Below are 230,686 nucleotides of genomic sequence, written 5' to 3'. Positions count from 1 at the left end.
CGGTGCTGGCTTGGCTAAAGCAGAACCCTGAGTGGGCCCTGAGCGACATCCTGATCACTCACCACCACCATGACCATGTCGGCGGCGTCGAACACCTCAAACGGGTGACTGACGCCAAGGTCTACGGCCCGGCCAACGAAAAGATCCCTGCGCGGGACGTAGCCCTGAACGATAACGATCGCATCAGCGTGCTCGGCTGGGATTTTGACATTTATACAGTGCCGGGCCACACCCTGGGGCATATCGCCTTTTATCACCTGGGCGTGCTGTTCTGTGGCGACACCCTGTTCGCCGCCGGTTGCGGGCGCCTGTTCGAAGGCACGCCAGCACAGATGCACACTTCACTTGAACGTTTGGCCGCCCTGCCCGCTGACACCTTGGTGTACTGCACCCACGAATACACGCAGAGTAATCTCAAGTTTGCCCAGGCCGTGGAACCGGACAACGCCGATATCGCCCAACGGGTGGAAATCGTCCGCCAATTACGGGAACGTGGCGAGATCACGCTGCCTTCCAACCTGGCCCTGGAAAAGCGCACCAACCCCTTTCTGCGCACCTCTGAAACATCCGTTAAACAAAAAGCGGACGAACGGAGTGGACGCGACAACCGCTCTGGGGCCGAGGTATTTGCTAGCCTGAGGGCTTGGAAAGATAAGTTCTAATAGGAAGCAATCTGATACGTAATTTCTGAATGGTTGACCGGAACCAAACGGGTTTCTAGAATCGCCCGACATTTTTGCCCGGAACTTACTTCCAGCCAATGTCGTCATCTATTCGTAAATCCAACCATTCAGACGCATTGACCCGCCTGGCTCAAGCTGTGGCGGTGGCTGTGTCCGCCACGCTGGCGGGCTGCCAATCAAGCAATTTCACCGCACAATCCACCGTGCAACCCAAGCCAAACCTTACTGCCAAGATCAAACAGAAACCCGTCATCTGGCTTTCGGACAAGCCGGCTCCCGAAGTGCCCCAGGATGTTTGGGAGCGTATGCGACGGGGCTTTCAACTGCAGGACGGTGTAGGCGTCAACCCGCGTATCGAACAACAGCGCCTGTGGTTCGCCAGCAACCCTTCCTTCCTAGAGAATGCCGGCGAACGCGGCAGTCTCTACATTCATTACATCGTCGAACGCCTTGAAGAGCGCAACATGCCCCTGGAACTGGCACTGCTGCCAGTGATTGAAAGCGCCTACAACCCGATGGCCTATTCGCGCAGCGATGCGGTCGGTCTATGGCAGTTCATCCCCTCCACCGGGCGCTACTTCAATCTGCGCCAGACCCGTGCCTACGATGGCCGCCGCGACATCACCGCCTCCACCACAGCCGCCCTTGACTACCTGACCCGCCTGCACGACATGTTCAACGGTGACTGGCTGCTGGCCCTGGCTGCCTACAACGCGGGTGAAGGCACGGTGAGCCGGGCGATCGAGCGCAACGAAAAGCTCGGCCTGCCGACCGACTACTGGAACCTGCCCCTGCCCCAGGAAACCAAGGACTACGTGCCCAAATTCCTGGCGCTGTCCCAGGTGGTGCTGGCGCCCGAGGCCTATGGCGTCAACCTGAACCCGATTGCCAACACGCCGTACTTCGAGGTGGTTGAAGTCAAGCAAAGCATGGACCTGTCACGGGTTGCCGCGCTGGCCGAGATCGACGAAGACGAACTGTTCCAGCTCAATCCCGCGCTGAAACAACGCACCACCCTGGATGGCCCGCAGCATCTGCTGGTGCCGAGTTCCAAGGCACAACTGCTCACCAGCACCCTTTCGACGATGAAGCCTGAAGAATTGCTGGCGATGCGCCCGAAAAAGCAGGTGTTCGACGAAGTCGAGACCGCACGCGTTGCCGGCCGTACCCGCAACTACAAGGTACGCAGTGGCGACAACCTGACGCTGATTGCCAAGGCCAACAAGGTCGATGTGCATGACCTGCAGCGCTGGAACAAGCTCAACGGCCAGGCCCTCAAGGTCGGCCAGACCCTGGTGATGCAGGACACGCGCAAGCGGGTGGCCAAGGCCGACAGCAAGAAGCCGGTGCAATACAAGGTCAAGAAAGGCGACTCGCTGTACATCGTCGCCAAGCGCTTCAACGTTGAGATGCAACATCTCAAGCGTTGGAACCCACGTACTGGCCAGGCGTTGAAGCCGGGGCAGATGCTGGTGGTTTCCGGACCAAGATAAGCCCTCCCAACAGCACCGGGGAGCAAATGTGGGAGCGGGCTTGCTCGCGAAGGCAGTGTGTCATTCGACATATTCGGTGACTGACACTCCGTCTTCGCGAGCAAGCCCGCTCCCACATGGGCGCTCCATCATCCGACCGGCTTTTTCCAACCGGAACAAGCTGTTACTGTACCGATCATAAAGCCCAAGCCGCCCGGATCGGATCTCTGACTTGAAGCGTCCCCTCCTTCTACTAATAAGTCTGGCCTTGAGCTTTGGTGCGAACGCGGCGATTACCGAGAGCCACGGTTATACGCAGTTCGGCGTGCTCAAGTACCCGGCCAAATTCACCCACTTCGATTGGGTAAACCCTGCAGCGCCGAAAGGCGGGACATTGCGGGTCATGGCCTTTGGCACTTTCGACACCCTCAACCCCTACACTTTCAAGGGCTCAAGCCCGGTCTCCACCCCCAATTTCCTGCAATACGGCGTCAATGAGCTGAACGAACCGTTGATGGTCGGCACCGGCCTGTACGCGCCCTCCGGCGACGAGCCGACCTCCAGTTACGGGCTGATCGCACAGTCGGTGGAGTACAGCGAGGACCGCAGTTGGGTGGTGTTCAACCTGCGCCCGGAAGCGCGCTTCCACGATGGCAAGCCGATCACCGCCTATGACGTGGCGTTTTCCTATCGCACCCTGCTGACCGAAGGCCACCCGCAATACCGTACCAACCTGCAGGAGGTGGCACGGGTGGATATCCTCAACCGGCATCGCATTCGCTTTGTGTTCAAGCGCGCCGGCAACCCGTTGCTGATCCTGCGCCTGGGCGAATTGCCGGTCCTGCCCCAGCACTATTGGAAAAACCGCGATTTCAAGGCGACGACTTTCGAACCGCCGCTGGGCAGCGGGCCGTACCGCATCAGCAAGGTCACGCCTGGCCGGCAACTGGTGTTCGAACGGGTGAAGAACTACTGGGGCAAGGACCTGCCGGTCAACCGGGGTTTCTATAACTATGACAAGGTCGAAGTGGAGTTCTACCGCGACAGCGACGTGGCCTTCGAAGCGTTCAAGGCCGGTGAGTTCGATATCTACATTGAGCACCAGGCCAAGAACTGGGCCAATGGCTACAACTTCCCTGCGGTTAATCGGGGCGACGTGATCAAGGCGCAGATCGCGCACCAGATTCCGACCCAGAGCCAGGGTCTGTTCATGAACAGCCGGCGACCGATCTTCAGCCAGACCAAGGTGCGAGAAGCCCTGGGGCTGATGTTCGACTTCGAATGGACCAACCGCACCCTGTTCAGCAGCGCCTACAAACGCACCTTGAGCTACTACCCCAACAGCGAATTCTCGGCCTCCGGCGTTCCAACCGGGCATGAATGGCTGATGCTCTCGCCGTACCGCGATCAATTGCTGGCCAGCCTGTTTACCCAGCCGTTCAGCCTGCCCCAGACCGACGGCCGTGGCATCCCCCGCGAAACCATGCGCCGCGCCCTGGCCCTGCTCGGCGACGCCGGCTGGAAACTCTCCGGCCAACGCCTGCTCAACAAGGACGGTCAGCCGCTGCGATTCGAAATACTGCTGGTCAATCCGAACCTGGAGCGCATCCTGCAGCCCTATGTCGAAAACCTGATCAGCATCGGCATCGACGCGCGCCTGCGCACCGTCGATCGCGCCCAGTACAAGCAGCGCCTGGATCAATTCGACTTCGACATGATCCTGATCACCCTTAACCAGACCTTGAGCCCGGGCCTTGAGCAGTGGCAGTACTTCCACTCAAGCCAGGCGGCGATCAAGGGCAGCAAGAACTACGCAGGCATCGCCAACCCGATTGTCGATCACCTGCTGGAACAACTGCTGGCCGCCAAGACCCGCGAAGAGCAACTGGCCGCCGGCCGTGCCCTGGACCGGGTGCTGCTGTGGCAGCATTACAGTATTCCCAACTGGTACCTCAACTATCATCGCTTGGCGTACCGCAACCGGTTCGCCTTTGTCACCACGCCGCCCTATAGCCTGGGCCTGAGCGCGTGGTGGCTGAAAGCTTCGGAGAAAGCCCAATGATGTATTTGCGTACTGCACTGCTCGGCGGCCTGCTGCTGTGCACCGCGGCCCAAGCCGCCCCGCAACATGCGTTGACGCTCTACAACGAACCCCCAAAATACCCCGCCGACTTCAAGCACTTCGACTATGTGAATCCGGACGCGCCCAAAGGCGGCACCTTCCGCGAGTCGGCCATGGGCGGCTTCGACAGCCTCAACCCCTACATCAGCAAGGGCGTGCCAGCCGACAACCTCGGCCTGATTTACGACACCCTGGCTATGCAAAGCCTGGACGAGCCCATCACCGAATACGGCCTGGTCGCCGGCAAGATCGAAAAAGCCCCGGACAACAGCTGGGTACGCTTCTATTTGCGCCCCGAAGCACGCTTTCATGATGGCCACCCGATCCGCGCCGAAGACGTGGTGTTTACCTTCCAGGAACTGATCAAGGAAGGCTCGCCGATCTATCGCACTTACTACGCCGACGTCGACGAGGTGGTCGCCGAAGACCCACTGAAGGTGCTGTTCAAGTTCAAGCGCACCAATAACCGCGAATTACCACTGATCCTCGGGCAACTGCCGGTATTGCCCAAGCATTGGTGGGCCACCCGTGATTTTGCCAAGGGCAACCTCGAAGTGCCGCTGGGCAGCGGGCCGTACAAGGTCGCCGAGGTCAAGGCCGGGCGCATGATTCGCTACGAGCGGGTCAAGGATTACTGGGCCAAGGATCTGCCGATCACCCAAGGCTTCTACAATTTCGACAACCGCATCACTGACTACTACCGCGACAGCACCGTGTCCCTCGAAGCCCTCAAGGCCGGGCAGTTCGACTACTGGCTGGAGTTCAGCGCCAAGAATTGGGCCAACGCCTACAACATCCCGGCGGTTGCACAGGGGCGCCTGATCAAGGAAGAAATCCCCAACGGCAACCCCACGGGCATGCAGGGCTTCGTGTTCAACATGCGCAAGCCGATGTTCCAGGACGTGCGCGTGCGCAAGGCCATCAGCCTGTTACTGGATTTCGAATGGAGCAACAAGCAGCTGTTCAACGGCGCCTATACCCGCACCCGCAGTTATTTCGAGAACTCCGAGATGGCGGCCACCGGCCTGCCCGGCCCGGATGAACTGGCGATCCTCGAACCGCTGCGCGGCAAGATCCCGCCTGAAGTCTTCACCCAGGCCTTCGAACCTTCCAAGACCGACGGCAGCGGCATGATCCGCACCCAGCAGCGCGAGGCCTACCAACTGTTGCAGGAAGCCGGTTGGCGCATCGTCGACGACAAGATGGTCGACACCAGCGGAAAACCGGTAACCATCGAGTTCTTGCTGGCCCAGACCGAGTTCGAACGCATCCTGCTGCCGTTCAAGCGCAACCTGGCCGACTTGGGTATCGACCTGGTGATCCGTCGGGTGGACGTCTCACAGTTCATCAACCGAATTCGCTCGCGGGACTTCGATATGCTGGTGGGCAGCTTCCCGCAGTCCACCTCGCCGGGGAACGAACAGCGCGAGTTCTGGAAGTCCTCCAGCGCCGACAAGCCCGGCAGCCGTAACTACATGGGCCTCAAGGACCCGGCCATCGACCAACTGGTGGAAGAGCTGATCGACGCCGATTCGCGCAAGAGCCTGGTGGCACACGCCAAGGCCCTGGACCGTGTGTTGCAGTTCGGCTACTACGTGATCCCAAACTGGCATATCAAGACCTTCCGCGTGGCGTACTGGGATCACTTGGGCCATCCCAAAGTTCCGCCGCGCTACGACGTCGGCACCGCCACCTGGTGGGCCAAACCCGACGTAAAACCTGCGGTTACCCTGGAAACAAGCGCCGATCCGGCGAGCGGAGGCGATTAAATGCTGGCCTATATCTTTCGCCGCCTGTTACTGATCATCCCCACGCTGTTCGGGATCCTGCTGATCAACTTCGTCATCATTCAGGCCGCCCCCGGCGGGCCGGTAGAACAAATGATCGCCAAGCTCGAAGGTTTCGAGGGTGCCACCAGCCGCATTGCCGGCGGCGGTGCCGAAGTGTCGGTGGCCGGTTCCAGCAGCTACCGTGGCGCCCAGGGCCTGGACCCGGCGCTGATCAAGGAAATCGAAAAGATGTACGGCTTCGACAAATCGGCGCCGGAACGTCTGTGGATCATGGTCAAGAACTACGCCCAGCTGGATTTTGGCGACAGTTTCTTCCGTGACGCCAAGGTCATCGACCTGATCAAGGAAAAGATGCCGGTGTCCATCTCCCTCGGGCTATGGAGCACGCTGATCATGTACCTGGTGTCGATTCCCCTGGGGATCGCCAAGGCCACGCGGCACGGCAGCCATTTCGATGTGTGGACCAGTTCGGCAATCATTGTCGGCTACGCGATCCCGGCCTTCCTGTTTGCGATTTTGCTGATCGTGGTGTTTGCCGGCGGCAGTTACCTGGACTGGTTCCCCTTGCGCGGGCTCACGTCGAACAACTTCGACGAACTGAGCTGGGGCGGCAAGATCCTCGATTACTTCTGGCACCTGGCGCTGCCCATCACGGCCCTGGTGATCGGCAACTTCGCCACCATGACGCTGCTGACCAAGAACAGCTTTCTCGACGAGATCAACAAGCAGTACGTGGTTACAGCCAAAGCCAAGGGCCTGACCAATCACCGTGTGCTGTACGGCCATATATTCCGCAACGCAATGTTGCTGGTGATCGCCGGCTTCCCTTCGGCCTTCATCGGGATTTTCTTCACGGGGTCCCTGCTGGTGGAAGTGATCTTCTCTCTGGACGGCCTGGGCTTGATGAGTTTTGAAGCGGCGATCAACCGCGACTACCCGGTGGTGTTCGGCACGCTGTTTATCTTCACCCTGCTGGGGCTGATCGTGAAACTGATCGGCGACCTCACCTACACCCTGGTCGATCCGCGTATCGACTTTGCCAGCCGGGAGCATTGAGATGAATCTATCCCCCCTCAATCGCCGCCGGTTCGAGCGATTCAAGGCCAACAAGCGTGGCTGGTGGTCGCTGTGGCTGTTCCTGAGCCTGTTCGTGCTGAGCCTGGGCGCCGAGCTGATCGCCAACGACAAGCCGCTGGCCGTGCACTACGACGGCGGCTGGTATTTCCCGGCGCTCAAGCGCTACCCGGAGACCACCTTTGGCGGTGAATTCCCTCTGGAGGCCAACTACAAGAGCCCGTATATCCAGGAACTGCTCAAGGCCAAGGACGCCTGGACCTTGTGGGCGCCGATTCCGTTCAGTTACCAGAGCATCAACTACGACCTCAAGGTGCCCGCGCCGGCGCCGCCCTCTTCCGTGAACTGGCTGGGCACCGATGACCAGGGCCGCGACGTGCTGGCGCGGGTCATCTACGGCTTCCGTGTGTCGGTACTGTTTGCCCTGACCCTCACGGTACTCAGTTCGATCATCGGCGTGATCGCCGGGGCCCTGCAGGGTTTCTATGGCGGTTGGGTCGACCTGGCCGGGCAGCGCTTCCTGGAAATCTGGTCCGGGTTGCCGGTGCTGTACCTGCTGATCATCCTTGCGAGTTTTGTGCAACCCAACTTCTGGTGGCTGCTCGGCATCATGTTGCTGTTCTCGTGGATGAGCCTGGTGGACGTGGTGCGCGCCGAGTTCCTGCGCGGGCGCAACCTGGAATACGTGCGCGCCGCCAGGGCGTTGGGCATGCAGAACGGCGCGATCATGTTCCGGCACATCCTGCCCAATGCGATGGTGTCGACCATGACCTTTATGCCGTTCATTCTCACCGGCGCCATCGGCACCCTCACCGCCCTGGACTTCCTCGGCTTCGGCTTGCCGGCCGGTTCGCCGTCGCTGGGTGAACTGGTGGCCCAGGGCAAATCCAACCTGCAAGCGCCGTGGCTGGGCATGAGTGCCTTTGCCGTGCTGGCGATCATGTTGAGTTTGCTGGTGTTTATCGGCGAGTCCGCTCGCGATGCCTTCGACCCGAGGAAATGAGATGAATCAGGACAATCTGATCGAAATCCGCGACCTCTCCGTCGAGTTCGTCACGGGCGACCATCACCACCGCGTGGTGAACAACGTCAGCTTCGACATCAAGCCTGGCGAGACAATCGCTCTGGTGGGCGAAAGCGGCTCGGGCAAATCGGTGACCGCCCATTCGATCCTGCGCCTGCTGCCCTACCCGCTTGCGCGGCACCCCTCCGGCACCATCAACTATGCCGGGCAGGACTTGCTCACGCTGAAAGAAAAAACCATCCGCCATATTCGCGGCAACCGTATCGCGATGATCTTCCAGGAGCCGATGACCTCGTTGAACCCGCTGCATTCCATCGAGAAGCAGATCAACGAGGTGCTCGGCCTGCACAAGGGGCTGCAAGGTAAAGTCGCCACCCAGCGCACCCTGGAGTTGCTGGACCTGGTGGGCATTCCCGAACCGCACAAGCGCCTCAAGGCCCTGCCCCATGAGCTGTCCGGCGGCCAGCGCCAGCGGGTGATGATCGCCATGGCCCTGGCCAATGAACCGGAGCTGCTGATCGCCGATGAGCCGACCACGGCGCTGGATGTGACGGTGCAGTTGAAGATCCTCGAATTGCTCAAGGAACTGCAGGCGCGCCTGGGCATGGCGCTGTTGCTGATCAGCCACGACTTGAACCTGGTGCGGCGCATCGCCCATCGCGTGTGCGTGATGCAAAAGGGTTGCATCGTCGAACAGGCCGATTGTGAAACGCTATTCCAGTCGCCCCAGCATCCGTACACCCAAGAGCTGCTTGCGGCTGAGCCCAGCGGCGGACCTGCGAGCAATGCAATCGGCCCTCCACTGCTGGAGGTGGATAACCTGAAAGTCTGGTTCCCGATCAAGAAGGGCTTTTTGCGCAACACCGTCGATTACGTCAAGGCGGTGGACGGCATCAACTTCAGCCTGCCCCAGGGGCAGACCCTGGGCATTGTCGGCGAAAGCGGCTCGGGCAAATCCACCCTGGGCCTGGCGATCCTGCGGTTGATCGCGAGCAAGGGCGGCATTCGTTTTGAAGGCCAGCAACTGGACACACTCAGCCAGCAGCAGGTGCGCCCGCTGCGCCGGGAAATGCAAGTGGTGTTCCAGGATCCGTTCGGCAGCCTGAGCCCGCGGATGTGTGTCAGTGAGATCGTCGGTGAAGGGTTGCGCATCCACAAGATGGGTACGCCGGCCGAGCAAGAGGCGGCGATTATTGCGGCACTCAAGGAAGTGGGGTTGGATCCGGAGTCGCGCCATCGGTATCCCCATGAGTTCTCCGGTGGCCAGCGTCAGCGCATTGCCATTGCCCGGGCGTTGGTGCTCAAGCCGCGCCTGATCTTGCTGGATGAGCCGACGTCGGCGCTGGATCGCACGGTGCAGCGGCAGGTGGTGGAGTTGTTGCGCAGTTTGCAGGCCAAGTACAACTTGACCTATCTGTTTATCAGCCATGATTTGGCGGTGGTCAAGGCGCTGAGCCATCAGTTGATGGTGGTGAAGCATGGGCAGGTAGTGGAACAGGGAGATGCGGCCGAGATCTTTGCTGCGCCGCAGCATGGGTATACGCGGCAGTTGTTGGAGGCGGCGTTTTTGGTTTGATCGTGTACCAATCCGTTTTTTCGGTAACGGATATGTACACCACCACTCCAACGGAACTTTGCCAAGAAATAACCGCCTGAATCCGGTAGGCTCACCCTTTTCATTCAAGGAGTTACTCCCCATGGCCAAAGCAACCGCCCGTCACATCCTCGTTTCCACTGAAGACAAGTGCAACGAACTCAAGGCCCAAATCGAAGGCGGCGCCGATTTCGCAGAAATCGCCAAAGCCAACTCCAGCTGCCCATCCAGCCGCGACGGCGGCAACCTGGGTTCGTTCGGCCCCGGCCAGATGGTCAAGGAATTCGACACCGTCGTATTCAGCGCCCCGGTCAACACCGTGCAAGGCCCGGTGAAAACCCAGTTCGGCTACCACCTGCTGGAAGTCACCAGCCGCCAGGACTGATCCTGTCTGTGCTGATGGTCTAAACGACGGCCCGCCTTTTGGTGGGCCGTTGTGCATGTGATGACTGGCGACGCTGATGCCGTTAGCGTACAAATCCCTTTTCTACTTCACACGGCATTCAAGGCTGACAATGCGATTGGCTTTTTCCTACATTTTTAGTTCGACACTGGTCCTGCTGCTGGCCAGCAGCGTCGTGATCGCGGCGCCCCAACCGTACCTGACCGTGTACGGTGAACCGGCCAAGTACGCCGCCGGTTTTACCCATTTCGACTATGCCAACCCGAATGCCCCCAAGGGCGGCAGCCTGCGCCGTTCGGCCATCGAGATCGGGCGCTTCGACCACGTGCTGCCGTATATCGACAAAGGCATCGGGGTTTCACAGGTCGACGGCTGGCTGTATGCGCCCCTGGCCCAGCGTTCCCTGGACGAGCCCTACACCGTCTACGGCCTGGTTGCCGAAAAGATGGAGCGCGCCGATGACGGCCTGTCGCTGCGGTTTTTCCTCAACCCCAAGGCACGTTTCGCCGACGGCAAGCCTATCACCGCCGAAGACGTACGCTACAGCTTCGACCTGCTGATGACCCAGGGCAGTCTGCGCTTTCGCACCCTGTTCGCCGACGTCAAGCACGTCGAGGTCGAGGGCGAGCGCCAAGTGCGTTTCGACTTCTCCAGCAATGAAAACCGCACCCTGCCCCTGGATATCGCCACCCTGCCGGTGTTCCCTGAGCACTGGTGGAAGACCCGCGACTTTGCCAACGGCGGCGGCTATGAAGCCCCGCTGGGCAGCGGTCCGTACAAGGTCAGCAAGATCGACTCCGGCAGCACCATTACCTTCACCCGCGACCCGAACTGGTGGGGCAAGGACCTGCCCGTCAGCCGTGGCCTGTACAACTTCGATCACCTGAGCCTGGAGTACTTCGGCGACACCGAGGTGGCCCGCCAGGTATTGCGCGGCGGTGCCTACGATTTCAACCGCGAATTTTCTGCCACCGGTTACTCCATCGGCTACAACGGCCCGGCCCTGGATGATGGCCGCCTGCAACGCGCGCACTTGGCCAAGGAGATGCCGCAACCGGCCCAGGGTTATGTGTTCAACGTGCAAAAACCAGTCTTCAAGGACCGCCGCGTGCGCCAGGCCCTCGCAATGCTGTGGGACTTCGAATGGGCCAACCGGCAGATGATGCGCAATATGTACATCCGCCAGCAAAGCTTCTTCTCCAATAGCCCGCTGGCAGCCACCCAGCCGCCGACCCAAGAGGAACTGGCGATTCTTGAACCCTTGCGCGGCCAGGTGCCCGACGAGGTGTTCACCCAGGTGTTCAAGGCACCGGTGACCGACGGCAGCGGCATGATCCGCGACAAACAGCTGCAAGCCTTGGCGTTGTTGGAAGAGGCCGGCTGGAAACCGCACGGCGACAAGCTGGTTAACGCCGAGGGCGAGCCGCTGGAGTTTACCTTCCTTAATGCCCAATCTGGCCTCGAACGCCTGTTGCTGCCGTACAAACGCAACCTGGCGCAGATCGGTATCACCCTGAATATCCGCCGTATCGACGCCTCCCAATATGTGAACCGGGTGATGGCACGGGACTACGACATGATCGTCACCGGCTTCCCGGTCACCACCTCGCCGGGCATGGAGCTCTACAACTACTTCGGCTCGGCCGCCGCCTTTGACCCCGGCGCCAACAACTACATGGTGCTCAAGGACCCGGCCGTCGACAGCCTGATCAAGGGCCTGGTCAAGGCCGACACCCAGGCGCAGATGCTCACCTACGCCCACGCACTGGACCGGGTACTGCAATGGAATTACCTGTGGATCCCCAACTACTATCCGCCCGGCACCTCTGCCGCCTGGTGGAACCGCTTCGGCCGCCCGGCCATCGAGGCGAAAAACGATGAAGCCCTGGAAACCTGGTGGGAAATCAGCCCCACGCCCCTGACCAACGAGCAAATGAACGCTGAGCTAAAAAAACGCGGAGGTGCGCGCTGATGTTTGCCTATATCGTGCGGCGCCTGCTGCTGATCATCCCGACGCTGGTGATCATCCTGCTGGTGAATTTCGTGATCGTCCAGGCAGCTCCGGGCGGCCCGGTGGAACAAGCCATTGCCCACTTGCAAGGCATTGGCGGCGGTGCCGTCGGCGGATCGTCCGGCGAAGGCATCAGCGGCGGCTCCCGCGCCAGCCGCGGCCTGGACCCGAAGTTGATCGCAGACATCGAAAAACAATACGGCTTCGACAAACCGGCACCGGAGCGTTTGTGGCTGATGCTCAAGAGCTACGCCCAGCTGGACTTTGGTAACAGCTTCTTTCGCGGCAAGACGGTGATCGACCTCATTCTGGAAAAAATGCCGGTCACCCTCTCGCTCGGCCTGTGGGCCACGCTGATCACCTACCTGGTGTCGATCCCCCTGGGGATTCGCAAGGCCGTGCGCCATGGCAGCAGCTTCGATGTGTGGAGCAGCACCGCGATTGTCATCGGCTATGCCATGCCGGCGTTCCTGTTCGCGATGTTCCTGATCGTGGTCTTTGCTGGCGGCACGTCGCTGAACTGGTTCCCGGTGCGCGGGCTGGTGTCGGAAAACTTCGAAGAGCTGAGCACCGTGGGCAAGATTGCCGATTATTTCTGGCACCTGGTATTGCCAGTCACCTCGCTGGTCATCGGCGGGTTTGCCACCCTGACCATCCTCACCAAGAACTCGTTCTTGAATGAAATCACGCGCCAGTACGTGGTGACCGCCCGCGCCAAGGGCTTGAGCGAAAGGCGTGTGTTGTATGGACACGTATTCCGCAATGCCATGTTGCTGGTCATCTCAGGGATTCCCCAGGCGTTTATCGCCGTATTCTTCGCCGGCTCCCTGCTGATCGAGGTGATCTTCTCCCTGGATGGCCTGGGCCGCATGAGCTACGAAGCCGCCGTCTCCCGCGATTACCCGGTGGTATTTGGCTCGCTGTTCATCTTCACCTTGTTCGGCCTCTTGATAAAACTCATCGGTGACCTCTGCTACACCCTGGTGGACCCGCGTATCGACTTTGCCGCGAGGAACGCCTGATGCTTAACCTGTCTCCCGTGGCGCGCCGACGTTTCGAGCGCTTCAAGAAGAACCGTCGCGGCTGGTGGTCGCTGTGGCTGTTCATCGGCCTGTTTATCCTGACACTGGGCGGTGAGTTGATCGCCAACGACAAGCCCTTGGTACTGAGTTTCAAGAACGAACTGTATTTCCCGGTATTCAAGCGCTACACCGAGCAGGCGTTCGGCGGCCAGTTGCCATTTCAGGCCGACTACCGCAGTGACTACGTGAAAAAGCTGATTGAGCAGGACGGCGGCTGGATGCTGTTCCCTCCAATTCCGTTCAGCGACGACACGCCCAACTACGAGCTGACCCGCCCTGCCCCCAGCCCGCCATCGGCGGTGAACTGGCTGGGCACCGATGACCAGTCGCGGGATGTATTGGCGCGGGTGATCTTTGGCGCACGGGTGTCGATCCTGTTTGCCTTGGCGCTCACGGCCATAAGCGCCGCCATCGGCATCGCGGCTGGTGCTTTGCAGGGCTATTACGGCGGCTGGGTGGACCTGATCGGCCAGCGCGTGCTGGAAGTGTGGTCCGGGTTGCCGGTGCTGTACCTGTTGATCATCCTGTCCGGCTTTGTCGAGCCGAACTTCTGGTGGTTGCTGGGGATCATGGCGCTGTTTTCCTGGCTGGCCCTGGTGGACGTGGTGCGCGCAGAGTTCCTGCGTGGGCGCAACCTTGAATACGTCAAGGCTGCTCGGGCCTTGGGCCTGGGTGACGGCAAGATCATTCGCCGGCACATCCTGCCCAACGCCATGACCGCCACCTTGAGCTACTTGCCGTTTATCCTGACCGGCGCAATTTCAACCCTGAGCGCCCTGGATTTCCTCGGTTTCGGCATGCCCGCAGGCAGCGCCTCGCTGGGCGAGTTGATCGCCCAGGGCAAGCAGAACCTGCAAGCGCCCTGGCTGGGCCTGACGGCGTTCTTCACACTGGCGCTGATCCTGTCGCTGCTGGTGTTTATCGGCGAGGCATTGCGTGATGCCTTCGACCCCCGCTCATGAGTGACCACCTATGAACCTGATCGAAATTCGCGACCTCAGCGTCGCCTTCAGCGGCCAGACCGTGGTGCGCAACCTGAGCCTGGACGTACGCCCCGGCGAATGCCTGGCGCTGGTAGGCGAGTCGGGCTCGGGCAAGTCGGTAACCGCCCACTCGATCCTGCAATTACTCCCCGAAGCCGGCACTGAAACCACCGGTTCCATCCAGTACCGTGGCCAGGAACTGATCGGCGCGTCGGCGGCGACCCTGCAGAAGCTGCGCGGCAACCGTATTGCGATGATCTTCCAGGAGCCGATGACCTCCCTGAACCCTTTGCACAGCATCGAAAAGCAGATCGGCGAAACCCTGTTGCTGCACAAGGGCCTCGGTGGCAAGGCTGCCCAGGCCCGCATCCTGGAATTGCTCGATCTGGTGGGCATCCAGAAGCCCCAGGAACGGCTCAAGGCCTATCCCCATCAACTGTCCGGCGGGCAACGCCAGCGGGTGATGATCGCCATGGCCCTGGCCTGCGAGCCGGAACTGCTGATCGCTGACGAACCCACCACCGCGCTGGATGTAACGGTGCAGCGCAAGATCCTGCTGCTGCTCAAGTCCCTGCAAAAGCGCCTGGGCATGTCGCTGCTGCTGATCAGCCACGACCTCAATCTGGTGCGCAGCATTGCCCAGCGCGTGTGCGTGATGCGGGCTGGCGAGATTGTCGAGCAGGCCGACTGCCAGACCCTGTTCAATGCGCCGCAACACCCCTACAGCCGTCTGCTGCTGGATGCGGAACCGGACGCGGATGCGCTGTGCAGCGACGAACGCGAGACGGTGTTACAGGTGGATGACCTGACCGTGCAATTCCGCCTTGGCGGTGGGTTGTTCCGCCGCAAGACCTACCTGCGTGCAGTGGACGGCATCAGCCTCAGCGTGCAGCGCGGCAAGACCCTGGGGATTGTCGGCGAGTCCGGCTCGGGCAAGTCCACCCTGGGCCAGGCGATTCTGAGGCTGCTGGACTCCACCGGTAGCATCCGCTTCCAGGGTGAAGCCCTCGACCCGCTGAATAACCAGCAGATGCGCCCATGGCGCAAGCAGATGCAGGTGGTGTTCCAGGACCCTTACGGCAGCCTCAGCCCACGCATGACCGTAGAACAAATCATCAGCGAAGGCCTGGAGGTGCACGCGCCGTGCAGCCTGGCCGACCGCGCTGCGCAGGTGATCCAGGTGCTCAAGGATGTGGGCCTCGACCCCGCCAGCCGTCACCGTTACCCCCATGAGTTTTCCGGCGGCCAGCGCCAACGCATCGCCATCGCCCGCGCCCTGGTGCTCAAGCCGGCGCTGATGCTGCTGGATGAACCCACGTCGGCCCTTGACCGTACCGTACAGAAACAAGTGGTGGCGTTGCTGCGTGAGCTGCAAGACAAGTACGGCCTGACCTACCTGTTTATCAGCCATGACCTGGCGGTGGTGCGCGCCATGGCTCACGATATGATCGTGATCAAGGACGGCCAGGTGGTGGAGCGCGGCGCCAGTCATGCGGTGTTCGATGCACCACAACACCCTTACACCAAAGAGCTGCTGGCAGCGGCGCATATCCCCTTGTAAGCGCTCCCCCACTTGTGTGACGGCATAAATATGAACATCACCGACAACCTCAAGGACTACCAGCAGGTTCGTGGCCTGGCCATCCAGTCGCTGTTCGAGATCATCGAGCAGTCCAGCGAAGGCACGGTGATCGTCGACCGCGACGCCAACATCGTGTGGATGAACGAGCGCTACGCCAAGCGTTTCGGCCTCAAGAGCGCCGACGAAGCCATCGGCCAGCCGTGCGAGCAGGTGATTTCCAACAGCCTGTTGCGCCAGGTGGTGCGCAATGACCAGCCGATCCTGCTGGACATCCAGGACACACCCAAAGGCCCGCTGGTGGTGATGCGCTTGCCGATCCACAACGAGGCCGGCGCGGTGATCGGGGCGATCGGCTTTGCCCTGTTTGATGAACTGCGCAACCTGTCGCCGCTGATCGAGCGCTACCTGAGCATGCAGCAGGAACTGGCCTCCACACGCTCGCTGCTGCGCTCACGCCAGAGCAAATACAATTTCGCGCACTTTATCGGCACGAGCGCCGCCAGCCTCGAAGTCAAACGCCGGGCGCGACGCAGCGCCAGCGCCGAGTCGCCGGTATTGCTGCTGGGGGAGACCGGCACCGGCAAAGAGTTGCTGGCCCAGGCGATTCACGGCGCCTCAAGCCGTGCGCACAAGGCCTTTGTCAGCATCAACAGCGCGGCGATTCCCGCTGATCTGCTGGAGGCCGAGTTCTTCGGCACCGCGCCGGGTGCGTTTACCGGCGCCGACCGCAAGGGCCGTCCGGGCAAATTCCAGATTGCCCAGGGTGGCACGCTGTTCCTCGATGAGATCGGCGACATGCCCCTGCCGCTGCAAAGCAAATTGTTGCGGGTGTTGCAGGAAAAGGAATTCGAGCCGGTGGGCTCCAACGAGATGCTGCACAGCGATGTGCGGGTGATCGCGGCGACGTCCATGGACCTGGAGGCGGCGATCAAACGTGGCGAATTCCGCGCGGACCTGTATTACCGGCTGAACGTGCTGCCGATCCAGGTGCCGCCGCTGCGTGAGCGCCTGGAGGATATCCCGGCGTTGAGCGAGGCGATTCTTGAGGAACTGCGCAGCCAGCATGAGCTGGACCGTGAGGCACTGGCGCTGCTGGCACAGCATGCGTGGCCGGGGAATATCCGTGAGCTGCGCAATGTGCTGGAGCGGGCGGCGTTGCTGAGTGATGACCTGGTGTTGGATGCCAGGGAGATTCGGGCGGCGATTGGCACCTTTACGCCGGTGGAACGTGCCAGCGCGGTGGCGGCGGTCGAGGGGGAGAGTTTCAGCGCGGCGCGGGAGCGGTTTGATCGGCAGGTGATTGGCGCGGCGTTGCGGGCGTGTGAGGGGAATGTGATAGAGGCGGCCAATCGATTAGGGCTCGGGCGCTCGACGCTGTACAAGAAAATGGTGGCGCTGGACCTCACTCAGTCTCAATAGAGAGACTTCATTCCAAATATGAAGACAGTCCAATGTGGGCGCGGGCTTGCTCGCGAATACGGTGTGCCAGCCGTCTAATTCGTTGCTGATACGCCGCATTCGCGAGCAAGCCCGCTCCCACATTTGATCTTTATGAGTCTCGAATACGGGACAAATCTGATAACGCCAATCCAATCGCTATAATTTATCCTTATATTTCAAACAGTTAGTTAATTGGCACGCATCTCGCTATAACCCTTCCCACAGTTTCACCCCACAAAAATAACAATCCGATGGAGACACACCATGAGTGTGATCATTGCCCTGGCAGCGCTCGCGTTGCTGATGCTGGCTGCCTACCGTGGCTATAGCGTTATCCTGTTTGCCCCCATCGCCGCCCTCGGCGCTGTCCTGCTGACCGATCCGTCCGCCGTCGCACCCGCCTTTACCGGGGTGTTCATGGAGAAGATGGTCGGCTTTATCAAACTGTATTTCCCGGTATTCCTGCTCGGCGCGGTGTTCGGCAAGCTGATCGAGCTGTCGGGCTTCTCACGTTCGATCGTGGCGGCGGCGATCCGCTTGCTCGGCACGCGCCAGGCGATGCTAGTGATCGTGCTGGTCTGCGCACTGCTCACCTATGGCGGTGTGTCGCTGTTCGTGGTGGTGTTTGCGGTGTACCCGTTCGCGGCGGAGATGTTCCGCCAGAGCAATATCCCGAAACGTCTGATCCCGGCGACCATCGCCCTCGGCGCGTTTTCGTTCACCATGGACGCCCTGCCCGGCACGCCGCAGATCCAGAACATCATCCCCAGCACCTTCTTCAACACCACCGCCTGGGCCGCGCCATGGCTGGGCTTGATTGGCACGATCTTCGTGTTCTGCGCCGGCATGCTCTACTTGGCACGCCAACGCAACAAGGCCCAGCGCGCCGGTGAAGGTTACGGCACCGAACTGCGCAACGAACCGGAAACCGCCGACAACCTGGCGCTGCCCAACCCCTGGCTCGCGCTGTCACCGCTGATCCTGGTGGGCGTGATGAACCTGTTGTTCACTCACTGGATTCCGCAGTGGTACGGCAAGACCCACAGCCTCTCCCTGCCGGGCATGACCACGCCGGTGACCACCGAAATCGCCAAGCTCACCGCGATCTGGGCGGTGCAGGCGGCATTGCTGGTGGGGATTATCGTGGTGCTGGTGTTCGGTTTCTCGGCGATCAAGAGCAAGCTCGCCGAAGGCAGTAAAAGTGCGGTCAGCGGCGCGTTGCTGGCAGCGATGAATACAGCGTCGGAATACGGCTTTGGTGCGGTGATCGCTTCGCTGCCGGGCTTTCTGGTACTGGCGGACTGGCTCAAAGGCATCCCCAACCCGCTGGTCAACGAAGCGATTACCGTGACCCTGCTGGCCGGTATCACTGGCTCTGCGTCGGGCGGCATGAGCATCGCTCTGGCGGCCATGTCCGAGAGCTTCATTTCGGCGGCCCATGCGGCCAATATCCCCCTTGAAGTCCTGCACCGCGTCGCGGCCATGGCCAGCGGCGGCATGGACACCCTGCCCCACAACGGCGCGGTGATCACGCTGCTCGCGGTCACCGGCCTGACGCACCGCGAAGCCTACAAGGATATTTTCGGTATCACGATCATCAAGACCCTCGCGGTGTTCGTGGTGATCGGCACTTTCTACGCCACCGGCATTGTGTGAGGTTTTCATGACGACATTGAACGGCAAGACCGCCCTGGTCACCGGTTCCACCAGCGGTATCGGCCTGGGCATCGCCTTGAGCCTGGCCAAGGCCGGCGCCAACCTGATCCTCAACGGCTTCGGCGACGCCAGCGCAGTGATCGCCCAGGTGCAGGCGTTCGGCGGCAAGGTCGGCCACCACCCGGCCGACGTCAGCGACCCGGCGCAGATCGCCGACATGATCGCCTACGCCGAGCGTGAATTCGGTGGCGTGGACATCCTGGTCAACAACGCCGGCATTCAGCATGTGGCGGCGGTCGAAGACTTCCCTGTCGAACGCTGGGACTCGATCATTGCGATCAACCTGTCTTCGGTGTTCCACAGCACGCGCTTGAGCTTGCCGGGGATGAAGGCCAAGGGCTGGGGGCGTATCGTCAATATCGCGTCTGTGCATGGGCAAGTCGGCTCGGTGGGCAAGGCGGCGTACGTCGCGGCCAAACATGGCGTGATCGGCCTGACCAAAGTGGTGGGCCTGGAAACGGCCACCAGCAATGTCACCTGTAACGCCATCTGCCCCGGCTGGGTACTGACGCCACTGGTGCAGAAGCAGATTGATGATCGCGCCGCCAACGGCGTAGACCCGCAGCAGGCTCAGCATGACTTGCTGGCGGAGAAGCAGCCGTCGCTGGAATTTGTGACGCCGCCGCAGCTGGGTGAGTTGGTGTTGTTTTTATGCAGCGAAGCCGGCAGCCAGGTGCGCGGCGCCGCCTGGAACATCGATGGCGGCTGGCTGGCCCAGTAACACGAGACACTGGAGTTCAAAATGTGGGAGGGGGCAAGCCCCCTCCCACATTTGAACTGTATTGTGTGGAAGACCTAGATAAGAACAAGAGACCTCGCTGATGTCCGACATCCTCTGGCAACCCTCCCCCGAACGCATCGCCCACACGCGGATGGACCAGTTCCGGCGCCACATCAACGAACGCTATAGCGTGCAGCTCAGCGATTACCCGGCGCTGCACCAGTGGAGCATCGACCAGCGTCCGGATTTCTGGCAGGCGATCGTGGACTATTTCGACGTGCAATTTCGCAGCCCGCCGACGGCGGTGCTGATCGAGGACGCCGAGATGCCCAGTGCGCAATGGTTTCCCGGCGCCACCCTGAACTTTGCCGAGCACCTGTTGCGCCGCCGCGACGACCACCCCGCCGTGGTCGCCCTCAGCGAAGACGGCCAGCGCGAGCAATTGACCTACGCCGAACTGGCCGCCCACGTCGCCGGCCTGCAACACAGCCTGCGCGCCGCCGGGGTTGTCCAGGGTGACCGCGTCGCCGCGTGCATGCCCAACACCTGGCAAACCCTGGTGGGCATGCTCGCCACCACCAGCCTCGGCGCGATCTGGTCGTGCTCATCGCCAGACTTCGGCACCCAGGGCGTGATCGACCGTTTCGGCCAGATCGAACCCAAGGTGTTGATCACCTGCGCCGGTTATCGTTATGCCGGCAAAGACATCGACCAAAGCGCCAAGCTCAATGAAATCCTCGAACGGCTGCCATCCCTGGAGCAACTGATCATCGTGCCGTACGCGCGGCCCCAGGCCCAGGTTTCGGACTATCAGACCCACGCTGGCGTCGCGCTGTGGCAAGACTTCTACCAACCCGGCGGCGAACCCCAATTCGTCGCGGTGCCGTTCGATCATCCGCTGTACATCCTCTATTCCAGCGGCACCACCGGCGTGCCCAAGTGCATCATCCACGGTACTGGCGGCGTACTGCTCACTCACCTCAAGGAACACGGCCTGCATGCCGACCTGTCTCGCGACGACTGCCTGTTCTACTACACCACCTGCGGCTGGATGATGTGGAACTGGCTGGTGTCGGTCTTGGCCATCGGCGCCACGGCGGTGTTGTATGACGGCTCGCCGTTTCACCCTGGGCCGGAACGGCTGATCGATCTGATTGACGCAGAAAAGATCAGCGTATTCGGCACCAGCCCCAAGTTTCTCGCCACATTGGAAAAAGCCGGCTTGCAACCGCGCCTGAGCCACGACCTGGGTAGCCTCAAAGGATTGATTTCCACCGGCTCGCCGCTGTCGCCCCAGAGCTACGACTACGTGTACCGCGAGATCAAGGCGCAGCTGTGCCTGTCGTCCATGTCCGGTGGCACCGACATCGTCTCCTGCTTTGTGATCGGCAACCCGGTGCTGCCGGTGCGGCGCGGCGAAATGCAGTGCAAGAGCCTGGCGATGGCTATCGAAGTGTGGGATGACCAGGGCCGGCCGCTGATCGGCGAGAAAGGCGAACTGGTGTGCACCCGGCATTTCCCGGCCATGCCTATTGGCCTGTGGAACGACCCGGAGCGCAAGAAACTGCGCGCTTCGTATTTCAGCCAGTTTCCCGGTGTCTGGGCCCAGGGTGACTACGCCGAACAGCGCCCCAACGGCAGCCTGCTGATTCACGGGCGCTCCGACGCCGTGCTCAACCCCGGCGGCGTGCGGATCGGCACGGCCGAGATCTACCGCCAGGTGGAAAAAATCCCCCAGGTGCAGGAAAGCCTGGCCATCGGCCAACGCTGGCAGGAGGACGTGCGCGTGGTGCTGTTCGTGCGCCTCAACGAGGGTGTCGAACTCGACGAAACCCTGGAGCAGCAGATCCGCCAGGTGATCCGCGCCAACACTACGCCCCGCCATGTACCGGCCAAGATCCTCGCTGTCACCGACATCCCCCGCACCATCAGCGGCAAGATCGTTGAATTGGCGGTGCGCAATGTGGTGCACGGCGAGCCGGTGAAGAACACCGACGCGTTGGCCAATCCGCAGGCTCTGGAGCAGTTTCGCGACCGCCCTGAACTCGCTCAAGGATGAAAGGTTTCAGCGCTGTCGTACTCATTTGAAAATAACCCCCGAATGCATGCTATTTTCGGGGGTAGTCACCCGTTCCCGAGTCACGGGATAATGGGTCTTGTCATTTTTCAAAGCGTTACGCTCAGGGCTTTAACATGAAGGGAACATCCACCGTCAGCGAAGCCGCCGCATTGATTGCGCGGCTGGACTGGGCACAAAGCCCGCTCGGTGAGGCCAACGATTGGCCGCAAAGCCTGCGCACCGCCGTGGACATCGTTGTCCACTCGCCAATGCCCATGCTCCTGCTGTGGGGCGACCAACTCACGCAACTCTACAACGACGGCTTTGCCCAGTTGGCCGGCAACAAACACCCCGCCGCCATGGGCCAGCCCGCGCACCAGACATGGCCGGAGCTGGAAAGCTTTACCGCACCGGTCTACGACGCCGTGCTGAGTGGCCAGGTACGCACCTTCAGCGAGCAGCGCTTCGTGCTGCAGCGCAACAATCGCGACATGGAAATCTGGCTGGACCTGACCTACAGCCCTATCCGCGATGAAAGCACCCGCGTGGCCGGCATCCTGGTCACCGCCATCGAAACCAACGAACGCCGCAAGGCCCAGCACAACACCGAACAACGCCTGCAGCTCGCCCTGGCGGCGACCGACGCGGTGGGCACCTGGGACTGGGACATCGGCGAAGACCGCTTTATCGCCGACGCGCACTTTGCCTACCTGCACGGCGTCGACCCCAGCGATGCGCGCCTGTTGCCGATCAGCGACTACCTGCACGGCGTGCACCCGGAAGACCGCGGCATGGTGGCGGGCAGCATCAAGCACTGCATCACTTTCGGCACCGAATACGCCGAGGAATACCGCCTGTTGCTAGCGGACGGCCAGGTACGCTGGGTGTTTGCCCGTGGCCGTTGCTACAAAGATCATCAAGGCCGTCCGGCGCGCTTCCTCGGGGCCGCACTGGACCTCACCGAGCGCAAACACACCGAGCAAGCCCTGCGCCAGAGCCAGACCGAGCTGCAGTTGATCATCAACGCCATGCCGGTGCTGATCGGGTATGTCGACCATGAACAGCGTTTCCGCCTGAACAACAGCGCGTACCTGGAGTGGTACGGCATGACGCCCCAGGAGCTATACGGCAAGACCATCCGTGAAGTGCTCGGCGACGAGGTGTATGCCGGTCGTGAAGACAAGATCGCCGCCGCGCTCAAGGGCAAGGCCTGCAGCTTCATGACCATCACCCCCCACCGCGACGGCCGCCCCCGCCACGCCTTGATGAAGTACCTGCCGCGTTTCAGCAATGACGGCTCGGTGAACGGTTTCTACATCTTTGTGATCGATGAGACCGAACGCAAACTCACCGAAGAAGCCTTGCGCCACCTCAACGAAAACCTTGAAGAGCGCGTGGCCCAGCGCACCCAGGCCCTGGCCGAAGCCAACCAGCGCCTGCAGAACGAGATGTTCGAACGCGAGCGCGCCGAAGACGCCCTGCGCCATGCGCAAAAGATGGAAGCCGTGGGCCAGCTCACCGGCGGCATCGCCCATGACTTCAACAACATGCTCACCGGCATCATCGGCAGCCTGGACCTGATGCAGCGCTATATCGCTGCCGGGCGCAGTGACGAAATCGGCCGTTTTACCGATGCCGCCGTGTCCTCCGCTCATCGCGCGGCCGCCCTCACCCACCGCTTGCTGGCGTTCTCCCGCCGTCAGTCGCTGGACCGGCGCCCGCTGGATCCGAACCAATTGGTCGCCTCCCTGGAGGACTTGTTCCGCCGCACCAAAGGCGCGCACATCACGCTCAAGGTGAAACTGGGCCACGACATCTGGCCGGTAAACACCGATGCCAGCCAACTGGAAAACGCCCTGCTCAACCTAGTGATCAACGCCCGCGACGCCATGCCCGATGGCGGCGAACTGCTGATTGAAACCGCCAACAGCTACCTGGATGGCACCGACATCACCACCCTCGAACCGGTCAAGGCCGGCGACTACGTGATGCTCGGCGTGTGCGACAACGGCACCGGCATGGCGCCGAAAATCCTTGCCAAGGCGTTCGACCCGTTCTTCACCACCAAGCCCATTGGCCAAGGCACCGGCCTGGGTTTGTCGATGATCTACGGGTTTGCCCAGCAGTCCGGCGGTCATGTGACAATCCAGAGCGAGCCGGGCCAGGGCACGTGCGTGCGCCTGTACCTGCCTCGCCTGTACGGCACCGCGCTGGAAAGCAGCCTGCCGCCGCACTTGAGTGAAGCGCCGGTGGCCCTGGCGGGTGAAGCGGTGGTGGTGGTCGAGGACGACCCCGCGGTACGCATGCTGGTGGTCAATGTGCTCGACGAGCTGGGCTACACCGCACATCAGGCGGCGGATGCCCGGACGGCGTTGCCGCTGCTGGAGTCGGATTTACGTGTCGACTTGCTGGTGACCGATGTAGGCCTGCCGGGCATGAACGGCAGGCAACTGGCAGAGATCGCCCGCCAGTATCGCCCTGGCTTGCGCGTGTTGTTCATGACGGGTTACGCCGAGAAAGCCGCCGAACGCCAGGGGTTCCTGGAGGACGGCATGGACATGGTGGCCAAACCGTTTTCCATCGACCTGCTGGCCACGAAAATCCGCAGCATGATCAGCGTCGAAGAATGAGTTCAGGCATAATCGCGCGCCGTCGCACACCTGGTAGAGATCAATGAAAGCCCAAGCCCGTCACATTCTGGTGAAAACCAGTGAAGAAGCCGAACAACTCAAGCAGCGCATAGCCAAGGGCGAAGCGTTCGATGTGCTGGCCAAGAAGTACTCCACCTGCCCATCCGGCAAGCGTGGCGGCGACCTGGGTGAAGTGCGACCCGGGCAGATGGTGGGGGCGATTGATGCGGTGATCTTCAAGAAGCCGGTGAAGGTGGTTCACGGACCGATCAAGAGCAAGTTCGGCTATCACTTGGTGCAGGTGTTCTACCGCGACTGATGAATCGGGTGTCAAACCGGCTTTTTGTGGTGAGCAGGCTTGCCCAGCGCGAGGCAAGCCCGCTCACCACACGGGTTTGGTTTACACGCGAGGAATGAGTGCGCCAGGCACCTGGATGACCCGGCTTGCCAACCGATGCCCGGCCAATGCAGCCTGCTCCGGCGAGCTGCCCTTGAGCCGACTGGCCAAGTACGCCGCGCTGAATGAATCCCCCGCCGCCGTCGTATCGACAACCTTTTCGACCTTCACCGCCGGCACCGCAAAGCGCTCCCCCGCCCAGCGGATCAGACAGTCATCTGCCCCACGCTTGAGCACCACCTCGTCAATGCCAGGATAAGCCGCGAACACCTGCTCACTGTCGGCATAACCAAACAGCGCGCGTTCGTCGTCCTCGGTCAGCAAGGCGATATCCACCTCGGCCAATACGCGGTGATACGCAGTGCGCGCCGCGTCAATACCGGCCCAGAGACGCGGCCGATAGTTGTTGTCAAACACCACCTTGCCCCCTCGACGACGGGTCTCCACCAGAGTTTGCAGCAAGCGCTCGCGGCCGATATCACCCAATACCGCCAGGGTAATGCCGCTGAAATACACCACGTCGTAGTCCGGCAAAGCGGCCAGGATCGGTTCGGCGGCAGGCGTAGTGAAGCAGTCGCGCACGGCGGCTTCGTTGCGCCAGTAAAGGAATTTGCGCTCGCCATTGGCGTCGGTCTGGATGCAGTACAAACCCGGCAGGCGTCCGGGCAGGCGCTGGACCCTGCCCAGGCCCAGGCCCTCATCTTTCCATTGCTTGCACATGGCATCACTGAAGCTGTCATCGCCCAGGGCGGTGACGTAATCCACGCTGCCGGTCTCACCCAGTTCACGGCGCAGATACACCGCCGTGTTCAATGTGTCGCCACCGAAGCTCTGGTGCAGGCTGCCGTCAGCGCGGTGTTGCAGTTCGATCATGCATTCGCCGATGAGGGCGATGCGCGGAGACAAACGGGTCATGGCTTTACACTCAGAATCGGGTTTCCAGGGATTCGATCACCTGCAATTGCTCATCCACCAGGCAGCCGACCTGCCACTTATCGAACGTGAGGCAAGGGTGGGAGGTGCCGAACGAAATGATGTCGCCAATGCGCAGCTCAACCCCTGGCGCCACGGTCATGAACGCGTGCTGGTCCATCACGGCAGTGACTTTGCACGCAGTCACATCATCGCCTTCAGCTGGAAGAATACCGGCCTTGTAGCGTTTGAGCGGCACCGGCAGACCGGCGTCGTAGGCCACGTCGCGCTTGCCCAGGGCGATCACGGCGAAGCCTGGCTCCGGCAAAGATTGCACATGGGCCCAGACTTCCAGGGCTGGGCGCAGGCCTTCGTTGAGGTCGCTGCGACGGTCGAGCACACAGCATTGCGCTTCTTTATAGATACCGTGGTCATGGGCCACGTAGCTGCCGGGGCGCAATACGCTGAGGAAGCGGCCGGCGGCGTTCTGCTGCTCAAACGACTCGGCAATCAGGTCGTACCAGGCCGAGCCCGACGCGGTGACGATGGGCTTGGGCAGGTCGAAAGAGCCGTTGTTCTGCAGGTCCACCGCCAGGCGCACCAGGCTGGCGGCAAAGTCGCGGATGCCGCTGATGGCGTGCTCGCCGTGGATCACGCCTTCGTACCCTTCGATACCGGTGAGGGCCAGGGCCGGCTGCGCCTTGATCGCCCTGGCCAGGTCGCGCACTTCCTGCTCGGTGCGGCACCCGCAACGGCCACCGACCACACCGTATTCGATCATCACGTTCAGGCGCAGGCCACGGGCGGCGAAGAACAGGCCCAGGTCGGCGACGTTATCCGGGTGATCAACCATGCAATGGAAGTCGAAATCCTTGTCGGCCAGCAGGTCGGCGATCAGCGCCATGTTCGGCGCGCCCACCAGTTGGTTGGCCATCAGCACACGGCGCACGCCACCGGCATAGGCGGCGCGGGTCTGCACCGCGTTGGCCAGAGTGATACCCCAGGCACCCGCCTCGATCTGACGCTGGAACAACGCCGGCATCATGCTGGTCTTGCCATGGGGTGCCAGCTCGGCGCCGCTGTTGCTGACAAAGTCCTGCATCCAGCGGATGTTGTGCTCCAGGGCGTCACGGTGCAGCACCAGGGCAGGCAGGCTGACGTCACGGACCAGGTAGGCCCCGACGGCGGCGGCGCCCTTTTCAACGGCATTGATGGCAGACATGGAAAACTCCTATTCGTTGATACGCCGGGCCAGATTATTGGCGCTGTCGATCAACACCCGGCGATAGTCGTTGTAGTGTTTGATGGCATCGGCCCGTGGAGCGACGATGCACAAGGTCGCAATGCTGACGCCTTGCGCATCCCGCACCGGGGCGGCAAAGCAGTGGGTAAAGGTGTCGGCCACGCTGTCGAAGGAAAAGAAGCCATCGAGGGTGGCCTGACGGATTTGCGCCAGGAAGGTATCCAGCGGCAGGCGCTGGCCGTCCGGCAGGATGAAATCGTCGTGATCGATCAGGTCGATGATCTGCTGGTCGCTCAAGTGCCCCAGCAACAGGCGCCCGGACGCGGTCCACGGAATCGGTGCGTTTTCGCCGATGTCCGAGGAAATACGAAAATGCCGCTCGCCCTCGCGCATCAGCGCCACCGTGTATTTGCGCCCGTTGAGCAGGCACATCTGCGCGGTTTCGTGGGTCTGGCTGACGATCTCCTGCAGGGCATGGTCGGCCTCGCGGGTCAGGTCGAAATGGCGCAGGTGCGCCTGGCCGAGGAAATACAGCTGACGGCCGAGGTAGACGTGACCGTCCTTGCCCACCGTTTCCAGAATGCGCCGTTCAAGCAGGGACGCGACCAATTCGTACACGGTGGACTTGGGACTGCCGATGCCGCTGGCAATATCATTCGGGCGCAGGGGCTGGCCGATTTCCTTGAGGAAATCGAGGATATCGAATGCACGGTCCAGGCCTTTGGCGCGGCGTTTGATGGTGTCTTCGGTCATGGCGGTTTCGGTCCGGTCAGAATGTTGCTATCAACACATACCCCCTGTGGGAGCGGGCTTGCTCGCGAATGCGGTGGCTCAGCGACAGATGCATTTACTGATACACCGCATTCGCGAGCCCGCCCGCTCCCACATTGGATTTGTAGCGACGTCAGGATCCAGGCATTTAGCCTTTTTTCTTGTACGCCACGCAATCGATCTCCACCTTGCAGTCGACCATCATGTTCGCCTGCACACAGGCCCGCGCCGGGGCGTGTTCCGGGGTGAAGTACTCGCCGAACACCTTGTTGAAGCTCCAGAAGTCCCGCGGGTCTTCCAGCCACACGCCGACGCGCACGACGTCTTTGAGCTCGTAGCCGGCTTCTTCGAGGATCGCCACCACGTTACGCATGGTCTGGCGGGTTTGTTCGATGATGCCGCCGGTGATGATTTCGCCGTCCACCGCAGGCACTTGGCCTGAGACGTACAACCAACCGTCTGCTTCCACCGCGCGGGCGAAAGGACGAGGTTGGCCACCGCCGGCTGTGCTGCCGGCACCGTAACGAGTGATGCTCATAACAATATGCTCCTGATTAAAAACGAATGTTCTTGAGAAATTCCGCCAGGCGCGGCGATTGCGGGCGTTCGAAGATGTCCTTCGAGGTGCCCTGCTCTTCAATGCGGCCCTGGTTCATAAAAACGATCTTGTCCGAGACTTCATAGGCAAAGCGCATTTCGTGAGTGACCAGCAACATGGTCATGCCCTCTTCCGCCAGGCCTTTGATCACGCTGAGTACTTCGCCCACCAGCTCCGGGTCGAGGGCCGAGGTGACTTCGTCGAACAGCATCAGGCTGGGGTTCATGGCAATGGCGCGGGCAATCGCTACACGCTGCTGCTGGCCGCCGGACAATTGACCCGGGAAGTGGTTACGACGCTCTAGAAGTCCTACGCGGTCCAGCCATTTTTCTGCCAAAGCCACCGCCTCGTCCTTAGGCATTTTCTTAACTTTCAATAAGCCCAGGGTGACGTTCTGCAGCGCAGTCAGATGCGGAAACAGGTTGAATTGCTGGAACGCCATGCCAGTCATCGCACGGTGCTGGGCAATCACCCGCTCAGGGTGGCGCACGCGCTTGCCGGCGATTTCGCTGTAGCCGATGGACTCGCCATCCAGCGTGATCTGCCCGCCCTGGAACTCTTCCAGCAGGTTGACGCAACGCAACAGCGTGGTCTTGCCCGAGCCGCTGGAGCCGATCAAGGTCACCACGTTGCCGCGCTGCATGGACAGGTCGACGCCCTTGAGCACTTCCACCTGGCCATATTGCTTACGCAGGCCACGGATGTTCAGCAGCGGTTGGTTGGTGTGAGGTTGGTTCATGGCAAGGCCACCCGCTTTTCAATGTAGCGCCCGAATAACTCGATGGCGTAGTTGATGACAAAGAACATAAAGCCTGCGAACAGGTAGAACTCCAGGGTCATGAAGGTGCGCGCGATCACTTGCTGGGTACTGAGCAGCAACTCGGCCACGCCGATCACCGACAGCAGGGTCGAAGCCTTGACGATTTCCGTGGAAGAGTTGACCCAGGTCGGCAAGATCTGGCGCAGCGCCTGGGGCAGCAACACGTAGCCCAGGGACTGGTAAAACGTCAGGCCGATCGCCTTGCCCGCTTCCAGTTGCCCACGGGGAATGGCTTGCAGCGCACCGCGCACGATCTCCGAGACGTGGGAGCCGCAGAACAACGTCAACCCGACTGCACCAGCCTGGAACGCGGTGATCTGCCAACCGAGCGCCGGCAGCATGTAGAAACACGCCAGCACCAGTACAAACACCGGCGTACCACGGATCAAGTCGACATACAGCCGAAACGGCGCACGCATCCAGAACTTGCCGTAGGTCAGGATCAACCCGGCGACGATGCCGATCAGGGTGCCAAAGATAATCGCCAACGCGGACACATAAACGCTGGCTTGAAAACCCGCCCAGAGGGTCTCCCGGGCGATCCACAACTCATGCAGCCAGCTGGGGGATTCGTACATGGAAACCTCGCTTAACGACGGATCGCCAGACGCTGTTCCAGGTAACGGAGCAGCATGGCAATGAGGTAACAGGCAGCCACGTAGAGCGCGGTCGTGACCAGCCAGGTTTCAATCACCCGGTAGCTTTCGACGTTGATCTTGCGGGCATAGTAGGTCAGCTCCGGCACGGCGATGGCGGCGGCGAGCGAAGTGTCTTTGAACAGCGAAATGAAGTTGTTCGACAGCGCAGGCAGCACGTTGCGCAGCATCACCGGCACGGTGATGTAGGCGCGGATACGCCACTCCCCCAGACCGATGGCCAGCCCGGCTTCCCGCAACCCTTTGGGAATGTTCAACAGCCCGGCGCGGAAGACTTCGGTCAGGTAGGCACCGGCGTACAACGATAGGGTGATGATGAACGAAGGGATCTTATCCAGACGGATCCCGAGGCTGGGCAACGCAAAGTAGATCAACAGGATCAGCACAAGAATCGGCGTATTGCGCACCACCGTCACATACACCGAGGCGAAGACACGCAGCGCACGGTGCTTGGACAGCATGGCAAACGCCATCATCAGGCCGATCACGCAGCCGATGGCGATCGACAGCAGCGCCAGCTCAAGGCCCAGGCCGAGCCCCGCCAGCAAGCTGGGGAAGTCGCGCCATACCGCGGCAAAGTTCAACTGATAGTTCATGGTCAGCAGTACCTGATTGAGGCGCCGTCAGCGGCGCCCCAGGTTTTCGATTTACTTGAACTCAACCGGGAAGCCGATCGCGGGTTCCGGCAGGTCTACACCGAACCATTGCTTGAACGAGGCCTTGTAGGTCGGGAACTCCACACCGGTCATGGCTTCATGCAGCGCGGTGTTGACGAAGTTCAGCCAGTCCTGGTCGCCACGCTTGACGGCGCACGCATAGGTCTGCGGGCTCCAGGCGTAGGCCGGGCTGCGATAGCGGCCTGGGTTCTGCACCATCAGGTACTTGACCGAGGACTGGTCGGTAGCGGCGGCATCGGCGCGACCGGAGTTCACAGCCTGGTACATCAGGTCGACGCTGTCGTACTGGTCGACCTTGGCCTTGGGCAGCGCCTGGTGCACCAACTCTTCGGCGTAGACGTTTTGCAGCACAGCCACGGTGACGCCGTCGCCGGCGGCCTGCAGGTCTTCAATCTCTTTGTACTTGCTGTTGTTCGGCAGCAGCAGGCCCACGCCTTCGCGGTAGTACGGCAGGGTGAAGGCGACCTGCTGGGCACGGCTGGCGGTAACGGTAATGAACTGGCAACTCATGTCGACCTTGTCGGTCAGCAGGTTGGGAATCCGGGCGTCAGACGACTGCACCACGAACTCGACCTTGCTCGGATCGTTGAACAAGCCCTTGGCCACGATACGGCCGATGTCGATATCAAACCCCTGCAACTTGCCATCCGCTCCCTGGAAGTGCCACGGCGCATTGGTACTGCCTGTACCCACGATCAAGTGCCCACGCTTGAGCACATCATCGAGCTTGCTGTCCGCCGCCTGCACGATGCTGGCGAGGGAAGCCGATGCGGCGAAGAGAAAAACACACGCTTTAAACACGGAAGGTCGGTGATGCATGACAAGCACTCCAGGAGTTGTGTATTCCGCTATACCGGAACTTAGTATGTAACAACGGAATAGACAGCAGAAAGTGTGCCACACGCGGTAACAGAAAAATATGACGCATATAAATTTGTTATAAATCAGTCAGATGACTATTCATGAGCAGCAAGGCGTTACGCCAGCATCTGGAATCACGTTGCTACCCAAGGCCCCAAATGCCGGTGACAGGCCTCAATCGAGTGCGCCACAACGACTTTGCCGCGCACCGTTGCAGTGCGCATGCAGCCTGGAAAAATCCCCACACTGGACTAGCCTTGGCGCATCTCTGCCGACAAGGACCCCGCCCTGATGAAGCTCCGTCTCACTCTGGTTTTGCTCGCTTTCCTGACGGCCGGCAGTGCCTCGGCCAACAACGACCGTCGCGAATGCAAAGCGGAACTACGCAAGCTCAATGACGCCTTGAGCACCAACTACACCAGTCAGAACCACCATGGCTACCGCCAGGCAAAGGCCTCACGAGACAATCTGGAATACAAGAAATGTGCGAGCCAGGCACGCAAGGCGCGTGAACGGGTGGAGCGTAACGGCGACCTGTGAAGGTTGACAGTAGACCCGAACACCTTCCCGCCTTAGCGTGAGCCATGCCTGGAGGGGAATGTCGATGAACTATGTGAATGCCGTGATTGCGGACAAGGCTGCGTTTGAGCGCGAACTGGAGACGGCGCAGCCCGTTTTTGTGGTGTTTATGTCACATGACTGCACGGCGTGCAGTGACGCACTGCCACGCTTCATGCGCATCAGCGAACACTACAAGGACCACGTCAAAATCTTGATCCTTGATTGCCTCGACACCCCACGACACCCAAGTGTCGACCGCATCCCGATGCTGCTGGTCTACCACAACCAGAGACTGCTCGAAGCCCTTCCCGGCCTTGGCGAGCAAGCGCTGAAAAGTGCCTTCAAGCAGTACACCCAACTACCCGCCGTTACGCCTTAGGCAAAGGCGTCAGGCAAACTTGCGTCACCCGCCGCTCCTCCACCGCCGCGACCGTCAGGCGCCAGCCCTCATGTTCCAGGCTATCGCCCACTACCGGAAGGCGGTCGAGCAGGCTCATGACCAGGCCGGCCAATGTCTGGTAGTCCTCGGTCGCAGTCGCCCTGAAGCCGGTGCGCTGGCGAACCAGGTTAAGGTTCAAGGCGCCATTGGCGCGGAAGCCATCGCCCTCTTCGACGATATCCGGGCCCTCGATTTCGCTGGCATCCGGCAACTCACCCGCGATGGACTCCAGGATATCGGTCATGCTCAACACCCCCATGAAATCACCGAACTCGTTGATCACGAACGCGATATGGGTCGACTCCTGGCGCATTTGCTCCAGGGCATTGAGGATCGAGAAACTGTCCAGCAAATTGATCGCCCGGCGTGCCAGGTGCTCCAGGTTCGGCTCGTTGCCGGCCAGGTATTCCTTGAGCAATTCCTTCTTGTGCACGAAGCCCAGCGGCTCATCGACGGCGCCGTTGCGGATCAATGGCAGCCGTGAGTAGGACGAATGCATCAGCTTCAAGCGAATACTGTCAGGATCGTCCGCCAGATCGATGCAGTCGACCTTGGCCCGCGGGGTCATCAACGTGCGGATCGGGCGTTCGGCCAGCTGCAGCACACCGCTGATCATCACGCGCTCACGTCGGTCAAATAGCGGACCTTGCGCGGCATCCGGCTCGCCCAACAGGTCAGCGACCTCTTCACCCACTTCTTCCACGGCCAGGCTGCGACCACCCAACAAGCGCATCACGGCATGGGCCGTGCGCTCACGCACCGGCAACACGCCTTGGGCCGATTTCTTGCGACGTGAACGGGCGATCTGGTTGAACACTTCGATCAGGATCGAGAAACCAATCGCCGCGTACAGGTAGCCCTTTGGAATATGGAAACCCAGGCCTTCGGCGGTCAGGGCGAAACCGATCATCATCAGGAAGCCCAGGCACAGCATGATCACTGTCGGGTGCGCATTGACGAAGCGGGTCAGCGGCTTGCTTGCCACGATCATGAGGCCGATGGACACGATCACCGCGATCATCATCACCGCCAATTCATCCACCATGCCCACGGCGGTAATCACCGCATCCAGGGAGAACACCGCATCCAGCACCACGATCTGCGCCACGATCGGCCAGAACATCGCGTAGGCGACATTGCCGGTACGCTGGGCCACATGGCCTTCCAGGCGCTCGTGCAATTCCATGGTGGCCTTGAACAGCAGGAACACACCACCAAACAGCATGATCAGGTCACGGCCCGAGAAGCTCTTGTCGAACACCTCGAACAACGGCTGGGTCAAGGTCACTAGCCAGGAAATACTCGCCAACAGGCCCAGACGCATCAGCAGCGCCAGGGACAAGCCGATCAACCGCGCGCGGTCACGCTGCTCCGGTGGCAACTTGTCCGCCAGGATCGCGATAAACACCAGGTTGTCGATGCCCAGCACCAGTTCCAGCACAATCAAGGTCAACAGGCCGAGCCAGGCCGTTGGATCCGCTAACCATTCCATTTATTGAGTCTCTTCAGTCATCGATTTTCAGAATGCCGGGCACGGCAAGGCGCGGTCAGTGGACCGGTACAAGGTTAGCAGTCGGAATACGGGGTGCTTCAGAGGGAACAGCGGCAGCGTAAGTCTTGGGGAAAGACGACTGGGGGGCTCCGAGAGGGTGTTCATGCAAGTCCTGACATAGCAAAAGGACTTGAATCCTACATCTGAAACACAAATTTCCTACAGCGCGAAACTATTACTAAATCTGTACCCCCCTGCAGGCGTCAGGATTTTCGGGTAGCGTCGTCCAACGCCAGAATGGTGTGCGCATTGGTCACCGTCGTGGCCAGCGTATTGATCACCCCCGACCGCAACGCCCCCAGGGTCGCCGCCGCCTTGGTGTTCTCGCTGGCAATCGCCACCACATCCGGGATGCGAAACAACTCCGGCACCGTCAACCCAATCACCCTGCCCTGTATGGCGTTGACCGCAGGCTGGCCGTGAATGTCGATAAAGTCATACCCCATCATGTCGCCGACAGTGCCGGACAAACGCGCCTGGGCGATTTCCTGCGGTGAAAACCACCCCATGCGCACCATATTGCTGTTTTCGCTCATGTCGCCAATACCGATCAACGCAATATCCGCACGCCGCGCCCGATCCAGCGTCGAGCGCACGGTGTCGTTATTGATCAGCACCCCGCGCAATTCCGGGTTCGCCACCAGGGCCGGAGCATACAAGCTTTCACTCTCCCCCCCGAAGCGCAGCGCCAGGCGCCGACAGATATGGTCGGGGTTCATGTATTCGCCGGCCTTGAGCGAACCACCGATGGCGCAGACAAATGTGCAATTGCGTGTCACCGGCAAGAACACGTTGTCGGCCACGGCCCCGACGTTGCGCCCCATGCCCACCGCGACAATCATGCCATCGCTCAACGTCTTGTTCAGGTAGTTGGCCACCAGGCTGGCGACGGCCGAGCGCTGGGTGTCAGGCTCACTGTGGTCGACGGCGATCAATGCGCGATCCAGCTTGAAGCGCTCCACCAACGCGCGCTCCAGCTCATTGTTCATCGCCGGATGCTGCAGCACGCGCACCTCGACAATCCCTTCATCGCGCGCACGCTTAAGCAGGCGGCTGACCTTTGCCCGCGACAGATCGAAGCGCTTGGCGATGGCTTCCTGAGTGACGTTCTCGAGGTAATAGAGCATCGCCACTTCGGTCATCTGATCGATATCGCTGGCAATGCGCTGGGTACTGTCACTCATGGGGACGGGCTTCCGTTTCGGCGTCAAAGGCGCATTCTCCCGACTCTTGCCCCGTTTAGTCCACTACTGATGCCCGTCGCGCTCGATCGCATTGATACGCTCGACCTTGGCGCCGGAACGCGCCGACTCAAACTCCGACTCCAGAAACGATTTGACGATGCTTTTGGCCAGCTCCGCACCGATCACCCGCGCACCGATGGACAGGATTTGCGCATCGTTGCTCTTGCGCGCCCGCTCCGCCGAATAGGTGTCGTGGGCCTGGGCCGCGCGAATGCCCAACACCTTGTTGGCGGAAATGGCCATGCCAATCCCGGTGCCACACACCAACACACCCAGCCGCTGCTGCCCGGCATTGATCGCGTTGGCCACGGCCAGGGCGATGTCCGGGTAAAGCACGGGCGCGGTGGAATGGGTGCCGAAGTCGGTCACCGGGTAACCCAGCGCCTCGATATGGCGCTTCAACAGCTCTTTGAGCTCAAAACCCGCTTCATCGCATCCGATAGCCACCGGGAAAGGTGTGTTCATGGCGTCTGGCTCCACTGCCGTGATCGTGTTTATGACCGATCATATGATCAGTCAGTGAAATTATGCTCACACATTTCGCGGTCAACCACCCCTCACTGTCAAGCATGATTTAACTGACTCGCCAGTCAATGGCGCCTAAATAGGCGTTATTCACGCACAAGATCAGAATTATGGCTTTTACATGAAAGAGATTGACTGATCAGAATTTCATTTGATACACATATGCTCACAGCGAAACATGACTGTGCGACCTAATAAGAATTCACAGCACGAGGACACGCCAATGGCCAGGCCATTACTGCTCCAGGCTGAACACGTCGCCAAGGCTTACGCCGGGGTCCCTGCCTTGCGTGACGGGCGCCTCTCTCTGCGGGCCGGCAGCGTCCACGCCCTGTGCGGCGGCAATGGCGCGGGCAAATCGACATTTCTGAGCATCCTGATGGGCATCACCCAGCGTGACGCCGGCAGCATTCTGCTCAACGGCGCGCCGGTGCAGTTCAACCGCCCGAGTGAAGCGCTGGCAGCGGGGATCGCGATGATCACCCAGGAGCTGGAACCTATCCCCTACATGACAGTCGCCGAGAACATCTGGCTGGGACGCGAACCACGCCGCGCCGGTTGCATCGTCGACAATAAGGCCCTTAACCGTCGCACCCGCGAATTGCTCGACAGCCTTGAGTTCGACGTCGATGCCACCAGCCCGATGCACCGCTTGAGCGTCGCGCAGATCCAACTGGTGGAAATCGCCAAGGCCTTCAGCCATGACTGCCAGGTGATGATCATGGACGAACCCACTTCGGCCATCGGCGAACACGAGGCGCAAACCCTGTTCAAGGCCATCCGCCGCCTGACTGCCCAGGGCGCCGGCATCGTCTATGTGTCGCACCGCCTGAGCGAACTGGCGCAGATCGCCGACGACTACAGCATCTTCCGCGACGGCGCCTTTGTTGAAAGCGGGCGCATGGCGGACATTGATCGCGACCATCTGGTACGCGGCATCGTCGGCCAGGAACTGACCCGCATCGACCACAAGGTCGGCCGCGAATGCGCTGCCAACACCTGCCTGCAAGTCGACAACCTGAGCCGCGCCGGGGAGTTCCACGACATCAGCCTGCAACTGCGCCAAGGCGAAATCCTCGGCATCTATGGCTTGATGGGCTCGGGGCGCAGCGAGTTTCTCAACTGCATCTACGGCCTCACGGTCGCGGACTCCGGCAGCGCCACCTTGCAAGGCAAACCCATGCCGATCGGACTGCCTAAGGCGACCATCAATGCCGGCATGTCCCTGGTCACCGAAGACCGCAAGGACAGCGGCCTGGTGCTCACCGGCAGCATTCTTTCCAACATTGCCCTGTCGGCCTACAAGCGCCTGTCGAGTTGGTCGCTGATCAATGCGCGCAAGGAAACCCAGCTGGCCGAGGACATGGTCAAGCGCCTGCAGATCAAGACCACGTCCCTGGAATTACCGGTGGCGTCCATGAGCGGCGGCAACCAGCAGAAAGTGGTACTCGCCAAATGCCTGTCCACCGAGCCGGTCTGCCTGCTGTGCGACGAACCGACCCGCGGCATCGATGAAGGCGCCAAGCAGGAGATCTACCACCTGCTCGACCAATTCGTACGCGGCGGTGGCGCCGCCATTGTGGTGTCTTCGGAAGCCCCGGAGCTGCTGCACCTGAGCGATCGCATCGCCGTATTCAAGGGCGGCCGGCTGGTGACCATCAGCACCGACACCGCCCTTTCCCAGGAAGCCTTGTTGAGACTTGCCTCATGAATGCCAAAACCATCACAGCCCCCGTTACTGCCGCGCCGCGCAATCGCCTGCGTCTGTCCCTCGACCGTTTCGGCCTGCCGCTGGTGTTTATCCTGCTGTGCGTGGTGATGGCGTTCTCCAGCGAGTACTTCATGACCTGGCGCAACTGGATGGACATCCTGCGCCAGACCTCCATCAACGGCATCCTCGCGGTAGGCATGACCTATGTGATCCTGACCAAGGGCATCGACCTGTCGGTGGGTTCGATCCTGGCCTTTGCCGGGTTGTGCAGCGCCATGGTCGCGACCCAGGGTTATGGCCTGCTGGCAGCGGTCAGTGCCGGGATGTTTGCAGGCGCGATGCTCGGCGTGGTGAACGGCTTCATGGTCGCGAACCTATCGATCCCGCCGTTCGTGGCCACCCTGGGCATGCTCAGCATTGCGCGCGGCATGACCTTCATCCTCAACGATGGCAGCCCGATCACCGACCTGCCCGACGCCTACCTGGCGCTGGGCATCGGCAAGATCGGCCCGATCGGCGTGCCGATCATCATCTTTGCCGTGGTCGCACTGATCTTCTGGATGGTGCTGCGTTACACGACTTACGGCCGCTATGTGTACGCGGTGGGCGGCAATGAAAAGAGCGCACGCACCTCAGGCATCGGCGTGCGCAAGGTGATGTTTTCGGTGTACGTGGTCTCGGGCCTGCTCGCCGGACTGGCTGGCGTGGTGCTATCGGCCCGTACCACCTCTGCCCTGCCCCAGGCCGGGGTTTCCTATGAGCTGGACGCGATTGCCGCCGTGGTGATCGGCGGCACCAGCTTGTCGGGCGGCACCGGCAGCATTGTCGGCACGCTGTTCGGCGCACTGTTGATCGGGGTGATCAACAACGGGCTGAACCTGCTCGGCGTGTCCTCTTATTACCAACAGGTCGCCAAGGGCCTGATCATCGTGTTCGCAGTACTGATCGACGTGTGGCGCAAGAAAAAACGCTAGAGAACGACCTACAACAATAACCGGAGTTCTACTCATGAAACTTGGTACCACCCTGGCCGCCACCGCGGCCCTCTCCCTGCTCGCCTGCAGTATCGCCATGGCCGCCGATGGCAAGACCTACAAGGTCGGCGCAGCCGTCTACGGCCTCAAGGGCCAGTTCATGCAGAACTGGGTCCGCGAGCTCAAGGAACACCCGGCGGTCAAGGACGGCACCGTGCAGTTGACCGTGTTCGACGGCAACTACGACGCCCTCACCCAGAACAACCAGATCGAAAACATGGTGACCCAACGCTACGACGCCATCCTGTTCGTACCGATCGACACCAAGGCCGGCGTCGGCACCGTCAAGGCGGCCATGAGCAACGACGTGGTGGTCATCGCCTCCAATACGAAAGTAGCCGATGCCTCCGTGCCGTATGTGGGTAACGATGATGTCGAGGGCGGCCGCCTGCAGGCCCAGGCCATGGTCGACAAGCTCAATGGCAAAGGCAACGTGGTGATCATCCAGGGGCCGATTGGCCAGTCGGCGCAGATCGACCGGGAAAAAGGCGAACTGGAAGTGCTGGGCAAACACCCAGACATCAAGATCATCGAGAAAAAGACCGCCAACTGGGACCGCGCCCAGGCCCTGGCACTGACCGAAGACTGGCTGAACGCCCACCCCAAAGGGATCAACGGCGTGATCGCGCAGAACGATGACATGGCCCTCGGCGCCGTACAGGCCCTGAAGTCCCACGGGCTGACCTCCAAGGATGTGCCCGTCACCTCTATCGATGGGATGCCCGACGCGATCCAGGCGGCGAAAAAAGACGAAGTCACCACCTTCCTGCAAGACGCCCAGGCACAGTCCCAGGGCGCGCTGGACGTGGCGCTGCGCGCACTGGCCGGCAAGGACTACAAGCCGCAGTCGGTGATCTGGGAGCGCTATGCCAAGGAGGTGAAATGGGGTGACGGCACGGCCAAGAACTACATCCTGCCGTGGGTGCCGGTCACCAATGCCAACGCCGATGCACTGTACAAACAAGTCAGCGGCGGCAAATAACGGTTTTGACCTGTAAATGCGTGCCAAATGTGGGGGCGGCACCGCCCCCATATCGGACCGCCACCGTTTTCGAAAATGGAGTTATTCATGTCTGGATTCTGGAACCAAGCCTTCGACCTGACCGGCCGTTGCGCGGTGATTACCGGTGGCGCCGCCGGGATCGGCCTGGCCTGCGCGAGCCTGCTGGTGGAACGCGGCGCGCGCGTGGCCCTGCTGGACCGTGACCCCGCGGTGGTCGAGGTAGCCGCCGGCCTGGGCGCCGGGCATCTGGGCATTGCCGTCGACCTCGGTCAGATCGGCCAGATACAACACACCATCGACACGGTTTTCGCACACTTCCAACGCCTGGATTACTTGATCAACAGCGCCGGCGTGGTGCTGCTGGACAAGGCCGTCGATGTCAGCGAAAGCGCCTGGGACACCACCCTGGACATCAACCTCAAGGCCAGCTTCTTCGTGGCCCAGGCCTGCGCCCGGCACATGCTCGCCCAAGGCAGCGGGCGCATTGTCAACCTCGCTTCCCAGGCCGCCGTGATTGGCCTGGACCGGCATGTCGCCTACTGCGCAAGCAAGGCCGCCATTGTCGGCATGACCAAGGTACTGGCCATGGAGTGGGCCCCACAGATCAACGTCAACGCCATCTCCCCGACCATCGTCGAGACAGCCCTGGGCAGGAAAGCCTGGGCCGGCGAAGTGGGTGAAAAGGCCAAATTGCAGATCCCGGCGGGCCGCTTTGCCCAGCCGGAAGAAATCGCCGGGCTGGCGCTGTACTTGCTCAGCGATGCCGCACAGATGATCACCGGCGCCAACATGGTGATCGACGGCGGCTACAGCATTCAGTAATTCATCTTCTTGTCGTGAGGTTTTGTCATGTCCACCGTCACCGAACGCACACCTGAACACCTGTCCCCGGTCATCCCGAAAACCATGCAGGCCGTGGTTTGCCATGGCCCGGAAGATTACCGCCTGGAAACCGTCGACGTGCCCGTGCCGGGCCCCGATGAAATCCTCACCAAAGTCGAGTTGTGCGGCATCTGCATGGGCGACATCAAGACCTATCGCGGCGCCCCGTCGTTCTGGGGTGACGCCGAACAACCCCGCTACGTGAAACCGCCCATGATCCCCGGCCATGAATTCGTCTGCCGCGTGGTTGCCTTGGGCCCAGGCGCAGAGAAACGAGGGGTGAAGGTCGGTGACCGGGTAATTTCCGAACAAATCGTGCCGTGCTGGGGCTGCCGCTTCTGCAACCACGGTCAATACTGGATGTGCCAGAAGCACGACCTGTATGGCTTCCAGAACAATGTGCAGGGCGCCATGGCCCAGTACATGATCTTCACCAAGGAAGGCATCATCCACAAAGTGCCGGACTCTATCGCCCCGGACGAAGCAATCCTGATCGAACCACTGGCATGCTCACTGCACGCCGCGGAACGCGCCAATGTGGATTTCGACGACGTGGTGGTGGTCGCCGGCGCTGGCACGCTAGGCCTCGGGATCATCGGCGCGGTGCGCATGCGCAACCCGAAAAAGCTCATTGTCCTGGACATGAAGCCGGAGCGCGCCGCCCTCGCCCTGCGCATGGGCGCCGACGAGGTCTGGAACCCGGCCGAGGAGGACGTGCTGGCGAAAATCCGCGAGATCACCGACGGCTACGGGTGTGATATCTACATCGAGGCCACCGGGCACCACAAGGCGGTGAACCAGGGCCTGGCCATGCTGCGCAAGCTGGGCCGCTTCGTCGAATTCAGCGTGTTCAATGACGAGGCCACCGTGGACTGGTCGATCATTGGCGACCGCAAGGAGTTGGACGTGCTGGGCTCGCACCTGGGACCGTACATGTACCCGCGCGCCATCGATTTCATCGGCAACCGCAAGATCGACATGCGCGACGTCGTGACACACACATTTGCGCTGGCGGATTTCAAGGAAGCGTTCGCTGTCATGGAGCGCGGCGATAAGTCGCTGAAGGTGGTGCTGCAACCCTGACCGCGCACCCACCGCTTCTGCGCCTACCGTTAACAACAAGAACAGGAACCCGCGTTATGAATCGAGTCATCAACGATCCGGACCAGGTGGTCGAGGACATGCTGCGCGGCATTCTGGTCGCGCACCCCGAACTGCGCCAGTACGAGACCAACCCACGCGTCATCGTCAAGGCCAAGCCTTCTGGGCCTGGCCGCGTCGGCATTGTCACCGGGGGCGGGTCGGGCCATGAACCGGCCTTTCTCGGCTATGTCGGCCCGGGACTGGTGGATGCGGTGGCCGTCGGCGAGATCTTCTCCTCGCCCACTGCCAAGAGTTTTTTCGACGCGTTTCGCGCAGCCGACCATGGCGCAGGTGTGGCTTGCCTTTACGGTAACTACGCTGGCGACAACATGAACGTGAAGCTGGCAATGAAAATGGCCGCCAGCAAAGACATGCGTATCCGCACCGTGGTCGCCAACGATGACGTGGCGTCCGCGCCCAAAGCCGAGATTGCCAAGCGCCGTGGCGTGGCCGGGGAAATCTTCATGTGGAAGATCGGTGGCGCCGCTGCCGCCCAGCATTACGACCTGGACGGCGTGATCCGGGTCGCGCAGAAGACCGTCGACCACTGCCGCTCGATTGGTATCGGCCTCACGCCGTGCACTATTGCGGCGGTGGGCAAGCCGAACTTCCAGATTCCCGACGGCCAGATGGAACTCGGCATAGGCCATCATGGCGAACCGGGCATCGACGTAATCCCGATCGAACCGGCCGCCGCCATGGCCGAACGCATGCTCGCGCCGATCCTTGCCGACCGCGACTTCAGCCAGGACAACAGCGTGGTGGTGCTGGTCTCGGGCCTGGGCGCCACGCCGGTCATGGAGCTGTATATTTTCTACGCCGAGGTCGAAAAACAGCTCACGGCCAAAGGTTTGAAGATTCACCGTTGCTATGTGGGCAATTACTTCACGTCCCTGGAAATGATGGGCGTAACCCTGACCCTGCTCGGCCTCGACGCCGAGCTTACAACCCTGATCGATCAACCCTGCCGCTCCATCGGCATGACCCAGGCGGAGTGAACCATGAGCCAGTATTTTTCCACCCGCGACGGCGGCGCCATCGTCAGCGACCTGGTCAGCGTGATCGTCGCCAACCGTGAATACCTCAGTGAAATAGACGGCGCCATCGGCGATGGCGACCACGGCATCAACATGGCCAAGGGCTTCGCCCATTGCGGGCGCACCCTTGAAGGACGCCAACTGACCCTGGCCGAAGCACTCGACGAGCTGACCCTCAGCCTGATGGAGGGCATCGGCGGTTCCATGGGCCCGCTGTATGGCAGCCTGTTTATCGGCATGGCCGATGAAGTGCGCAACAGCGACGACATCGACGCCGCGACTTTTGCTCATTTGCTGCGCGGCGGGTTGACCTCGTTGCAGGACATTACCGAAGCGGGGGTGGGCGACAAGTGCCTGATGGACACCTTGATACCGGCGGTCGAAGCCTTTGAGCAGGCACACGCCACGGGGGCCTCCTTCAGCGAAGCACTGGACGCAATGAAAGCCGCCGCATCACAGGGCCGCGACTCGACCAAGGACCTGGTGGCAAAGATCGGCCGCGCCAGTCGCCTGGGCGAACGCTCCCTCGGCGTGTTGGATGCCGGCGCCGTGTCGTGTTGCCTGATCCTTACGCGCCTGGCCGACTCGGTACAGCCGCGACTGTCTGCTTGATCTGCTGGAGATACCGCGCCACCGCCGGCGCTTGCTCGAAGCGCCGGTGAATCAGCGACAGCCACGACGACGCGTCACTGCCCTGAATGCTGCGGTACACCACGCCAGGCAAACTCACATGCCCCACCATTGACGCCGGCACCACCGCCACGCCCTGCCCGAGTGACACCAGCGCCACCACCGCCACCAATCCACCGGGTTGCGGCCCCAGGCGCGGCGCGTAGCCGCCTTGCGCGGCCACCTGCAAGGTGCCACTGATTTGCTCCGGCAAGATGAACGTCTCGTTTTGCAGGTGCTCGCAACCGATGGCCTTGAGGCCCAGCAGCCACGAGTCCTGCGGCAGCGCCAATACAAACCCCTCACTGTCCAGACGCACCGCCTCGACACCCTCCGGCAGGGTCATGGGCGAGCGGATATAACCGATATCGACACGCCCGTCCGCCACCGCGCCAGGCAACGTCGCCATCGCACATTCGCGCACATTCACGCTCACATCCGGAAACGCCTGGGCGAACGCCTGCATTTGCCGCTGCAACAGCCCCGAATACACCGCCGACGCCACGTAGCCCAATTGGATATGACCGATCTCGCCACGCCCAGCGCGCTGGGCATTGCGCTGGGCGAACTCGAACTGGCGCACGGTAGCTTCGGCTTCGATCAGCAAGGCGGCGCCGGCTTCGGTCAAGCTGACCTCGCGCTGCTGGCGGACGAACAAGCGCGTACCCAGCGTCGTTTCCATGTCCTGGATCTGGCGGCTCAACGTCGGTGGCGCAATGCCCAACTGCTCGGCGGCCCGGGTGAAGTTGCGCTGGCGGGCTACAGCCAGGAAGTAGCGAAAATGACGGATGTCCATAACAGGATTAGCTCAAAGGTAATGAAGTGCTTCACGGCGGCTAACAAAGACGTCGCCGGCCGGGATTAAGCTAACGGCACGTGAACACTAGAGAGCCTTTGCAATGTCCGTCAACTGTCTTTTCCACATTGCCTGCAAGGTAATTCAATCATGAGCCTAGTCAGTCCGCGCCTCACCTTATTGACGGCGTCCGGCGTCTGTTCGCTGATCGTGCTCGACACGAACATCGTCGCCGTCACACTGCCCAGCATCGCCCGTGATCTGGGAGCAAATTTTGCCGACATCGAATGGGTCGTCAGCGCCTACATGCTGGCCTTTGCCGCACTGTTGTTACCCGCCGGCAGCATCGCCGATCGCTTCGGCCGCAAGAAAACCCTGGTCTGGGGGCTGAGCATCTTTATCCTGGCGTCCCTCGGCTGCGGTGCCGCGCCCAACGCGTTGTTTCTGGACATCGCTCGCGCGATCAAAGGCGTCGGCGCAGCCCTGCTGTTGACCTCGGCACTCGCCACCATCGGCCACACCTTCCACGACGATGTGGAACGGGCCAAAGCCTGGGCCTTCTGGGGCGCCTGCATGGGCGTGGCCATGACCGCCGCACCGACCCTGGGCGGGTTGATCACCGAGTACCTGGGCTGGCGCTGGATTTTCTATCTGAACCTGCCAGTGGGCCTGGCCTTGATGGCGCTGGTACTGCGTGCAATCCCGGAATCCCGCGATACCCAGTCGGCACGGCTCGACCCCTGGGGCAGCCTGGCCTTCAGCGCCAGCCTGTTGTGCTTGATGTGGGGCCTGATCGAAGCCAATCGCATTGGCTGGGACAACCCGTTGACCTACGCCCGGCTCATCGGCGGCGCGGCATTACTGGGTGTATTTGTCCTCGTCGAGCGTGTGCAACAGCGGCCCATGGTCGACCTGCAACTGTTCCGCCACCCGCGCTTTATCGGAGCCTTGCTGGGGATGTTTGCCTACGCCGGTTGCGCCCAAGTGATGATGACCTTGTTGCCGTTCTACCTGCAGAACGGCCTGGGGTTCTCCGCGATTGACTCGGGCCTGGGCATGTTGCCGTTTGCGCTGACCCTGTTGATCTGCCCACGCATTGGCGCACGCCTGGCGGGGCGATTGACACCCGCTACGATGATGGCTGGTGGCCTGACACTGGTGGGCAGTGGCAACCTCTTGAGTGCCTGGGCGGTAAACGTGGGAGGTTACCTGCCTTTTGCCTTGGCGATTGCAGTTACAGGCGCCGGGGCAGGTCTGCTCAATGGCGACACGCAGAAAAACATCATGGTCTGTGTGCCGCGAGACCGTGCCGGTATGGCTTCGGGCATGAGCACCACCATGCGCTTCAGCGCGATCATGTTGGCGATCGGCGTGTACGGGGCGTTATTGAGCCGTCATAGCGAGCAGTTGTTGAGCGCAAGCATCGGCGCACAATGGCAGGCTCAGGTTAACGGCATTGCTTCACGCGTAGTCGCCGGGGATATGTCGGCAGCGATGGGTTTGTTGCCGGAGTCGGCACGCGCACTGGTGCAGCCGCTGGCGCGACAGGCGTTCGTGGGTGGGTTCAGCGCGGTGTTGTGGGTGGCGGGCGTATTGGGGTTGCTGGGGGCGCTGGTGGTGGGGATGTTGATGCGTAACCCGATACCTTCAGCCCCACCACAACTCCCCCTGCGGGCACCGAACTGAATGTGGGAGCGGGCTTGCTCGCGAATGCGGTGTGTCAGGAGCAGATGCACTGACTGAGACATCGCATTCGCGGGCAAGCCCGCTCCCACAGGGGGGGGGCGTCTACGTTCTGGAGGTCGGGTTACCAGAAGCGCTGCTGGGTCAACCGGCTCCACCAGGTCAGCAACACGCGGTCCACTGAGCCACTGGCCGCCAGCCCAACTCGCTCCTGCAAGCTCTTGCGCTCGGCATAATGCAGGTGGAACACCTCGGCGGTCTTGGCCTTGGTGGCCAGGTATTCGTCGCTGGTCTGCAGTTCGTCGACCAATTGCTTGTCGAGCGCTGCAACACCCAGCCACACTTCTCCGGTCGCCACGTCATCAATCGCCAACTGCGGGCGGTAGCGCGAGACGAAGTTCTTGAACAGTTGGTGAGTGATGTCCAGGTCCTCCTGGAACTTCTCGCGGCCCTTTTCAGTGTTTTCGCCAAACACCGTGAGGGTGCGCTTGTACTCACCGGCGGTCAGCACTTCGAAGTCGATGTCGTGCTTCTTCAGCAGGCGGTTGACGTTAGGCAACTGCGCCACGACGCCAATGGAGCCGAGGATGGCAAACGGCGCACTGATGATTTTCTCGCCAATGCACGCCATCATGTAGCCGCCGCTGGCTGCGACCTTGTCGATGCACACGGTCAACGGCACCCCTGCCTGGCGGATACGCGCCAGCTGCGATGAGGCCAGGCCGTAGCTGTGGACCATGCCACCGCCGCTTTCCAGGCGCAGCACCACTTCATCCTTCGGCGTGGCCAGGCTCAGCAAGGCCGTGATTTCATGGCGCAGGCTTTCGGTGGCGGAAGCCTTGATGTCGCCATCAAAATCCAGCACAAACACCCGTGGCTTGGCCTCGGCTTTCTGCTTGCCCTTCTTCTTTTCGGCCTTGCCTTCGGATTTACGCAGGGCCTTGAGCTGGTCCTTGTCGAGCAGGGTCGATTCCAGGCGCTCGCGCAGGCCCTTGTAGAAGTCATTGAGCTTGCTGACCTGCAACTGGCCGGCGGATTTGCGACGCCCTTTGCTGCGCAGGGCCGCGAAACTGATCAGTACCACCAGAATAGCGACCACCAGGGTCACGGTCTTCGCCAGAAAGCTCGCGTATTCGGCCAGAAAATCCATAGTTCTCCTTACAGGTGCGGTGCGCCAGGCGCGGATTGCCCAAGCATACCGACGGGGCTTGCCGGGAGCCAGTGCTCAAACCGCCACCAGGCGCCCTCCAACGAGCTTTTAAAACAAGCGTATGTTTTTTCATTGACAGCTCGCAGGCATCCTCATAACCTCGCCAGACTTTCAACGTACCGGGAAAACGGACGTGGGCAGCATCTATCTGATTCGACATGGCCAGGCCTCCTTCGGTGCAGACGACTATGACGTCCTGTCGCCCGTCGGCGTGGAACAGGCGCAAGTGCTCGGCCGCCACTTGGCCGACATGGGCCTGGTGTTCGACCGCTGTGTGGCCGGCGACCTGCGTCGCCAGCAGCACACCGCCACCGCCGCCTTCGATCAGTACAGCGCCCTGGGCCTGCCAGTGCCGGCGCTGGAAATCGACAGCGCCTTCAACGAATTCGACGCCGACGCAATCATCCGCGCCCTGCTCCCCGACCTGCTGACCACCGAACCTGAAGCCCTGGAAATTCTGCGCAATGCCGCGCAGAACCGCAGCGAGTTCCAGCGTATCTTCGCCCTGATCATCGAGCGCTGGCTGGCCGGCACTTATGACCCACCGGGGCTGGAAAGCTGGCTGGGTTTCGTGGAGCGTGTGCAGGGAGGCCTGCAACGGATGCTCGAGGCGGCGGACAACGCGCAGAAGATCGCCGTGTTCACCTCCGGCGGCACCATCACCGCCCTGCTCCACCTGATTACCCGAATGCCTGCCGCCCAGGCCTTCGAACTGAACTGGCAAATTGTTAACACCTCGCTCAACCAGCTGAAATTCCGCGGTCGCGAGGTGGCACTGGCTTCCTTCAACAGTCATACCCACTTGCAACTGTTGAAGGCGCCGCAGCTCATCACGTTCCGATGAACTGCGGCCAACCGTGACCCCAAGGTCACTGGACTCTACCCTAAAGGATCGAAACCATGACTGACGTAGCCAAAGCTGTAGAAGCAATGAAAGCCAAATTCAACCCAGCCGCCGCTGACGGCCTGGACCTGGTGTTCGGTTTCCGTATCGACGACACCCAGAACTTCTCGCTGGTGGTGAAAAACAACACCTGCGAATTGCTGGAAGGCGAAAACCCAGACGCCCAGGTCACCCTGGTGATGGACGCTGAAACCATGAAAGGTATCGTCAGCGGCGAGACCGACGGCATGCAGGCCTTCATGGGCGGCAAGCTGCGCACCGAAGGCGACATGATGCTGGCCATGAAACTGAGCGAGCTGTTCCCGGCGTGATGCACGGGCACGCCTGAAGCCCGATCCCGCCTCTCCAGGCGGGATTTTTTTGCCTGCTACTTTGATTCCATTGCTGGCGCGTTGAGCTTGCCTTTGGGCCTCCCTTGCCCACGCTGGTACAACGCTTCCACCAGCTTTTGCCGCTCGTCCTGCGCCAAGGTGCTGGCAAACTGCGCCAGCGTGCTATCCACCAATGCACGAAGCGCCATATCGGCTTCGCGGGCCTCGGCCAGTTCGGTGGTCAACGCTCCCCGATCCAGCGTCGGCGCTTCCATCTGCTTGATTACCCTCAGGCGCGCCGCACGCCCGGCCATGATCAGCGGCTGGCTATCGGCGGTGTTATGACGCAACAGTTGGCGCAATTCCCTGCGCCGCTCCGGCGATAACTTGACCATGGCCTGACGCAACCCATGCTGGTTGACCACCACTTCGGCAGGTTGGGTGCTGGCTATCCAGTGGTAAAGACCACCAGCCAGCCCGCCGATCAAGAACACATTGAGCAATACCGAGACCAGCAGCCACGGTTTCAGGGATTGGGCGCTCATTGCTCGGCTTCCTCGGCGTTGACGGTAAAGATGACTTGCGCATCGCCCTGGTCAAACACACTGGGCAATACCTCGGCGGACACCCATGGCAATGGCACGCTCATGGACGCCACCAGCATGCCGGTGACGACACCCGCAATGCCGGCGCCCACCAGCCCTGCCGGTGACAACCAACCGGCGTAGCGCGACCAGAACGACGCGCGACGCGGCACCGACTGACGGATCTGCCGAGCCAGCGCCGGGTCGGTCAAGGCCAGTTGATGGCTGTCCAGTTCGGCGTCGAGCCAACCGGCCTGATTCAACGCTTCACGGGCACTGGCGTTAGCGCTGTCGAGCAGCTCCTGGGCGGCGCCGCGTTCAGCCACAGGCCAACGCTGTAGGTCGGCCCCATAGGCGTCGGCCAGATAAGCAAATCGTTCAGGTGTCATGATGTTCCCCTTCCTGGGCGGGCAAGCCCGGATGTATCGGCAAGTTGGCTGCGCAACTGGCGTCGGGCCCGCGACAGCAGGCTCTCCAGTGCCTCGACGCTGATGTTCATCAGGGCCGCGGCGTCGATGTTCGACAGCTCCTGGTACTACTGCAACACAATCGCCTCGCGCTGGCGCTCGGGCAAAGCGGCCAAGGCGGCGGCCATGCGTGCGCTGCGGTCGGCGCTTTCCAATTGCTCATCCAGAGGCGCTGCGCTGTCCGCCAGCTCCAGCACCTCCTCCTCGGACAAAGGACGTTGCTTGCGCCGACGCAACCGGTCATGGCACAGGTTGAGCGCCACCCGATGCAGCCAGGTGTCGAAACGCGCCTCGCCACTGCGCCAACTCGCCGCCTGGCGCCAGATGCGCAGGAAGCTTTCCTGGGCCACGTCCTTGGCTTCGTCGGCATCCCCCAGGATCCGGCTGGCGAGCGCCAGCAGACGCGGCAGTTTGCGCGTCACCATTTCGTTGACGGCCGCAGGGTCGTTGTTGCCGATACGTACGAGCAGTTCAACGTCCGGATCAGAGTCTTTCAATCGGGCAATTCTCGGTCAGCGGATCCAATGCCCTTCGCGCCAGTACCAGTTCGGACCGTGGGCCTCCCAATGGCCGGGCGCCCAACGCGCATTGCGCATCACCGGCTGCCAGTGGCCTGGCACCCAGCCATAGCCGCGCCCTTCCCAGCGCCAATGGCCACGGTCCCAGGCGTAGCCCGGTCGCTCCACGGGAACCATTTCCACACGCTCCGGTGGCGGCGCCTGGCGGATGATGATTTCGGTCTGGGCAAACACCGAGGTGCTGACAAACGCGGCGAGTGTCAGCGGAGCAAGCAAGGCAAAGCGCACTGTGGCCAGGGGTCTCATGGCAACTCCTTCATGCAACGAGCGAAAGTGCCGGTTGCTGATGGGTTGAACGGGGCAAGTCGAAAAATCCGTCGCAGGACGCGCGGATTATTTACGCAGGCAGTATTGCCCAGGGGATGAAGGGGCTTGATGAAATGTTTGAAAGCTTCGCGACGGATTTACGCAGATGGCGACGTTGAAGGATTAACGCTGATCAACCGAAGAGGAAACACCATGTCCCGCCGACTTTACCTGCTGATTGCCGCATTGCTGATCGTCAGCCTCAGCGGCTGCGTGATCGTGCCGGAACACCGCCATTGCTGCTGGCGCTATTACGGCGCGCTCGATACGCCGACCCACAGCGTCAACGGCTAGCCAACCGCCGCAAAACCACGGCGCCCGGCCTTGATCTCGGTGCGCAACTCGCCAATCAGGTTTGAGATGGAACGGATGCTATCCAAACCGTCAGGGGACACGCCGGTCAGCAGCAAATCAACCCGGCCCGACACTGGCTCGAAGATGCTGATGCGCAACGAGCCGTCGCTGTTCAAGGTGCAATCGCACGCCAGCGGCAGGAAACCCGAAGCCATGATGCGGTTGAATTCAACGAATGAAATCATGACAAGTCCCCATCCCCGGGCCTCACCCGGTCATTGAGATAGAGACAGCGTAGATGAGGTTCTGCAGGGCATGAAAGCATCCATGCAAAAGTGTTAGCCGGGCCTCATTTCGCCCTGAAAACGCCGAATCACTGACGCCAGAAAACCCGTCTTTTCGACCTCTCGTCTGCTGCTCCGGCGAGCGCTTGACTCGGCGCGTCGATCACAAGACGCTGTTGGCCTTTGGCCATCACTTTGAGCAAAACCACCATGAGCATCGACCCGCCGAGCCAGCCCGACAGCGATGTGTACAAGACCTTGCTGGAGTCGACCAAGGCCATTCCCTGGCGCATCGATTGGCAAACCATGACCTTCAACTATATCGGCCCGCAGATCGAAACCCTGCTGGGCTGGCCCCCGCAGAGTTGGGTCAGCGTGGACGACTGGGTCGAGCGCATGCACCCGGATGATCGTGAATACGTGGTGAATTTCTGTGTGTCGCAATCCCGCGCAGGCGTGGACCACGAGGCGGATTATCGCGCGCTGACGGTGAATGGCGACTACGTGTGGATTCGCGATGTGGTGCACGTGGTGCGCAAGGACGGCGAAGTCGAAGCGCTGATCGGGTTCATGTTCGATATCAGCGAACGCAAGAAGACCGAAGAGCACCTGCTGCGCCTGCAAAAACAACTGGAAGAATATTCCTACCAGGACGGCCTGACCGGCATTGGCAATCGGCGCATGTTCGACACCGTGTTGGAGCGCGAATGGACCAGCGCCCAGCGCAGCCAGCTACCGCTTTCGTTAATCATTCTGGATATCGATTTTTTCAAGCAGTACAACGACCACTACGGCCATATCAAAGGCGACGAATGCCTGCGCCAGGTTGCACATACCCTGTCCCAGGCGGCTAACCGGCCACGGGATTTCATTGCGCGTATCGGTGGTGAAGAGTTTGTGTGGCTGCTGCCGGAAACCGATGCGCAATCCGCCCGGCAGGTGGCGCAGCGTTGCTTGCACCTGATTCGCCAGCAGCAGATCGAGCATGGTTTTTCGGCGGTGTCGAACCTGCTGACCCTGAGTCTGGGCGTCGGCACGTGCATCGTGAAACCCGACAGCCCGATGCTGGGATTTGTCGAAGAGGTCGACAAGTTGTTGTACCAGGCCAAACGCAATGGGCGGATGCGCGCGGAGTTCGCTGACAGTGAAGTCTGACGCGAAGGTCAAATTGCAGGCAAAAAAAATCCCAAGTAGCTGATGGAAACTTGGGATTTAAAAATGCATAAACCGTGGGAGGTGAACGCCCGGCTATAGTAACGATTGTAAAAAGCCGCAACAAGATTATTTTAATCCTTTCGTCGGATTAAAAACGCTGTAAGTCATTCAATAACCACACATTTTTTAAGGTAGCGAGGTCTATAAGTGCCACTTTTTGGTGCAACTACCCACCCTATTTCCACTTATAAAAAAGGGCTATTCGATTATCACGGCGTGCCATTCAACGACTTGCAAACTTCCTGCGGTTCGGGGCTGCCTGGCATTACCGAACGCCCCACACTTTGCACTTGCCGGCACAGTGCCAAGCGTTCATTGGCCGCTTCCCTTTCGCGGTCAACCTCGGCGTTGAGCCGCACAAAATAGATTCCCAGCAACACCGCGGCGCAGAGCACGCCGAGCACAAAGTAGCGAAAGCTGTTGGACGATGCCGGCTCTGGTGCGTTCATGACGTTACTGCGCCCTGCTCTTCTCATAACGCACATCATCGCCGTCCACTGGGCCGACCACGCTCCAGCCTAACCGCTGATAAAACCCGTTGGCACGGATGCCGTCGCGGCCGTCGGTGATCAGGAACAAGCGGTCGTGGCGTTCAAATAACGCAGCCTCGGCCACCGCCATCAGTTGACGGCCCAGGCCCAGATTCTCGTAAGTCGGGTGCACGAACATTGCGAACACCTCGCCTTCGGCCAGGTCGACCATGGCAAAGGCGGCGGGCTGACCATCCACCTCGGCGATCCAGACGCAGGGCGCCGCGCGGATGCTGTCGGCCAGCACCTGCGGCGTGATACCCAGATCGGCCATTTGCTCGGTACTCAAATGGTTTTGCACCACCGAGGTGCGAATGGTGAAGACCGTGTCGACATCGTCCTGCGTCGCTACGCGGATTAGCGTTTGCATACTGGCCTCCCTAATAGAGGACGCAATTGTAGGCAAATAGAAACGCAGTGAATGTCGTGGATTTGTAAAACGGCCTACAGGGCCTCGCCCTGATGCCAGCTCGCCGCTGTCACATTAAGCCGTCATTTGCGTGCGACTTTGTAGCGCACGCAATCCTGGTAGAAGCCCTGCCGAATCGCTTCGGGCTTAAGCCGTGAACGGCTGTCGTAGGTTTGTTCGGTGATGCCCATGGCCATCATGCGCATCCAGGATTTGTTGAATTTCATGGTCTGGATCTTCTGCCGCGCCGCGTAAAGCGACACGCCCGACAGCTTGAGCTCCTGGGCCCTGGCGGCGGTGCCGGCGCCCCAGCTGCACATGTACTTGTCCCCCTCGCGCAGCTCCCGAGCCTGCACGGCAGCCGCGCCGCCGGCCAGGGAACAGGCGATCAGCATGAATCCAACAGTGCGCATTTGCATCCTCACCTAACCACTTGAAAATAAAAGCGATTCTGGCGAGGATTTTGTTACAAAGGGGCCATTAAATTGCCTTATTGCGCAATGTTTCAGCTAGCTGCCGCAGCGGGCAGTCAGGCCGTTGAACAGCCCTCACTTCACCATTGGTAGGTCGCGCTCGCCTGCACGGTGCGCTGCGAGCCATACCAGCACCACGAATAGGAGTAGCAGGACGCGACATACTCTTTATTCGCCAGGTTGGTGGCATTGAGCGCCAGGCGCAGGTTGTCCTTCAGGCGGGCGATGTTCGGAATGTCGTAGTGCACCGCCGCATCGAACAGGGTGTAGCCCGGGACCTTCAGGGTGTTGGCGGTATCCCCCCAGGACGAGCCGACATACCGCGCCCCCGCACCGACGCCGAAGCCCTTGAGTTTGCCATCGTGGACGGTGTAGTCAGCCCACGCCGAGGCAGTGTGACGCGGCACGCCGTAGGTGGTGGTGCCTTCGGCGGCGATGGCCGGGCCTACGCCGATGTCGCTGATGGGTGCATACCGCACGGTGTTGTTGGACTTGCTGATGCGGTTATCCAGATAAGCATAGGCCGCGGTGATGTCCAGGTTGTCGTTGAGGCTGGCTTTGCCCTCCAGTTCAAAGCCTCGGGATTGCACTTCGCCGTCCTGGCTCTGGCAGCGTCCGGTGCCGCACAGGTGAGTCGGGTCTGGGTCGGTGGTCAGCACATTGGTCTGGCGTAGGTCGAAGATCGCCGCAGTGATAAAGCTGTTGCTGCCTGGTGGTTGGTACTTGATGCCGATTTCATACTGCTTGCCTTCGGTCGGCTTGAACACCGAACCGCCGTAGCCGGTGCCTGACTGCGGGTTGAACGACTCCGCGTAGCTGGCATACGGTGCCAGGCCATTGTCGAAGAGGTAGACCAGGCCGATGCGACCGGTGAAGGCTTTGCTGTCCAGAGAGGATTTGCTCTTTGCCCCGCTGCTGAGGGTCTGGGTGCTGTTATCGGTACTGGCCCAGTCGTAGCGACCGCCCAGCAGCAATACCCATTTGTCCCACTTCATCTGTTCTTGCAGGTACACGCCGGTCTGCTCGCTGCGCGAGGTGCCGTCGGTGGTGTAGGCCGGCACCGGCACGGCCGTGCCATAGACCGGATTGAAAATATCCAGGGTCGGGCCCGCTGTGTATACACCAGAACCGGACAGGGTGTCGGTGCTGGTGTTCTGGTAATCGAGCCCCATCAGCAGGGTGTGCTGCAACGGGCCGGTGTCGAATTTGGCCTGCACCTGGTTGTCGAGGGTATAGGCATCCAGGTCGACATCGCTGGCGATGGTCGAGCGGCGGATGGTGCGGTAATCCGCCATCAGGTAGTTGCTGTAGAGGCTGCGGTACTGGCCTTCGCTGCGCAGGTAACGCGCATTCTGGCGCACGGTCCACACGTCATCGAAGTGATGCTCGAACGCCCAGCCGATGCTGTAGTACTCGCGGTCACTTTTCTCGAAGTTTTTTTCACCGTCGTAGAAATCCACATCGATACTGCGCCCGGTCGGGCTGTGCAGCACCGACCCCCAGGCCGGCACCGAGCCGTAGGACGCACCTTTGGGATCCTTCTGGAAATGCCCGAGCAGGGTCAACGAGGTTGCGTCGTCCGGGCGCCAGGTGAGGGCGCTGGACAGTGACTGTCGGCGCGTCTCAGTGTGCTCGACCTGACCATCGGCGTCGTCGAAAAGCCCGGCCACGCGGTAGGAGTACACGCCCTGGTCGTCCATTGGGCCACTCAAGTCGAAGGTCGTACGCTTCTTGTTGAAGGTGCCGTACTCCACACCCACTTCATGAAACGGCGTATCCAAAGGACGCTTGCTGACCATGTTGATCACGCCGCTCGGCGTACCCTGCCCGTACAGCACCGACGCCGGGCCGCGCAGCACTTCCACGCGCTCCAGGTCAAAGGCGTCTTTCTGCGGCAAGGCATCACGGCTTGAGGGCATGCGCAGGCCGTCGAGGTAGGTCGCCGGCGAGAACCCCCGGATGGTCAACTGGTCCAGGCGCGATGCGGTGGCGCCACGGGTCTCCGGGATAACGGCAGCGCTATAGCGCAGGATCTGGTTGAGGCTCTCGGCGTTTTGCGCGCGCATCTGGTCTTTGGTGACGATGGAGATCGACTGCGGCGTTTCGATCAACGCGGTGTCGGTCTTGGTGCCCGACAAACTGCGCGTGGCCACATAACCGGACACCTGCCCGGTCGGGCTCTCAGCCTGGTACGCGCCGCTGATGGTGGTGGCCTGCAGCTCCATGGCCCCGCCGTTATCCGGGATGGCTTCCAGGCGGTAGCGGTCGGCGGAGAGCTTCAAGGCTTGCAAGCCGCTGCCGGAAAGCAATTGGGTCAGCGCCACGTCGGTGTCGTATTGCCCACTTAGCCCCTGGCTGCGTTTGCCACGCGTCAGGCTTGCATCAAACGCCAGCACCAGGCCCGCCTGCTCGGCCAGGCTATTGAGTGCCTGGCTCAAATCACCGGCTGGAATCGAGAAGCGGCCCACAGCGCTGCTGCTCTCTTCGGCATGGGTGGACTGGACGGTTAGCAACGGCACGGCGGCAAAAGCCATCGCCACTGACAAGGCCAGTGGGTGCAAGGGACGAGCAAGGCGCGACATGGGAAATCCTGCGTAAGGGAGGTTCTATTAACCATGACGGCCAGGTCGGAAAATCGGGCAAGGATGAGAGCGATTTTTATTTGCTCTGCCGCGCTGCAATCAGTTTTGTCGCTTTTTTGTGTAGCCTTTGGGTTGGTTTTTAGTGGTTTTTCCCCGTGTTCAGTCGGCCCTTTCTGAATGTATTAACCGCTCTTCCTAAAGAAAATGGTCCCCGCTTTACATTTTGAAGGAAACGAAAAAATGCTGATTACGTTAACTAAAAGGTTTGCAAAAAAAATGAGCCACCTTGACGACGGGACAATTGAAGACTTTAAAAAATCAATACGAAAATCACTGCTTAACAAAAACCAAACATGACCTAATGGTAGAAACAATGAGTCAGAACATACCCTAGCGATCTTTAGTTAGATGCTCACTGCTCCAAATGAAGACAATGCCTAAGACTGGAAGGGCTGGCACAATCCAAATCTACACACTAGAAACTCTTATATCGGAATGTCTGAGGCAAGTAGGGAAAGCAACGGAATGCCTCAAGCGATCGTTCGAAACCAAAAAAATGCGTGGGTTATGGTGCCCCAAGAACATTTTGCGGCGAGGCGCTGTCGCCAATGACGTGACCTACGAATTGCATGGCATTCGTTGTTGGGTTTACCTGTCTGACCTATGTATCAACTTTGATTAAAGCCCTGGCGATAAGGTCGACGAATTTGACCTTTGGCGATTATATATTGACGCCTGTGAGCTACCGCAAAAAAAACATACCGAAAAGAGTACGTGGCGCATGAATTCGGCGCGTATCTGAAACGAGGAAAAGCCAAGAAAATGCCCGATTCGATGTCCAACTTGTACTTCATTCAACCTTTAATAACGACTGCCCATCCTGACGAGCAATCAGCCCCTCACCCCCACGCCACCACCAACAACCCTGCCCCCAACACCAAACACAACGGCGAATAAAAATACGTATCCAACCTCGCAAACCGCGACCCACCGACTTTCTTGAAAAACCCCACCAACTCCGAATCCCCAATCGCCCTGGCGAACATCACCACCGCAATTGCGCTGATGCCCCATTGCAACGCCCCATGGGACACCGCCGAGAAGTACAATCCGGCCCGCAGGCACACCAGCAGCGCAATGGCCACCAGCCCCATCGCCACCAGGAATGTCCCCAGCGCCGAGGGCTTGAAGGCCGGTTTTGGGCCGCTGGCGAATTCGCCGGGCAGCTGGGGGATGGCGGCGAGGCTGCCGAGTTTGCCGCCGGCGGCCCAGTACAGGTGGACCATGCTGATGCAGGTAAACACCCCGACAATCCATCGTGCGACAACGAAGCTCATGGCTGGCTCTCCCTGAAAAGGTGCGAAACAGGATAGTCGTCCTGAGATTTTTTGCAGGCATTTCGTCGGCGGCTGATGGTAAAGTGCCGCCCCATGAAAATCGCCCGTGCCGACCGCTCGCTCATTGCCTGGATGCTCTATTGCTGCGTCCTGTTCAATGTGTTCGCCTGCAGTATCGGTCACGGGCAGATGGTCGGGATGCAGCTCAATGGCATCGGCGGTCAGTTTTGTACGGTGGACCCGCGTACTCAGGCGCCCAAGCCGTCCAACTCGACTGAAGAGAACCTGCCGACGCTGTCCAAGGCCTTTGGTTGCCCGCTGTGTTCCACCGGTGGCATGGGCCCGGCGCTGAGTTCCAGCCTGAATGTGGCGGTGTTGCCACAGCCCCATGCACCACCGCCGGCCATTGTCCTGTCTGCTGACATCCCTGCCCGCTTCACCTGGCCTGCGGCTAATCCGCGCGCACCGCCTGCTTTCGCCTGATCCCTTCGCTTTCCAATCTGCACTGACCACCGTTTCCGCAAGGATGTACGGGCGGCTGTGCGTTGTTTTCAAGCCAAGTTTTTCAGGATTCAACCATGAAACATTTACCCCTGTTGGCGGGCCTGTTCGGCTGCCTGCCTGTCTGTGCCTGGGCCCTTGAGTTGGCCCCGACCACCATTGATGGCGAACAAACCGCCGAGCCTGGCCTGGCCTTGGACCAATCCAGTGGAATGGCCTCGCGCTTGGGCTTGAGTGTGCGCGAAACCCCGGCGTCGGTGGCTATCGCCAACCGCAATGACATCGAACGCCACGGCGCCAAGACCTTCCGCGACGCAGCCAACACCTTGCCTGGCGTGAATGCCAGCGCCCCGCCAGGATTTGGCGGTTTTGTCTCCTACCGCGGCTTTACCAGCAGCCAGATCACCCAGATGTTCAACGGAATCAATGTCGCGACCGGCCTGGCCCGACCAGTGGATGCGTGGATCTACGACCGGGTAGAGCTGGTAGGCGGCCCCTCCTCCTTGATCAACGGTGCCGGTTCGGTGGGAGGTTCGCTCAACTACGTGACCAAACTGGCCACCCGCGAAGAGCAGGCGGCCGAAGGCCAGCTCACCTATGGCAGCTATGACACCGCCGGCATGGCGTTTGGCGTCAATCACGCCCTGACCGAACCCGGCGCCGATGTGCAGCACTACGCGCGCCTGGACGTGAGCCGCAACACTAATCATAGCTACATCGATCGCGACCAACGCGAGGCCTGGAGCCTGGCGTTCTCCCTGCTCAGTGACCTCACGCCCAACCTGTCGCATACCCTGGCGCTGGAATACCAGGATGAGCATGAAGACAGCCCTTACTGGGGCACACCGGTGCTCAACCCCAAAGTGGGCGAGCTGAAGATCGACAAGCACAACCGTTTCAACAACTACAACGTTTCCGACGGTCGCTATGAGCAGCGCACGATCTGGGCGCGTTCGATCATCGACTACCGCCTCAACGACAGCACCACTCTGAAAAACACCCTCTACCACTTGGACAGCCAGCGCGACTACCGCAACCTGGAAACCTACCAGTACAACGCCGACAACAGTGCGGTGAACCGTTCGACGGCCTACCAAGTGCGCCATCAGGGCGAACAGAACGGCAACCAGTTCGAGCTGCGCCACGACAACAGCCTTTTCGGCCTGTCGACCACCTGGTCCGGTGGTTTCGAGTACAAGGTCAATAGCACCACCAACACCCCGCTGAATGTGCCGGGCAACAGCAGCGTGGACCCGAACAACTACAACCCCGGGCACTTCTACGACATCCCGCGAACCCGTGAGAAGTTCGGCAAGGACAAGACCAACGAGGTCACCACCCAGGCGTTATTCGTGGAGAACCGGCTGGGGCTCACGGATAAACTCTCGCTGCTCACCGGCCTGCGTTACGACGCTATCGACCTGGATGTCACCAACCACCGTGCGATCACCGCCACCAATCCCCGCCACTTCAAGCGCAGCTGGGAACCGGTGACCGGTCGCGTCGGCCTGACTTACCAGTTCATCCCATCGGCCAACGTGTATGTGCAATACAGCACGGCCGCCGAGCAGCCGAACACCACCACGCAGGTGTTTGATGTCTCGACGGGCAAACAGTGGGAAGTGGGCAGCAAATTCGACTACCTGGACGGCCGAGGCTCGGCCACCGTGGCCGCTTACACGATCGAGCGTAAGGATTTTGCCGTGACCGACCCGCAGGACCCGACCAACAGTATTCCGGTCGGCGCGCAGTCATCCAAAGGCATCGAGTTGGCCAGTTCGTTACGCATCACGCCAAGGTTGCTGGCGGAGGGTAACTTCGCGTGGGTCGACGCCGAGTACGACGACTTCAACGAGAAAATCGCCAGTGGCGCGGTGGTCTCGCGCAAAGGCAATACGCCAACCAACGTGCCCAAGCGCGTGGGCAACCTGTGGCTGACCTATGATTTTGCCGAAGATTGGCAAGGGGGCGTGGATGCGCGTTATGTGGCCGAGGTGTATGCAGATAATGCCAACACCCAGACAGTGCCGGCCTACACGCTGTTCGGCACGTTCCTGCGCTATAAAGTGGACTCGCACACCTCGGTGACGGGCCGGGTACGCAATTTGACGAATGAGGTGTATGCCGAGTTTGCCCATGTGTCGCCGGCTTACTACCTTGGTGCGCCAAGGACATTCGAGCTGGCAGTACAAACCAGGTTCTAAACACTTGAACGCAGGAGCCCGGCTTGCCGACGATGGCGTCCGATAGAACGCCATCGCCGGCAAGCCGGGCTCCTACAGTACATGCGCACGGTTATTTCAGGCTGGCTTCAACCTTCTGTGCCACATCTTCTGTCAACCAAGCCTTCCACACCTGCGGATGTTCCTTCAGAAACACCTGGGCCACTTCCCGTGGCGCCGTGTGATTTTCACTCATGGTCGCCAAGGCTTTGTTCAGCGGCTCAATCGGAAACTCGACCTTCTCGAAGAACTGGGCAATCTGCGGGTGTTCCTTCTGGAACGGCGTCGAGACGCCGATGCTCAGCTTGGAGGCCAACGACCGCGTAGGTTTTGGATTCGGGTTATCCGCATCCGTCAGGGTCTTCCACGCCTCGGCATCAAACGGCGGCTCTTCCAACTGGATCAACTTGTAGCGCCCCATCAGCGGCGTCGGCGACCAGTAGTAAAACAACACGGGCTTGCCCCGGCGGATCGATGAGGCGATCTCGGCGTCCAGTGCCGCGCCCGAGCCGCTGCGGAAGTTCACATAGCTGTCGTCCAAACCGTAGGCCTTGAGCTTCTGTTTGTTGACCACTTCCGAGGTCCAGCCGATGGGGCTGTTGAGAAAGCGCCCCTTGCCTGGAGATTCCGGGTCCTTGAACACATCCTTGTAGCGCGCCAAGTCCTTCACGCTCTTGAGCTCCGGCGCGAGGGGCTTGATGCCCTTGGCAGGGTCGCCCTTGACCACGTATTCCGGCACCCACCAGCCTTCGGTTGCGCCTTTGACCGTATCGCCCAGGCCGACCACTTTGCCTTCGGCTTCGGCCTTGACCCACACCGGGCTGCGGCCCGCCCATTCTTCACCGATCACTTGGATGTCGTTCTTCGCCAGGGCGGTTTCCAGGGTGATGGTGGTGCCAGGCAATGTATCGGTGGGCAGGTCGTATCCCTTCTCGACGATCACCCGCAACACTTCGGTGATCAGGCTGCCGCTTTCCCAGTTCAGGTCGGCAAAATGCACCGGGGCCTCGGCGGCCGACACCGGCAATGCCGCCACTGACAGCCCCAGCGTCGTCAGGGAGGCCGCCAACAGTGTTTTCAATCCTTTCATGCCCTTGCACCTCGCGATATCGCAGCAGACAGCGGACGGCTTTGCTACGTAAGCGCGAAGCCTCTGAATAGTTAAGTCAACTCAACTGTAGTAGAGGTTCCGGGAGATAGCGGGTGTTCGCGGAATTTTATGCTTATTCGCTGGCCTTGAACGTCACCAGTTCACCCTTGCGCCATTTGGCGGCTTTGCCGGTCACGGCTTTCAGGGTCTTGGTCAGGCCTTCTTGCAGCTGCTCGTTGGCGGCAAACACCAGCATCACGCTGTGGCCTTCCTTGAACACGATGCCATGGCCTTCGGCCGACGACACAAAGGCGTAGTCGCCCAGGCCGTAGACGGTCAACTTGATGTCGCGGAACTTCAGTTCGAACTTGCCACCTTCACGGCTGGGCAATACCGCTGCGCGGAAGTGATCGCCCACTTTGAGCTCCAGACGCGGCTTGTCATCCACGACCATCGCTGCCTCGGTATCGATCTCGGCGATGTAGATACCTTCCGGCGTCTGCTCTGTGATGTAAACGAAACGGGATTGAAACTGCTTGACCAACTTTGCGCGCAAATCACCCAGCACGAACAACGCGTGCATATCCAGATTACTGACTGCCAAGGAAACGCCCCCACATCAAAAAGAGCGCCGCCCGCCAGAGCGGGCAGCACAAAAAAACGGCCATTACGGCACGATCCCATCACTCATTCTTTAAAAAACTGAAGAAGAACCCACTGTCGCGCCGCAAGACTAGTACGGACGTACGCGATGGACCTTGTGCAAGGTCATCAGGCACCACAGGAGATCACAGGTTCAACGGCCCGAGAATACGGGCCGACCAACTTCAGAGAATAACCCAATTAAAAATGCAGTTTTCCGACAAGCAAACACAAATAAACACGCTGTCATGGAACCGGGCGAAGATCGCCGACGACAATACTAAAACAGCAGCACCGATCAAAACCACCCAAAACGTTGCAATCAAGTCAACCGGATCGATCGAAAGGAGCAGGCCATGCAACGATCAACCTACAATGCAATGTCTTCGCACACCCGTCCATCATCTCAGGGCGAGGCTCAATACTACTGCTTGGGCGGCTTCGAGGGTTACTCGGATTCGGTTCTTTTCCAAGTCGTACCTGCCGGCAAAAACTTCTTCCACATCCGTGAAGTGCTCAGCGGCCGAATAAAAGGCTTTCGCAGCGGCCATGTCAAGGCCTGCGAACTGGCCAAGAAACTTGAAGCCCAGTTGCAAGCACCTCATGGAGCGGTCGTTTCGTCCGCCCGATAACTTAACTGCGCCGCCGACCCGCAACAACTGCCATACTGGCCCGTCCACTGAAGTTTGTGCCCTGCGGGCCCAGGTTTCTCCAGTGCAGTTATCTCCAAGGGAAGGCTCTACGTGACGGAATTTGATATCGGCGAATTTTTCATCCATGGCGACGCGAGGGAAGTAGACGGAGAGTTCCAAGCAGTGATCATCATGCGGGCCAAGCCACCGCTGACCACCGTCACCACCCACCAGGTGGAAAAAGACCGTTGGTTCAAAACCGTCGACGCGGCGGCCACCGCCGCAAAAGAATCCGCCAAGGCCCTGAAGGCCGCCGTGGATTCCGGGGCACTCAATTCCTGATAATCCGATAGAACTCTGCTGCACCACAACCCTCCCATGCATAACGACCACCCTGCATGGAGAACGAAATGGACGCGCCAATCCCTACCCTGGAAACCCTGTTTGAACAATTGGGCCTGGACTCAACCCCGGAAGCCATCGACGCCTTCATCGTCGCGCACCCTTTGCCTGAGGACGTGAAACTGATCGATGCACCGTTCTGGTCCGATCAGCAAGCTGCCTTTCTAAAGGAAGAGCTGCGCGACGACGCTGAATGGGCGATTCCTGTGGATGAACTGAATCAACGCCTGCATCAATCGCAGTAAGCCGAATCAATGCAGGCTGTCCGACTGCTCCAGGCGCAACAGCGCCTGCCAGGCGGCCCTGCACTCTTCAGCTTCATCACGACTGGCGAAGGCAGTGCCGCGCTGCTCACCGTTGAGCAACACCACCCAGCAGGCCTTCTGGCCCAGCGCACGCAGGGTTTGGGGTACGCCACTGCCAATCATCACGGCGACATCGACTTTGTTTTGCATGGAGCTTCTCCGCAGCATTAGTTAGCTGGCTAACAATGTTGGCCATGCTACGGTTTTCCTCGCGTTGGAAAAAGCTATCCCCGGAATAGCTCCATTGCATAAACAGCAATAATCCCTAGCGCCCGCCTTTCATCTCTTCGGGCTTATAGCCCAGCCGCAAGCCGCCCCAATGCCGACCCTTGACCATGATCGGCACCGACAGGTCGTGCATCAGCTCTCCGGTATCGCGGGTATAGGTTTGCAGCAAGACTGCCTGCTGGTGGCTTCCACAACGGATCCCGGTGCGGTCTTCGAATTTGCGCTTGGTGCGATTCTGCACGGCATCCACCTGAACATCGCCGGTCAGCGCGTGGGAAAACGCCTTGTTGTGCGTCGGCACATAGCCCTGCGGCGTGCAGGCAATCGCGAAGACCAAGCCTTCATGCCGTGGCAACAGCGCTTCCTGGATCGCCGGCAACACCTGGTCGGTGTAGCCGTCGAACCGGGTGTGGTATTTGCTCGGGCTGGTATTGGCAATCAGCGTGTAGCTGCGGTCAAACAGATCATCCAGGCTGATGCGGTTCTGCTGCACATCGGCTTCGAACTGCGCGGCAATCTGGCTGGCGCCTTCACGGGCCAGGTCATAGATGCGCTGGTGATAATCATCCAGCCCTACTTCCGCCAGACGCTCGCTGATGGTTTCGGCCTGCCCTTCCATCTGCACGGCGGCATCGGCCAACTGACGGGTTTGCTGGTCGCTGACGGCCAGGTCGCTGCGCATCTGCTCAACAGCATGGAACAAGCTGTCGAGCTGGGTGCGATTGGTGTCAGTGCCCTGGGCGATCTCATTCACCTGGCCTTCCACATCTGCGGACAACCTGGCGATGTTTTGCAGCTGCTCGCCGGCGTGCTCTACCTGTTCAACGCCAGTCTGCAAGTCGGTCGAGAGCTGACGAATCTGCTCCACCACCTGGACGGTGCGTTGCTGGATATCCGCGACCATCACGCCGACTTCATCGGTGGCCGTGGCCGTACGCCCTGCCAACCCGCGCACCTCATCCGCGACGACCGCAAACCCACGCCCATGCTCACCGGCCCGCGCCGCTTCGATCGCGGCGTTAAGCGCCAAAAGGTTGGTCTGGCTGGCGATGGACTGGATCACCAGGGTCACCCGCTGGATTTCCTCGCTGCGCAGGCTCAAGGCTTCGATCAGCTCACGACTGGCGTTGGCACGCTGGCTGAGCTGATGCATGCGGGTGATCGATTGGGTCAGCACTTCGCGGCCTTCAGTGCTGCGTTGATGGGCCTGGCTGGCGGCACCCAGCGCGTCGCGGCTGAGTTGAGAGGTGAGCTTTTCGGTGCCGATCATCACTTCGGCACTGCTGACAATCTGCTTGGCCGCGCCCAATTGGGACTGCAGGCGAGCCGCCAGTTGCTTGACCGAATAGGCTACCGCGGCTGCGGACAGGGCGTTATGGCTGGTGGTGTAGGACAGGTCGCGAGTCAACTCGCCCATCCCATCGCCGACCTCAGAAGGCGCGCTGGCAGGCGCGCGACTTTTCAGGCGAGGCAGCCAGATCACCAGCAGGGCCAGTGGCAGGCAAAGGTAGAGCGGCAGGCTGGCGAGCGCCAAGCCAAGCAGGACTAACACCAGGGCGGCGCTCTGCAACAGTGGCGTCAGCCAGCCGGGCAGCCCGCGCGCCACCGCTTGCGGTGACACTGCTGCGCCCATCAGAGATCCGTCTCCAGCCATCTTCGTTACCCCACTGTTTGTCATTATTGTCGCTGCATTAAACGCCACTATCGGGCCATTATCCATGGGCCTTTAGTGGGGTAGCTTGCAGCAGATCAATAGACGGGGTGTAACGGGTCTTTCCCGGGGAGCCGCAGGACGGCCCCCCGCTTCACCGCATCAGGCTTGGCGCTGATGCTTGTCGATCTGCTCGTGGCGCTCTTGCGCTTCGATGCAGTACTTGGTGGTCGGGCTGATCAGCAGGCGCTTGAGGCCGATAGGCTCGCCGCTGTCATCGCACCAGCCGAAGGAATCTTCCTTGATACGCTCCAGTGCGCGCTCAAGTTGCGGCAGCATGCGCTGGTCGCGGTCGATGGCGTTGACCAGCCAGGTACGCTCTTCTTCCACGGAAGCGGCGTCGGCCGGATCGGCCGGGGTGTCCAGGCTTTCAATGGCGATACGGTTCTGTTCAATGCGCTCGTGGTGTTCCACTTTCATGTCTTGCAGCAACTTCTCGAAAAAAGCGTGCTGTTCGGCATTCATGTAGTCATCCGCCGGCATGGCCAGCAACTTTTCCTTTGTCATTGATTTCTCTATAAAAAATACGTGCATTAAGGCGAATAAGGGAGCGTTCCGGCCGACCTTTGCAGGTCTCGGAAGGGCGCCATCCATTTCAAGCGCCACCCGGCACTCAATTTACGAGGGGCGGCAGTCTAAGGCCGACTTGAGGGCGCAGCAACTGAAAAGACAGGCAATTTTTCCGAGATAACCCCCAAAAGCACCAGGACGGGCTCGGCGAATGGTCATCGGAGTGCGTTTATAGCAAGAAATTCAGTGTTGTGGAGCTATATAGAAGACAAACGGTTAGAACTGATCGACGAGGGATCCCATGTGGGAGCGGGTTTGCTCGCGAATGCTGAGTATCAGTCAGCACATCCGGTACTGATACACCGCATTCGCGAGCAAGCCCGCTCCCACACCTTGTCTCGCGTCAGACAGGAAATTCAGTCAGCGTTTGAGTTTGCGCTTGTTGCGGTATTGGTCGATCACCACCGCCACCACAATGATCAGGCCCTTGATGATGTCCTGGATGTACGCGTCCACGCCGACAAAGGTAAACCCGCTGGCCATCACCCCAAGGATCAGCGCGCCAATCACGGTGCCGGTGATGCGCCCTACCCCGCCCGCCAGGCTGGTACCGCCGATCACTGCCGCAGCAATCGCATCCAGCTCATAAGACATGCCCATGCCGGCCTGGCCGGTCGCGGCACGTGCCGAGGCCACCACACCCGCCAGACCAGCCAGGAGACCGGCGATGCTGTACACGATGATCAGGTGGCGCTTGACGTTGATCCCCGAGGTACGCGCGGCCTGCATGTTGCCGCCAATCGCATAGGTGTACTTGCCGTACTTGGTGTAACGCAGCGCAATATGGAAGATCACCGCCACCACCAGGAAGATGATCACCGGCATCGCGCCATGGCCGATGGCCGTGTACGAGTCCGAAAGCATGCTCACCGGCTGGCCTTCAGTGTAGTAACGCGCCAGGCCACGGGCCGAGACCATCATGCCGAGGGTGGCAATGAACGGCGGAATACCGGTGACGGCGATGATGCTGCCGTTGATCGCACCCGCCAGCAGTCCCACACCCAGCCCCATCGCCACGGGGATCCACACCGGCAAGTCGGTCAGGCTCGGGAACACCGCACGGGAGAAGTCGGAAGTCTGTGCCAAACTCGCCGCGATCATCGCCGACAGCGCCAACACCGAGCCGGAGGACAGATCAATACCCGTGGTGATGATGACTTGGGTCACGCCGATCGCCAGCAGGCCGATGATCGACACTTGCAGGATCATCAGCACCAGGCGCTGGGAGTTCATCAGGAAGCTCTGGTCACGCACGATCCAGCCGAACAGCTCGAAGACCAGACCGATGCCGATCAGCACCAGGAAGATGCTCAGCTCGGTGGGCAGGCGTCGACGACTCTTGGTGGGTACCGTCGCGGGTTTGTTATCTGTTATTGCGTTCATAGCCCTTCACCTTCTTATTCTGTACGTCAGTGGACTGCCGTCATCCCGGAGGCCAACTGCATGACTTTTTCCTGGGTCGCTTCGCTGCGGTCCAAGGTGCCCATCAACTCGCCTTCGTGCATCACCATGACCCGATCACTCATGCCCAGCACTTCGGGCAATTCGGAGGAAATCATGATCACGGCCATGCCTTCGCTGGCGAGGAAAGCGATCAATCGGTAGATCTCGGCCTTGGCGCCCACGTCGATGCCACGGGTGGGTTCATCGAGGATCAGCAGACGCGGGTTGGTCATCAGCCAGCGCGCCAGCAAAGCCTTCTGCTGGTTGCCGCCGGACAAGGTGTCGATGCACTGCTCAAGGGACGGGGTTTTCACCCGTAGCTTCTTGCACATGTCTTCGCACAGCGCACGCAGGGCTTTCTGCTGGATAAAGCCGTTGCCGGTGTAGTGCGGCAATACCGCCATTTCCATGTTTTCCAGCACCGACAGGCAGGGGAACAGGCCGCTGAGCTTGCGGTCCTCGGTCAACAGCGCAAAGCCTTTCTCGATGGCCATGTGCGGGTCGCTAATGCGCACCGCCTTGCCATCCAGGGTGATCTGGCCGCTGCTGCTGGGGGTGATACCAAAAATGGTTTCCGCCACATTGGTACGGCCCGAGCCCATCAAGCCGGCAATACCGAGGATTTCGCCAGCGTGCAGGTCGAACGACACGTCCTTGAATACGCCGTCCAGCGTCAGGTCGCGCACCGTCAGCAACAGGTCGCCGATGGGCGTCTCGCGTAGCGGGAACAACTGGCTCAGCTCACGACCGACCATCATCGAAATCAGACTGTCGCTGTTCATGCTGTCGGCGCGTTGCAGGCCGATGTAGTGCCCGTCACGGAACACCGCCACTTCATCGGCGATGGCGAACACTTCGTTCATTTTATGGGTGATGTAAACGATGCCTTTGCCCTGGGACTTGAGGTCGGCAATGATCGAAAACAGGTGGGCCACTTCCTTCTCGGTAATGGCCGATGTCGGTTCATCCATGATCAGGATGTCGGAGTCGTAGGACACGGCCTTGGCAATCTCGACCATCTGCCGCTCGGCGATGCTCAGGTTGCCCACCTGTTCCTCGGGGTCCAGGTTGATACGCAGGCGCGCCAGCAGTTCGGCGGTGCAGCGGTGCATTTCGCGGTGGTTGACCATGTGCAGGCTGTTGAGCTGCTCGCGGCCGATCCAGATATTCTCGGCGATGCTCATGTGCGGCATCAGGTTGAGTTCCTGGTGGATCATCGCGATCCCGGCCTTCTGGGCCGCCAGGGGCGTTTCAAACACGATCGGCTTGCCACGCAGGCGGATTTCCCCGGCGTCGGGCTGGTAGATGCCGGCGATGATTTTCATCAACGTCGACTTGCCCGCACCGTTCTCGCCCATCAGCGCCAGCACGGTGCCAGGGCGCACCCGCAGTTGCACGTCGGCCAGGGCCACGACGCCGGGAAAGCCTTTGCTGATGTTGACGATTTCCAGCAGGTAGGGTTCTTCCAGCGTCTGAGGCTGAAGACTGGGAGGCTGCGAGACAGTCGCTTGAGCGAGCATAAGGAGGTACTCCATCTGCAGGGCGACCGAAACCGCCCTGCCGGCTTATTGTTGTTATCCAGGGGCTACTTGAAGTCTTTGACGTTGTCCGGGGTGATCAGTTGGAACGGGATCACCACGTTCTGCTCGATAGGCTCGTTCTTGGCCATCTTGCGCGCCGTCTCCACCGACTTGTCGGCCTGGCCCTTTGCATCCTGGAAGGCCGACACCGTCATGTCACCCTTGGTGATCGCATTCAGGCCATCCGGCGTGCCGTCGACACCGGCGATCAACACGCCTTTCTTGCCCGCCGATTTCAGGGCCATGGCGGCACCGATCGCCATCTCATCGTTGTTCGACAGCACCGCCTGGAAGTCACGGCCCTGGGTCAGCCAGTCGTTGACCAGGGTCATGCCCCTGTCACGCAGCCAGATACCGGTCTGTTCCTGCTCGATCTTGATGCCTGGGTACTTGGTCAGGACCTCCTTCACACCTTTGGTACGGTTGGTGGTGGAGTTGTTCGCCAGGTCACCCAGCAGAATCACGATATTGCCTTTGCCGCCGAGCTTTTCGGCGATGTACTGCATCTGCAGCTTCCCGGCCTCGACGTCATCCGACGTCACCGCCGCAACACCGGGGGCCAATGTTTGGCTGTCAGGACGACGGTTGACGAACACCAGCGGAATTTTCGCAGCGGTGGCGGCCTTGATGATATTGGCCGTCGACGCGGTATCCACCGGGTTGACGATGATCGCGTCGACTTTCTGGCTGATAAAGTTCTCGACCTGGCTCAGTTGCTTGACCACGTCGGCACGGGCGTCTTCGAACTGCAATTGCACGCCATCACCCTTGGGATAGGACTTGGCTTGCTTGTCCATGTCTTCGCGCAGGTAGGTGAGAAAGGTGTCATCAAAGGCGGACATGCTCACGCCTATCTTCAGATCGGCGGCAGAGGCAACACCGCTGGCGAGCAGCATGGACAGGGCCAGCGCGGTAAAACGGATCGGGGTCTTCATGAACGGTCTGTCTCCACTTTCTTGTTGGTTTTTTGGACGTTGCGTTTATCAGAGCTCTGCAGGCAGCCGGACGACGGGGGCACCCGGAATACAGCACACCAGCGCACCTTTGTTTTCGACGCACAGCACATTAAGGAAGGAGAAGTAGAACGGCCGGGCGCGGGGCAGACCGCGTGGCGCAAGAGCGGGGCGTAAAACTCGCAGTACAGCGTTGAAGATTTTCATCTGACGGTACCTGGTTGTTTTGATCTTGTTTTTGTTGAGTCGCGCGGATCAAGCCGAACGTACTTTATGCAACCTGGAAAAGACTTTATTGGAAAATAATTTCCATATCAACCTGTTTTAGAATTTTATTCTATTTTTGTTGAAACCACCTGCTGGCGCTCGGCGCTCAGGCGTGCGGCGTCCAATATACGGGTGGTTTCCAGAGCGTCATAGGCACCCACCGGCAGCGGTCCCTGCCCGTGTACGGCCAGTTGCAACTGTCGATAGAACTGCGTCCAGCAGCCCTTCTCCGACGGTACCCGCTCGCGCTCCGGGCCTTGTTCGAACCATCCCCAACGTCGATGCTCTTCGGCGCCCCAATGCTCGCCTTCGGTTTTCGGCGACTTGCCGGCCATCAAGGCTTCTTCCTGGCCGTCGAGGCCTTCGACGGTGTAACAGCCTGCGCTGCCACTGACCCGAAAGCGCGGCGCCTGGCTGTTTTGCAACGCGCTGCCCCACAGGTGGGAGATCACGCCGTTGGCATGGGTCAGCGAGACAAAGAAGCCGTGATCTACCGTGGGGTGTTCGACGGTGTAGTGCAGTTGGGCGAATACACGATCAACCGGGCCAAACAGTTGCAACGCCTGGTCGACCAAATGGCTGCCCAGGTCGCGCAGCCAGCCGCCACCGCTGGCGTTGCCCACGGCTTGCGGGCTGTAGCGCTCCACACGGGATTCAAAGCGGGTGATCTTGCCCAGGGCGCCGGCATCAATGAGCTTGCGCAGGGTCAGGTAGTCCGAGTCCCAGCGTCGGTTCTGGTACACGCTGAGCAGCGTGCCCTGGCGCTCGGCGGCGGTGATCAGCGCCTGGGCCTGTTCAGCGTTGGCGGCGAAGGGTTTGTCGCTGACGACGGCAACGCCGTGTTCGATGGCTTCCAGCACCAGGGCTGGGCGGCCTTTGAGGGTGGTGGAGACGACCAGAGCGTCGACGCCGACTTCAACGATCTGGCCGATGTTGTCAAAAGCTCTGACACTGGGGTGGTCGGTTGCCAGTTGCTGGCGGCGTTCAGGTGAGCGAGTCACCACGCCGACAAACGTCGCACCTGGCAGGGTTGCAATCAGCGGCGCATGAAAAAAGCGCCCTCCGTGGCCGTAGCCGACTAGACCGATGCGCATGCATAGACTCCTTAATGAAGGGGAAACCCAATCAAAATGTGGGAGCGGGCTTGCTCGCGAATGCGGTGTGTCAGATACACATTCTTTAACTGACACATCGCATTCGCGAGCAAGCCCGCTCCCACACTGACTGCTTTCCATCTGTGGGATCGCGGTCAGCCGTAGAAGTGTGGGCGGTCCGGCAAGCTCACTTTCACAATCTGCTCACTGTTCTGCGCCTCAATACACGCATCCGCCGCCACCGCCGCCGCAAAGCCATCCCACGCCGACGGTCCACCGACCTGTCCCGCACGCACACTGTCGATGAACGCCTGCAACTCCACGTCGTATGCGCCGATAAACCGATCTTTCCAATCCATCAGGATTGCGTTGGACAGCTTCGCGCCGCTGCGCAGTTGCACCTGGGACGGCTCCGGCAGCTTGGCGATGCCGGTCTCCCCCACCACTTCGCACTGGATGTCATAGCCGTACTGGCAGTTCACGAACACTTCCACATCAATGCGCGTGCCTTTGGCGGTCTCCAACAGCACGATCTGCGGGTCGCGCAGATGGGCGAGCGCCTTGCTGGATTTGCGCGGAAACACCACTTGCACCGAGACGTAGTCATCGTTGAGCAACCACCGCAGCACATCCAGTTCGTGGATCAGGGTGTCGGTGATCGCCATGTCGGTCTTGTAGTTCTCGCCCACCGTCGGGTTGCGATGCGCGCAGTGCAGCATCAGCGGCTCGCCGATCTGGCCGCTGTCGATCACGGCTTTGAGGGCGCGATAGCCTTCATCGTAAGGGCGCATGAAGCCGACCTGCACCAGGCGTTTGCCGAAAGCTACTTCGGCATCGACGATCTTGCGGCAGCCTTCGGCGGTGACCGCCAAGGGTTTTTCGCAGAACACCGGTTTGCCGGCGGCGATGGCGGCCAGCACGAATTCTTCGTGGCTCGGGCCCCAGGAGGTGACGAGGACCGCTTCGACCTCGGGTGAATGGATCAGCGCATGGCCGTCGGCGTACACCTCGGCGCTGATGTTCAAGTCAGCCACCACCTTGGCGGCTTGCTCCAGGTTGATGTCAGTCACCGCCACCACTTGGCTGTTGAGCAAGGTCTGACTGCAGCGACGGATATGGTCCCGGCCGATAGCGCCTGTACCGATCACACCCAGTTTCAAAGACATACAAACACTCCTCTTGTTATTAGTACTGCCGGGCCTTCGCCAGGTGTTCATTGAGTTTTTTCGCGGCGGCATTCGTGCGTTCGCTGGTGGAGACCTGCGCCACGCCCACCCGCCACCACGACAGGTAGCCGTGGATCATGGTCTTGGGCAGCACCTTGATATCGATCAGCGTGGAAACCGTCTGCTTACGTGCATCGGCCAGTGCCGCTTCGAGCTGTTCCACGCTGCTGACCTTGTAGGTCTTGCAGCCATAGGCCGCTGCGCTCATGGCGAAATCCACCGGTACAAGGCCACCGTCAAGCTTGCCGCTCTCGGGGTTGCGGTAGCGGAATTCGGTGCCGAAGCTGTCCATACCGTTGCCGATCTGCAGGTTGTTGATGCAGCCGAACGCCATATTGTCGAGCAGCACCACGTTGATCTTGCGCCGCTCCTGGATCGAGGTCGCCAGTTCCGAGTGCAGCATCATGTAGGACCCATCGCCGACCAAGGCGTAGACCTCTTTGGTCGGCTCCGCGAGTTTCACGCCCAGGGCCGCATTGATCTCGTACCCCATGCACGAATAGCCGTACTCGACGTGGTAGGTGTTGACGCCCTTGCTGCGCCAGGCACGCTGCAAATCGCCGGGCAGGCTGCCGGCGGCGGCGACGATGATCGCGTCGTCGGCCAGGGCCTCATTCAATACACCCAGCACGCGGCTTTGGGTCAGGCACGAGCCGGTCAGCTCGATAAATTCACGCAGCACCGTGCGGTCCAGGTGGTCGTCGACCTCAGGCACGAAACCGTCGCCGGCATACTCCACCTGATGCACGCGGTCCACTTCAGCCTCCAACTGCGCCTTGGCCTCAGCGATCTGCCCGCCCCAGCCGGAACGGTAATCGCCCAAGGCATCGGCCAGTGCTTCGAGGGCGACGTGCGCGTCGGCCAACACCTGTACGCCGTCGAGTTTCAGGGCATCGCAGGGGCTGATATTGAGGTTGAGAAACTTCACCTCGGCATGCTTGAACAGCGATTTTGACGAGGTGGTGAAGTCGGTGTAGCGCGTGCCGATACCAATGATCAGGTCCGCTTCGGGCGCCAGCAGATTCGCCGCCAGGCAGCCGGTTTCACCAATCCCGCCGACGTTCAGCGGATGACTGGAAACCACGGCGCTCTTACCCGCCTGGGTTTCCGCGAAGGGAATATCAAACCGTTCAGCAAAGGCTTGCAGCGCGGCATTGGCGCCGGAGTACTTCACGCCGCCACCGCAGATGATCAGCGGCTTGCGCTTGCCCCGGAACGCCGCCAACGCATCGCCGATCATCGCGGCGGTGGCCGGGCGGCGGTCGATACGGTGCACACGTTTTTGCAGGAAGTAGTCCGGGTAATCCCAAGCCTCGCCCTGCACATCCTGGGGCAGCGCCAGGGTCACCGCGCCGGTTTCGGCAGGATCGGTGAGCACGCGCATGGCGTGAATCGCCGCCGTCATCAGCTGCTCAGGCCGGTTGATGCGGTCCCAGTACTTGCTGACGGAACGGAACGCATCGTTGGTGCTGATGCTCAAGTCGTGGAACTGCTCGATCTGCTGCAACACCGGGTCGGGCTGGCGGCTGGCGTAGACATCGCCGGGCAGCAACAGCAACGGGATACGGTTGGCGGTGGCGGTCGCCGCCGCGGTAAGCATATTCGCAGCACCCGGGCCGACGGAGGCGGTGCAGGCGTAGATCTTGCGGCGCAGGTGCTGCTTGGCGAAACCAATCGCGGCATGCGCCATGCCCTGCTCGTTGCGGCCCTGGTGCACCACCAGGTCGCCGGCGTCCTGTTCAAGGGCCTGGCCCAGGCCCAGCACATTGCCGTGGCCGAAAATGGTGAACACGCCGGCGACGAACTTGCTTTGTACGCCGTCGACTTCGATGTATTGGTTATCCAGGAACTTCACCAGGGCCTGGGCCATGGTCAATCTTGTTGTGGTCATGTTCGCACCTTGTATGAATGCAAATCTGTCGATCAACAGTGATCCCATGTGGGAGCACGCCCGCTCCCACAAGTTATCCGCTGTCAGTTCCGGGATTTGTTCAGATGGGCAATGCTCGCGCCCAACGCTTGCTGGATATCCGCCAGCTCGTGCACGCTTGTCGCAAACGGTTCGAACGACAGGTAGCCGCTGTAACCGCTGCTGAGCAAGGTGTCGATCTGCGCGGCGTTGCCGAGGATATCGCCCTCGCCCACCAGCACCCGGTGACCGTCGCGAATCGATTGGAGCGGCGCCTCGGCATCTTCCACACCGGAGATATGCACCAGCCCGGTCAACTCCGGAAAAAACTCATGTTCGCCGGCCAGGTGATGATGGAAGGTGTCGTGCACCAGGCGAAACACATCCAGGCCGCCGATGGACTGGATCGCGTTCACCGCCACGCGCTTACGGCGCATGGCGCATTCTTCAAAGCCCAGGGGCTCGATAAAGCCGAAAATCCCGTACTCGCGCAGGATCGGCGCCAGCTCGCTCAGCGCAGTGCGCAAACCGGCGGCACGCTGGGCTTCGTTGCGGGTGTCGCCGGGTTCATTGAACGGACACATCACCAAGCCCTGCGCACCGCATTCGCGAGCATACGTGGCGAGCGCTATCGCCTGGGCGCGGCGCTCGTCATTCCACACATCGAAGGGGTACAGCGCGTTGATCGACAGCACCGTGATGCCCTGGGCCGCACACAATTCACGCACGCGGCTGGCCGGGGTGCCGTATTCGATCTGACGATCCTTGAGGTCGTTGCGAATCTCGATGGCATCGCATTTCAAGGCCACGGCCAGTTGGATGAAATCCGGCAGGGACAGGTTGGGCGCGACCATACGGTTAAGGGCGAAACGTAGAGGCGACTTCATTCTTGTTGTTCTCCGTCCAAACCGCTGATTAAAGGTCCAGCAGCCAACTGTGCTGCGGGTCGTTATGGAAATGCCAGGCGCGCTTGGGGCCGGCCATCACGTTCAGGTAATAAGACTCGTAGCCATAGGGCACGCTAACCGGGTGATACCCCTTGGGCACCACCACCAGGTCGCTGTTTTCCACGGCCATGGCCTGGTCGATGCTGCGGTCGTCGGTGTAAACGCGCTGGAACACGAAGCCCTGGGGCGGGTTGATCTGGTGGTAGTAGGTTTCTTCCAGGAAGCTCTGGTGCGGCAGGTCATCGGTGTCGTGCTTGTGCGGCGGGTAACTCGACGAATGCCCGGACGGCGTACGTACTTCCACCACCAGCAGGGAATGGGCCGGCTCGCTGTCGGGCAGGATGTCGCAGACGTAGCGGGTGTTGGCGCCCTTGCCGCGTACGCTGCGCTTGCAATTTTCCGGGCGGATCAGACGCGGCTCGTAGCCCACGGTGCCCGGTGCGGCGCATACGGCAATCTGTACGTCGCTCAACGCGGTGACCAGGGCATCAGTGCCCGGCGGCAGGTAGGCGGCGAACGGGGATTTGTCTTCAAACACCGATTGTCGATCGCCCAGGTTCTGCCAGTTGAAACCTTCGCCTTCGATGTTCACCCGGCCGCTGAGCAGCACCAGGCACAGTTCTTTATCACCGGCACTGACCGGCAGGGTTTCCCCCAGGCTCAGGCGGTAGGCGCAAAAGCCCACATACTCCAGGCGTCCGGCTTCCAGGGCGACCATGGTCTGGCCGCGTTTGCTGCTTTTGACCAACAAGCTCATCACTCAAGTCCTCTCGTTGAGAAGCGCACGCAAGGTGTCATAGCCTTTTTTTGCATAGATATAGCTGGGTGCGACCGCCGGGTCCTGTTCGGCTTCCACCACCAGCCAACCTTCGTATTGGGCGGCCAGCAGCACATCGAGCAATTCGGCGAAGTCGATATCGCCATCACCGGGCACGGTGAAAGTGCCGTTGACGATGCAGTCGGGGAAGCTCCACATCTGGTTGCGCGCCAGTTGCACCACCGCCTTGCGCACGTCCTTGAAATGCACGTGGCAGACGCGGTCGATGTGTTTGCGCAGCACCTCAATGGGCTCGCCGCCGCCCATGTAGCAGTGGCCCGAATCGAACAGCAGGCCGACTTCCGGGCCGGTACGGCGCATCAGTTGGTCGATGTCTTCCGGAGATTCAACATAAGCGCCCATATGGTGGTGGTACGCCAGGCGCACGCCTTGGGACAGGGTGAAACGCGCCAGTTCGGTGAGTTTGTCGGCGTAGTCCTGCCAGGCTTGTTCGCTGTGAAAGCGCGGGCGTTCGATCAGGCGGATGCGCGAGCCCTGGATTGAATCGGCCACCTCGCCGTACACCAGCACCGTAGCGCCATTGCGTTTCAGCAACTCGACATGCCCGACGATGGCCTCGATTTCTTCAGCCACCGAGCGCCGGGCCAGGCGGCTGGAGTACCAGCCGGAGACCAGCGCCAGGTCATAAGGGCGCAACACATCGCCGACGCCCTTGGCGTCCTTGGGGAATTTACCGTTGAGTTCGAAGCCTTCGTAGCCGATGTCCTTGCCTTCGCTCAGGGCGGTGCTCAGAGGCGTTTCGCCGCCCAGGGCGGGGAGGTCATCGTTGCTCCAGGAGATCGGGTTGATGCCAATTCGGATTGCGGGCATGGCTGCACCTTTTGTTTTTATCTGACTTGAGCCTGGTGAGATTTGCGTTATGTGGGAGCGGGCTTGCTCGCGAATGCGGTCTATCAGATCGCAATTCTTTAACTGACCCACCGCGCTCGCGAGCAAGCCCGCTCCCACATTTGACCGTGTTTAATTTCGGGCACTGCGCCAGGCGTTTATGAGCTGTTCAAAGGTGGCCTGGACTTGCTGAATCAAAACCTCATCATCAATCTCCCCCGCCATCCACGCCCGGCTCGGCTCCTGGAAGATCGTGCGGCCAACGGCAAACCCTCGGCAGGTCGTGCTCTGGCTGGCCTGCTGGAAGCCGTCGGCGAGAAACTCGGCCGACGCATTCAGGCCCAGCAGCACCACGCCACGGCAGTACGGGTCGCGCTCCTGGATCAGTTCGTCGAGCTTCTTCCAGTCCTCGGCCGACTGCGCCTCGATCTTCCACCACGCCGGGTAGATACCCAGGTTGTACAGACGCTTGAGACTGCGGTAGAGCACGTCGGGGTAAGTCGACGGGTGATCCTTGGGCGGGATGACTTCCAGCAGCAGTTCATGGCCGCTGACAATCGACGCTTCGTACACTGCCTTGAGTTGCGCTTCCTGTTCCAGGCGCAGCAGCGGCTCGTCGTCGGGATGGAATTGCACCAGGCACTTGATGATCTGCTCCTGGGGCCAGGCAATCAGGTTGCTGCCCACCGAGCGACCGTGTTCGAACGCCAGGGGACGCGAGTTCTGCACTTCCACCGGACGCGCAATCCACCAGCCGCGACCGCTGGCGGCGTTGAGCGCATCCTGGCCGAAGCGCTGGTCAGCGAGCAGGCCGACGTCGGCCTCGACGCCTTGCTCTGCGAGTTTTTTCTCCACGCGCTCAATGGCCTGGATGAACAGTTGCTTGGCGTCACTGATGCGCGCCAGGTCCTGGCCGCCTTTCTGCGCCAGGTCCACCAGCTGCCAGCGATGATCGAAGGCAAACACGAACAGTTGTTTCCAGGCCTTGCGCGGCACCGTCACACGGTGCAGACGTTGCAGGGTCAGGTCCTGGTCCGGTCGGGTAATCGGTACCGGGCTGTTGAACAGGTATTCCAGCTCCGCCGGCGTGGGCATGGCCGGGGCGCAGGCGTGGCGTGAGACGACCAGGCCGCCACAGGCATTGGCCAACTGGCTGCAACGCTCGTCACTCGCATCGTTGATCCAGCCGCTGAGGAAGCCCGACATGAACGCATCGCCGGCACCGAGCACATTGAGCACTTCTACACGCACACCGGGGTAGATGGCGCCGTCTTCAAGACGTGCGGGGATGGCGCCGTGGATCACTGTGCAACCCTGCGGGCCGAGCTTGACCACCAGGGTCGCCGGGGTCAGTTCGCGCACCTTGCGCAGCGCAGTGAGCAAGTCTTCACTGCCCCCCGCGATGAGGAATTCTTCTTCAGTGCCGACGATCAGATCAAAGCGCGGCAGGATCTTCTGTACATGCTGGCTGACATTCTGGTCGGCGACAAAACGGGTTTCACCATCGGCCTTGCCCGCCAGGCCCCACAGCACCGGGCGGTAGTCGATATCCAGCACGCGCTGGACGTTGTGCTTGGCCGCGTAATCCAGCGCCTGGATGCTGGCCTTGTATACGCCGTCGGTGGAGAAATGCGTGCCGGTAATCAACAACGCCTTGCTGGAGGCGATAAAGGCTTCGCTGATGTCTTCGGCGCGCAGGGCCATGTCGGCGCAGTTTTCGCGGTAGAACACCAGGGGAAAGGTTTCGCGGTCCTTGAGACCTAGCAGGACCAGGGCGGTGAGGCGTTCCGGGTCGACCTTGATGCCGCTGACATCACAGCCTTCGCGGGCCAGGGACTCCACCAGGAAGCGCCCCATATGGTCATCGCCGACCCGGCTCAACATCGCCGACCTGAGGCCCAGCCTGGCGGTGCCGAAGGCGATGTTGGCGGAGGAACCGCCGAGGTACTTGGCAAAGCTGGACACGTCCTCAAGCCGCGCACCCACTTGCTGCGCATAGAGGTCGACGCCCAGGCGCCCGAGGCAAATCAGATCCAATTGACGCCCACTGGCAAAACGAGTCTGGCCCATGCTGGCTCCTGTTATTTTTATCAGCCTGCGTTGTACCGACGTGGCGACGGCAAACGCTCTTGGTGGGAGCAGACTAGAACGTCCGGCGACGCCAATCAATATTTATTCCAGATATTTTTTCATTGGAATATTTTTTCCATTAAGCTCGTACAGGGGCGCTTCCACCACAGTGCATCGTTTCAGCAGGCCACGCCGGCCGTGATGCCAAGGTATTTTTTTGCGCCTACCCTGTAGACTTGCGCCACCCATCAGCGCAACAGACAAAAACGCCAGAAGGATTACCCATGTCCCGCACCGATCCCGAGACCACCCTGGAAGACACCATCGCCAGCCCTCCGATCAATGCCGAGCGCCTGTTGCAGCTGATCACCGACGAATACGAGAGCCTGCCGCGCCAACTCAAGCGCATCGCCAGCTACATGAGCCAGCAGAGCGACCGGATCATGGTCGACCGCATCAGCGACATTGCCCGCGAGTGCGAAGTGCACCCGTCGGCCATCGTGCGCTTCTCGCAGCGCTTCGGGTTCAGTGGGTTCAGTGAGATGCAGGCGCTGTTCCGCGAGGCCTACACCCACAAGACCACGCCGGTGCAGAACTATCAGCAGCGCATCCGCAGCATGATCGCCAACAAGTCGCAGAAAGCCAGCGGCGGCGACCTGGCGCGCGAGTGCGTCAACGCGACCCTGTCCGGCATCGAGCGCCTGGGGTTGGAGTTGGATGATGTCGCTTTCGACAAAGCCGTGGACCTGGTGGTAAATGCCGACAATATCTACGTGGTCGGCGTGCGCCGCTCCTTCGCGGTGGCGGACTACCTGGTCTACAACCTGCAGCACACCAACAAACGCATCCATCTGATCTCAGGCCTGGGCGGCAGCTACCGCGAACAGATGCGCAGCGTGCGCGCCAATGACCTGGTGATCGCCATCAGCTTCACGCCCTACGGCAAAGAGACGCAGCATTGCCTGCGCATCGCCCAGCATCATCAGGCCAAGACCCTGATCATCACCGACAGCAACCTGTCGCCCCTGGCCAAGCGGGCGAACGCGGTGCTGTTGGTGAATGAAGGTTCGTCGTTTGCCTTCCGCTCGTTGAGCGCCACCCTGTGCCTGTGCCAGGCGTTGTTTATTGCGGTGGCGTACCGGTTGGAGTTGAAGGTGGATGAGATTCACGAGCAAGTCGGGTTCGACGACTGACGACGCCTACCACAACTGCGCCAACGCGCGGCCGTGGTAGCGGATCTGCGCCAGGGTCAGTGCCGTGTAGCCAATGATCACCGCCGGCGGCAAGGTCACCCCGTGACAGAACTTGCCCAGCGGCTGCAGCGTCAAGCCTGCTTCAGCAGCGCGGTTGCAGAATTCGACCTCTTCGACACCCGCTGGCAGCCACATCACAAAATGCAATCCGGCCTGCTGGCCGCTGACCGCGCAGTGCCCGCCCAGGCACTCCAGCAACGTATCGCGTCGGGCCTGGTACGCCTGGCGCGAGGCACGCAAATGACGTACGAAGGCGCCGCTGCGCAGGAACTCCACCAGCCCCAATTGATCAGTGGCCCCCACCGAATGCCCGGTGAGTTGCAAGGTGCGCAACAGTCCGCGGCGCAACACCTTGGGCACCACCATGAAGCCTACGCGCAAGCCGGGGAACAGGTTCTTGTTGAAGCTGCCGCAATAGATCACGCGGTCGGCCGAATCCAGGGATTTGAGCGCCGCCAGCGGCGCGGTGTTGTAGTTGTACTCGCTGTCGTAATCGTCTTCGACCACCCAGGCGTCGGCGCGAGCGGCCCAGTCCAGCAACGCCAGGCGACGGGATACCGACAGGGTCATGCCCAGCGGCGCCTGGTGCGCCGGTGTGACATAGGCCAAGCGCGCCCTCTCAGGGAGTTGGCCAGTGTCGAGGCCCTCGGCAGTGACGGGAATACCCTGCACATTGGCGCCTGCCAGGGCGAACAGACGCCGCGCCGGCAGGTAGCCGGGGTCTTCGACACAGGCCGTCTCGCCCGTCTTGAGCACACTGCGCGCAATCAAGTCGAGGGCATGACGGATGCCGGTGGTGACGATCACTTCATCGGCCTCGCAGTGCAGGCCGCGATAGCTGCGCAGGTAGTCGGCGATCTGTGCGCGCAATTCAGGCAGGCCGGCCGGGTGCGATGCTTCCAGCACGCCCGGCCCTGCTGCCAGCAACCCACGGGAGATGCAGCGGGCCCAGGTCTTCAGGTCAAACAGACTGGCATCCGGGCGGCGTGCGACAAAGGGCACATGGCTCTGCACACCGACATCCGGCGGATCAGGCTCCGCAGGGCGACGAGGTATGTCCTTGGCCAACGGCGCGGCGATGAACTGCTCCGGGATTACCGCACACACCCGCGTGCCAGACCCGGCGACGCGTTTTACATAGCCTTCGCTGTGCAGGCGGTCGAACACGGCTTCCAGCGTGCCACGTGACACCCACCAGCGCTCGGCCAGGCTGCGCGTGGAGGGCAAGCGGCTGCCCGCCGGCAATTGCCGGTTGAGGATCGCCCCGCGCAAGGCTTCGTAGGCGCCCTGCTGCTTGCCCGCGCCCAGCGTGTCGGGACGCGGCAGGTCGAGCACGGATGCGGTTTTTCCTCGGCTCATAGTGGTCCTATCAAACAAGGCATAAGTGGTCCTCAGGATTAAACCACAATACAGCTAGAGTCCGGGCTCTACTCCTTGCTTCGAGACGCCCCATGACTCAACGCGCCCTCTCCACCGGGTTCTGGCTGATGCTGCTGACCGCGCTCATCGCCTTGCCACGCGTCACCCTGGACATTCACCTGCCGGCCCTACCCGCCATGGCTGACTATTTCCACACCAGCGACAGCCAGTTGCAACTGACCCTCACGCTGTACGCCCTCGGCTCGGCGATTTCGCTGCTGGTCAGTGGGCCACTCACCGACCGCTTCGGCCGTCGTCCGGTATTGCTGGTCGGGTTGTTCCTGTATGTCCTCGCCACGGCAGCGTGCGCCCTGGCGGACAACCTCGCCGTGTTGATCATCGCGCGCCTGTTCCAGGCCTTGGGCGGTTGCTGCACCACCGTGATCGGCCGCGTGATAGTGCGTGACTACTTCGACCGCGACGAACAGGCACGCCTGCTCGGCCTGATCTCCATGGCCATGGCCATCTCACCCATGGCCGCGCCGGTACTGGGCAGCCTGATGCTGCCGTTCATCAACTGGCGCGGGCTGTTCGTGCTGCTGGGGGGGATCGGAGCTGTGCTGTGCGGGGTGGTGTATCGCCGCCTGCCCGAAACCCGCCCGCCGGAAGTCGCCGCCGCCCCGCCGCAGGGACTGCTGCGCCTCTACGGCCAGTTGCTGCGCGATCGTTATTTTCTGCGTTACGCCTTGGCCATCGGTTGCGTGTACAGCACCTACTTTCCGTTTATCAGTGAGTCATCGGCGCTGCTGCAACGCGGCTTCCATCTGTCCGCCACGGCGTATGCCCTGGTGTTCGCCGCCACGATCAGCGGCTACATGCTGGGCGCGAACCTGTTCCGGCGCCTGGTCAGGCGCTTTGACCCGGACCGCTTGATCGCCGTGGGGATAGGCCTGAATCTGCTGGGCAGCGTCACTCTTGCACTGGCCACAACGGCACTGCCAGGGGAATGGCTGGCGATTGTGTTGCCAATGGTACTGATCATGGTATCGGTGGGTATGACGATTCCGGCCTGTCAGCTGTCGGTGCTGCAGCCTTATGGCGCAATCGCGGGAACGGCATCCGGGCTGTTCTTTTTCACCCAGATGTTGCTGACGGCGGTGAGCAGTTGGGCGACCGGGTTGTTGTCCGATGGCACCTCTGCGCCATTGGTGATCATGACATCGGTCGCGAGTGTGTTACTGGTGACCAGCTGGCTGGCCTTGCAGCAAAAAGCCGCGCCTGTTACTCAGGCGCGGCTTGGATGAAACGGTAATCAGTGCATGAAGATCGCGATCAGGATGATCACAGGAATAGGCACACCGAGGAACCAAAGCAGTAGTGAACGCATGATGCTCTCCTTGAAAGAACGGGCCTTGAATGAATTAACGGACGAAGTGTTCGGTTTCCACATACACCACGGCATCGCGACGGCGACCGCCAAAGGTGGCTGCGAAACTGGCGAAGAACGCGCCGATCAACAGAGCAACAAAGGTCCACAGCGACGTGTAGGCAGCGACCTTGGCGGCGGTGTCAGCGGCTTGTTTGGCTTTAAGCTTGGCGTCTTCGACTGCTTTGCGGGCATCGCCATAGACTTTGTCGATACGCGCTTCGGCATCTGCCTGGCTGAGGTTGGTGCGCTGGCTGATCAACTGGGCCAGGTAGGCACGGTCTTCAGCGGCCAATTGGCCGTCATTGCTCAGGGTGCGGGTGAAGATGCGGGCAACCACGCCGTGGGCGGCGTCATCGCTGACAGCTACCGGGCGGTCGTCGCGGAACAGGCTGTCGACGTAGTAGTCGAAGTTGCCGCCATTGACACCTTTGGCGGCACTGCCGGCGGCTTGCGTAATGCCGCTGGCCGCGCCGGCTGCAACACTGGCACCGGCTTTCACGCCGCCGCTGACGACACTGCTCACCGAACCGACCACCAGTACTGCAGTAATCAACGTGGCCACAGCCCAGGCCAGGAACCCATGGGCCGTGTCGCGGAAGTACACCTCATCGCCGTGCATATTCGCCCATTTTACCCGCAACCGACCGGCAATATAGCCGCCCAGCCCGGATGCGACGATCTGGGTAAACGCCAGCCAGACAATCGTGGAAATGCCAAGCCCCTTGGCGCTGATGCCACTGTCAGCCCACGGCGACACCGCCGAAAAGCCCAGGCCGAAGCGCAGCAGCACGAGGATCAGGGACAATGCGGCCGCAGCGGCCGCCCCGGCAAAAATCGCCCCCCAGGAAACCCCGGAGAGCGTGCTCGATTCTTGCAGCGTGGATGAGGATGTGATCATTGTTGTTGTGCTCCAAGGCAGAAAAATAGTGTTACAAGTCTCAAAAGGGACAGTGCAGGCACCATGCCAGGCAGCAAAAAATTTAAAACCGTTACAAATCATGGAGTTAAGTAAATTGAACTTACTCAAACCATGCAACTTGCAAGAAAGGGCCGTTGCGGGCGGGCGTTATGCATTCCCGTTAGCCGGTCATGAAAGATGTGTCAGTTTTGCCAATATGAAGTTTTATTTAGGAAGCGTTCAGCGATTTCTTGGCAAAATGCCCGCACTTCCGTAGGCGCCGGCTTGCTGGCGATTGCGGTCTTCCCGTGTGAATCGATCACCAGGTAATACCATGACCCGTATTTTGACTATCGAGGATGACGCCGTAACGGCCCGCGAGATCGTCGCCGAGCTGAGTAGCCATGGACTGGATGTAGATTGGGTAGACAACGGCCGCGAAGGCCTGGTCCGCGCCGTGAGTGGCGACTACGACCTGATCACCCTCGACCGCATGCTGCCGGAACTCGATGGCCTGGCCATCGTCACCACGCTGCGCACTATCGGTGTGTCGACGCCGATCCTGATGATCAGCGCCCTCTCCGATGTGGACGAACGTGTGCGCGGCCTGCGTGCCGGCGGTGATGACTACCTCACCAAACCGTTCGCCTCGGATGAAATGGCCGCTCGCGTTGAAGTGCTGCTGCGGCGCAAAAGCACCGTCCAGGAATTCGAAACCGCCCTGCGCGTGGCCGACCTGGAGCTGAACCTGATCAGCCGTGAAGCCAGTCGTGCCGATCAGCCCCTGAGCCTGTTGCCCACCGAATACAAGTTGCTGGAGTTCCTGATGCGCAACACTGGGCAGATCCTGTCGCGGATGATGATTTTCGAGGAAGTCTGGGGCTATCACTTCGACCCCGGCACCAACTTGATCGACGTGCACATCGGCCGTCTGCGCAAGAAGATCGACCCACCGGGCCTCACGCCGCTGATCCGCACGGTACGAGGTTCCGGTTATGTCATTGCTGAACCCCTCTAAGGGCTGGCGCTCTTCCAGCAGCCGCTTGCTGGCGCTGTACAGTTCGTTGTTCGTGGCCTGGAGCTGCATCCTCATGGGGGTGCTGTACTACGAGGTGTCGGGCTATCTGGGCGACCTGTCGCGCCATTCGCTGATGCAGCGCCAGCACCTGTTCCAGCGCTTTGACGGCGAGGAACTGGTGGAAGCCCTGACCACCAGCATGACCTTCGACATGAAGGGCGTGGACGCCTACGGCTTGTTCGATGAGCAGTTCCGCCCTCTCAATGGACCGATCCGCGCGGTGCCGCCCGACTTGCCCCTGGACGGCAAGATCCACGCCCTGACCAACTGCGTCGACTCCGACGACCCCAAGTTGCCCAAGGACAGCTGCGACGCCGTCGCCACCCATACCGATGACGGCCGCTGGCTGGTACTGGTACGCGCCAACGGCTCGCTGTTCGGCGTGACCCGTATCATCTGGCATGCCCTGCTGTGGGCGCTGTCCTTGACGATTATCCCTGGCGCTGCGGGCTGGCATTTGTTGCGTCGTCGACCGTTGCGGCGGATTCGCGGGATCCAGGCCAGCGCCGAAGCCATCGTCGCCGGCGACCTGACCCACCGCCTGCCGCTGTCGAATCGGCGCGACGAACTGGACATGCTCGCGGCCATCGTCAACGCCATGCTTGATCGTATCGAGAAGCTGATGAACGAGGTCAAGGGCGTGTGCGACAACATCGCCCACGACCTGCGCACCCCGCTCACGCGCCTGCGTGCGCAGCTGTACCGCATCAAGCAGGAGGCCGAGGCGGAGTCGGACTACGCGGTGAAACTGGATGACGCGATTGCCGAAACCGACACCCTGATGGCGCGCTTCCGGGGGCTGTTACGTATCTCCGAACTGGAAGACCACCAGCGTCGCTCAGGCTTTTTGGTCATGGATCCACTGCCACTGTTGCGCGAGTTGCACGACTTCTACCTGCCCCTGGCCGAAGAAGGCGAACTGCAATTGCGGCTCGAAACGCCGGAGTCCCTGCCATGGATCACCGGCGACCGCGCATTGCTGTTCGAAGCCCTCGCCAACCTGCTGAGCAACTCGATCAAGTTCTCCCCACCGGGCGGCGAGGTGATTCTGCGTGGGGTCAACGACGCCGGCAGCACGCGCCTTGAAGTGCACGACTCCGGCCCCGGCATACCCGCAGCGGAACGTGACGCGGTGTTCCAGCGCTTCTATCGCGTGGATGAGAGCGACCAGCAAGGCGGCTTTGGATTGGGCTTGTCGATTGTGGCGGCGATCATCAACCTGCATGGGTTCAGGCTGGAAGTGGGTACGAGTGAGCGAGGCGGTGCACGCCTGGTTCTGGAGTGCCGCCAACAACTCATGCCCGAATAACGCATGCATCACAACACCCTGTAGGAGCCGGCTTGCCGGCTCCTACAGGGGACGCGGGTCAGCCTGGGAAATTGGCCCGCAACGCCTCCAGCCCACCGCTGTAAACACCCGCAAACAACTCTTCCGCCGCCGCATCCGTGGTGCCTGCCGCCGGCGTGAACACACCGGACCAGGTCACTTTCGCCGACGCTTCACCCAACGCCTCGACCTGCACCGTTGCCAGGTATGCACTCACCGGAAATGGCGACTGTTCAATGGTGTAGCTGTAAGTACGGCCGACGTTATCAAAGCTCTGCAAACGCTCCACCACCACCCCGCCATCGGCGGTTTGCAGATGACGCACGCGACCGCCATCAAGGGCCTCGCTTTTGACGATAAACGGCAACCAGTCCGGCAGGCTGTTGAAGCCGCCGATCAATTGCCAGACCTGATCGGCCGATACAGGGATTTCAATCACAGAAGACGCTGTTGCCACGTTAATTACTCCAGAAAATAGAAAACCATTCAGATGGCCATGCTGTCGACCACACCGCCGTCGACCCGCAACGCGGCACCGGTGGTGGCAGAAGACAGGGGTGAAGCAATGTACGCCACCAGGTTGGCGACTTCATCCACATTTGCTGCGCGCTGGATGATCGAGGTTGGCCGTGCGTTTCGCACAAACACATCCGCCTCGTCCCGCGCACTGCGCCCGGATTTTGCGGTGGCGTCCTTGAGCATCTGCTCCAGGCCGTCGGTAAAGGTCGGGCCAGGCAAAACCGCGTTAACCGTCACGCCGCTACCCGCCAGGCGCTTGGCCAAACCATGCGACACCGCCAGGTTGGCGCTCTTGGTCACGCCGTAGTTGATCATGTCCGCCGGGGTCGCCACGCCGGACTCCGACGACAGGAAGATCACTCGCCCCCAGCCCTGCCCGACCATGCCCGGCACGTAATGCCGCGCCAGGCGCACACCGGAGATCACGTTGACTTCATAGAAGCGTGCCCATTCGCTGTCCGGGGCCTCGAAGAAATCCACATCGTTGAAGATACCCAGGTTGTTGACCAGGATGTCGGCGCGCGGTTCGGCGGCGAACAGTTTTTCTGCACCTTCGGCCGTGCCGAGGTCTGCCACCAGCCCGCGCAGGTCCGCGCCGGGGACGGCCTGGCGGATGCTCGCCAAGGCGTCATCCACCTTGCCCGCTTCACGCCCGATCACCACCACGGTGGCGCCGGATGCTGCAAGCGCCTGGCTGATGCCCAGGCCAATGCCGGCCGTGCTGCCGCTGACGATGGCTACTTTACCGCTCACATCAATTTTCATCGGTTGAACTCCTGAAGTTAAAGCGGCAGTGGTGCACGGTCCGAAATCAATCGGGCCTCGCGCAGGGACTGCCAGAAGGCTGCCGGAATAGTCTCTGACAACGCCGCAACGTCTTCGGCAATCCGCCCCGGACGACTGGCGCCTGGAATCACTGCCGCCACGGCCGGGTGGGCCAGGGAGAATTGCAGCGCCGCCGCTTTCACGCTGACGCCAAACGCCTGGGCAATCGCCCTGATTTGCTCGACCTTGCGGATGATTGCCGGGCTGGCTTGCTGGTACTCGAAGTGCGCGCCGCCCGCGAGGATGCCGGAGCTGTAGGGGCCACCGACGACGATCTCGACGTTCTGCGCCAGGGCCGCGTCCATCAGGCGCTGCAGGGCACGATCATGGTCCAACAGTGTGTAGCGGCCGGCCAGCAAAAAGCCGTCGGGCTGCGCTTCGGTCAGGTCCAGGGTCAGTTCGCACGGCTCGACGCGGTTTACGCCCAGGCCCCAGGCCTTGATCACGCCCTCTTCACGCAGGCGGGTCAGCACTTTGAAGGCACCGGTGCGGGCCTGGTTGAAGTACTCCAGCCATTGGTCGCCATAGAAGTCCTGGGCGATGTCGTGAATCCACACGATGTCCAGGCGATCAGTGTTCAGGCGGGTCAGGCTGTCTTCGATGGAGCGCAGGGTGGCGTCGGCGCTGTAGTCGTTGAGCATCTTGTTCGGGCGGCCGTGTTCGAACACGCCGCTTTTTTCGCCGAGGTCGCGGGCGCTGTCTTCTATTTCGTCGAGGATCACCCGGCCGACCTTGGTGCTGAGCACGAAATCATCGCGGTTGTACTGCGACAGGGCGTGGCCCAGGCGGATTTCCGAGAGGCCCGAGCCGTAGAACGGCGCGGTGTCGAAGTAGCGCACGCCGGCATTCCAGGCAGCCTCGACAGTGGCCTGGGCTTCGTCTTCTGGAATAGCGCGGAACATGTTGCCCAGCGGCGCGGTGCCGAAGCCGAGCTGGCCTGGGAGTTTGTCTTTCAAGCTCATGGTAGATCCTCAATGGGTTCAGGGGTCGCTGTGACCGTTGAGCAGATCCTAGATTGCGCAGATCGGACCGTCCAAGACATACTGCGACCAACTTGAGTCCCCAGAGGTCTAACATGATCGACCTGCGCCAATTGCGCTACTTCGAAGTCGTCGCCGAGGAAGAGCACGTCGGCCGTGCTGCCGAGCGCTTGCACATCTCCCAGTCACCGCTGAGCCGACAGATAGCCCAGCTGGAAGAGCGCCTGGGACTGACCCTGTTCGAACGCAGTCAGCAACGCATCCGCCTGACCCGCGACGGCCAGACCTTCCTCGCCGAGACCAAGGCCTTGCTGACCCACGCCAACCGCCTGGAATCCTTGGGCAAGCGCCTGGGCCGAGGTGAAGAAGGTGGCCTGTGCATCGGCTATATCGAGAACGCCATGCATGCCGGGGTGTTGCCCAATGCCTTGCGCGTGTTGCGCGACGATCGGCCGACCGTGCATATCAAGCTGTATAACCTGCCGTCTCTCGAACAGCTGGAAGGTCTTCGCCAACGCAGCCTGGATATCGCATTGGTTGGCGAGCCACCGGCCGCCGACGACCCGGACCTTATCGCGCGGCAAGTGCTGGATGACCCGATGCTGCTGGCCTTGCCCGAGCATCATCCATTGGCCCGTCAAAGCGAGTTGTTGCCCGAGCACCTGGCGGACCAGGAGTGGATCGGCGTGCAGCGCAAACCCGGCGCCAACCCCGCCGACGACTTCGTCGCCGCCTGCATCCGCGCCGGTTTCACCCCGCAGATCCCCATGGAAGCCGGGGAGCCGTTTACTGCGCTGGGGTTGGTCGCGTCAGGGCTGGGCGTGGCCATGGTGCAAAAAGGCCTGAGCCGTAATGCCCCGCCCGGCGTGGTGTTGCGTGAACTGCCGTGGTTGAACTACACCACCCCGCTGTGGGCGGCGTGGCACCGCGTCAACCTGCGGCCGCTGGTAGAAACCTTCCGCAAGGTGCTCACCGAATCTGAGCATTGATGGAGCTCCACAGGTGGGGGGCGTCAGTTAAATTAATTCCCGCAGGCGATACCACAGCATCCCCAACGCCAGCAGCGGCGACCGCAGCGCCTTGCCACCGGGAAACGTCATGTGCGGTACCTGGCTGAAAATATCCAGCCCGGTGCTGTGACCGGCCTGGATACCCTCGGCCAACAGCCTCGCGCACCAATGCGTCACGTTCAGCCCATGCCCGGAATACCCCTGGGCGTAGAACACGTTGGGGTACTGCTTCAAGCGACCGACCTGCGGGAAGCGATTGGCGGTAATGCCGATCTTGCCGCCCCACTGGAACTCGATGGCCGTATTGGCGAGCTGCGGGAACACCTTGAGCATTTTCGGCTGCATGTAAGCGGCAATGTCCGCCGGGTCGCGGCCAGAGTAATGGCAGGCGCCGCCGAACAACAGGCGCCTGTCTGCAGACAACCGGTAATAATCCAGGCCGACCTTCTGGTCGCACAGCGCCAGGTTCTGCGGGATCAGTTGGTTGGCCAGATCCGCCGATAACGGCTCGGTGGCGATGATGTAGCTGCCGGCCGGGAGTACCTTGCCACTCAGGCGCGGTTCCAGCTCCTCCAGATGCGCATTGCACGCCAGCACCAGGCTAGCGGCGCGCACCGTGCCGCCGGCGCAGCGCACGTGCACCGTGTCGCCGTGGATCAGTTCGAGTACTTCGGTGTGCTCGAAAATCCGGACCCCGAGGGATTCGGCCAACCGAGCCTCACCCAAAACCAGATTCAACGGGTGAAGATGCCCGGAGCCCATGTCCACCAGGCCGCCGGCATACACCGGCGAGCCGACTACTTGCTGTATATCCTGCGGCCCCACCAGACGCGTTTCGTGGGCGTAACCCAGCGCCGCCAGGTGCGCCTGCTCGCCCTTGAACGCCGCGAATTGCGCCGGGGTGTTGGCCAATTCGCAAAAGCCCCAGCGCAAGTCGCAGTCGATGCGGTGCGTTCGGATACGCTCGCCCACCAAGGCCACCGAGTCGATGCCGGCGCGCTCCAGGTAACGCACGCCCTCCTCGCCCACGTACTTGCCGAATCCCGACACGTCATGGCCGATACCGCGAATCAACTGCCCGCCGTTGCGCCCGCTGGCACCCCAGCCAATACGGCGGGCTTCCAGCAGGACCACCGAGAGCCCGCGCTGGGCCAGTTCGATGGCGGTGTTAACGCCGGTGAAACCGCCGCCGATCACGCACACGTCGGCGGTCAGGTCAGTGCCCAATGCGGGTCGCTCCGTCAAAGCGTTGGCCGTAGCCCGGTAGTAGGACCGGGCGTGGTCAGTCGACTGAATCATTTGTTGGTCTTCACTTTGCTCCAGGCGCGGGTCATCAGGCGCATGGTTGCCGGGGTCGGCGTGGTGGAAATATAGAGTTTGTCGAGCACGTCCTGGGACGGGTACACCTCAGGATTATTCACCAGTTCCGGGTCCATGAACGCCTTGGCCGCCGGGTTGGCGTTGGCATACCCCACCGAGGCGCTGACCTTGGCGATCACTTGAGGGTCGAGCAGGTAGTTGATGAACGCGTGGGCTTCTTTCGGGTGACTCGCGTCGGCGGGAATCGCCAGCAGGTCGAACCACAGGTTGGAGCCTTCCTTGGGAATCGAATAGGCGATCTTCACACCATTCTTGGCTTCCTTGGCACGGTTGGCCGCCTGGAACACGTCGCCGGAATAACCGAAGGCCACGCAGATATTACCGTTGGCCAGGTCCGAAATGTACTTGGAAGAATGGAAATAGGTGATGTACGGCCGCAGCGTCAGCAGCTTGGCCTCGGCCTGCTTGTAGTCCTCGGGATTCTCGCTGCGCGGGTCCTTGCCCATGTAATTGAGGATCGCCGGGAACAGCTCGTCCGCCGAATCGAGGAAAGCCACGCCGCACTGGTTGAGCTTCTTGATGTTCTCGGGCTCGAACAGCACCGCCCATGAATCGATAGCGTCGATGCCCAGCACCTGTTTGACCTTGTCGACGTTATAGCCGATGCCATTGGTACCCCACAGGTACGGCACCGAGTGCGCGTTGCCTGGGTCATTCTTTTCCAACAGCTTTAGCAACTTGGGGTCGAGGTTCTTAAAGTTGGGCAGTTGCGCGCGGTCCAGCTTGAGGAACGCACCGGCCTTCACCTGGCGCGCCAGGAAGTGGTTGGACGGCACCACCACGTCATAGCCGGTGCGCCCCGCCAGCAACTTGCCCTCCAGGGTTTCGTTGGAGTCGAACACGTCGTAGATCGGCTTGATCCCAGTCTTGGCCTGGAAGTCGGCCAGGGTGGTCTCACCGATATAGTCGGTCCAGTTGTAGACGCTGACCGTCGGCGCCGCCTGGCTGGCGCTGCTGAACGCAGCCACCAGGGCCAGCGGAAAAAGCTGTTTCACAAGACGCATATCGACACCCCTTTTTTGGTTTTTTTAGACGCTCAACAGCAGGAACTCGCGCTCCCAGGAACTGATCACCCGTTTGAAATTCTCGTGCTCGGCGCGCTTGACCGCGACGTAGCCGCGCACGAACTTGTCGCCCAGGTACTGCTTGACCGTGGCGCAATCCTCCATGCGTGCCAGCGCATCTTCGAGGGTGAACGGCAGGCGCAGGTTACGGCGCTCGTAAGCGCGGCCCTCCACCGGCGCGCTGGGCTCGATCTGTTCGATCATCCCGAGGTAGCCACACAGCAGACTAGCCGCTATCGCCAGGTAGGGATTGGCATCGGCGCCGGGCAAGCGGTTTTCCACGCGCATGGCGTCGGGACTGGAGGTGGGCACACGCAGGCCGACGGTGCGGTTTTCTTCGCCCCATTCCACATTCACCGGCGCCGAGGTGTCCGGCAGGAAGCGGCGGAACGAGTTCACGTTGGGCGCAAACATCGGCAACAGCTTGGGGATGTACTTCTGCAAGCCGCCGATGTGGTGCAGGAACAGCTGGCTCATCTTGCCGTCGGCATCGACGAACACCGGTTTGCCGGTGGCGATATCGACCACGCTCTGGTGCAGGTGCATGGCGCTGCCAGGCTCGTCGGCCACCGGCTTGGCCATGAAGGTGGCGGCCACGTTGTGCTTGAGCGCGGCCTCGCGCAGGGTGCGCTTGAACACGGTGATTTGGTCGGCCAGGTCGAGGGCGTCGCCGTGGCGGAAGTTGATTTCCATCTGCGCCGGGCCGTCTTCGTGGATCAGCGTGTCGAGGTCCAGGCCCTGGGCTTCGCACCAGTCGTAGACGTCTTCGAACAGTGGGTCGAATTCGTTGGCGGCGTCGATGGAAAACGACTGGCGACCGGTCTCGGCGCGACCGGAGCGGCCAATCGGGGTTTTCAGCGGCAGGTCCGGGTCTTCGCAGCGCTGGGTCAGGTAGAACTCCATTTCCGGCGCGACGATCGGCTGCCAACCCTGGTCGGTGTAGAGCTGCAGGACTTTCTTCAGCACGTTGCGCGGCGACAGTTCGATGGGGTTGCCCTGTTTGTCGAAGGTGTCGTGGATGACGATCGCGGTAGGCTCGATGGCCCACGGCACCACATAGGTGGCGTGGGACACCGGACGGCAGATCATGTCGATGTCAGCCGGGTCGAGCAGGTCGTAGTAGACATCGTCGTCGACAAAGTCCCCGGTTACCGTTTGCAGCAACACACTTTCCGGCAGGCGCATGCCTCGCTCATGCAGGAACTTGTTGGTGGGCGCAATCTTGCCGCGTGCGATGCCAGTCAAATCACTGATCACGCATTCGACTTCGGTAATCTTGTGTTCTTTCAGCCAGGCGGACAGCTGATCGAAGGGGGCGTTCATAAGGACCTCGTCATGGGGTGGGTGCATGCGCCGGCTTGTACTCCTGGCGCATTGAGGTCTATCTTGATGCCGCCGCCCCTGCGGCATCTATCCACTTTGCACGAACCACAACGCACCAATAGAGTGCGCCCAGGTTACCCATGACACAGGCAACAGCTTTGCGCGTACAGGCCTTCACCACCGGTGATGTGGCTGCTCAATGCAGTGCGACACCCGGTTGGGTGCAGCAGTACCAGCAGATGTCCCCAGGGCATTTCGCCGGGCGAATCCGCTACCTGGACCTGCAAGGTGTGCAGGTGTACGAAGAGTGCATGAACACCCGCGTGGAGCAGCATTTCAACGCACCGCCAGGCTCGCTGGCCTTCTGTTTCGACGGCAGTGACAACGCGCTGTACCTGCTGAACGGTGAAAGCCACAACACCTGGATCACCCCGGAAAACTACCGTGAAGTGGCGGTGGTGTTCGGGCCGCAATTCGTGCAACGCCATGGGCTGGATGTGGCGAAACTTGAAGGCCTGTTCATGGCGCCGCTGACCTGCCAGCAGAATGGACTGTTCAGTCGTTGGTTGAGTGGCACCCTCACCCGCCTGTCCACAGCAATCGACCCCGCCAGCCGCGATGCCCTCACCCAGCAATTGCTGGAAGACTGCCTGTTCATCCTCGACAACGCCTGCGTATGCCTGGACCGCCACTCGTTGCAGCGGCGCAGCGAAGAACGGCGACTGATGGCGCGCATCGGCGAATGGGCGGCGGATGCTCCGGATGAGATCGTCAACGTGTTGGAACTGGCGCGGATTGCCGGCGTGCCATTGCGTCAGTTGCAACAGGGGTTCAAGACCTACACCGGGATGAGCCCGGCGCAGTGGTTGCGGCTGCGCCGGTTGAATGGGGCGCGGCGGGAGTTGTTGCAGACCCGTGAGACCACCGTCGCTGAAGTGGCGATGAATTGGTCGTTCTGGCACCTGGGAAGGTTCTCCAACAGCTACCGCGCCCTGTTCAAGGAGTTGCCCAGCGAGACCCTGAAGCGTCACGCCTGACTGCGGGCGCTATTTCAGGAAAGTGCCAATTAAGTGGTTGACCCGCTCCGCCGCCTCCATCTGCACCATATGGCCCTGTCCCGGCAAGATCTCCACTTGGGCGTCCAACCCCTCGGCGTGACTGGCCGGGATGATTGCATCGTCGCTGCCCCAGATCACCAGGCTCGGCTGTCGGCCCACCACATGACGCCTGTCCAACCTCTGTCGTCCGCCTTCGAACAACGCGGCATTGAGCTGCCGCAATGCCGGGTCGACTCCTTCCAACCGCTTGAACTTGAGCATGTCCTCCAGCATCTGCCGCGTCACCAGCGCGGGATCGCTGAACAGTTGGATCAATTGCGGCTTGAGCGCATTGCGGTTGTTGGCCTCGGCAAACCCTTGCAGGTAATCACCGTTGATGTCCATGCCCAGACCGGCGCTGGCGATCAGGGTCAGTGAGGCGACGCGCTGGGGCGCCCGGTCGGCAACGGTCAGCACGACCAGCCCGCCCATGGAGTGGCCGGCCAGGTGCACGCGGTCTAGCTTTAGATGATCAAGCAGGTCCAACACCGCTTGGCTCAGCTCATCAGCATCGCCGCGTTGCAGTTGCTTGCCCGACTCACCATGGGCTGGCAGGTCAAGGGCGACCACACGGCGTTCGGCGGCCAATGCCGGTTGGTTGAACAGCCAGTTGTTCAGGTCGCCACCGAATCCATGAACCAGCACCAACGGAATGCCACCCTCGCCCAAGTCGAGATAGCGCAACAAACGCCCGCCTATTTCAACCTTCTGCGCACTGGGCCCCGAGGCCTCTGCTTCGGCGGTACTGGAAACAAACCCGGCGTTGAAATGTTCGATGACCGCATCGATTTCTGCCTCGGTGGCCTCGCCCTCTACCACAATCCCCAGCAATGCGCCCACCGGCAGCGTCTCGTCACTCAGCGCCAGCACACGGCGCAGCACGCCAGTGAACGGTGCCTCGACGCTGCTGGAGATCTTGTCGGTCTCCACGTCCAGCACTTCCTCACCCTTCTCTACCCGGTCGCCGGGTTGCTTGAGCCAGACATCAATACGGCCCTCGGTCATCGATAGCCCCCACTTGGGCATGGTCAAGGTATGGATCATGCGGCGGTCCTCTTGTCGGCGATCTTCAGCACGGCGGCCTCGATCTTCGCCGCATTGGGGATGTACAGGTCTTCCAGTGCATCGGAGAACGGCACGGGCGTGTGCGGCGCGGTGACCATTTGGATCGGCGCGCGCAAGAACGAAAAGCCCTGCTGGGCGACCAACGCACTGATATCAGTGGCCATGGAGCAACGCGGGTTGGACTCGTCGATCACCACCAAGCGGCCCGTCTTTTCCACACTTTCAAGGATGCTGTCTTGATCCAGCGGGCTGGTGGTGCGCAGGTCCAGCACCTCACAGTCGATGCCTTGTCGTGCCAGCTGGGCGGCGGCCTCCAGGGCGATATGCACCATGCGCCCGTAAGTCACCAGGGTCACATCCTTGCCCTCGCGAACAAAGTTGGCCTCACCGAAAGGCACGGTGTACAGCTCTTCGGGCACCTCGCCCTGCAGGCTGTAAAGCATCTTGTGCTCAAGGAAAATCACCGGATCGTTGTCGCGGATCGCCTGGATCAGCATGCCCTTGGCATCATACGGCGTGGCCGGGCACACCACCTTGAGGCCGGGAATGTGGGTCCACATCGAAGTGAGCATCTGCGAATGCTGGGCCGCCGCACGCAGGCCGGCGCCGTACATGGCGCGAATCACCAGCGGCGTTGTGGTCTTGCCGCCGAACATGTAGCGGAACTTGGCGGCCTGGTTGAGTAACTGGTCGAGGCAGCAGCCGATAAAATCGACGAACATCAATTCGCACACCGGGCGCATGCCACGGGTGGCAGCACCGACCGCCATGCCCACGTAGCCGACTTCGGACAACGGCGCATCGAGTACGCGCTCGGGAAACTCCGGGTACAGGCCCTTGGTCACGCCGAGCACGCCGCCCCAGGCGTCCTGCTCGCCAGGTGAGCCGGTGCCGCCGGACACGTCCTGGCCAATAATGAACACACTTTGGTCGCGGCGCATTTCCTGGGCCAGGGCTTCGTTGATTGCCTGCTGATAGCTGATTTTGCGAGCCATAAGATTCTCTCCACCTATTGTTGTTATTAGGGATACGCGACGTAGACGTCGCTGAGCAGGTCGGCGGCCTGGGGTTTGGGGTCGGACTTGGCCAGGCGCACGGCGTCCTCGATCAACTGCGCGACCTCGCCATCAATGCGCTCGAATTGCGCCGCATCGAGCCAGCCTTCGGCGCTGCAACGCTGACGAAACAGCGCCAGGCAGTCCGCGTTTTCCCGCAGGTTTTTCACTTCGTCGGGGCCGCGATAGGTTTGTGCATCGCCTTCGAAGTGGCCGTAGAAGCGGCTTAACTTCACTTCCACCAACGTTGGCCCGTCGCCCTTGCGCGCACGCTCCACGGCGACGCCAAGCGCTGCGTGCACGGCGAAGAAATCATTGCCGTCGACGATCACTCCCGGCATGCCAAAGCCCACGGCCCGTTCGGCGATGTCCTTGCACGCCACCGACCAACCGGAACCGGTGGCCTCGGCATAGCCGTTGTTTTCCGCGACGAACAGGCACGGCAGTTTCATGATCGAGGCCAGGTTCATCGCCTCGAACACCGCGCCTTCGTTGGAACCACCGTCGCCAAAAAACGCCACGGCCACGCCCTGGCTGCCCTTGAGCTTGGAGGCCAGCGCCGCACCGGCCGCCAACGGTGCGCCGGCGCCGACAATGCCGTTGGCACCGAGCATGCCCTTCTCCTGGTCGGCAATGTGCATGGAGCCGCCCTTGCCGCCGCATACGCCGGTTTTCTTGCCGTAGATCTCGGCCATCATGCCAAACACATCCACGCCCTTGGCGATGCAATGGCCGTGGCCGCGGTGGTTGGAAGCAATGCAATCCTCATCATTGAGGTGAGCCATGACCCCGGCGGCGCTGGCTTCCTGGCCGGCGTACAGGTGCACGAAACCGGGGATCTCGCCGGTGGCGAATTCCACATGCAGGCGTTCTTCGAAATCACGGATGGTGCGCATCACGGTGTAGGCATGCAGCAATTGATCGGTGGACAGGTGAGTGGACATCTTGTTGTTCTCCAGGTTGTCTCGACGCACAAAAGGCTGGCTGCGGCCAGCTACAAGCCCTTCAGCACAGCCTGTGCCAAGGCCAGCAAAAACCTGGCAAAGCCTTGATCCAGAGCAGTTCCTTACGGTTGTGCCGCTAAGACAAGCCAGCGCAGAATGAGACGCGGCATTGCAACGTGCGGGCCGCGTCTCGGGCGGTTTGAGACGCTGCGTCTCATCCTGGGCAGTTGGTCAGCCCGCGCTTGTCCGACCCGACGCATGCGCGCTTAATAACGGGCATAACAACAAAGATCGAGAACCGGAGGCTTTATGCTCGCCGCGCACTCCAGAGAACACGTCGACTGCGTCAGTCGTGTGGTCCGCAACGCCGATCGCCTGCCCCAGGCTCCGGTGCCGTCGCTGATTTTCGATTCGTGGCGACGCTCCATGGAGCAACATCACCTGGACCCCGGTTCCCTGCAGGGGCCGCGCATCCTTAGCGAACCATTGCTCAGGGAGTGCCGCGAGCGCGCCGACCTGTTCATGCGCATTGCCAGCGAAGAAGTCGGGCAACTGCACCACCGCGTGCGGCATGCCGATTACTGCGTGATGCTGACCGACGCCCAGGGCCAGACCATCGACCATCGCGTGGACACCTCGATCCGCAACGACTGCCGCAAGGCCGGCCTGTACCTCGGCACCTGTTGGTCGGAAGCCGAAGAAGGCACTTGCGGCGTGGCCACGGTGCTCACCAGCCAATCAGCGGTGACGGTGCACAAGCGCGACCACTTCCGCGCAGCCTTCATCGGCCTTACCTGCTCCGCCGCGCCGATCTTCGACCCTCAAGGCAATCTGTTAGGGGTAATGGATGCCTCGGCACTCAAATCCCCGGATGACCGCCGCAGCCAGCACTTGGTGCGCCAGATGGTAGCCCAGAGCGCCCAGGCCATCGAAAACGCTTTTTTCATGCACAGCGCCCGCCAGCACTGGGTGCTGCAGGCCCACAGCACACCGGGATACGTGGACAGCCAGCCCGACCTGCTGCTGGCCTGGGACCAGGACGGCCGCCTGCATGCCCTGAACAGCAAGGCGCGCCAGGCTCTGCGCCGGCGCTTTGGCCAGGTGCCGGAGCATATCGGTGATGTATTCGACTTGGACGCCTTGCGCGCCGTGACCCACGATGCCACCCAGCAGTTGCCATGGTTGGGGGAGCCGGGGGTCCTGCACGTACGCGTCAATGCCCCGCGACGCAAACCGGCGCGTGCGGCGGTGATCCCGCTGGTCGATGCGCGCGTGGAGGAGCATCTGCGCCTGGCCCTGCGAGTCAAGAACCGTAACCTGCCAGTGCTGGTGCAAGGCGAAACCGGTGCGGGCAAGGAGGTGTTTGCCCGCCAGCTGCATGAGCGCAGCGCCCGTCACACGGGGCCGTTCGTGGCGGTGAACTGCGCGGCGATCCCGGAAAACCTGATTGAAAGCGAGCTGTTCGGCTATGTGGCCGGGGCCTTTACCGGCGCGTCCAGCAAAGGCATGCCGGGGCTGTTGGTGCAGGCCGACGGCGGCACGCTGTTCCTCGATGAGATCGGCGACATGCCGCTGGCCTTGCAGACGCGCCTGTTGCGGGTGATGGCCGAGGGTGAAGTGGCGCCATTGGGCGCAGCGAAAACCCGTGCAGTGGATATCCATGTGATCTGTGCCAGCCACCGTGATTTGTCGGTACTGGTCAGTGAAGGCCGGTTTCGCGAGGACCTGTTCTTTCGCCTGGGTTGCGCACGCTTCTGCCTGCCACCGTTGCGCGAACGGACCGACAAGCTGGCCCTGATCAATCGGCTGCTGGAACAGGAAGCGCGCAACAGCAGGGTCTCGGTCGGCATCGCCCCTTCGGCGTTGCAACTGCTACTGGGTTACGCCTGGCCCGGCAATGTGCGGCAACTGCGGCATGTGCTGGCGTACGCCTGTGCAGTGTGTGAGGGCGGTACGGTTCAGGTGGCGGATTTGCCGGTGGAAGTGCGTGGGGAACAGGTTGCGGCACTGACGGAAGATCGCGCGAGTCCGGAACGCCAGGTGGTGCTGGATGCGTTGATTCGTCATCGCTGGAAGCCGTTGCCAACGGCCCAGGCGCTGGGAATTTCCCGTGCGACGCTGTACCGCCGCGTCAACCAACTGGGCATCGACATGCCCGGCAAACCGCGGCACTGACCCACACCGTAGGAGCCGGCTTGCCGGCCCCTACGGGGGAGATGGAGGGTCAGCGGTAGACCAGGCCACCATCGATCAGCGGTGATTGGCCGGTCATGTAGTCGGAGTCCGGCCCTGCCAGGTATGAGACCAACCCTGCCACGTCCTCCGGCGTTTCTGCACGGCCCAGGGCAATGCCATCCACATACTTCTTGTAGGTCGCGCCCACATCAGCGCCGGTGATTTCGGCCATGCGCTTGTCGATCTCGACCCACATATCGGTGCCCACTACACCCGGGCAATAAGCGTTGACCGTGATCCCGGCGCTCGCCAGCTCCTTGGCCGCGGCCTGGGTCAAGGCGCGCACGGCGAACTTGGTGGCCGAGTACACACCCAGTAACGCAAAGCCTTCGTGGCCGGCAATGGAACAGGCGTTGATGATCTTGCCCTTCTGCTTGAGCGCCTTGAACTTCTTGCCGGCCGCCTGGATACCCCACAGCACGCCCTGTACGTTGATACCCAGGGTGCGCTCGACCTGTTCCGGGCTGACCTCCAGCAGTGAGTCGATCTGCGCGACCCCGGCGTTGTTGACGATGATGTCGAAGCCACCCAGGGTCTGGTGCGCGTGCTCTACCGCTGCCACCACCTGCTCGCGCTTGGACACATCGGCGACGAACACCGAAGCCTGGCGGCCCAGCGCCACGACTTCGCTGGCCACGGCTTCGAGCCTGGCGCCATTGATGTCCACCAGGGCGATGTCGGCACCGTCCCGTGCCAAGCGCAAGGCGATAGCCCGGCCAATGCCTTGACCGGCGCCGGTGACCAGCGCGACTTTTCCAGTAATTGCCATGATGTTCTCCTGCGATGATGAGGGAAGCCTTGTCTATCGCAGGTCCACCAAGGCGTGTCGAGGCGCGGGCTGATGGGTGTGCGGCTTGAGACGAAGCGTCTCAAGCCGCGAGCCATTCTCGAAAACTTGTAAAAGTGCGCACTTATGCCTAGCTTATGCGCCCCCCGCCCCGCGCTTTAAGGCCCTGCTCCCATGGTTTTGCGTTTTCGTCCCGTCGTCTCCTCACGTTTCGCCCTCGGCCTGCTGCTCAGTGGTGGCATTGGCAGCAGCCTGGCGGCGGAAATCGAACTGCCGGCAGTTAACGTCCAAGGCCAGGATGAATCCGGTTACCGCAGTGAAACCGCCTCGGTGGGCGGCTTCGATGACGCACCACTGCTCGACACCCCGGCTTCGATCACGGTGATCAACGCCGCGCTGATCAAGGACCAGCAGGCGCGCCTGCTCAGTGAAGTGCTGCGCAACGACGCTTCGGTAGGTGACAGTTATGCACCCATCGGCTACTACGAAAACTTCGTGGTGCGCGGCTTCTCGCTGAATGCGGCGAGCAGCTACAAGATCAATGGGCGCACCATCACCGGCGAACAGAACGTCGCCCTGGAAAACAAGCAGCAGGTGGAAGTGCTCAAGGGCCTGGCGGGCCTGCAAAGCGGTATCTCGGAACCAAGCGGCGTGATCAATTACGTCACCAAGCGCCCGGAAGACGTGCGTTCGGTGACCGTCTCCACCGACGACCGTGGCAGCGGCTATGTGGCCACCGATGTCGGCGGCTGGTTCGGCAGTGAGCAACAGTTCGGCCTGCGTGCCAACGTGGCCCATGAAGACCTCAACGCCTATGTTGAGCACGCCAATGGCCAGCGCGATTTCGTGTCCCTGGCCTTCGACTGGAACATCAGCCCTGACGCGGTATTGCAACTGGACGCCGAGTACCAAAACAAGCAGCAGCGCTCGGTGCCGGGCTACCAGCTGTTGGGCGGCACCGAAGTGCCACACAATGCCTCGCCGAAAACACTGCTGGGTCACCAGACCGGTTCCAGGCAGGTGGGCATCGACTCGCTGAACCTCAACGGCAAGTTCGAATACCGTTTCAATGATCAATGGAAAGGCAGCGTGAGCGCGGCGCGCAGCAAGGTGGTGATCGATGACTACAGTTCGTTTGCCTGGGGCTGCTACGGGTCGACCAGTTGCAGCTCATCGAGCGTGCCCAACTACTTCAGCCCTGAAGGCAATTACGACGTCTACGACTACCGCAGCCCGGACGACACCCGCCGCGACGACGAAGTGCAGGCGGCCATGACCGGGTTGTTCGACACCGGCGGCATCGGCCATGAACTGACCTTCGGCAGCAGTGCTTTTCGCCGCGTGATCGACAAGCGCAAATCGGTGAACGAGTTCATCGGCACCGCCAATATCGATGAAGATGTACCGAGCTTCATGCCCACTGACAAACCACTGAACGACAGCCACCGCAACCTCGACAGCCGCCAATACGGCCTGTTCGTCACCGACCGCATCCGCCTCAACGAACAATGGCAAACCGTTCTCGGCGGCCGCGAAGTACGCCTGGATGAAAAAGCTTTCGACGGGACCACTGGCAACCAGACACGCCACACTCAGCAATACGTCTTCCTGCCGCAAGCGTCGTTGATCTACAAACCCGTGGAAAACATCTCGCTCTACACCCGCTACAGCAAAGGCTTGTCCCTGGGCGGCACTGCGCCGTGGTTCGCCAGCAACGCTGATGAGACCCTGGCGCCCACCACTTCACGGCAAATAGAAGCCGGGGTGAAATACGACTGGCGCCGCATCAGCTTTGCCGCCGCGGTGTTCCAGACCCGCCAGGCCTACCAGTACGCCAAGCCGGATGGCGCCGGCTTCTTCACCTATGTGCAACAGGGCGAGCAGAAAAACACCGGGCTGGAACTGTCGGCCAACGGCTGGGCCACCGAGCGCCTGCAGATCGCAACCAGCGTGACGGCGATTCGCGCACGGGTGACCGGTAGTGGTACCGCGGACTATGAGGGCCACCAAGCGATCAACGTGCCCAAGCTGCGCGCCAGTGTGTATGCGGATTATGCGTTGCCGTGGGTGAACGGCCTGGCGGTACTGGGCGGTGTGCAATACAGCGCCAAGAAGTACGCCAATCGCAGCGGCAATGTGGAGGTGGGCGATTACGCCGTGGTGAACGTAGGCAGCCGCTACACCACCAAGGTGAGCGGCTATGAAACGGTATTTCGCCTGAGCGTCGACAACCTGTTCGACAAGCGCTACTGGCGCGACGCGGGCGAGTACATGGGCGATGACTATCTGTTCCAGGGCGCGCCCTTGAACGCGCGCCTGAGTGCGTCGGTCAACTTTTAAGGCTTACTTGGGCATCTTGCGGAAACCCACGGCCAAGCGGTTCCAACTGTTGATGGTGGCGATCGCCACGCTGAGGTCAACCTGCTCCTGAGGGCTGAATTCGGCGGCCAGTGCGTTGAAGTCCTCATCCGGAGCATGGGTCTGGCTGATCAGGGTCAAGCTCTCGGCCCAGGCCAGGGCGGCGCGTTCACGCGGGGTGAAGAACGGCGTTTCACGCCAGGCCGACACGGTGTACAGGCGGCGTTCGGTCTCGCCACCTTTGCGGGCATCGGCGGTGTGCATGTCCAGGCAGAAAGCACAGCCATTGATTTGTGAAACGCGCAGGCGCACCAGCTCCAGCAGCGGCAGTTCGATGGACAATTTGCCGACGGCGGCTTCCAGGGCGAGCATGGCTTTCATGGCGTCTGGGGAGGCGGTGTAGAAATCGGTACGGGTTTGCATGGGGGTGCTCCAGGGCAGTGGGGATTGATGGCTAGGTTAGTCATCGGGCCTTGGGGGCGGAATATCCAATTTGGGGTAAGAATGGGTGACCAATTTTTGGGCGTGGGGAGTGTGTCGATATCCGTTTCTTCGGTAACGGCGATACCCTGAGTCGCCGTTACCCAAATAACGGATTTGCCCAATCACCCCGGCAACGGAATCACCCTCAACGCCCTGACCGACTTATAGGAAAAGCTCGAATAAATCTCCTTGACGCAAGGCAGCGTCTGCAACACCTCCCGCGCAAACTCGCCAAACGACTCCAGGTCTTTGGCCACCACTTCCAGCAAAAAGTCATAGCGCCCCGAGACGTTATGGCACGCCACGATCTCCGGTATCTCCAGCAGCCGCTGCTCGAAAGCCCGTGCGATTTCCTGGGTGTGACTCTCCATCATGATGCTCACAAAGGCGGTCACCCCAAACCCCAAGGCCTTGGGCGAGAGGATCGCCTGGTAACCACTGATCACCCCACTCTCTTCCAGGTTACGCACCCGTCGCCAGCATGGCGAGGTGGTCAAGGATACGCGGTCGGCCAACTCGGCCACCGTGAGACGGGCGTTCCCTTGCAACGCGTTTAAAAGGGCTTTGTCGGTACGATCCAGGCTGACGGGCATAACTTGCCTCTGATTGTTGTTTTTAGCGGATTTTCATCCCGTGGTGCGGGAATTAGCGGCAAATATCGCAAAGTTCATCTTCAATTATGAGCATAGCATTGTAGGAAATAAGGAGCGCCCGACATGAACAATAAACACAATGCATTCGGCTTTTCCACCCGCGCCATCCACCACGGTTATGACCCCAAGGACCATCACGGCGCGCTCGTTCCGCCGATTTATCTGTCTGCCACCTTTGCTTTTCCCACCGCCGAATACGGCGCTGCCTGTTTCGCCGGCGAAGCCAGTGGGCACTTCTATACGCGTATTTCCAACCCGACCCTGGCGCTGCTGGAGTCGCGCATGGCGACCCTGGAAAACGGCGACGCGGCAGTGGCGTTCAGTTCCGGCATGGGCGCGATTGCCGCGACGTTCTGGACCCTGCTGCGCCCTGGCGACGAAGTGATCGTCAGCCAGACCCTGTACGGCTGCACCTTCGCCCTGCTGCACCATGGCATCGGCGAATTCGGTATCAAAGTGCGGCACGTCGACCTCACTGACCTGACGGCACTGCAAGCTGCACTCACCCCGGCCACCCGCATGATCTACTGCGAGACCCCGGCCAACCCCAACCTGCGACTGGTGGATATCGCTGCCGTGGCCGCCCTCGCCCACCAGCAGCCGAACGTCACCCTGGTCGTCGACAACACCTACTGCACGCCCTACCTGCAACGCCCCCTCGAGCTGGGCGCCGACGTGGTGGTGCACTCGGCCACCAAGTACCTCAGCGGCCACGGCGATATCACGGCGGGCATCGCCGTAAGCAACCAAGCCCTGGCCCAGCGCATTCGCCTGCAAGGCCTCAAGGACCTGACCGGTGCGGTGATGTCGCCCCAGGACGCCTCGCTGCTTATGCGCGGCCTCAAGACCCTGGCCCTGCGCATGGATCGCCATTGCAGCAACGCCCAGGCCGTGGCCGAAGCCTTGCAGGCACACCCGGCCGTGCAGTCGGTGATGTACCCGGGATTGCGCTCGTTCCCGCAGTACGAACTGGCGACACAGCAGATGAAAATGCCCGGAGGCATGATCGCCTTCGAACTCAAGGGCGGCATCGAAACCGGTCGGCGGTTCATGAATGCGCTCAAGTTGTTTACCCGTGCGGTCAGCCTGGGTGATGCCGAGTCACTGGCCCAGCACCCGGCGAGCATGACCCATTCCACCTACACCCCGCAGGAGCGTGCGGCGCACGGCATCAGTGAGGGATTGGTGCGTTTGTCGGTAGGGCTTGAGGACGTGGCCGACCTGTTGGCGGATGTGCAACAGGCACTGGCCAAGTGCACCCGTACTGCCACGCGTCCTTCCAAGCTGGCGAGCTTTTAATCCGATTTTCTAGGATTGGATCCCCTTACCGTCGCCGCCGCCATCCAACCGTGCCGCCATGCGAATGACGATCTCAGGGGGACGCTCGGTAACGGCCCCCGCATGATTGACGCGGTCTTCCACCCCCTGGCTCGGCTTGCCGGCTTACAGGTTCAGGCGGGGGGTAATTTCAGGTGACGGGCGTACCACGGTCGTCTCGGCACGCGCTTGAACAGGCCCTGCAACAGGTGTTCGTCTTCGCCAAAGGTAATGCGCAGCGCGAGCTTCATGGTCTCGGGGTCCATCTCCATCGAACGGCCCATCTGCAACCCCGGCGTGGTGCTGCAGCCATGGGTATCCGGGCCCAGCCAGGGGTCGCCGACTTCCACCCAACGGCCCGGTGCGAACCAGGCCACGCCGTTGACTTCCATGCGCTGGACTTCGCCCGGATTGAAGCGCTCATGGGCGCGGAACCAGTCCTCGATGCGGTCGTCGATCCAGCCATGGAAATGCCAGAACACCGGGTTGACGTGAGAGGAAAATGGGTCGCCGAGGAAATCGTTTTCCGCCGCATACCAGCGCGCAGCGAAGTCGGCGGGGTCGCGAGCCATGGGCACGGGGGCGCCGTTGGAGGGGTCGCGCGGCACCGAAGCCCAGCGCATGTGCAACCAATCGTGCAGACCCAGCTCCATCTCAGAACCCAGCTGACCGAGGGTGAATTTAGCCAGGTAACGTGGGTCACGGTATTGGGACTCCCAGACCTGGAAGTTGCTGTGATAGGTCTCGGCAGCCTTGATGTCGCTGACCCACTGGGTGTACTCGGTATCGTCCGGGGCCGACCAGGTGGGCGGCAGCGCGAAGCCGTCGTGGTTGTCGAAGTAACGCAGGAAGCCCAGGCGATCCAGCTCCAGGGCCGGTTGCGGTTCGGGAAATTGCGGCCACGAGGGCAAATCCTGCATTGAGCGCGCAGTGCCGAGCATGTGCCGATGCATAAAGAAAAAGTCGATCCCCGAGCCGTTGCGGTCCTTGTGTTTTCCCCGCGCATCGCGTTCCTGGCCGCGTGGGCCGGGTTGCCAGCCGATGCCGCGCAGGGCATCGCGTTTCTCTTCGGAGAGCTTGTGCCACTGGTCGCGGGTCGCGTGCCACAGCTGGTGAAACAGGCGGTGCTCGGGGGCAATCAGCCAGGCCAGCAGGGTCGGATTGAGGCCAATGCGCTGGCGAGCCTCGGGGAACCACTGCTTGTGGGCAATGAAACGATTGTCGCGCTCAACTAAAGCCAGCGGCCGGTCGAGGTCGAGGATCTGCCCACTGAGGGTGCTGCTGCCAGCGTTGGCAAAGGCAGCCCAGACCTCATCAAGGGTCATCTTGAATTCATAGGCCGGCGCGCCGTCGGCCGAAGCGCGGTCGATCAGGCGCCAATAGAGCACGGCGCTCTCCCCTGTCAGCAGGTCACCCAGCACACGGTAACGCGGCTCGCCCTCGGCGCGCAGATGGGCGGCGGTGTCCAGGTAACCCCGCAGACCGCGTCCACGGGGCGCGATGTCGAGCAGCAGTTGCAAATCTTGCAGTGGCAGCCCTTTGAGGCCGGCGTCGCGGCCTTCAAGGCGCAGGTCCCAAACCCCACGCAGCGTGTTCGCCAGGTGCTGGCCGGCGGTGTCGGCCAGGTCCACCGTGGCTTCGCCGGGGGTGATGGGGAATTCTTCTTCGCGCGTCAACTCGCGATGGGCATAGAAGGCGGCCGGCACAGCCGCGCCTGTCAGCGCCAGGCCTGCGATGAACCCACGTCGAGAGATGGTCATTGTCTACCTTAGGAAACGGCTTTATCAGAGCTAGAACGTTTGCCCGCCGGGGAAATTTACCGGCGCGCCCTGCCCGCCTAAATTTCCCCACCCATCACTCGTTCTTCCCTGATAGCGAAGGCCTCAACTGACTGAGATGGCAATGACAAAACCACGTTCGAAAAAGGCGCTGTATATCGGCTTGCCCCTGGCACTGGCCATCGGTGCCGGGGCCGGTTTCCTGGTCTGGGATCACTGGTTCAAGGGCAATGCCGGTTACCCGTTGGCGGTGATCAAGCAGGCCGATGAAATGCAGGATAGGTTGTTGTCGTTTGACAGCCATATCACCGTGCCCGTGGATTTCGGTACCGCAGGCAACGAGGCGGACAAGGACGGCGAAGGTCAGTTCGACCTGGCCAAGGCGGCACGCGGGCGCTTGTCCGGCGCAGCGTTGACCATTTTCGGCTGGCCGGAAATCTGGAACGGCCCCAACGCCCCGCACAAACCCACCGATGGGTTTGTCGAAGCCGCGCGCAACGAACAGGAAGTGCGCTACAAGATCATCAGCGGCATGGTGCGTGACTTCCCCAACCAGGTCGCCATCGCCTACACCCCGGATGACTTCCGGCGCCTGCATGGCGAGGGCAAGTTCGCGATCTTCATCAGCATGCTCAACGCCTACCCGCTGGGCAACGACTTGAACCAGTTGGACCTGTGGGCGGCGCGCGGCATGCGCATGTTCGGCTTCAGCTATGTGGGCAACAATGCCTGGTCGGACTCGTCGCGGCCGCTGCCGTTTTTCAATGATTCCACCGACGCCCTTGATGGCTTGTCGGACATCGGCAAGCAAGCGGTGCACCGACTCAATGACCTGGGGGTGATCATCGATGTGTCGCAAATGTCGACCAAGGCCCTGGAGCAAGTGGCGCAGTTGAGCCGCACACCGATGGTGGCGTCCCATTCGGCGCCGCGCGCCTCCGTGGATATCCCGCGCAACCTGAGCGACAAAGAGCTGCAACTGATCAAGAACAGCGGCGGCGTGGTGCAGATCGTCGGTTTCTCCGCTTACCTGCGTCCACTGAGCCAGCCGACCCAGGACAAGCTCAACGCCCTGCGCGCACGCTTCGACCTGCCGCCCCTGCCTAATCTGGCCGTGGCGCTGATGCCGGGCGACGCAATCATTGCCGCCTGGCCCGCGCACAGGTTCGGCGAGTACGCCAGCGCGCTGTACGGCATCCTCGACGAGGAACCCAAGGCCACCCTCAAGGATCTGGGGGATGCCATCGACTACACCGTGCGCAAGATCGGCATCGATCATGTCGGCCTGTCTTCGGACTTCAACGACGGGGGCGGCATCCAGGGCTGGAACAACGTCGGCGAGATACGCAACGTCACTGCCGAATTGATCCAGCGCGGCTATTCCGAGGCCGATATCGCCAAGCTGTGGGGAGGCAACTTCCTGCGGGTGTGGGACCAGGTACAAAAAGCCGCCAAACCCTTGGCCAACCGCTAATCATCCAGAAGCCCGTCCATGACCGACCGCCGTACCTTTCTCAAGCAGGCTGGTGTATTTGCCGCCAGCCTGCCACTGGGCGCCGCCCTGCTTCCGCAGGCCCTTGCCGCCCCTGCAACCGATGACCCATGGACGGGGCTCAAGCAACTGTTCAACCAGGACCCGGATTACCTGCACTTTTCCAATTTCCTGGTGGCTACCCACCCCAAGCCGGTGCGCGAGGCTATCGAGCGTTACCGCGCACAGATCGACCGCAACCCAGGGCTGGCCATGGACTGGGACCTGCAGGAAACCTGGAAGCGCGAAGGCCAGGTGCGCGAATGGGCGGGACGCTACCTGAAGGCCACCCCGCCGCAGATCGCCCTCACCGGCAGCACGTCCGAAGGGCTGGCGATGATTTACGGCGGGATCAAGGTGCGACCTGACCAGGAAATTCTCACCACCGTCCACGAACACTATGCCACCGAGTACAGCCTGGACTTTCGCGTGCGCAAGGAGCAGACCCAGGTCCGCAAGATTCGCCTGTTCGACAGCGCCAACCGCGTGTCTGCCGACGAGGTGCTGGGCAACATCCAGCGCAATATCCGCCCCAACACCCGCGTCCTCGGCATGACCTGGGTGCAGTCCGGCAGCGGCGTGAAGCTGCCCATTGGCGAGATCGGCAAGCTGGTCGAAGAACACAACCGCAACCGTGACGACAAGGACCGTATCCTTTACGTGGTGGATGGCGTGCACGGTTTCGGCGTAGAAAACCTCGACTTCCCGGATATGCATTGCGACTTTTTCATCGCGGGTACCCACAAGTGGATGTTCGGCCCACGCGGCACGGGCCTGGTCTGCGCCCGCGACCCGCAAAACAACGACGTGACCCCGATGGTGCCAACCTTCTCCGAAGACAAAGACTTCGCCACCGTCATGACCCCGGGCGGCTACCACGCCTTCGAGCATCGCTGGGCGGCGGACGAAGCCTTCAAGCTGCATCTGCAACTGGGCAAGGCGCAGGTGCAGGCGCGGATTCATGCACTCAACACCGAACTGAAAGACCAGTTGCTGGCACACCCAAAGATCGAACTGGTCACCCCCCACAGCCCTGAACTGTCGGCCGGTTTCACCTTCTTCCGCGTCAACGGCCAGGACAGTGATGCCGTGGCGGCCTACATGATGAAAAACCGCGTGGTGATCGACGCCGTGGACCGCGATGTCGGCCCGGTGATCCGAACCGCCCCCGGCCTGCTCAATTCCTCCGCCGAGATCCAGCGCTTCATGACCTTGCTGAGCCAGCGGGCGTGACACCCACCTTTTCCCCTTTGAATGAGAGGCCCACATGAACAAACCGCTCACAGCCCTGGCGCTTTCCGCCCTGTGCAGCGCCTTGCTGCCCAACCTGGCCCAGGCCGCCGCGCCGCAACCCGGCAAAGTGTTCAAGGACTGCAAGGACTGTCCGGAAATGGTGGTGCTGCCTGCCGGCACCTTCACCATGGGTACGCCGGACAATGAAGTCGGCCGCGAGCCGGATGAAGGCCCGATGCACGACGTGACCTTCGCCAAACCGTTCGCCATGAGCCGCTTTCACATCACCGCCGGCGAATGGGACAGCTACATCCGCCAGACCGGGGTGAAGATCGCCGACGGTGACACCCGCCCCGGCCGCGAATGCATTGCCAGCAAGCCGCGCTACCCCCAAGGCCCACGCCAGCCGGCGGTGTGCATGGACATGGACGACATCAAGCAGTACGTGGCCTGGCTGTCGAAAAAAACCGGCCAGCAGTACCACATGGTCAGCGAAGCCCAACGTGAATACGCTGCGCGCGCCGGTTCTACCGGGCCATTCCCCTTCCCGTTCGACGAGGGCAAGGACTACAGCATCGCCAAGCACGCCAACACCTATGGCCCGGCCGATGGGTACAGCTACTCGTCGCCCGTCGGCAGCTACCCGCCGAATGCGTTTGGCATGTACGACATGCATGGCAACGTCTACGAGCGGGTGGCCGACTGCGAGCACTCCAACTACATCGGCGCGCCTACCGACGGCAGCGCGTGGATGGAGCCAAACTGCGAGGGCTACATGATTCGCGGCAATGACTGGGGAGAAGCGCCGGTGTTCTCGCGCTCCGGCAACCGCAACAACATCTACCCGCAGACGCGGGGGGATTGGATTGGCTTCAGGGTCGTGCGCGACCTGTAATAACGCAGAAGATCAAATGAGGGAGGGGACTTACCCCCGATGGTGGTGTACCCGTCAGAGTATCAGTACCTGACCTACCGCCCTCGGTGGCATAAGTCTCTACACAACGCTGTAGCAACCACGGCGACCAAGGTAACCCAGGTAACCACGATGCGAAGCGAGCCGCTCTTGATCTCGCTTTTGATCTCAGGCGCCCCGTCAAACACGCTGGCCGGAATTCGACAGGGATTTGGGGGGTAAACCGGCAGGGATGCCGGTTTAGCCGCCCCGCGCCATGGATGGCGCGTGGCGGCGGCCCCCCAAATACCTGTCGGATTACGGGCACACCGAGCGTGAGCGAGGTGCCGAGTGTTGGGGCGAAGGCCTTTTGGTTACTTTTGGGCCTTTCCAAAAGTGACCCGCCGTAAGGGCGGAACCCATAGCGGCCGTTACCCAAATAACGGATATGTACCCTGTCTGATCCAACATCCAGGCCAACTGTCAGGCCGCCACGGGAGCAAGCTCCCTCGCCACAGGTCCAGCGCCATAGCCAGAATTGTGTAGATACCGAGGCCTCGATGGCGCCGAATCAGTCACCTGATGAATTGACTGACACACCGCTATCGGGGGCAAGCCCCCTCCCACATTTGGATCGCAGCCTAACCGTTAGATGGCGCTCGGCTGTCAGGCCGCCACGGGAGCAAGCTCCCTCGCCACAGGTCCAGCGCCATACCTAGAATTGTGTAGATACCGAGGCCTCGATGGCGCCGAATCAGTCACCTGATGAATTGACTGACACACCGCTATCGGGGGCAAGCCCCCTCCCACATTTGGATCGCAGCCTAACCGTTAGATGGCGCTCGGCTGTCAGGCCGCCACGGGAGCAAGCTCCCTCGCCACAGGTCCAGCGCCATACCTAGAATTGTGTAGATACCGAGGCCTCGATGGCGCCGAATCAGTCACCTGATGAATTGACTGACACACCGCTATCGGGGGCAAGCCCCCTCCCACATTTGGATCGCAGTCTAACCGTTAGATGGCGCTCGGCTGTCAGGCCGCCACGGGAGCAAGCCCCCCTCCCACATTTTTAACTGTGCCCGCTTTAGATTCCCTGCTGCGCCAACAACGCCAACCCTTCATGCAACGCCGGGAACAGGCTGTTATTGAAGTTGTTCCAACGCAACTCAAGGATGGTGTCCTCCGGCGAGATCTCGGTCTTGAGCACGTCGTGGAACACTTCGCCCGAGTCGATGCCGTTGTCCACGTAGTGGAACGACGCGCCGGTGAGGTACAGCGGCGCCGAGGGCGTCGTGGCCTTGGTCGCCCAATCCGTGACCGTCAGCCCACGCGCGCCGTACAGGGCATTCCAGGTCGCATACGCACCACGGCGCTCGTACGGCGATTCGATGCGGGTGATACCCGGGTGGATGTTCATGATGCGACGGGCAAACGGCGCACCGGGGCGCACCAGCTCGTCCAGAATCACCAGCAGGCCGTCCAGCACCACGATATCGGCCTTCAACTCCACCAGCGTGTCATGCAGGCGGCGTTCGAAATCCTGCTTGCCGGCGATATGTTCCGCGCTGCCCCGAGGCAGGCGCCGATAGGTCGACGGCACACTCAGTAACAGATCATTGACCAGGCGCCCCTGCACGCGCAGGTCGGCGGGATACAGCCACTGGCGACCCGGCTGGTAGGCAAAACCGTAGTCGCTGACCAATTGCTGGTCCCGTGGGTTCTGCTCGTCATCGTCATACACCACGCCCACCAGGTTGTAGGCCTCGCCCAGCGGCGTGTCGTTCAGCGCCCCCACCAGGGATTCCAGCACCGACATCATGTAGCGCTCATGGTCCTTGTACGCCACCGGCTGCCCGGCCTTGTCGGCCGCGGCATTGCGCAGGGACCACACGTACACCAGATTCTTTTTCGTCATCGTCTCGCTCTCGCTGGATAGATCAGGCACGCGCCAATACGCGTGCGCCTACACCACAAGAACGAACCAGCCCACGCGCAATTTATCCACCCCGGCCACCGCCCGGCACACCGAGCTAAATAGTCGCGCCGACACTTCGTTTGTCATGGGTAAGGGTCTGTGTGCCCAGCCCCCTCTTTTTCACTTTCCGGGAAGTATTTATGACCGACCCCAAGCGCGGCGCCTTCAACGGTCTGCTCGCATTGCTCAGGCCCTTTCGCACCATCGTGACCGTCTCCGTCGCCCTGGGCATGGCCGGCGGCCTGGCCATCACGTTGCTGCTGGCGACGATCAACAATGCCCTGCACTCCCCACAAGGCATGACCCAGGGCGTGATCCTGACCTTTGCAGCCTTGTGCGTGCTGGCCCTGGTCAGCTCGATCATTTCCGACATCGGCACCAACTACGTCGGCCAACGGATCATTGCCGCCCTGCGCAAAGACCTGGGGGAAAAAGTGCTGTCGGCGCCCATCGGGCAAATCGAGCGCTACCGCTCCCATCGACTGATCCCGGTGCTGACCCACGATGTCGACACCATCAGCGACTTCTCCTTCGCGTTCACGCCCTTGGCCATTGCCGCCACGGTGACGCTGGGCTGCCTGGGCTACCTGGCTTACCTGTCGGTACCGATGTTCCTGATGATGGTCGTCGCCATCGTGATTGGCAGCGCCGTGCAGTTCATCGCCGGCGGCAAAGGTATCCAAGGCTTTGACTTGGCACGCAGCCATGAAGACGAATTGCAGCGTTATTACAACGCCATCGCGTCCGGCGCCAAGGAACTGCGCATGCATCGGCCACGACGCTTTCGCATGAACACCCACCGTATCCAGGAAACGGCGGACCGCATCAGCGATATTCAGGTGCGTTCGGTCAACATCTATATCCTCGCCAAGACCTTCGGCTCGATGCTGTTCTTCGTCGTCATCGGCCTGGCCCTGGCGATGCAGGCCTATAACCCGAACCCGGACCCGACCGTGATCACCGGCTTCGTGCTGGTGCTGTTGTACATGAAAGGCCCGCTGGAACACCTGCTGGGTTACCTGCCCGTGGTGGGCAAGGCGAAGATTGCCTTTGGGCGTATCAGCGAGTTGTCGGAGCGCTTCTCCTCTCCGGAACCGCACCTGCTGATGGATGACAGCGAGGCGCCGACACCGATCGTCAACAGCCTGGAACTGCGCAACGTGAGCTACAGCCCACCGGCCGTGGAAGGCAGCGAGCCGTTTCACCTGGGGCCGATCAACCTGAGCATTGCCCAGGGCGACATCGTGTTTATCGTCGGCGAAAACGGCAGTGGCAAGACCACGCTGATCAAATTGCTGCTGGGGCTCTACCCGCCGCAGTCCGGCGAAATCCTGCTCAACGGCGAGGCCGTGACCGACCCCGAGCGCGACGACTATCGCCAGTTGTTCACCACGGTATTCGCCGACTATTACCTGTTCGACGACCTCGTCCAGGGCAGCGCCACCCAGTCACTGGACAGCGCGACTAAATACCTGGAACGCCTGGAGATCGCGCACAAGGTCAGCGTCAAGGACGGCGTATTCAGCACCACCGACCTGTCCACCGGCCAGCGCAAGCGCCTGGCGCTGGTCAACGCATGGCTGGAGGAACGCCCGGTGCTGGTGTTCGACGAATGGGCCGCCGACCAGGACCCGGCCTTCCGTCGAATTTTCTATACCGAACTGCTGCCGGACCTCAAGCGCCTGGGCAAAACCATCATCGTGATCAGCCATGACGACCGTTATTTCGACATCGCCGATCAGCTCGTACGGCTGCGCGCCGGCCAGGTGGTGCACGAGATGGAGCCTGCATGAAATTTTCTTTTCCGGTTTTCCGAAGTAGAAACGTCTCACTAGTGGTAATGAGAACCAACCTCAATAAACTTTAAAATTTGCCCACTTAAAACACAGAAGAGAAACCATCCATGTCAGCACGACTCGGTCTCAGCCCACTGAGCAAAGCGCTAACCAGGGCCCTGAACATCAACCTCCTGCCGAGCGCGCTTGCCCTTGCGGTATCGCTGCCGGTTGCCGGCTATGTGCAGGCACAGGAGATCGAGTTGGACATTCCAGCACAGGCACTGGGGAGTGCACTGCAGGAATTCGGCCGCCAGGCCAACCTGCAGGTGCTGTACAGCCCGACCGACGTAGCAGGAAAAAACAGCACTGCGGTCAAAGGCAAACTGGATCCGCAGCAGGCGATCAACACCTTGCTGGCAGGCACTTCAACCACCCACAGCCTCAGTGGCAACGCGCTGACCGTTACCGCCGCCGGCGCGTCCGCCGGGCTGGAATTGAGTCCGACCCAAGTGACCGGCAACGTGCTGGGCAACATCACCGAGGGCTCCGGCTCCTACACGCCGGGCACCATTGCCACGGCCACGCGGCTGACCCTGACCCCGCGGGAAACCCCACAGTCGATCACGGTGATTACCCGCCAACATATCGAGGACTTCGGCCTCAACAACGTCGATGACGTGATGCGCCACACGCCTGGCATCACCGTATCGGCCTATGACACCGACCGTACCAACTATTACTCGCGTGGATTCTCGGTCAACAGCTTCCAGTACGACGGTATTCCGTCCACCGTGCGCAACGTCGGCTACTCGGCGGGGAACACCCTGAGCGACATGGCGATCTATGACCGCGTCGAAGTGCTCAAGGGTGCCACCGGCCTGCTCAACGGCGCCGGCTCCCTGGGCGCGACCATCAACTTGATCCGCAAGAAGCCGACGTCGGAGTTCAAGGGCCACGTGCAACTGGGGGCCGGCTCCTGGGACAACTATCGCAGCGAAGTGGATGTGAGCGGCCCGTTGACCGACAGCGGCAATGTCCGGGGCCGTGCAGTGGCGGCGTACCAGGACAAAAAGTCCTTCATGGACCACTACTCGCGCAAGACCGAAACCTACTACGGCATTACCGAGTTCGACCTGTCACCCGACACCATGTTGACCGTCGGCTTCGACTATCAGGACAACATTCCAAAAGGCTCCAGCTGGTCCGGTTCGTTCCCGTTGGTCAACTCCAACGGCAGCATCAACAAGATGCCACGCTCCTATAACAACGGCACCACCTGGAGTTCCTGGGAACAGAACACCCGCACCGCCTTTGCCATGCTTGAGCATGATATGGGTGACGGCTGGGTCACTAAATTCCAGCTCGACCACAAGATCAACAGCTACCATGCCGACCTCGGTTCGATCCAGTTTGTCCAGCCGGCAGCCGATGGCACCGCCGAGATCAACGGTCAGAAATACACCGGTGAAACCAAAAGCACTTCGGCCGACCTCTACGCCACCGGGCCTTTCAGCCTGTTCGGCCGCGAACATGAACTGGTGGTGGGCGGCTCGATCGGCACGTCGCGTTGGCAAGGCAAGGGGTACTGGTCGCCAGAATGGCCAGGCGGCAATAAAGTCGATTTCTATAACTGGAATGGCCACATCGCCAAGCCGATCTACGGCCCTGTCCAACAATACATCGACGACACCATCCGCCAGACCGGCTACTACATGACCACACGCTTGAACGTGATGGATGACCTGCACGTAATCCTCGGTGGGCGCGTCGCCAACTACCACGTCACCGGCATCAACCCTTCCTACAAGGAAACCGGCCGGTTCGTGCCTTACGCCGGTGTGGTCTACGACCTCAATGACAACATTTCGGCGTACGCCAGCTACACCGATATTTTCCAACCCCAGGAAAGCACCTACAAAGATCGGAATCAGAAGCTGCTGGAACCGGATGAAGGGCAAAACTATGAGTTGGGCCTCAAGGGCGACTTCCTCGATGGCCGCCTGAACGCCAGCGTTGCTTACTTCGAAGTGCATGAGACCAACCGCGCTATCTCGGACGATGCCTACAACAACCAGACCCCGGCCCCCAACAACTACGCGTTCAAGGGTTCCAAGGCCGTGACCAAAGGCTATGAAGCTGAAGTTTCCGGTGAGCTGAGCCCAGGCTGGCAGGTTCAGGGCGGCTACACCCACAAGATCGTACGTGACGATAACGACAAGAAAATCTCCACCTTCGAGCCTGAGCACCAGGTCAACCTGAACACCACCTACAAGCTCAAGGGCGACCTGGATCAATTCACCATTGGTGGCGGCCTGCGCTGGCAGAGCAAGGGTTGGTATGAAATCTACAACTCGCCGCTCAACACCAACCAGGACATCACCCAGAAGGCCTATTGGCTGGTGGACTTGATGACCCGCTACCAGGTCACCAAGAACCTCTCGGCGACTGTCAACTTCAACAACATCTTCGACAAGTCCTACTACACCAACGTGGGCTTCTATAACTCGGCGGCCTACGGTGAGCCGCGCAACGTGATGTTCAGCACCCGCTGGGACTTCTGATGTGATGCCTTGATCGCCCTTGCGGCGATCAATCGAAAGCCCGATGGAAGCGCTGCTTTCATCGGGCTTTTTTGTGCCCGCCCTCCCCTGTGGCGAGGGAGCTTGCCCCCTCGCCACAGGTTCAGTGTTCATCATTTGAGGTGTTATTCCATGGCGGCCACCAGGCTACGGATGAACTCGGCACTGTCGATGATCCCGTCGTGATCAGTCTCGATCACCACTGAACGCTCGATCCGCCCCTGAACAAGGGTGCTTGCCATGTGCTGCTCAATGAGGTCCTTGAACTGACCGGCGCGGCTCATGGACGCCCACCAGCAACTGACCGGGGCCTTGATCGGCTTGAAGTCCGCCGCCGACAGACGCTCACTGAGCGCGCGGTCGACCTCCCAGGAAATCTGCGCCTCATTGCCACGCAGCAACTCATCCTTGATACCGGTAAAGGCCTCGCCCAGGGTCTGCTCGGCCCAGGCGATAAACCCTTGCCATTGCCCCGCTTCGTCTTGGGCATCGCGCTGACATTGCTGCCAGGCCGCCTGAATCCGCTCGGCAAACGCCGGGAACATCACGCCCAACAAGGCCGCACGCCGCTCGTTCGCCGAGATTTCACGGTCATCCTCGGTGACGACCGCCTGCCAATAGGGCGTGAGCCACTGCGGCGGCGCGGAGTCGATCCAGCCGACAAATTCGACGTCGCGTCCCGCTTGCTCCAGCACGTAGGCCACTTCCATCGCCAGGTTGCCACCCAACGACCAGCCTGCCAGGCGGAAGGCGCCTTGGGGCTGGGCCAACAGAAGTTGCTCGGCGTAATCCTCGACCATGGCTTGCCATTCGGGCACCTCTGCCCCCGCCTCGGCCAGCGCACGACAGATCACCCCGAACACCGGACGCTGCTCCCGTAGCGCGAGGGCAATCGCGGTGTAGCAATGCACCGAACCGAAGCTTGGGTGGAACATGAACAACGGCGTGCCTTCGGTCTGGCTGTTGAGCTTGACGATCAACGAGCTGCGCGCGTCGCCCTGCAGGCAGTTGACCTGGCCAGGTACCGTCGGGTTAAGCATCAACTGGCTGACGGACAAGCCGACACCGCTGACTTTACGGATACGTTCCTTGAGCATCAGCACCAGCAAGGAGTGACCGCCCAACTCGAAGAAGTTGTCGTTCAGCCCTACGCGCTCGACACCCAGGACATCCCGCCAGATCGCCGCGACCTGCTGCTCGATGGCGCTTTGCGGGGCCTGATACGCGCCTGCACCTTGCGCCTCCGGTTTAGGCAACGCCTTGCGGTCCAGCTTGCCATTGGGGCTCAGCGGCATCTGTGTCAACACCACCCACTGTGCCGGCACCATGTAGTCCGGCAACTGCGCCGCGAGGTGCATCGCCACCTGTGCTTTCCAGTCCTCGCTCGGCGCCTGCAGCACCAGGTAGCCCACCAGGTGCGTGCCGTCCACGGCGAGCACCGCCGCTTCACGCACATACGCGTGCTCCAGCAGGCGGGCCTCGATTTCACCCAACTCGATGCGCAAGCCACGCAGCTTGACCTGGTGATCGATGCGCCCGGCGTACTCGATCACCCCATCGTCGCGATAACGCGCCAGGTCTCCGGTGCGATACAAACGGCTGCCACTGCCGAACGGATCGGTCACAAAGCGTTCGGCGGTCAGCGCCGGCCGACGGTGATAACCGCGCGCCAGGCCGACGCCGCCCAGATAAAGTTCACCCAACACGCCAACGGGTGCCGGTTCCAGGTTGCCGTCCAATACGTAGCAGCCCAGGTTGGCGATCGGCCGACCAATCGGCACGGCGTCACGCCCTTCGTCGACGCAGGTCCAGTGGGTCACGTCGATTGCCGCTTCGGTCGGCCCATACAGGTTGTACAAACCGGCATGGGGCAGCTTGGCGAACACCTGTTGCTGGGCATCCACCGGCAGCGCTTCACCGCTGCACACAATGCGCTGCAGGCTATGACAGGCGCCGACGCCGGCATCCTGCAAGAAGGCCTGGAGCATGGACGGCACAAAGTGCAACGTCGTGACGTGCTCGGCGTTGATCAGGCTCACCAGCCTGGCCGGATCACGATGGTCGCCCGGCGCTGCCACGACCAGGCGCGCGCCGGTCATCAACGGCCAGAAGAACTCCCACACCGACACGTCGAAACTGAACGGCGTCTTCTGCAAGACCGTATCACTGCCGTCCAGGTCATACGCGTGCTGCATCCAGCACAGCCGGTTGGTCAGCGCCGAATGGCGGTTACCCGCGCCTTTGGGCTGGCCGGTGGAGCCCGAGGTGTAGATCACATAGGCGAGGTTTTCGCCATCGACGGTGACTAGCGGATTCTGCTCGGCGTAGGCCTGCAACCCCTCATCGCCCTGCTCCAGCACCAGGCTGTGCAAGCCCGTTGGAATCGGCAGTTGCTCCAGCAAATGCGCCTGGGTCAACAATAGCTTCACGTCGCTGTCTTGCAGCATGTAGGCCAATCGATCGCGGGGGTATTCCGGGTCCAGCGGCACATAAGCGCCACCGGCCTTGAGTACCGCCAGCAGGCCAACGACCATTTCAATCGAACGCTCAACCGCCAGTCCCACGAGGACATCCGGCCCAACGCCGGCTGCTATCAGGCGATGCGCCAGGCGGTTTGCCCGACGGTTAAGCGCGGCGTAACTCAACACCTGCCCGGCGAATACCAGCGCCGGTGCGTCCGGTGTGCGCACCACCTGGGCTTCGATCAGCTGATGCACCGCAAGGTGCAGCGGGTAGTCCGCGGCTGTGGCGTTCCAGGCATGCAGGACCGTTTCACGCTCGGAACGGGCCAGCGAAGGCAACGTTGCCAAACGCTGGGCGCCGTCCACTGCCAATGCCTGCAACAGCTGCTGGAAGTGCTCGGCCAACTGTTCGATATGCGCCGCGCTGAAGGCGTGGCGGTCGTAATTGAACTCCACGCCCAAGGTGTCACCGATGCCCAGCAACACGGTCAACGGGTAATGGGTTTGCTCCAGGCTGTGGACGGCACCAAACGTCAGCCCCGAGGGTGCGCCCTGCTCCAGCGCTTCGGAGACCGGGTAGTTCTCAAACACCAGAATGCTGTCGAACAGCGCTTCGCCCCCAAGCCCGGCCCAGCGCTGGATCTCGAACAGCGGCGTATGCTCCTGCTCACGCAAGCGCACGTTCTGCGCCTGGATCTGCTGCAGCCACTGGCTGACCGTCATCTGTGCATCCGGCGTGGCAACGACGGGCAAGGTGTTGATGAACAGACCCACCTGTTGTTCGATACCGCGCAATTGCGCCGGACGGCCTGCCACGGTGGCGCCGAACGCCACGGTGGCCTGTCCGGTGTGATGCTGCAACAGCAGCAGCCAGGCGCTTTGCACCAGCGTATTGAGGGTGACTTTATGGCGCTGTGCGAAGGCCTTGAGCTGAGCGGTCTGGCTGGCGTCCAGGTTCAGACGGTGCTCGCCGTTGACCGCCAGCGCCTCGCTTTGCGCAGCCTGTAGGCCACGGGCCAAGCGGGTCGGTTCCTGCAGGTTGAGCAGTTGCGCTTTCCAGAATGCCTCGCTGACCGACTTGTCCTGCGCCTGCAGCCAGGCAATGTAATCGCGGTAACGCCCGATGGGCGCACGCAGCGGTTCACCGGCGTAATGTTGCAGCACCTCGCCAAACAACTGCGAACCACTCCAGCCGTCCATCAAGATGTGGTGGTTGGTGTAGATCAAGTGATAACGGGACGCCCCCGTACGGACCACCGTCAGGCTCAGCAACGGCGCCTGTTCCAGCACGAACCCCTGGGCCCGCGCCGACTCGGCGAGGCTATCGAGTGCCGCACTGCTGTCAGGACGACCTTGCCAGTCCAGCTCGGCGAACGGCATGCGCATCTGTTTGTAGACCACCTGCAACGGCTGCTCAAGCTCGGTCTGCCAGAGAAATCCGCTGCGCAGGATCTCATGGCTGTCCACCGCCGCCTGCCAGGCCTGGCGGAAGCGCGGTACATCCAGGCCCTCGACATCGATGCGCATCTGGTTGATGTAGTCACCCGAGCCTTCGCCGTACAGCGATTGGAAGAGCATGCCTTGCTGCATCGGCGACAGCGGGTAAACGTCTTCGATGTCAGCCACCGTCACCGGCAAGCTGTCCAGTTGCGCCTGGGACAGGCGCGCCAGCGGGAAGTCCGAAGGCGTGACACCCTGGTTGACACCACAGTGCTCGATCAACGCCTTGAGTTCCGCGGCGTAGTCATCCGCCAGGCGTTGTACCGTCGCCTCGTCGAACATCTGCTGGCTGAAGCTCCAGTTCAACTTCAATTCGCCCGCGTAGACCTGGCCGTTGATTTCCAACCAGTTGCCCAGCGGGGCCTCGCCACTCTGTTCGGCACCACTGCCATCACCGGAGGGGACGAACAAGCCTTCTTCGCCGCCGTCAAAACTGCCGTCGAATTGCCCCAGGTAGTTGAAGGTGATGCGTGGGCGCGGCAGTTCGCTCAGGGCCTGTTGAGCCTCGGCATTCCCCAGGTAACGCAGGGCACCAAAGCCCAGGCCCTTGTCGGGAATCGCGCGCAGCTGCTCCTTGATCTGCTTGAGGGAGCCGGCCAGCGAATCGGTCGGCACCAGCTTCACCGGGTAGAGGCTGGTGAACCAGCCGACGGTACGGGTCAGGTCGATCTCGTCGAACAGGTCTTCACGGCCATGGCCTTCCAGGCGGATCAACATCGACGCGTCACCGGTCCAGCGCACAACGACGCGCGCCAGTGCGGTCAGCAACAGGTCATTGATCTGGGTGCGGTAAGCACTGGGGGCGTCCTGCAACAGACGCCGCGTGAAGACCTGATCCAGATGGGTGGTCACGCTCAGCGCATGCCGGTTGCTCAAACTGGCCTGTGGATCGGCCCCCGGCAGGCCGGTTGGGCTGCCTTGCAACTGCGTCTGCCACCAGGCCAGTTCCTGCGCCAGTGCGGCGCTGCGTGCATAGGCTTGCAGACGCTCGGCCCAGGCCCGGATCGCGCTGGTCTTGGCGGGCAACACGACCGTGGCACCTTGGGCAACTTGGCGGTAAGCCGTTTGCAGGTCTTCCAGCAGGATGCGCCAGGACACGCCGTCCACCACCAAGTGATGAATCACCAGCAGCAAGCGCTGGGAGCCGTCGGCCAGGTCGACGAGCACTGCACGCAGCAGCGGCCCTTCACTCAGGTCGAGGCTGCGCTGGGCTTCCTCACCCAGGGCCTCCAACTCTTCGACCGCATTCAAGGTGGTCTGCCACAGGACCTGCTCGGCCTGATGCTGCTGCGGCCCGCGATACGCCGCGCTCCAGCCTGCCGCGCCCTGGACGAAACCGATGCGCAAGGCGTCGTGATGCACGATCAAGGCCTGCAGCGCCGCCACCAGCAGCGGCGCCTGCAACGCCTGGTGAGGCTGTAGCACCACCGACTGGTTCCAGTGGTGACGCTGGGGGATGTCATCGGCGAAAAACGCCTGCTGGACGGGCAGCAACAACAACTCACCGGTCAATGCCGACTGATCCAGCACCACCGCGCCCTCGCCTTCGCGGGCCACGGCCGCCAGGCTTTGGACCGTCTGGTGCTGGAACAGATCCTTGGGCGTGAAGCGCACACCGGCCTGACGGGCACGGCTGACCACCTGGATCGAGATGATCGAGTCACCGCCCAATTCGAAGAAGTTATCGTGTAAACCAACACGTGGCAGACGCAGCACGTCGGACCAGATCGCGGCGATCTTCTGCTCCAGCTCACTCTGCGGCGCCACGTACACCTGCTGCATCTGGCTGACATCCGGGCGCGGCAGGCCCTTGCGGTCAAGCTTGCCGTTCGGCGTCAGCGGCATGCGCTCAAGGAACATCAGGTGCGTGGGCACCATATAGTCCGGCAAGCGGGCTTTCAGGGCGCGGCGCAGGGCTTCGCGGCAGGTCGACTGCGCCACTGCGTCGTCGATCAGCAGCGGGTCGAGCGGCACTACATAGGCAACAAGTTGCTTGCCGCTCGGCCCTTCCTGGGCCACCACCACGGTTTCGCCGACACTGTCCTGCTCGCGCAGGCGGGCTTCGATCTCGCCCAACTCGATACGGAAGCCCCGGATTTTCACTTGATGGTCGACGCGACCGAGGTAATCCACCACACCATCCGGGCGGCCACGGGTCAGGTCGCCGCTGCGATATACACGGCTGCCGGGCTTGCCGAACGGGTCCGGCACAAAGCGCTCGGCGGTCAGGGCCGGACGCTCCAGGTAACCCCGAGCCACGCCCTCACCGCCCAGGTACAACTCGCCGGCGACGCCGATGGGTTGCAGGTTGAGTTGCGCATCCAGCACGTAGCCGCTGCGATTGCCCAGCAGTGTGCCGATCGGCGCGTAGACGGCTCCGCAGGGGTCGCCCTTGCGCGCTTTCCACAGCAACGGCGTGACCACGGTTTCCGTCGGGCCGTAACCGTTGAACAGGTAGGTCGGCTTGAGTGCGCGCCAAGCCAGGTCATAGCTGGCCTGGGCCACGGCATCACCGCCGAAGCAGTACACACGAACCTTGGGCGGGTTACCGTCGCGTTCGGCATGTTCGGCCAGCTGCTGCAGGTACACCGGCGGAAACACCGCCATGGTCACGTGATGGCGATGCATCTGCTGGTAGGTGTATTCCGGCAGCCACAGGCTGTCATCACGAATCAGCACGCTGGCGCCGTTGATCAGCGGGTGCATCCAGCCTTCGTGCGAGCCGTCGAACGCGAACGACATGAAGTGCAGTTCGCAATCGGCCGGCGACGTTTCATAACGCTCGCCGGTGGCAATGATGTGCGCCACCAACGGGCCGTGGGAAACCGCCACGCCCTTGGGCATGCCGGTGGAGCCGGAGGTGTAGATCACGTAGGCGAGGTTGTCGCCGTCCAGCGCCACCTCGGGTGCAGTGTCGTCGTCAGCGGACCAGGCTTGCGTCTGGTCCACGGCAAGGGCTTCCAGGCCGTCTGGAATCGGTAAGCGCTGTTGCACCGTCGAATGGGTCAACAGCAATCGGGCACGGCTGTCCTGCATCATGTACAGCAGGCGGTCACGCGGGTATTCGATGTCCAGCGGCACGTAGACGCCGCCGGCTTTCATCACTGCCAGGAACGCCACCATGATTTCGGCGCTGCGCGGCATGGCAATCGCCACGCGCACTTCGGGGCCGACGCCACGGGCGATCAACGCATGGGCCAGGCGATTGGCCTGGCGGTCCAGCTCGCCGTAAGTCAGCTGTTGCTCGCCAAATTTCACCGCCACCGCTTCGGGGGTTTCCCCGGCGCGGTCGGCCACCAACTCGTGAACCAGACGCTTGGCCGAGAAACCTGCGTCGCTCTGGTCCCACCGTTGAAGGATCTGCTGCCGTTCGGTGTTGTCCAGCAGGTTCAATTGGCTGAGAGTCTGCCGTGGGTCGGCAACCATGCCTTGCAACAGGTTCTGCCAGTGTCGCGCCATGCGTTGCACGGTACTGGCCTCAAACAGGTCCTGCGCATAGCCGAGCGTGGCCCAGATACCTTCGGTGGATTCCTGGATATCCAGGTCCAGGTCGAAATGCGCCGTCTTGCTTTCCCATTCCAACCCCTCTACCGAAAGATTCGGCAGTTGCTGCTGAACCTGAGCCTGGCCCACGTCGGTCTGGTGGTTGAACATCACTTGGAACAACGGGTTGTGGCTCAGGCTGCGCTCGGGTTGCAGCGCTTCCACCAGTTGTTCGAAGGGCAGGTCCTGGTGGGCCTGGGCGTCCAGCGCCCGTTGACGGGCCTGTTGCAACAGCTGCTCGACGCTCATCTGGCCATGGAGATCGGCCTTGAGCACCTGGGTGTTGACGAAGAAGCCGATCAGACGCTCGGTCTCGCTGCGATTGCGGTTGGCGATCGGCACCCCGACACGGATCTCTTCCTGGCCACTGTAGCGGTGCAGCAGCGTCTGGAACGAGGCCAATAGCAGCATGAACAAGGTCACGTCCTGCTGCTTGGCCAGGGCCTTGAGGCCTTGGGTCAACGCGCCGGGCAGTTCGAATGCCAGGCGCGCGCCACGATGGCTTTGCACAGCCGGACGCGGGTGGTCGAACGGCAACGCCAACACGCTCTGCTCACCGCCGAGCATCTCGCGCCAATACGCCAGTTGACGGGCCTTCTCGCCCGCCTCCATCCAGCTGCGCTGCCATACGGCGTAGTCAGCGTACTGAATCGGCAGCGCCGGCCATTGCAACACCTGCCCCTGGCTGTAGGCCGCATACAGTTGCACCAGCTCTTCAACCATCAGTTGCATCGACCAGCCATCGGACACGATGTGATGCTGCACCAAGACCAGTACATGTTCATCAGCGGCGATGCGCAGCAACGAAACCCGCAGCAAAGGCCCTTGCTCCAGATTGAAGGGTTGGGCGATTTCGGCCTCGACCCGCGCCTTGAGTTGCGCTTCATGCACCTCGGCGTGCGCTATCTGCAACGACACCTGCGGCGAAATTATCTGAACCGTGCGGTCGCGCTCCTGGCGCAAATGGGTGCGCAGGCTTTCATGCCGAGCCAGCAAGGTATCGAAACTGCGTTGCAGTGCGCCCAAGTCAAGCTGCCCTTTCAAACGCAAGGCGCTGGGGATGTGGTACGCGGCGCTTTGCGGCTCCAGTTGCCACAAAAACCACTGGCGCTCCTGGGCGTAGGACAGCGGCAACGGCTGGTCCCGCCCTACCGGCAACAGCGCGGGCGCGGTCGGTGCGTCTGGGTCCTGGGTTGCCAGTGCGGCGACAAACCCCTCCAGGCGCGGCTGTTCGAACAGCAGCTTGAGCGGCACTTCGAGCTTCAAAGCCTGACGAATGCGCGAGACCACTTGCATGGCCAGCAGTGAATGCCCGCCCAGCTCGAAGAAGTGATGGGTCAGGCCCACACGCTCGACGCCAAGAATATCGGCCCAGATCGCCGCAACCTGCTGTTGCCGTGGCGTAACCGGTGCCTGCCAGGCCTGTTGCACCGCGCCGCCATCAGGTTTGGGCAGCGCCTGGCGGTCAAGCTTGCCGTTGGGGTTCAACGGCATGCGGTCGAGGAAGATCAGGTGAGCAGGCACCATGTAATCGGGCAGTTGCTCACGCAAGGTGGCCTTGAGCGTTTCGCCCGCCGCAGCCTGTTCCGCCGCGGACAACGGTTGGGCCGGAACGAGGTAGGCCACCAACTGGTTGTCGGCGGCCAGCAGGAAGGCTTCGCGCACCGCCTCCTGGGCCAACAGCAGCGCTTCGATCTCACCCAACTCGATACGGAACCCGCGAATTTTGACCTGATGGTCGACGCGACCGACATATTCGATCACCCCGTCAGCGCGATAACGCGCCAGGTCACCGGTGCGGTAAAGACGCTCGCCCAGGGTGCTGAACGGGTCGGCGACAAAACGTTCGGCAGTCAGGCTCGGGCGTTGCAGGTAATCACGGGCCAGGCCACTGGCACTGGCAATGTACAGCTCACCCACGGCGCCCACCGGCAACAGGTTAAGGTCAGGGTCCAGCACATACAGGCCGCGCCCCGGCAACGCGCGGCCAATCGGGCTGGCCGTCGCACCCATCACGGCGTTGTCATCGCTGCAATCGAGCACACTGGACACCACCGTGGCCTCGGTCGGCCCGTAGGTATTGAGCAGGCGTACATGCCCCAACCCCGCGCGTCGCCACAGCACCGGGCCATCCAGCGGCATCGCTTCGCCGCCGATATGCACCTGGCGCAATGCGCCATAGGGCCGTGGCCCCGCTGCCAGGCAATCCTGCAGGAACAGTTTCCAATAGGCCGTGGGCAAGTCGGCCAGGGTGATGCCTTGGTCGATAATCTGTCGGTACAGGTCCGCGCCGTCCCACAACTGCGACCCGCGCAACACGACCGTCGCGCCCAAGGTCAGGGCCGGGTACAGCTGCTCGACAAAGCCATCGAAGTTAAGGGTCGCGAACTGCAGTACGCGGTCGTCCGCGACCAGGCGCGAATACTCGGCCGCGATACCGGCGAATTCGCTCAATGCCGCATGGCTGATGGCAACGCCTTTTGGCTTGCCGGTGGAGCCGGAGGTGTAGATGACATACGCCAGGCTGCGGGGCTCGAACGCGGGAGGCGGGTTGTGCTCGGCACACTGCGCCAGCTGCGCGTCGGCCAGGTCGATGTCCAGCGCCGTCAGATCGGCCGGCAATGGCAAGCGATCGCGCAGGTGGGATTGGGTCAACACCAGGCGCACACCGCTGTCATCGAGCATATGCACCAGGCGTTCACGCGGGTATTCAGGGTCAAGCGGCACGTAGGCACCACCCGCCTTGAGCACCGCCAACAGGCTGACCACCATGGTAAAGGAGCGCTCGACCGCGATCCCCACCAGCACTTCCGGGCCTACGCCATGGGCGATCAGGTAGTGTGCCAGGCGATTGGCCTGGCGGTTCAGTTCACCGTAGCTGAGCGTTTGCTTATCCAAGGCCAGTGCCTGGCGCGCCGGATGTTCGCGGGCCTGCGCCTCGAACAACTGGTGCACGGCATGCGGTGCGGCGACGGTGGCGGGGGCATTCCAGTCCTTGAGCATCCGCTGTTGTTCGGGTGCATCGAGCATCGACAGCGCGCAAAGACGGCTGCGTGGTGCACTCACTGCCGCCTGGAGCAGGTTCTGCCAATGCTGCGCCAAGCGTTCGATGGTTGCGCTTTCGAACAGGTCGGTGGCATAGGTCAACGCCGCCCAGAGGCCTTCAGCGGACTCATGGGTGTCCAGGCTTAGGTCGAAATGCGTGGTCTGGCTTTCCCAATCCAGCTCCGCCACCCGCAGGCCGGGTAATTGCTGGCCATCGCGTCCGCCCTGGGCGTCGGTCTGGTGGTTGAACATCACTTGGAACAGCGGGTTGTGGCTCAGGCTGCGCTCAGGTTGCAGCGCCACCACCAGTTGTTCAAACGGCAAGTCTTGGTGCGCCTGGGCTTCCAGGGAGCGGCGCTTGGCCTGTTGCAGCAGTTCGGCAAAGCTCATCTGCCCGTCAAGGTCGGCCTTGAGCACTTGGGTGTTGACGAAAAAGCCGATCAGCCGTTCGGTTTCCACGCGGTTGCGGTTGGCATTCGGTACGCCGATGCGGATGTCCGACTGGCCGCTGTAGCGAAACAGCAGGGTCTGGAACGAGGCCAGCAACAGCATGAACGGGGTTACGCCCTCTTGCTGGGCCAGGCGCTTGATACCGGCCACCAGGTCCGCCGGCAGATGCACCTGCAAGCTGGCGCCGCGATGGCTTTGCTGCGCCGGGCGCGGATGGTCCAGGGGTAATTCCAGCACCGGTTGCTCACCGCCCAGCAGATCCTGCCAGTACGCCAATTGACGGGCCTTCTCCCCGGCCTCCATCCAGCTGCGCTGCCACAGCGCGTAGTCGGCGTAGTGGATCGGCAAACCCGGCAGTTGCACCTCCCGGCCTTGGCTGTGCGCGGCGTAGAACTGCACCAGTTCCTCGACCATGACCTGCATCGACCAACCATCGGAAATGATGTGGTGCTGCACCATCACCAGCACATGCTCGTCTTCGGCCAATTGCAGCAAGCTCACGCGCAACAGCGGCCCCGCCTGCAAATCGAAAGGCCGGGCTATCTCAGCCTCGACGCGCGCCAGCAATTGCTGTTCGTCGGCAACGTCCTGGCGTATCTCGATGCGCGCCTCAGGCGCTACGTTTTGCAGCAGGCGCTCGCCGTCCTGTACCAGGCGCGTGCGCAGGCTTTCATGGCGGGCCAGCAGGCTGTCGAACGCGCGTTGCAGCGCCGCCAGGTCCAGACGGCCCTGCAAACGCAGGGCGCCGGGAATATGGTAAGTGGCGCTGTCCGGGTCCAGTTGCCAGAGAAACCACTGGCGCTCCTGGGCGTAGGACAACGGCAGCTTCTGGCCGTCCTCGCGGATCGAGGCAATCGGCAGTTGAGCGAAGCTCATGCCCCGGCTTTGCAGGCGCTGGTAAAACTGCTGGCGCTGTTCCAGAGGCAGGCGAAGGAAGCGCGAAACCAGATCGATATTAGGGTTGGAAAGCATGGGTCAAATCGCCTCTAGTTCGCTCAAAAAGTCACGAAGGTCATCAAAATCTTCCGCACTGCCGGCGCGGAAGGTGGCGGCGGCCTGTACATAGGCGCGCAGCGTTTCGGTCTGGAACACTTCCAGCAACGGCACTTCCAGGCCCAGTTCGGCCTGGACCCGCGAGGTGATCTGGATCGCCAGCAGGGAATGGCCGCCCACTTCGAAGAAGTTGTCGTTCAAGCCCACCTGCGGCAGGCGCAGCACGTCGGCCCAGATCGCGGCGATCTGCTGTTCCAGCTCGGTTTCGGGGGCCACATAGGCCTGTTGCAACAGGCTCGCGTCCGGTTCGGGCAAGCCCTTGCGGTCGAGTTTGCCGTTGGGGGTCAGCGGCATTTGCGCCAGGAACATGAAGTGCGTCGGCACCATGTAGTCCGGTAGGTGGGTTTTCAGCGCGCGGCGCAGGCTGTCGCGGAACTCGCTTTCATCGGCCAGGAGGGTGTCTGCCGGTACCACGTAGGCGACCAGTTGTTTGCCGGTCGGGCCTTCATGGGCCACCACGACGGTTTCACCGACATTGTCCTGTTCGCGCAGACGGGCTTCGATCTCGCCCAGCTCGATACGGAAGCCACGGATTTTCACTTGATGGTCGACGCGACCGAGGTAATCCACCACACCATCCGGGCGGCCACGGGTCAGGTCGCCGCTGCGATATACACGGCTGCCGGGCTTGCCGAACGGGTCCGGCACAAAGCGCTCGGCGGTCAGGGCCGGACGCTCCAGGTAACCCCGAGCCACGCCCTCACCGCCCAGGTACAACTCGCCGGCGACGCCGATGGGTTGCAGGTTGAGTTGCGCATCCAGCACGTAGCCGCTGCGATTGCCCAGCAGTGTGCCGATCGGCGCGTAGACGGCTCCGCAGGGGTCGCCCTTGCGCGCTTTCCACAGCAACGGCGTGACCACGGTTTCCGTCGGGCCGTAACCGTTGAACAGGTAGGTCGGCTTGAGTGCGCGCCAAGCCAGGTCATAGCTGGCCTGGGCCACGGCATCACCGCCGAAGCAATACACACGAACCTTGGGCGGGTTACCGTCGCGCTCGGCATGTTCGGCCAACTGTTGCAGGTACACCGGCGGGAACACGGCCATGGTCACGTGATGGCGATGCATCTGCTGGTAGGTGTACTCCGGCAGCCACAGGCTGTCATCGCGAATCAGCACGCTGGCGCCGTTGATCAGCGGGTGCATCCAGCCTTCGTGGGAGCCGTCGAAGGCAAACGACATGAAATGCAGTTCGCAATCGGCCGGGGATGTTTCATAACGCTCGCCGGTGGCGATGATGTGCGCCACCAACGGGCCGTGGGACACCGCTACGCCCTTGGGCATGCCGGTGGAGCCGGAGGTGTAGATCACGTAGGCGAGGTTGTCGCCGTCCAGTTTTACCTGCGGAGCCGTGTCGCTGAAGCCTGCCCATTCCTCGGTACGATCAATTGCCAGGCAATCAAGGCCGTCGGGGATCGGCAGTTGCTGCAAGGCACGGGTGTGGGTCAGCAGCAACTGCGCGCGGCTGTCCTGCATCATGTACAGCAGGCGATCACGCGGGTATTCGATGTCCAGCGGCACGTAGACGCCACCGGCTTTCATCACCGCCAGGAACGCCACCATGATCTCGGCGCTGCGCGGCATGGCAATCGCCACGCGCACTTCGGGGCCGACGCCACGGGCGATCAATGCATGGGCCAAGCGATTGGCCTGGCGGTCCAGCTCGCCGTAGCTCAGGGTTTGCGCGTCGAATTTCACCGCGACTGCATCCGGGTTTTCCCGGGCGCGGTCGGCGACTAATTCGTGGACCAGACGCTTGGCCGAGAAGCCGGCGTCGGTCTGGTCCCACAGTTGAAGAATGTGGTGTTGCTCGTCCTGGCCCAGCAGGTTGAGTTGGCTGATGGGTTGCTGTTGGTCGGCGACCATCGCCTGCAACAGGTTCTGCCAGTGGCCGGCCATGCGTTCAATCGTGGCGGGCGCAAACAGGTCGGTGGCGTAGTTCAGGGAAGCCCGCAGGGTCGCCTGGCTTTCCTCCACATCCAGTGCCAGGTCGAACTGGGCCACGCCTTCATCCCAACTCAGCACCTCGACATCGAGTTCGGTGAGGCGCTGCAGGTGATGGGCAGCCGAGGTTACGCGATGGTTGAACAGCACCTGGAACAGCGGGCTCAGGCTCATGCTGCGCTCGGGTTGCAGGGCTTCTACCAGTTGCTCGAACGGCAGGTCCTGGTGGGCCTGGGCCTCCAGAGAGCGCTGGCGTACCTGTTGCAGCAGTTGCACGACACTCATCTGCCCGTGGATATCGGCCTTGAGCACCTGGGTGTTGACGAAGAAGCCGATCAGCCCCTCGGTTTCCAGGCGATTGCGGTTGGCAATCGGCACGCCCACGCGCACGTCTTCCTGGCCGCTGTAGCGGTGCAGCAACGCCTGGTAGGACGCCAACAGCACCATCGGCAACGTCACACCGGCGCCTTGGGCCAAGCGGCGCAAACCGGCCAAGAGTTGCGGTTGCAACTCGATTCCCAGGCGTGCGCCACGGTGACTTTGTACCGCCGGGCGCAGGTAGTCGAAAGGCAACTCCAGTACCGGCTGCACGCCACCCAACTGGGCCTGCCAGTACGCCAGTTGGCGGGCCTTCTCGCCGGCCTCCATCCAGTTGCGCTGCCACAGGGCGTAGTCGGCGTACTGGATCGGCAAGGCTGGCAAGTCTGGCATGTGGCCTTGGCTGAAGGCGGCATACAGCTGCACCAGTTCCTCGACCATCAGTTGCATCGACCAGCCATCGGAGACGATGTGGTGCTGCACCAGCACCAGTACATGATCATCAGCCGCCAGGCGCAGCAGTTTGACCCGCAGCAGCGGCCCGCGCAGCAGCTCGAACGGCTGCGCGACCACCTCAGCGACCCGTGCCTTGAGGCTGGCTTCATCGGTGTCGGCCAGGTCGATTTCGATCAGGCCCGAGTCCTCAATCACCTGCACGGTAGCGGCGGCGTCCTGGCGCACATGGGTGCGCAGGCTTTCATGGCGCGCCAGCAAGGTATCGAAACTGCGTTGCAGCGCCCCCAGGTCAAGCTGCCCGTGCAAACGCAAGGCGCTGGGGATGTGGTACGCGGTGCTGTGTGGGTCCAGTTGCCAGAGGAACCATTGGCGTTCCTGGGCGTAGGACAGCGGCAGCGGTTGGCGGCGGTCAGCCTTGAGCAAGGCCGGCGCAACCACGCCCTCCTCGCCCAGGGCCTGCACGAAGTCACCCAGCAGCGGGTGTTCGAACAGAGTCTTGAGCGCCACTTCCAGCGCCAGTGCCTGGCGAACCCGCGAGACTACCCGTGTGGCCAGCAGCGAATGCCCACCCAGTTCGAAGAAGTGGTCATCGAGACCGACCTGCGGCAGGTCCAGCACGTCGGCCCAAATGGCCGCGACCTGCTGCTCACGCGGCGTCACGGGCGCCACATGACCGGTGCGCAACAGCGCCGCGTCCACCGCCGGCAATGCCTTGCGATCGAGCTTGCCATTGGGGGTCAGGGGCAGGCTGTCGAGGAACATCAGGTGCGCCGGCACCATGTAGTCCGGCAGGCGCTCGCGCAGGGCCGCCTTGTAGACCTCCGGCGCGTCGGGCGCGGAACTGACCAGGTAGGCGATCAAACGATCGTTGTCGGCCAGGACCACGGCTTCGCGTATACCGGCCTGCTCGCGCAGGCAGGCTTCGACTTCACCCAGTTCGATACGGAACCCACGCACCTTGACCTGATGGTCGACCCGGCCGATGTACTCCACCACACCGTCGGCGCGGTAGCGGGCCAGGTCGCCGGTGCGGTACAGGCGTTCGCCCGGCGCACCATACGGGTTAGGCACAAATCGCTCGGCGGTCAGCGCGGGGCGCTCGTGGTAACCGCGCGCCAGGCCGACGCCGCCGATCAGCAACTCACCGGCCGCGCCCACCGGGCTTGGGGTCAAGCCGGCATTGAGGATGAACAACGCGGTATTGGCGATAGGCCGCCCGACCAAAGGCTGGGCTTCGTGCAGACGATGGGCTGCCGACCAGATAGTGGTTTCCGTCGGGCCATAGAGGTTCCACAGCGGGCCTTGCAGGTCGAGCAGGCGCTGGGCCAGGTCCGACGGCAGTGCTTCGCCGCCGCACAGGCATTTGATACCGCGCAGCAGCTGGGCACGCGGGCTCTCCAGCAGCATGCGCCAGGTCGACGGCGTGGCTTGCAGGACGTTGGCAGACTGGCTGTGCACCAGGTCGATGATGGCTTCGGGGTCGAGGGCCAGTTCCTGGCCACTCAGCAGCACGGTGGCGCCGACCGTCAGCGGCACGTACAGCTCCAGGGCGAAGATGTCGAACGAGAAGGTGGTCAGCGACAAGACGCGGGCGTCAGCACCGATGTCCAGGGTGCCGGCCATCCCGCAGGTGAAACTGCACAGCGCCTGGTGGCGCACCATCACACCCTTGGGCGTGCCGGTGGAGCCGGAGGTGTAGATCACGTAGGCCAGGTGTTCCGGCGTGACGTTGACCTGCGGGTCGTGCTCGGCGGCGTTGTCATCCGCCTCGACCATCAGCACCTGCACACCCTGCGGGTGCGCCAGGATGCCGTCCAGGTGCGACTGGGTCAGCAACACTCGCGCACGGCTGTCTTCAAGCATGAAGGCCAAGCGGTCCGCCGGGAATTGCGGGTCGAGCGGCACATACGCGCCACCCGCCTTGAGGGTCGCCAACAGGCCGATCACCATGTCCAGCGAACGCTCGACATGCACCGCCACCAGCACGTCCGGGCCTACGCCCGCCGCAATCAGGCGATGGGCCAGGCGATTGGCGCGACGGTTGAGTTCGCCGTAGCTGAGGGCCTGACCATTGAACTGCAGCGCCAGCGCGTCCGGTTGTGCCAGTGCCTGGGCCTCGAACAGCGTGTGCACGCAACGCTCGCGGGGATAATCCACCGACGTGTCGTTCCAGGCCTCGACCATCTGTTGCCATTGCGGTGCGCTAAGCATCGCCAGCTCATCCACGGCCTGGGACGCATCGTTCACCACGGCGCGCAACAGGTTTTGCCAGTGCTCGGCCAGGCGCTCGACGGTGGTGGCGTCGAACAGGTCAGTGGCGTAGGTCAGGGACGCCCACAGGCCTTCGGCGGACTCTTCGGTCTCCAGGTTCAGGTCAAACTGGGTGCTGTGCCCGGCCCAATCCACCGCTTGCAGGTCCAGGCCCGGCAATTGCAGCGGGGCTGCACGCAGGTTGTCCTGGTGGTTGAACATCACCTGGAACAGCGGGTTATGGCTAAGGCTGCGCTCCGGCTGCAGGGCTTCGACCAGTTGTTCGAACGGCAGGTCCTGATGCGCCTGGGCGTCCAGGGCCTGCTGCTTGACCTGGGCGAGCAATTGGTCGAAGGCCATCTGCCCGTGCACGTCGGCTTGCAGCACCTGGGTGTTGACGAAGAAGCCCAGCAGGCGCTCGGTTTCCAGGCGATTACGGTTGGCGATCGGTACGCCGACACGGATCCGGGACTGGCCGCTGTAGCGATGCAGCAAGGTCTGGAACGACGCTAGCAGCAGCACGAACAGGGTCACTTCCTGACGCTGGGCCAGCGCCTTGAGCTCAGCGACCAGCGCGTTGTCGAGCTGGACTTGCCGGCGTGCGCCACGATGGCTTTGCAGCGCCGGCCGCGGGTGATCCAGCGGCAGCTCAAGCACCGGATGCTCGGTGCCCAAACGGGTGCGCCAGTAGTCGAGTTGGCGCTGTTTTTCACCGGCCGCCATCCAGTCACGTTGCCACTGGGCATAGTCGACGTACTGGATCGGCAGCGCAGGCAACTCAGCCTGGCCCTGATAGAGCGCCACCAGCTCGTCGACCATCACTTGCATCGACCAACCGTCGGAGATGATGTGGTGCTGGGTGATCACCAGCACATGGTGCTCGGCCTCGACCTCCAGCAAGTTGACGCGCATCAGCGGGCCATTGACCAGGTCGAACGGACGCTGGATTTCCTGCGCCACCGCGTGTTCGATCGCCGACGCCGCGACCCGCTGGCGTTCGATCGGCATCGCCAAGCGCGGATGAATCACTTGCCAGGTGTGCTCGCCCTCTTCCATAAAAGTGGTGCGCAGCGGCTCATGGCGCTGCACCAGAACCTGGAACGCCTGCTCCAGCGCCGCGACGTCCAAGCGTCCGCGCAGATGCAGTGCACTCGGCACGTGGTAAGCCGCGCTGGTCGGGTCCAGTTGCCAGAGGAACCATTGGCGCTCCTGGGCGAACGACAGCGCCAGCGGCTGGTCCCGCGTCACCGCCACCAGCGGCAGCGCCGGGGCGGTCTGCAACCCGGCGCAAGCGGCTGCGAACGCTTCCAGCGTCGGTTGTTCGAACAGTGCGCGCAACGGCACTTCCAGCTTCAGGTCATGACGCACCCGCGAGACCACTTGGGTCGCCAGCAACGAATGGCCCCCGCGTTCGAAGAAGTGGTCGTTGAGGCCTACCTGTTCCACTTGCAACACCGCTTGCCAGATGGCAGCCAATCGCGATTGCAGGGGATTCTGCGGCGCCAGGTAGGCCTGGCGCGCTTGATTCAGGTCCGGCGCCGGCAATGCGCGACGGTCAAGCTTGCCGTTGTTGTTCAACGGCAAGGCCTTAAGGATGACCCATTGCCCCGGCACCATGTAGTCCGGCAGGGACTGGCGCAAGGTGGCCGCCAATGCTTGCGGGTCGAGCGTCTGCGCCGTAACGGGCACCACGTACGCCACCAATTGCGTGCCCGTCGCGCTTGGTTGCGCGATGACAGCCGCTTCACGCAACGACGGCAAGGCTTGCAGGCTGGCTTCGATCTCGCCCATTTCCACGCGGAAACCGCGAATTTTCACTTGATGGTCGATACGCCCGACGTACTCCAGCGCACCCGCCTCGTTGTAACGGGCCAGATCGCCACTGCGGTAGAGCCGTGCACCCGGCACGGCGGAAAACGGGTCCGGCAGGAAGCGCTCGGCGGTCAACGCCGGGCGGTCAAAATAGCATTGCGCCAGGCCGTGCTCGGCGCCGATGCACAGCTCGCCCACGCCATCGCTGGCCAGCAGTTCGAAACCACTGTCCAGCACATACAAGGCACGGCCTTCGATGGCCCGGCCAATCGGCACGCCAAACGCATCGCTGGCGTCCGCCAACTGGCAGTCGTGCACGCTGGACACGACGGTGGCCTCGGTGGGCCCGTAGGTGTTGACCAGGCGCACGCCGCCCAGACCGGCAGTGTGCCAGGCGCGCAGCCCTTCCACCGACATCGCCTCGCCACCCACGTGGACCTGGCGCAGGTTGCCCAGGGTGCGTCGGTCGACGGCGCATTCCTTGGCGAGCAGATACCAGTACGCAGCCGGCAAGTCCGCCAGGGTCACGCCCTGCTCGACGATTTCGCGGGCCAGTTGCCCGGCATCCCACAGCTCATCGCCGCGCATGATCAACGCCGCGCCCACACACAGCGGCGGGTAGCATTGCTCGACGAAGCCGTCAAAGCTGAACGTCGCAAATTGCAGCACGCGATCAGAAGCACTCAAGCGGCTGTAAGCCTCGGCGCTGTCGCAGAACTGGCTGAGGGCGGCATGGTCGATAGCCACACCCTTGGGTAACCCGGTCGAGCCGGAGGTGTAGATCACATAGGCCAGGTCGGCAGCGGCGGCATGGTTGGCGGGAGGGGTCGACGGGTAGTCGGCCAACTCTGCGCCCGACGCGGTGAAGTCCAAACGCGCCAGCCCTTGGGGCAGTGGCAGGTCGGCCAGCAGCCCGGTTTCGCTGAGCAGCAGGTCCAGGCGGCTGTCCGCCAGCATGTAGGCCAGGCGTTCGGTCGGATAGTTCGGGTCCAGCGGCACATAGGCGGCGCCGCTTTTGAGCACCGCCAGCAGGCTGACGATCAACTGCGGGCCACGTCGGGCCGCCAGGCCGACGCGCTGGCCTGGGCCAACACCCAGCGCCAGCAGGCGATGGGCAAGACGGTTGGCGTGGTCATTCAGCTGTGCGTAGCTCAGGCGCGCGTCGCCCGCTTGTACCGCCAGCGCGTCAGGTGTGGCGGCAGCTTGGGCGGCGATACGTTCGTGCACGCGCAGCTGGCGCGGGGCGGCACCGGTCGCCCGGCTATGGGCGAGCACGTCGCGGTGAGTAGCGGCGTCGAGCAGGCGCAGGTTGCCAAGCGGTGCCTGGGCGTCTGCGAGCATCTGCACCAGCAGGTGATGCAGGTTGCCGCTCAGTCGAGCAACCTGCTGCGCGCTGAATCGGGCCTGGTCGTAGCCGAACTCCAGGCGCAGGCTGGCGCCCAACTCGATCCCCAGCGTCAGCGGATAGTGGGTCTGCTCATGGTTGTGCAGGCGGCCGAACGTCAGGCCGGCGGGCGCGCCTTGTTTCAAGGCTTCGGCCACCGGGAAGTTTTCGAACACCAACAAGGTGTCGAACAACGCAGCGCTCTGCTGCCCCGCCCAGCCCTGGATGTCGTAGAGCGGCACATGTTCGTGGTCGCGCAGGCTCAGGTTGAGCGCTTGCAGTTCGCTCAGCCAACCGGCCACCGACAGCGCTGGCGAGGCCGCGCTGACAATGGGCAGCGTGTTGATGAACAGGCCCAGTTGCTGTTCGATTCCCGGCAACGGTGCCGAGCGCCCCGCGACCGTGGCGCCAAAGGCCACGCAGTCCTGCCCGGTATAGCGCTGCAGCAACAAGCTCCAGGCGCCTTGAAGCACGGTGTTGAGGGTGACTTTGTGGCGGCGGGCAAACTCGCCGAGAGCACGCGTGAAGTCGTCGCCCAGCAGCACCCGATGCTCAGCCATGCCTTTGCCTTCGGTCGGTACACGCAGCGCCTGCGCCAGCAAGGTTGGCGTTTGCAACGGTGCCAGAGTGGCTTTCCAGAACGCTTCGCCCGAAGCTTGCTGATGCAGCCAACCCAGGTAATCGCGGAACTGCCCCAGCGGCGCTGGCACGGCGTGCCCGGCGTAATGAGCGATGACCTCACCCAGCAACTGCGCGTTACTCCAGCCGTCCATGAGGATGTGGTGGCTGGTGAAGATCAGGTGCCAGGCCGTACCGGCACCGCGTACCAGCATCAGGCGAAACAGCGGCGCTGCATTCAGTGTGAAACCTTTCTCGCGCTCGGCCACGGCGAGCGCATCGCAGTCGGCGTCGATGTCTTCGATCACATGCAACTGCACATCGACCTGGCGCTGGATCACCTGATGGGCGCTGTCCAGGCCAAGCCAGTGGAAGCTGCTGCGCAGAATGTCATGGCGGTCCAGCGCGGCTTGCCAGGCACGGCCGAACGCCAGCAGGTCCAAGCCTTCGATGTCCAGGCGCAACTGGTTGATGTAAGCCTCGGCCTCAGGCTCATACAGGGTGTGGAACAACATGCCCTGCTGCATCGGCGACAATGGGTAGAGATCGGCAATCGCCGGCCCGGCGATGGGCAAGCCGTCCAGTTGCTGCTGGGTCAGGCGTGCCAGAGGGAAGTCCGAAGGCGTGACCTGCCCCGCCGGCGTGGCGCAACAGTGTTCGATCAGGGCCTGGAGTTCCGCCCTGTAGTCATCGGCCAGGCGCTGGACCGTCGCCACGTCGAACATCTCGCGACTGAATCCCCACTGCAAAGCGAGTTCACCGCCATACACCTGCCCTTCCACGGTCAGCCAGTTGGCCAGCGGCGCCTGCGGGTCCTGGGCCTGGCCACTGCCCTGGGTAGCCGGGACGAACAGCGCCGACTCATTGAACTGGCGGTCGAACTGGCCCAGGTAGTTGAAGGTGATGCGTGGCGCGGCCAAGGCTGACAACGCTTCGCGGGCGTCAGGCGTGCCGAGGTAGCGCAACAGGCCGTAGCCAATGCCTTTGTGCGGCACGGCGCGCAGTTGCTCCTTCACCGATTTGATCGCCGCCGACAGCTCGCCATCGGCGTGCAGGCGCACAGGGAACAGGCTGGTGAACCAGCCGACGGTGCGGCTCAGGTCAACCGAGTCGAACAGGTCTTCACGGCCATGGCCTTCCAGCTGGATCAGCGCGGCGGGCTGTTCGCTCCAGCGGCTGATGACCCGTGCCAACGCGGTCAGCAGCAGGTCGTTGACCTGGGTGCGGTAGGCCGCCGGGGCATCTTGCAGCAGTTGCCGAGTGTGTTCGGCACTGAGACGGATCTCCAGCAGGCTGCCCAGGCGATTTTGCAGGCCGCCCTGGGGGTTGTCGCACGGCAGATCGGCACTCGCGGTCTGCGCTTGCCAATACGGCAGTTGCTCGTCCAGCGTCTGTGCATGGCGCTGCAACTGCTGCGCCCACAGCTGGTAGGCGCTGGTCTTGGCTGGCAACGCGGCGTTGCGATAGGCCTGTTGCAAGTCTTCGAGCAGGATGCGCCACGACACACCGTCCACCGCCAAGTGGTGCACCACCAGCAGCAGGCGCTGGGTGCCGTCGGCCATCACGGCCAGGACCGCGCGCAGCAGCGGGCCCTGTTCGAGGTCGAGACTGCGTTGCGCCTCGTCGCACAGTGCGGCCAACTCGGCCTCGTCAGCAACCTGGGATTGCCACAACGACGCGGTGGCAACCGGCTCGGCGTGAGCTTGTCGCCAACCGTCTGCCTGCTGCACAAAACGCAGGCGCAGGGCGTCGTGGTGGTTGATCAACCGAGTCAAGGCGGCCTCTAGGCGCGCGGGCTCAAGGGCTTCACGCGGGGTCAGCAGCAACGACTGGTTCCAGTGCTGACGCGCCGGGATCGCCTGCTCGAAAAAGCTGTGTTGGACGGGCGTGAGGATCACCTCGCCGGTCACCGGCCCCTGATCGATAGCAGTCGCCTGCTCGAAGGTCGCCACCAGCGCCAGGCTGCGCACGCTCTGGTACTGGAACAGGTCCCGTGGGCTGAGGCGAATACCCGCCTGGCGCGCACGGCTGACCACCTGGATGGAGATGATCGAATCGCCGCCCAGTTCGAAAAAGTTGTCGTCCAGGCCGACCTGTTCCACACCCAGCACATCGCTCCAGATCGCCGCCACGGCTTTCTGCAGGTCGTTTTCCGGGGCGACAAAGGCCTGCTGTGGCGCGACATCCGGCAATGGCAGGGCCTTGCGGTCGAGCTTGCCGTTGGCGGTCACGGGCAGCTTGGCCAGGGGCACCATATGGCTGGGCACCATGTACTCGGGCAGGCTGCTGAGCAGCCAGGCTTTGAGGTCGACCGGCGCAGTGTCCTCCAGCACCAGGTACGCCACCAGTTGCTTGCCACCCTGCACCAGTACCACGGCTTCGCGCACCGAGGGGTGTTGCATCAGGCGTGTCTCGATTTCACCCAGCTCGATCCGCAGGCCGCGCAGCTTGACCTGGTGATCGAGACGGCCAAGGTACTCAATCACCCCGTCGGCCCGCTGACGCACGCGGTCGCCCGTGCGATACAGACGCGCGCCGTCACCGAAGGGGCTGGGCACAAAACGTTCTGCGGTGAGCGCCGGGCGCCGGTGGTAACTGCGGGCAAGGCCAATGCCGCCCAAGTAGAGTTCGCCGCTGACGCCAGCGGGCACCGGGTTGAGCTGGGCATCGAGCACGTAGGTGCCGAGGTTGGCGATTGGACGGCCGATGGGCACGCTGTCGGCGCCTTCGTCGACGCAGGTCCAGTGGGTGACGTCGATGGCCGCTTCGGTCGGGCCGTAGAGGTTGAACAACCCGGCCTGGGGCAACTTGGCAAACACTTGCAATTGCGCATCCAGCGGCAAGGCTTCGCCACTGCACACGATGCGCTGGAGGCTGGTGCAGGCCTGCACGCCCGGCTCATGAATAAACGCCTGGAGCATCGAGGGCACGAAGTGCAGCGTGGTGATGCCGTGCCGACCAATCGTCTCGATCAGGCGGGCCGGTTCGCGATGCTCGCCAGGGGCCGCGACCACCAGGCGTGCGCCGGTCATCAACGGCCAGAAAAACTCCCACACCGAGACGTCGAAGCTGAACGGGGTTTTCTGCAGGACCGCATCGCGGGCATCCAGACCGTAGGCCTGCTGCATCCAGCACAGGCGGTTGACCAGTGCGCGATGACTGTTACCGGCACCCTTGGGCTTGCCGGTGGAGCCCGAGGTGTAGATCACGTAGGCCAGGTTCAGCGCGTGAAGGGGGACGTTTGCCGACTCGGCACTGTAGCCATCGAGCCAACTGGCAGGCTGGTCCAGGGCAATCACCTGGATACCCTCGACAGGCAGCACTGGCAACAGGCTGTGCTGGCTGAGCAACAACTGAATGCCACTGTCCTCGATCATGTAGGCCAGGCGTTCCTGGGGATATTCAGGATCCAACGGAACGTAGGCGCCACCCGCCTTGAGAATGGCCAGCAGACCGACCACCATTTCGATGGAGCGCTCGATGCAGATTCCGACCAACACGTCCGGGGCTACGCCCTTCTCGCGCAGGGCATGGGCCAGCTGGTTGGCACGCGCATCCAGCTGGGCGTAGGTCAGCGTCGTGGTGCCGAACACCAGCGCCGGCGCGTCGGGCGTGGCCTGCACTTGGTCTTCGATCAGGTGATGGATGCCGCGCTCGGTCGGGTACGCCTCGGCGGTCTGGTTCCACGCGTGGACCAGCAATTGCTGTTCATCTGCGGCCAGCATCGGCAACTCGCCGATACGCTGCGTGCCGTCCGCCACCATGGCCTGCAACAGGCGGATCCAATGCCCGGCCATGCGCTCGATGGTCAGCGCGTCGAACAGGTCATTGGCGTAGGTCAGCGCGGCGTGCAGGGTGCCGGATTTTTCATAGGTGTCGAGGGTCAGGTCAAACTGAGTGGTGCGGCCCTGCCACTCCACCAGGGCCAGCTCCAGGCCGGAGGCGGTGCTGACGTTTGCAATGTCGGCCACCACTGGCTGGTGGTTGTACATGACCTGAAACAGCGGCGTATGGCTGAGGCTGCGCTCGACCTTGAGCGCTTCCACCAGCCGCTCGAACGGCAACTCCTGATGGGCCTGGGCGCCCAGTGCGTGTTCCTTGATGCTTTGCAGCAGCTCAGTGACAAGGGTTTGCCCGGTCAGCTCGGTGCGCAGGACTTGGGTGTTGACGAAAAAGCCGATCAGGCCTTCGACTTCCGTGCGGTTGCGGTTGGCGATCGGCACGCCGACGCGGATATCGCCCTGCCCGGTGTAACGATGCAGCAGCACGTTGAACGCGCCGAGTAACAGCATGAACAGGGTGACGTTGTGCTTTTGCGCACAGGTGCGCAATTGCGCGGCCAGCTGCGGGTTGATCGCAAAATCATGGCGCGTGCCCTGATAGCTCGGCATGGCCGGGCGTGGGCGGTCGGTGGGCAGCTCCAGCACCGGGTGCTCATCACCCAGGCGCGCCTGCCAGTACTCCAGCTGACGCGCCTGCTCGCCGGCTTCGAGCCAGCGGCGCTGCCACAGGGCGTAGTCGCTGTACTGGATCGGCAAGGCCGGCAATTGTGGGGCCTGGCTGCGCTCATGGGCGTCGTAGCAGCGGATGAACTCGTCGATCAGCACGTTCATCGACCAGCCGTCGGAGACGATGTGATGCAGGGTCAGCAGCAACACGTGCTCCTGGGCGTCGAGTTTGAGCAGTTGCACGCGCAGCAGCGGGCCGTTTTCCAGGTCGAACGGCAGCAGCGATTGACGGGTCGCAGCGGCGTTGACGGCCTCTTCACGCTCGGCGAGGGCCAGGTGACTCAGATCGAGTTGCTCGACGGTCAACGACGTGTCGGCCGCCACCTGCAACAGGCGTTCATCCGCCTGGCGCTGGAACACGGTGCGCAAGGTTTCGTGGCGCGCAACCAGGCTGGCAAACGCCTGCTCCAGCGCATTAAGGCTCAACGCGCCCTTGAGCCGCACGGCACCCGGCAGGTTGTAGGCCCCGCTGGCCGGGTCCAATTGCCAGAGAAACCACATGCGCTGCTGCGCGTAGGACAGGGCCTGGCGATCCTCCACTTGCACCCCTGCCGGAATCGGAAACCGGGAAAAGTCCACGCCTTCTTTCTGCAAGGCCTGCAGGAACAGTTGGCGTTTTTCCAGGGGTAACCCGATAAACCGGCGAGCAAGTTTCAAGGAGTCTTCAGCATTCATTTCTTGGAGTCCGGAGCAATAGGCAGGAAGCACAAAGGCACGTCGTCCCTATAAAACGAACCGGAGAGGGAAAAATTAGCGGGGGGATGGGAGGCGCAAGGCGAGGTGTCATCAAGGGTTACATCAGTCTCAGGAAGACCGCACAACGTCGGGCTAGTATTGACGAACACCACTTTTTGCAACTGAATTTAGTTACGCGCAGGAAACGCCTTGCCCAAAACAAGCTGCTCGCCAAACTGCTCGATGAGCATATGGCATTTACCTGGCCCGAACTCGTCACGCTGCTGCGTCGACTGGGCTACTACCTCATTACATGCCAGTCCTTGGGCCACACACCGGAGAAGCCTTGCAAGGCTCCTTCAATGTCCGGGTCGGCCATGACCTGCACTTGGCCGCGGCCCTGGCGGCGACCCGCAAGAAAGTGACCCTCAATGACCTGACTCGCCAAGCCTTGAGCGATTTTCTGCACCACCACAGTGCAGACGCTTGCCCAGCGATAAGCTGATTATCCCAACCGCCGATACCCCAGCACCGCGGCCCCCAGCACCACCGCCCCGGCCACCAACGCGACCCAGAACCCGCTGGTGGCGCCAAAGTGGTCGATCATCCAACCGGAACTGGCGGCGCCGATGGCCACGCCAATGCTGAGGCCGGTGATCAGCCAGGTCATGCCTTCGGTCAGGCGGCTGGCGGGCACGATCTGCTCCACCAGGGCCATGGACACGATCAACGTGGGGGCGAAGAACAGCCCGGAAATAAAGATCGCCACCGCCAGCCCCGGAATGTTGCTCACCAGCAGCAACGGCAAGGTGGTCAACGCGGTGGCCACGCCGCAGAACAGGAACTGCCTGGGCAACGGTGCCTTGAGCTTGAGGGTACCGAACGCCAGCCCCGCCAGGCACGAACCGATGGCGTACACCGACAGCACAATGCTCGCCGCCGCCGGCTGGCCCTGATGCTGGGCAAAGGCGACGCTGACCACGTCCACCACGCCGACGATCACGCCCATGGCCAGCAGCAGGATCATCAGGATCAGCACCGAGGGCGATGCAATCAGCCAGCCGCCGTGATGGTCCTGATGTTCATGGATGGGAGGCTCGGTCTCACGTTGCAATACAAAGGTGGTGACGCCGACCGCCAGTAACAGCGCCGCCACCAAGGGCCCCGCCTCGGGGAACAGCACCACGCTCAAACCCACCGAAATGGGTGGCCCGATGATGAAGCACACCTCATCCAGCACCGACTCCAGGGCGAACGCGGTCTGCAACTTGGGCTGGCCACGGTACAACTCGGTCCAGCGCGCACGCACCATGGCCGACATGTTCGGCATGCAACCGGCCAAGGCGGCAAACAGGAACAACGTCCAGTTCGGTGCCTGCAAGCGGGTGCACAGCAGCACCATCAACAAAGCCCCACCGCCGATCAGCGCGGCCACCGGCAGCACCCGGCCCTGGCTGTAGCGATCCACCAGCCGTGATACCTGGGGTGCGCAAAACGCCGTGGCCAGGGCAAATACCGCTGCCACCGAACCCGCCAGGCCGTAACCGCCGTGCACCTGGGAAAGCATGGTGATCAAGCCAATCCCTGTCATCGACACGGGCATGCGCGCCAGCATGCCTGCCAGTACAAAGGCCCGGGCGCCGGGGACCTGGAATAACTCGGCGTAAGGGTTTGCCATCCTGCTGGACCTCTTCCTGAATGCCTGCGACTTGCTATCTGCAATGACCAAGGCAAAATACATACGGTGCGTATGTGGCAAATCATGCGTAACATACGCGACGTATGTCAATCGTTCACTTGCCCGTTGTGAGACCTACCATGAGCCGAGCCCGTGCCGAAATGATCGAAGACACCCGCGCCCGGCTGATCGCCAGCGCGCGACAGGCCTTTGCCACCCAAGGCTACGCGAATACATCGATGGACGATTTTACCGCCCGCGCCGGCCTGACACGCGGCGCGTTGTACCATCACTTTGGTGACAAAAAAGGACTGTTGGCCGCCGTGGTTGCCCAACTCGACAGTGAGATGGACACACACTTGCAGCGCATTACAGATGAAGCAACGGATCCGTGGGCCGGCTTTTGCGAACGTTGCCGCGCCTATTTGCGCATGGCTCAGGACGACGAGATCCAGCGCATTGTGTTGCAGGATGCGCCCGCCGTATTGGGCGATACCGGCTCCCAGCAACAGTGTGTCGAGTCGTTGCGCCAACGGCTGGAAGCCCTGATGCAAACCGGTGTCATCCGCCCCGCCCCGAGCGCCGCGCTGGCGCAATTGATCAACGGCAGCCTGGTCAACACCGCCCTGTGGATCGCCCGGGATGAGCATCCGGGCGAGCGGCTGGAGCAAGGTTTGCAGGGCCTGGAGCTGTTGTTGCGTGGCCTCAGCCTTACACCAACCGCTTGATCTGCTTGTGTCGCCACACCAGGCGGTAATACGCAGTCTGCAATGCCAGCATGGCCAGGTAGGTCACCGGAAACGCCATCCACACCCCTTCCAGGCCGAAGTGGGCGTTCAACAGGTAAGCCATCGGCAGTTCAACGCAGAGCACACAGAAAATCGAGATCACCACCGGCATCAGCACCACACCGCTGGCGCGCATGATCCCGCCGATCACAGCCTGGAAGCCAAACACCAGGATGCTCCACAGCATGATGTGCAGCAGGTGCTCGGCATTGACCCGCGCCGTGTCGTCGGTGATGAACAGGCCGAGCAACCAGTGCGACAAGACGTAACCCAGCACAATCAGGCCACCGGTAAGGCAGGTGTTGATCAACAGGCCGGTGCGCAGGATCGGGCCGATGCGCTCCAAACGCCCGGCACCAATCGCCTGGGCGCCGAGAATCGACGCGGTGATGGCAATCGACAGCGCGGGGAACTGCACGTAGTTGACGATCTGCGTCACCGCGCCATAGGCCGCCGTGGCTTGGGAGCCATGGCCGTTGACCAAGGCGAGGATGACCAATTCCGACAGCGACAGCACCACCATCTGCAGGCCGGTGGGCAAGCCGATACGCAGGACTTTGCCAAGAATCACACGGTCCAGGCGCAAGGCGGCGAGCAGTTCGCGGTCCGGTGCCATCACATGGTTTTTATGCCGAAGGCGCAAGATCAAAAACAGCATGGCTAACGCGTTGCCCACCAGCCCGGCATACACCGCGCTCTGGATACCCATGGGTGGCAGGCCGACCCAGCCGCGAATCAGCGCCGGCGTCAGCAGCAGGCCGACCAGGGTCGAGACCATCAGCGCCAGCAACGGCGAGATCGTGTCGCTGACACCGCGCAGCAGCTGGGTGTAGAGGATGAACACCAGCAGCAGCGGCATGATCAGCATCATCTTCTGCGCATAGCCGACCGCATCGTCGAGCACATCAACCGGTGTGCCCAGCGCCTGCAGCGCCGGGCGCGCAAATAGGCTGCCCAACACTGCGGCAACCACCCCCACCAGCGCGCCCAGGGTCAGGGTCGCGCCGGTGATTGCCTTGACCATTGCCGTTTCCTGGGCACCCCAGGCCTGGCCGATCAACACCGAGGCGCCCGCCCCCAGGCCAATCACCAGGGCAATGAAGAAAAACACGATGGGAAACATCCCCGACACCGCCGCCAGCGCCTGGGTACCGAGCATTTGCCCGACATAGATACCGTTGAGGGTGCCGGAAAAACTTTGCAGGAAGTTGGACAGGACCATCGGTGCCAGAAAGATCAGGTAGATCTGCCACAGCGGGCGTTGCAAAGGGCTTTGCATGAAAAAACGGGGCCTCGAAGAACTAAAGCGTCCGAGGGTTATACCGTAAGTGGATCCTATCTTCCTGTGCTTTCGGGTTCGACCACCAAACAGGCGTTGCGCACTGTCGCACTCAGGTGTCGGGCATTACCTTGCAATAGGCATTCGGCAATCGCGGGCTCCAGTTCGACCCGCAAGCGCCTGGCCAGCGCCCTCGCGCCAAATCGCATGTCGTGCTGGCGGCACAGCCAAGCCCGCGCCTGCGCATCCAGCACCAACGAGCGCTGCTGCACCGCCAGGCGCTGGTTGAGTTTGTCGAGTTCCACCGCCAGCAGCGCCTCCAGCCACTGCGCGTCGATGGGCTCGAACATCAGGATACGGTCGATCCGATTGAGAAACTCCGGTTCGAAATGCCCATGCAGCGCCTCTACCAACACCTGTGCCTCACCCCGTGCACACACGCGCAGCAGACGTCGCCAGCCCTGGGTAAAACGCAGGCGATGCCGACGCGCCTGTTGCGCGCCGATGTTGCTGGTCATGAAGATCAGGCTGTTGCGAAAGTCTAACGTGCGCGTGCCGCCGGCCAAGGTCAGCTGACCGTTTTCCAGTATGCCCAACAGGCTGCGTACCACCTCCTGGCTGGCCTTTTCCAGTTCATCGAACAGCACGATCCCCGGCCGGCTGTAGGTGCCCTGGATCAACTCGCTGTTGAACAGGCTGATGCCCTCCTTGCTGCCCACATACCCCGGCGGCGCGCCGGTCAGCGCGGCCGCGTAATGTTCCTGGGCCAGGGTGTGCATGTCGATGCGGCAGAAACCGTCGGCGCGACCGTGCAGCGCCTGGGCCAGCAGGCGCACGATTTCGGTCTTGCCGACACCGGTCGGCCCCATGAACAGGTTGACGCTGAGGGGGCGGTCACGCTCACTGATATCGGCCTTGACCACCTTGAGCAAGCCTTCCACCTGGGCCAGCGCCGCCTCCTGGCCGATGATCCGGCTGCGCAGCAGGGCCATCACCTGGGCCGGTTCAAAGGTAAAGCGCATGCCCTACCCCGCCGTCTTTTCTTGACCACCATGGGGCAAATTCGCCACCGGGCACTCCGCGACGCCTACCGTGCTGCGGGTGATTTTCTCCACGTTTTCCTGGGCTTTCTGCGCATCCAAGACCCAGGTGCGATAGAACTCGAACGGGCAATCCGCCACGCCCTTGTCGCCATCGCCCGAGGCATGCATGCCGGTGTAGCCCCGATGCAGCAGCTTGAACAGATGGTTCTGCGACTGGTCATTGGCCCGCGCATCGCGGATCTGCGACACCGACAACTGCGCATACTGAATACCCATCTCCTCCTCGCCGCACTCGCCCAGGGTGCGCCCATCAAAGCCGATGATCGCCGAGTGCCCGAAGTACGAGTACACCCCGTCGAACCCCGCCGCATTCGCCACCGCCACATAGCAGTTATTGGCCCAGGCCATGCTCTTGGACATCTGCACCTGCTGCTCCTTGGCCGGGTACATATAGCCCTGGCACCGCACGATCAGCTCGGCGCCCTTCATGGCGCAGTCTCGCCAGATCTCCGGGTAGTTGCCGTCGTCGCAGATGATCAGGCTGATCTTCATGCCCTTGGGCCCGTCGCACACGTAGGTTCGATCCCCCGGATACCAACCCTCGATCGGGCACCAGGGAATGCACTTGCGATAGCGCTGCACGATCTCGCCCAGGTTATTGATCAATACCAAGGTGTTATAGGGCGCCTTGTGCGGATGTTCTTCGTGGCGCTCGCCGGTCAGGGAGAACACGCCCCAGGTATTCGCCTGGCGGCAGGCTGCCGAGAAGATCGCGGTCTCCTCGCCGGGAATGCTCGCGGCGGTCGCCATCATCTCGTCATGGTCGTACATGATCCCCATGGTGCTGTATTCCGGGAACACCACCAAATCCATGCCGGGCAGGCCCTGTTTCATGCCGACAATGATCTCGGCAATCTTGCTTGCGTTGTCGATGACCTCGGCCTTGCTGTGCAGGCGCGGCATCTTGTAGTTCACCACCGCTACACCGACGGTGTCCGGGCTGCTGGAAATGTCGCCATGGCGCATTACAACGCTCCTGTTCTAGTGACTGATCATCCACGGCCGTGGGCCGGTGCGGGTCTTGAGCCCCAAGGGGTTGGCCTTGCTGGGCTCGACCTTCTTGCGGGTGCCGCAGCAACTGCAACCGGCCGGGTGTTTGCGGCTGTCCTGGTATTCGCCGACCGTTTGCGGCGCGTTGGCGCTGCGCTCGTTGCCGGCGATGGCCCTGCGCTGGTTGGCCGACAGGGTTTGCAGCGCCGGAGCCGACACCCGCAACTGCCCGCCGGGCCCTGCGCAATACGGGCATTGGCTGGGTTCGTTGCGCTGTGCAATCGGGCGCAACATCGTGAAGGTGCCGCAGGTGTCGCAGGCGTATTCGTAGGTCGGCATGGCTAGAGGTCCGGAGCGATGGGCAGGTCGATGCTGCCGTCGAGAAATTGAGTTGGGCCACTGGCGTTGGGGTTGATGTCGAACTCGAAGATTTCCGTCGGCAGCCACAATGTGGCGCAGGCATTCGGGATGTCCACCACGCCGCTGATATGCCCTTGCACCGGTGCCGAGCCGAGCAGCGCGTAACCCTGGGCCGGCGAGTAGCCGAACTTGGTCAGGTAGTTGATCGCATTCAGGCACGCCTGGCGGTAGGCGACATTGACGTCCAGGTAGTGCTGCTGGCCCTGTTCGTCCACCGAAATGCCTTCGAAGATCAAGTAATTCTTGTAGTTCGGCGTGATCGGGCTCGGCTTGAACACCGGGTTCTTGATCCCGTACTTGGCCATGCCGCCCTTGATCAGCTCGACCTTCATGTGCACCCAACCAGCCATCTCGATCGCGCCGCAAAAGGTGATTTCGCCGTCGCCCTGGCTGAAGTGCAGATCGCCCACCGACAGCCCGGCGCCGTTGACGTAGACCGGGAAGAAGATCTTCGAGCCCCGGGATAAATCCTTGATATCGCAGTTACCGCCATGCTCGCGCGGCGGCACTGTGCGTGCGCCGGTCGCTGCCGCATCGTCACGGGCCTGGCCGGTGAGTTTGCCCATGTGGGCAGTGGCGGCCAGCGGTGCGTTGGCCAGTGGCGGAACGCGCGTCGGGTTTGTGTCAATCAGCTCCTGCTCGCGACGGTTCCAGTCGGCGAGCATCACCGGGTCGGGCAGGCAACCGATCAAGCCTGGGTGGATCAGCCCGGCAAAGTTCACCCCGGGGATATGCCGCGAACGTGTGAACATGCCTTTGAAGTCCCAGATGGCTTTCTGCGCGCTGGGGAAGTGATCAGTAAGGAAACCACCGCCGTTCTGCCGCGAGAAAAAACCATTGAAGCCCCACTGGGAATCGGCCTTGGCACCGATATCCAGCAAGTCCACCACCAACAAATCCCCCGGTTCGGCGCCGTGTACACCCACCGGGCCCGACAGATAGTGCACGGTCGACAGGTCGACATCGCGCACATCGCTGGCGTCGTCATTGTTCTTGATCGCGCCGGCGGTCCAATCGTAGGTTTCCAGGATGAAGTCATCGCCCGGCTTGACCCAACAGGCCATGGGGATGTCCGGGTGCCAGCGGTTATGGATCTGCTCGTTCTCGGTGACAGGCTGGTTGAGGTCGACTTTGATCAGCGTTTCGGTCATGGACTGGCTCCTGGACGGATGACGGGGTGCGTGGGATCCAGTCTCAGGCGGCCAGGAAAAACGGGAAATACGTTGGATGACGTATTAACGACGGTGTCGCGGTTTTATTCCATCAATTCGCTCGATGACAGCTTAAGTATTTACTGATTGGACGCCAGGCAGGCAGGTCGTTAGATTCCACCGCGAAGATAGCTTTTAGCCATCACTCCTGCCCCCTTGAATATCGAGCCTTTTATGAAAAACCCTATGTCGTTGGCAATGCGTATCGGGCTGGGCTTCGCGTCCACCTTGTCGTTGCTGGTGCTGATCACTGCCGTCGGTATTCAACGCGTGGGTTTTATCGACAGTACGCTCAAGGATGTCGGTGAAAAAGCCGCCGTCGTCCAGCGCTACGCGATCAACTTCCGTGGCAGCGTGCACAACCGCGCCATTGCCATTCGCGATGCGGTACTGGTCAAGGATGAAGCGGCGCTCAACCGCCATCTGGCCGAGATCGACCAGCTCAAGCGCGATTACCAGGACTCTGCCGTGATGCTGGACCGCCTGTTCGCCAACACCACCGCCAGCGCCGAGGAAACCCGTCTGCTGGGTGATATCAAGGCCATCGAGACCCAGGCCCTGGCGTCCACCGAACGGGTGATCAACCTGCGTCGCAGCAATGACATTGCCGGCGCCCAGGACTTGCTGCTGGCCCAGGCTTCGGTCCACTACACCGAGTGGCTCAAACGCGTGAATGCGCTGATCGACTTCGAAGAAGCGCACATCAAGCAACGCCTGGATACCGTGCAATCGGCTGCCAGCACCTTTGCCATGCTGATGGTGCTGGCCAGCGCCGTCGCGATCATCTTGAGCGTGCTGGTGTCACTGCTGATTATCCGCAAGGTCAAGGCCACCCTTGGCGCAGAGCCGGAGGAAGTCGCCGAGGCGATCCGCCGCCTGGCCGATGGCGAGCTGGACCAGCGCATCGAGACCCGCTACCCCGACAGCGTGATGGGCATCCTGAAAAACGCCCTGGCACGCCTGAGCGACACCATCAGCGAAGTGCGCTCGGCAGCCCAGGCCCTGCGCCATTCCTCGGTCACCCTGCTGTCAGTGGCCAGCGATAACCGCCAGCAGATCAACCTGCAGACCAGCGAAGCCCAGCACGTGGCCGCCGCAATCACGCAAATGGCCGCCTCGGTCAGCGAGGTCTCGGGCTACGCTTCCGCCGCATCCAAGGCGACTATCCTGGCCGACGCCGAAGTGGACAGCGGCCACCGCCTGGTGGGCGAAGTGACCGTGTCCATCGAAGAATTGGCGACGATCCTCGACCAGGCCACCCTTCGGGTCAACCAGGTGTCCAGCGACAGTGAAAACATCGAAACCGTGATCGAAGTGATCAACGCCATCGCCGCCCAGACCAACCTGTTGGCGCTGAACGCGGCGATTGAGGCCGCACGTGCCGGTGAACATGGCCGAGGATTTGCGGTGGTGGCCGATGAAGTGCGCTCCCTGGCGACGCGCACCCAGGAGTCCACCCAGGAAATCCGCGACATGATCGGCAAGCTGCAAAGCGGCACCCAGGACGCCGCCGACATCATGCAACGCAGCCGCAGCCTGGCCCAGACCACCGTGACGCAGACCCGCGACTCTCAGTTGGCGCTCGGCAAGATCAGCCAGGAAGTCGGCGCGATCAATGCGATGAACGCGCAGATCGCCAGTGTTTCCGTGCAGCAAAGCGCGGCGGCTGAAGAGGTTGCACAGAACGTCACGCGCATCCACAGCTCCACCGTGCAATCGGCGGCGGGCTCCGAGCAGGTGGAAAATTCCAATCACGAACTGGCGGAGCTGGCGGATCGCTTGAGCACCAAGGTGGCGTTTTTCAACGTGGCCTAGCGTTTGTCGCGTTTCATCTGCATGGTCAGGGTGAAACGGTCGGCAGGGTAGACCGATTCCGATACGGCGATCAGCACGCCGGCCTCATCGCGGTACTGGCGAATGATGGTCAGCCCCAGCGCACCGCTCTGCGCCTTGAGGCTGGCGGCCAATTCAGACGATAACTGTACCGGGCGCACTTGCTGGTCCACCACATCGATGTGCCGCGAGAAGGCCTTGCCGATCAGTGCCGCGATCAGTTCATCCGGGTGCTTGCGTGCTTCAGGAATCACCTCGGCAAAGGTCTGTTCGGCATATACATCGGTCCAGCACAACGGCGCATTGCCAGCGCCGGCATCGACCTTGATGCTCGACACACAGAAGTAATGCCCGCCCGGCTCCAACCCCAGGCGCCGGGCCAGGGCGATGTCGACAACAAACTCGCGCACCGCCTGGATATCGCGGATATGGGTTTCGGCCACTTGCACAAGGTCGGCCACCGACGCCATCGCCTGGGAATACCCCCCCTGGGGCGACGACGCTTCGACGCGCGTGCCCACGCGCTTGCGCCGCGAGACCATGCCCTGCCCCTGCAACTGGTCAATGGCCGCGCGCACGGTGTGGCGGCTCACCGCATACAGCGAGCAGAGTTCGAACTCAGTCGGCAACAACGAACCCACCGGGTAATGGCCGCTGCCAATCTGGTCGATCAAATCCTTGGCAACCGCCGCATAACGCCTCTGGCTCACGCTTTCCATTTTTACCCTCGTTATCGAGTTGACAGTGTATCAGCACAAGCGCAATCATAATGTACGGACATATAAAATATGTATGGTTTAAAAATAACAATTAGGATTTTCCCATGTCGAGTACCGTTTTTGATTCCGCCCTGTTCCGCGACATGTTCGGCACCGCCGAAATGCGCGGCGTGTTCTCCGATAAAGCCCTGATCGAACGCTATATCGAAGTGGAAGTGGCCCTGGCCCGTGCCGAAGCGCGTTGCGGCGTTATCCCGACCGACGCGGCCGAGCAGATCGCCACGCTGTCGCAGTACGAAGCCCTGGACCTGGCGCTGATGCAGCACGAGACAGAAATCGTCGGTTACCCGATCCTGCCGCTGGTTGAGCAACTGTCGAAGATCTGTGGTGAAGCGGGCCGCTACGTGCATTGGGGCGCCACCACGCAGGACATCATGGACACCGCCGTGGTCCTGCAAGTACGCGCCGCACTGGCCATCGTCGAGCGCGATATCCAGACCGTGCGCGGGCTGCTAGCCGGCCTGGCCGAGCGTTATCGCGACACGCCCATGGCCGGCCGCACACACTTGCAGCACGCGCTGCCGATCACCTTCGGCTACAAGTGCGCGGTGTGGCTGAGCATGTTCGATCGCCACGCCGAGCGCTTGGTGGAACTGCGCCCACGCGTCGAAATCGGCCAGTTCGCCGGGGCTGCAGGTACCCTCGCCTCCCTCGGCGACAAAGGCCTGGAAGTCCAGGAAGCGTTGATGAGCGAACTCGGCCTGGGCGTACCGCAGGCCACCTGGCACGTGGCCCGCGATGGCCTGGCCGAGACCCTGAACTTCCTCGGGCTGGTCACCGGTTCCCTGGGCAAGATTGCACTCGACATCATGATGATGATGACCAGCGAACTGGGCGAAGTGTACGAGCCGTTCGTCAAGGGCCGTGGCGCCAGCAGCACCATGCCGCAAAAGCGCAATCCGATTTCCTGCGAGCTGATGTACGCCGCCGCCAAGGGCGTGCGCCAACACGCCGGGCTGATGCTCGACGCGATGATCCAGGACTTCGAACGCTCCACCGGCCCGTGGCAGGCGGAGTGGATCGCCATTCCCGAAGCCTTTGCGCTCAGCGCCGCGTCCCTCGGCCAGGCGACCTTTATGCTCGCCGGCCTGGAGGTGCGCCCCGAGCGCATGCGCAAGAACCTCGACATGACCCAGGGCCTGATCGTCGCCGAAGCCGTGATGATGGGCCTCGCCCCGGCCCTTGGCCGCCAAGTGGCCCATGACGTGGTGTATGCCGCGTGCCGCATGGCTAACGACCAGGGCACCAGCTTGCTCGACGCCCTGCTCGCCCAGGGTGAAGCCACCGCGCAACTGGACCTGGCCGAGCTGCAACGCCTGACCGATCCCGCCAACTACCTGGGGCTGGCGCCGCAGATGGTGGATATCGCGCTGGCGCGCCAGGGTGCCGTGAAACGCTGACGCCAACGCGGATGAAGATCCAACTGTGGGAGCGGGCTTGCTCGCGAATGCAATGCCTCAGTCAACCAATGCATCAACTGACAGAGCGCTTTCGCGAGCAAGCCCGCTCCCACAGGGGTTCTCTTTCGTTTCACAAGCCTGTGTAACACCCGAACCATAACAACAATGAGAGCACAGACATGTCATCCACCACCGCAAAAAAACCGCTCTACAAGGACCTGACCTTCCAGGTCATCGCCGCCATGTTCCTCGGCATCGCCTTCGGCTTTCTCGCCCCCGAGCTGGCCGCCGGTTTCAAGATCCTTGGCGATATCTTCCTCAAGCTGATCAAGACCGCCGTCGCGCCGCTGGTGTTTTTCACCGTGGTCCACGGCATCGCCTCGGCCGGCGATATCAAGCGCGTCGGCAAGGTCGGCTTGCGCGCGTTGATTTACTTCGAAGTGGTCTCCACCATTGCCCTGGCCATCGGCCTGTTGTGGGGCAACCTGTTGCAGATCGGCTCCGGCATGCACGACGCCCACCCGAGCAGCGCCGCCGCGACCGCCGCGAGTGCCGCCGTGGCCAAGGGGCATGCGCCGGCGTCGACCCTGGACTTTATCTACGGCATCTTTCCGGACAATTTCGTCGGTGCCTTCGCCGGCGGCCAGTTGCTGCAAGTACTGGTGATCTCGGTGTTGTTCGGCTTCGCCCTGCTGGCGTTGAAGCCCGAACGCCGCGAAGTGATCGAAGACGGCCTGAACCGCATCTCCGAGTGCTTCTTCGAGTTTATCAACCTGATCATGAAGTTCGCGCCCCTGGGTGCCTTCGGTTCGGTGGCTTACGCGGTTGGCAGCAATGGCACGGCGGTGCTGATGTCCCTGGCCAACCTGGTGTTGATGTTCTACGTCGGCATCGCATTCTTTATCTGTGTGGTGCTCGGCGCCGTATGCCGGTTGAGCGGCTTCAGCCTGTGGCGTTTCCTCACCTATATCAAGGATGAAATCTTCATCGTGCTCGGCACCGCCTCGTCGGAAAGCGCCCTGCCGCGCCTGCTGCAAAAACTCGAGAAATTCGGTTGCTCCAAACAGAGCGTTGGCCTGGTGCTGCCCACCGGCTATGCGTTCAACCTCGACGGCACCTCGATCTACATGTCGCTGTGCGTGCTGTTTATCGCCAATGCCTACGGAGTGCCGCTGAGCTGGGAACAACAGCTGGGCATCATCGCGATCATGCTGGTGACCTCCAAAGGCGCGGCGGCGGTGTCGGGTGGCAGCTTCGTGGTGTTCGCCGCGACGGTCACGGCCATCGGCGTGCTGCCGGCAGAAGGCCTGGCGCTGCTGTTCGGCGTGTACCGCTTCATGTCGATGGCCATTGCCACCTGCAACACCATCGGCAATAGCGTCGCGACGGTGGTGGTGTCGAAATGGTCCGGGGAGTTCTCCCAACAGACTGCCCAGGATGAATACCAACGCGTGCTCGGGCGTGCTGCCGGCGCTGCGCTTTAACGGAGCCTCGTGATGACGACTCTGCGAATCGAACATGACGCGTTCGGCCCCGTGTCCATACCGGCCGACCGCTACTGGGGCGCGCAAACCCAACGGGCGCTGGAGGTCTTCGGCGGTAAGCAGCCGTTCCCCGCCAGCCTGATCCGCGCCTTTGGCCAACAAAAACGTGCGTGTGCGCGTGCCAATGCACGCCTCGGCGTATTGGCGCCGGCCCTGGCGCAAGCGATCGAACAGGCCGCCGAAGCACTGGCCAAGGGCGATCTTGACCAGCACTTCCCGCTGTCGATCTGGCAAACCGGCTCCGGCACCCAGACCAACATGAACGCCAATGAGGTGATCGCCAACTGCGCCAACCTCACCCTCGGCGGCGAACTGGGCAGCAAGTCGCCGGTGCACCCCAACGACCATGTGAACCGCTCACAGTCGTCCAACGACAGCTTCCCCACGGTGATGCACCTGACCACTGTGCTGGAACTGCGCGGTCGACTGCTGCCTGTGCTGGGCCATCTGCGTGATGCGCTCGGTAACAAAGCCGACGCCTGGCAGGAGGTGCTTAAAATCGGCCGTACCCACCTGATGGATGCGGTGCCCATGAGCCAAGGCCAGGCATTTGGCGCGTTTGCCCAGCAAATCCAGCACGGCATCGCGCGCATCGAAGCGTGCATGCCGCGCCTGCGCCTGCTGCCCCAAGGGGGGACAGCGGTGGGCACTGGACTGAATACACCGGCGGGTTTTGACCTGGCGTTCTGCGAGGAAATCAGCCGACTCACTGGCGAACGCTTCGAAACCAACCCGTGCAAGTTCGAAGGCATGGGCACCCACGATGCCTTGGTAGAAGCCTCTGGGACATTGAATGTGCTCGCCGTGTCACTGACCAAGATCGCCAATGACATCCGCCTGCTTGGCTCGGGGCCGCGCTGCGGCCTGGGTGAATTGATCGTGCCCGACGACGGCCTGACCTCTTCGATCATGCCCGGCAAACGCAACCCGACCATCGCCGAAGTGCTGGTGCAGGGGGCGATGCAGGTGATCGGCAACCACACCACCATCACCCTGGCGGGGGCTTCCAGCACCTTCGAATTGAACGTGGCCAAGCCGGTATTGATCCACAACCTGCTGCACTCGATCGAGGTACTCAGCGACTGCGCCAGCCTGTTCACCCACAAGCTGCTGGGCGGCCTGGAAGTGAACCGCCGGCAACTGGCGCACAATGTGGAGCACTCATTATTGATGGCGACCGCACTGAACCCGGTGCTGGGCTATGACCGCGTGGCGCAGATCACCCGTAAGGCCGCGGACGAGGGCCTGTCACCCAAGGACGCGGCGGTGCAACTAGGGCTGATAACCGCCGAAGATTATGAGCGACAGGTGCGGCCGGAAAGGATGATCACACCCAGCGACGACTGAACGTTGCCCGACAGGACGTTCAGTCCGACACCCCCGCAAGGCGCTCTACCTGAGCATGAAAAGTCATAACTCCAATGTTTGGACTGTATCGCGTCCAATCAGCCTGTCCGGTAGATCGCTGTCGGTAACGGAGTCCAACTGACGGTTGAACTCCGGCCGGCTAAGGATCTCCCGGGCCAGCAGGGTCATCCTATCGTTCACGGGATTGCCGTCCATCGTCTGGCTTGCTACTTCACGTAATGATTGCTGGCTGATTTTGTCATTGGCGTTGGGAGCGAAGTAGTCAAAGTTATTACCCAGCTCTTTCGCCAAATCAGCGTTTGTGGCACCTCTTAACTCACGAAAAACCTCACCACTCTGCGGGCTCATGCCTTCGCCTTGCGACGATGCGGACATGCTGCCGAATGCCTGCGGGCGATAGTACTCGTCATAGGTGTTTTCAACACGTTGGCGCTGCATGGAACCGGTGTACCTTCCGGCCCAACTCTGCATGGACGGTGTCTCTTGGGATTGGTAGTAATCAACCACCCTGTTCGCGTCCCCCTGGCTGATCAGCCCGTCTTCAAGACCACTGTGGTTGATTGCATCGAGCAAATGACTCATTTCAGGACGGCTGAGAATCTCGTTGGCCAGCAGTGTCATCCGGTCTTCTACCGGGTTACCGGTCAACGGACGATTGGCAGCGTCCTCAAGGACTGCACGTGTGACAAAGCCGGACGGGCCCTGGAAGTAGCTGAAGTTATCGGCAAAATCCCGTGCAACCGTGGTATTCGAAGGCGCGCGATAGTCCCCCGGTGAATGATTCATTGCGGGCTGGTTGAACGCTCCGACGTTATTAATGGGGCGCTCATATTGCGCAGGGTAAGCCTGCGAAAATGACGGTGCAGTGCTCGGCTCTCCGGCCCTGGACTGCTGGCCGGCAGACGCGTCATCGCTCGTGTAGTAATCAACGAGCTGTTCAACGTTTTCACGGTCAACTAGACCGTCGTGTATACCGCGCTCATTCAACTTATCCAACTTGCGGTTCACGTCCGGGCGATTAAGGATTTCGCCTGCCAATAGCGTCATATTGTCGTCGACGGAATGACCGGTCAGCGGACGAGCCGCCACTTCACGGAGTCTGGCCTGGTCCACGAAGCCGGTCTTGGTATTGACGAAGTAATCAAAGTTATTCCCAAACGTCTTTACCAGATTCAAATTTGAAGTGTTCTTGTATTTGTCCTCCCGCGAGGTGGGTTGCCCGTCAAGATCAGGCCTATTGAAACTGAGTGGGTAATTTTGACCGTATTGAGTATTTACCATGGCAACACCTCAGGGAGTAGATGCATCACAGCCGACCAACGTTCGGCTGGACAGTTTGTCGACATCCATCTGTGGCCACACAAAGAGCAACGGTTCCAGTAAAACATAGGTTAAAACCAGCACTTACGAAGCGGCAACCCAACCTGCATTCACACCGATAAGTACCGGCTGATCATCGCCTCATCCACTCGGTCGCGGGTCTCTTCAATCACAAACCGCCCCTTCTCGATCACCAGAAAACGGTCCGCGATGTCCAGGGTAAACGACAGCACCTGCTCCGACACCACAATGGTCAAATCGCGCAGGTTACGGATTTCCTTCAGCGTGCGGGCAATGTCCTTGATGATCGACGGCTGGATACCCTCTGTCGGCTCATCCAACAACAACACTTTGGGGTTGGTCGCCAGCGCCCGGGCTATCGCCAGTTGTTGTTGCTGCCCGCCAGACAGGTTACCGCCCTTTCGCGACTGCATGTCGTGGAGCACCGGAAACAGCGCATACAAGTCTTCCGGCACTTTGCCGCGTGCCGATGCCGGCAAGCCGGTCTGAATATTTTCCAGCACGGTCATACTCGGGAAAATCATGCGGCCCTGGGGCACATAGGCGATCCCCCGCGCGACCCGTTCATGGGTTTCCAGCGCCGAGACATCCTGCCCATCCACGCTGACTTGGCCCTGCCACTGCGGCAGGATGCCCATCAGGCTCTTGAACAACGTGGTCTTACCCATGCCGTTGCGGCCCATCACCGCGACAATCTCGCGCTTGGCGACATTCAGGTTCAAGTCATGGAGAATCTGGCTCTGCCCGTAACCGCAGGACAACTGGTCGATCTTGAACATGCGCGGCTCCTCAGTGGCCCAAATACACTTCGATAACTTTCGGGTTGCTTTGCACCGATGCCATGCTGCCCTCGGCCAACACTTTGCCCTGGTGCAGCACCGTGACCTTGTGGGCGATGCTTTTGACGAACTCCATGTCGTGCTCGATCACCAGCACCGAACGGCCCTGGCTGATGCGGTTGAGCAGCTCGGCGGTTTGCGCGCGCTCATTGACGCTCATGCCAGCCACCGGTTCATCGAGCATCAGCAACTCGGGGTCCTGCATCAGTAGCATGCCGATCTCCAGCCACTGCTTCTGGCCGTGGGACAGCAGGTCGGCCTGTTGTTGCAGCAGGTCGCCGAGAAAGATCTCCCGCGCCACCTCCTCCACCCGGGCGATCACCTGGGCGTTGCGCTTGAAGAACAGCGCGCCCCATACCTTGCGACCGGCCGGGTAAGACATCTCCAGGTTCTCGAACACCGTGAGGTTTTCGTAGATCGACGGGTTCTGGAACTTGCGGCCCACGCCGGCACGCACAATGTTGTACTCGCGCATGTTGGTCAGCTCCTGGCCATCGAACTGGATGCTGCCGCTGGTGGCGCGGGTTTTGCCGCAGATCAGGTCAAGCACGGTGGTCTTGCCGGCGCCGTTTGGGCCGATCACCACGCGCACTTCATTGCGGTCGATGTACAGGTTAAGGTTGTCGACCGCCTTGAAGCCGTCGAACGACACGGTGAGGCCTTCAATGGCCAGCACCGGTTTTTTCATTTCAAAGCCGACGGCGGTCATGGCTGGGTCTCCAGGATTTTGCTTGTGGCCTTGGGTGTTAACGGTGCGTTCACCGGGGTCGCCGCTACAGGTTTACGCCGCAACATTTTCGCCAGTGCCTGACGCCCATGGCTGTCCCACAAACCGGCGAGGCCGTTGGGGAAGTACATCACCACCGCGATAAACAGCCCGCCCATCAGGTACAACCACAACTCGGGGAAGGACTCGGAAAAGTAAGTCTTGCCGTAGTTCACCAGCAACGCGCCATACACTGCACCGAGCAGTGACATGCGCCCGCCCACCGCCGCAAAGATCACCATCTCGATCGACGGCACGATGCCCACGAACGAGGGCGACATAAAGCCCACCTGCAAGGCAAACATCGCCCCGCCGATCGCCGAGAACGCGGCGGCCACGCAGAACACGAAGATCTTGAAGCTGGCCACGTCATACCCGGAGAAACGCACGCGTTCTTCCTTGTCGCGCATCGCCATCAGCAACCGGCCGAGCTTGGAAGCAAGGATGAAGCGGCCAATGAAGATGCAGCCGAACAGCAACCCGGCGTTGATGAAGTACAGGATCATCTTCGCGCTGTCGGTGCGCAGGTCCCAGCCAAGCAGGGTCTTGAGGTCGGTGATGCCGTTGACGCCACCGGTCAGGCCTTGTTGGCCGACGATCAGCACCGTGAGGATCAGCGCAATCGCCTGGGTGACGATGGAGAAATACACATCGCCCACGCGCCGCTTGAACAGCGCCATACCGATGATGAACGCCAGCAGCACCGGCACCGCAATCACCGCCGCCAAGGTGAAGCTGAAACTGTGGAACGGCTGCCACAGCCACGGCAGCTCGGTGATCTGGTTCCAATCCATGAAGTCCGGAATGCCCGGTGTGGACTGGATCTTGGTGCTTTCGGGGTCCGAGGCTTCCAGTTTGAGGAACATTGCCATGCAGTAGCCGCCGACGCCAAAGAACACGCCCTGCCCCAGGCTGAGGATGCCGCCATAGCCCCAGCACAACACCAGGCCCACCGCGACAAACGCGTAGGTCAGGTATTTGCCGACCATGTTCAGGCGGAACGCATCCAGGGTCAGGGGGAATACCACCAGGATCAACAGCGCCAGCAACACGATGCCGATCAGGTTTTGCTGGCCGCCCAGCAGCTTGTCTAAAGCCTTCATCCGCTCGCCTCTACTTGCGCACTTTGATGGAGAACAACCCTTGCGGGCGCAGCATCAGGATCAGAATCACCGAGGACAAGGTGAGTACCTTGGCCATCGAGCCACTGAGGAAAAACTCCGACAGCGATTGGGTCTGGGCAATCACGAAAGCCGAAGCGATGGTGCCGAACAGGCTCTGCGCGCCGCCGAAGACCACCACCAGGAAGGTGTCGACGATGTACTGCGAGCCCGCCGTCGGCCCGGTGGAGCCGATGGTGGTGAACGCCGCGCCGGCCACCCCGGCGACGCCGCAGCCCAAGGCGAAGGTCATGCGGTCGACCTTGCGCGTATTGATGCCCACCGCGCGGCTCATCAGGCGGTTCTGCACCGTGGCGCGCACCTGCAGGCCCCAACGCGAGCGGTAGAGCATCAGGAAGATCGCGGCGGTGAGCAGCAGGGTCAGGGCCATCATGAACAGGCCATTGCGCGGGATCTCGATGGCATCGGTGAAATTCACCGAGCCCATCAACCAGGCCGGTGGTTCAGCGCTGACCTCACGGGCGCCGAACACCGAGCGGAAGGTCTGCTGCATCACCAGCGACAGCCCCCAGGTGGCGAGCAAAGTGTCCAGCGGGCGCTTGTACAAGCGGCTGATCATCGCCCACTCCACCAGCCAGCCAATCGCACCGGCCACCAGGAATGACAGGGCAATGGCGAAGAAGAAGTAATAGGGTTGAAAGCCCGGCGCAAAGTGCGCCGTGAGGCTGGAACACACGTAGGTGGTGTACGCGCCGATGGTCAGGAACTCACCGTGGGCCATGTTGATCACACCCATCTGGCCAAAGATGATCGCCAGCCCCAATGCCATCAGCAACAGCACGCAGAACACGGACAAGCCGTTGAACCCCTGCATCGCCGCGATGGCTCCAAATTCCGATAGCCATTCCATGATGATGGTCTCCTGAGCGCCAGGTTGAATTGCAATCTGCTTCCGCTTTAGGTGGGAGCGGGCTTGCTCGCGAATGAGGTGGATCAGTCAATACACCGGCGAATGACACTCCGCATTCGCGAGCAAGCCCGCTCCCACACTTAGGTCAGCGTCAAGACCGGGGTTATTGGTAGCCTTTGGGAAACGGATTCGGCTCGATCAGATCCGACTCGTAGATCACCTTGAACTGACCGTTGGGCTGCACTTCACCGATGCGCGACTTGCTCCATAGGTGATGGTTCTCGTGAATCTTCACGTAGCCTTCCGGCGCGGTTTTCAGCTCGATGCCAGGCGACGCGGCCACAACTTTATCCACGTCGAAACTGCCGGCCTTCTCCACCGCCGCTTTCCACAGCCACGGCCCCAGATAGGCCGCCTGGGTCACGTCGCCGATCACTGCGTCCTTGCCGTATTTGGCCTTGAAGGCCTCGACGAAGGCTTTGTTGTTGGGGTTATCCAGACTCTGGAAGTACTTCATGGAGGCATAGAAACCGGCCATGTTTTCACCGCCGATGCCGAGCAGTTCGTCCTCGGTGACCGACAGGGTCAGCAGGGTCTGCTTGGCCGAATTAACGCCCGCCGCGTTGAGTTGTTTGTAGAACGCCACGTTGGACCCACCCACCACCGCCGCAAACACCACATCAGGCTTTTTCAGCTTGACCTTGTTGATCAGCGAACCGAACTGGGTGTTGCCCAGCGGGTAGTAGTCTTCGCCGACCACGGTGCCGTGCAGGACGTTTTCGATGTGCTTGCGCGCAATCTTCATCGACGTGCGCGGCCAGATGTAGTCGGAGCCGACTAGGTAGAAGGTCTTGGCGCCCTTAGTCTTGGCGATCCAGTCGAGGCTGGCGAGAATTTGCTGGGTGGCTTCCTGCCCGGTGTAGATCACGTTTTTCGACTGTTCCAGGCCTTCATAGAAGGTCGGGTAGTAGAGCAGGCCGTTTTCCTTTTCGAAGATCGGTAGTACGGCTTTGCGCGAGGCCGAGGTCCAGCAGCCGAACACGGCGGCGACCTTGTCGTTGACCAGCAGCTTCTTGGCTTTTTCGGCGAAGGTCGGCCAATCGGAGGCCCCGTCTTCCTGGATCACCTTGATCTGCCGTCCGAGGATCCCGCCAGAGGCATTGATCTGTTCGATGGCCAAGCGTTCGGCCTGGATCGAACCGGTTTCGGAAATCGCCATGGTGCCGGTGGCGGAGTGCAACTGGCCGACGGTGACTTCGGTCGGGGTCACGGCGAGGCCTTCGTTATCGGCCAGCACGCCCTGGCTGAACAGAGCGGCCGCCAGCAATGACAGGGCCAACAGCGGTGTGGAGCGGATCAATCGTGGTGCCATGGGGCGACTCCTCTGCAATGAGGAGTCCAGCATGGCGGCAGAGGACTGGGGCGGGTATACGCAGCCTGACGTAACGGCGTACGTCATTTGACGTATGCCACTGCGCACCATTTTCGAGCAGGATCCCGCCCGCCCTGACAGCACCGATCAATGTGGGAGCTGGCTTGCCTGCGATGGCGGTGTATCAACCGACTTCCCCATGCCTGACCCACCGCCATCGCAGGCAAGCCAGCTCCCACATTTTGAATCGGGGCATGGAACTTGCTCATTAACACCCGCCCTCTTTCCGGAGTCTCCCGCCGTGCACCCTCCTTCCGGCACCCAGCGCATCGTCAAGATCCGCCGCGACTACAACACCTGGGTCGCCGACGAGACCATGGAAGACTACGCCCTGCGCTACACCCCCAAGTCCTTCCGCAAGTGGTCGGAGCTGCGCATTGCCAACACCGCACTCGGCGCGGTGTCGTTCCTGGCGCTGGAGGCCATCGGCGGCGTGCTGGCCTTGAACTACGGTTTTACCAACACCTTCTGGGCGATCCTCGCCATCAGCGTGGTGATCTTCCTCACCGGCCTGCCCATCAGCTATTACGCCGCGCGCTACGGCGTGGACATGGACCTGCTCACCCGTGGCGCCGGCTTCGGCTATATCGGTTCCACCATCACCTCGCTGATCTACGCCAGCTTCACTTTCCTGTTCTTCGCCCTGGAAGCGGCGATCATGGCGCTGGCACTGGAGCTGTATTTCCATATCCCGCTGGCCCTGGCCTATGTAATCTGCTCGCTGCTGGTGATCCCACTGGTGGCGTACGGCGTGACGCTGATCAGCCGCCTGCAACTGTGGACGCAACCGATCTGGCTGTTGTTGCTGGTGCTGCCGTATGGCTTTGTGGGGTGGAAGAACCCCGACGCCTTCAGCGACTGGACCAGCTTTGTCGGACGCAGCGGTGACGGCGGCGGCTTCAACCTGTTGGCGTTCTGCGCCGCCTGCACGGTGGCGTTGTCGCTGGTGACGCAGATCGGTGAACAGGTGGATTATCTGCGGTTCCTGCCGGAAAAAACTGCTGCCAACCGCAAGCGCTGGTGGGCCGCCCTGCTCTGCGCCGGCCCCGGCTGGATCATCCCCGGCGCTTTGAAGATGTTCGCCGGGGCGTTCCTGGCGTTTCTCGCGCTGCAACATGAAATCCCCATGGAACGCGCTGCCGAGCCGACCCAGATGTACCTGGTTGCGTTCCGCTACGTGTTCAGTTCGCCGGAATGGGCGCTCGGCGCCATGGTGCTGTTCGTGATCATTTCGCAAATGAAGATCAACCTGACCAATGCCTACGCGGGCTCCCTGGCCTGGTCGAACTTTTTCGCCCGCGTGACCCACAGCCACCCCGGTCGCGTGGTGTGGCTGGTGTTCAATGTGGCCATCGCGCTGATGCTGATGGAGTTGGGCGTGTTCGACGTCATCGACCAGGTGCTGGGGCTCTACGCCAATATCGCGATCGCGTGGATCGGCACGCTGGTGGCGGACCTGGTGATCAATAAGCCATTGGGCCTGTCGCCCCGGCACATCGAGTTCAAGCGCGCGCACCTCTACGATATCAACCCGGTGGGCGTCGGCTCGATGCTGATTGCGTCGTTGCTGTCGATCCTCGCCCACTTCGGCCTGTTCGGCGCCCTGGCCCAGGCGGCACCGCCCTTCGTGGCCCTGAGCACGGCGCTGGTGATGGCGCCGCTGCTGGCCTGGCTGACCCAGGGCAAGTACTACATCGCCCGCACCAGCGACGTGCAGTTGATTCACCCGGTTGCCCCCGCGACCCACGCGGTGTGCGGGCTGTGCAGCAACCCGTTCGAGACCGCGGACATGGCGTTCTGCCCGGCCTACAGCACGCCGATCTGCTCACTGTGTTGCTCGCTGGATGCGCGCTGCGGTGATCGTTGCAAGCCCCACGCCCGCCTGGTCACCCAGTTCGAAGGCGTACTGCGCTGGCTGCTGCCCAACACGATGATGCCGCGCCTGCACACACGCCTGGCCCATTACCTGGGATTGTTGCTCGCCCTGGTGCTGATGCTGGCCGGCGCATTGGCGTTGATCTACGTACAGGCGGCCCAGGGCTTGCCCCATTCGGAAACCCTGTACCAGGCGTTCTTCAAGGCGTTCCTGACCCTCTCGGTCCTGGCCGCCGTGCTCGCCTGGTGGGTGGTGCTGACCCGCGAAAGCCGTGGCGTAGCCCAGGAGGAATCCGACCGCCAAACCCTGCTGCTGATGCAGGAAATCGACGCCCACAGCCTCACCGACCAGGCCCTGCAGCAAGCCAAGGAAGCCTCGGAAGCCGCGAATGCCGCCAAGAGCCGCTACGTCACTGGGCTGTCCCAAGAACTGCGCACGCCGCTCAACAGCATCCTTGGCTTCACCCAGATTCTGCAGCGCGACAGCGCCATGCCCGAACAGCATCAGGATGCACTGGCGACCATCCTGCGCAGTGGTTCGCACTTGGTGTCATTGATCGACGGTTTGCTCGACGTGGCCAAGATCGAGGCCGGCAAGTTGCGCCTGGAACTCACCGAAATCCCCTTCCCCGAGCTGCTCCACGACCTGGAGCAGATGTTCACCCCGCAAGCTCACGACAAGGGTCTGCGTTTTCGCCTGGACTGCGTGGGCAAGATCCCGGCGGTGGTGCGCGGCGATGAAAAACGCGTGCGCCAGATCCTGATCAACCTGCTGGGCAACGCCGTGAACTTCACCGACAGCGGCGAAGTGCGCCTGCGGGTCAGTTATATGCGCGAGACCGCCAACTTCGAGATTATCGACACCGGCATCGGCATCGATCCTGGGCAGTTGGAGCGGATATTCCAGCCGTTCGAGCGCGGCGACCTGATGCGCCAGGACAACGGCGTGGGCCTGGGGCTGACTATCACGCGCATGCTGACTGCGTTGATGGGCGGCGAACTGCGAGTAACCAGCGAGCTGGACAAGGGCACCTGCTTCCAGGTGCGGCTGTTCCTGTCTCAGGTGCGCGCGCCGCAAGCGGTGGTGCATGTGGAGCACGACATCATCGGTTATCAAGGCGAGCGGCGGCGCATCCTGGTGGTGGATGACCATGTAGACCATCGCAAGGTGCTCAGCGGCATGCTCACGCCGCTGGGCTTCGAGGTGATCCAGGCCAGTAATGGCCAGGACGCGATCCGCCAGGTGGCGCTGCTGGCGCCGGACCTGATCCTGATGGACCTGTCGATGCCGACCCTGGATGGCTACGAAACCAGCCGCCTGATCCGCCGTAATGCGCTGTGCACCGCACCGATCATCGTGATCTCGGCCAACGCCTTTACCGACGACCGCGAACGCAGCATTGCCGCCGCTTGCAACGACTACCTGGCCAAGCCCGTGCGCACGCCGGAGCTGCTCGGGCGCCTGCAACAGCACCTGGACCTGCACTGGCTGCGGCGCACCCAGCGCTCGATACCGCCACCGCCTCCCCGTGTGCTGCCCGGCGCCGAAGACCTGGCGGTACTCGCCGAACTCAGCGCCATCGGTTACGTGCGCGGCCTGCACGAAAAACTCGACACGATCCTTGCGCAGCAGCCCGACACCGAGCCTTTCATCAGCAAGGTACGCGGGCTGCTCAAGGGTTTTCGCCTGGATGAACTCAACCGCACCCTCAAGGAGGCCGAAGATGAATGCACTCACCCGCAGCACTGAACCCGGCGTTGTGCTGATCGTCGACGACACGCCGGATAACCTGGCGATGCTCTCTGACGCCCTCGACGACGCGGGCTATATGGTGCTGGTGGCCCTCGATGGCCTCAGCGCGTTGAACCGCGTACAACGCCGGCGCCCGGACCTGATCCTGCTGGACGCAATGATGCCCGGCCTGGACGGCTTCGAAACCTGCCGCCGGCTCAAGGCGCAACCCGCCAGTGCGGACATCCCGGTGGTGTTCATGACCGGGCTGACCGACACCAGGCACGTGGTGCAGGGTTTTGAAGTGGGTGGCAGTGACTACGTGACCAAGCCGATCCAGACCGACGAGGTACTGGCGCGGGTGGCGGCACATTTGCGCACGTCACGTATTTTGTTGTCGGCGCGGGAGGCGCAGCAGCCGAGTGTGTTGACGCTTGAAGATGAGCCGGCGCAGAGGCTGCTGTCAGCCCGGTTTCAGTTGACCGAGCGTGAGGTAGAGGTGCTGCGCTGGGTGGCGTGCGGGAAAACCAATCGGGATATCGGGGATATTCTGGGGTTGAGCCCGAGGACGGTAAACAAGCATCTGGAGCATGTGTATGTGAAGTTGGGCGTGGAGACCCGCACGGCGGCCACCTCAGTCGCCCTGGCCGCCATCTGAATGTGTGTGAGGCCCGCTCCCCCATTTTTTGCTCTTCATCGTGGCTGAAATCGTTACCCGCCGAAGGTTTGTGAGGGCCGGCGCAACGTCGGATCAAACGGATTGATCCGGGGCCCGATCGCCGCCGCTTCGCGCTTCAACAACTCCACCACCATTGGCAACCGGCTCGGCCCCAGCCGATCGCTGATGGTCGCCACACTCAATGCCGCCACCGCATGTCCGTCACGATTGAGGATCGGCACCGCCAACCCCGCCATGCCTTCCAACACCCCGGTATTGCGTGCGGCATAGCCCAGGTTGCGCACGTTCTCCACTTCCGAGCGCAGCAGCACTTCGTCATACAGGTGGAAGTCCTTGAGCCGTGGCAAGTTGTAACGGATCACCGTCTCGCGCTCCTCCTCCGGCAAGAACGCCAGGATCGCCAGGCTGCCCTGCCCCACACCCAATGCCACGCGCCCGCCGATATCGCCGGTGAAGGTGCGGATCGGGTACGGGCCTTCGCTGCGGTCCAGGCAGATCGCATCGAAGCCTGAACGCGCCAGCAGGAACAGCGAATCACCCAATGATGCGCTCAGGCGCAACATGCTTGGCCGCACCAGGTCACGCAGGTTGCCGGTCTTGCCCGCATGCGCCGCCAGGGCGAAGAACTCCAGGCTCAGGCGATAGCGCTTGCTGCGTGCGTCCTGCTCGACCATGCCTTCGTCCATCAGGCTGCGCAGCAGCCGGTGAGTGGTGGGTTGGGACAGGCCCACCTGTTGCGCGAGCTGGGTAACGCGTTCGCCGCCCTCCGGCACCTGACCCAGGGTGCGCAGCAGCGCGAACAGCCGAGACACCGCACCGGCACCCACTTCTTTACCGCCATCATTTCGATCAGTGGAATCCATAATAACCAATATCTTAGTTAATTCCGGTGAGTGAATAAATTTGAAAATAGTAGTCCATTCAGTGAAATTCCATCTTCCGCCCATCCTAGTCTTCGTCCTAATCTGCGTCCACAGGGGCGAATTGAACAACTAACGGCAGCCGACTCAAGATCGAGCGCCAACGCACCGGCTACACCTCATTCGCATCTGCCCAAAACAAAAAAGCGCGTTTCGACGCGACTCAAAAAAGGTGGAACGCAGACATGGCATTTCTCCAACTCAACGCCTTGAGCAAACGCTATGGCGCCGTCGATGCGGTGGTCGCCACTGACCTTGCGGTGGAAAAAGGCGAGTTCGTTTCCCTGCTCGGCCCCTCGGGCTGTGGCAAGACCACCACGCTGCAAATGATCGCCGGCTTCGTTGATGTAAGTGGCGGGCAGATCCTGCTCGACGGCCGTGACATCACCCACGCCAAGCCCGCCAGTCGAGGCCTGGGCGTGGTGTTCCAGAGCTACGCGCTGTTCCCGCACATGAGCGTGCGCGACAACGTCGCCTTCGGCCTGAAGATGCGCAAAGTGCCGGCCGCCGAGATCGCCAGCAAGGTCAAGACTGTGCTGGAACTGGTGCGCCTGGCCCCCCACGCCGACCGTTACCCGCGTGAACTGTCCGGCGGCCAACGCCAGCGCGTGGCCCTCGCCCGCGCACTGGTGATTGAGCCGCCGGTGTTGCTGCTGGATGAACCGCTGTCCAACCTCGACGCCAACTTGCGCGAAGAGATGCAGTTCGAAATCCGCCGCATCCAGTGCGCCGTCGGTATCACCACCTTGATGGTCACCCACGACCAGGCCGAAGCGCTGTCCATCAGCGACCGCGTGGTGGTCATGCAAGCCGGGCGCGTGACCCAGATCGACGCACCGTACAAGCTCTACGAACACCCGCGTACCCGCTTCATCTCGGACTTTGTCGGCAAGGCTAACCTGTTGCCGGGCGACTACGACCTGTTGGGAAGCCCACAAGTACGTCACGAAAGCGGCGACGGCGAACTGACCCTGAGCCTGCGTCCGGAAAAGATCCAATTGGTCGACGCAGGCAGCGGCCGACTGCAAGGCAAGGTCCTCGACAGCTACTTTTTCGGCAGCCAATGGCTGTATCGCATCCACACCAGCCTGGGCGAAATCACCGTGGTGCGCAGCAACGACGGCAGCGCGCCGCTCGGTTGCGGTGCGGCGGTGGGCCTGGACTGGCAAGCCAGTCTGCTACGCGTGTTGGCGAAGGATGAGGTGCACGCATGAGCCGGGGCTACCTGTTGTCATTGCCCGCCCTGGTGCTGTTTGCCGGGTTGCTGATCCTGCCGTTGGGGCTGACCCTGGTGTTGTCGTTCAACGTGTTCGACTACCAGGTGGGCGTGAAGGCCGATGAATGGACCTTCGCGCATTACCTGTCGCTATTGAGCGACTCGTACTTCTACGAGATCTTCTGGCGCACCTTCTGGATCAGTGCACTGGTCACGCTGTTGTGCGTGCTGATCGGTGTGCCCGAGGCCTACATCCTCAGCCGCATGGGCACGCCATGGCGCTCGATCTTCCTGATCCTGATCCTTACGCCCTTGCTGATTTCGGTGGTGGTGCGCGCCTTTGGCTGGAGCCTGTTGCTTGGCGCAGACGGGTTGGCGAACCAGGTCATCCAGTTCCTCGGCGGGCGCCCGGTGAAGCTGCTGTACACGCCGTTCGCGGTGATCATTGCCCTGGTGCACGTGATGCTGCCGTTCATGATCATCCCGGTGTGGACCTCCCTGCAGAAGCTCGACCCGTCGGCTGAACAAGCCGCGTTGTCCCTGGGCGCCAGCCAGGCCACGGTGATGCGCAAGATCGTATTGCCGCAGGTCATGCCCGGCGTGCTGTCCGGCACCTTGATCGTGTTTGGCCTGGCCGCCAGTTCCTTTGCGATCCCTGGCCTGCTCGGCGGTCGTCGCCTGAAAATGGTCGCCACCGTGGTGTACGACCAATACCTCTCGGAACTCAACTGGCCCATGGGCGCGACCATCGCGGTGGTGCTGCTGTTGGTCAATCTGCTGATCATGCTGAGCTGGAACCGCATGGTCGAAGGCCGCTACAAAAAGTCCCTGGGGGTTTAAGCGCATGTCCAGAAACGGTCCTTTGGCCCTCGGTTTCCACGGTGTGGTGGTGCTGTTCATGATGGCGCCACTGGTGGTGGTGTGCCTGGTGGCCTTCACGCCGGAAAACACCTTGAGCCTGCCCACGTCGGGCTTCTCCCTGCGTTGGTTTCGCGCGGTGTTCGAGCGCGCGGATTTCATCCAGGCGTTCTATAACAGCCTCATTCTGGCATTCACCGCCGCGACCCTGGCCACCTTGATTGCCGTGCCAGCGGCCTTGGCGATCAGCCGGTACACATTCCCAGGGCGCAATTTTTTCAGCGCGTTGTTCCTGTCGCCGATCATCATCCCGCACCTGGTGCTGGGCGTGGCGATGCTGCGCTTGTTCGCGCTGATGGGCGTCAATGGCAGCTTCACCTGGCTGATGCTGGCCCATGTGGTGATCATCACCCCGTACGTGCTGCGCCTGGTGTTGGCCGCCGCGATTGGTATTGATCGCAGCGCCGAGCAGGCTGCCGAGTCCCTGGGTGCCAGCCGCTTTACGCTGTTTCGCCAGATCACCCTGCCGATGATCCTGCCCGGCGTGGCGGGCGGCTGGCTGTTGGCGTTCATCAACAGTTTCGATGAGGTGACGTTGTCGATCTTCGTCAGTTCGCCGGCGACCCAGACCTTGCCGGTGCGCATGTATGTGTATGCCACCGAGTCCATCGATCCGATGATGGCGGCGGTGTCGGCGCTGGTGATTGCATTGACAGCGGCCACCATGATCCTGTTGGACCGGGTCTACGGCCTGGACCGTGTATTGGTGGGGAAACACTGATGGCCCTGTTCAAACGCCTGGCCGAAACCCAGCGCCCGGCCCTGGCCTTCACCCTTGATGGGCAACCTGCCAGCGGTTTGCTCGGTGACACCCTGCTGACCGCCGTACTGACCTGCGCCGAACACCTGCGTGGCAGTGACTTCAGCGCCGAACGACGGGCCGGTTTCTGCCTGATGGGCGCGTGCCAGGATTGTTGGGTGCGGCTTGAAGACGGGCGCCGCGTGCGCGCCTGTTCGACGCTACTGGAAGAAGGCCAGGCCATCAGCCGCGATCCGGGGCGCCGACCATGAAGCCCGTGGTGATTGTGGGCGCAGGCCCGGCCGGAATCAGCGCGGCGCGCACGTTGCTCGACCACGGCATCAAACCTTGCCTGGTGGATGAAAGCTTGCGCGGCGGCGGGCAGATTTATCGACGTCAACCGCTGGGCTTTCAACGCACCGCCAAGCAGATCTACGGATTTGAAGCCCGCAAGGCCCAAGCCATGCACCGCACGATGGATGAGCTCGCCCCCCTGATCGACTACCGCCCTGAAACCCTGGTGTGGAATGCCGAGGACGGGCGCCTGGACATGCTCAACAACGGCCGCGCCGAAAGCATCGAGTACGCGCAACTCATCGTCGCCACGGGCGCCACCGACCGCATCCTGCCCGTGCCGGGCTGGACCTTGCCGGGCGTGTATAGCCTGGGTGCGGCGCAAATCGCGCTGAAGTACCAGGGCTGCGCCATCGGTGAGCGCGTCGCGTTTTGTGGCAGCGGGCCGTTGCTCTACCTGGTCGCCTATCAATACGCCAAGGCCGGCGCCAGGGTGGTGGCGGTGCTCGACAGCGCGCCGTTCAGTGCCCAGTGCCGTGCATTACCCGCGCTGTTATGGCAACCGGCGACGTTAGCCAAAGGCTTGTATTACCGCGCCTGGCTGACGGCCCATGGGATTCCCGTGCATCAAGGCGCCACGCTTCAACAGATCGACGGCGCGCAACGGGTCAGCGGCATTCAATGGGATGATCAGGCCTTGGAATGCGACGCCGTGGCCTTCGCCCACGCCCTGCGCAGCGAGACGCAGCTGGCGGACTTGCTCGGCTGTGAGTTCGCTTGGAGTGCCCTGAACCGCGCATGGTTGCCCCATCGGGACAGCGCCGGACGCAGCAGCGTCAACGGCGTGTACCTGGCGGGCGATGGCGCCGGAATCATGGGCGCGGATGCGGCGCAAATGGCGGGTGAACGTGCGGCGCTGGCCGTGCTCGAGGATTCGCGCATTGCCATCGATCACCGCCGCCCTGCTGTGCTGGAGCAACAACTGACGGCCATCCAGCGCTTTCGCCATGGCTTGGAAACCGCATTCCCGTTCCCGGAGGAATGGGCAGCCGAAGCCCCCGATGAGTTGATCCTCTGTCGTTGCGAAGAAGTCAGCGTCGGCGACGTACGTGCGGTGGTGGATGAAGGTCACTGGGAGATCAATCGCGTCAAGGCCCACTGTCGGGTAGGCATGGGCCGCTGCCAGGGCCGGATGTGCGGATTGGCGGCAGCGGAAATTGTCGCCGAACGCAGTGGTCGGGCCATCGAACACGTCGGCCGCTTGCGGGGCCAGGCGCCGATCAAACCGCTCCCGTTTGGCGTGGAGGTACAGGCATGATCGACGTCATCGTACTGGGCGGCGGGATCGTCGGCGCCTCGGCAGCGCTGATGCTGGCGCAGAAAAGCCAGCGGGTGGCGCTGGTGGAGCGGGATTTCTGCGGCTCCCATTCCAGCGGCGTCAACTATGGCGGCGTGCGGCGCCAAGGCCGGCCATTGCACCAGTTACCACTGTCGCAACGCGCCCACCAGCTGTGGGCGGACTTGCCGGGATTGATCGGCATTGACGGCGAATACGTGCGCTCCGGGCATTTGAAACTGGCGCGCAGTCACGCCGATTTCTCAGCGTTGCAGGCGTATGCCGAGCAGACACGGGGATTTGGCCTGGGTTTGCAGTTGCTCGACTACACCGCATTGCGTGCACGCTTCCCGTGGGTGGGTGATATCGCCGTAGGCGCCTCGCTCTGCCCGGAAGATGGCCACGCCAACCCACGTCTGGTGTCGCCCGCCTTTGCTCGCGCGGCGAAACACCGCGGTGCGCACATTTATGAACAGTCGCAGGTCACGCGTATCGAGCATGACGGCCAGCACTTCCAGGTGCACTGCGCCAACGGCCTGCATCTACAAGCGCCGTGGCTGCTCAATTGCGCCGGGGCGTGGGCAGGTGCGGTGGCCGAGCAGTTTGGCGAAGCAGTGCCTATGACTTCGGCATACCCGGCGATGCTGGTCACTGAGCCCTTGCCGGTAGTGATGGACGTGAGCACTGGCGTCGAAGGTGGTGGGATCTATGCACGACAGGTCGCCCGGGGCAATTGCATCCTCGGCGGCGGTCGCGGCTTTGCCCTCGGCCCGCAGCAAGCACGACCTGGGCAGGCCGCGGTGCTGGAGATCCTGCGCAATGCCGGCGAACTGTACCCATTCCTCAAAGGTGCCCAGGCCATCCGCACCTGGAGTGGCACCGAAGGTTACCTCCCCGATCATGAACCGGTGATCGGCCCCAGCAGCACTCAACCCGGCCTGCTCCACGGTTTCGGCTTTGCCGGCGCCGGGTTCCAGCTCGGTCCTGCGGTCGGTGAAGCCCTGGCAGAGATCGTCTGCGACGGAGCCAGCCGGCAACCCATCGAAGCGTTTTCCATCCGTCGTTTCCAAGCCTGAGAGGAAAAACATCCATGAACCCACGTATTGCGTTGTCCTGCTTGTCCCTCGCCCTGCTCGCCTCCACCGCGCACGCCGCACCCACGCTGTACCTGGGCATGAACGGCGGCACCATGGAGCGGGTGTACGCCGATAAGGTGCTGCCCGCGTTCGAAAAGGCCAATAACGTCAACGTGGTGATCGTGCCCGGCACCTCGTCGGACATCCTCGCCAAGGTCCAGGCCAACAAAGACAACCCGCAGATGCACGTGATGTTCCTCGATGATGGGATCATGTACCGCGCCATCGCCATGGGCCTGTGCGAAAAGCTGGCGCCAAGCCCGACCCTGGAACAGATCCCCGCCAAGGCGAAGATCAAGGAAGAAGCCGTGGCCGTAACCCTCGGCGTCACCGGCCTGGGCTACAACGCCAAGATGTTCAAGGAAAAAGGCTGGGCCGCGCCCACCTCCTGGATGGACCTCGCCGACCCGCGCTTCAAGGACAAAGTGGTGTTCCAGTCCCTGGCTTCATCCACCTTCGGCCTGCACGGTTTCCTGATGTTCAACCGTATCCAGGGCGGCGACGAAACCAACGTGGACCCCGGCTTCAAGGCCTGGCCGAAAACCGTCGGCCCCAATGTGCTGGAATACATCGCCAGCTCCGCGAAGATCTCCGAAATGGTGCAGACCGACGAAGCCGCGATCTTCCCGCTGACGCCCACCCAGGTCGCCACCCAGAAACTGCTCGGCGTGCCCATGGAATATGCGCAACCCAAGGAAGGTGCGGTGGTGCTGAACGTGGCTGAATGTGTGATTGCCCGTAACGACCAGCCGGAACTGGCGCAGAAACTGGCAGCCTTCCTGCTCACCGCCGAAGCCCAGGCCCCGGCGCTGGAAGAAGGTGACCAGATCCCATCGAACCCGACCACGCCGACCACCGACAAGACCCGGGCACGGGTCGAAGCCATGCAGGGTTACTTGCAGACCGCGATTTCAATTGATTGGGACCAGGTCAACCAGGCGCGGCCGGAGTGGAATGCACGCTGGAGCCGCTCAATCGAACGTTGACCGAAATCCCCTGTAGCAGTTGGCTTGCCAGCGCCCTACAAGGGGGTAATGGGCAGCGCGCGTTTGTGGGCGGTCTTCAGGTAGGCCTGCTCGACAATGGTTCTCACCCGCTCGCTCACCGGTTCGCCCATCAGGTAGGCGTCGATCTCTGCATACGTGCAACCGTAGGCATATTCATCCAGCTTGCCGGGTACGAGTTCTTCCAGGTCGGCGGTGGGGTGTTTGTGCACCAGGTTGTCGGGGGCGCCAAGGGCCGTGGCGAGCAGGCGCACCTGGGTTTTTGTCAGGCCTGACAGCGGGGCCAGATCGCAGGCGCCGTCACCGAACTTGGTGAAAAACCCCATCAAGGCTTCAGCGCCGTGGTCGGTACCGACCACCAGGCCGTCATGCAAGTTGGCCACGGCGTACTGGGCGATCATCCGCGTGCGTGCCTTGACGTTGCCCTTGATGAAATCGACATGGGCGGCGCTGGCTTCAGTGGTGGTCAGGCTGGCCATGAGGCCGTCGACGCTGGCGGCGATGTTGAGCGTGTCGATCTGGTCCGGGGTGATGAACGCCAGGGAGGCCTGGGCGTCGCTTTCGTCGGCCTGGGTTTTATAAGGCAGGCGCATGGCGATGAAGCGCGCGGCGTAGTCTTCGTCGCGCAATTGCGTCACTGCCAACTGGCACAGACGACCGGCCGTGAGGGAGTCAACACCCCCACTGATGCCCAGTACCAACGCCTTGCAGCCGGAGCCGCGCAAAGTGGCCTTGATGAAGTCGATGCGCCGCTGGATTTCGTTGGCCTCACCGCCCTTCACCAGCGTGCGGTCGATATTCAGTTCCTGCACGATACGGTCTTGCATGTCACACCTCCACGTGGCCGACGTTGAATACCTTGGCTGCATACTGCAAAAACGAGGCGTCTTCGCAGACGTTCTTGACCGGGTCGTCCGAGAATTTAACCACCGGTTCGCCATGCACCCGCACCAGCTTCATCACGATGCTCAACGGCTCCACGCCCTCCACATCGCAGGCCAGGCTGGTGCCCATGCCGAACCCGAACCGGGCCTTGCCACGCACGTGGCGCAGGATCGGCAGGCATTTTTCGAAGTTCAGGCCGTCGGAGAACATCAAGTCCTTGGTCATCGGGTCGATGCCCAGTTGCTTGTAGCGGGCCAGCACCTTGTCGGCCCAGACGATGGGGTCACCGGAATCCTGGCGCAGGCCGTCATACAGCTTGGCGAAGTAAAGGTCGAAGTCCTTGAGGAAAAAGTCGGTGCTGATGCAGTCAGTCAGGGCGATACCCAGGCGGCCACGGTATTCGCGCACCCAGTTTTCCAGCGCAGCGTTCTGGCTTTCGCGCAGCCGCCCCAGTTGCTGGTGCACCATCAGCCATTGGTGGGCCATGGTGCCGATCAGCGGCAGGTCGAATTCGTAGGCCAGGTGCGCGTTACTGGTGCCGACGAACTGACCGGGGAAGTCGCGGCGCATGATATCGACCACCTCGCGCTGGGCCTTGAATGACAGGCGCCGCCGGGTAGAAAAGTCGGACACACGCAGGTCGGCCAGCTCTTCGCGGCTGAGGTTTTTCTCCAACCAGTCGAACTTCTGGTAGAGCTTGCGGGTGACGTCTTCCAGGGTCACATCGGGGTATTTGTCGCGGTTGCGCAGCTCACTGACCAGGGCCAAGACCGGCTGTTCGAACATGATGCAGTGCAGCATCGGGCCAACCACGCGGATGTTAAGTTGGCCGTCGATTTCGCTGACGTGAACGTAACGCAGGTTGAAGCGGAACAGGCCGAGGAAACGCTCGTAATCCGGGGTGAGGTATTCGCGAAAGCGGGGGTTGAACAGAAAGCGCAGTTCACCTTCGCGCATGTGCAGCCCGGCCATTTTCTCAAGCTCGGCGCGCAGTTCGGGGATCAAGTGGCCGAGTTTCTCCTTGGTGCGGACGATGAAGTTGTATTCCACATCGACATTCGGGTGTTGGTGCAACACGGCTTGCATCATGGTGAAGGTGTAGTAATCGGTGTCGAGCAAACCCTGGATAACGGGCGTTTCGTAGTCGTAGGCACTTTCCATGGTGTCTCTCCTTAACGCGCGGCCATCGCGGCCAGTTCTTCGCGGGTGCTGCTGATGACGGCACCAGCCTTGAGCAACTCATTGACCGCCTGCACACCCCCCTCCTCCGTGATACCTCGGCATGCCGGCAAATGCAGGATCACCTCCAGGCCGGCCTTGAGCAATTGCAATGCGGTGGTCTTGACGCAGTAGTCCAGGGCCAGGCCGCCGACGATCACGCGGGTCACGCCTTGGGCGTTCAGGTACTCGATCACGCCGGTGGACAGTTTGTCGTGCAGGTCGTGGTAACAGGCGCCGTAGGGGTGCAGGTCGGGTTCAACACCTTTCCAGATGAAGTAGTCATAGTCATAGGGCGTAGGCAACGCGTCCAGCAAGGTGAAGCCCTCGGTGCCCGGTACGCAATGGCTCACCCAGGTCACATCGGCATGGGCCAGGCCGGTGGGTTGCAACATCTCGCTGTGCTGCGACACCACCCAGGGCGCATGCGGGGTGTGGGCATCCTTGCTGCCGACGCGATGGCCGGCCAGGCTGGCCATGTAGTTGAGCTCGGCACCGATCTGGTCGCCGCCGGCCACCGGCAATTCGTTGGGGCACAGTGGCGTGAAGCTCTTCTGGGCGTCGACATCGAATGAAGCAATGGCAGTTTTCGCGAGGGTCATGGCGGTTCTCCTGTGGCCTGGAAACAAAAGTACATGTCATGTACTTTCATTGCAAGAAACATTTGGTTATCTACGCTTGAGCCAGTACATGACATATCTGCTCGATTCGTTAGACTGTGCCCCACAGCTGTCTAGAAGGACGTCAACATGCCCCTTAGCCCCTACCTGCACACGGTCGACCTGTGCGTACTGTTTTACTGCCGCGCCGCTGGCGAACTGAAACTGTTGCTGAACAAGCGCGAGGCCGAGCCGTTCGCCGGGCATTGGGCGCTACCGGGTGTGGTGGTGAATGGCGATGTGCAAGATCTGAGCCTCCAGGCTGCGGTGGAGCGTTTGCGTGCAAGTGACAAGGTCGGGCTGAGCCTGGCCTGGAGCGAGCAAGTGGGTACGGTGGGCGATGCATTTCGCGACCCGCGCTGCTGGTCGTCGTCCACCTATTACCTGGCGATCGTGAGCGATGAGACGCAGTTGGGTGAGCACCAAGACTGGTTTTCACTGAAGGCAGTGGCCGATGGCAGCATCAAGCTGCCCTTCGATCACAACAGCATCGTGGCCGCCGTGCAGGAACGCTTGTTCTCCAAGTCGCTGTACAGCAGCTTGCCGCTGATGTTCCTGGGCAATGAGTTCAGCGCGCCGGAAGCGACCACGATTTTTTCCCTGGTGCTGGCGCGGCCGGTGTTGAAGACCAGTATTCGTCAGCGCTTGCTGAAGCTGACTGAGGCGGGGTATTTGCGCGAGACGGGGCGTAAAAAGCAAGGTGAAGGCGGCAGGCCCCAGGCAACGGTGGAAAACCTGAAGCCCGGGGATATTTATTTCTTCGACCGCAGTTTTGCCGAGTAAAACACTCGCTGCCGGAGTTCAATTCATCCAGTTGCCGCCGTCGACGTTGTAGGTCTGGGCCACCACATAGTCGGCCTCTTTGGAAGCCAGGAAGATTGCCATACCCGTCAAGTCTTCCGCCGTGCCCATGCGCCCAAACGGCACCTCCGTCCCTACGCGCTGCTTCTTCTCGCCCGGCGCCAGGCCCTCGTGCTTGGCAAACAATGCATCTACGCCATCCCAATGCTCCCCATCCACTACACCGGGTGCGATGGCGTTGACGTTGATCCCCTGCTTGATCAGGTTCAACCCCGCCGATTGCGTCAGGCTGATCACCGCCGCCTTGGTCGCGCAGTAGATCGCCACCAACGGCTCACCCCGGCGCCCGGCCTGGCTGGCCATGTTGATGATCTTGCCGCCGTGGCCCTGCCTGATCATCTGCCGCGCCGCAGCCTGCAGGGTGAACAGCGTGCCGGCGACGTTGATCGAGAACAGCCGATCGTAACTGTCGCGGGTGATGTCGACGACGGGCGCCAGGTCGAACAATGCGGCGTTGTTGATGAGGATATCGAGCTTGCCAGCCTGGGCGACCACCGCGGTAATTGCGCCGTCGATGGACGCCTGATCGGTGACGTCCATGGCGACGGCATAGGCCTGTGGGCCCAACTCAGCGGCGGTGGCCTGGGCCCGTTGCAGGTCGATGTCGGCGATGGCCACGGTGGCGCCTTCGGCGATGTAGGCCTGGGCAAAGGCGCGGCCGATACCACGCGCCGAACCGGTGATCAGTGCGCTCTTGCCTTCAAGTCGTTTCATGGAAAAGTCCTGTTGAAGTTATTTCGGGTAGCCGGCGCGTTTCATTTCGCGCTCGGTGGTGGACTGGGCGTCCAGCAAGGCCTGGTCAACCGACATACCGCCAGTCAACGCCGCCGAAAACAGCTTGCCGACCGAGGTGCCAATCGCCTGGAACTCGGGAATGGTCACGTACTGGATGCCCACGTACGGCACTGGCTTGGCCGAAGGATGCGCGGGGTCGGCGTGCTTCATCATCTCCAGGGTCACCTGGGCGAACGGTGCGGCCTTCAAGTACGCCTCGCTGTAGGTAGACTGGCGAGTGCCTGGCGGTACGTTGGTGATGCCTTCTTTGTCGGCGACCAACTGGATGTAGTCCTTGGATGTCGCCCAACTGATGAACGCCTTGGCGGCGTCCTTGTGCTTGGAGGTGGCCGGAATCGCCAGGGACCAGGCGTACAACCAGGACGAGCCTTTGTCGGTGACTTCGGTAGGCGCGGCGGCGAAACCAACGCTGTCGGCGACCTTGCTCTGGCTCTTGTCGGTGGTGAAGGAGCCGGCGACGCTGGCATCGACCCAGATCGCGCATTTGCCGCTGTTGAACAGTGCCAGGGTTTCGTTGAAACCATTGCTGGAAACGCCCGGCGGGCCATATTGCTTGAGGGTGTTGACGTAGAAGTTGGCGGCCGCCGTCCACTCGGGACTGGTCAGCTCGGGCTTCCACTGCTCGTCGAACCAACGTGCGCCAAAGGCGTTGGCCATGGTGCTCAGCAAGGCGATATTTTCACCCCAGCCGGCCTTGCCGCGCAGGCACATGCCGTATTGGCCTTTGTCCTTGGCGGTGAGCTTGGCGGCGAACTCGCCGAGCTGGCTCCAGGTAGGATGCGCGGGCATGCTCAACCCGGCCTGCTTGAACAGGTCGGTGCGGTAGTAGGTGACGGTGCTTTCGCCGTAGAACGGCAAGGCGTACAGGGTGTTGTTGACCGACAGGCCCTGGCGCACCGAAGGGAAGATGTCGTCGGCGTCGTAGTCGGGCGGCAGTTGAGTCAAGGGTTCCAGCCAGTGCTTGGCGCCCCACAATGGGGTTTCGTAGGTGCCGATGGTCAGCACATCGAACTGCCCGCCCTGGGTGGCGATATCGGTGGTAAGGCGCTGACGCAGCACGTTTTCTTCCAGTACCACCCAGTTGAGCTTGATGTCCGGGTGCTGCTCTTCGAACACCTTGGACAGGCGCTGCATGCGGATCATGTCGCTGTTGTTGACCGTGGCGATGGTCACGGTGTCGGCGGCGTGGCTGGGTATGGCCAGCGCCAGGCCGGAAAGCAGGAACAACGCTTGCGGGAGCTTGGACATAGCGGTTTCTACCTGTTGTTTTTGTTGTTGAGGGCCGATTACAGCAGCTTGACCAAGCCCCCACAAACGCGTGGAGGATGAGCGAGTGGTACTTTTTTAACCTTGGTGTGAAGGTTAAAAAAGTATCAGTGCCAGGCAAAACCAGGGGTAGCGCGCCCCTGTCCGAGGCGCGTATTTTGGAGCGATTCCAAGCATCATAAGAATCCCCGCCATGCCCATCAGCCGCGCCAAGCTGTTCGAGCACCGCCCCGCCGAACTCGAAGTGATCCTGCCCGAGCCAGAGCATTGCTTTCGCTGGTTTGAACACGACTACCCCTATGACCTGGCGCGCTGGAACCACCACCCCGAATTTGAAATCCACCTGATCCGTCAAGGCAGCGGCAAACTGGTAGCGGGCGACTACATCGGTGCGTTCAGTGCCGGGCATGTGGCCCTCATCGGCCCTGACCTGCCCCACGACTGGATCGGCGAACTGGCGCCGGGCGATTACCTGACCGGCCGCGATGTGGTACTGCAATTCGACGGCGCCGCCCTCCTCGCCCTGCGCACAACCCTGCCAGAGCTCGGTGACCTGCAACCGCTGTTCGAGCATGCCCGCCGCGGGCTGGAATTCACTGGCGACACCGCGTTGCAGGCTGCGCGCTTGATGGAAGCCATCGGCACCGCCCACGGTCTGCAACGCTTGATCCTGTTCCTGAAACTGCTCGATACCCTGAAGAACGCCCCGACGCAACAGGTCAAGGCCCTGGCCAGCCCCTGCTATGCGCCGACGCTGGATGCACGCAGCGCCGAACGCATCAACCAGGCGTTCGATTATCTGATGCGCGAGTTGACCGGCGATGTGCGCCTGTCGGTAATCGCACAGCAACTGGAGATGAGCGAGCCGGGCTTCTCACGTTTCTTCAAGCGCAACACCGGCCACGGGTTCATCGACCTGATGCGCAAGTTCCGTGTCCAGCGCGCCTGCCGGCTGCTGTTGCAAAGCGACATGTCGGTGGCGGACATCTGCTTTGAAGTGGGCTACGCCAACCTGTCCAATTTCAACCGGCACTTTCGCATCGAGATGCACCAGACGCCGAGCGAGTATCGACGGGAAACCGCGATGCATCTGTTCCAGTGCATTGAGAAAATGACACCCAGTCAATTCTGACCAAAAGGTCGACTAAATCGCGTTTTTTTCAGTTTGATCAAGCCATTGAGCAAACTTGGTACAGCCTGTGCAAACGTTTGCGGTACGAACTTGCCTGCCAAGTTCATCCTTACCCGAAGCATCGGGTTCAAACCGCGTACGAATAGGGATTTTCAATGCACTCCACCTCAAGGCGTCCTGCCCTCTTTGGTGTTTCCTTGCTACTGGCCGCCGTTACGGGAGTACTCAGCGCCCCCATTTTGGCGCAGGCCAAACCCATCGATGACTCAGCACAGGGCGAAACCCTCAGCCCTGAAGCCAGCCCGGCGAAAAAAGGCGTGTACCTGTCGGACTGGTTCAACCAGGACCTGACATTGATCGGCAGCAAAGACATTAGCTTCGGCCCCAAGCCGCAGGATGACATCTACCTGGAATACGAGTACTTCGGCCGCAAGGGGCCCTTCGAGTTGTACGGCTATATCGACGTGCCGAAGATCCTCACCATCGGTAACAGTAATGACAAAGGCGTGTGGGACCATGGTTCGCCGGTGTTCATGGAACACGAACCCCGTATCTCCATCGACTACCTGGCCGGCCGCAGCCTGGCGATCGGGCCATTCAAAGAATGGTACGTGGCGTTCGACTGGATCTACGACCACGGCAGCCGCAAGGAAAACCGCGCCAACACCCTGTACAGCGGCCTCGGCACCGACATCGACACCCATTCGCGGGTGAACCTGTCGGCCAATTTCTACGGGCGCTACCAGTGGGAAAACTACGGCGCCAGCAATGAATATTCATGGGACGGCTACCGCGCGCAAATGAAGTACATCGTGCCCATCGGCAAGTTTGATAACGGCGCCTCGCTGACCTACATCGGCTTTACCAACTACGATTTCGGCTCCGACCTGCACAAGGACAACCCGGCGCGAACCGCCAACTCCCTGGTGGCGACCAACGTGCTGCTGTACTCGTTTACCCACCTGCGCTTCACCCTGGTCGGCCGTTACTTCCATAACGGCGGCAACTGGGAAGACGGCAGTGAGTTGAATTTCGGCGAAGGCAACTTCCGCGCCCGTTCCGACGGCTGGGGTTACTACGCCGGCGTGGGCTACCAATTCTGATAAAGGAGCTTTAGATGAAAGCGTTTACACGTCTCTCAATAGCCATCGGCCTGGCCTTGCTGCCCCACGTGGTACTGGCTGATACACCTGCGCCGATCAAACCCAAGGTCATGCTGATCACCATGTTCGCCCCCGAGGCGCAAACCTGGATCGATCGCCTGGAACTCAAGCAGGAAGTGCGCGTGCCAGGACTGTCCGCCGAATACCCGGTGATCCGCTGCAACACCCAGGACGTGTGCCTGTTGGTCACCGGCATGGGCCAGACCAACGCTGCCGCGTCCACGCTGGCCTTGGCGTTGTCGCCCAAATTCGACTTGCGCAAGAGCTACTTCCTGATCGCGGGGATCGCCGGCATCAGCCCCAAACACGGCACCATCGGCACCGCCGCCTGGGCCCACTACCTGGTGGAGTTCGGCACCCAGTGGGAGCTGGATTCGCGGGACGCGCCCAAGGATTGGCCGACGGGCTACATCGGCATCAACACCAAAGGCCCCAACGAGAAACCCCCGTTGGATTACAAGACCGAAGTGTTCGAGCTGAACCCCAAGTTGCAGGCCAAGGCATTCGCCTTGTCGCAGAACGTCGAACTCACTGAAAGCAAGGAATCCGCCGCCTGGCGCAAACACTATCCCGCCGCGCCGGCCAACCAGCCGCCGCAAGTCACCCGCTGCGACACCCTGGCGGGCAACACCTGGTTTTCCGGTACGCGCCTGAGCGAACGCGCCGAAGTCTGGACCAAGCTGCTGACCGACAACAAAGGCGAATACTGCACCACCCAGCAGGAAGACAATTCCACCTACGAAGCACTGCTGCGCGCCAGCCGCGAAGGTCTGGTGGATATCCAGCGCCTGGCGGTGGTACGTGCAGGCTCGGACTTCGACCGTCCGTACCCTGGCTACAGCGAAGTGGACAACCTGCTGAAGTACGCGGATCAGGGCGGTTTTGTGCCAGCGCTGGAGAACCTGTACCGCACGGGCAACCCGTTGGTACAGGCAATCCTCAAGAACTGGTCAGCCTGGGAAAAAGGCGTTCCGCAGGCATGACCGACAGGATCAAGGCAGGAGGATGATTTTGTCTGCGCTGCCTTGATTCACCGCCTCATAGCACTGCACCCCATCGGCCAGCGCCACTTCACGCAGGCCGGTGGGCAGCGGCAGCAAGCCGTCATCAAAGAAACGTCCGAACTGCTCCAGCATCACCGCGCACTGCTCGCAGGTGTAGAGCAACGAATTGATCCCCACTACCGAGCCACCTTTGCGATACAAGGCCAGGGCGGGTAGCTGTACATAGCCATCCCCCGGCGCAGCGATGATGGCGATGCGTCCGAACGGCGCCAACGCGGAAACGGCCGCCGGTAGCCAGAAACCGGTAGTGTCGAAGATCACATCGGCACCGCCCTTGAACACCCCATTGACCTGCGCAGCGAGGTCTTCCGGTTTACCCAAGGTCATCGCGTCGAAACCTTGCGCCTGCAATACCTCGACCTGCTCCGGCCGGCGCACAGCGGCCAGTACCTGTGCGCCACGGATTTTCGCCAGGGCCAGGGTTGCGCTGCCCACGGCGCCATTGGCCCCCATCACCAATAGGCGCGTGCCCTTGGTCACGCCACTGCGTTCCAGCGCATCCCAGGCGGTGGTGTACGGCACACCGAGGCTGGCGGCCTGGGCAAAACTCAGATGGCTGGGCTTAGGCGCCACGCCGTTGGCCGACACGGTGAGGTATTGGGCGTGGGAACCGTCGGCAAAAAAGCCCAGGTCGCGGCCGGTGCCCCAGACTTCCTGGCCTACCAGGTCCTGCGGCCCCTCCACCACCACCCCGGCAAAATCGCGGCCGGGAATGCGCGGCAATGTGGTGTAGGGAAAGCGGCCGAGCACGTTTTTGACGTCGCTGGGGTTAAGACCGGCGGCCTTGATCTGCACCAGCACTTCACCGGCAGCCGGCACCGGGGTGGCGACGTCAACGAAGTGGAGGGCGGCGAGGTCACCGGTGGCGGAAAATTGCAGTGCGTTCATGGCCAATATCCATCGAAGTGAAAAAAGAGATCAGGAGAACCAGGCGGCTATCAGCTGCCGGCCCATGGGCCAGAGCTTTTCGCCCAGCAACATGCCCATCAGGCCCACCAGGGCGATGGCCGGCGGTGCGGGTGAACGAAAATCCAAGGCGCCGTAGATCACGCCGACAAACAAACCGATGGCGAGGGAAATCAGGTAGTTCATGAGGACCGTGCCTTAGAGGTGAATGCGCTCAGTGTAGAGAGCACCTTCCTGAAGCATCGGCCAAGTGCTTCAGGATTTCGGCCAAACCCTCAGTCGACGTAGTGCGAAGGCGCCACACCGAGTTCGCGGCGGAACATGTCGCTGAAACTGCTGGGGGAGTAACCGAGGGAGCGCGCGATGGCACTGACAGACTGGCCTTGGATCAACTCCGCCACTGCGGTGGCCAATTGCACCTGGCGGCGCCATTCGGCGAAGCCCATGCCCAAATTGTTCTGGAACAGTCGCGACAAGGTGCGCACGCTGGCACCGGCGGTTTCGGCATGATGTTCGAAAGCAACCTCCAGGGAGGGCGCAGCCATGATGGCCTGGCACGCAGTGATCAGCCGTCGGTCAGCGCCCACCGGCATGGCGATGCGGATCTGCGAACGCCGCGCCCGCTGCAACTCCAGCAAGGCCAGGCTGACCACGGCGCCGTAATACGCCGCCTCGCCGCTATCGCCCTCCTCCACCAGCGTGACGATCAACTCACGCAGCAACCCACCGACTTCGATCACCTGCACCTGGCTGTCCAACGTGGCCGCCAGTGCCGGGCGCAGGTAGATGTTGCGCATCTGCAAATCCGACACCACACGAATCCCATGCGCCACCCCGGGCGGCAGCCAAACGGCGCGTTGTGGCGGCACCATCAGGGCTTCGCGCGGTGTCTCGACCCACATCACGCCGCTCATGGCATAGAGCAATTGGCCCCAGTCATGGCTATGGGGTTCAACGTACAGCCCACGCGGATAAGTGCGCGCCAGGGGCTGCACGGGGACGGCGTGATCACTGAGGTCGGGAGGCGCAGCCAGGGCCATGGAGTGCACATCAAGCAAGGGTGAGCCGCCATGGTAATGACCACCGCCCGACAATCCGAGTGAATTTTTGCGACCCACGGGGATCATTGGCTTATACCGGCGCAGCTCGGAAGCGCGCGCCACCCGCTTGATCAAGGAGAGAGACAATGGATTCAACACAATTGGTCAACGGCAAGGCACGGATCGACTACACCCAGGACACCCTGTTCGGGCCGATTACCCGGCATGTCGAATGCCAAGTGAGCGTGCAACATCAACCTGGCTGGACGGTACTCAACGTGTTCCAACCGTTGCCGGACGATCTACGTGATGCGCAAACGGTGGTGTTGGCGCTGGAGGGGCGTCGCACGAGCGGGGTTGTAAAGCATCGTCGAAACCTGGCGGACCATAGCTTGCGGCTCGAACTCGAGCGGCAATAGGAGCCGGCAAGCCGGCTCCCGCAAACATGTCAGCTTTTGGCGGACTTGGCGCACTCGCAGCCGGTTGCCGCCGCACACGGCTCACCATGGGCATGGTGCTCCGCACAGCCCTGACAGCAATAGCCCTTGCCGTCCTTCATTACCGCGTCAGCTCCCAGCACACACTTGCAGTGTGGGCAGGCACAGGTTTTATCTGGCATGGTCAGACTCCTTTTTCATGGTCGTCCCGGTGCGGCGGGCGCCGGCACCTTAATCAGTGACTGCGGCCCGCCGGCGATGGTTCAAACCGTCAGTCGGTGCGGGTATTGCTGCGGTACATGAACACCAGGGCCAGGGCGAGGCACACCATCGCCACGATCCGCGCCCCCGACAACTCAATCGCCGGGTTGCCCAGCCAGCCAAAGTTGTCGATCAGCATGCCCATGCCCAATTGCCCGACGATCACCGCCACCGTCGCAACCGCCGTGCCGACGACAGGCACTGCGCCGACCATGACCATCATGTACACCACGCCGAACAAGGCCCCCGTGAGTTGCCATTTCGGCACCTCCAGCAAGCTCACCTCCTGGGCGGGCTCAAAGAACAGAATCAACAACGCGGTGACAATCGCCCCGACCACAAAGGTCACCAGGCTGCCGCGCAACACACCCACCGTCTGGCCCAAGCGACCATTGATGGCGGCTTGCACACTCAACACCGCACCTGCGGCGACCACAACAACCAGTAACAGAATCAGATTCATCGCCTTAACCTCGTGCAATCAGAACAAGTGCCACCACAATCAAGGTCAAGGCGATCCAGCGTTCGCCATTGACCCGCTTGCGCGCCGTGCCGAACCAGCCGAAATGGTCGATCAGCACGCTCTTGCCAACTTGACCCGAGAGAATCGCGATCATGGTCATCGCGATGCCGATATGGGGCGTGGCCAAGGTCAGCACCACCACATAGATCGGCCCCAGGAAACCGCCGATCAACTGCCAACGTGGCAGCTCGGAGAGTGCCGGGCCTTTTTGCGGGCCGCTGAACAACAGCAGCAGAAACAGGATGGCCGAGCCCACGCCAAAGATGCTCAATGTCGCCCACAAATGCCCGACCTGCACACCCAATGGCCCGAGCAGGCCGGCTTCAACCGACAATCCCATGCCAGCCAGTATCACCAGCGGCAAAAGCAGTAGCCGCAGGACATTTTTTTTCGGCTTGGCGTGCGCCACACCCTCAATGGAACTCGCTTGCATACATCACCTGCACATCAACAAAGGATTGGATGGCGCGCATTATCCGGTGGCAGTCCTATGCGATAAATGGGAGCATGCCTACAACACCTTTGCGCAAAACGCACAGCCTGGAGACACCATGCAAGGCTTGAATGAACTGAGCTTCAAGGCACTGCGCCTGTTCGTCGCCGTGCTGGACTTAGGCAGCTTTTCCGAAGTGGCGCGCCGTGAGGGCCTGGCGCCCTCCTCCATTTCCCGGCAGATCCAGCTGATGGAACAGGCCCTCGGCCAGCAGTTACTCTACCGTCACACCCGCGCAGTCAGCCCTACCGAAGCCGGACGCCTGCTCGGGCGACATGCCCGCTTGATGCTGGAACAACTGGAAGCCGCCGGCCAGGCGCTGCAGGAACAGGAAAGCGAGCCCAGCGGCCTGGTGCGCATCAATGCGCCGATGGTGTTCGGGCAGCGCCATCTCTCCCCTTGGCTGGGCGAGTTGTGCCGGCGTTATCCAAAACTGCAATTGGATATCCAGCAAACCGACACCTACGTCGACCCGCTGCAAGACGGCACCGACCTGCTCTTTCGCATCGGCGTGCTCAACGACTCCAGCATGCAGGCACGCATCTTCGCTCCCCAACGCTTTCGCATCGCCGCCAGCCCTGCCTACCTCATCCGACATGGCATCCCCAAGCATCCTGACGAACTGATCAACCACCAGTGCCTGGCCTACAAAGGCATCACCGGCCAGCAACGCTGGTTCTTCCGCAAGGGCCAGGGCGACTGGGCACCTTATAGCGTCAAGGGCCCGATCACCGGCAACCATGCCGACACCCTCACCCACGCCGCCGAACAAGGGTTGGGACTGGTGGTGTTTCCTTCCTGGTTGATTGGCGACAGTTTGCGCGCGGGCACTTTGCAGGCGGTGCTGACGGAGTACGAAGTGGCGACAACATTGGAGCCGCAGCAGATTGCAGCCCTGTGGCCGGGGAGCCGACGGTTGTCGCTGAAGGTGCGGACGGTGATTGATTACTTTGTAGAGTGCTTTGGCGGGGTGCCTTATTGGGATCGGTGAGCTTTGTTGCGTCTATCCAAACACCCATTGCCCAATCAGCCAGGCATTCGCCCCACTGATCAGCGCAAACAGAAACCACGCCAGCAAGCGTGTTGGCAGCCGATTCACGAACGGCCCCATCAGCTGTTTGTCGCCGGTCATGCGAATCAACGGATACAGCGCAAACGGCAACTGCAGGCTGAGCACCACCTGGCTGAGGATCAGCAATTTGCCAATGGCATCGTCGCCCATCAGCCATACCCCCAGGAACGCGGGGATCAACGCCAGCCCACGGGTGATCAAACGCCGTTGCCAGCAAGGAATACGCAGGTTGAGGTAGCCCTCCATGATCACCTGCCCGGCGATGGTGCCGGTAAAGGTGGAACTCTGCCCAGAGGCCAGCAAGGCAATGCCAAACAGGATGCTGGCGAAGGCACCGCCGACCAATGGATCAAGCAGGTGATAGGCATCCTGGATCTCGACCACGTCGGTGTGGCCAGTCTTGTGGAAGGCTGCGGCGGCGAGCACCAGAATCGCGGCGTTGACCAACAAGGCCAGGGCCAACGAGCCAATGGTGTCGATACGCGCCAACTTGACCGCGTCCTGTTTGCTGGCCAGATCCTTGCCAATCAGGCGAGTTTGCACAATGGAGCTGTGCAGGTAGAGGTTATGCGGCATCACCGTGGCACCGAGGATGCCGATGGCCAGGTACAGCGGTGCAGCATCGCTGATGGCCGACAGTGACGGAGTAAAACCGCTGAACACGTCAGGCCAGTACGGTTTGATCAATACCAGTTCGATGAAGAAACACACGCCGATCGTCGCTACCAGTGCCAGCATGATCGCTTCCAGACGACGGAAACCCCGGTTCTGCAGGGCCAGGATCAGCAGCGTGTCGAAGGCAGTAATGACAATGCCGGTGGTCAGCGACACCCCCAGCAGCAAGTGGAATGCCAGGGCACAGCCCAGCACTTCGGCAAGGTCGGTGGCGACGATGGAGATTTCCGCCAACACCCACTGGGTGCGTGCAGACCGCCTGCTGTAGCGCTCGCGGCATAGCTGCGCCAGGTCCTTGCCGGTGGCGATGCCCAGCCGCGAGCACAGGCACTGCACCGCCATCCCCGCCAGGCTGGCCAGCAGCACCACGAACAACAGGTTATAACCGTAGCGTGAGCCCGCCTCGATGGCCGTGGCCCAGTTGCCGGGGTCCATGTAGCCAATGGAGATCAGCAGGCCTGGGCCGGCGAACATCAGCGCGCGCTTGAAAAACGAAGCCTTGGGATCAACGGCAACGGAACCGGCCACTTCCGGCGGGCAAAATGGGGCAGTAGCGATTTTTGGCAGGCTGAATTTCACGCGGTATCCCAGGCAAACACTCTCGATAGAGGCGCAGCTTATCAGTCGGACGCGACGGTGCGCATCACCGTGTCCCGCGGCAGGTCGAACGCTTCGACCACTTGCACCACCAGGTCCATCTCCTGGTTCAGCGCTTCACGCTCCATGCGCTGGCGAATCACGCCGACCACCAGCACCGCCAGCGTGGTGATCGAATACGCCGGGCCGGAAAACGCGCGCACGCCGCTGACCAACAGCATCGCCGCCGCCACCGCCTGCCCCACCACCGGAATCGCCGTGGCCGCACCGCGACGCAGGATAAACCCGGTCAGCCCGGCCAGCGCCGTACCGCTCAACGCGGTGGTGGCCGACCGGCCTACGTCAAAACGACTGAACAGCCCCTGCTCCTTTTGCGCGGCGGCCTTGAGTTCGGCGTCGAATACCTGCCGATCCGCGCTGCTGAGCTTGTCTTTGTACTGTTCGATGAGTTTTTCGGCGACCTCGGTTTCAAGATCGGCCAGCGCGACACTATCAAGAGGCTCATCGAACTTGATCCCCAGCCGCTGCACCACATCTTCAGCGATCTGGCGGTAACTCACGCCATGGCCTCGGGCCAGGTTCATAAAGGTATCGCCGCCCATGCGCTGCAACTCAATCGCCAGCTTGAGCGGCTCGCGCGCAGTGGCGTCTATGGATGCACTGCGTTTTTGCGCCATCAGTTCGGCGAGGAATTTCAACTCTTCAGGTCGCGCCTGTACCAACGCCGGGAACAACTCCGCGTCCTCTTCGGCAAAACGCACTTCAGCGCTGCGCTGGTCGGAGCGGATCATGCCGCGTCGCTCGTGCAGCAGGTCGGTGTACTGCACCACCGTCTGCAACTGCGGCCAATAGGCGGCGTGATCGAAGGTCGCCAGGTGCACGTTGGTGACCTTGGCCTTGAGCGCCGGCGTCACCGGGATCGCATAGCGACCGATGCAACGCTCAGTATCCGGTTTCAGCGCCAGCGCCCAGTCTTTGCTGGAGTGGCAGTTGATCACGCGCCCGTTGAGCGGCGCTGATACATCATCCCACGGGCTCGACGTACAGATTGCCCCGCCCATCAACAGCAGATTGTCCAATGGCAGTTCGCGGGCGGTGTCGGGGCTGGCGAGCAGGCTCTTGACCAGAATGCGTGCGCCAAGGGAATGGCCGATCAGGTTGATACGCCGGACTGCCAGGGACTCGCTGTGCAGGTAGTGAGCCAGTTCCGGCAGCAGGCTCCTGGCGACCTCGTCCACACGGGCCTCGACGCTTTTGTAGTGGTCGAGGAAATACGCAATCGCCTTGCCCAACCCGACAGTCGCCGCGCCCAGGCTGCCGCCGCCGAGCATCGCGCCGATCACATCCTTGAACGGTGCAAACAGGTTCTCCAGGAAATGCCCCGCCGGCCAGAACAACATCAGGTTGGTGGAGCCTTCGATACCCGCCAACTGTGCCTTGAAGCTGCCCAGTTGTTGCCGGTTGAAGAACGCCGAATAGCCGTGGACATAGAGATTAAGCACATCGCCCTGAGGCTCACCGCACATCAGGAACGTGGGCTTGCGGGTGCGGTGCATTTCATCCCACTGGTGTTGCATGGGCCGGTGACTCCGGGTGACAAGGGACGGCGATAGTAACAAAGGCCACGGCTCAACGTCGTACCGCTGGGGGAAAAGGCACCACGTTGGCCCCCCCTTTCTTTCAGAAGATGGAAGCAGCCTTGGACTTGGCCAGGTAACGCGCCGGTGAATCGCCCAGGTTACGGCGAAACACCGAGGTGAACGCGCTGGAGCTGCTGAACCCCAACTCGAACGCCACATCGGTAATGGACGAGCCATGACTGAGCCGCGCCGTCGCTTCCAACAGGCACACCTGCTGGCGCCATGACACAAAGGTCATGCCGGTGCATTCACGGAAGTTACGGGTAAAGGTGCGCCGGCTCATGCTCGACCAGTCGGCCATCTCGCAGATGGAAATTTTCTGCGTCGGTGCCTCAAGGAAACGCTGACAAGAACGGGCCAGCCGCGCTTCGGAGGGCAATGGCGCACTGAGGGGCAACTCGGGCATGGCGCCGATTTCATCGATCAGCAGGGTCAGCACACACCGATCGCGCACGCTCGGCGACGCCGATGGCCCAATCGCCAGCGCCGCCTCCAATAGATGGCGCAACAGCGGCGAGACGCCAAACACCTGGCAATAGTCCTGCAACCCAGCGCGTTGGGCCGCGTCGTCATTCAGGTAGGTATTGAGCATCACCACGTCGCCGCGCATGTGCATCTCATGGGATATCCCGGCCGGCACCCAAATGGCGCGCTGCGGCGGCACGACCCAATTGCCGAGGTCAGTGAACATTTTCAACGCGCCGGTGGACGCATAGGCGAACTGCCCGCGCCGGTGGGTATGCCGTGGAAACACCGTACCGGACGGGTACTCGCGCAGCGTCACCACCGCTTCGGGGCTATCGGGTTCATAAGGAGAAAAACTGAAGGTCGGTGGCATGGCCCAATTTTGTCAAAGTATGACCTGACATAGCAAGCGGGCCATCACTCTGCCACCTAGAATCGTCGCTCCCCAAGTTGGGTTCATATCGAAGGGATATTCGGAAAATGAGTGGCAAAAACTACTTGGACGTAAGCGTAGACGGCGCCGTTTTGATGGTGGGTCTCAACCGCCCGCAGAAGCGAAACGCGATGTCTCTGGAAGTGATGCACGAACTGCGCGATACCTTCACCAACATACCCGACGGCATTGGTGCCGCCGTGCTCTACAGCACCAGCCAGCATTTCTGCACGGGGTTGGACCTGTCGGAAATCCGCGACCAATCGGTCATCGATAACGTCCAGGCCTTCCGCGAATGGCACAAGACCTTCGAACTGATCCAGTTTGGCAAGGTGCCCGTGGTAGCCGCCATTACCGGTGCCGCCATCGGTGGCGGCCTGGAAATCGCCACCGCCTGCAGCTTGCGCGTGGTGGATGACAGCGCCTTCTTCTCGCTGCCCGAAGCCATGCGTGGCCTGTATGTCGGCGTCGGCGCCTCGGTACGCTTCCCACGTATCGCCGGCATCGCCCTGATGACCGACATGATGCTCACTGGCCGCACGCTCTACGCCAAGGAAAGCTATGAACGCGGCGTGGCCCAGTACCTGGTGCCGGTCGGCCAGGCGTTACTCAAGGCCACCGAGTTGGCACACAAGATCGCCGGCAACCTGCCCATGACCAACTACGCGGTGACCCATGTGTTGCCACGCATTGTCGATCAGAGCCAGCAGGACGGCCTGATGACGGAAGCCTTGATCGCCGCCGTGGTGTCTTCCGACATCCGCACACAGGATCGCCTGGCCGACTTCCTGGATCGCAAGAAGGACAAGATCCAGACCGCGCCAGCGGTGTAACTCCCGGTCGTGAACGTTGCCGGGCACACCTCGGCAAACCATGGATGGCCGTCACAACTCACTATTAACCCGGTGAAACCATGTTTCAGCACAGCACTCAAGACGATCTTTATCGCAGCAATGACGCGACCGATGAACGATTGATCAAAATCGAACGCAGCTGGCATAAACGCGCACAGATCAAGCTCGATTCCCAACGCCCGGATATCCAGCTGGACCTGCAGGCGCCGGACTTTCTCGAGGCCCTGTTACCTTTCGCCCATGACCCGCATTACCAGGCTTACCCCCATGCCCTGAAGCTGCTGATCCTGTCGGCCGGCTGGGTGATCTACAACCAGAAAACCATCGCCATCGAAACCGAGATCATTTGCCCGTCCTGCATCGACCTGCTGCAGCTGGGCTCGCGCCTGAGCTCCGCCAGCGCCGCGACGATTTCTGAAACCCTGGCGGATGAGGCTTATCACACGCTGTTTTCGATCAACATGTGTGAGCTGGCGATCACCCAGCGCGGCATGCGCATCAAATGGCCGGAGCTGGAACTGACCCGCCACCTGAGCCAGGCCCAGGCCACCTTGTCCGAGGCGGATTTCAAGATCTATCGCCTGGCCTTCTCGCTGGTCTCGGAGACATTCATCAGCGACTACCTGGCCGACCTCAGCAACGCGCCGGACATCCAGCCGGTGTTCCGCCATGTGGTAGCCCTGCACAAAAAAGACGAACTGGTGCACAAGCACATCTTTCCGCTGTTCGTGCAGCAGGTCGTCGGTGGCTTCACCGCGCAGCAAACCGCCTTGTTCACCCGCGGCATCGCCAACTCCATCCGGATCTTCCCGATGCGCGAGATTTCAGCGTGGCGAATCATCCTGCCGCAACTGCTCGAAGTATTCGGCGATCCCTCGCTGCTGCTACCGACTCAATTTACCGAGACCGGCGAAGCGGACTACTCGGCCATGCCCGAGATCCTCAGCTCCATCGGCATACACCCCGAAGCGGTGCTGCCCGAGTTACAGGTGATGAACGAACCGGTCACCACCGCTTGAAACCAGCGTGCTGCTGATCACTACAAATTCAATAGAGTAATTGTCATGTGTGGATACATTGGCGTCTTTGCCAAACAACCTCGTGCGTTCAACCCGAACATGTTCGATGCCGCCCTGCGTGCCATCCATCATCGCGGCCCGGACAGCTCCAGCCAATGGTTCGACCCCAAGGGCCAAGCGGCCTTTGGTTACGTACGCCTGGGCCTGGTCGGCCTGGGTAACGGCACCCAGCCTATCGTTGCCGACGAAGGCGACCTGGTGATGATGGTCAACGGCGAGTTCTATGACTATCAACGCATCCGCACCGAGCTGGAAGGCTACGGTTGCCGCTTCAAGACCTCGTCCGACAGCGAAATCGCCATGCACTTGTACCGCCGCCATGGCGTGCGTGGCCTCAAACAACTGCGCGGCGAGTTCACCATCCTGATTTTCGATCGCCTGCGCAAAAAGCTGTTTGCCGTGCGCGACCGGGTGGGTGTCAAGCCGCTGTACTACACCGAACATGAAGGTGCCTGGTACTTCGCGTCCGAGATCAAAGCCTTGCTTGCAGCCGGCGTGCCGGCACAGTGGGACCACGAAGCCTACGCCAATCGCGGCTTTATCCTGCGCGACCGTACCGTGTTCAACAACATCCGCAGCGTGAAACCGGGTTGCTGGATTATCGCCGACGAAAGCGGCCTGCAGACCGAACAGTACTGGGACTGGGACTTCCCGGATGCCGAGGCGACCGAACAGCGCAGCGAAGCCGAGATGATCGAGTTCCTGCGCAACACCATCGAGGAGTCCGTACGCCTGCGCCTGCACGCCGATGTGCCGGTGGGCGTGTGCCTTAGCGGCGGCCTCGATTCGTCGGCCATGCTGGGCATCGCCACCGAGTTGACCGGCCAATCTTTGCAGGCGTTCCACTTGTCTTTCGAGGGCGAGCAAGCCTACGACGAACGCCAGTACGCCGAAGTGGCCGCCCGGCATAACCGCGCCCACCTCAACGTGCTGTCGGTGAACTCTTCCGACATGGCGGACAACTTCGAAAATGCCCTTTGGCACGCCGAAATGCCCTTCGCCAACGCTCACAGCGTGGCCAAGTACCTGCTGTGCAAATACGTGCAGAACCAGGGCATGCGCGCCGTACTGACCGGTGAAGGCGCCGACGAAGTCTTCGGCGGCTACCCGCATTATCGTCGCGACATGGTGCTGTACAACCATGAAAACCAGGACCCGTCGGCGATTGCCGAACTCAGCCGACGCCTGCACGCCAGTGAAGACCGTTACCTGCCTGGCGGCAAGAATGACGTGAAATGGGTACAGGACGAGCTGGGCCACGGCGTGTCCTGGCTGCAAACTCAATCGGCGTTGTTCGGCCCCCTGGCGCAACTGTACAGCGACGATTTCCGTGAGCGTTTCAGCCATACCGATGCCTATCGCGAGTTCTACGACCGTCTGAGCCCACGGGCACTCAACGGCTGGGAGCCGGTGAACCGCTCGTTGTACATGGTCGCCAAGTCCAGCCTGCCCAACGTGGTGCTCACCTCCCTGGGTGACCGCATGGAAATGGCCGGCAGCCTGGAAGGCCGCCCACCGCTGCTCGATCACCAAGTGATCGAGGCCGCGTGCCGCCTGCCGGTGAACATGAAAGTACGCGGCGCCACCGAAAAGTACGCCCTGCGCGAAGCCATGCGCCCTTACGTGCCCCAGGCTGTGCTGGATCGCAAGAAGCAGTACTTCCGCGCGCCACCGGCGTCCGAAAGCCCGCAATCGAAGCTGTATGAAATGATCAACGATGTGTTGAGCGGCCCGGCATTGAATAACGTGCCGTTCTTCGATCCGCGTAAAGTGCGCGCGTTGCTGGCAACCCTGCCAAGCTTGTCCACCGCCCAACGCGCCTCGGCAGACAACCTGCTGATGGAAATCGCCGGGCTGTGCCTGATGCAAAAACGCTTCGCCTTGAACTGACTTCCTGGCGGCACATCGCGATCGCGCTGTGCCGCCTGACCCAAGGAGGGTCCATGCTGAAAAAACATTTGTTTCTGGCCGTGCTCGTTACCCTGGTGTGGGGGGTCAACTTCCCGATCACCAAACTGGGCCTGCGCGCCATCGATCCGTTTGTACTCACGGGCATCCGCTTTGCCCTCGCCGCCCTGCCCCTGGTGTTCTTTATCAAACGCCCCGCCGTCAAGTTCAGCTACGTGGCCGCCTACGGCTTTATCTTCGGGCTGGGCATGTGGGGCGTGATCAACTACGGCATCCAGGTGGGCGTGAGTCCCGGTATTGCGTCGTTGATCATTCAGCTCAGCGTGTTCTTCACCATGGGCTGGGGCTTTGTGCTGTTCAAGGAGAAAATCCGTGGTGCGCAGATGATCGGCGCCGTGCTGGCCTTGATTGGCCTGGCCGGGATCATCTCCACTCAGGAAGGCAACCATGCGGTGCTGGGCGTCCTGCTGATCGTACTCAGTGCGGTGGCCTGGAGCGTAGGCAACGTGATCATCAAGAAATCCGGGGTCAAGGAGATCTTCTCGTTCATGGTCTGGGCCAGCCTGATCCCGCCGATCCCGCTGTTCCTCACCGCCTGGCTGATGCACGGCAGCGCGGCATTCGAAGGTTTGCAAAGCAGCCTCGACCTGACGGCGATCCTCTCGATCCTGTTCCAGGTCTACTTGGCCACGCACTTTGCCTACTGGGGCTGGAACTCGCTGCTCAAGCTGTACCCGGTGTCCACCGTGGCGCCGCTGTCGTTGCTGATTCCGGTGTTCGGTATCACCAGTTCGATGCTGATCCTCGACGAGCGCATTTCCACACCGAACCTGATCTCGATCGGGATCATCATTGTTGGCCTGGCGGTGGGCCTGTACCGCAGGCCAGTCAATCTCGCGCCCGTGGAACCGCAGCCGATTGCCCACATGGATAGATAGTCATGGCATGAATTCAGGATTTTGTTCGCGTATGGGCTGCGCGAGCACCTGCATGACTCGCCGGCGATAAAAGTCGCTCATCGCGTGCAAACCTCAGGCCACGGGGGCTGGGACGATGAGTTCCAGATCCCCGACGCCCTGGCCGGCGAGCAGCATTGCCTTGAGGTCAGGCGTTCGCGACCGCGTTCAGCAGGCAAAATTGTCGATCTTGACCTGACCATCGGGAAACGTCGCAATGATTTCCAGCTCGCCGCCCATCGCACGGATATAGTCGCGCAACGTGCTGATGTACATGTCGGTGCGCCGCTCCATCTTGGAGACGGCGGCCTGGTTGATATTCAATGCCTAGGCCAGACTTTGCTGGCTCAACTGCTGAGCTTTGCGCAGCTCATGCAGAGGCATTTCCTGCAGATGTTGCTGGACCAGCTGCTGCGCTTCAGCACGCGCCTGCGGCGTCATGCGAGCTTGAAGTTCAGCGAATTGCTTCGCCATGGGTACGGCCCTCTTTACGCAATGCTTCCAAATGCACGTCATACAGCTTTTCAGCCACAGGGACGTGCTCCTCATACCACCGGTGCCGAATTCATCCATGTACTCAATGTTCCAACCCATGAAAATATTCCACCCAGGGAATATAAACTCAAGAGCCTAAAACTAGAAGATGAAGTGGCCTGGCTTCCACTCGCAGGGGTCGGCAAATTGTTTGTACATCCTTCAGCAACGACCCCAGTGCGCTCAGTCCCTTGTAAAAACGTTGCTCCATCACACGCATACGCGGCAAAAACACAATTATCGAAATGTAAAAGGCGCTCTAATACCCGTCTGTTGATTGGCTTTGAAGATCCTGGAGTTCCTAATGCCCCATGAAGGCAACCTGTTACAAGCAGCCGTGGTGTTCCTGCTCGCCGCCGTGTTGACCGTGCCCCTGGCCAAACGCCTGCAATTGGGCGCGGTGCTGGGCTATCTGTTCGCCGGTGTGATCATCGGCCCGTCGGTGCTGGGCCTGATCGGCAACCCGCAAAGCGTCGCGCAGTTCTCCGAGCTGGGCGTGGTCTTGCTGCTGTTCATCATCGGCCTGGAATTGTCGCCCAAGCGTTTATGGGTGATGCGCAAGGCCGTGTTCGGCGTAGGTCTGGCGCAGGTGCTGCTCACGGGCCTGGTGATGGGCGCGGTGGCGTTGTGGCTGTTCGGCCAGTCGTGGAACAGTGCGATCGTGCTCGGTCTGGGCCTGGCCTTGTCATCCACCGCGTTTGGCCTGCAAAGCCTGGCCGAGCGCAAGGAGCTGAACCAGCCGCATGGCCGCCTGGCCTTTGCGATTCTGCTGTTCCAGGACATCGCCGCGATCCCGCTGATCGCCATGGTGCCGTTGCTGGCCGGCAGCGATCACCCGACCACCGAAGCCCAGGGCCTGCAGCATGTGTTGCAGATTCTCGGCAGCATTGCGGTGGTGATCATCGGCGGACGCTACCTGTTGCGGCCAGTGTTTCGCGTCGTCGCCAAGACCGGCCTGCGCGAAGTGTCCACCGCCACCGCACTGTTGGTGGTAATCGGCACCGCCTGGTTGATGGAACTGGTGGGCGTGTCCATGGCCCTCGGCGCATTCCTCGCCGGCCTGCTGCTGGCGGACTCGGAATACCGCCACGAACTGGAATCCCAGATCGAACCGTTCAAGGGCCTGCTGCTGGGTCTGTTCTTCATCAGCGTGGGCATGGGCGCCAACCTCAGCCTGCTGCTCAGCTCACCGCTGGTGGTGATCGGCCTGACGCTGCTGCTGATCGGTTTGAAACTGCCGCTGCTGTATGCCGTGGGCCGCATGGTGGGTGATCTCAATCGCGAGAGCGCCCTGCGCCTGGGCGTGGTGCTCGCAGCGGGCGGTGAGTTCGCCTTCGTGGTGTTCAAGATAGGCCGCGACCAGGGCCTGTTCGAACCGCACCTTTACGACATCCTGGTGCTGACCATCACCCTGTCCATGGCGGTGACGCCGTTGCTGCTGTTGGTGTGCCCGAAGCTGTTCAAGCCCAAGGTCAAACCAGTGGAAATCCCCGAGGCGTACCGCACCATCGAAAGCGACGCGCCCCGTGTGGTCATCGCCGGCATGGGCCGTATGGGCCAGATCGTGGCGCGGATCCTGCGAGCTCAGAACATCTCGTTCATTGCCCTGGACACGTCGGTGGAAACCATCGAACTGACCCGCAGTTTCGGCGGCATGCCGGTATTTTATGGCGACCCGCAGCGCCCAGAGATCCTGCACGCCGCCAAGGTCGACCAGGCGGAATTCTTCGTGATCGCCATGGACGACCCGGAGATCAACATCAAGACCGCCGAGCTGGTGCGCAATCTCTACCCGCACATGAAAATCATCGCCCGCGCGCGTAACCGCCAGCACGTGCACCGCCTGGTGGACCTGGACGCATCGCCGATTCGCGAGACCTTCTACTCCAGCCTGGAAATGAGCCGTCGCACCCTGGTCGGCCTCGGATTGAGCCAGGCCCAGGCCGATGCGCGCATCACCCGCTTCAAGAACCACGACCTGCAAGTGCTGGCCGCGCAACACGCGGTGTACGACGACGCCGCCAAAGTCATGCAAACCGCCCAGGAAGCCCGGACAGAACTGGCGCGATTGTTTGAGATGGACCGACTTGAGGAAGAGTCCGACAAGGTGTGAGGCTATGGATGAACGATTTTGCGAAATTTCTGACAGAATACGGCGCAATTTCGTTCATCCCCGGAGCGCTTCATGGCCACTTTCACCAAGACCGCCGTCCTGCTGGCCCTCGCGCTGACCGCCGGCAGCGTATTCGCCGCTTCCAAGCCGACCACGCAAACCATCTCCACCTTGGGTGGCAAGTTCACCTTCAAACTGCCCAAGGCCTACGTCGCCGACACCCTGCCGGCCGGCAAGGCCGAGGATGGCACCGCCGACACCCAGGGCACGATGTATGCGAACCAGACCACGAAAAGTGTGGTGATCGTCGCCGAAACCGTGCGTAACGATGGGGTAACCATCGGCGACAACGACGCGCCATTCCTGGATGGCGCTGTGGCCGGGTTCGTCAAGGACCAGAGCGCTGCGCTGCCTGACTTCAAGAAACAGAGCGAGAAGAAACTGACGTTCAAAGGCCTGGGCCTGCGCCAGGTAGACAGCACCGCCACCCAGGGCGGCGGCAAGACGCTGAACTCCACGTTCCTGGGTGGTTCGGGCAACCACCTGCTGGTGATCCAGGCTATTTCACGGGCGGATGACGCCAAGGGGCATGCGGCGTTGGTCAAACAGATTACCGGCGGCAAATAACCTTTCGACGGTCAGTGCAGGCTTTTTTCCAACCAGGCTTTCAGGTCCTGCACTTCCGTCTCGCTGATGGTATGCGGCATGCCGGGGTACCCATGGAACTCCGGCTTTAACCCCAACCCGGTCAGCACCTCATTCGCCCGTGTCGCTGACACATACGGCAAAGCCTGGTCCAACGTGCCATGGCCGATAAAGATCGCCAGTTTGCCCAGTGACGCGTTCGGCTTCAGCTCAGCCTTGAGCACCGGCAACACGCTGCCACTCAACGCCGCAATGCCGCGCAGCAGTTCCGGCCGGCGCAGGCCCACCTCGTAGGACATGATCGCACCCTGGCTGAAGCCCACCAGGAACACCCGATCCGGTTGCGTGTGGTACTTGGCGGTGGCTTTGCCGACAAAGTCTTCGATCAGCTTGGCGCTGCGCTGCAGGTCAGCGGTTTCGCCATCGTAATCACCGTCGCCGGGTGTCTTGGTAAACCAGCGATAACCGTGCGGGTCCACTGGCATCGGCGCACGGGCCGACAAGTAGGTCCAGGTGGACGGCAGCGCGTCCTTGATGCCGAACAGCTCCTCCTCGTTACTGCCAAATCCATGCAGGAAAATCACCAGAGGCTGGTTACGCGCATCGCCCTGGGCCTGTTCCAGGTACGACAAAGGCAAGTCGGTGTGCAATACATCGTCGGCATGGGCGGTGCCGACTACCAGCGTCAGCGCCAGGGCGAAGCGTTTGAGCATGGGACGTTACCTCAGGGTTTGCGTAACAGATAGGTGTCCATGATCCAGCCATTTTGCAGGCGCGCCGCCTTGCGCACCCGTTCGATTTCTTGCGCTACCTCACTGACTTTGCCGCTGATCAGGATCTCATCCGGCGTGCCCAGGTAGGCCCCCCAATAGATATCCAGGTCCTGATCCGCCAGGGTGCGGTAGGAGTCTTCGGCGTCGAGCATCACGACCAGCGTGTCGGCATCACTCGCCTGCCCCGCCGCCAAACGGCGCCCGGTGGTGATCTCAACGGACTTGCCAATTCGGTTCAACGGCACTTTGTGCTGGGCTGCCAGGGCTTGCACGCTGGTGATGCCAGGGATCACTTCGAACTCGAACTCACTGCGGCCGCTGGCGAGAATCGCCTGCAGAATGCGGATGGTGCTGTCATACAACGCAGGGTCGCCCCACGCGAGGAAAGCGCCCACTTCACCGTCAGCCATTTCTTCGTTGATCATGCGTTCGAACGTCTGCTGCTTGTCGCGGTTGAGGTCCTGCACGGCGGTGGTGTAGTCGATATCGCCGCGCACACGCTCGGGGCAGTCGGCCTCGACGAAACGGTAGCCAGGCTCGGTGATGTAGGTCTCGCAGATTTCGCGACGCAGGTCGATCAACTTGTCTTTGCTCTGGCCCTTGTCCATCAGGAAAAACACGTCGGTGCGATTGAGCGCCTTCACGGCCTGCATCGTGATGTAGTCAGGGTTGCCGGCGCCAATGCCGATGATCAGGATGCGTTTCATGGGTTGCTCTCATTGCGGGGCGTGGATTTTGCCATGTTCAGGCGGCTAGGCGTGAGTTTCCAGGCGCAGGCGCCACACGTCGTTGAAGCGCAGTTCAGTGGCAGACAGCGGTTCGACATCGATCAGGTAGAACATCGAAATGGGAAACCCCAGGGCGTAGAACATTGCGGCCCGGATCACAAAGGGGTGGGTGACAGCGACGATATGGCCGGGTTGGGTTTCCAGGGACTTCATCCATTGCCCTACCCGTTTGCACACCTGGTCCACCGATTCGCCACCATGGGATGTGCTGGCGCTGTTGCCCTGCCAATCCATCAGCTCCTCACGGTCGATATCATTGATGTCCTTACCTTTCCAACGACCAAAGTCGCCATCACGCAAGGCGTTATCCACCTGGGGATTGCGACCGAACAAGCCTGCTGTCTGGCGGGTACGCGCCTCTGGGCCGCAGACCAGGCGCAGGCTTTTCTTATAGCGGCCGGCAAGGGACAGGCCCGCATATTGCCAGTCCATCGCAACGGACTCGTTATCGGGGAAGCTGCCCTTTTTTTGCTGTGGCGTCACGGCATGACAAATAAGTGTCAAACGAGTGGCCTGCATCACAGGTTTCCTGAAGGATAGGGATGAGGCCAGCAAGATTGGAGCAGTTAGCGCAGGGACGCAACGCCCTGTGCCAGATAGAGCACCTGGTAACCCCTACCTGGGTGCTCCGTATCCAGTGCCTTGGCCGACAACGTAATACGCACCAAACGCCACGCTTGCACATCCAGCGCCAGGAACACCGCAAAGGTGTCGCTGTTGTCAGCCAGCTGCCGATTGCGCTGCTTCTCCTCGGCCAGCACCGCCGCCCTGTCCGCTCCCGGCGCCAGCGGCCACTCCTCGCGATACAAGCTCAACGCACCCTGCGCCGGGCCACGTTGCACATCCAGCGGTAACCAACTCTCAATGTGCGGCCGACCAAAGCTATCGAGCACCTTCTGAAAACGCTCGCCGAGTAAAAAGTCAGCGGCCTGCAACGGGTCTGCCCACAGGTACACCGACGAATACACATTGCCGCCGTGCTCCTGGGCGATAAATGCCTTGAACAGCAACCCCTCGGCGTGATCCCACAACGGCCCCAGTTGCGCGGCGCGGCGGCGAATCACGCCCATGTCGTAGTCAGCAGGCAAGCGGTGTGAATATTGTTTGGCAAACATGCGAAAACTCCTGTGCAAGATGAGGGATCAGCTTGCGCAGCGACGATCATTTCAACAAGATATCAGCCAATATAGGTGCGATAAGGAGTCAATATGACTGACGCGCTAAAACCGCTGGATATCGACACCGTCCAGGCCTTTGTGCTGGTAGCCGATTTCGCCAGTTTCACTCGCGCTGCCGAAGCCCTCGACACCTCCCAGGCGGCGATCAGCCTCAAGCTCAAACGCCTGGAAGAACGCCTCGGCTATCGCCTGCTCGAACGCACGCCTCGGCATGTGCGGCTGTCGCCCCGCGGCGAACAGTTCATCGTCGCCGCCCGCGCCCTGCTCAATGCCCATGAACGCGCCTTGGCCGATATGGGCAACCCCTTGCTACGGCGCCTGGTGATCGGCATCAGCGACCACGTGGCCGGCCCCGACCTGCCGACTTGGCTCAGCCGCCTGGCCGCCTATGACCCCTTGGTGATCCTCGAAGTGCGCATCGCCTCCTCCCGCGATCTGGTCGCCGCCTTTGATCGCAATGAGCTGGACGCGGTCATCGTGCGCAACGAGGGCGACCGCCAAGACGGCGAAGTGTTGGCGGTGGAACGCTTTGGCTGGTTCGCCGCCCCGACCTGGCAACACAGTCCCGGCACGCCCCTGCGCATGGCCACCATGGCCGCGCCCTGCGGCGTTCGCCACCTGGCGACACGCGCACTGGATGAGGCACGCATCGACTGGACCGAAGTGTTCGTTGGCGGTGGCGTCATGGCCGTGGGCGCCGCCGTCAGCGCCGGGCTCGGCGTGGCGGCCCTCGCCCATCGCGTGGCGCCGACGGGTGCGGTGGAGGTGAGCGAGCAATACGGCTTGCCGCCCTTGCCAGTCAGTGAAGTGGTGCTTTACAGCCGTATCAGTGACGTGCGCTCCAGGGAAACCTTGCGAGCCCTGAGCACGACCTTTCGCGGCGTCCTACAGCGCTGAATTCAGGCCTGCCAGTAGGCTTTTCCGTGGGAGCTGGCAAGCCAGCTCCACCTTTTCAACCGGGTTTGACATGCAATCTAAACCGTCAGTCAAACCACTCCCGCCGCCCCTCAAACGTCCCCACAATCAACGCCACAATCATCCGCACTGCCTCCCTATCCGCCACCTGCGCATTCACCGCCAGCCACACCTGCCGCTGCATGCTCTCGGTCAACAACCCCGGCAACGCCACCAAGCCCCGGTCAAAACTGCTCATGTAATGCGGCAGCAACCCAATGCACGCGCCACAGCGGATCATCTCCAGCATCAGCGAATACGCATGCACCTGCACCACCGCTGCCAGGCGCTGTTCCACCACATGGTTCCAAGCCCGCAAGGCGCCCACCTGCGCATCGGGCTGCCATTGCACCAGCATGTAGTCGTCGAGGTCTTCCAGGCTGTCTGGCCGCGTCGTCAACCGTGAATATCGCTTGGCGATATGCGGCACGTAGTGCAAGCGCGCCAGGGCCTGTGGCGGCTCGGTGGCAAAGCTCGGGCCAGGCACGGGGCCATCGGCGTCCGACAGCCACAGCACCACGTCAACATCCACCGCTTGCAGCGACAACTGGCTGTCGATGGAGATGATCTCCAGGCGCACGCTGGCATTGCGACGCAGCAAGGCGATCAGGTCGCGCCCAAGGATGTCGTGCAAGATCGGTTCGGCCACCGCCAGCCGAATCAGCGGCTGCTCCGTGACCGGCAAACGCCGTTCATGGGCCAGGGCAATCAATTGGGCGTGCAATTGCTGGCCGTCGCGACTGAGTACCAAGCCATTGCCCTGGTAGCTGAACAGCGAATGGCGCACGTGCTCTTCAAGCTGCGCCAGGCGCTTGCGCAACAGCGTCGCCTTGATATTCAGACTGCGCGCCGCCTGCATGAAACAGCCGCAGCGCGCGCTCACCAGAAAGTAGCGCGCCACCTCCGGGTCGATCTCATGGGCCAGGGCCAGCCAGCGACTGCGCCCCTCCGCCGGGGCGCGATAAGAGGACGGCACCTGCGGGGCGGACGGTTCTAGAAATGCCATGGGAGACTCCCTGTCTTGTCGGTCTGTGCATCCAATGCGGGTTGACGCGGGTTACTCCAGCACCTTGTTCAGTTCGGCGCCGTCGATACTCAGGGTTGCGGTGTTGAGCATGCCTTCGAGGTAGGCCTTGGCGATCTGTTCCTGACGCTGGGCACGCAGAGCCTGCGTAAGACGTTCGCGCAGTTCGTCGAGGGTCGCAGTACGCGCCGGTTGCTGGCCGGTGAGCTTGAGCACATGAAACCCCGCCGCGCTCTGCACCACGTCCGACACCGCGCCGACCTTGAGGCGCGACACCGCACTGCGAACCTCCGGCACCAGCTGTTGCAAGGGCTGCATGCCCGAGTCGCCACCGCGCGCGGCAGAGTCGGTGTCCTGGGAAAACTGCGTGGCCAGGGCGGCGAAATCAGCCGGCGCAGCCTGGGCACGACGGCTCAGTTCCTGCGCTTGGCGCCGCACGCTGTCGACGGTTTGCGGGTCATGGGTCGCCAGGAAAATCTGGCTCACCTGGTACAACGGTGGCGTCACCCATTGCGCCTTGCCACTGTCGTAGGCCAACTGCAACTCCGCGGCGCTGGGATAATCGGCCGGCACCTGACTGACCGACAGCATGTAGTCGCGAAACACGATTTGCTCGGCGGCGGCGCGGGTCTGCTGTTCCACGTCCGGGCGCTGACGCCAGCCCTGGGCGTCCGCCTGTTCGAGCACGGCCTTTTGCGCCAGGCGTGAACGGATCCAGGTCTCCAACGCGCTGCGGTTGCCGCGCAATTGCTCGCGGGACTCGGCAGGCAGGCTGGCCAGCACGGTTTTCAGTTCCGTCAGGTCGATCTGCTGATTGCCCAGGCGGGCCACCGCCGGTCCGGCCGATACAGGGTTGAGCACCGGTGCCGGTTGCTGCGCCGCCACCGGGTCGCTGCCCGGCCGCAGGCTCAAGCCCACCGCCACCACCAGCAAGGCCAACGCACCCGCGCCGACCATCAGGGTTGGCTTCTTCACAATACCGGTGCCTCGGCTTCAGCCTGCAACTGCGCCGCCTGCTGGCTGTATTCACGCAGGTAGACGATGAACTCCTGCAACAGGCGGTCCCACAATTCCAAATGGCTGCGCAGGTGCGTGGCGCCGACGCCCGCCACCACCACGTCCATTTCCATCAACAAAAACTCGCCTTGCACCGACAACCGCGCAAAGCGTCGCGATGCGTTCCACACTTGGGCCAAACCTTCGGGCAATTCGCCCTGGATCCGCAGCGCGCAGCTGTAGGTGAAATCCACATACGCACCCTGCTCTGCCGCCGGGTTACCGAAGCGCACGGCAAAGCCGATGCCCTGGCTGGCGCTGAGCAATTGCACGATGCCGTTTTGTTCGGTCTGGTTGACCCGGTAGCCGGCCTCCTGCAGCAACTCGGTGAGGCTCTGGGGGGTGACGCTGGTGATCAATTCGCTCATGGTGATCTCTTCCCTGTCTATCAATGATTGGCGGTTGCCTGGGGCGCATCGAAACGGCTCTTGTACAAATCGTCGCCAAAGCCCTGGGCGAGTTCCTCGAACTTGACCCGCGCGCTGCTGGCGAAGGGCTGGCGAATACTCATCACCTCGGCCACATCGATTTTTTCGTAGGCCGCGAGCAACTGCTGAGCCACGCCGTACATCTGTTGATTCTTGACTGAACATTGCTGCACTTGTGTGTCACGCTCGCTCAGTTGTGCCTGCAAGCGCGCTCGCTCGGCCTCTTTGCCCTTGGCCAGCACCAGCAGTTCGTCATAGGCCTTCTTGAACTTGCCGATCTGCTCATGACTGGCCGCCACCTGGGCCTGTGCCTGGCTGTGCAGGCTGTGTTGCTGACCGGCCATTTGCTCGGCCACGCCACGGGCCTTGTCCAACTCAGCCGTCAACTGCTTGATGTGTGCCTGGGCCTGCTTGGCCTGGTTTTCAGCCGCAATCCGCGCGGCGCTGGCCTGGGCCTGTTCGCTTTGCAGGGCCTGCAATTGCTGGGTGGTGCTGCGCAGTTGCGTACGCAGGCGCTCCTCCATGCCTTCAGCCGACGCGCCAGTGGTGACCAGCAGCAGCAACAGCCCGCAGATTCGCGTGTTCATGTGGCATCTCCCTGCGCATCAAAAGCGCGTGTTGAGTTCCAGTTGCATCACATCGACTTCGAACGGCGCGCCATACACTTGCGAGGCGCTCAACCAACGCGCACTGGCGTAGATGTTCTTTTCGATGCCGTAGTTGGCGCCAATGAAGTACCCCTTGGCGTTGGTGCCGCCCAGGTGGAACGACGAATCGTTGAAGCCGTCAGGCAGGGCGTCAGGCTGAATGTACTTGTAGCCGGCCAACACGTTCCAATCACCGCGCTTGCGCATTTCCAGCGCACTGCCGAGGGTGAAGGAGACCATCAGCGCATTGCCGCCACTTTCAAACTGGCCCTTGCTGTTGATGTTGTTGACGATCTCGCCTTCGCTGCGCTTGAGCATTTCGCCCTTGTCGTAGGCCAGGTTGTGAATGAAGTTGCCTTGGGTACGTAGCTTGAAATCGCTGGGCAGTTCGGCATCCCAGGCCAGGTTCAGGTCGAGCACGTCGAACTTGGACGCCAGGCCCACGAACTGCGGTTGCGGGGTCAGGCCAGGGGTGGCCGGGTTGGGGGCGATGTCGCGCAGCAGGAACACGCTGTTGCCCTTCTGCATGAAGGCCAGGCGCGAGCCGTCGCTGTCACAGGCCGGCTGGCCGGACCAGGGGCGGCAAGCGCCGGAGCGTTCACCTTCGATATCGTCAAAGTGGTAGTAGGCCACCGCGCCCTTGAGGCTGTTTTCGCGGTTGATCTTCCAGTTGGCGCCGATCTGACCACCAAACAGCCACTTGGTCTCGCTGTCTTCCTTGTCGAACCCGTTACTGCTGGCCGAGTCGGAGGTGTACTCCACCGGGAACGCACCCAAGGTGCCGAACAGGCCCCACTGGCTGTTCAGGGCATGGTTGAAGTTGGCAGCGATACCGTCGAAGTTCAGGTCACCCGAATACATCATGTCGGTGGAATAGAACGGGTTGGCGAAACGCCCGGCGGTGAGGGTCACGTCCGGGGTGGCCTTCCAGCTCAGGTAACCCTGATCAAGCCAGATGTCTTTCTTGCCAAAGCCGCCGCCCAGGGTCTGGGTGGTGGACACTGGGTTGTTGTCGGAGCCGGTGCCGACACGGATGCCGGCGGTCCAGTCCGGCGACAGCACCGCTTTCATGCCCAGGCGCGCACGCAGGCGGAACAGGTTCTCGCGGTCCTTGGTGGTATTGAGCAGCGGTGGCAGCTTGGTGTTGGTGTCCTTGTTGGTGTCGTACGGGCCGCTCTCATTGAGTTTGGCGTAGTCGACAATCTCGTTGCTGTTATTGCCCGAGAAGTAACGCGACTCGTCCCGCAGGCGGATATCACCGTCAAAGCTGATGCGCGAGACCCAGTCCGGGAAGGTATTGGGCTGTGCCCAGTTTTCCTGCTTGGCGGTGGCCATGACCTCGGCCTTGACCTGGTCACGAATCTGATCCTTCACCGCCTGCGGCACGTACTGCACACGCACATCGCCGGGTGCGGCAGTCGGGCCTGCAGCAACCACCGGTGCGGCATTGGCCTGGCGTGCCTGCTGTGCCTCTTTTTCGGCCTGGGCGATCAGCCCATTGGCCGTGTCCTGGGTCAGCACGCCTTGCTGCACCAACAGGCGGATCAGGTTGATGGTGACGTTTTCCGAGGGCGCGACCGGGGCGGCAGCCGCCTGGCCGACCAGGGTCGCGATGACCATGCCGACCGCCAGGGTCAGTCGATTCACGGGGGAAATCATGTGTACGCAACTCCTGTAAAAAACCGTTGTAAAAGGGTTTGTTCAATCCGGACGCCGGCCCTTGAGGGACAGGCGCATGGGCAGCGTCAGAGACGCCGGCGGCTTCTGGGTGGCACGCGGTGCCTGGATCAAGGCGAGCATCTGCGCGTCGGTCTCGGCATCCCCGCTGGACTTGGCCACCAGTGCCTTTGTGACTTGGCCGTCGGCGCCCAACCACAGGTCTATCTGTATCGAGAAGGCCTTCTTGCGCAGCTCAGGGTCTTCGCGCATCAGCCGTTGATACGTGCCGGCCAGGTACTGCTTATAGGTGCCCGTCCCCAAGCCGCCGCCGCCACTGCCGGCCATGCCACCGCCCTTGCCGGCGCCGATGTTGAAACCGTCATTGCCCGACTGGGCGTCGCCGTCGATCTGCATCGGGTTGGCCAGATCCTCGTTAGGCGAAGGCGGCGCTTCCTCGGCTGGCTTGACCTCCTCGGGCTCGGGGCTTGGCACCGGCTCCGGGATTTTTTCTTCGACCTGGGGCTCAGGCTCCTTGGGTTTCTCCGGCGGCGGTGGCGGTGGTGGCGGCAACGGGATGATCGTCGGCACCTTCGGCGCTTCGCGGCGCACGCCACTCATGTCATTGGCCCACTGCCACAAGCACCAGGCCGCCACGGCGCCCAGCAATAGGCCGGCACCCCACTTCAACGGGCGCAACGGCGGCTTCTTTTTTACGGACAAGGGCGCGATCGGGATCTGTGCAGTCATGGTTCAGCCCTGGCTCGGCTTGCCGGTGACCAACCCGACCTGGGACAGCTCAAGTCGGCGCAGCAGGTCGAGCACTTCGATCACCTTCTGGTACTGCACCATCGCATCGCCACGTACGATGACCGGAAAATCCGGGTTCAGCGCTTTCTCGATGCGCAGGCGTTCTTCCAGCTCGCCGAGCGTCACCGGGTAAGCGTCGAGGAACACCTGGCCACCGTCATTCACGGAGATGGCCTTGGTCTTGGCCTCCGACAACGACACCGAGGTGCTGGCCTTGGGCAGGTGAATCTGGATGCCCGACACCTGGGCGGTGGCGGTGAGGATAAACATCACCAGCACCACCATCAGCACGTCCACCAGGGGCGTGATGTTGATGCTGTCGACGGCGGCGTCATCGTCATCGTCGTGGGAGGCATTTACGGAAGCCATGGCGATTCTCCTCAGGCCAGAACCGGCGCATGGTGGTCACGACGGTGCGCCGCTTCGCTGTGCTGGCTCTCGCCGTGCATCTCCGCCAGGCGGGTGATGAACTCGTCGACAAACACGCGCATGTCCGCGCTGACTTCCTTGTTGCGCGTGATCAGGCGGTTGTAGCCAAACAACGCCGGGATCGCGACGAACAGGCCCATGGCCGTGGCCAGCAGCGCCGCCGCCATACCGGGGGCGATGGCGTTGATGTTCACGTCACCGGCCATGGCCGTGCCGAGGAACACCACCATGATCCCCAGCACGGTACCCAGCAGGCCGATGTACGGGCCGCCGGCAATGGCGTTGGACAAGGTCGAGAGCTTGGAACTGAGCGCCTGGTTTTCGCGGGTGCGCACGCCGTCCATGGAGCAGCGGATGGCTTCGATGGTGGCGGCGGAGACCGACGAGGTGTCGGCGCCCTGAGCGCGACGGGTGCGGATCTCCTTCACCGCCACCAGGTACAGGCGCCACAGCGAAGAATGAGCCAGGCGTTCGCCCAGCGGGGCATCGTCGGCGTACATCTCCAGGCGCGTGCCGATCTGCGCGAAGTGCTCGCGGAAGACCTCGTTGGCGCTGCTCACACGGCTGACTTGGCGGTTCTTGCGCAACATGATGACCCATGACTGGAACATCATCGCCACCAGCACCAGGATGATCACCCAGGCATCCACCGGAACGGCGTTGAGCAGGAAGCCCAGGCTGCCGAAACCGAAGCCGGACTGTTCTTCATCCACACCGTAGGCCACCAGTTTTGACTCGGCGCCTTGGGCGCTGGCATCGGCCAGCAACAGTGCCGCCGGACGCGCCACTTTGGACAGGCGCAGCTCATCGATGGCCCCTGCGAATGGCGGCCGCGTGCTGCCGGCTTCGGGCAGATCGGCACCGATGGCCAGTGGGGTGTTGAACGCCGGCAAAGCGACGGCCAGGGTGGCGGTTTCGCGGCCATTCACATACAGCGAGACCTTGTCACCCTCGGCGGTGAACGCCAGGTGCTGCCATTGGCCGGGGTTCAGCGGTTGAGTCGACACGGCGCGCTGGCCGTCGATGTCCACGAACGGCATGCCCTGGTTCAGCCCCAGCAACAGGCTGTGAGGGCCATCACGTCGAGCCAGAACGACTTGCTCGCCGCTGGCCTGGTCCAGGCGCAACCAGGCGCTGAAGGTGAACGCGCCACCTGCGGCGTGTTGCAGCGAAGGGCTGGCCGGTAACATCAACGCTTGGCCGTTGAACTGCAAGGCGCGGCCGATCACTCCGTCGATGCTCACACCGGTGGCGTTCAACGCGGTGTTGGCGTAGGCCGTGGTGTCCCGGGCCGGTGTACCGTTGGCCCCGTCGAAATGGTAGAGCGCGGTGTAGTTCGGGTCGAAGGTCAGTTGGCCGTTGGCGGTGGCCGGTGCCTTCTGGTTGCCGTAGTACATCCACAAGTCCTGGCGCTGGCCACCTTCGACCTTGGGCACATCGACCCAGATCAGCGCCATGCCCATCAACGGATCGAAGCTCTCAATCTGATGATTGAACACCGTCTTGTCATCGGCACTCACGAAACGCAGGTCGGCGCCGTCATCCTTGACCCCATCAAAGGTAAAGTTGCCAGTGTGCAGGCGCACCAACAGCGCGGTGCGGCCCAGGGCCTGGTTGATCGCGGCGCCTTGGGCGGTGGTGTCTACCGAGATCTGCTTGCGGTAGTGCCAGTCGTCCTGCCACCAGGCGTGGGCGGTGGCCGGGAGCGTGAAGCCCAGGCAGATCAACAGGCTCAGGAATAGGCGTTGCATGGGTGAAGTCTCCGGAAGAAAAAGTCAGAAAGTCGCCTGCACACTGAAGTGCAGTCGCGAGTCCTGTTTCTGGGTGTTCGGTCCATCGAGCAGCGGGTAGCCCCAATCCAGGCTGCCGGACAACCATTTGCTCAAACTGGCGCGGGTGCCCAGGCCGACACTGGCCAGGCTGTATTCGTCTTCTTGCTCGGGCAGCGGGTCGTGCAGGCGCATGCGCGCACCTTCAGCGAACGCGTAGAAGCGCCACTCCTGCACATAGCTGCCGAGGAGCTTGGCCAGGGACGGCGTGCGTAACTCCTGGGAGAGCAAATACCCTTCGTCCCCGGTGCGTTCGGCCGCCAGGTAACCGCGCACCGAGGTGGCGCCACCGGCGGAGTACTGCTCGTTGGAGACCAGCGGGCCGGAGGCGAGTTGGAAGCCGCCCTTGGTCGCCGACTGCCAATCGTTGGCGAAGGTGTAGGTGTAATTCAGGTCACCTTTGAGCACGGCAAAACTGGCACTGGCCTTGTAGCGCTTGTACTCGAACGCTTCGGCATCGCTGCCATAGCCAAAGAACGCGCGGGTGCCCACCACCAGGTTCAGGCCCAAGCCCAATTGCGATTGCTCGGTGTAGCGAAAGCCGTTGTAACCCAAGGTGAACGGCGCGTATTTGAGCGGCACCTGGTCGCTGCTGGCGCCGAATTTCATCTGTTCGTCGAAGTCTTTGAAGTCCACGCCTAACGAGAATGAGTTGGCCCAGTTACCCGCCGCAGGCAGGTTGTAGATGGCTGACACACCGTATGAATGCCCTTTGCCCAGCACGTTGCTGCCACCGATGGTGGCAATGTTGCTATCGGACTGGTAACCGGAGAACTGCAAGGTCCAGCGCTCGTTGAGCGGTGCGCTGTAGGAGCCCGACCACACCTTGGCATTTTCGGTGTCCTGGGGCGCGGTGAAGTAGGTCAAGGCAATGCTGTGGCCCAATTGCCAGAGGTTGTCATACCCAAGGGTCGCTACCGAGCGCAGCTTCTCGGTGTCGGCGCTGTAGTCGTTGTTCAGGCCGAGGCTGGCGTGCCAGGGGTTCTGGTCTTCCACCTGCAAATCCACGTCCATGGTGCCGGGGCGTTGCCCCTCGCGTACCAGCGGCGTGACCTGGCGCCCAGCGCCACGATTGAGGCCCGCCAACTGTGTCTGTACCGTGGCGAAGTCCGGCACCGCGCCCTCCTCCAGAGCCGGCACCTGCTCGCGGATTTCCACCGGCGAATAATGCTTGGCACCCACCACGCGCACCCGGCCGACTTTGGTCTCGCTCACCTGCAGGTAGACAATACCGTCATCGACCTTCTGCTCCGGCAACTCGACAAACACCGACTGGTAGCCACGCGACTGGTAGATCTTCTGCAACGCATCGCGGGCGCCTTCGATATCGCCCAAGGTCTTCTGCGGCCCCAGGAACGGATACACCGCTTCCTCGATCGTCGCCGCATCCAGGACCGTATTGCCACGCACGAAGTACTCGTTGACGTCGACCTTGCGCGCGCCCTCGTCTTCCTCGGCCGACACCGGTTGCGCCAGGCTCCCCAGCGTCACGCAACACAGCGCCAACGTTAATTTGAACAGATGCTCCACACCGCCCCCTGACTGTCTGATTTTTTGCGCCATCGCCGGATGTCCGGCGTGCGGCCTGCTCAATTGCTGGTGATCGAGGTGCTGCCGTGGCGTGCCAGCCAGGTGTGCAGCAGGGCGAAGTTCAACGAGAACTCCGGCATGTGCAGCAAGGCGCCACAAAACACGTCACCGATGATTTTCTGGATAAGTTGCACCGCACGCGGGTTGTTCAGCAGCGTGGCGATGTCGCGGGTCAGGGCATGAATGCTCCAGACCTTCTGGTTGAGGTCCAGGCCGACGAACCAGCGGAACAGTAGGTTGTAGTTCAGCTGTTCATGCAATTGCTGCTCGCTGGGCACCGAGTACAACAGTTGCAGCAGGAGGATCTGCAGGATGGTCTGTGGGGCGATCGACATCGCGGGTTCGGCGTTGAGCCAGTCACGGTGCTGGTCGAGCACTTCATCGATCTGTGGGCGCAGCAACACCAGGGAATGGCTGGCCGGGATGTAGCTGGAGACTTCCTTGCGGGTGCCCTGCCAATCGTCCTGAGAGACGATCCAGACCCAGGGGGCGCCATAGCGATAGACCGACACCGGCTTCTTGCGCGCGGCTTCGACGATCTTTGACAGGCGCTGATCGAGCTCCTGCATGCCGACTTTCGAGTAACGTTCCATAGTTCCCATTGCCCCACTCCTGGCATCCTGCTTGCGGCTGAAAAGCCCACCTTTCTGGTGGGCTCAAGCGCGTTACACAGAGGAGACGGGAGTGGCCATGGGCTACCGAACTTTTGTCATGAAAGCTTCATTTTGGATTGGGTGGGGGGCAATTCTTGGTGGTTGGATCAAAGGCAGTTACGTGTAGGCGCTGGCTTGCCGACGATGCAGGCGAATCGGTACATCGGGCACACCCAGGTGATGCCATCGCAGGCAAACCAGCGCCCACATTTTTACGAGTACGCCAGACCTGAACCGAGGCACTAAAGCCGCCGCGCTTTTGCTTTTGATCTGGGGCGCCCCGGCAGGACGCCGGGTGAGCCGCCGTAAGGGCGGACCCCATACCCGCCGTTACCTAAATAACGGATATGTACTCACCCCCCAGAACAAAACCCAACCCCCTGCAACGGCAATTCATAAGACTTCTTAACCGTCCGCACCACCAACGTCGAGGAATAAGTCCGAATCGGAATATCCCGATAAGTCTCCAAAAACCGATAGATATACTCGGTGTACTCCGCAGCATCCCGAAACTTCGCCACCATCACAAAATCAAACTCCCCGGTCATCAAATAACAATCCTGAATCTCCGGATGACTCAAGAGTATGTGCTGCATCCTGCGATCAATATCATTGCTGTCCCGATCCAGCTTGATCAGAAAAAAAGCGGTCACCTGGATCCCCAGCTTGCGCTCATCCAGTACCGCCACTTTCGCCTTGATAATCCCCACGCTTTCCATGCGGCGGATCCGCCGGTAACAACTGGTGGATGACAGCCCCACACTGTCGCTCAACAATTCCAGGCTCTGGTCGCAATCCTTTTGCAACTTGCCCAGAATCTTCAAATCCATGGCGTCTGTCATCGGTTCCAAATCGTCCTTGAAAATTGCAATGAATCCGTCGTAATGACGGGCCAATTTGCACAAATCCTGCGCAGTGGCTAGTTAACATCGATTCAGCTTAGCAGCCCGGCCAACACCTGGCCTCATGGCGGCATGAGAGGGATCTTATGATAGTCGCGAAACCGACATGGACCGCTGATATCCAAGGACTTTTCAGCGCGCCCTACTGGATACCCGCCAGCCAGCGCGCCGCCGTCGCGGCCACTTGGATAGGCTGCATGAATGCCTACGATGTGTTCCTGGAAGACCCGGCGTCGGTCAAGACCTGGTCGGAAACCATCTACCAGCACCTCGCTTCGCGCAATATGCCGCTGACCACCGACCCGCAACAATTCTGGCCGATCGACGCGCTGGAAACCTTCCGCCTGTGGGTCAACCAGGGTTGGCGGCTGGACAGCATCTCGCCATTCGACCTGGCCGAGCGCATCCCGCCACCGGCGCTGCCGTACCCGGTCAAACGCGTGCGCCAGGACATCCGTTCGCTGAGCGCCGAGGCGCTGAACCTTTACCGTGCCAAACTGGATGACGTGATGCACATCGGCGACCCTGACAGCGGCTCGCCCTGGCAGCGTTACGCCTATATCCATACCAACTGGTGCCTGCATTACCAGGAAGCCTTCGCCCTGTGGCATCGCGCCTATCTGCTGTACCTGGAAGCGTTGATCGACTGCGCGATTCCTTACTGGGACTGGATGGCCGTAGATGCCAGCGTTGACGGCAGCCCTCAGGCCGGCCTGCCCCAAGCGTTTCTCGATGAAACCTATGTGCACCCGCAGACCGGCGAAGTACGACGCAACCCGTTGCGTTATGCGGCGGCCAAGGACGGCTGCTCCAAGGTCTGCGCCAGCACGCCGGTCGAAGGCGTCGACTGCCGGTATGTGCAGCGCAACCCGCTGTTCTATACCCAAGGCGAGGCCTTTCGTTTCGAGCGGACCCAGTTGTATGGCATGAGCCGGATCTTCCAGCAGCAGGTGGTCGATGCGCTCGCGTTCACCACGTTCAGCCAGCCCCAAGGAGTACCGGGTTATCCCTGGGCCAACATCACCTTTTTCGACCCGCCGCAACCGAACAACCTGTACCCCAACCGCACACTGAATTTCGACGGGCTCTACGAGCAGCCCCACGATAACTATCACGGCTGGATCGGCGGTGACATGGCCGACAACGCCTACACCGCGTTCGACCCGGTGTTCTGCTCCTATCACGCCAATATCGACCGCATGTTGGAAGTCTGGATCCGCGCCAATCCGGCGGCGCAGTACACCACCCAATGCCTGCTGCAACCCTTCGCCGGGCACCAGGCCGATGAGGTGACCTTCACCAGCGCCGATGCCTGGCGCTACACCAGCCTCGGCGACATGGCCCAGGACAGCCGGCACATCGGCTACGACTACGGCATCCCAGTGGCTCCACAGTTCGGCGCGGCCAAGGCTGCGTGCTGCCATCAGAAACAGTCCGTAGCCACCGGCCCCTGGGTGGTGTTCGACCACGTGCGCTGCACCCACGACACCTATCTGGTCGACGTCTTCCTCAATCAGCCCGGTGCCACGGCGCAACACGCGAATGCCAACAACCCGCATTACGTCGGACGCTTCAGCCGCATCGGCATGGGCCTGGTGGATGACAAGGGCCGCTGCATCACCCAAGGCGTCTCCCGCGCACTGAATGCCGCGCGCAACGCCCAGGCGCTGAACCTCAAACCGACCGATGCGGCGCAGTTATCGCTGATCGTGACCCATCCCGATACTGGCCAGGTGTTGACGCCCGATGCATACGCGCCCCTGCCTGGCTTTATCGCCCAACTGGTGTGGGACGACCCACGCCAAACCTCCGCCGGCCCCGCTCCGGACGCCGGTTGCTGCTCCACCAACACCAATGCTGGAGAACCAACATGAGCACGCCCTTCACCCAATTCACCTCGCCTGCCGAGCAAGCCCCCAAGGACTACAACAAGCTGGGCCTGGAAAACCAGCTGCCGACCTTCGAAACCGACTGGAACAACAACGTCACCGGCTGGACCCAGATGTCGGTGATCGGCAACCCCTGGTCCAACTTCAATGACGCACCGCGTTCGGGCTATTACAACCCGCTGGACAGCGGATACGGCACGCAGACGCCAGTGACCATCACCTGGCAGCCCTTCCCCAACCGGCTGTGGACGTTTTTCTACAACGACGGCGCCGCCGTGGTCCCACAATTGGGCGGCAAGGCCATGACCCTTGACCAGGTGATGCAGTTGACCGACCACGGTCAGATCACGCTCAACAACACCCTGTATTCGCTGTACCCGGACCCGAAAGCGACCCAGCTGCAGATCCCCAGCGTGCTGTGCAAGTCCATCAACTGGAACGGCCCCTACGCTGACTTTTCACCCTCGGGCCCACGGGGCTGGCTGGATGAATATTGCGAGTGGTCGATCACCCGCGACCCCGACGGCAACATGCGCAGCATCATGTTCACCAGCGAGAACCCGGCCTATTTCCTGACCATGTGGAACATCGATCCGCAGGCCGTGCTCGGGCTGTACAAAGCGTACGTCGACCCGCAAGTGAAGATCGAAGACCTGTACCTGCGCTACACCGCCAACGGCCCGACCGGCAAGGCCGGCGAGCCAGTGCTTGACCCGACCACCGGCCAGCCGGCCTACGACACCGTGAACAAATGGAACAGCGGCACTGTGCGTATACCGGGCGTGTCGGGCGGCGCGATGCACCTGACCTCCGGCCCCAATACCTTGAGTGCCGAGATCTACCTCGCGGCCGCGGCCACCATCCTGCGGCCGATCAAGAGCAGCGCCAACCAACAGAGCCTGATCTGCTGCGCCCAATACGGGCAGAACTACCGCAACTCCGATCCGCATATCGGTTTCTCCGCTAACCAGGAGGCCGTCAAAGCCCTGATTTCACTGACCAACCCCATCGGCCTGTACCTGCAACAACCGAAATCCTTCAGCACCTGGAAAGGCCCTCAAGGCCAGGATGTCAGCAGCTACTGGCATGTCACCCGAGGCACTGCTGGCACCGGGCCGAACAAGTCCGACCAGATCCTGCAGGCCGTCTTCGAGGTGCCCCAAAGCGCGGGGTTCTCGATCAACGAAATCACCATCAACGGCACGCCGATTGATTACGTGTGGGTGATCGCCAACGAGCTGAGTGTGGCCCTCAGCGTCACCCCGGCACCGCTCACCGCCACGCCCGAGGAATGCGATTGCGTAGCGGCGAACACCACCGATGCGCAACCCTGGCCGGTGCAGTTGCTGCCGATTGACCTGTTCTACGGACAGTCCCCCAGCGACTTGCCGGCCAGCTTTGCCCCCGGCAGCTCAGGCCAGTTCGTGCTCGTGGTGCAAGGGGCCGATCCGAACACCACTGCGGCGGATGCGCGGGTGCAGTTTTCCAATCCAGGGATCACTGCCCAGGTCACGGAATTCCTGCCGGATGCCTCGGCGATTCCAGGGCAGACCGACAGCGGCGGCACCCAGGGCTACATCATGACCGTCACCGTCAGCAGCAACGCGGTGCCGGGGCTGATCAGCGTGCGCGCGCTTAACCCCAGCGAAGCCGCCAACCCCAGCGCCACCCAGCACCCGTGGGAAAGCGGCCTGGCGCTGGTGCCTGGCGTCTGAGTGCCTGCCGGCCGCCCCTGCCTGGCATGGGCGGCCGTTTCTTGAGTCTTGAGCAAGGAATGCGACCATGAACAAATGGCTTCGCCCGCTGCGTCGGGCACGCTTGAGTGTGTTGTGCTGGATACCCTGCGCCCTTCTCCCCCTCGCCCCCGCACCGGCCATTGCGGCCTCGGACGCCCAGAGCTGCGTCAGTCAACTGGTGTTCGATCCCACCAGCGGCGGCTTCCTGCCGGTGAACAACTTTGGCACCGAGCAGGACTTTCTCAATTGTTTCGGCTGGCAGTTGTTCATCGCCATGAACTGGCCGGTCAATCCCGGCTGGCCAGCCGACCCGAGCCTGGCCGGTGAGCCGGACACGCAAAGCACCGCGGCCCAGTTCGGCGTACCGCCAACGTCCGGCCAGCCCATGGGCAATGCCCCGGTGTGGGCCAGCTACAAGGATGCTAGCGAGATCTTCCTGCCCGGCGCCCCCAAACCCTCGGGTTGGGGCGTGGAAACCCTGGTGCCGTCCAATTGCACCGCCACCGGCAACCTCAAGGCGTTTGCCACGGGCGCGCGTAAATTCATGGCGGCCACGTCTGAAAGCGCGATCAACCGCAAGCACCGTTTCCATTTGTCCAGCGGCACCCAGGTGACCTTGCCGGACTCAATCATGGAGGCTTCCGGTGGCTGGCTTACGGACCAGTCGGGCAACCTGGTGTTTTTCGAGCGCAAGGTCGGCAAGGCCGAGTTCGATTACATCGTCGATAACGGGCTGTACGACGCCGCCAACCAACTGATCGTGGCGCAGAACAGCGACAACCGGCACCCCGCCGGCCTGTCATTGCCCGCCGGCAAACTGGTGCGCGAGCTGCCGGCCAAAGCACTGCCCCAGGAAGAACTCGGCGCCCTGGAACTCAAGGCGGCCTGGCGCGTACTCACCAACAAACCCCAGCTGTACGGGCGTTACCTGACCACCGTCGCCTGGCTGCAGCGCCCCGACACGCTGCAGTGCACCCAGGAAGTGGTGGGGCTGGTGGGCTTGCACATCATCAACAAGACCCAGACTCAGCCGAACTTCATCTGGACCACCTTCGAGCAGGTCGACAACGTGCCGGACAACGGCACGGCTGCGCCCGAGGGCTACAGTTTCAACAACCCGACCTGCACCGGTGATGCCTGCACGCCCAACGTCGCACGGGTGCAATGCGATGCCACCCACACGCCGCCCGACTGCACGCCCCTTGATCAGCCGGTGCAGGCCACGCGGGTCAATGCCACGCCCCAGGACCTGCAGATGCTGAACACCGCTGTGCAGCAGACCTTCGCCCAGAAGACCCAGGGCCAATCGGTGTTCCAGTACTACAAACTGGTGAATGTGCTGTGGTCCAAAACGCCTAACGCGCCCAACGATCCGGGCCCTGGGCCCAACGTGAAGGTGCCGCTGTCCTATGGACCGTTTGTCAGCGACCAGAGTGTCGTCGTCGCCAACACCACCCTCGAAACCTACGTGCAAAACAAGAACTGCAACGACTGCCACCAGTACGCGGCGATTGCCGGCACCTCCCAACTGACGTCGGACTTCTCCTTCCTGTTTGGTAATGCCGATTCGGCGAAGAACGCGCGCCTGATCAAACGCATCGACGCGTTCAAGACCCTCAAGGACAGCCCGTAATCGCAAGCCCAACACAGGGCGAAAATGTGGGAGCGGCGGCGCGACTGGCTCGCTCCCACACGGTCTTCAAACGCCTTACAAACTGATCTGCTTGCGCTCCTCCTCCGTCAGCCGTGCCCGCGCCTGTTCACTCAGCGGCCCCGCGCCCAGTACCTGCACCGGGCTGTCAGGGTTGTAGCCGGAAGTTTTCTGCGCCGGTGCAGGCTCCTGCGGCAATGGTTCGTTGCCCAGGCTCAACACCTCAACCGTCATGATCGACGGCCGGCCCTGCTTGGCCGCCGCCTGCTGGCTGCGCGCCGCGTCTTCCGCCGCCTGGGACGCCGCCGCCCCCGCCGCGCTGGCCGACGTCATGGCGTTGGTGTTGACCGCAGCAGACACCGGCACCCCGGACGACTTGCCCTGGCTCTGGATATTCGCCGCGTTCACGACACGCAAGGCGGCGATGTTGACGTTACCCGACACACGAATGCCCGCTTCGCCCGCGTCGATGGTGCCCAACGGCGCGATCAGGTCGATGTCCCCCGCCGGCACTTCCGGAATCGGGTTGAGCGTGGCGATCCCCGCACCGGTGCTCGGCACGGACGGCGACAGGGCCACATTGCCCCAGTTGTCATAGACACGCTTGGGCGGTGTGTACACCACGGTGGTCTTGGAGCCTCGACCGGCGTTGATGTCGCCCTCGCTGGTCCAACCCATGATCGAACCCCCGAAGGTGGTCATGATGCGGCTCTGGCCGAGCAGGATGCTCCCCATGGAATAGAGCTGGATATCGCCGGCGCCTTGGGTAATCACCCCCGCCGTCGACGGCGGCGCTTCGCCCTCGATGCCGAAGGTCTGGCTGCCGCCTGGGGTGAGCATCTGGATCGAACCCCCGAAGTTGGTGTGCACACCCGAGCCGCCGAACAGTGTGATGTCGCCTGTGTAGGCAATCGGGTTGCCGGCCACGTCCTTGTCCGGGAACAGCGCGGCAATGGCGGCACGACCACGCAGGTAACTGCCCTGGCGCACGCTGCCGTCAGTGTTGTACTCACGCCCCGCGGCCTTGAGTTCGGCGAAGTACAGGTCGCGGGCGAACACCCGTTGCTGCTCGGCGGGCAGTGCCGCGTAGTAGGCGCGTGCCTGTGCGGTATCGCCGACAAAACCGAAGCGCTCGGCGAGCCAGGTGACCAGTTCGTTTTCGTACGTCTTGGCGACCTTATTGCCTTGAATCGACTCGCCAGGTTGCGCCAGGTTGACGGGGTTCAGGTACGCCTCGACGAAGCGCAGGTAATCCGGTCCATGGGGGCCGACACCTGCTTGCATGACGATACTCGCCCCAGGACGGTTGTCCCCGGCCAATAGGGGCCCAAGGCTGGTCACGCTGGACTCACCCAACGCCCCGGAACCGCTCAGGAGGATATTGCGTCCCGCCGACAGCTCCAGCAGGCCGGGGCCAGCGACCTGGAAGTTGCTGTAGAGAATGTCGCGTCCGGCGGACACCACGGAGATGTCGTTAGGGTTGTCGTGAATGATCAGGTTATCCTGGGTGCGCATGCCTGCAACAGCAAGCGAGTCCTGACCGAAGCGCCGACCGCTGCTGACAATATCCCGTCCAGCCATCATCCATACCGATCCATTGCCCTCATACCAGGTCTGGCCTTCGTGCAAGCTGCCCACCGTTGTACCGAACGCAATCACTCGGCCACTGCTGACCCCAACCAGATCGCCGTCAATCGCGTAGAAACGCGCAGGTTCAGCACTGCCACCGGGTGACAGCGCAGCCGTACCCGGCCCGAACACAAATAACGGCTGGCTACCCGAGTTGCCGTTGACCGACAGGTTGCTGGCCTTCACCGCGTTACCGATGCGGCCCTGATACGCCGGATGCCAAGGGGTCGCCGTGGTGCTCTGCGCCGTCCCGGATTGGCTGACGGTCATGCCGCCGGCGTAGATCGAGTCCTGGGCCATGAACTGCAGCTGGCCGTTCTCGCCGGGCGCCAATAGCAGTGGGTAGGTGTAGTTGTTGTCGCCGTTGGCCTGCGCCTGGGCCGCTTTACCGTAATACAGACTGCCGCTGGCGGCCGTAGCCCTGACGATCGACGGATAGACCACCGCCAAGTCGGCCGTCGCGTCGGATCGGCTGAAGGGCGTCAGGTTGCCGCCCAAGGAAAACAGGTCGATCGACGTGCCCTTGGTCCACAGTGTGAACCAACTGGTACCGGTGCCCTGTTCAGCCCCTTGAGCGAAGGGGGACAGATGGGAAAGCACGACTCGCCCCGGGTCTTCGACGTTCTGCACCACCAGGTCACCCAGGGTCTGCAGGTTGAATGTGGCGTCACCTGGCACCAGGGTCATCCCGCCGCGAGCCACCCCACGGGTCGCGACCAGTGGATCGTATGCACGGGTTTCGCCGGGGCTCTGGACGCCGGCGACACTGCCATACATCACGTCGACGCTGCCAACGGTGGCACTGCGCAACTGCACGTCACCCCGCAGGTTGACCAGTACACCATCGCGATGGTCACCGCTATCGGCGACGCTGGCCGGGTTCAGTGCCCCACCGATGCGCACACGCAGATCGCCGCCACCGGTCAACTGCAGGCTGCCATCGCTGGCGACACGGCCCGTACTGCCCACGGCCAGCACCAGGCCCTGGCTATGCGGGTTCGCCTCGACATGGTGGGTGCTGTAGCCCAGCGTGTTCAATACGCCGGCGTTGCCGCTGACATCGACATCCACGTTCCCGCCGCCGAGGGCACCGAAGCCGGTAAAGCCGAGCAGTTTGTCCGCCGCCGTCGTCGCGGTGTAACTGCCGAAATTGATCCACCACGCCGTCGGCTGGGCTTGCCCGCCTGTCGCCACGTCGCTGCTGCCCTGGCGCCACAACCAGTTGCCGACGGCCGCCGAGTCCACGCCGGCATCCCGTGGGTTGGGTCGCGCAGGGTTCAAACCGGTGACGCTGGTGATGTTGCCGGTCAGGTCGCCGCCGACAGTCAGCGTCAGGTTGCCCCCGGCCTCCGGATACCAGGCACGGTAGATGCTGGTGGGCGAACCATTGACGAACTTTTCAAAGAAACTGCCGGTGTCATTCAGCACGGTTTTGGCCGCAGGGTCAGCGCCTGCCGGCTTCGCCTTGGGCTGGTTGTAAGGGTCGCCGGCAAAGGTGCCGGTCGACGAGGTGCCGGCCGTGTAGACGCCATACAACGAATCCATGCTCAGGCTTCCCGCACTCAACAGCTCAAGGTCACCTGTGCCGGTGCGGATGACGCTGAATCGCGTGCTTGAGGGTACGGCGGCGTATTCCTTGTCTGCCTTCAGCAGGCAATAGTCCGGAGCAGTGGCACACACCTCCTCAACCGAGGGGTAACCGATACTCTGGAAAAACGCATCGGTCATTTCGGTGCCGACGACGACGTTGATCCCATTATTGGCCAAATCATCCGCGGCATATTGAGTAAACACATACGTCACCTTGGGCTTGCAGTACTCCGGCGTTGCGGCACAGAAGTCCTCGATTGAACCCAACCCGAAGCCGTCGAGTACTGCCTGGTCAATCGGGTCGCCCTCCTTGACGACCACCCCGGCAAATCCCATATCAATCACTGCCTGGGCGGTCCAGGTCTGCACACCTTTGGCCGGCATTTCCTTGGCGAACATGCCGTAGTGGTTATCCGCCAAGTGGATCTCACCACTGCGCGGATGGGCTTGCAGGATACGGCTGTCAGCCGCCTCGGTGTCGGCGCCTGCCACCAGACGCAACGACCACGATTGAGTACCTTCAGCCAGCATCGGCGAGATCGCCCATACCTGGCCGGCGGCGCCGGAAACGCCGACGCGCAATTGCACCGACGTCGCCCCGTTGGGCAACTTCACATCGGTGCCGGCGGGGATCAACCCGCCTTTTGGCAAGGCCTTGTTGCCGCTGAGCAATACGCTGTTATTGGCCAGCGTTGCACCGTGCACGGTGGGCAACGGCACCCCTTTAGGCCAGGTCATGGCTTGCAGGCGGGTGCCCTCGGTCAACAGCATGCCGGCGCCCAGTTGCGTGCCCGCCACCAGGGTTTGCGCCTGGCTGAGCAAGGTGCCGGCGGCGAACAGCAGGTTACCGCCGCCATCGCGCACATCGGCCGACAACACGCTGCCGGCGGGCAGCACCAGGTCCTGGGCCAATGTCGCGACGACCGGCAAGCGCGTGCCGGCAGCCACCGTCAAGCCTTTGATCGGCAAGTCGTAGTTAAGCGTGGCTCCGGCCGGGAAGGCGGTGCCGTCCGCCAGGGTCACACCGTTGCCCGGCACCACGATATTCCCACCACTGAAATCGACACCCGGCAACAGCACCCAGCCTTTGTCATCCTCGGACACCGGCGGCTTGGCGAAGCCGTCGTTGATGCTGCCGTAGATATTCAGGTCGCCGCCGGCGCGCAAGGTCAGGCTGCCGGACTCGCCGGAACCATAAATAGAGTTGTCCCTCTGACTATTGGGGTTGAGGCTGGCATAGCGGTAACCGGACAGGTCCAGATCACCCTGCACCACCAAATCGCCGTCCGGGGTCTTGCTGACGATTTCCACGCCAGGACGCAGATGGAAGGCATCGGCATAAGTGGCGTTGTTCAACCCGGCGAGCTTGTTGTTCAGCAAGTTCAGGTTGCTCTTCGCCGCATTGATAAACGCCTCGCTCAAGGCGTGCTTGCCATCTAGGTAACCCTGGGTGATCTCCTGATACGGTCTGCCGCTCGCGGTCGGGTCGGTTTTTTCCGGCGCATCGTCGTAGGTGGCCATGCCGTTGAGGGTTATCGAGCGTGCGCCCTGGACAGTCAGGCGCCCGCTGGCATCGATATTGATGTCATTGCTGCTGCCGTCCGGGTTGAACAACCGAGGCGCGTTCAGCGCCAGGGTGCCGCGATTGCGCCCATCGTTGCCCGCCGCGCCGTCGGTGCCATGGCGCAGGTCGATGCGCACGCCATCGGCCAGGGTCAGTTGGCCGGTGCCCGACCCCAATACCACACTGGCGCGGTTCGGCGCGTCGATGATCTTGCCGTAGCTGTCCACCCGCAGCTTGCTGCCATGGGCGTCGAGTACCGCCGTGCTGTCCAGGGTCAGGCCATTTTTGCCCGCCAGGTTGATGCTGCCGACCCGCTCGCCGCTGGCGTCCACCAGACCTTTGACGCGCAGGCTGCCATTGTCCACCGACACACTGATGGTGCCGGCCTTGAGCCCGTTGCCGATGGTCAGGTCACCCTGCTTGAGCTGGAAACTGCGCGCACCGAAGACTTCGCCGTTGTTGAGGCGCTGGTTGAGGTCGGCGAACTGTTGGTCGAGGGCGCCGCTGCTGCCCAGGCGTTGCGCCTGGATTTCCACGGTGCCGGCCAGGTACGGTATTGAGGTGCCGCCGGCCAGGTAGTGGCCGCTGCTGCTGCCGAGGATCTTGCCTTGCAGGTCGACGATGCCCCCGGCCGCGTCCGTTGCCACAGCGCGCAGCTTACCGGCCTGGTTGTGCTTGGCGGACAGGTCGATGGTCGACCCCGCCGCCTGCAGGATATTGCCGCTGCGGCTGTCCAGCAGCACATCGCCGCCCCAGCCGTATTGGGTCACGTCGTTGAAGGGGATGGCGCGACCGGCCACGTCGATCAAGGCGTCGTCGGTCAACATCACATCGCCACGGGCGCTGAGGCTGACTTTGCCGCTGGGCAGCACCACCGCACTGGCCACCCGAATGCTCTCGCCTTGCAGCGACAGCTCGGCACCCTGGCCGCTGGCCGTGCCACGCGGGCCGGCGGAGGCGCCGATATCAATCGCACCGCCCGCCTTGATCACGCTCACCGAGCCGGCTTCACCGGTCATCAACGGCGTACGAATGGCCAGGTTGCCGCCGCTGTACTGAAAGCCGCTGACCGGGTCATACGCGCCCTGGCGCTGATACACCGACAGGCTGCCCTTATGGTTGGCCGTGATGCGCTCGCTGGCGTTGAGAGTGACATTGGCAAAGCCCAGGGCCAGACGGTCGAAGCTTTTCACGTTGCTCGGCTGGCCAAAGGCGCCATAACCGAACTCGATCCGTTCGGCGTTGACGTCCAGGCGCCCGCTGCCGGTGCCCGCGCCACCCGCTACCACCGCGCCCGGCGCCGTGATCGCGCCCAGCCAGATCAGGTTGGCGGTGTGGATCGACGCCACGTCGTTGGCCCCCCCGGCGCCGTACAGGGCCGGGGTGGATAGCATCAGGTTGCTCAGCAGCGATTTGCCGGTGAGCGGGTCATAGGTGTCGAGTACCGCATTACCGTAGAAGTTGAATCCGTCGCGAGCCGAGAGCTGCAGGGTTTCCAGCGCCGGGGCGCCGAACTGCGTATCGCCGCGCAGCAATCGATCCAGCAGTGCCTGGCTGAGCGTCAGCCCGGCCGGCAAGCGATTCGCCGCCGCCGCTGCGGCCAGGGCTTCGGCGCTGCCCAGATTGAGGGTGCTCACGCCCAGGTTCAGGTGACGGGTGCCGTAACGCACCTGTTCGCCGAGCTGGAAGGTGCTGTCGGTCAGGGCCACGATGCTGCCGTTGGAGTACAGCCCGGTCTGGCCACCGCACACCCCACTGCTGCAGGCACCGATATTGATCCCCTGGCTGATCACACTGCCCACCTTGGGCGCACTGATCACGTTGAGCAGGCCATTGGACACCGCCAGCGTGTTGGCCACCTGGTAGATATAGCCGTCACGGGCATCGTAGCTGGCATTACCGCGCCCCAGGGTGTTGATCGAGGCCCCCTGCTCCACGATGATCGAGCCGGTGTTACTCACCAGGAACACTTCCGGCGCCGCAAGGGTTGCGCCATTTCGCAAGATCACGTTGCTATCGGCGCGATTGACCCCGTTCGCCAGGTAAATGAAGTTCCCGGACTGGCCGTACTCCACAACCGTCATCCCCCCCACCACCAACCGCGAAGCCCCCAGTGCATTCAGGCTGTCGGCGTTGAAGGTGATGCCGGCGAACCCGGCTGTCGCCGACGGCCCCGCGCCGACCACTTCGATCCCTTGAATACTGCGGTCGATCACTGCCACCGTGCCGCCATACCCTCCCGATGCGGCCCCGAAGCGCCCGATGCCCTGGAACGAGAAGGCCTCGGCGCCGTCTCCCGGACGCAGGGCCAGTTTCAAGGTCTTCGCATCGGCCTCCAGCATCGGCCGTGGCACGCCCAACCTGGCCGCATCGGCCCTGGCGAACTGGGCGTAACGGGTTTCGTTGTAGTCGGAATAGCGGCGCAGGGTGTCGGCCGAGGTCAGGGTCAATTGGCTGGCCACGCTGTTGCTGATCCCGGTATGGGCAATCGACAGGTGCCCGGAAGTGGCCCACGAACCGTTGCGCATCAAGGTGGTCGCGGTACCGCTGCCCTGCCCGGCCAGGCCATTGATCTCGACGCGGAAGGCACCTGGCATCAACGCGTAGGTCGACGGCATCAGCGTGTAAGTGCCCGCCGGTAAACCGGGCACACCGGCGCCGATGGTGATCTGCTGGCCGACCAACGGCGTCACGGCCCCGCCCTCCGCCGCGACCGGCGCGGCGCCTGGCTGGATCCCCGGTACAATCGCATAGATCGGGTTGGTGGACAGCCCCGGCAGCACGAACCCGCCATTGGCACCAAACTGCACCAACGGGTTGTAGCGCGCATCCGTGGAGCCACCGCGCCCTGAAACAAAGCCGGCACCCAGCAAATCGCCTCCGCCGGACAAGTCTAACGTGGCGTCAGGCAACACACTGATCGTCTTGCCACCGAGGATGACCCCGACATTCAGGTCACCTTCGCGAGTGACCACGCCCCCCTGACCGATAAATTTCACCGTCTTGCCGTTGTATTTGTAGACCTGGCCGTCCAGCGTTCCGCCATAGGGCAGCACCAGGCCTTTGCCACTCACCGACGTCAGGCTGCCTGGCAACAGTTGCACAACGCTGCTGCCCATGCTGCCGATATCGATCAACCCCAGGGGCGCGCGCACCACGCCACCTTGGCGCACCGTGGCCGCGCCCAGTTGCAGGCGGCCGAACGCCGAATAAGGGATAGGCGCGTCGGCACTGCCCACGCGACCGATGGTCAGCGTACGCAAGGGATCAAAATCCAGGTCAAGGGAGGTGGTGGTCGACTGGCCCCGGTAGCCGGCGATGACGCGGGCACTGACTTCAGTGGCCGGGTACAGTTGCGCGGCGCGCAAGGTCATATCGCCCTGGGTCAGCAACTGCGTGCTGACACCGGTAATGATGTCATTCTCGGCCGCACCGGCGAGAAAGCGCAGGTCGCCCTGGCTGGTCAGGTTGACCTGGTCGAAGCCCCGACGCTCAAGGCTGGCCTGGCTGTTGTCCGCCCGAAACACGTGGCTGCGGTTACCGAAGATGACATTGCCGCGCACGTCGATCAGGCTGCCGGTGGCCGTCAATTGCGCATTGGTTGCCCGCTGGGACGGGGCCGGCAGCACCGGCACCGGTCGCACATAGAGGTCTTTGCCCGTCTCTTCAGGTGCGAGGAAACCCGCCAACAGCAGGTGCGGCGCGGACAGGTTGATGCGCGAGTTGCCTGCTGCATTGTCGCTGAGGCCGTATCCACGGCTGTACAGGCGCAGGCTCTGGCCCATGTTCAAGGTAACGTCACCGTCAAAGCTCAACAGGCCGTTGCTCAACAGCGCCAGGTTATCGAAACCGCCCGCGCTGACTTGATCCACACCCAACCGCCCCTGCCCATACGCCAGGCTCGCGGCAGCGTCTTCAGCAGTGCCAGCCAGCGCCGTCGGTTGATGCGCCTGCCCCAACACCAGTTCACGCACCTTGAGGACGCGATCGGTGACAGATGCCTTCTGGTAATACGGGGTGTCCAACGCCACGTTGAGGCTACCGCCCGCCGCACCGGCGCCCCCGGCCCTGGCGACAAAACTGCCCTCTAGGTACAAGCCGTTATTGGACGCCAGCGTGATGCTGCCGCCATTGCTGGCCGCTTGCACAGCGCCTTGCCCCGGCACGTTTATCAGGGCTTGGGTGCCGGAGGCCTCCAGGCGCGCGCCGTTACGCACCACCACGAACAAATCACTGGCCTTGGCCAGGCCGGTGTTCAGGTCGAACGTGCCGCCAATGTTGAGGCTGCCGCCGTCGCGCACCAGGCCATAAGTGCGCCCACGGTTGTCCACCGCCGTCGCAGCCCGTGCCGAGACGTCGATCACCGCCTGCTCGCCGACCCAGATCGAGCGGCCATGGCCGATGGCATTCACCGCTTCCGAGGCGCCCGTCGTCAAGCCGCCCAGGCTCACGTTGCCGCCCCAGGCATTGAGCGTGCCGTCCATCGTCAATTGGCCGACGCTGCGCAGGTTGATCGCCTGGCCGGGGTCCACATGGATCACCGCGCCCTGGCCGACGGTGAGCGCCGTGGTCGCCAATTGCGCCGCGGTGGAATTGACATGGCCGGCGGTGAGGCTCACACCGGCGCCCCGGCGTTGGGTCAGCACGCCTTTGGCAGCGTCTTCCTGATACAGCGGCGGCGTCCAGCGTTCCAGTGCGGTGGCAGGATCGCTACCGGTTGGCATACCCGAGGCCTGTGCGCCTAATCGAAAGACCGGCAGGCTGACGTCGACCTGAGTACCGTCGGTGACGATCAGCCCTTCATTGCCGGTAATGTCGTAGGC

General features: G+C 61.9%; 181 protein-coding genes and 4 pseudogenes (2 of these 185 only partly in view). 83 read left to right on the top strand and 102 right to left on the bottom strand.

The annotated features are described in order from the left end of the window. The 18 genes from gloB to AC4PS7_RS14075 form a co-directional block, all read left to right on the top strand. Nucleotides 1–662, top strand: partial view of a hydroxyacylglutathione hydrolase gene (gene gloB / locus AC4PS7_RS14160; protein WP_021491694.1) — the 3' portion only. It extends 106 nt beyond the left edge of the window; 662 of the gene's 768 nt are visible here — the last part of the coding sequence; its start codon lies off the left edge, out of view; it ends in the stop codon at nucleotides 660–662. Nucleotides 663–760: 98 nt separating this feature from the next. Beyond that, nucleotides 761–2,176, top strand: a complete 1,416-nt coding sequence (locus AC4PS7_RS14155) for a lytic transglycosylase domain-containing protein (protein ID WP_010210924.1) — start codon at nucleotides 761–763, stop codon at nucleotides 2,174–2,176. A gap of 211 nt (nucleotides 2,177–2,387) precedes the next feature. Beyond that, complete coding sequence (locus AC4PS7_RS14150) at nucleotides 2,388–4,217, top strand: extracellular solute-binding protein (RefSeq protein WP_431479898.1); 1,830 nt, start codon at nucleotides 2,388–2,390, stop codon at nucleotides 4,215–4,217. Next, nucleotides 4,214–6,046 (top strand): extracellular solute-binding protein, encoded by a 1,833-nt coding sequence (locus AC4PS7_RS14145; RefSeq protein ID WP_010210928.1) that lies wholly within the window; start codon nucleotides 4,214–4,216, stop codon nucleotides 6,044–6,046. Before AC4PS7_RS14150 ends, AC4PS7_RS14145 begins: the two co-directional genes overlap by 4 nt. Continuing rightward, nucleotides 6,047–7,123, top strand: coding sequence for a microcin C ABC transporter permease YejB (locus AC4PS7_RS14140; RefSeq protein WP_010210929.1), 1,077 nt, complete (start codon nucleotides 6,047–6,049; stop codon nucleotides 7,121–7,123). Nucleotide 7,124: 1 nt separating this feature from the next. Continuing rightward, nucleotides 7,125–8,144: an ABC transporter permease gene (locus tag AC4PS7_RS14135; RefSeq protein ID WP_010210931.1), complete on the top strand. Its 1,020-nt coding sequence runs from the start codon at nucleotides 7,125–7,127 to the stop codon at nucleotides 8,142–8,144. A 1-nt stretch (nucleotide 8,145) separates the two neighbouring features. Next, nucleotides 8,146–9,741 carry an ABC transporter ATP-binding protein gene (locus AC4PS7_RS14130; protein ID WP_137206321.1) on the top strand — a complete coding sequence of 532 codons (1,596 nt, stop codon included), beginning with the start codon at nucleotides 8,146–8,148 and terminating at the stop codon, nucleotides 9,739–9,741. A 121-nt stretch (nucleotides 9,742–9,862) separates the two neighbouring features. Next, complete coding sequence (locus AC4PS7_RS14125) at nucleotides 9,863–10,144, top strand: peptidylprolyl isomerase (RefSeq protein WP_010210937.1); 282 nt, start codon at nucleotides 9,863–9,865, stop codon at nucleotides 10,142–10,144. A gap of 130 nt (nucleotides 10,145–10,274) precedes the next feature. Beyond that, a complete protein-coding gene (locus AC4PS7_RS14120; RefSeq protein ID WP_492179506.1) occupies nucleotides 10,275–12,134 on the top strand; it encodes an extracellular solute-binding protein in 1,860 nt (619 codons plus the stop codon). Beyond that, on the top strand, nucleotides 12,134–13,195 hold the full coding sequence (locus tag AC4PS7_RS14115; RefSeq protein ID WP_010210941.1) for a microcin C ABC transporter permease YejB: 1,062 nt from the start codon (nucleotides 12,134–12,136) through the stop codon (nucleotides 13,193–13,195). The genes AC4PS7_RS14120 and AC4PS7_RS14115 overlap by 1 nt, the downstream gene beginning before the upstream one ends. Next, complete coding sequence (locus tag AC4PS7_RS14110) at nucleotides 13,195–14,217, top strand: ABC transporter permease (protein WP_042571592.1); 1,023 nt, start codon at nucleotides 13,195–13,197, stop codon at nucleotides 14,215–14,217. The genes AC4PS7_RS14115 and AC4PS7_RS14110 overlap by 1 nt, the downstream gene beginning before the upstream one ends. Nucleotides 14,218–14,227: 10 nt before the next feature. Next, nucleotides 14,228–15,799, top strand: a complete 1,572-nt coding sequence (locus tag AC4PS7_RS14105) for an ABC transporter ATP-binding protein (protein ID WP_492179505.1) — start codon at nucleotides 14,228–14,230, stop codon at nucleotides 15,797–15,799. 30 nt (nucleotides 15,800–15,829) lie between these two features. Then, nucleotides 15,830–17,239: a sigma-54 interaction domain-containing protein gene (locus AC4PS7_RS14100; RefSeq protein ID WP_010210945.1), complete on the top strand. Its 1,410-nt coding sequence runs from the start codon at nucleotides 15,830–15,832 to the stop codon at nucleotides 17,237–17,239. 285 nt (nucleotides 17,240–17,524) lie between these two features. Further along, nucleotides 17,525–18,916 (top strand): GntP family permease, encoded by a 1,392-nt coding sequence (locus AC4PS7_RS14095; protein WP_010210946.1) that lies wholly within the window; start codon nucleotides 17,525–17,527, stop codon nucleotides 18,914–18,916. 7 nt (nucleotides 18,917–18,923) lie between these two features. Further along, on the top strand, nucleotides 18,924–19,697 hold the full coding sequence (locus tag AC4PS7_RS14090; RefSeq protein WP_010210947.1) for a 3-hydroxybutyrate dehydrogenase: 774 nt from the start codon (nucleotides 18,924–18,926) through the stop codon (nucleotides 19,695–19,697). 100 nt (nucleotides 19,698–19,797) lie between these two features. Next, a complete protein-coding gene (locus tag AC4PS7_RS14085; protein ID WP_492179503.1) occupies nucleotides 19,798–21,756 on the top strand; it encodes an acetoacetate--CoA ligase in 1,959 nt (652 codons plus the stop codon). Between the two features lie 134 nt (nucleotides 21,757–21,890). Continuing rightward, on the top strand, nucleotides 21,891–24,386 hold the full coding sequence (locus AC4PS7_RS14080; RefSeq protein ID WP_010210950.1) for a PAS domain-containing hybrid sensor histidine kinase/response regulator: 2,496 nt from the start codon (nucleotides 21,891–21,893) through the stop codon (nucleotides 24,384–24,386). 43 nt (nucleotides 24,387–24,429) lie between these two features. Then, on the top strand, nucleotides 24,430–24,705 hold the full coding sequence (locus AC4PS7_RS14075) for a peptidylprolyl isomerase (RefSeq protein WP_003174397.1): 276 nt from the start codon (nucleotides 24,430–24,432) through the stop codon (nucleotides 24,703–24,705). A gap of 81 nt (nucleotides 24,706–24,786) precedes the next feature. Here the strand turns inward: AC4PS7_RS14075 and AC4PS7_RS14070 are convergent, their stop codons facing one another. From AC4PS7_RS14070 to AC4PS7_RS14035, 8 genes are all read right to left on the bottom strand, one after another. Continuing rightward, complete coding sequence (locus AC4PS7_RS14070) at nucleotides 24,787–25,698, bottom strand: sugar kinase (RefSeq protein WP_021491702.1); 912 nt, start codon at nucleotides 25,696–25,698, stop codon at nucleotides 24,787–24,789. Between the two features lie 10 nt (nucleotides 25,699–25,708). After that, complete coding sequence (locus tag AC4PS7_RS14065) at nucleotides 25,709–26,917, bottom strand: amino acid deaminase (protein WP_021491703.1); 1,209 nt, start codon at nucleotides 26,915–26,917, stop codon at nucleotides 25,709–25,711. 9 nt (nucleotides 26,918–26,926) lie between these two features. Next, nucleotides 26,927–27,691, bottom strand: a complete 765-nt coding sequence (locus AC4PS7_RS14060; RefSeq protein WP_010210956.1) for an IclR family transcriptional regulator — start codon at nucleotides 27,689–27,691, stop codon at nucleotides 26,927–26,929. A 166-nt stretch (nucleotides 27,692–27,857) separates the two neighbouring features. Then, nucleotides 27,858–28,247, bottom strand: coding sequence for a RidA family protein (locus AC4PS7_RS14055; protein WP_010210958.1), 390 nt, complete (start codon nucleotides 28,245–28,247; stop codon nucleotides 27,858–27,860). Between the two features lie 16 nt (nucleotides 28,248–28,263). Then, a complete protein-coding gene (locus AC4PS7_RS14050; RefSeq protein WP_010210959.1) occupies nucleotides 28,264–29,046 on the bottom strand; it encodes an amino acid ABC transporter ATP-binding protein in 783 nt (260 codons plus the stop codon). Beyond that, nucleotides 29,043–29,705: an amino acid ABC transporter permease gene (locus tag AC4PS7_RS14045; protein ID WP_010210961.1), complete on the bottom strand. Its 663-nt coding sequence runs from the start codon at nucleotides 29,703–29,705 to the stop codon at nucleotides 29,043–29,045. Before AC4PS7_RS14045 ends, AC4PS7_RS14050 begins: the two co-directional genes overlap by 4 nt. 11 nt (nucleotides 29,706–29,716) lie before the next feature. Continuing rightward, on the bottom strand, nucleotides 29,717–30,379 hold the full coding sequence (locus tag AC4PS7_RS14040) for an amino acid ABC transporter permease (protein ID WP_010210962.1): 663 nt from the start codon (nucleotides 30,377–30,379) through the stop codon (nucleotides 29,717–29,719). A 51-nt stretch (nucleotides 30,380–30,430) separates the two neighbouring features. After that, the gene (locus AC4PS7_RS14035; RefSeq protein ID WP_010210965.1) at nucleotides 30,431–31,279 is read right to left on the bottom strand and encodes a transporter substrate-binding protein; all 849 of its coding nucleotides are present in this window, start codon (nucleotides 31,277–31,279) and stop codon (nucleotides 30,431–30,433) included. A gap of 333 nt (nucleotides 31,280–31,612) precedes the next feature. Here AC4PS7_RS14035 and AC4PS7_RS14030 point away from each other — a divergent pair, with 333 nt between their 5' ends. Together AC4PS7_RS14030 and AC4PS7_RS14025 are read left to right on the top strand one after the other, a co-directional pair. Further along, nucleotides 31,613–31,861 (top strand): hypothetical protein, encoded by a 249-nt coding sequence (locus tag AC4PS7_RS14030; protein ID WP_010210966.1) that lies wholly within the window; start codon nucleotides 31,613–31,615, stop codon nucleotides 31,859–31,861. A gap of 58 nt (nucleotides 31,862–31,919) precedes the next feature. Beyond that, on the top strand, nucleotides 31,920–32,261 hold the full coding sequence (locus tag AC4PS7_RS14025; RefSeq protein WP_021491704.1) for a thioredoxin family protein: 342 nt from the start codon (nucleotides 31,920–31,922) through the stop codon (nucleotides 32,259–32,261). Here the strand turns inward: AC4PS7_RS14025 and AC4PS7_RS14020 are convergent. The 3 genes from AC4PS7_RS14020 to rpiB all read right to left on the bottom strand — a co-directional run bounded on the left by AC4PS7_RS14020 (nucleotide 32,251) and on the right by rpiB (nucleotide 35,582). Further along, nucleotides 32,251–33,813 (bottom strand): TerC family protein, encoded by a 1,563-nt coding sequence (locus AC4PS7_RS14020; RefSeq protein ID WP_010210971.1) that lies wholly within the window; start codon nucleotides 33,811–33,813, stop codon nucleotides 32,251–32,253. The two genes, AC4PS7_RS14025 and AC4PS7_RS14020, sit on opposite strands and share 11 nt — an antisense overlap. A 263-nt stretch (nucleotides 33,814–34,076) precedes the next feature. Further along, entirely contained in the window at nucleotides 34,077–35,057 is a 981-nt protein-coding gene (locus AC4PS7_RS14015) for a sugar-binding transcriptional regulator (protein ID WP_010210972.1), read from the bottom strand. A 63-nt stretch (nucleotides 35,058–35,120) separates the two neighbouring features. Next, the gene (gene rpiB, locus AC4PS7_RS14010; protein WP_010210973.1) at nucleotides 35,121–35,582 is read right to left on the bottom strand and encodes a ribose 5-phosphate isomerase B; all 462 of its coding nucleotides are present in this window, start codon (nucleotides 35,580–35,582) and stop codon (nucleotides 35,121–35,123) included. Between the two features lie 283 nt (nucleotides 35,583–35,865). Between rpiB and AC4PS7_RS14005 the strand changes: the two genes are divergently transcribed. From AC4PS7_RS14005 to dhaL, 7 genes are all read left to right on the top strand, one after another. After that, nucleotides 35,866–37,353 carry a sugar ABC transporter ATP-binding protein gene (locus tag AC4PS7_RS14005; RefSeq protein ID WP_492179499.1) on the top strand — a complete coding sequence of 496 codons (1,488 nt, stop codon included), beginning with the start codon at nucleotides 35,866–35,868 and terminating at the stop codon, nucleotides 37,351–37,353. Then, on the top strand, nucleotides 37,350–38,327 hold the full coding sequence (locus AC4PS7_RS14000) for an ABC transporter permease (RefSeq protein WP_010210977.1): 978 nt from the start codon (nucleotides 37,350–37,352) through the stop codon (nucleotides 38,325–38,327). The genes AC4PS7_RS14005 and AC4PS7_RS14000 overlap by 4 nt, the downstream gene beginning before the upstream one ends. A 34-nt stretch (nucleotides 38,328–38,361) precedes the next feature. Continuing rightward, entirely contained in the window at nucleotides 38,362–39,369 is a 1,008-nt protein-coding gene (locus AC4PS7_RS13995; protein ID WP_010210978.1) for a substrate-binding domain-containing protein, read from the top strand. Between the two features lie 87 nt (nucleotides 39,370–39,456). Further along, complete coding sequence (locus tag AC4PS7_RS13990; protein ID WP_045792243.1) at nucleotides 39,457–40,212, top strand: SDR family oxidoreductase; 756 nt, start codon at nucleotides 39,457–39,459, stop codon at nucleotides 40,210–40,212. A gap of 27 nt (nucleotides 40,213–40,239) precedes the next feature. Beyond that, entirely contained in the window at nucleotides 40,240–41,355 is a 1,116-nt protein-coding gene (locus tag AC4PS7_RS13985) for an MDR/zinc-dependent alcohol dehydrogenase-like family protein (protein ID WP_042571596.1), read from the top strand. A gap of 56 nt (nucleotides 41,356–41,411) precedes the next feature. Beyond that, the gene (locus tag AC4PS7_RS13980) at nucleotides 41,412–42,413 is read left to right on the top strand and encodes a dihydroxyacetone kinase subunit DhaK (RefSeq protein ID WP_010210984.1); all 1,002 of its coding nucleotides are present in this window, start codon (nucleotides 41,412–41,414) and stop codon (nucleotides 42,411–42,413) included. A gap of 3 nt (nucleotides 42,414–42,416) precedes the next feature. Continuing rightward, nucleotides 42,417–43,064 carry a dihydroxyacetone kinase subunit DhaL gene (dhaL, locus tag AC4PS7_RS13975; RefSeq protein WP_010210985.1) on the top strand — a complete coding sequence of 216 codons (648 nt, stop codon included), beginning with the start codon at nucleotides 42,417–42,419 and terminating at the stop codon, nucleotides 43,062–43,064. Here the strand turns inward: dhaL and AC4PS7_RS13970 are convergent. Then, entirely contained in the window at nucleotides 43,021–43,917 is an 897-nt protein-coding gene (locus AC4PS7_RS13970) for a LysR family transcriptional regulator (protein WP_021491707.1), read from the bottom strand. The two genes, dhaL and AC4PS7_RS13970, sit on opposite strands and share 44 nt — an antisense overlap. Nucleotides 43,918–44,067: 150 nt before the next feature. On the opposite strand from AC4PS7_RS13970, the gene AC4PS7_RS13965 reads away from it, so the two are divergent. After that, on the top strand, nucleotides 44,068–45,603 hold the full coding sequence (locus AC4PS7_RS13965; RefSeq protein WP_457244257.1) for an MFS transporter: 1,536 nt from the start codon (nucleotides 44,068–44,070) through the stop codon (nucleotides 45,601–45,603). Nucleotides 45,604–45,724: 121 nt separating this feature from the next. Here AC4PS7_RS13965 and sohB read toward each other — a convergent pair whose 3' ends face one another. After that, nucleotides 45,725–46,750, bottom strand: a complete 1,026-nt coding sequence (sohB, locus tag AC4PS7_RS13960; protein WP_010210988.1) for a protease SohB — start codon at nucleotides 46,748–46,750, stop codon at nucleotides 45,725–45,727. Nucleotides 46,751–46,943: 193 nt separating this feature from the next. On the opposite strand from sohB, the gene AC4PS7_RS13955 reads away from it, so the two are divergent. Together AC4PS7_RS13955 and AC4PS7_RS13950 are read left to right on the top strand one after the other, a co-directional pair. Then, nucleotides 46,944–47,654, top strand: coding sequence for a histidine phosphatase family protein (locus AC4PS7_RS13955; protein ID WP_010210989.1), 711 nt, complete (start codon nucleotides 46,944–46,946; stop codon nucleotides 47,652–47,654). Nucleotides 47,655–47,710: 56 nt separating this feature from the next. Further along, entirely contained in the window at nucleotides 47,711–48,025 is a 315-nt protein-coding gene (locus AC4PS7_RS13950) for an SCP2 sterol-binding domain-containing protein (protein WP_010210990.1), read from the top strand. A 56-nt stretch (nucleotides 48,026–48,081) separates the two neighbouring features. Here the strand turns inward: AC4PS7_RS13950 and AC4PS7_RS13945 are convergent, their stop codons facing one another. From AC4PS7_RS13945 to AC4PS7_RS13930, 4 genes and pseudogenes are all read right to left on the bottom strand, one after another. Continuing rightward, on the bottom strand, nucleotides 48,082–48,570 hold the full coding sequence (locus AC4PS7_RS13945; RefSeq protein WP_137206337.1) for a periplasmic heavy metal sensor: 489 nt from the start codon (nucleotides 48,568–48,570) through the stop codon (nucleotides 48,082–48,084). After that, nucleotides 48,567–48,998 (bottom strand): hypothetical protein, encoded by a 432-nt coding sequence (locus AC4PS7_RS13940; protein WP_010210994.1) that lies wholly within the window; start codon nucleotides 48,996–48,998, stop codon nucleotides 48,567–48,569. The genes AC4PS7_RS13945 and AC4PS7_RS13940 overlap by 4 nt, the downstream gene beginning before the upstream one ends. Next, nucleotides 48,995–49,573 (bottom strand): annotated as a pseudogene (locus AC4PS7_RS13935) (RNA polymerase sigma factor). Before AC4PS7_RS13935 ends, AC4PS7_RS13940 begins: the two are co-directional and overlap by 4 nt. Nucleotides 49,574–49,588: 15 nt before the next feature. Next, nucleotides 49,589–49,900, bottom strand: a complete 312-nt coding sequence (locus AC4PS7_RS13930) for a YXWGXW repeat-containing protein (RefSeq protein WP_021491709.1) — start codon at nucleotides 49,898–49,900, stop codon at nucleotides 49,589–49,591. A 213-nt stretch (nucleotides 49,901–50,113) separates the two neighbouring features. Between AC4PS7_RS13930 and AC4PS7_RS13925 the strand changes: the two genes are divergently transcribed. Beyond that, nucleotides 50,114–50,254 carry a hypothetical protein gene (locus AC4PS7_RS13925; RefSeq protein WP_010210997.1) on the top strand — a complete coding sequence of 47 codons (141 nt, stop codon included), beginning with the start codon at nucleotides 50,114–50,116 and terminating at the stop codon, nucleotides 50,252–50,254. Here AC4PS7_RS13925 and AC4PS7_RS13920 read toward each other — a convergent pair. Next, entirely contained in the window at nucleotides 50,251–50,499 is a 249-nt protein-coding gene (locus tag AC4PS7_RS13920; protein ID WP_010210998.1) for a DUF1652 domain-containing protein, read from the bottom strand. The genes AC4PS7_RS13925 and AC4PS7_RS13920 overlap by 4 nt on opposite strands. 249 nt (nucleotides 50,500–50,748) lie before the next feature. On the opposite strand from AC4PS7_RS13920, the gene AC4PS7_RS13915 reads away from it, so the two are divergent. After that, a complete protein-coding gene (locus AC4PS7_RS13915; RefSeq protein WP_021491711.1) occupies nucleotides 50,749–51,693 on the top strand; it encodes a GGDEF domain-containing protein in 945 nt (314 codons plus the stop codon). Nucleotides 51,694–51,962: 269 nt separating this feature from the next. Here AC4PS7_RS13915 and AC4PS7_RS13910 read toward each other — a convergent pair whose 3' ends face one another. The 5 genes from AC4PS7_RS13910 to AC4PS7_RS13890 form a co-directional block, all read right to left on the bottom strand. Then, nucleotides 51,963–52,202 carry a hypothetical protein gene (locus AC4PS7_RS13910; protein ID WP_010211000.1) on the bottom strand — a complete coding sequence of 80 codons (240 nt, stop codon included), beginning with the start codon at nucleotides 52,200–52,202 and terminating at the stop codon, nucleotides 51,963–51,965. Nucleotides 52,203–52,206: 4 nt separating this feature from the next. Further along, nucleotides 52,207–52,653, bottom strand: a complete 447-nt coding sequence (locus AC4PS7_RS13905) for a GNAT family N-acetyltransferase (protein WP_021491712.1) — start codon at nucleotides 52,651–52,653, stop codon at nucleotides 52,207–52,209. 122 nt (nucleotides 52,654–52,775) lie between these two features. Beyond that, a complete protein-coding gene (locus AC4PS7_RS13900) occupies nucleotides 52,776–53,105 on the bottom strand; it encodes a hypothetical protein (protein WP_010211002.1) in 330 nt (109 codons plus the stop codon). A 140-nt stretch (nucleotides 53,106–53,245) separates the two neighbouring features. Beyond that, nucleotides 53,246–55,747, bottom strand: a complete 2,502-nt coding sequence (locus AC4PS7_RS13895) for a TonB-dependent siderophore receptor (protein ID WP_492179497.1) — start codon at nucleotides 55,745–55,747, stop codon at nucleotides 53,246–53,248. Between the two features lie 899 nt (nucleotides 55,748–56,646). Continuing rightward, the gene (locus AC4PS7_RS13890; protein WP_010211004.1) at nucleotides 56,647–57,084 is read right to left on the bottom strand and encodes a DUF3995 domain-containing protein; all 438 of its coding nucleotides are present in this window, start codon (nucleotides 57,082–57,084) and stop codon (nucleotides 56,647–56,649) included. A 93-nt stretch (nucleotides 57,085–57,177) separates the two neighbouring features. Between AC4PS7_RS13890 and AC4PS7_RS13885 the strand changes: the two genes are divergently transcribed. Both AC4PS7_RS13885 and AC4PS7_RS13880 read left to right on the top strand, forming a co-directional pair. Continuing rightward, nucleotides 57,178–57,567: a DUF2946 domain-containing protein gene (locus AC4PS7_RS13885; RefSeq protein ID WP_010211005.1), complete on the top strand. Its 390-nt coding sequence runs from the start codon at nucleotides 57,178–57,180 to the stop codon at nucleotides 57,565–57,567. 95 nt (nucleotides 57,568–57,662) lie between these two features. Then, nucleotides 57,663–59,789 (top strand): TonB-dependent receptor, encoded by a 2,127-nt coding sequence (locus AC4PS7_RS13880; RefSeq protein WP_106119695.1) that lies wholly within the window; start codon nucleotides 57,663–57,665, stop codon nucleotides 59,787–59,789. Between the two features lie 91 nt (nucleotides 59,790–59,880). Here the strand turns inward: AC4PS7_RS13880 and AC4PS7_RS13875 are convergent, their stop codons facing one another. Beyond that, nucleotides 59,881–60,897, bottom strand: a complete 1,017-nt coding sequence (locus AC4PS7_RS13875) for an ABC transporter substrate-binding protein (protein ID WP_021491715.1) — start codon at nucleotides 60,895–60,897, stop codon at nucleotides 59,881–59,883. A gap of 133 nt (nucleotides 60,898–61,030) precedes the next feature. Continuing rightward, nucleotides 61,031–61,480, bottom strand: coding sequence for a hypothetical protein (locus AC4PS7_RS13870; protein ID WP_010211009.1), 450 nt, complete (start codon nucleotides 61,478–61,480; stop codon nucleotides 61,031–61,033). 415 nt (nucleotides 61,481–61,895) lie between these two features. Here AC4PS7_RS13870 and AC4PS7_RS13865 point away from each other — a divergent pair, with 415 nt between their 5' ends. From AC4PS7_RS13865 to AC4PS7_RS13855, 3 genes are all read left to right on the top strand, one after another. Further along, a complete protein-coding gene (locus AC4PS7_RS13865; RefSeq protein WP_021491717.1) occupies nucleotides 61,896–62,171 on the top strand; it encodes a hypothetical protein in 276 nt (91 codons plus the stop codon). Between the two features lie 111 nt (nucleotides 62,172–62,282). Next, complete coding sequence (locus tag AC4PS7_RS13860; protein WP_010211011.1) at nucleotides 62,283–62,513, top strand: hypothetical protein; 231 nt, start codon at nucleotides 62,283–62,285, stop codon at nucleotides 62,511–62,513. Nucleotides 62,514–62,581: 68 nt separating this feature from the next. Continuing rightward, a complete protein-coding gene (locus AC4PS7_RS13855; RefSeq protein ID WP_010211012.1) occupies nucleotides 62,582–62,818 on the top strand; it encodes a DUF2789 domain-containing protein in 237 nt (78 codons plus the stop codon). Between the two features lie 6 nt (nucleotides 62,819–62,824). On the opposite strand, the gene AC4PS7_RS13850 is transcribed toward AC4PS7_RS13855, so the two are convergent. The 14 genes from AC4PS7_RS13850 to AC4PS7_RS13785 all read right to left on the bottom strand — a co-directional run bounded on the left by AC4PS7_RS13850 (nucleotide 62,825) and on the right by AC4PS7_RS13785 (nucleotide 78,542). Continuing rightward, nucleotides 62,825–63,028: a hypothetical protein gene (locus tag AC4PS7_RS13850; RefSeq protein WP_010211013.1), complete on the bottom strand. Its 204-nt coding sequence runs from the start codon at nucleotides 63,026–63,028 to the stop codon at nucleotides 62,825–62,827. Between the two features lie 115 nt (nucleotides 63,029–63,143). Beyond that, on the bottom strand, nucleotides 63,144–64,376 hold the full coding sequence (locus AC4PS7_RS13845; protein ID WP_373422412.1) for a methyl-accepting chemotaxis protein: 1,233 nt from the start codon (nucleotides 64,374–64,376) through the stop codon (nucleotides 63,144–63,146). A 543-nt stretch (nucleotides 64,377–64,919) separates the two neighbouring features. Then, nucleotides 64,920–65,324 (bottom strand): TraR/DksA family transcriptional regulator, encoded by a 405-nt coding sequence (locus AC4PS7_RS13840; protein WP_003191666.1) that lies wholly within the window; start codon nucleotides 65,322–65,324, stop codon nucleotides 64,920–64,922. A 423-nt stretch (nucleotides 65,325–65,747) separates the two neighbouring features. Next, nucleotides 65,748–66,770 (bottom strand): ABC transporter permease, encoded by a 1,023-nt coding sequence (locus tag AC4PS7_RS13835; RefSeq protein WP_010211015.1) that lies wholly within the window; start codon nucleotides 66,768–66,770, stop codon nucleotides 65,748–65,750. A gap of 26 nt (nucleotides 66,771–66,796) precedes the next feature. Beyond that, nucleotides 66,797–68,350: a sugar ABC transporter ATP-binding protein gene (locus AC4PS7_RS13830; RefSeq protein ID WP_010211017.1), complete on the bottom strand. Its 1,554-nt coding sequence runs from the start codon at nucleotides 68,348–68,350 to the stop codon at nucleotides 66,797–66,799. A 65-nt stretch (nucleotides 68,351–68,415) separates the two neighbouring features. Further along, entirely contained in the window at nucleotides 68,416–69,345 is a 930-nt protein-coding gene (locus AC4PS7_RS13825; RefSeq protein ID WP_010211018.1) for a sugar ABC transporter substrate-binding protein, read from the bottom strand. 48 nt (nucleotides 69,346–69,393) lie between these two features. Next, nucleotides 69,394–69,570: a hypothetical protein gene (locus tag AC4PS7_RS13820; protein ID WP_167337367.1), complete on the bottom strand. Its 177-nt coding sequence runs from the start codon at nucleotides 69,568–69,570 to the stop codon at nucleotides 69,394–69,396. Nucleotides 69,571–69,695: 125 nt separating this feature from the next. Next, nucleotides 69,696–70,724, bottom strand: a complete 1,029-nt coding sequence (locus AC4PS7_RS13815) for a Gfo/Idh/MocA family protein (protein WP_492179494.1) — start codon at nucleotides 70,722–70,724, stop codon at nucleotides 69,696–69,698. A 155-nt stretch (nucleotides 70,725–70,879) separates the two neighbouring features. Next, entirely contained in the window at nucleotides 70,880–71,890 is a 1,011-nt protein-coding gene (gene iolG / locus AC4PS7_RS13810; protein WP_021491721.1) for a bifunctional inositol 2-dehydrogenase/D-chiro-inositol 1-dehydrogenase, read from the bottom strand. Nucleotides 71,891–71,909: 19 nt separating this feature from the next. Further along, nucleotides 71,910–73,841, bottom strand: a complete 1,932-nt coding sequence (iolD, locus tag AC4PS7_RS13805) for a 3D-(3,5/4)-trihydroxycyclohexane-1,2-dione acylhydrolase (decyclizing) (protein WP_047543093.1) — start codon at nucleotides 73,839–73,841, stop codon at nucleotides 71,910–71,912. An 83-nt stretch (nucleotides 73,842–73,924) separates the two neighbouring features. Then, entirely contained in the window at nucleotides 73,925–74,746 is an 822-nt protein-coding gene (locus AC4PS7_RS13800) for a TIM barrel protein (protein WP_492179492.1), read from the bottom strand. 28 nt (nucleotides 74,747–74,774) lie between these two features. Continuing rightward, complete coding sequence (gene iolB, locus AC4PS7_RS13795) at nucleotides 74,775–75,563, bottom strand: 5-deoxy-glucuronate isomerase (protein ID WP_010211023.1); 789 nt, start codon at nucleotides 75,561–75,563, stop codon at nucleotides 74,775–74,777. A gap of 3 nt (nucleotides 75,564–75,566) precedes the next feature. Further along, entirely contained in the window at nucleotides 75,567–76,454 is an 888-nt protein-coding gene (iolE, locus tag AC4PS7_RS13790) for a myo-inosose-2 dehydratase (protein ID WP_042572056.1), read from the bottom strand. Nucleotides 76,455–76,604: 150 nt separating this feature from the next. Then, nucleotides 76,605–78,542, bottom strand: coding sequence for a bifunctional 5-dehydro-2-deoxygluconokinase/5-dehydro-2-deoxyphosphogluconate aldolase (locus tag AC4PS7_RS13785; protein WP_021491725.1), 1,938 nt, complete (start codon nucleotides 78,540–78,542; stop codon nucleotides 76,605–76,607). A 284-nt stretch (nucleotides 78,543–78,826) separates the two neighbouring features. Here AC4PS7_RS13785 and AC4PS7_RS13780 point away from each other — a divergent pair, with 284 nt between their 5' ends. Then, on the top strand, nucleotides 78,827–79,735 hold the full coding sequence (locus AC4PS7_RS13780; RefSeq protein ID WP_010211026.1) for a MurR/RpiR family transcriptional regulator: 909 nt from the start codon (nucleotides 78,827–78,829) through the stop codon (nucleotides 79,733–79,735). A 6-nt stretch (nucleotides 79,736–79,741) separates the two neighbouring features. Here AC4PS7_RS13780 and pdxR read toward each other — a convergent pair whose 3' ends face one another. After that, a complete protein-coding gene (gene pdxR, locus AC4PS7_RS13775; protein WP_031290718.1) occupies nucleotides 79,742–81,154 on the bottom strand; it encodes a MocR-like pyridoxine biosynthesis transcription factor PdxR in 1,413 nt (470 codons plus the stop codon). A gap of 92 nt (nucleotides 81,155–81,246) precedes the next feature. Here pdxR and AC4PS7_RS13770 point away from each other — a divergent pair, with 92 nt between their 5' ends. Then, nucleotides 81,247–82,458, top strand: a complete 1,212-nt coding sequence (locus tag AC4PS7_RS13770) for a multidrug effflux MFS transporter (protein WP_021491727.1) — start codon at nucleotides 81,247–81,249, stop codon at nucleotides 82,456–82,458. A 117-nt stretch (nucleotides 82,459–82,575) separates the two neighbouring features. On the opposite strand, the gene AC4PS7_RS13765 is transcribed toward AC4PS7_RS13770, so the two are convergent. Continuing rightward, entirely contained in the window at nucleotides 82,576–83,481 is a 906-nt protein-coding gene (locus AC4PS7_RS13765) for a hypothetical protein (RefSeq protein WP_492179491.1), read from the bottom strand. A gap of 334 nt (nucleotides 83,482–83,815) precedes the next feature. On the opposite strand from AC4PS7_RS13765, the gene AC4PS7_RS13760 reads away from it, so the two are divergent. Next, nucleotides 83,816–84,499 carry a response regulator transcription factor gene (locus AC4PS7_RS13760; RefSeq protein ID WP_010211030.1) on the top strand — a complete coding sequence of 228 codons (684 nt, stop codon included), beginning with the start codon at nucleotides 83,816–83,818 and terminating at the stop codon, nucleotides 84,497–84,499. After that, nucleotides 84,477–85,868 (top strand): sensor histidine kinase, encoded by a 1,392-nt coding sequence (locus tag AC4PS7_RS13755; protein ID WP_010211031.1) that lies wholly within the window; start codon nucleotides 84,477–84,479, stop codon nucleotides 85,866–85,868. The genes AC4PS7_RS13760 and AC4PS7_RS13755 overlap by 23 nt, the downstream gene beginning before the upstream one ends. Before the next feature lie 58 nt (nucleotides 85,869–85,926). On the opposite strand, the gene AC4PS7_RS13750 is transcribed toward AC4PS7_RS13755, so the two are convergent. From AC4PS7_RS13750 to AC4PS7_RS13740, 3 genes are read right to left on the bottom strand one after another with little or no spacing between them, the layout of a single operon-like run. Beyond that, nucleotides 85,927–86,343, bottom strand: coding sequence for an SRPBCC family protein (locus AC4PS7_RS13750; RefSeq protein WP_029529162.1), 417 nt, complete (start codon nucleotides 86,341–86,343; stop codon nucleotides 85,927–85,929). 29 nt (nucleotides 86,344–86,372) lie between these two features. After that, nucleotides 86,373–87,170 carry an SDR family NAD(P)-dependent oxidoreductase gene (locus tag AC4PS7_RS13745; RefSeq protein WP_047543077.1) on the bottom strand — a complete coding sequence of 266 codons (798 nt, stop codon included), beginning with the start codon at nucleotides 87,168–87,170 and terminating at the stop codon, nucleotides 86,373–86,375. Nucleotides 87,171–87,187: 17 nt separating this feature from the next. Further along, entirely contained in the window at nucleotides 87,188–88,192 is a 1,005-nt protein-coding gene (locus tag AC4PS7_RS13740; protein WP_042572053.1) for an aldo/keto reductase, read from the bottom strand. A gap of 113 nt (nucleotides 88,193–88,305) precedes the next feature. On the opposite strand from AC4PS7_RS13740, the gene AC4PS7_RS13735 reads away from it, so the two are divergent. Further along, nucleotides 88,306–89,199 (top strand): LysR substrate-binding domain-containing protein, encoded by an 894-nt coding sequence (locus AC4PS7_RS13735; RefSeq protein WP_305437388.1) that lies wholly within the window; start codon nucleotides 88,306–88,308, stop codon nucleotides 89,197–89,199. Nucleotides 89,200–89,226: 27 nt separating this feature from the next. Here AC4PS7_RS13735 and AC4PS7_RS13730 read toward each other — a convergent pair whose 3' ends face one another. Genes AC4PS7_RS13730 through AC4PS7_RS13720 form a run of 3 tightly spaced genes read right to left on the bottom strand, consistent with a single transcriptional unit; the run spans nucleotide 89,227 to nucleotide 92,987 of the window. Beyond that, nucleotides 89,227–90,519, bottom strand: coding sequence for an NAD(P)/FAD-dependent oxidoreductase (locus AC4PS7_RS13730; RefSeq protein WP_042572052.1), 1,293 nt, complete (start codon nucleotides 90,517–90,519; stop codon nucleotides 89,227–89,229). Further along, complete coding sequence (locus AC4PS7_RS13725) at nucleotides 90,516–91,604, bottom strand: polyamine ABC transporter substrate-binding protein (RefSeq protein ID WP_187517434.1); 1,089 nt, start codon at nucleotides 91,602–91,604, stop codon at nucleotides 90,516–90,518. The genes AC4PS7_RS13730 and AC4PS7_RS13725 overlap by 4 nt, the downstream gene beginning before the upstream one ends. A 24-nt stretch (nucleotides 91,605–91,628) precedes the next feature. Further along, nucleotides 91,629–92,987 carry a glutamine synthetase family protein gene (locus AC4PS7_RS13720; RefSeq protein WP_010211038.1) on the bottom strand — a complete coding sequence of 453 codons (1,359 nt, stop codon included), beginning with the start codon at nucleotides 92,985–92,987 and terminating at the stop codon, nucleotides 91,629–91,631. A gap of 140 nt (nucleotides 92,988–93,127) precedes the next feature. Between AC4PS7_RS13720 and AC4PS7_RS13715 the strand changes: the two genes are divergently transcribed. Then, on the top strand, nucleotides 93,128–94,024 hold the full coding sequence (locus AC4PS7_RS13715) for a helix-turn-helix domain-containing protein (RefSeq protein ID WP_031290720.1): 897 nt from the start codon (nucleotides 93,128–93,130) through the stop codon (nucleotides 94,022–94,024). Between the two features lie 9 nt (nucleotides 94,025–94,033). Here the strand turns inward: AC4PS7_RS13715 and AC4PS7_RS13710 are convergent, their stop codons facing one another. Genes AC4PS7_RS13710 through AC4PS7_RS13700 form a run of 3 tightly spaced genes read right to left on the bottom strand, consistent with a single transcriptional unit; the run spans nucleotide 94,034 to nucleotide 97,148 of the window. After that, the gene (locus AC4PS7_RS13710) at nucleotides 94,034–95,128 is read right to left on the bottom strand and encodes an acetoin dehydrogenase dihydrolipoyllysine-residue acetyltransferase subunit (RefSeq protein WP_038453166.1); all 1,095 of its coding nucleotides are present in this window, start codon (nucleotides 95,126–95,128) and stop codon (nucleotides 94,034–94,036) included. After that, nucleotides 95,125–96,144: an alpha-ketoacid dehydrogenase subunit beta gene (locus AC4PS7_RS13705; protein WP_010211042.1), complete on the bottom strand. Its 1,020-nt coding sequence runs from the start codon at nucleotides 96,142–96,144 to the stop codon at nucleotides 95,125–95,127. Before AC4PS7_RS13705 ends, AC4PS7_RS13710 begins: the two co-directional genes overlap by 4 nt. A 26-nt stretch (nucleotides 96,145–96,170) precedes the next feature. Further along, nucleotides 96,171–97,148 carry a thiamine pyrophosphate-dependent dehydrogenase E1 component subunit alpha gene (locus AC4PS7_RS13700; protein WP_010211044.1) on the bottom strand — a complete coding sequence of 326 codons (978 nt, stop codon included), beginning with the start codon at nucleotides 97,146–97,148 and terminating at the stop codon, nucleotides 96,171–96,173. A 309-nt stretch (nucleotides 97,149–97,457) separates the two neighbouring features. Here AC4PS7_RS13700 and AC4PS7_RS13695 point away from each other — a divergent pair, with 309 nt between their 5' ends. Beyond that, nucleotides 97,458–99,323 carry a sigma-54-dependent Fis family transcriptional regulator gene (locus AC4PS7_RS13695; protein ID WP_042572047.1) on the top strand — a complete coding sequence of 622 codons (1,866 nt, stop codon included), beginning with the start codon at nucleotides 97,458–97,460 and terminating at the stop codon, nucleotides 99,321–99,323. A 49-nt stretch (nucleotides 99,324–99,372) separates the two neighbouring features. Here AC4PS7_RS13695 and AC4PS7_RS13690 read toward each other — a convergent pair whose 3' ends face one another. After that, nucleotides 99,373–100,152, bottom strand: a complete 780-nt coding sequence (locus AC4PS7_RS13690) for an acetoin reductase (protein WP_021491737.1) — start codon at nucleotides 100,150–100,152, stop codon at nucleotides 99,373–99,375. A 192-nt stretch (nucleotides 100,153–100,344) separates the two neighbouring features. Here AC4PS7_RS13690 and AC4PS7_RS13685 point away from each other — a divergent pair, with 192 nt between their 5' ends. After that, entirely contained in the window at nucleotides 100,345–102,510 is a 2,166-nt protein-coding gene (locus tag AC4PS7_RS13685) for a TonB-dependent siderophore receptor (protein WP_021491738.1), read from the top strand. Nucleotides 102,511–102,513: 3 nt separating this feature from the next. Here AC4PS7_RS13685 and AC4PS7_RS13680 read toward each other — a convergent pair whose 3' ends face one another. Continuing rightward, on the bottom strand, nucleotides 102,514–102,951 hold the full coding sequence (locus AC4PS7_RS13680) for a carboxymuconolactone decarboxylase family protein (RefSeq protein WP_021491739.1): 438 nt from the start codon (nucleotides 102,949–102,951) through the stop codon (nucleotides 102,514–102,516). Between the two features lie 182 nt (nucleotides 102,952–103,133). Then, entirely contained in the window at nucleotides 103,134–103,604 is a 471-nt protein-coding gene (locus tag AC4PS7_RS13675) for an Lrp/AsnC family transcriptional regulator (protein WP_010211050.1), read from the bottom strand. A 123-nt stretch (nucleotides 103,605–103,727) separates the two neighbouring features. On the opposite strand from AC4PS7_RS13675, the gene AC4PS7_RS13670 reads away from it, so the two are divergent. Then, nucleotides 103,728–104,963, top strand: a complete 1,236-nt coding sequence (locus AC4PS7_RS13670) for a methionine gamma-lyase (protein WP_492179490.1) — start codon at nucleotides 103,728–103,730, stop codon at nucleotides 104,961–104,963. A 152-nt stretch (nucleotides 104,964–105,115) separates the two neighbouring features. Here AC4PS7_RS13670 and pvdP read toward each other — a convergent pair whose 3' ends face one another. Further along, nucleotides 105,116–106,741, bottom strand: coding sequence for a pyoverdine maturation tyrosinase PvdP (gene pvdP / locus AC4PS7_RS13665; protein WP_042572044.1), 1,626 nt, complete (start codon nucleotides 106,739–106,741; stop codon nucleotides 105,116–105,118). A 142-nt stretch (nucleotides 106,742–106,883) separates the two neighbouring features. On the opposite strand from pvdP, the gene pvdM reads away from it, so the two are divergent. The 3 genes from pvdM to pvdO are packed head-to-tail and all read left to right on the top strand — an operon-like array spanning nucleotide 106,884 to nucleotide 110,418. Further along, the gene (gene pvdM / locus AC4PS7_RS13660) at nucleotides 106,884–108,233 is read left to right on the top strand and encodes a pyoverdine-tailoring dipeptidase-like protein PvdM (protein WP_492179488.1); all 1,350 of its coding nucleotides are present in this window, start codon (nucleotides 106,884–106,886) and stop codon (nucleotides 108,231–108,233) included. A gap of 18 nt (nucleotides 108,234–108,251) precedes the next feature. Further along, on the top strand, nucleotides 108,252–109,523 hold the full coding sequence (pvdN, locus tag AC4PS7_RS13655) for a pyoverdine-tailoring periplasmic protein PvdN (RefSeq protein ID WP_021491742.1): 1,272 nt from the start codon (nucleotides 108,252–108,254) through the stop codon (nucleotides 109,521–109,523). Between the two features lie 34 nt (nucleotides 109,524–109,557). After that, complete coding sequence (gene pvdO / locus AC4PS7_RS13650; protein WP_465822851.1) at nucleotides 109,558–110,418, top strand: dihydropyoverdine dehydrogenase; 861 nt, start codon at nucleotides 109,558–109,560, stop codon at nucleotides 110,416–110,418. Between the two features lie 1,081 nt (nucleotides 110,419–111,499). Here the strand turns inward: pvdO and AC4PS7_RS13645 are convergent. After that, complete coding sequence (locus AC4PS7_RS13645; protein ID WP_031291047.1) at nucleotides 111,500–112,330, bottom strand: formyl transferase; 831 nt, start codon at nucleotides 112,328–112,330, stop codon at nucleotides 111,500–111,502. A 200-nt stretch (nucleotides 112,331–112,530) separates the two neighbouring features. Here AC4PS7_RS13645 and AC4PS7_RS13640 point away from each other — a divergent pair, with 200 nt between their 5' ends. Beyond that, nucleotides 112,531–114,183: a cyclic peptide export ABC transporter gene (locus AC4PS7_RS13640; RefSeq protein WP_044287024.1), complete on the top strand. Its 1,653-nt coding sequence runs from the start codon at nucleotides 112,531–112,533 to the stop codon at nucleotides 114,181–114,183. 110 nt (nucleotides 114,184–114,293) lie between these two features. Then, nucleotides 114,294–116,729, top strand: a complete 2,436-nt coding sequence (locus AC4PS7_RS13635; protein ID WP_457244453.1) for a TonB-dependent siderophore receptor — start codon at nucleotides 114,294–114,296, stop codon at nucleotides 116,727–116,729. Between the two features lie 143 nt (nucleotides 116,730–116,872). Here the strand turns inward: AC4PS7_RS13635 and AC4PS7_RS13630 are convergent, their stop codons facing one another. Together AC4PS7_RS13630 and AC4PS7_RS13625 are read right to left on the bottom strand one after the other, a co-directional pair. Then, on the bottom strand, nucleotides 116,873–128,719 hold the full coding sequence (locus AC4PS7_RS13630; protein ID WP_492179487.1) for a non-ribosomal peptide synthase/polyketide synthase: 11,847 nt from the start codon (nucleotides 128,717–128,719) through the stop codon (nucleotides 116,873–116,875). Between the two features lie 3 nt (nucleotides 128,720–128,722). Further along, entirely contained in the window at nucleotides 128,723–142,762 is a 14,040-nt protein-coding gene (locus AC4PS7_RS13625) for a non-ribosomal peptide synthase/polyketide synthase (protein WP_492179486.1), read from the bottom strand. A 302-nt stretch (nucleotides 142,763–143,064) separates the two neighbouring features. Between AC4PS7_RS13625 and AC4PS7_RS13620 the strand changes: the two are divergent. Beyond that, nucleotides 143,065–143,267, top strand: a pseudogene (locus tag AC4PS7_RS13620) (toxin-antitoxin system HicB family antitoxin); the annotation flags it as partial. Here AC4PS7_RS13620 and AC4PS7_RS13615 read toward each other — a convergent pair. Further along, nucleotides 143,268–144,440: an MFS transporter gene (locus tag AC4PS7_RS13615; protein ID WP_021493281.1), complete on the bottom strand. Its 1,173-nt coding sequence runs from the start codon at nucleotides 144,438–144,440 to the stop codon at nucleotides 143,268–143,270. It abuts the pseudogene before it with no gap. A 140-nt stretch (nucleotides 144,441–144,580) separates the two neighbouring features. On the opposite strand from AC4PS7_RS13615, the gene AC4PS7_RS13610 reads away from it, so the two are divergent. Beyond that, nucleotides 144,581–145,168, top strand: a complete 588-nt coding sequence (locus AC4PS7_RS13610; protein ID WP_042571147.1) for a TetR/AcrR family transcriptional regulator — start codon at nucleotides 144,581–144,583, stop codon at nucleotides 145,166–145,168. Here AC4PS7_RS13610 and AC4PS7_RS13605 read toward each other — a convergent pair. The 5 genes from AC4PS7_RS13605 to fmdA are packed head-to-tail and all read right to left on the bottom strand — an operon-like array spanning nucleotide 145,152 to nucleotide 150,171. Further along, the gene (locus AC4PS7_RS13605) at nucleotides 145,152–146,507 is read right to left on the bottom strand and encodes an MATE family efflux transporter (protein WP_042571146.1); all 1,356 of its coding nucleotides are present in this window, start codon (nucleotides 146,505–146,507) and stop codon (nucleotides 145,152–145,154) included. The genes AC4PS7_RS13610 and AC4PS7_RS13605 overlap by 17 nt on opposite strands. A 56-nt stretch (nucleotides 146,508–146,563) precedes the next feature. Further along, nucleotides 146,564–147,529 carry an AAA family ATPase gene (locus tag AC4PS7_RS13600; RefSeq protein ID WP_492179484.1) on the bottom strand — a complete coding sequence of 322 codons (966 nt, stop codon included), beginning with the start codon at nucleotides 147,527–147,529 and terminating at the stop codon, nucleotides 146,564–146,566. Nucleotides 147,530–147,532: 3 nt separating this feature from the next. Continuing rightward, the gene (locus tag AC4PS7_RS13595; protein WP_010211067.1) at nucleotides 147,533–148,576 is read right to left on the bottom strand and encodes an aliphatic amidase; all 1,044 of its coding nucleotides are present in this window, start codon (nucleotides 148,574–148,576) and stop codon (nucleotides 147,533–147,535) included. Nucleotides 148,577–148,591: 15 nt separating this feature from the next. Beyond that, a complete protein-coding gene (locus AC4PS7_RS13590; protein ID WP_010211068.1) occupies nucleotides 148,592–148,939 on the bottom strand; it encodes an FmdB family zinc ribbon protein in 348 nt (115 codons plus the stop codon). A 2-nt stretch (nucleotides 148,940–148,941) separates the two neighbouring features. Further along, nucleotides 148,942–150,171: a formamidase gene (fmdA, locus tag AC4PS7_RS13585; protein ID WP_010211069.1), complete on the bottom strand. Its 1,230-nt coding sequence runs from the start codon at nucleotides 150,169–150,171 to the stop codon at nucleotides 148,942–148,944. Between the two features lie 234 nt (nucleotides 150,172–150,405). Between fmdA and AC4PS7_RS13580 the strand changes: the two are divergent. Together AC4PS7_RS13580 and AC4PS7_RS13575 are read left to right on the top strand one after the other, a co-directional pair. After that, a pseudogene (locus tag AC4PS7_RS13580) lies at nucleotides 150,406–150,918 on the top strand (MCP four helix bundle domain-containing protein); the annotation flags it as partial. 63 nt (nucleotides 150,919–150,981) lie between these two features. Then, entirely contained in the window at nucleotides 150,982–152,046 is a 1,065-nt protein-coding gene (locus AC4PS7_RS13575) for a methyl-accepting chemotaxis protein (RefSeq protein WP_373422408.1), read from the top strand. On the opposite strand, the gene AC4PS7_RS13570 is transcribed toward AC4PS7_RS13575, so the two are convergent. Then, entirely contained in the window at nucleotides 152,043–152,774 is a 732-nt protein-coding gene (locus tag AC4PS7_RS13570; RefSeq protein WP_029529164.1) for a GntR family transcriptional regulator, read from the bottom strand. The genes AC4PS7_RS13575 and AC4PS7_RS13570 overlap by 4 nt on opposite strands. Nucleotides 152,775–152,887: 113 nt before the next feature. Here AC4PS7_RS13570 and AC4PS7_RS13565 point away from each other — a divergent pair, with 113 nt between their 5' ends. The 3 genes from AC4PS7_RS13565 (at nucleotide 152,888) to AC4PS7_RS13555 (ending at nucleotide 157,134) form a co-directional block, all read left to right on the top strand. Then, nucleotides 152,888–154,243, top strand: coding sequence for a class-II fumarase/aspartase family protein (locus AC4PS7_RS13565; protein ID WP_010211073.1), 1,356 nt, complete (start codon nucleotides 152,888–152,890; stop codon nucleotides 154,241–154,243). Nucleotides 154,244–154,422: 179 nt separating this feature from the next. Then, a complete protein-coding gene (locus AC4PS7_RS13560; protein WP_010211074.1) occupies nucleotides 154,423–155,727 on the top strand; it encodes a cation:dicarboxylate symporter family transporter in 1,305 nt (434 codons plus the stop codon). 12 nt (nucleotides 155,728–155,739) lie between these two features. After that, on the top strand, nucleotides 155,740–157,134 hold the full coding sequence (locus AC4PS7_RS13555; protein WP_010211075.1) for a class II fumarate hydratase: 1,395 nt from the start codon (nucleotides 155,740–155,742) through the stop codon (nucleotides 157,132–157,134). A gap of 63 nt (nucleotides 157,135–157,197) precedes the next feature. Here the strand turns inward: AC4PS7_RS13555 and AC4PS7_RS13550 are convergent, their stop codons facing one another. From AC4PS7_RS13550 to urtA, 6 genes are all read right to left on the bottom strand, one after another. After that, nucleotides 157,198–158,436 carry a hypothetical protein gene (locus AC4PS7_RS13550; RefSeq protein WP_052806507.1) on the bottom strand — a complete coding sequence of 413 codons (1,239 nt, stop codon included), beginning with the start codon at nucleotides 158,434–158,436 and terminating at the stop codon, nucleotides 157,198–157,200. Nucleotides 158,437–158,585: 149 nt separating this feature from the next. Further along, nucleotides 158,586–159,275 (bottom strand): urea ABC transporter ATP-binding subunit UrtE, encoded by a 690-nt coding sequence (gene urtE, locus AC4PS7_RS13545; protein WP_010211077.1) that lies wholly within the window; start codon nucleotides 159,273–159,275, stop codon nucleotides 158,586–158,588. Between the two features lie 10 nt (nucleotides 159,276–159,285). Then, nucleotides 159,286–160,044, bottom strand: coding sequence for an urea ABC transporter ATP-binding protein UrtD (urtD, locus tag AC4PS7_RS13540; protein ID WP_010211078.1), 759 nt, complete (start codon nucleotides 160,042–160,044; stop codon nucleotides 159,286–159,288). Beyond that, the gene (gene urtC / locus AC4PS7_RS13535; protein ID WP_010211079.1) at nucleotides 160,041–161,204 is read right to left on the bottom strand and encodes an urea ABC transporter permease subunit UrtC; all 1,164 of its coding nucleotides are present in this window, start codon (nucleotides 161,202–161,204) and stop codon (nucleotides 160,041–160,043) included. The genes urtD and urtC overlap by 4 nt, the downstream gene beginning before the upstream one ends. 10 nt (nucleotides 161,205–161,214) lie before the next feature. Then, nucleotides 161,215–162,132: an urea ABC transporter permease subunit UrtB gene (gene urtB, locus AC4PS7_RS13530; protein WP_010211080.1), complete on the bottom strand. Its 918-nt coding sequence runs from the start codon at nucleotides 162,130–162,132 to the stop codon at nucleotides 161,215–161,217. A gap of 163 nt (nucleotides 162,133–162,295) precedes the next feature. After that, nucleotides 162,296–163,504 (bottom strand): urea ABC transporter substrate-binding protein, encoded by a 1,209-nt coding sequence (urtA, locus tag AC4PS7_RS13525; protein ID WP_010211081.1) that lies wholly within the window; start codon nucleotides 163,502–163,504, stop codon nucleotides 162,296–162,298. 301 nt (nucleotides 163,505–163,805) lie between these two features. Between urtA and AC4PS7_RS13520 the strand changes: the two genes are divergently transcribed. Together AC4PS7_RS13520 and AC4PS7_RS13515 are read left to right on the top strand one after the other, a co-directional pair. Continuing rightward, entirely contained in the window at nucleotides 163,806–167,189 is a 3,384-nt protein-coding gene (locus AC4PS7_RS13520; RefSeq protein ID WP_492179481.1) for an ATP-binding protein, read from the top strand. Then, on the top strand, nucleotides 167,164–167,829 hold the full coding sequence (locus AC4PS7_RS13515; protein WP_010211084.1) for a response regulator: 666 nt from the start codon (nucleotides 167,164–167,166) through the stop codon (nucleotides 167,827–167,829). Before AC4PS7_RS13520 ends, AC4PS7_RS13515 begins: the two co-directional genes overlap by 26 nt. A 53-nt stretch (nucleotides 167,830–167,882) precedes the next feature. Here the strand turns inward: AC4PS7_RS13515 and AC4PS7_RS13510 are convergent, their stop codons facing one another. Further along, entirely contained in the window at nucleotides 167,883–168,713 is an 831-nt protein-coding gene (locus tag AC4PS7_RS13510) for an IclR family transcriptional regulator (protein ID WP_021493285.1), read from the bottom strand. 242 nt (nucleotides 168,714–168,955) lie between these two features. Here AC4PS7_RS13510 and AC4PS7_RS13505 point away from each other — a divergent pair, with 242 nt between their 5' ends. The 7 genes from AC4PS7_RS13505 to AC4PS7_RS13475 are packed head-to-tail and all read left to right on the top strand — an operon-like array spanning nucleotide 168,956 to nucleotide 175,395. Next, nucleotides 168,956–169,984, top strand: coding sequence for an ABC transporter ATP-binding protein (locus AC4PS7_RS13505; protein ID WP_021493286.1), 1,029 nt, complete (start codon nucleotides 168,956–168,958; stop codon nucleotides 169,982–169,984). Beyond that, nucleotides 169,981–170,826: an ABC transporter permease gene (locus AC4PS7_RS13500; protein WP_021493287.1), complete on the top strand. Its 846-nt coding sequence runs from the start codon at nucleotides 169,981–169,983 to the stop codon at nucleotides 170,824–170,826. The genes AC4PS7_RS13505 and AC4PS7_RS13500 overlap by 4 nt, the downstream gene beginning before the upstream one ends. Nucleotides 170,827–170,830: 4 nt before the next feature. Next, nucleotides 170,831–171,625, top strand: a complete 795-nt coding sequence (locus AC4PS7_RS13495) for an ABC transporter permease (protein ID WP_010211089.1) — start codon at nucleotides 170,831–170,833, stop codon at nucleotides 171,623–171,625. Beyond that, nucleotides 171,625–171,915 carry a (2Fe-2S)-binding protein gene (locus AC4PS7_RS13490; protein WP_010211090.1) on the top strand — a complete coding sequence of 97 codons (291 nt, stop codon included), beginning with the start codon at nucleotides 171,625–171,627 and terminating at the stop codon, nucleotides 171,913–171,915. The genes AC4PS7_RS13495 and AC4PS7_RS13490 overlap by 1 nt, the downstream gene beginning before the upstream one ends. Next, on the top strand, nucleotides 171,912–173,255 hold the full coding sequence (locus AC4PS7_RS13485; protein ID WP_492179480.1) for an FAD/NAD(P)-dependent oxidoreductase: 1,344 nt from the start codon (nucleotides 171,912–171,914) through the stop codon (nucleotides 173,253–173,255). The genes AC4PS7_RS13490 and AC4PS7_RS13485 overlap by 4 nt, the downstream gene beginning before the upstream one ends. Beyond that, nucleotides 173,252–174,349 (top strand): NAD(P)/FAD-dependent oxidoreductase, encoded by a 1,098-nt coding sequence (locus AC4PS7_RS13480; protein ID WP_492179479.1) that lies wholly within the window; start codon nucleotides 173,252–173,254, stop codon nucleotides 174,347–174,349. The genes AC4PS7_RS13485 and AC4PS7_RS13480 overlap by 4 nt, the downstream gene beginning before the upstream one ends. A 14-nt stretch (nucleotides 174,350–174,363) precedes the next feature. After that, nucleotides 174,364–175,395 carry an ABC transporter substrate-binding protein gene (locus tag AC4PS7_RS13475; protein ID WP_045792266.1) on the top strand — a complete coding sequence of 344 codons (1,032 nt, stop codon included), beginning with the start codon at nucleotides 174,364–174,366 and terminating at the stop codon, nucleotides 175,393–175,395. A gap of 35 nt (nucleotides 175,396–175,430) precedes the next feature. On the opposite strand, the gene nadE is transcribed toward AC4PS7_RS13475, so the two are convergent. The 3 genes from nadE to AC4PS7_RS13460 are packed head-to-tail and all read right to left on the bottom strand — an operon-like array spanning nucleotide 175,431 to nucleotide 178,118. After that, nucleotides 175,431–176,240: an NAD(+) synthase gene (gene nadE / locus AC4PS7_RS13470; protein ID WP_010211094.1), complete on the bottom strand. Its 810-nt coding sequence runs from the start codon at nucleotides 176,238–176,240 to the stop codon at nucleotides 175,431–175,433. Between the two features lies 1 nt (nucleotide 176,241). Beyond that, nucleotides 176,242–177,459 (bottom strand): nicotinate phosphoribosyltransferase, encoded by a 1,218-nt coding sequence (gene pncB, locus AC4PS7_RS13465; protein WP_198831587.1) that lies wholly within the window; start codon nucleotides 177,457–177,459, stop codon nucleotides 176,242–176,244. An 11-nt stretch (nucleotides 177,460–177,470) separates the two neighbouring features. Continuing rightward, complete coding sequence (locus AC4PS7_RS13460; RefSeq protein ID WP_010211097.1) at nucleotides 177,471–178,118, bottom strand: nicotinamidase; 648 nt, start codon at nucleotides 178,116–178,118, stop codon at nucleotides 177,471–177,473. 147 nt (nucleotides 178,119–178,265) lie between these two features. Here AC4PS7_RS13460 and AC4PS7_RS13455 point away from each other — a divergent pair, with 147 nt between their 5' ends. Then, the gene (locus AC4PS7_RS13455; protein ID WP_021493289.1) at nucleotides 178,266–178,958 is read left to right on the top strand and encodes an NUDIX hydrolase; all 693 of its coding nucleotides are present in this window, start codon (nucleotides 178,266–178,268) and stop codon (nucleotides 178,956–178,958) included. 18 nt (nucleotides 178,959–178,976) lie between these two features. Here the strand turns inward: AC4PS7_RS13455 and AC4PS7_RS13450 are convergent, their stop codons facing one another. Both AC4PS7_RS13450 and AC4PS7_RS13445 read right to left on the bottom strand, forming a co-directional pair. Then, complete coding sequence (locus tag AC4PS7_RS13450; RefSeq protein WP_187517137.1) at nucleotides 178,977–179,750, bottom strand: L-iditol 2-dehydrogenase; 774 nt, start codon at nucleotides 179,748–179,750, stop codon at nucleotides 178,977–178,979. Between the two features lie 18 nt (nucleotides 179,751–179,768). Continuing rightward, nucleotides 179,769–181,079: an ABC transporter substrate-binding protein gene (locus AC4PS7_RS13445; RefSeq protein ID WP_010211100.1), complete on the bottom strand. Its 1,311-nt coding sequence runs from the start codon at nucleotides 181,077–181,079 to the stop codon at nucleotides 179,769–179,771. A gap of 211 nt (nucleotides 181,080–181,290) precedes the next feature. On the opposite strand from AC4PS7_RS13445, the gene AC4PS7_RS13440 reads away from it, so the two are divergent. From AC4PS7_RS13440 to AC4PS7_RS13430, 3 genes are all read left to right on the top strand, one after another. Beyond that, nucleotides 181,291–182,229, top strand: coding sequence for an AraC family transcriptional regulator (locus AC4PS7_RS13440; RefSeq protein ID WP_045792268.1), 939 nt, complete (start codon nucleotides 181,291–181,293; stop codon nucleotides 182,227–182,229). A gap of 155 nt (nucleotides 182,230–182,384) precedes the next feature. Next, nucleotides 182,385–183,332 (top strand): nucleoside-specific channel-forming protein Tsx, encoded by a 948-nt coding sequence (locus tag AC4PS7_RS13435; RefSeq protein WP_021493292.1) that lies wholly within the window; start codon nucleotides 182,385–182,387, stop codon nucleotides 183,330–183,332. A gap of 14 nt (nucleotides 183,333–183,346) precedes the next feature. After that, complete coding sequence (locus AC4PS7_RS13430; RefSeq protein ID WP_045792269.1) at nucleotides 183,347–184,375, top strand: purine-nucleoside phosphorylase; 1,029 nt, start codon at nucleotides 183,347–183,349, stop codon at nucleotides 184,373–184,375. Nucleotides 184,376–184,384: 9 nt separating this feature from the next. On the opposite strand, the gene AC4PS7_RS13425 is transcribed toward AC4PS7_RS13430, so the two are convergent. From AC4PS7_RS13425 to AC4PS7_RS13415, 3 genes are all read right to left on the bottom strand, one after another. Continuing rightward, nucleotides 184,385–185,344: a quinone oxidoreductase family protein gene (locus tag AC4PS7_RS13425; RefSeq protein ID WP_106119667.1), complete on the bottom strand. Its 960-nt coding sequence runs from the start codon at nucleotides 185,342–185,344 to the stop codon at nucleotides 184,385–184,387. A gap of 30 nt (nucleotides 185,345–185,374) precedes the next feature. Further along, entirely contained in the window at nucleotides 185,375–185,548 is a 174-nt protein-coding gene (locus tag AC4PS7_RS13420; RefSeq protein WP_080923195.1) for a DUF1427 family protein, read from the bottom strand. Nucleotides 185,549–185,637: 89 nt separating this feature from the next. Beyond that, nucleotides 185,638–186,402 carry an AraC family transcriptional regulator gene (locus AC4PS7_RS13415; RefSeq protein ID WP_492179537.1) on the bottom strand — a complete coding sequence of 255 codons (765 nt, stop codon included), beginning with the start codon at nucleotides 186,400–186,402 and terminating at the stop codon, nucleotides 185,638–185,640. Between the two features lie 146 nt (nucleotides 186,403–186,548). On the opposite strand from AC4PS7_RS13415, the gene AC4PS7_RS13410 reads away from it, so the two are divergent. Beyond that, on the top strand, nucleotides 186,549–186,821 hold the full coding sequence (locus AC4PS7_RS13410; RefSeq protein WP_045792270.1) for a hypothetical protein: 273 nt from the start codon (nucleotides 186,549–186,551) through the stop codon (nucleotides 186,819–186,821). A 29-nt stretch (nucleotides 186,822–186,850) separates the two neighbouring features. Here AC4PS7_RS13410 and AC4PS7_RS13405 read toward each other — a convergent pair whose 3' ends face one another. The 3 genes from AC4PS7_RS13405 to AC4PS7_RS13395 form a co-directional block, all read right to left on the bottom strand. Beyond that, nucleotides 186,851–187,021 carry a metallothionein gene (locus AC4PS7_RS13405; protein ID WP_010211108.1) on the bottom strand — a complete coding sequence of 57 codons (171 nt, stop codon included), beginning with the start codon at nucleotides 187,019–187,021 and terminating at the stop codon, nucleotides 186,851–186,853. Between the two features lie 89 nt (nucleotides 187,022–187,110). After that, nucleotides 187,111–187,563: a DMT family transporter gene (locus AC4PS7_RS13400; protein ID WP_045792271.1), complete on the bottom strand. Its 453-nt coding sequence runs from the start codon at nucleotides 187,561–187,563 to the stop codon at nucleotides 187,111–187,113. Nucleotides 187,564–187,567: 4 nt separating this feature from the next. Continuing rightward, nucleotides 187,568–188,056: a DMT family transporter gene (locus tag AC4PS7_RS13395; RefSeq protein WP_010211111.1), complete on the bottom strand. Its 489-nt coding sequence runs from the start codon at nucleotides 188,054–188,056 to the stop codon at nucleotides 187,568–187,570. A gap of 118 nt (nucleotides 188,057–188,174) precedes the next feature. On the opposite strand from AC4PS7_RS13395, the gene AC4PS7_RS13390 reads away from it, so the two are divergent. Continuing rightward, a complete protein-coding gene (locus AC4PS7_RS13390) occupies nucleotides 188,175–189,107 on the top strand; it encodes a LysR family transcriptional regulator (protein WP_045792272.1) in 933 nt (310 codons plus the stop codon). Nucleotides 189,108–189,119: 12 nt separating this feature from the next. On the opposite strand, the gene AC4PS7_RS13385 is transcribed toward AC4PS7_RS13390, so the two are convergent. The 3 genes from AC4PS7_RS13385 to AC4PS7_RS13375 form a co-directional block, all read right to left on the bottom strand. After that, nucleotides 189,120–190,442, bottom strand: a complete 1,323-nt coding sequence (locus AC4PS7_RS13385) for an Nramp family divalent metal transporter (protein ID WP_010211114.1) — start codon at nucleotides 190,440–190,442, stop codon at nucleotides 189,120–189,122. Nucleotides 190,443–190,483: 41 nt separating this feature from the next. Next, a complete protein-coding gene (locus AC4PS7_RS13380; protein WP_021493296.1) occupies nucleotides 190,484–192,037 on the bottom strand; it encodes a DUF726 domain-containing protein in 1,554 nt (517 codons plus the stop codon). A gap of 103 nt (nucleotides 192,038–192,140) precedes the next feature. Next, a complete protein-coding gene (locus AC4PS7_RS13375; RefSeq protein ID WP_198831590.1) occupies nucleotides 192,141–192,938 on the bottom strand; it encodes an AraC family transcriptional regulator in 798 nt (265 codons plus the stop codon). A gap of 107 nt (nucleotides 192,939–193,045) precedes the next feature. On the opposite strand from AC4PS7_RS13375, the gene AC4PS7_RS13370 reads away from it, so the two are divergent. From AC4PS7_RS13370 to AC4PS7_RS13355, 4 genes are all read left to right on the top strand, one after another. Next, a complete protein-coding gene (locus AC4PS7_RS13370) occupies nucleotides 193,046–193,831 on the top strand; it encodes a crotonase/enoyl-CoA hydratase family protein (protein WP_010211117.1) in 786 nt (261 codons plus the stop codon). 80 nt (nucleotides 193,832–193,911) lie between these two features. Next, nucleotides 193,912–194,871 (top strand): diiron oxygenase, encoded by a 960-nt coding sequence (locus tag AC4PS7_RS13365; protein WP_176332119.1) that lies wholly within the window; start codon nucleotides 193,912–193,914, stop codon nucleotides 194,869–194,871. A 45-nt stretch (nucleotides 194,872–194,916) separates the two neighbouring features. Then, the gene (gene asnB, locus AC4PS7_RS13360; RefSeq protein WP_492179477.1) at nucleotides 194,917–196,821 is read left to right on the top strand and encodes an asparagine synthase (glutamine-hydrolyzing); all 1,905 of its coding nucleotides are present in this window, start codon (nucleotides 194,917–194,919) and stop codon (nucleotides 196,819–196,821) included. A gap of 53 nt (nucleotides 196,822–196,874) precedes the next feature. Beyond that, nucleotides 196,875–197,777: an amino acid metabolite efflux pump gene (locus AC4PS7_RS13355; protein ID WP_010211120.1), complete on the top strand. Its 903-nt coding sequence runs from the start codon at nucleotides 196,875–196,877 to the stop codon at nucleotides 197,775–197,777. Between the two features lie 186 nt (nucleotides 197,778–197,963). Here the strand turns inward: AC4PS7_RS13355 and AC4PS7_RS13350 are convergent. Continuing rightward, nucleotides 197,964–198,269, bottom strand: a pseudogene (locus AC4PS7_RS13350) (XRE family transcriptional regulator). 364 nt (nucleotides 198,270–198,633) lie between these two features. Here AC4PS7_RS13350 and AC4PS7_RS13345 point away from each other — a divergent pair. Continuing rightward, nucleotides 198,634–200,442, top strand: a complete 1,809-nt coding sequence (locus AC4PS7_RS13345; RefSeq protein ID WP_010211122.1) for a monovalent cation:proton antiporter-2 (CPA2) family protein — start codon at nucleotides 198,634–198,636, stop codon at nucleotides 200,440–200,442. Between the two features lie 72 nt (nucleotides 200,443–200,514). Beyond that, nucleotides 200,515–201,069 carry a DcrB/PsbP domain-containing protein gene (locus AC4PS7_RS13340; protein ID WP_010211123.1) on the top strand — a complete coding sequence of 185 codons (555 nt, stop codon included), beginning with the start codon at nucleotides 200,515–200,517 and terminating at the stop codon, nucleotides 201,067–201,069. 11 nt (nucleotides 201,070–201,080) lie between these two features. Here the strand turns inward: AC4PS7_RS13340 and AC4PS7_RS13335 are convergent, their stop codons facing one another. Genes AC4PS7_RS13335 through AC4PS7_RS13320 form a run of 4 tightly spaced genes read right to left on the bottom strand, consistent with a single transcriptional unit; the run spans nucleotide 201,081 to nucleotide 203,763 of the window. Further along, a complete protein-coding gene (locus tag AC4PS7_RS13335) occupies nucleotides 201,081–201,800 on the bottom strand; it encodes an alpha/beta hydrolase (protein WP_492179476.1) in 720 nt (239 codons plus the stop codon). 11 nt (nucleotides 201,801–201,811) lie between these two features. After that, complete coding sequence (cobF, locus tag AC4PS7_RS13330; RefSeq protein WP_010211126.1) at nucleotides 201,812–202,567, bottom strand: precorrin-6A synthase (deacetylating); 756 nt, start codon at nucleotides 202,565–202,567, stop codon at nucleotides 201,812–201,814. 45 nt (nucleotides 202,568–202,612) lie between these two features. Continuing rightward, nucleotides 202,613–203,167, bottom strand: coding sequence for a histidine phosphatase family protein (locus AC4PS7_RS13325; protein WP_021493298.1), 555 nt, complete (start codon nucleotides 203,165–203,167; stop codon nucleotides 202,613–202,615). A gap of 47 nt (nucleotides 203,168–203,214) precedes the next feature. After that, nucleotides 203,215–203,763, bottom strand: a complete 549-nt coding sequence (locus AC4PS7_RS13320) for a DUF4865 family protein (RefSeq protein WP_021493299.1) — start codon at nucleotides 203,761–203,763, stop codon at nucleotides 203,215–203,217. A gap of 93 nt (nucleotides 203,764–203,856) precedes the next feature. Here AC4PS7_RS13320 and AC4PS7_RS13315 point away from each other — a divergent pair, with 93 nt between their 5' ends. Further along, nucleotides 203,857–204,723 (top strand): LysR family transcriptional regulator, encoded by an 867-nt coding sequence (locus tag AC4PS7_RS13315; RefSeq protein ID WP_021493300.1) that lies wholly within the window; start codon nucleotides 203,857–203,859, stop codon nucleotides 204,721–204,723. Between the two features lie 85 nt (nucleotides 204,724–204,808). Here AC4PS7_RS13315 and AC4PS7_RS13310 read toward each other — a convergent pair whose 3' ends face one another. The 11 genes from AC4PS7_RS13310 to AC4PS7_RS13260 form a co-directional block, all read right to left on the bottom strand. After that, complete coding sequence (locus tag AC4PS7_RS13310) at nucleotides 204,809–205,786, bottom strand: LysR family transcriptional regulator (RefSeq protein ID WP_010211130.1); 978 nt, start codon at nucleotides 205,784–205,786, stop codon at nucleotides 204,809–204,811. Between the two features lie 51 nt (nucleotides 205,787–205,837). Further along, nucleotides 205,838–206,779 carry a peptidylprolyl isomerase gene (locus AC4PS7_RS13305; protein ID WP_021493301.1) on the bottom strand — a complete coding sequence of 314 codons (942 nt, stop codon included), beginning with the start codon at nucleotides 206,777–206,779 and terminating at the stop codon, nucleotides 205,838–205,840. After that, nucleotides 206,776–207,228, bottom strand: a complete 453-nt coding sequence (locus AC4PS7_RS13300) for a YbjN domain-containing protein (RefSeq protein WP_010211132.1) — start codon at nucleotides 207,226–207,228, stop codon at nucleotides 206,776–206,778. The genes AC4PS7_RS13305 and AC4PS7_RS13300 overlap by 4 nt, the downstream gene beginning before the upstream one ends. A gap of 20 nt (nucleotides 207,229–207,248) precedes the next feature. After that, nucleotides 207,249–207,875, bottom strand: coding sequence for a DNA repair protein (locus tag AC4PS7_RS13295; RefSeq protein ID WP_069672678.1), 627 nt, complete (start codon nucleotides 207,873–207,875; stop codon nucleotides 207,249–207,251). An 18-nt stretch (nucleotides 207,876–207,893) separates the two neighbouring features. Further along, nucleotides 207,894–209,594 (bottom strand): putative porin, encoded by a 1,701-nt coding sequence (locus AC4PS7_RS13290; protein ID WP_010211134.1) that lies wholly within the window; start codon nucleotides 209,592–209,594, stop codon nucleotides 207,894–207,896. A gap of 42 nt (nucleotides 209,595–209,636) precedes the next feature. Then, the gene (locus AC4PS7_RS13285; RefSeq protein WP_047542670.1) at nucleotides 209,637–210,341 is read right to left on the bottom strand and encodes an energy transducer TonB family protein; all 705 of its coding nucleotides are present in this window, start codon (nucleotides 210,339–210,341) and stop codon (nucleotides 209,637–209,639) included. 3 nt (nucleotides 210,342–210,344) lie between these two features. Beyond that, a complete protein-coding gene (locus AC4PS7_RS13280; protein WP_492179474.1) occupies nucleotides 210,345–210,770 on the bottom strand; it encodes an ExbD/TolR family protein in 426 nt (141 codons plus the stop codon). An 11-nt stretch (nucleotides 210,771–210,781) separates the two neighbouring features. After that, nucleotides 210,782–212,581 (bottom strand): DUF2341 domain-containing protein, encoded by a 1,800-nt coding sequence (locus AC4PS7_RS13275; protein WP_042571541.1) that lies wholly within the window; start codon nucleotides 212,579–212,581, stop codon nucleotides 210,782–210,784. Between the two features lie 24 nt (nucleotides 212,582–212,605). Further along, nucleotides 212,606–214,189 (bottom strand): ShlB/FhaC/HecB family hemolysin secretion/activation protein, encoded by a 1,584-nt coding sequence (locus tag AC4PS7_RS13270; protein WP_042571555.1) that lies wholly within the window; start codon nucleotides 214,187–214,189, stop codon nucleotides 212,606–212,608. A 59-nt stretch (nucleotides 214,190–214,248) separates the two neighbouring features. Further along, nucleotides 214,249–214,842 carry a transposase gene (locus tag AC4PS7_RS13265; RefSeq protein ID WP_021493306.1) on the bottom strand — a complete coding sequence of 198 codons (594 nt, stop codon included), beginning with the start codon at nucleotides 214,840–214,842 and terminating at the stop codon, nucleotides 214,249–214,251. A 413-nt stretch (nucleotides 214,843–215,255) separates the two neighbouring features. Then, entirely contained in the window at nucleotides 215,256–215,732 is a 477-nt protein-coding gene (locus AC4PS7_RS13260; RefSeq protein WP_029529171.1) for an Lrp/AsnC family transcriptional regulator, read from the bottom strand. 158 nt (nucleotides 215,733–215,890) lie between these two features. Here AC4PS7_RS13260 and AC4PS7_RS13255 point away from each other — a divergent pair, with 158 nt between their 5' ends. The 3 genes from AC4PS7_RS13255 (at nucleotide 215,891) to AC4PS7_RS13245 (ending at nucleotide 221,062) form a co-directional block, all read left to right on the top strand. Next, a complete protein-coding gene (locus AC4PS7_RS13255; RefSeq protein ID WP_236266777.1) occupies nucleotides 215,891–217,678 on the top strand; it encodes a tyrosinase family protein in 1,788 nt (595 codons plus the stop codon). Next, nucleotides 217,675–219,408 carry a DUF8225 domain-containing protein gene (locus AC4PS7_RS13250; protein ID WP_492179473.1) on the top strand — a complete coding sequence of 578 codons (1,734 nt, stop codon included), beginning with the start codon at nucleotides 217,675–217,677 and terminating at the stop codon, nucleotides 219,406–219,408. Before AC4PS7_RS13255 ends, AC4PS7_RS13250 begins: the two co-directional genes overlap by 4 nt. Nucleotides 219,409–219,475: 67 nt before the next feature. After that, nucleotides 219,476–221,062, top strand: coding sequence for a hypothetical protein (locus AC4PS7_RS13245; protein ID WP_492179472.1), 1,587 nt, complete (start codon nucleotides 219,476–219,478; stop codon nucleotides 221,060–221,062). A 75-nt stretch (nucleotides 221,063–221,137) separates the two neighbouring features. Here the strand turns inward: AC4PS7_RS13245 and AC4PS7_RS13240 are convergent, their stop codons facing one another. Then, nucleotides 221,138–230,686, bottom strand: the 3' portion of a protein-coding gene (locus AC4PS7_RS13240; protein WP_492179471.1) for a filamentous hemagglutinin family protein. It continues 3,024 nt past the right edge of the window; the window shows 9,549 of its 12,573 coding nt (coding positions 3,025–12,573); its start codon lies off the right edge, out of view — the gene reads right to left on this strand; its stop codon occupies nucleotides 221,138–221,140.

Source organism: Pseudomonas sp. DW-iso3 (assembly GCF_058725305.1).
Note: the sequence above shows the minus strand (reverse complement) of the source record. Positions and strands in the feature narration are given on the sequence as shown.

Coding starts and splice junctions, on each gene's coding strand:
- AC4PS7_RS13450 (WP_187517137.1), bottom strand. CDS start 179,750: ATGAAACGACTTGAAGGCAAGAGCGCACTGATCACCGGTTCGGCGCGT.
- AC4PS7_RS13915 (WP_021491711.1), top strand. CDS start 50,749: ATGAGCATCGACCCGCCGAGCCAGCCCGACAGCGATGTGTACAAGACC.
- AC4PS7_RS13315 (WP_021493300.1), top strand. CDS start 203,857: ATGACTGACGCGCTAAAACCGCTGGATATCGACACCGTCCAGGCCTTT.
- AC4PS7_RS13685 (WP_021491738.1), top strand. CDS start 100,345: ATGGTTTTGCGTTTTCGTCCCGTCGTCTCCTCACGTTTCGCCCTCGGC.
- AC4PS7_RS13645 (WP_031291047.1), bottom strand. CDS start 112,330: ATGACGAAAAAGAATCTGGTGTACGTGTGGTCCCTGCGCAATGCCGCG.
- AC4PS7_RS13800 (WP_492179492.1), bottom strand. CDS start 74,746: ATGAAGTCGCCTCTACGTTTCGCCCTTAACCGTATGGTCGCGCCCAAC.
- AC4PS7_RS13255 (WP_236266777.1), top strand. CDS start 215,891: ATGATAGTCGCGAAACCGACATGGACCGCTGATATCCAAGGACTTTTC.
- AC4PS7_RS13395 (WP_010211111.1), bottom strand. CDS start 188,056: ATGCAAGCGAGTTCCATTGAGGGTGTGGCGCACGCCAAGCCGAAAAAA.
- AC4PS7_RS13510 (WP_021493285.1), bottom strand. CDS start 168,713: ATGGATTCCACTGATCGAAATGATGGCGGTAAAGAAGTGGGTGCCGGT.
- AC4PS7_RS14140 (WP_010210929.1), top strand. CDS start 6,047: ATGCTGGCCTATATCTTTCGCCGCCTGTTACTGATCATCCCCACGCTG.
- AC4PS7_RS14030 (WP_010210966.1), top strand. CDS start 31,613: ATGAAGCTCCGTCTCACTCTGGTTTTGCTCGCTTTCCTGACGGCCGGC.
- AC4PS7_RS14110 (WP_042571592.1), top strand. CDS start 13,195: ATGCTTAACCTGTCTCCCGTGGCGCGCCGACGTTTCGAGCGCTTCAAG.
- AC4PS7_RS13410 (WP_045792270.1), top strand. CDS start 186,549: ATGGATTCAACACAATTGGTCAACGGCAAGGCACGGATCGACTACACC.
- AC4PS7_RS14055 (WP_010210958.1), bottom strand. CDS start 28,247: ATGAGCATCACTCGTTACGGTGCCGGCAGCACAGCCGGCGGTGGCCAA.
- AC4PS7_RS14065 (WP_021491703.1), bottom strand. CDS start 26,917: ATGTCTGCCATCAATGCCGTTGAAAAGGGCGCCGCCGCCGTCGGGGCC.
- AC4PS7_RS14075 (WP_003174397.1), top strand. CDS start 24,430: ATGAAAGCCCAAGCCCGTCACATTCTGGTGAAAACCAGTGAAGAAGCC.
- AC4PS7_RS13560 (WP_010211074.1), top strand. CDS start 154,423: ATGTCATCCACCACCGCAAAAAAACCGCTCTACAAGGACCTGACCTTC.
- AC4PS7_RS13265 (WP_021493306.1), bottom strand. CDS start 214,842: ATGGAACGTTACTCGAAAGTCGGCATGCAGGAGCTCGATCAGCGCCTG.
- iolG (WP_021491721.1), bottom strand. CDS start 71,890: ATGTCTTTGAAACTGGGTGTGATCGGTACAGGCGCTATCGGCCGGGAC.
- AC4PS7_RS13310 (WP_010211130.1), bottom strand. CDS start 205,786: ATGGCATTTCTAGAACCGTCCGCCCCGCAGGTGCCGTCCTCTTATCGC.
- AC4PS7_RS13605 (WP_042571146.1), bottom strand. CDS start 146,507: ATGCAAAGCCCTTTGCAACGCCCGCTGTGGCAGATCTACCTGATCTTT.
- AC4PS7_RS13275 (WP_042571541.1), bottom strand. CDS start 212,581: ATGCAACGCCTATTCCTGAGCCTGTTGATCTGCCTGGGCTTCACGCTC.
- AC4PS7_RS13445 (WP_010211100.1), bottom strand. CDS start 181,079: ATGTCCAAGCTCCCGCAAGCGTTGTTCCTGCTTTCCGGCCTGGCGCTG.
- AC4PS7_RS13260 (WP_029529171.1), bottom strand. CDS start 215,732: ATGGATTTGAAGATTCTGGGCAAGTTGCAAAAGGATTGCGACCAGAGC.
- AC4PS7_RS13905 (WP_021491712.1), bottom strand. CDS start 52,653: ATGCAAACGCTAATCCGCGTAGCGACGCAGGACGATGTCGACACGGTC.
- AC4PS7_RS13625 (WP_492179486.1), bottom strand. CDS start 142,762: ATGAATGCTGAAGACTCCTTGAAACTTGCTCGCCGGTTTATCGGGTTA.
- urtD (WP_010211078.1), bottom strand. CDS start 160,044: ATGACCGCCGTCGGCTTTGAAATGAAAAAACCGGTGCTGGCCATTGAA.
- AC4PS7_RS14090 (WP_010210947.1), top strand. CDS start 18,924: ATGACGACATTGAACGGCAAGACCGCCCTGGTCACCGGTTCCACCAGC.
- AC4PS7_RS13440 (WP_045792268.1), top strand. CDS start 181,291: ATGCCCATCAGCCGCGCCAAGCTGTTCGAGCACCGCCCCGCCGAACTC.
- AC4PS7_RS13615 (WP_021493281.1), bottom strand. CDS start 144,440: ATGGCAAACCCTTACGCCGAGTTATTCCAGGTCCCCGGCGCCCGGGCC.
- AC4PS7_RS13495 (WP_010211089.1), top strand. CDS start 170,831: ATGTCCAGAAACGGTCCTTTGGCCCTCGGTTTCCACGGTGTGGTGGTG.
- urtE (WP_010211077.1), bottom strand. CDS start 159,275: ATGTTCAAGATCGACCAGTTGTCCTGCGGTTACGGGCAGAGCCAGATT.
- AC4PS7_RS13965 (WP_457244257.1), top strand. CDS start 44,068: ATGAGCCTAGTCAGTCCGCGCCTCACCTTATTGACGGCGTCCGGCGTC.
- AC4PS7_RS13780 (WP_010211026.1), top strand. CDS start 78,827: ATGTCCCGCACCGATCCCGAGACCACCCTGGAAGACACCATCGCCAGC.
- pvdP (WP_042572044.1), bottom strand. CDS start 106,741: ATGACCATCTCTCGACGTGGGTTCATCGCAGGCCTGGCGCTGACAGGC.
- AC4PS7_RS13430 (WP_045792269.1), top strand. CDS start 183,347: ATGAAAGCGTTTACACGTCTCTCAATAGCCATCGGCCTGGCCTTGCTG.
- AC4PS7_RS13590 (WP_010211068.1), bottom strand. CDS start 148,939: ATGCCGACCTACGAATACGCCTGCGACACCTGCGGCACCTTCACGATG.
- AC4PS7_RS13550 (WP_052806507.1), bottom strand. CDS start 158,436: ATGGTAAATACTCAATACGGTCAAAATTACCCACTCAGTTTCAATAGG.
- AC4PS7_RS13865 (WP_021491717.1), top strand. CDS start 61,896: ATGCAACGATCAACCTACAATGCAATGTCTTCGCACACCCGTCCATCA.
- AC4PS7_RS13940 (WP_010210994.1), bottom strand. CDS start 48,998: ATGACACCTGAACGATTTGCTTATCTGGCCGACGCCTATGGGGCCGAC.
- dhaL (WP_010210985.1), top strand. CDS start 42,417: ATGAGCCAGTATTTTTCCACCCGCGACGGCGGCGCCATCGTCAGCGAC.
- AC4PS7_RS14100 (WP_010210945.1), top strand. CDS start 15,830: ATGAACATCACCGACAACCTCAAGGACTACCAGCAGGTTCGTGGCCTG.
- AC4PS7_RS13300 (WP_010211132.1), bottom strand. CDS start 207,228: ATGAGCGAATTGATCACCAGCGTCACCCCCCAGAGCCTCACCGAGTTG.
- iolB (WP_010211023.1), bottom strand. CDS start 75,563: ATGAGCTTGTTGGTCAAAAGCAGCAAACGCGGCCAGACCATGGTCGCC.
- AC4PS7_RS14125 (WP_010210937.1), top strand. CDS start 9,863: ATGGCCAAAGCAACCGCCCGTCACATCCTCGTTTCCACTGAAGACAAG.
- pncB (WP_198831587.1), bottom strand. CDS start 177,459: ATGGAAAGTGCCTACGACTACGAAACGCCCGTTATCCAGGGTTTGCTC.
- AC4PS7_RS13725 (WP_187517434.1), bottom strand. CDS start 91,604: ATGCGTCTTGTGAAACAGCTTTTTCCGCTGGCCCTGGTGGCTGCGTTC.
- pvdM (WP_492179488.1), top strand. CDS start 106,884: ATGACAAAACCACGTTCGAAAAAGGCGCTGTATATCGGCTTGCCCCTG.
- iolD (WP_047543093.1), bottom strand. CDS start 73,841: ATGACCACAACAAGATTGACCATGGCCCAGGCCCTGGTGAAGTTCCTG.
- AC4PS7_RS14045 (WP_010210961.1), bottom strand. CDS start 29,705: ATGTACGAATCCCCCAGCTGGCTGCATGAGTTGTGGATCGCCCGGGAG.
- urtA (WP_010211081.1), bottom strand. CDS start 163,504: ATGGCACCACGATTGATCCGCTCCACACCGCTGTTGGCCCTGTCATTG.
- AC4PS7_RS13505 (WP_021493286.1), top strand. CDS start 168,956: ATGGCATTTCTCCAACTCAACGCCTTGAGCAAACGCTATGGCGCCGTC.
- AC4PS7_RS13415 (WP_492179537.1), bottom strand. CDS start 186,402: ATGGCCCTGGCTGCGCCTCCCGACCTCAGTGATCACGCCGTCCCCGTG.
- AC4PS7_RS13710 (WP_038453166.1), bottom strand. CDS start 95,128: ATGATCCATACCTTGACCATGCCCAAGTGGGGGCTATCGATGACCGAG.
- AC4PS7_RS13630 (WP_492179487.1), bottom strand. CDS start 128,719: ATGCTTTCCAACCCTAATATCGATCTGGTTTCGCGCTTCCTTCGCCTG.
- AC4PS7_RS13405 (WP_010211108.1), bottom strand. CDS start 187,021: ATGCCAGATAAAACCTGTGCCTGCCCACACTGCAAGTGTGTGCTGGGA.
- AC4PS7_RS14120 (WP_492179506.1), top strand. CDS start 10,275: ATGCGATTGGCTTTTTCCTACATTTTTAGTTCGACACTGGTCCTGCTG.
- urtC (WP_010211079.1), bottom strand. CDS start 161,204: ATGAAGGCTTTAGACAAGCTGCTGGGCGGCCAGCAAAACCTGATCGGC.
- AC4PS7_RS14155 (WP_010210924.1), top strand. CDS start 761: ATGTCGTCATCTATTCGTAAATCCAACCATTCAGACGCATTGACCCGC.
- AC4PS7_RS14070 (WP_021491702.1), bottom strand. CDS start 25,698: ATGACCCGTTTGTCTCCGCGCATCGCCCTCATCGGCGAATGCATGATC.
- AC4PS7_RS13340 (WP_010211123.1), top strand. CDS start 200,515: ATGGCCACTTTCACCAAGACCGCCGTCCTGCTGGCCCTCGCGCTGACC.
- AC4PS7_RS14005 (WP_492179499.1), top strand. CDS start 35,866: ATGGCCAGGCCATTACTGCTCCAGGCTGAACACGTCGCCAAGGCTTAC.
- AC4PS7_RS13840 (WP_003191666.1), bottom strand. CDS start 65,324: ATGACAAAGGAAAAGTTGCTGGCCATGCCGGCGGATGACTACATGAAT.
- AC4PS7_RS14015 (WP_010210972.1), bottom strand. CDS start 35,057: ATGAGTGACAGTACCCAGCGCATTGCCAGCGATATCGATCAGATGACC.
- AC4PS7_RS13835 (WP_010211015.1), bottom strand. CDS start 66,770: ATGAACGCAATAACAGATAACAAACCCGCGACGGTACCCACCAAGAGT.
- AC4PS7_RS13920 (WP_010210998.1), bottom strand. CDS start 50,499: ATGATTTCATTCGTTGAATTCAACCGCATCATGGCTTCGGGTTTCCTG.
- AC4PS7_RS14085 (WP_492179503.1), top strand. CDS start 19,798: ATGTCCGACATCCTCTGGCAACCCTCCCCCGAACGCATCGCCCACACG.
- AC4PS7_RS13345 (WP_010211122.1), top strand. CDS start 198,634: ATGCCCCATGAAGGCAACCTGTTACAAGCAGCCGTGGTGTTCCTGCTC.
- AC4PS7_RS14025 (WP_021491704.1), top strand. CDS start 31,920: ATGTCGATGAACTATGTGAATGCCGTGATTGCGGACAAGGCTGCGTTT.
- AC4PS7_RS13635 (WP_457244453.1), top strand. CDS start 114,294: ATGTCAGCACGACTCGGTCTCAGCCCACTGAGCAAAGCGCTAACCAGG.
- AC4PS7_RS13990 (WP_045792243.1), top strand. CDS start 39,457: ATGTCTGGATTCTGGAACCAAGCCTTCGACCTGACCGGCCGTTGCGCG.
- AC4PS7_RS14080 (WP_010210950.1), top strand. CDS start 21,891: ATGAAGGGAACATCCACCGTCAGCGAAGCCGCCGCATTGATTGCGCGG.
- AC4PS7_RS14040 (WP_010210962.1), bottom strand. CDS start 30,379: ATGAACTATCAGTTGAACTTTGCCGCGGTATGGCGCGACTTCCCCAGC.
- AC4PS7_RS13995 (WP_010210978.1), top strand. CDS start 38,362: ATGAAACTTGGTACCACCCTGGCCGCCACCGCGGCCCTCTCCCTGCTC.
- AC4PS7_RS14050 (WP_010210959.1), bottom strand. CDS start 29,046: ATGAACCAACCTCACACCAACCAACCGCTGCTGAACATCCGTGGCCTG.
- AC4PS7_RS13390 (WP_045792272.1), top strand. CDS start 188,175: ATGCAAGGCTTGAATGAACTGAGCTTCAAGGCACTGCGCCTGTTCGTC.
- AC4PS7_RS14035 (WP_010210965.1), bottom strand. CDS start 31,279: ATGCATCACCGACCTTCCGTGTTTAAAGCGTGTGTTTTTCTCTTCGCC.
- fmdA (WP_010211069.1), bottom strand. CDS start 150,171: ATGACCGAAACGCTGATCAAAGTCGACCTCAACCAGCCTGTCACCGAG.
- AC4PS7_RS13325 (WP_021493298.1), bottom strand. CDS start 203,167: ATGCAGGCCACTCGTTTGACACTTATTTGTCATGCCGTGACGCCACAG.
- AC4PS7_RS13735 (WP_305437388.1), top strand. CDS start 88,306: ATGATCGACCTGCGCCAATTGCGCTACTTCGAAGTCGTCGCCGAGGAA.
- AC4PS7_RS14000 (WP_010210977.1), top strand. CDS start 37,350: ATGAATGCCAAAACCATCACAGCCCCCGTTACTGCCGCGCCGCGCAAT.
- AC4PS7_RS14145 (WP_010210928.1), top strand. CDS start 4,214: ATGATGTATTTGCGTACTGCACTGCTCGGCGGCCTGCTGCTGTGCACC.
- AC4PS7_RS13490 (WP_010211090.1), top strand. CDS start 171,625: ATGGCCCTGTTCAAACGCCTGGCCGAAACCCAGCGCCCGGCCCTGGCC.
- AC4PS7_RS13485 (WP_492179480.1), top strand. CDS start 171,912: ATGAAGCCCGTGGTGATTGTGGGCGCAGGCCCGGCCGGAATCAGCGCG.
- AC4PS7_RS13770 (WP_021491727.1), top strand. CDS start 81,247: ATGACTCAACGCGCCCTCTCCACCGGGTTCTGGCTGATGCTGCTGACC.
- AC4PS7_RS13785 (WP_021491725.1), bottom strand. CDS start 78,542: ATGGGCCAGACTCGTTTTGCCAGTGGGCGTCAATTGGATCTGATTTGC.
- AC4PS7_RS13720 (WP_010211038.1), bottom strand. CDS start 92,987: ATGAACGCCCCCTTCGATCAGCTGTCCGCCTGGCTGAAAGAACACAAG.
- AC4PS7_RS13695 (WP_042572047.1), top strand. CDS start 97,458: ATGCTCGCCGCGCACTCCAGAGAACACGTCGACTGCGTCAGTCGTGTG.
- AC4PS7_RS14105 (WP_492179505.1), top strand. CDS start 14,228: ATGAACCTGATCGAAATTCGCGACCTCAGCGTCGCCTTCAGCGGCCAG.
- AC4PS7_RS13705 (WP_010211042.1), bottom strand. CDS start 96,144: ATGGCTCGCAAAATCAGCTATCAGCAGGCAATCAACGAAGCCCTGGCC.
- AC4PS7_RS13460 (WP_010211097.1), bottom strand. CDS start 178,118: ATGACCCTCGCGAAAACTGCCATTGCTTCATTCGATGTCGACGCCCAG.
- AC4PS7_RS13370 (WP_010211117.1), top strand. CDS start 193,046: ATGAGTGGCAAAAACTACTTGGACGTAAGCGTAGACGGCGCCGTTTTG.
- AC4PS7_RS13380 (WP_021493296.1), bottom strand. CDS start 192,037: ATGCAACACCAGTGGGATGAAATGCACCGCACCCGCAAGCCCACGTTC.
- AC4PS7_RS14130 (WP_137206321.1), top strand. CDS start 8,146: ATGAATCAGGACAATCTGATCGAAATCCGCGACCTCTCCGTCGAGTTC.
- AC4PS7_RS13675 (WP_010211050.1), bottom strand. CDS start 103,604: ATGCCCGTCAGCCTGGATCGTACCGACAAAGCCCTTTTAAACGCGTTG.
- AC4PS7_RS13880 (WP_106119695.1), top strand. CDS start 57,663: ATGAAACATTTACCCCTGTTGGCGGGCCTGTTCGGCTGCCTGCCTGTC.
- AC4PS7_RS13700 (WP_010211044.1), bottom strand. CDS start 97,148: ATGTCCACTCACCTGTCCACCGATCAATTGCTGCATGCCTACACCGTG.
- AC4PS7_RS13715 (WP_031290720.1), top strand. CDS start 93,128: ATGACACAGGCAACAGCTTTGCGCGTACAGGCCTTCACCACCGGTGAT.
- AC4PS7_RS14135 (WP_010210931.1), top strand. CDS start 7,125: ATGAATCTATCCCCCCTCAATCGCCGCCGGTTCGAGCGATTCAAGGCC.
- AC4PS7_RS13970 (WP_021491707.1), bottom strand. CDS start 43,917: ATGGACATCCGTCATTTTCGCTACTTCCTGGCTGTAGCCCGCCAGCGC.
- AC4PS7_RS13575 (WP_373422408.1), top strand. CDS start 150,982: ATGCTGATGGTGCTGGCCAGCGCCGTCGCGATCATCTTGAGCGTGCTG.
- AC4PS7_RS13365 (WP_176332119.1), top strand. CDS start 193,912: ATGTTTCAGCACAGCACTCAAGACGATCTTTATCGCAGCAATGACGCG.
- AC4PS7_RS13335 (WP_492179476.1), bottom strand. CDS start 201,800: ATGCTCAAACGCTTCGCCCTGGCGCTGACGCTGGTAGTCGGCACCGCC.
- nadE (WP_010211094.1), bottom strand. CDS start 176,240: ATGCAAGACCGTATCGTGCAGGAACTGAATATCGACCGCACGCTGGTG.
- AC4PS7_RS13930 (WP_021491709.1), bottom strand. CDS start 49,900: ATGAGACCCCTGGCCACAGTGCGCTTTGCCTTGCTTGCTCCGCTGACA.
- AC4PS7_RS13690 (WP_021491737.1), bottom strand. CDS start 100,152: ATGGCAATTACTGGAAAAGTCGCGCTGGTCACCGGCGCCGGTCAAGGC.
- AC4PS7_RS13925 (WP_010210997.1), top strand. CDS start 50,114: ATGTCCCGCCGACTTTACCTGCTGATTGCCGCATTGCTGATCGTCAGC.
- AC4PS7_RS13295 (WP_069672678.1), bottom strand. CDS start 207,875: ATGAACACGCGAATCTGCGGGCTGTTGCTGCTGCTGGTCACCACTGGC.
- AC4PS7_RS13515 (WP_010211084.1), top strand. CDS start 167,164: ATGAATGCACTCACCCGCAGCACTGAACCCGGCGTTGTGCTGATCGTC.
- AC4PS7_RS13910 (WP_010211000.1), bottom strand. CDS start 52,202: ATGAACGCACCAGAGCCGGCATCGTCCAACAGCTTTCGCTACTTTGTG.
- AC4PS7_RS13855 (WP_010211012.1), top strand. CDS start 62,582: ATGGACGCGCCAATCCCTACCCTGGAAACCCTGTTTGAACAATTGGGC.
- pdxR (WP_031290718.1), bottom strand. CDS start 81,154: ATGAGCCGAGGAAAAACCGCATCCGTGCTCGACCTGCCGCGTCCCGAC.
- AC4PS7_RS13680 (WP_021491739.1), bottom strand. CDS start 102,951: ATGCAAACCCGTACCGATTTCTACACCGCCTCCCCAGACGCCATGAAA.
- AC4PS7_RS13845 (WP_373422412.1), bottom strand. CDS start 64,376: ATGATCGGCACCGAAAAGCTCACCTCTCAACTCAGCCGCGACGCGCTG.
- AC4PS7_RS13875 (WP_021491715.1), bottom strand. CDS start 60,897: ATGAAAGGATTGAAAACACTGTTGGCGGCCTCCCTGACGACGCTGGGG.
- AC4PS7_RS13760 (WP_010211030.1), top strand. CDS start 83,816: ATGACCCGTATTTTGACTATCGAGGATGACGCCGTAACGGCCCGCGAG.
- AC4PS7_RS14115 (WP_010210941.1), top strand. CDS start 12,134: ATGTTTGCCTATATCGTGCGGCGCCTGCTGCTGATCATCCCGACGCTG.
- AC4PS7_RS13640 (WP_044287024.1), top strand. CDS start 112,531: ATGACCGACCCCAAGCGCGGCGCCTTCAACGGTCTGCTCGCATTGCTC.
- AC4PS7_RS13670 (WP_492179490.1), top strand. CDS start 103,728: ATGAACAATAAACACAATGCATTCGGCTTTTCCACCCGCGCCATCCAC.
- AC4PS7_RS13400 (WP_045792271.1), bottom strand. CDS start 187,563: ATGAATCTGATTCTGTTACTGGTTGTTGTGGTCGCCGCAGGTGCGGTG.
- AC4PS7_RS13745 (WP_047543077.1), bottom strand. CDS start 87,170: ATGAAAATTGATGTGAGCGGTAAAGTAGCCATCGTCAGCGGCAGCACG.
- rpiB (WP_010210973.1), bottom strand. CDS start 35,582: ATGAACACACCTTTCCCGGTGGCTATCGGATGCGATGAAGCGGGTTTT.
- AC4PS7_RS13435 (WP_021493292.1), top strand. CDS start 182,385: ATGCACTCCACCTCAAGGCGTCCTGCCCTCTTTGGTGTTTCCTTGCTA.
- AC4PS7_RS14095 (WP_010210946.1), top strand. CDS start 17,525: ATGAGTGTGATCATTGCCCTGGCAGCGCTCGCGTTGCTGATGCTGGCT.
- AC4PS7_RS13850 (WP_010211013.1), bottom strand. CDS start 63,028: ATGCAAAACAAAGTCGATGTCGCCGTGATGATTGGCAGTGGCGTACCC.
- AC4PS7_RS13945 (WP_137206337.1), bottom strand. CDS start 48,570: ATGAGCGCCCAATCCCTGAAACCGTGGCTGCTGGTCTCGGTATTGCTC.
- AC4PS7_RS14060 (WP_010210956.1), bottom strand. CDS start 27,691: ATGACCGAAGACACCATCAAACGCCGCGCCAAAGGCCTGGACCGTGCA.
- AC4PS7_RS14020 (WP_010210971.1), bottom strand. CDS start 33,813: ATGGAATGGTTAGCGGATCCAACGGCCTGGCTCGGCCTGTTGACCTTG.
- cobF (WP_010211126.1), bottom strand. CDS start 202,567: ATGAAACGCATCCTGATCATCGGCATTGGCGCCGGCAACCCTGACTAC.
- AC4PS7_RS13900 (WP_010211002.1), bottom strand. CDS start 53,105: ATGCGCACTGTTGGATTCATGCTGATCGCCTGTTCCCTGGCCGGCGGC.
- AC4PS7_RS13765 (WP_492179491.1), bottom strand. CDS start 83,481: ATGATCACATCCTCATCCACGCTGCAAGAATCGAGCACGCTCTCCGGG.
- AC4PS7_RS13815 (WP_492179494.1), bottom strand. CDS start 70,724: ATGCGCATCGGTCTAGTCGGCTACGGCCACGGAGGGCGCTTTTTTCAT.
- AC4PS7_RS13950 (WP_010210990.1), top strand. CDS start 47,711: ATGACTGACGTAGCCAAAGCTGTAGAAGCAATGAAAGCCAAATTCAAC.
- sohB (WP_010210988.1), bottom strand. CDS start 46,750: ATGGATTTTCTGGCCGAATACGCGAGCTTTCTGGCGAAGACCGTGACC.
- AC4PS7_RS13555 (WP_010211075.1), top strand. CDS start 155,740: ATGACGACTCTGCGAATCGAACATGACGCGTTCGGCCCCGTGTCCATA.
- AC4PS7_RS13730 (WP_042572052.1), bottom strand. CDS start 90,519: ATGATTCAGTCGACTGACCACGCCCGGTCCTACTACCGGGCTACGGCC.
- AC4PS7_RS13475 (WP_045792266.1), top strand. CDS start 174,364: ATGAACCCACGTATTGCGTTGTCCTGCTTGTCCCTCGCCCTGCTCGCC.
- AC4PS7_RS13820 (WP_167337367.1), bottom strand. CDS start 69,570: ATGAAAATCTTCAACGCTGTACTGCGAGTTTTACGCCCCGCTCTTGCG.
- AC4PS7_RS13320 (WP_021493299.1), bottom strand. CDS start 203,763: ATGTTTGCCAAACAATATTCACACCGCTTGCCTGCTGACTACGACATG.
- AC4PS7_RS13500 (WP_021493287.1), top strand. CDS start 169,981: ATGAGCCGGGGCTACCTGTTGTCATTGCCCGCCCTGGTGCTGTTTGCC.
- AC4PS7_RS13895 (WP_492179497.1), bottom strand. CDS start 55,747: ATGTCGCGCCTTGCTCGTCCCTTGCACCCACTGGCCTTGTCAGTGGCG.
- AC4PS7_RS13830 (WP_010211017.1), bottom strand. CDS start 68,350: ATGCTCGCTCAAGCGACTGTCTCGCAGCCTCCCAGTCTTCAGCCTCAG.
- AC4PS7_RS13480 (WP_492179479.1), top strand. CDS start 173,252: ATGATCGACGTCATCGTACTGGGCGGCGGGATCGTCGGCGCCTCGGCA.
- AC4PS7_RS13825 (WP_010211018.1), bottom strand. CDS start 69,345: ATGAAGACCCCGATCCGTTTTACCGCGCTGGCCCTGTCCATGCTGCTC.
- AC4PS7_RS13425 (WP_106119667.1), bottom strand. CDS start 185,344: ATGAACGCACTGCAATTTTCCGCCACCGGTGACCTCGCCGCCCTCCAC.
- AC4PS7_RS13375 (WP_198831590.1), bottom strand. CDS start 192,938: ATGCCACCGACCTTCAGTTTTTCTCCTTATGAACCCGATAGCCCCGAA.
- AC4PS7_RS13250 (WP_492179473.1), top strand. CDS start 217,675: ATGAGCACGCCCTTCACCCAATTCACCTCGCCTGCCGAGCAAGCCCCC.
- AC4PS7_RS13280 (WP_492179474.1), bottom strand. CDS start 210,770: ATGGCTTCCGTAAATGCCTCCCACGACGATGACGATGACGCCGCCGTC.
- AC4PS7_RS13755 (WP_010211031.1), top strand. CDS start 84,477: ATGTCATTGCTGAACCCCTCTAAGGGCTGGCGCTCTTCCAGCAGCCGC.
- AC4PS7_RS13290 (WP_010211134.1), bottom strand. CDS start 209,594: ATGATTTCCCCCGTGAATCGACTGACCCTGGCGGTCGGCATGGTCATC.
- AC4PS7_RS13610 (WP_042571147.1), top strand. CDS start 144,581: ATGAGCCGAGCCCGTGCCGAAATGATCGAAGACACCCGCGCCCGGCTG.
- AC4PS7_RS13565 (WP_010211073.1), top strand. CDS start 152,888: ATGTCGAGTACCGTTTTTGATTCCGCCCTGTTCCGCGACATGTTCGGC.
- asnB (WP_492179477.1), top strand. CDS start 194,917: ATGTGTGGATACATTGGCGTCTTTGCCAAACAACCTCGTGCGTTCAAC.
- AC4PS7_RS13890 (WP_010211004.1), bottom strand. CDS start 57,084: ATGAGCTTCGTTGTCGCACGATGGATTGTCGGGGTGTTTACCTGCATC.
- AC4PS7_RS13420 (WP_080923195.1), bottom strand. CDS start 185,548: ATGAACTACCTGATTTCCCTCGCCATCGGTTTGTTTGTCGGCGTGATC.
- AC4PS7_RS13455 (WP_021493289.1), top strand. CDS start 178,266: ATGCCCCTTAGCCCCTACCTGCACACGGTCGACCTGTGCGTACTGTTT.
- AC4PS7_RS13985 (WP_042571596.1), top strand. CDS start 40,240: ATGTCCACCGTCACCGAACGCACACCTGAACACCTGTCCCCGGTCATC.
- AC4PS7_RS13355 (WP_010211120.1), top strand. CDS start 196,875: ATGCTGAAAAAACATTTGTTTCTGGCCGTGCTCGTTACCCTGGTGTGG.
- AC4PS7_RS13870 (WP_010211009.1), bottom strand. CDS start 61,480: ATGCACGCGTTGTTCGTGCTGGGTGATTTGCGCGCAAAGTTGGTCAAG.
- AC4PS7_RS13885 (WP_010211005.1), top strand. CDS start 57,178: ATGAAAATCGCCCGTGCCGACCGCTCGCTCATTGCCTGGATGCTCTAT.
- pvdO (WP_465822851.1), top strand. CDS start 109,558: ATGAACAAACCGCTCACAGCCCTGGCGCTTTCCGCCCTGTGCAGCGCC.
- AC4PS7_RS13595 (WP_010211067.1), bottom strand. CDS start 148,576: ATGCGCCATGGCGACATTTCCAGCAGCCCGGACACCGTCGGTGTAGCG.
- AC4PS7_RS13600 (WP_492179484.1), bottom strand. CDS start 147,529: ATGCGCTTTACCTTTGAACCGGCCCAGGTGATGGCCCTGCTGCGCAGC.
- iolE (WP_042572056.1), bottom strand. CDS start 76,454: ATGCCCGCAATCCGAATTGGCATCAACCCGATCTCCTGGAGCAACGAT.
- AC4PS7_RS13740 (WP_042572053.1), bottom strand. CDS start 88,192: ATGAGCTTGAAAGACAAACTCCCAGGCCAGCTCGGCTTCGGCACCGCG.
- urtB (WP_010211080.1), bottom strand. CDS start 162,132: ATGGAATGGCTATCGGAATTTGGAGCCATCGCGGCGATGCAGGGGTTC.
- AC4PS7_RS13980 (WP_010210984.1), top strand. CDS start 41,412: ATGAATCGAGTCATCAACGATCCGGACCAGGTGGTCGAGGACATGCTG.
- AC4PS7_RS13245 (WP_492179472.1), top strand. CDS start 219,476: ATGAACAAATGGCTTCGCCCGCTGCGTCGGGCACGCTTGAGTGTGTTG.
- AC4PS7_RS13285 (WP_047542670.1), bottom strand. CDS start 210,341: ATGACTGCACAGATCCCGATCGCGCCCTTGTCCGTAAAAAAGAAGCCG.
- pvdN (WP_021491742.1), top strand. CDS start 108,252: ATGACCGACCGCCGTACCTTTCTCAAGCAGGCTGGTGTATTTGCCGCC.